Here is a 220,872-nt window from a genome sequence, read left to right as displayed (position 1 = left end):
GTGCCGGAAAGCAACGGCGCCACCCTGCGCGAGCTTGCCCTGAACGCCATCGAGCAGACCCGCTGGGTGCCTGAGCGCGCCGAGAACCGCATTCGCTCGATGGTCGAAGGACGCCCGGACTGGGTGATCTCGCGCCAGCGCGCCTGGGGTGTGCCGATCGCGCTCTACGTCAACCGTCACACCGGCGACTATCTGCGCGACGCCGCGGTCAATGCCCGCATCCTCGAAGCCTTCCGCGCTGGTGGCGCGGACGCCTGGTTCCAGGCCGATCATCAGGCGCTGCTCGGTTCCGAATATGACGCAGCCGATTACGAGGTCGTCACCGACATCCTCGACGTATGGTTCGACAGCGGCTCGACTCATGCCTTCGTGATCGAGGCGCGCTATGGCCAGGGCGTCCGCGCCAACCTCTACCTCGAAGGGTCGGACCAGCACCGCGGCTGGTTCCAGTCGTCGCTGCTCGAGTCCACCGGCACCCGCGGCCGCGCGCCTTATGACGCGGTGCTGACCCACGGCTTCGCACTGGACGGCAAGGGCAAGAAGATGTCCAAGTCGCTCGGCAACGTGGTCGACCCGCTCAAGATCATTGCCGAAAGCGGCGCCGATATCCTGCGCCTGTGGGTCGCGCAGACCGACTATTTCGAGGATGTCCGCATCGGCAAGGAAGTGCTCGCCGGCACCGGCGACACTTATCGCAAGCTGCGCAACACCTTCCGCTATCTGCTCGGTGCGCTGGAAGGCTTCACCGACGCGGAAACGCTGCCCGTCGCCGAGATGCCCGAGCTGGAGCGGTACGTCCTGGTACGGCTGGGCGAGTTGGACGGCGAACTGCGCGCCGCTGCCAACGCCTTCGAGTTCAATCGCTACAGCCGGGCGCTGACCGACTTTGCCAATGAGGACCTGTCGGCCTTCTTCTTCGATATCCGCAAGGACTCGCTCTATTGCGACGCCCCTGGCGATCCCAAGCGCCGTGCCTATCGCACCGTGCTCGACATCCTGTTCCACGCTTTGGTCCGCTACGCCGCGCCGATCCTCGCCTTCACTGCCGAGGAAGTATGGCAGGCCCGCTTCCCGAGCGATGGGGACTCGGTGCATCTGCTCGAATGGCCCGAAGTGCCGGTGGTCGAAGGCGCCCTGTCGGCCGACTGGTCACAGGTCCGCGCGCTGCGCGAGCGCGTGACGGAGGCAATCGAGCCCTATCGGCGCGAGAAGAAGGTGCGCTCCAGCCTGGAGGCCGAAGTCACGACGCCCGACATGCCGCTGTCCGGCGGCGATCTTGCCGAGCTCTTCATCGTGTCCAAGGTCACGCCGGGCGACGCGGTCACGGTTACGCCCACCGATCGCCTTAAATGCGGCCGGTGCTGGCGGCATCTGCCGGAAGTTGCGGAGGACGGCGCGTTGTGCGACCGCTGCGCGCAGGTGGTGGACGCATGAACATGAACCGCAGATTGGGGCTGCTCGTCGCCGCCTCCGTGTTCCTGATCGATCAGGTCAGCAAATATTGGGTGACCGGTCCGCTGGGCCTGAACGTCCAGGACGCGTCGCTTACGGTGCTGCCGATCTTCGATCTGCGCTTCGTCAAGAATATCGGCGTGTCGCTGGGGCTGCTGCCGGCCAGCGGTGCGATGACTCGCTGGCTGCTGGTGCTGCTGACGGGCGCGATCGCAGTCGGGGTGTGCGTGTGGATGCTGCGCGAGAAGAAGCGGCCCGACATCATCGCGCTGGGGCTGGTGCTCGGCGGGGCGCTGGGCAATATCCTCGACCGCACCCGGATTGGCTATGTCGTCGATTTCGCCGACTTGCACTTTGGTGACTGGCGCCCCTTTTTGGTCTTCAATGTCGCCGATGCGGCGATTACCATCGGCGTGCTGATCCTGTTGATCCGCGCCCTGTTCGTGCGCGATACGCCGGCCGGCAAGCCGGCTCCTGTGGAGAATGAAGTCAATGCGTAAGCTGATCACCATCGCGAGCGGCATCGCGCTTGCCGCCTCGCTGTCGGCCTGCGGCAAGAGCGGCATGAACCGCAACCGTCCCGACGAATTCGCCGTCGCGCGCCAGGCGCCTCTGGTGATCCCGCCCGACTTCGCGCTGGTGCCGCCGCAGCCTGGCGCCCCGCGCCCGCAGGACACCAAGGCTTCCGACCAGGGGCTCGACGCATTGTTCGGCGGATCGGCCGCACGCAGCGCCAGCGAGAGCGCGGCGCTTCAGGCGGCAGGCAGCAGCGGCGCCGATATCGGCGCGCGCAGCAATGCCGGCAGCCCGAACACCGCGGTAGTCGACAAGGGCGGCACCACGTCCGAGATCATCGCCGCGCCGGCGGGCAATGGCCGCGACGCAAGTGCGGGCACGGGTGCCGCGGCACCGCAGCCGGCGACGACGCCGGCACCGCAGCCGCAATAAGCTCGGGAGTTTTCGGGTAAGAGGGGCCGGTTCGCGTGTGCGGGCCGGCCCTTTTTCACGCCGTCGTTGCAAGCGCCCGCGTGCGTCAGGCAACTCCCCGCGCGAGGCGGTTCACCGCCCGCGCGTGCCGCTCGCCCGGATCTTCTGCTGCTTGCCGTAGCGCGTCTTGCGCGTGCCCGGCTTGCCTTCGTTCGAGCGGCCCATCACCGGCGCCTTGTGCTCGCTGGCGGGAAGCCCGAGCTCCTCGGCCTCCAGCGAGCGGATCTCGTCGCGCAGGCGGCCGGCTTCCTCGAACTCCAGGTTCGCGGCGGCGTTGCGCATCTTCTTCTCGAGCTCCTCGATATAGGCGCGCAGATTGTGGCCGACCATGTGCGGCCGGTCCTCGTCAATCTCGACCAGCACCCCGTCCTTCGACGCGACATGGGCGATGATGTCGCCGATGTTGCGCTTGATCGTCGTCGGCGTGATCCCGTGTTCGAGATTGTACGCCTCCTGCTTCTCGCGGCGCCGGCCGGTTTCGGCGAGCGCGCGTTCCATGCTGCCGGTGATGCGGTCGGCATAGAGGATCACCCGCCCCTCGACGTTGCGCGCCGCGCGGCCGATGGTCTGGATCAGCGAGGTCTCCGAACGCAGGAACCCTTCCTTGTCGGCGTCGAGGATCGCAACCAGCCCGCATTCGGGAATATCCAGCCCCTCGCGCAGCAGGTTGATGCCGATCAGCACGTCGTACACGCCCAGCCGCAGGTCGCGGATCAGCTCGATGCGCTCCAGCGTCTCGGTGTCCGAGTGCATGTACCGGACCTTGACCCCGGCCTCGTGCATATACTCGGTCAAATCTTCGGCCATGCGCTTGGTCAGCGTCGTGACGAGCGTGCGGTAGCCGAGCGCCGTGGTCTTCTTGCACTCGACGATCAGGTCCTGGACCTGCTCCTCGACCGGCTTGATCTCGACGGGGGGATCGATGAGCCCGGTGGGGCGGATCACCTGTTCGACGAAGACGCCGCCCGACTGCTCCATCTCCCACCCGCCCGGGGTGGCCGAGACATAGGTGGTCTGCGGACGCATCGCGTCCCATTCGTTGAAGCGCAGCGGACGGTTGTCGATCGCCGAAGGCAGGCGAAAGCCATATTCGGCGAGGGTGACCTTGCGGCGGTGATCGCCGCGCGACATGCCGTTGATCTGGCCGATCGTCTGGTGGCTCTCGTCGACGAACAGCAGCGCATTCTCGGGCAGATATTCGAACAGGGTGGGCGGCGGCTCGCCCGGCATCCGCCCGGTGAGGAAGCGCGAATAATTCTCGATGCCCGCGCAGCTCCCCGTCGCCGCGATCATCTCGAGATCGAAATTGGTGCGCTGCTCCAGCCGCTGGTGCTCGAGCAGCTTGCCCTCGGCCTCCAGCTCCTTGAGTCGCTCGGCGAGTTCATGCTTGATCGCTTCCATCGCCTGTTTGAGCGTCGGCCCGGGCGTCACGTGGTGCGAGTTGGCGTAGACGCGGACGCTGTCCAGGGTCGCCACCTTGCTGCCGGTCAGCGGATCGAACTCGGTGATCTCCTCGATATCGTCGCCGAAGAAGCTGACCCGCCAGGCGGTATCCTCATAATGCGACGGGAAGATCTCGAGGCTGTCGCCGCGCACGCGGAAACTGCCGCGCGCGAACGCCGCGTCGTTGCGCTTGTATTGCAGCGCGACCAACTTGCGGATGATCTCGCGCTGGTCGACCACCTGGCCCTTCTTCAAGTCGAAGATCATCGCCGAATAGGTCTCGACCGAGCCGATGCCGTAGAGGCACGATACCGAAGCGACGATGATGACGTCGTCGCGTTCGAGCAGCGACCGCGTCGCCGAGTGGCGCATCCGGTCGATCGCCTCGTTCACCGAGCTTTCCTTCTCGATATAGGTGTCGGACCGGGCGACATAGGCTTCGGGCTGGTAATAGTCGTAGTAGCTGACGAAATATTCGACGGCGTTCTCGGGGAAGAAGCTCTTGAACTCGCCATAAAGCTGGGCGGCGAGGATCTTGTTCGGGGCCAGGATCAGCGCCGGGCGCTGCAATTCCTCAATGACCTTGGCCATCGTATAAGTCTTGCCCGATCCGGTGACGCCGAGCAGGACCTGATCGCGCTCGCCGTTACGCGCCTGCTCTACGAGCTCGGGAATCGCGAAACGCTGGTCTCCCGAAGGCTGATAATCGCTGATCAGCTTGAAGCGCTTGCCGCCCTCGCTCTTCTCCGGACGGTTGGGACGATGCGGGACGAAGTTCTCGCCGGTTTCGGGCTCGGTGAGGGTGGTGCGGATCTGGATTGCCATCGGGAGTCCATATTGGGTGCGGGACGCAGTGCCGCAATCGGCGTGTTCGAGTCAGGTCGACGGTGCCGTTGGCGGATACAGCACCTGCTTCTTGCCGAAGCGCAGGCGCAGCGCTTTCTCGCGGTTGGTAGGGTCCATCTTCTCGACATCGACCTCTTCGGGATATTTGAACGATACCGAAAACGTGCCCTGCTTCACGTCATACTCCATGACCGACCAGCGCCTGTCCTCGGGCTCTGCAGACCAGGCCTCGAGCAGCAACAGGGGGAGCTCGCTGTCATCGGACTCGAGATAGCGGACGACGTCCCCGTCGGGCTTGAACACGCTCGGCGTCACCCATCCATTGCCGACCTCGGCATAGAGGAAGACGCCTTCGGGGTCGCCATCGGCGAGACTGGCCAGTTGCTGGGCGATCTCGTTCATGACCGAGCCCAACAGCTTGAGCCTGGCGCGTTGCATCCGCCGTTCCCGTGCGCGCGCCTTCGAAGCCTGCTTCGCAGCCGCGGCGGCGGCCGGATCGGAGGCTCGCGCTTTCGGCTCCAGCATCGGCGGAGCCTTCAGGACGACCGTCGCTGCGGGTGGGCATTTCTTCCGCCGCGCGCACTGCGCCGGTGCCGCTGGTTCAGAAGGCGTCTGGGCCACTGCGGCCTGAGCCGGCATTCGCGGCGAGAGCGCCGAAGCTGCCGGGGCCATCAGGACGCACAGCACAGCCATGGCCGCCGCCACCCTCGCCGGGCCGCCGGCTAGAGGAACCTTGAAGGATGCCAGCCACCGCGATGCCGAGATCTGCATGAGACTCTCCCCGATTGCTGTAACCCATAGCATCGATATCAGAACATAGCAAGAACATATGCGCCGTTGCAAATTCGCCGCTTTTCGCGTCTGAGAGGGCCGACCAAGATCCAGGGACGAATTCGATGCGCACCATCCTGCTTGCCCTCACGGCGCTAGCGCTGTCCGCCTGTCAGTCGGCCGAAGAGAAGCGCGCCGCCGAGACCGGTGAGATCGACGCGACCGACGCCACGACGGAGGAAGTGTCGACGCTGATCAAGGCAGCGCAGCCTAAGGCGGCGATGACGCCGGGCAAGTGGACGCTGGCGCTTCGGGTCGCGTCGACGGATCTATCGGGACTGCCCGCTTCTGCCCGCGCGGCGCAGGAACAGGCGATCAAGGGGCTCGAGCGTGCGTCGACCGCCTGCCGGACCAAGGACGAGCTGAAGCCGATCGACCTGTCGCAGCTGGAAAAGGTGGCGGGAAGCTGCACCTATCCGCGCTACCAGTCCAAGGGTGGCAAGCTGGACGCGGTCATCGCCTGCAAGAAGGAAGGCGCGCCGGATACGGTGCTCCATGCCTCGGGCACGACCGGGCCCAACGGGTTCGACGTGACGCTGGATCAAAAGACCGGTGCGCCGGGTCAGGCCGGGTATATCGCGCTGACGCTGCGGGCCACGGGGAAGCGCGTGGGAGCCTGTCCCGCCGCTGCCTGAGGTGAAGGGCACGCGTTCCCGCGCCTGACCAGCGCCTTATCGCCGGTGGTAGGCGATGGCCCACATCGCCAGCGCGATCCCTGCGGCCAGGACGCCGAGCAGCCCGGCGGTAAGCAGCGCGCTTACCCAGCGGAACAGCGCCGCGCCGCTGGCCGTCGTCGCCTGATCGAACAGCCCGAAACCATGGGTCTGCGCCCCGACGAACAGCGTGACGGTCAGGACCGCACCGGCCAGCGCGGCGGTGACCGGACCGCGCAATCCGGCGACATGGAGCACGAGCCACAGCGGGCCGGCGACCGCGACCAGCCCCAGCGCCCCCAGCAAAGTGCCCAGGATGAAGCCGAGCGCAAGCGCCTGGGCGCCATGGCGTCCGTCGGGCAGAAGCAGCAACAGCGTGACCAGCCCCAGCATCAGGCTTCCCGCGCCCAGCGCAAGCCCGGCGCGATCGATGCTGGTCTCGTAGCGGCCCGTCATCCGCATCGCTTAGCGCAGGGCATCGAACTGGCCCGCGCGAACACAGGCATCGAGCTTGGCGAAGTCTGGCGACGGACCCGGGCTGCCCATCGGGGCGATCTCCACCGGCCGTCCGATTGCCACTGGCGCAAAGCGGCGCGAGTCGGCACCCGCGCAACGTTGCATCGCCCCGAGAAGCCGCGGCGGCGTGTCATAGCCCTCGCGCGACAGGCGGAACGTGCCCCAGTGGATCGGGATCGCCTGAGGCTGGCCGAGCCCCTGCCAGATGTGCAGTGCGCCGAGTGGGCCGACATGGCTGCCCGCGGCCATCTGCTTCTCTTCGAAACGGAATGCGCCGATCGGTATGGCGGCAAGGCGGATCGGGCCCAGCGCCGCGGCTTCGGCGGGCCATTTGCCGTCACCCAGCCCGGTGTCGCCCGAAAAGAAGAAGTTGCCGCCCGCCAGCTCGACCACGAAGCTGGACCACAGAGCGCGGTTGCGGTCGGAGAACCAGCGGCTGCCCCAATGATGGTTGCGGGTGACGGCCACGCGCATGCCTGGGCGAACCTCCAGCGACTGCCCCCAGTCGAGCGCCCGCGCGGGCACCCCGGCTCCGGCCATCACTCGGTCGTTGCCCAGCGAGGTGACGATCAGCGGACGGTCGCGCAGCCACAGCCGCTTGAGCGTCGCCAGGTCCATATGGTCGTAGTGATTATGGCTGACGAGCACGAGGTCGATCCGCGGCAGATCGTCGAAACGGATGCCGGGCGCCGCCACGCGCGTCGGGCCGAAGCCCAGCGGCCCGGCGCGGTCGCTCCACACCGGATCGGTCAGGATATTGAGGCCGTTGGTCTGGACCAGCAGCGTGGCGTGGCCAACCCAAGTGACGCGCATCGCCTGCCCATCGACTCGCGGGGCCGGCTTGCTCTCCCGCACCGAAACCCGTTCGGGCCACACCGGGCGGCCATCATTGCCGAGCAGATAGCGGGCGAGGAACCCGAACCGGCCGCTGCCCTGCGGCGTACGGAGTCGGTCGTCATCGCCATCGGGATTGAAGAAGCGGGCGCCGTCATAGTGCGCACTCTCCGGCCCCTCGTAATAGATGCGGTCGAGGAAGTGCGGGAGCACCGTCGCTGCCAGGCAGAAGGCGACGACGATCCACAACAGGACGGCCAGGACGAACTTGAAAACGCGCATGCCCCGTCATCGCGGGCGGCGGGCGTGCGATCAAGCTTGATCGTCGGGGCCGCCCTCCCCTAACCCGGCGCGATGACCGCCGAGCTGCCCCGCACCCAGGAAGACGCCGCCGCCGAGCTGGAGCGGCTCGCCGCCGAGATCGCTCGCCACAACCGGCTCTATCATGGCGAGGATGCGCCCGAGATCAGCGATGCCGACTACGACGCGCTGATGCGCCGCAATGCGGCGGTCGAGGCTGGCTACCCCGAACTGGTGCGGACCGATTCCCCGTCGCGGCAAGTGGGATCGGCACCCTCCGGGCACTTGGCCAAGGTCGCGCATGCGCGTCAGATGTTCAGCCTCGACAACGCGTTCGCGGACGAGGACGTCGCCGACTTTCTCGGCCGTGTCCGCCGCTTCCTGAACCTGGGGGACGGCGAGCCGGTGGCGCTGACCGCCGAGCCCAAGATCGACGGCTTGTCCTGCTCGCTGCGCTACGAGAACGGCACGCTCGTCCAGGCGCTGACCCGTGGCGACGGACGCGTGGGCGAGGACGTGACCGCCAATGCACGGACGATCGCCGACGTGCCGCAAACGCTGGTAGGCGCGCCCGAAGTCTTCGAGGTGCGCGGTGAGGTCTATATGGCCAAGGATGCCTTCGCCGCGCTCAACGCCCGGCTGCTCGCAGAGGCCGAGGCTGCAGGCAAGGAGGCACGCCAGTTCGCCAATCCGCGCAATGCCGCCGCCGGCTCGCTGCGCCAGAAGGAATCGGCGGTCACCGCGGCGCGCCCGCTGCGCTTCCTCGCCTGGGGCTGGGGCGAAACCAGTGCGCTGCCAGGCGAAGCCCAGGCCGACATGGTAGCCGCGCTCCGGACGATGGGCTTTCCCGTCTCCGACCTGTTCGCGGGCCCGTTCGATCTCGACGGGGCGCTGGCGCAGTACCGCGCGATCGAGGCGCGCCGTGCCGACCTGCCGTTCGACATCGACGGCGTCGTCTACAAGGTCGACCGGCTCGATTGGCAGACGCGGCTCGGCTATGTCGGTCGCGCGCCGCGCTGGGGGATCGCCCACAAATTCCCGGCCGAACGCGCCCAGACGACGCTCCAGCGGATCGACATCCAGGTCGGGCGCACCGGCAAGCTGACTCCCGTGGCCCGGCTAGAGCCGGTGACGGTAGGCGGCGTCGTCGTCACCAACGCCACGCTCCACAACGCCGACGAGATCGAGCGGCTGGGGGTGCGCCCGGGCGACCGCGTCGTGCTCCAGCGCGCCGGCGACGTGATCCCGCAGATCGTCGAGAACCTCACGCGCGACGAGGTCCGCGAGCTGTGGACCTTCCCGAGCCATTGCCCCGATTGCCGCTCCGAAGCGGTACGCGAGGAAGGCGAGGTCGACATCCGCTGCACCGGTGGGCTGATCTGCCCTGCCCAGCGGCTGGAGCGGCTGCGGCACTTCGTCAGCCGCGGCGCGCTCGACATTGAGGGGCTGGGCGAGAAGACGCTCGTCGAGTTCCTGGATCTCGGGTGGATCGCCGAGCCGGCCGACATCTTCCGTCTGTCCGGACACCGCGACGACCTGCTGGGGCGTGAGGGATGGAAAGAGAAATCGGTCGACAACCTGCTCGCCGCGGTCGAGGCCAAGCGCAGCCCGGATCCCGTGCGGCTGCTGTTCGGCCTGGGCATCCGCCACATCGGCGTCGTCACTGCGCGCGACCTGCTCAAGCGCTACGCCAAATTGCCCACGCTTCAGGTGCTGGCCGACGAACTCGTCGCGCTGCGCGCCGGCATGGCCCCGGTGCTCGGAGAACCTTCCCAGAAGTTCCAGGCACGGCTGGACAAGGCAATCGCGGAGCATATCGGCGTCGAGAATGTCGGCGCCGCGGTCGGCCACGCGCTTGCCGACTTCTTCCACGAACCGCATAACCGTACGCTATGGGACGATCTGCTGGCCGAGGTCACGCCTCCGGACTTCGTAGTGGAAACCCGCGAATCCGAAGTCAGCGGGAAGACCCTCGTCTTCACCGGAAAGCTGGAGACGCTGAGCCGGGACGAGGCCAAGGCGCAGGCCGAATCGCTGGGCGCCCGAGTCGCCGGCTCGGTGTCGGCGAAGACTGATCTGGTCGTCGCGGGGCCCGATGCCGGGTCGAAGCTCAAAAAGGCCGCGGAGCTGGGTATCCGCGTCATCACCGAGGCCGAATGGTGCACGATCGCAGCCGCAGCTTCGTGACTTTTTTGCAACGCAGCACAACCGAATCGGCGCGCAACTCACAGAGTTCATAACGGTTCCATTGACTGTCATAGAGTCGACATAAATCCTTTCCATGGGCCGGGCCTGACGGTGAAGCTCACCGCGTGACAGTGCTCAGCGAGCACACCGAAAGGGACATTTAATGCGCACTAAGCTTTGTGCTGGCGTGGCTTTCGCCGCGCTGATGATTCCGGCGAGCGCCTTCGCGCAGTCGACCGGCACGATCGACGCCGAGGAAACCGAAGTTGTCGTCACCGGTGCCCGCTCGTCGGACGTCGCCGGCGTCCAGATTCCCGACACGTCGAAGACGCGTCAGGTCCTGACCAGCGAATTCATCCAGCGCCAGGTCCCGGGTCAGTCGATCAACGAAGTGATCAACCAGATGCCGGGCGTCAGCTTCCAGAACAACGATCCCTATGGTTCGTCGGGCGGCACGCTGACGATCCGCGGCTTCGATTCGAGCCGCATCTCGCAGACGTTCGACGGCATCCCGCTCAACGACACCGGCAACTATGCGATCTATTCGAGCCAGCAGCTCGATCCCGAGTTGATCGAGCAGGTCAATGTCAGCCTAGGTTCGACGGACGTCGACAGCCCGACCGCGGCCGCGACGGGGTCGACCGTCAATTATCGCAGCATCACGCCGAGCGAAGACTTCCACGCCAAGCTGATCGGCTCGGCAGGTGACTGGAGCATGTTCCGCGTGTTCGGTCTGGTCGAGACCGGCAACTTCACTCCGTTCGGCACGCGCGCCTGGCTCTCGGCGAGCACGCAGTCCTACGAGAACCCGTTCAATCGCGCGTCGAAGGTCGACAAGGCCCAGTACAACGCCAAGCTGTATCAGCCGGTCGGCGGCAATGGCGACTTCGTCGCGGTCGCAGGCCACCTGAATATCAGCCGCAACCAGAACTTCACCTCGGGCGTGCTGCGCACCGATCCGACCGTGATCACGGTCGCAGGCACTGCGCCGAACCAGACGCTGGTCACCACGCCGCGCGTCGTCGGCACCGCTACCAGCAACCGCTTCCCCACATCGCGCGACGAGCGCTTCTATGACCAGGGCCGTTGCCAGATCGACACGGCACAGGCTGGTGTCGCCGACACCCCGAGCGGCTGTGGCACGGCGTATGACTACAGCTTCAACCCGTCCAACACCGCCAACCTGCGTGCAAACTCGCGCTTCACGCTGGCAGATGGCCTGGTGCTGACCGTCGACCCTAGCTACACCTACACGCGCGCCAATGGCGGCAAGAGCGACGTCAAGGGCAATGAGGGCTTCTACACCCGCGCTGCCGGTGCTGCCGGCGCTGCGATCACCACGCCGATCTTCGGCTATATCGGTGGTCAGCCCTATTTCGGCGGCGTGGACCTGAACGGCGATCGCGACATCATTGACGGTTCGGGCCGTAACGTTGCGACCGGCGCGCTCACCAACACGGGCCAGGGCGTCACCGTCTACGCTCCGAGCCACACCGAGACGAACCGCTACATCCTGATCTCGTCGCTCCGTTACGAGCTCAACGATCAGCACACGGTCCGGATCGCCTACACGCACGATTACGGCATCCACAAGCAGACCGGTGAAGTCGGACTGCTTCAGCAGAACGGCTACGCACAGCACGTCTTCCCGAAGCTGACTCCGCTGCTCGACGCCTCAGGCGATCCGATGCAGAAGCGCAACCGTCGGTCGCGTGCGATCCTGGACCAGGTCTCGGGCGAATATCGTGGCCAGTTCTTTGGCGACGCGCTTCAGGTCAACGCCGGCATCCGCGCTCCGTTCTTCAAGCGCAAGCTGAACAACCTGTGCGTTTCGGAATCGGGCAGCGGCATCGGCTTCGTCGATTGCTTCAACGACGCCGCCTCGCAGGCCGCCTTCCTGGCCGCCAACCCGGCCTACGCCGCTCCGCAGCAGCGTGAGTTCAACTACAGCGCGGTGCTGCCGAGCGCCGGCTTCACGTTCGATCTCGCGCCGTCGCTGTCGGTGTTCGCGAACTATTCGAAGGGCCTTCAGGTGCCCGGTACGGATAACCTGTATCAGTCGTTCGCCTTCCCCGTCACCAACGACCGTGCAAAGCCGAACCCGGAGAAAACCGACAATTTCGACGCGGGCCTGCGCTATCGCTCGGGCAAGATCCAGGCACAGCTGGCGGGCTGGTACACGCTGTACAAGAACCGCCTCGCCTCGGCCTATGATCCCGAACTGGACGTGTCGATCTACCGCAACCTCGGCACGGTCGATAAGTACGGCATTGACGGCAGCATCGCCTACCAGCCGATCCGGCAGGTGAGCCTGTATGCCTATGGTTCGTACCTGAAGTCGAAGATCCGCGACGACGTCGTCAGCGGCGAGTGCACCGCCGCCAACGTGACCGCCGGCGCCAATGGCTGCACCGCCATTGGCCAGGCGATCTACGCGGCAACCGCCGGCAAGCGTGAATCGGGCGCCCCGGTCTACACCTTCGGCGGCCGCGCCGAGCTGAACCTGGATTACTTCCAGTTCGGCATCCAAGCGAAGCGCACCGGCGAGCGCTACGTCAACGACGTCAACCTGCCGGTGACGCAGAGCTACACGCTCAACAACGTGGTCACCAACTACCAGGTATATGGCGAGAAGACTCCGGCTTACACGGTTGTCGATCTCGACCTGCGCGTGCCGCTCACTTTTGCGAATGTGGGCGACCGCACCTACCTGCAGTTCAACCTGACCAACCTGTTCGACGAACTCTATGTCTCTGGCTTCAGCGGCAACCTGTCGAACACGAGCGTCCGCAACGCTTATTTCGGCGCACCGCGCACGTTCATGGGCTCGCTGGTCGTCGGCTTCTAAGCCGCACGTCCAACTGAACCAACGAAGCCGCCGCTCCAGCAATGGGGCGGCGGTTTTCGTTTGTGCCCCCTCTTTGCCCCCTGGTGCGCGCAGTGTTAGAGGGCGCCGGTGCGCAACGCAGTGGAACCCGCGCGGCGACTGATGCCGCAAACCGTCAGCCAGCCTGGACTGCTCTCCCGACCCTTCTTCGAAGACAAGTCCCGCGCCTTCTGGATGCTGCAGGCCGCCGGCTGGAGCGGCTATCTGCTGCTGCGCACCGTTTCCAGCATCTCGAACGAGCTCGAGGTCGACCGCATCATCACGGCGATCATCGAATCGATCGTCGGCTATTGCCTGACCCTGCTGCTATCGACGCTGTACGGCTATTACCGCGGATTGCCGCGCATCACCGGCATCCTGCTCACGCTGGGCACGCTGGCACTCGCAACGGTGATCTATGCAGTGCTCGACGCCTTCACCGTATCCTTCATCAAGATGGCGGAACCCGGCATCAGCGTGCGGCTGGTGCTCGCGGCGCTGTTCCTGAACTTTACGGTGCTCGCCGGCTGGTCGGCGCTGTATTTCGGGATCAACTTCTACCTGATCGTCGAGCAGCAGATCGACCAGATGCAGCTGCTGGAGAACCAGGCGAGCCATGCCCAGCTGGCGATGCTGCGCTACCAGCTGAACCCGCACTTCCTGTTCAACACGCTCAATTCGATCTCTACGCTGGTGCTGCTCAAGCAGACCGAGCGTGCGAACGTGATGCTGAGCCGGCTGTCGTCGTTCCTGCGCTACACGCTTGCAAACGAGCCGACGGCGCATGTGACGCTCAGCCAGGAGGTCGAAACACTCAAGCTCTATCTCGAGATCGAGAAGATGCGCTTCGACGAACGGATGCGCCCGCATTTCGACATCGATCCGCGCGTCGCGAAGGCACGACTGCCGTCGCTGCTGCTCCAGCCGCTGGTCGAGAACGCGATCAAATATGCAGTCACGCCGCAGGAAGAGGGCGCCGACATCACCATCACCGCTCGGCTCACCGGAGAACGGGTGCAGATCGCCGTGTCCGACACCGGGCCCGGATTGATCGAAGCCAAACCAAGGCCGACCCTTTCAACTGGCGTGGGGCTCGCCAATATACGGGAACGGTTGGCACAGGCCTACGGGTCTGACCATCGCATCGAGACGCGTACGAACCCTGGGGATGGGTTCAGCGTCGAGATCGAAATTCCGTTCCAGCTTGAGGAACCTAACCGAGAGGCCGCATGACCATCCGTACCATCCTCGTCGACGACGAACCCCTGGCGATCCAGGGGCTCGAGTTGCGGCTCCAGGAACACGAGGATGTCGAGATTATCGACAAATGCTCCAATGGCCGCGAGGCCATCCGTTCCATCAAGACGCACAAGCCCGACCTCGTATTCCTCGACATCCAGATGCCCGGTTTCGACGGGTTCTCCGTCGTGCAGGGACTGATGGAAGTCGAGCCACCGCTGTTCGTCTTCGTCACCGCCTATAGCGATCACGCCATCCGCGCCTTCGAAGCGCAGGCAATGGATTACCTGATGAAGCCGGTGGAGCCCTCTCGCCTCGCCGATACTCTGGATCGCGTACGCCAGCGCCTGACCGAGAAGCGCGGCGTCGAGGAAGTCGACCGGCTGAAGGAAGTGCTGGCCGAAGTGGCGCCCGACGCCGTCGACGACATGGCTGCTGCCGATGGCGGCGGCGAGATGGCGTCGAACCGGTTCGAGAAGCTGATCAACATCAAGGACCGGGGCCAGATCTTCCGCGTCGATGTCGACACTATCGAGCGCATCGACGCCGCCGGCGATTACATGTGCATCTACACCGGCGACAACACGCTGATCCTGCGCGAGACGATGAAGGACCTGGAGAAGCGGCTCGACCCGCGCAGGTTCCAGCGCGTCCACCGCTCGACCATCGTCAACCTGGACCTGGTCAAGCAGGTCAAGCCCCACACCAATGGCGAATGCTTCCTGGTGCTCGATTCGGGGGCGCAGGTGAAGGTCAGCCGGTCCTACCGCGACGTGGTGGCGCGGTTCGTGCACTAAGGTCCTGCCATCACCCCGGCATCTGCCGGGGTGATGGCCAGGCATTAGCCCTCGGCTTCGTCTTGGGCCGCTTCGCCCTCGGCAGGACGCTCGAACCACGCCTCGACCAGGCCGACCAGCTTGATCGTCAGGGGCTGGCCCTTGCGGTCGACCTTCTTGCCCAGGGCAACGCGGATCCAGCCTTCGGAAATGCTGTATTCCTCGACGTCGTGGCGCTGCTGATCCTTGAAGCGGATGCCGATGCCACGCTCCAGCACCTGCTGGTTGAAGTGCGGGCTCTGTGGATTGACCGACAGGCGGTCGGGAGGGGTGTCGCTCATGCGGCTGCCTTTGCCGCTATTGGCGTACGCTTTCAAGGTAACGGTGCAGCGCGGACACCACCACGGATCCCTCGCCCACGCCCGAAGCGACGCGCTTCACCGATCCGGCGCGAACATCGCCCACTGCGAAGATGCCCGGCTGCGACGAACAGAACAGCGTGTGCCCTTCGCTGGTGCTCACGAAGCCGGCCGGATCCAGGTCGATGCACCCGTCCAGCCATTCCGTATTGGGCTCCGCACCGATCATCACGAACACCGCCCCGACCTCGCGTCGCTCGGACTCGCCGGTCTGGCGATCGGTCCAGCGCAGCGCGCGGAGATGTCCCTCGCCTTCCAGTTCGCTGACTTCGGTGAACGGGTGCAGCGTGATTCGGTCGGACGCCTCGATCCGCTCGATCAGGTAGCTCGACATGGTCGCCGCGAGTCCGGCACCGCGCACCAGGACATGCACATGCCCTGCGGTGCGCGACAGGAAGATCGCCGCTTGCCCGGCGGAGTTGCCGCCGCCGACCACGACCACTTCCTGCGACGCGCAAAGCCCCGCCTCCATCGCAGTCGCGGCATAATAGATGCCGTTGCCTTCCAGCTCGGCATAGCGCGGCAGGTCAAGCTTGCGGTAGCGCGCGCCGGTCGCGACCACCACCGAGCGGGCCTGAACGCTGGCGCCGTCGTCCAGCTGCAGCCGATAGGGCTGAACCGCGCAGTCGATCCTGGAGACCGATCGCGACACGAGCAGCCGCGCCCCGAACTTCTGCGCCTGCACCTGGGCACGGCCGGCAAGCGCCTGGCCGGAAATGCCGGTGGGAAAGCCCAGATAATTCTCGATCTTCGAGCTGGTCCCCGCCTGCCCACCCGGCGCGATCGATTCGATCACGATCGTGTCGAGCCCTTCCGACGCGGCATAGACCGCCGCTGCCAGGCCCGAGGGGCCTGCGCCTACCACTACCACGTCATGGACATGCTCCGGGTCGATCGCCACCGTCAGCCCCAGCGCGTCGGCCAGCTGCGCGTTGGAGGGGCGGCGCAGCACTTGGCCGTCGGCGACCACCACCGGCAGGTCCGCTTGCGTCAGCGAGAAGCATTCAAGGAAGCCTGCCGCGTCCGCGTCCTGTTCGGTGTCGATCCGGCGGTGCGGCAGGGCGTTGCGGGAGAGGAAGGTCTCAAGCCGCGCGGTATCCGCCATATGTCCGGGGCCTACCAGCGCCACGCCACCCTCGCCGTGGAGCAGCATCCCCACGCGCCGCAGGATGAAGGCGCGCATCACGATCTCGCCGATGTCGGGCTCGGCGGTCATCAGCCGGCGGAAGTCGCTCCGGCCCACCCGGATGACGCGGGTCCCCGGCAGCGCCCGCGCCGTCACCAGGATCGTGCGGTCGTTGAACAGGTCGAGCTCGCCGGTGAATTGGCCGGGCTGGTGGCGATGCACCATGCGTGCCTCGCCCTTCACGTCGCTGTCGAGGATCTCGATCCCGCCTTCCAGGCACAGGAAGAAGTCGACGCTGCGGTCGCCACGCCGGAACAGCGTCGCGCCATCGGGCAGCGCTTCTTCCTCACCGAAGCCGGCGACGCGCCCGGTCATTTCCGCCGACAGGATCGGAAAGGTCTGGCCGAGCCGCTGATAGGGATCGGCGGCATCGACGGGCGTGGTGGCGGGCGAATCGCTGTGCATGGCCCCAATGTAGCTGCACATCTCCGCAAGCGAAGAGGCCTATACGAAAGAAGGCGGCGCGGACCCTGCCCGCGCCACCCGTTCATGCGCCGCCTGGATCAGCGGCAGTAGCGCACCCGCACCGGCCGGCCGATATACGGGTCGTACATCCGCCGAACGCCGCAGCGCTCCCATCCGCGATACCGCCGGTAATTGTCGCGATAGTAATAGCCGTCGACCGGATAATAGCCGTGGCTGCGATAATAGCGCCGGTCATAGTCGTAGCGGCGGTCATAGCCGCGGTCGCTGGCCAGCGCGGCGCCGATCGCCAGCCCGGCGATGCCAGCCACCAGCGCGGCCCCACCATTGTCGCGGTCGCGATAATAGCCGCGATAGCGCTGCGCCTCGGCGGCAGGCGCCGCTGCGGCAAGGACGGTCGCGCCGAGCACGCTGCCGAGAACCGCCTTCTTCACGAAATTGGTCATCAAAGCCTCCTCTTCATGCAAGCGCCCGATCCACGAAGCGGCTGGAGTCGGACGCCGATGCTTGGTGGATAACGCACATAGGCTGAACCCGTTCGAAATCGGTTGTTCACCCGTCGTTTAGCCGGCTAACGCGCCGCCATGGCGTATTGGCTCCTCCGCTCCGAACCCGATGCCTATGGCTGGGACGACCTGATCCGCGACGGCGCGACCGAATGGAACGGCGTGCGCAACTACACCGCGCGCAATTTCCTCAAGGAGATGCAGCCCGGCGACCAGGCGATCTTCTATCATTCCAACATCCAGAAGGCCGCGGTCGGCATCATGGAGATCACCCGCGCCTGGCAGCCCGATGGCGACGATGGCAAATGGGCGAGCGTTGCCGTGAAGCCGGTGCGCAAGCTGGCCAAGCCGGTGCCCCTGCCCGACATCAAGGCCGAGCCGCGGCTGGCCGATCTGGAGATGATCCGCCAGTCGCGTCTGTCGGTCACGCCGGTGCGCCCCGAAGAATGGGCAGTGCTGCTGGAAATGGCGGAAGGCTAAGCCGGCGCCGCTCCCGCGCTTGTGGCGGTTCGGCCAGAAGCGACTCGCGCGGGCACCGATGGACATCCAACCTTTTGGTTGGATGAGAAAACGCCCGATTCTCGCCGATTTCGGCACTTTCGCACCGTGGTGAAGTTCAGGAAGTTGCGGTCTGCCGCAGCTTTGGGTGAGAATGGCGGAGGCGGGTGTCTCGGGCATAGCCAGATCACAGCAGCGCAAATCCTACTTTACCAGCCCGATTCCCGCAGAGCCGCCCTTACGGCACTGGCGCAGCGTGCGTGACGGTTGCCGGCGCAGCGTCGACGGGCGGCAGGTCGTCCAGGGGGATAGGTACGCGGTTCGACTTGTCCGGCTTCTTCTTGAACGCCCGTCCCACCGCGGAACCGAGATCGCCCACCAGCATGACGGGATTCGTGCCTTCGCCCGGCCGCTCGCAGCAACTGTCCGGATCGATCAGCTTGCCAGCAAGCCGGATCAGCGCCGTGCCCCCGCCGAGCATGTCCACACCGACGGTGCATCCTTCCGATCGCGTGGCACAGGGCGCGGAGGCCACGGCCAGCGCGCCCGCGCCGCTGATGTCGGGGTTGCTTGGCATCGGCCGGTCGCGCGGGCCACGCTCGTCGGGAAGCGGCAGCCGGTCGCTGGTCGCGCCGTCGCGCTGCCCGCACACCACCACTTCATCGGGGCTAAGGACTCGTCCCGAGCATGGATCGGCCAGAACCGACCAGCGCTGGACGCCATCGGCTCTTGTCTCCACGCCCGGACGCGGGGCGTCCTGACCAACCGCCATGCTCAGCATCAAGGCAAGAAGCATCCTCGCCACTCCCGGCTATTCGCCTCCATCAACCACAACCACGAGGCCAAACCAAGGCGCAGCGCATCGAGGAGAGACGCTGCGGCGAAAAGCGGGTTGGCAGCCGCGCCGTGAAGGCAGTAGCGCCGGATGCTGATGATCCTGTTCAACAAGCCCTATGGCGTCCTGAGCCAGTTTACCGACAAGGGGACGGCAACGGCGCGTCCCACCCTGTCCGACTTCATCGACATGCCGGGCGTCTACCCTGCCGGGCGGCTGGACCGGGACAGCGAAGGGTTGCTGATCCTCACCGGCGACGGCAGGCTCCAGGCGAGGATCGCCGACCCCAAGTTCAAGCTGCCCAAAACCTATCTGGTGCAAGTGGAGGGCGAACCCGACGATGCGACGCTGGAGCGGCTGCGCCGCGGCGTGGAGCTGAACGACGGCTACACCCGGCCAGCCGAGGTGGCGCGCATCGACGATCCCGGGCTGTGGCCCCGCGACCCGCCGATCCGGGTGCGGGCGCGCATTCCCGATCACTGGATCACGCTGACCATCCGCGAAGGACGCAATCGGCAGGTGCGGCGCATGACCGCCGCGGTCGGGCACCCCACCCTGCGGCTGGTCCGGTGGAGCATCGGCGAATGGACGCTCGGCGACCTCGCACCGGGCAAGTGGCGCGCGGGGTGAAGGTGTTCTTCGACGGCGGCTGCCGTCCCGATCCGTTCGGCATGGAACTGGCGGTGGTGATCGGCGGGCGGCGCTACCTCCAGCGCGATCTCGGTCCCGGCCTGAGCATGGATGCCGAGTGGCTGGCGCTTATCGAAGCGATGCGGCTTGCTCACGCGCTCGACCTTGTCGACCCGGTGCTGCTCGGCGACGCCGCCGCGGTCATCGGGCAGGCGAACAGCACCGTCCGCTGCCCGCCCTCCTGCGCTGGTCACATGCAGGTTTTCCAGTCGCTGCCCCGGCCGCGGGGACGTGTCCGCATACGCTATCTGCGACGCGCCCAGAACCTTGCCGGCGTCGCACTCAAGCAGTTGCACGACCGCTGACGCCCAGGGCGACGCCCCAAGGCCGCGCGCTATAGCCCCAGCCGGTCCAGCGCCGAGGTCAGCTCTTCGTTCGTGGTCTCGGCGTCTTTGGGGAGCAAGCGGTTTAGTGCGGTTTGCACACGCTTCTGCGCGACCTGAAGAGTCTTGTGCCGCACCTCGCGCGTGGCGTTGGTCCGCCAGGACGGGCTCTCACCCAGCAACGCCGCCCACTTCGCTTCCTCCGCGGCCAGGATCGCCAGCGCCAGCCGCAAGCCGTCGCGCTGGCCGCTCGCATAGTCTTCAGACATCAGGCACCCTCAGTCATGGCTTTGCCCACGCCATAGCCGGGTGGACCGCAGTTCCCAAAGGCGGCGGCAATGACCGTGCTTGGCGCGAACCGCTTGCAACCTTTTGCCTCAGCGGCTTGCCTTACGCACCGCGATCATCACGTCGCTGCGGACCGGGCCGATCGCGACGTGCAGCGTGCCGCCTGCGCTGGTGCAGGGCGGAAGCTCGCGGACCGTCCCCGTGCATGTGTCATAGGCCAGCGCGGAATAGGTGCCCTCGACAAGGCCGGGAATGCGCAAGCTGGCCGGCACAGCCTCAGATCGCTCCATCACCATCCCCTGCTTCGACAAGCTGTCGGTACGCACCAGCCACGCGATCGCCTGCGCATCGTCGCCACAACCGACGACGGCCACGCCGGGATCGTCGCACGCCATCTCGTCCGACAGGTTGCGGCGCTTGAACCGGCTCCAGTCGACCAAGGGGAGGAACTGCGCCAGAGTGCGCTGCGCCTCGCGCATCCCGGCGGTGAGTATATGCGGATGCCGGTTCGGCCACCGCATGCCACCGCCCGCACCGCCGCTCGCAAGGTGCGCCCATTGTATGTGCCGGAAATATTCGTCGTCGAACGGCTCCGGCAAGGTCCGCTTCTTGTCCTTGAAGCTGTGGATCGGGCCGTGCTCGGAATCGAACACCGGGCGGGTGGTGCCCGCTTCGGTGACCGCCGTCCGCATCAGCCGGGCCACCGCCAGCGCCGGGGCTACGGTGTCGCGAGGCGCGTCGATGGTGCCATGCTCGTACAGATGCGTGTTCGCGAAATCGAGCGACGGGTGGCGGAAGATCGTCTCGACCAGCGCGGGGTGCTTGATCAGTTCGGGACCGAACACGGAAACGGTCTGGAGGTTGGCATAGCCGCGCCGCTCGATCTCATGCGCCCGCAGCCAGGGGCCGACATCGTCGAGGTAGCGGGCCGCCGTGGCGGGATCGTCGCCGCCATGCGCGGGGTGGATCTCGTTCCACAGGTCCCAGGCGAACAATGCCGGGCTGCCACCCCAGCGGTCGCTCGCAAAGGCCAGGCGGTCCTTGATCGCGGTGCGCGTGTCGGGACAGGTCAGCCATTTCCGCCGGCTTGCGCAGGGGCCGCCATTCGCCCTGTTGTAAGGATGGTGGCGCCACCGGATCCACATGAAGAAGGTATCGTAGGGCGTCAGCAGGACGCGAAGGCCGACCTTTTCCAGCAGCGCGAACATGTCGTCCCAGAACTGTACCATGTTCGGGACGAACCGGCCTGCGGGGCGCTCGAAATAGCGATGCTCGCCATGGCAATATTCCAGCATCAGCCGGATACAGGTGACGCCGTGATCGCGTAGCCACACCAGGTGCCGCTCCACCGCGGCGGGATCGCGGCGCCGGAACAGCGGCCCGAGTTCCGGCCAGGTGATCGCGTCATTGTGGCCGATCGGTGCCCAGGGCGCGCCGTCGCCGGTGACGAAGTACGGCCCGTCGGACTGGGTGTGGATCCGAGTGCGGGAAGGAGCGGGCTGGTCTGGCGGGGAAAGGAACACGCAGGCGCGCTTAGCCGCGCTTCGAACGCCTGGCCACTAACCACATCAAGCGGCGCATGGGCCCTGCCGAAACCTTTTCCCCGGCGCAGTGCTTCCTCAGGTCGGCCCCAAACAAAAAGCGCCGGAGTTTCCCCCGGCGCCTTTCGCATTCTCAAGTACGACGCAACCCTCAGGCCGCGCTCTTCGACCGGCTGGCGCGCTTGCGCTCATTGGGATCGAGGAAGCGCTTGCGCAGGCGGATCTTGGTCGGGGTGACTTCGACCATCTCGTCATCGTCGATATAGGCGATGGCCTGCTCGAGCGTCATCTTCTTCGGCGGGGTCAGGCGGACGGCATCGTCCTTGCCGCCCGACGCGCGGAAGTTGGTCAGCTGCTTGGCCTTCATCGGGTTGACCTCGAGGTCTTCCGTCTTGGCGTTTTCGCCGATGATCATGCCTTCATACAGCGCTTCGCCGTGGCCGACGAACAGGATGCCGCGCTCTTCGAGCGGACCCAGCGCATAGGACTGCGCTTCGCCATTGCCGTTCGAGATCAGCACGCCGTTCTTGCGGCCTTCGATGTTGCCCTTGTGCGGGCCGTACTTCTCGAACAGCCGGTTCATGATGCCGGTACCGCGCGTGTCCGACAGGAACTCGCCATGGTAGCCGATCATGCCGCGCGACGGCGCGGAGAAGGTGATGCGGGTCTTGCCGCCGCCCGAGGGACGCATGTCGGTCATCTCGGCCTTGCGCAGGTTCATCTTCTCGACGACCGTGCCCGAATATTCCTCGTCGACGTCGATGATGACGGTCTCGTACGGCTCGGTCTTGTTGCCGTTCTCGTCCTCGCTGAACAGCACGCGCGGGCGGCTGATGCCCAGCTCGAAGCCTTCGCGGCGCATCGTTTCGATCAGGACGCCCAGCTGAAGCTCGCCGCGGCCGGCGACTTCGTAGCTGTCGCGGTCCGAGGCTTCGGTCACCTTCACGGCGACGTTGGATTCGGCTTCGCGGAACAGGCGGTCGCGGATCATGCGCGACGTGACCTTGGTGCCCTCACGCCCCGCCATCGGCGAATCGTTCACCGCAAAACGCATCGACAGCGTGGGCGGATCGATCGGCTGCGCGTGCAGCGGCTCGCTGACCGAGGGATCGCAGATCGTGTTGGACACGGTGGCAACGGCCAGACCGGCGAGCGAGATGATGTCGCCTGCCTTGGCCTCTTCGACCGGCACACGCTCCAGGCCGCGGAACGACAGGATCTTCGACGCGCGGCCGGTCTCGATGATCTTGCCATCGTTATCCAGCGCGTGGATCGGCTGGTTGAGCTTCACCGTGCCCGAATTGACGCGGCCGGTGAGGATACGGCCGAGGAAATTGTCGCGGTCGAGCAAAGTCACCAGGAAGGTGAAGGGCACGTCCTCGACTTCGACCTTGGGCGCCGGCACGTGGCTGACGATCGTCTCGAACATCGGGATCAGTGTGCCTTCGCGCGCGTCCATGTCGGTCGAGGCATAGCCGTTGCGGCCCGAGGCGTAGAGCACCGGGAAATCGAGCTGCTCGTCATTGGCGTCGAGGGACACGAACAGGTCGAACACTTCGTCCAGCACTTCCTGGATGCGCGCGTCGGCACGGTCGACCTTGTTGACGACGACGATCGGCTTGAGGCCGAGCGCCAGCGCCTTGCCGGTCACGAACTTGGTCTGCGGCATCGCGCCTTCCGACGAATCGACCAGCAGGACGACACCGTCGACCATCGACAGGATGCGCTCCACCTCGCCGCCGAAATCGGCGTGACCGGGGGTGTCGACGATGTTGATGCGGATGCTCTCGCTCGCGCCCGGCGGAGTCCAGTCGACCGAGGTCGGCTTGGCGAGAATGGTGATCCCGCGCTCCTTTTCGAGGTCGTTCGAGTCCATCGCGCGCTCTTCGACGCGCTGATTGTCGCGGAACGTGCCGGACTGGCGGAAGAGCTGGTCGACGAGCGTGGTCTTGCCATGATCGACGTGGGCGATGATCGCCACGTTGCGAAGGTTCATGCGTATATCCTGGATGCCGCAGAGGTGCGGTGTGCCGGCGCCCATAGCCGAAATGCTGCGCGAGCGAAAGGGCTAGCGAGCCGGAGTCATCCTTAAAGGATACTCCCTGAGCTTGCGGGAAGGAACCATCGATGGGCCTTACCGCGCGTCAAACCCGCCAAATGCCAGCCATCCCCGGCCGGAGGCCTGCACGGCGTAATGCTGCCCGCTCTTGAGCTTCAGGTTAGCAGGCGTGCCGTCGGCCTGCGAGAAGCCTTCCGGTACCTTCGCGAACTCGACTTGCGTGACGCAGCCATCGTCGGGTTCACCCACGATCTGCCATAGTGGCGCGCGGCCGTCGGGCTCGCCTTCATACACTTCCAAGTTGCGGATGCAGGCCTGCCCACTGCTCGAGATCATCTTGGTGGTGAACAGCGTTCGTGCGCCGGTCTGATCGACGATGATCTCGGCGCCCTGCTGGCACCCGGAAAGCGTTGCGCACAACAGGGCGAGCGCGAGCATGCGATCACTGCGCATAGATGCCGGTGCCCTGCAGCTTCGCGCGCAGCCTATCGGCCAGCGCACGGTTGCGCGGCACGTTCAGCGCCCGTCGCGCAGTGCCATATTCGCCGACGATCTGCGCCTGACCCTCCAGCGTCTCGTGCTGCCAGTCGCTGTTGCGCTTGCCATAGTCATAGAGCTTGTTCGCGTCCCAGCCATGCGAGCGCAGCTCCGACGCGTAACGCCGCCCGAACGTCCCGAAGCCCAAGGTCGCATACTGCACGACATGGGTATATTCGTGGAGCAGCATCTCGATCCCGCGCAGCGCCAGCGACAAGTCGCTGTGCGTCAGGTCCTTGAGGTCCGACTTTATGTAGATCGTGTTGCCCAGCGTGATCGCCGGATTGCCGTTGCGAAAGGCGATCGCCGCCCAGGCTGACAGCCCGGCGCCGCGCACGATCCGCACGTCGCCCGGATTGATCCGCCCGCCGAACGCCTCCTGCACCAATTGCGTCTCGGTGCGGGTGAGCGAGCGGGCCGAAAAGCCGCGGTCCAGATCAAGGATCCAATTGGCGGTCCCATGCGGCAGCTTGCCTAGCAGCGTCATGAACTCCTGGATCTTGAGCAGGAACTGGCCGCGCACCGCGCCGGCGGCGGCCGCGGCGGCCGAGCTGCCGGCCTCGATTACGCGCTCGACCAGCTCGCGTTCGGCGCGGTCCAGCAATCGCCGGGCGATCGTCAGGGGATCAGGCAGCATTCGACACTCCGTGAAGGGCGACGCAGGCGTAACAACTCCGCTCCGCGCGATTAGCCGCATCAACTCGTCGCTTCGGTCCTCAGCCTCGCGCCACTTTCAGCGCGCGCCCCCACCACTCCAGCTCGTCGAAGGCGTGGCTGATCCAGCGCAGGTCCTTGTCGTCGCCGGTGAAGCGGCCATCCCTCACCTTGCCCCACACGCCCATGATGTGCACCGACGCCTCCAGCGCCGCCATCTGCAGCTCGCGCACGACCAGCGTCAGCCCCTCGATCGATCGTGCCCCGCCATTGCCGCCATAGCCCACAAAGGTCACCGGCTTGCGGTTCCACTCGGCATAGACGAAGTCGAGCGCGTTCTTCAGCACCGCCGGGGCGCCGTGATTATATTCGGGCGCGATCAGCACATAGCCATCGGCGCTGGCGACCTTCTCGGCCCAGCGCCGCTGCAGTGGATCGGTGTAGTTGCCCTTCGCCGGCGCGTCGGCGAACGGATAGAAAGGCAGGTCCCACTCCTTCAGGTCCACCAGCTCGCAGTCGATACCGTCTCGTCCAGCCGCCTGTTCGCATACCCACCGCCCCACCGGCTCGGCCATGCGCCCTTCGCGCACGCTGCCCAGGACCACCAGAAGCTTCAGCCTGTCGTTCAATCGCCGTCTCCTTCGCCCGCCGTCGTACAAGCGGCAAACCTGCTTTAGCATGGACGATGCGCGACCGCGCCACTCCTTGCCCTGCGTGCGGCTGCTTCGTGCGCGACCGGTTGTTCGGACACCCTCCCCGGGTGTGTCGATGAGACAATACACTTGGATCGCCGGAGCGATGCCCCTATTGTGGCCGGAGATTTGGGAGACATGCATATGGCAAGCGAGACTGCAGTGGCCGAAAAGGAACTGGTGCTGACCGCACCCGACCCGGTGCCGACGGTAGCCCCTGCCAAGGCCGCGGGCCTGGTGCCGGTCGAGGACACCAAGAAAAACGAGCTGGAAAAGCGCGTCGACAGCTTCGTCGACGATCTGGTCGCGCAGGACGTGAACTCGCCCGAATTCGGCAAGCGCGTCGATGCCATCGCCGCGATGGGGCAGAAGGAAATCCGCGAGGCTGCGGGCCAGTCCAATCGCTTCCTCGACCGCCCGGTCAAGGCGATGGACGGCGAAGGCGGCGTGGGTGCCGACCTGATCGCGCTGCGCCGGCAAGTCGAGGATCTCGATCCCAGCAAGAACGGCAAGCTGATCGGCGGCAAGGGCGGCTTCATCGACCGCATCTTCGGTTCGGGCGGCTTCAAGAAGTATTTCCACAAATATCAGTCGTCGCAGACGCACATCAACGCGATCCTGAAGAGCCTGGCCAATGGCAAGGACGAGCTCCTCATGGACAATGCCGCGATCGACACCGAACGTTCGAACCTGTGGAACGCGATGGGCCGGCTGGAACAGATGATCTATCTGTCCAAGGCGATGGACGCGCGCCTGGAAGACAAGGCCAACGAACTCGACCACAGCGATCCCGCAAAGGCCAAGGCGATCCGCGAGACCGCGTTGTTCTATGTGCGCCAGCGCACCCAGGACCTGCTGACTCAGATGGCGGTCACGGTGCAGGGCTATCTGGCGCTCGACCTGGTCAAGAAGAACAATGTCGAGCTGGTAAAGGGCGTCGACCGCGCGTCGACCACCACCGTTTCGGCGCTGCGTACCGCCGTCACGGTGGCCCAGGCGTTGACCAACCAGAAGCTGGTGCTCGATCAGATCACCGCGCTGAACTCGACCACCGCCGGGCTGATCGATTCGACCAGCAAGCTGCTCAAGAGCCAGTCCGCGGCGATCCACGAACAGGCGGCGAACTCGACCATCCCGGTCGAGACGCTGCAGCGCGCGTTCCAGAACATCTACGACACGATGGACGCGATCGACACCTTCAAGCTCAAGGCGCTCGACAGCATGAAGACCACGGTCACCACGCTGTCCAACGAAGTCGAGAAGTCGAAGGGCTATATCGCCCGGGCCGAAGGGGCGACGCAGAACCAGCTTGCCGGCGCGTCCGCCGACACCTTCAAGCTGGAGGCGATGTAAACGGCCATGCCGACCGACGTCGATCGCCAGCTGGCCCAGGCCGACGCGCTGCTGGAGCGTACCCGTGAGCGTTACAACTCGGTCTCCAAGCGCGGGCGCCAGCGGCGCGAGGCGGAGATCCTGCGCCGCGTCGGGCGGATCGCGGCGGCCGACGGGCTGATCATCGCCGTCGCGCTGGTGCTGGGCTTCATCCTGCCCGGCGGGATCGGCATGTTCGGCGCGCTGCTGATGATGGCGCTGCTGATCGCTGCGACCATCACGCTGGCGATCTTCCCGCAATCGGCGCCGCCGCGCGTCGAACAGCTGGCGCAGGTGCCGTTAAAGGCACTGCCTGCCACCACCGAGCGCTGGCTGGAGGCGCAGCGCCCGGCGCTGCCGTCGCCGGTGCGCGGGCTGGTCGATTCGATCGGGGTGAAGCTGGAGATCCTGGCGCCGCAGCTGGCCGCGCTGGACGACCACGCCCCGGCAGCCGGGGAGGTGCGCAAGCTGGTCGGCGAGCAGCTGCCCGAACTGATCAAGGGCTATCAGCGCGTGCCCGAGCCGCTGCGCCGTACCGAGCGCAACGGCCTGACCCCCGACCAGCAACTGGCACAGGGGCTTCAGGTGATCGACGAAGAGATCGCCGAGATGTCGGCGCAGCTGGCGCAGGGCGACCTCGACCTGCTGGCGACCCGCGGCCGCTATCTGCAGATCAAGTATCGCGACGACGGGCTGGCCGGCTAGCGCTTACTACCCACTGCAGCCTCAGCCCGGCTTGCGAGCCGTTCCACCGCCGCGGCATGGATGCCCGGGCTCGAGGCGAGCATGCCGAACGCCTGGGCCGAGGGCGTGTTGAACGCCAGCGGCTGGCCAAAGGCGTCGGTCACCGCCGCCCCCGCTTCGCGGGCGAGCAGCACCGACGCGGCGATGTCCCATTCATTGCCCCAGCGCAGCGTGGCGAGAAGGTCCGCCTGGCCGGCGGCGACCATCGCCATGCGCAGCGCGATCGAATTGGGCTTTGCGACCGGCGTGAGGTCGCGATCGGCCTTGGGAAGCTGGTCGGCCGGCACCCGCGCCCCGGCAAGCACGCTGCGGTCCGAGGCTTGCAGCCGCTCGCCATTGCGAAAGGCGCCCTGCCCGGCCGCCGCGGTCCACACTTCCTCGCGCGCCGGCGCGTCCAGCACGCCGATCACCGGCTGCCCGCGCTCGACCAGCGCCACCGACACGCACCAGCCGGAACGGCCGCGCAGGTAATCGCGCGTGCCGTCGATCGGATCGACCACCCAGATGCGTTCCGAACCCAGCCGCGCGGCATTGTCGATGGTTTCTTCCGACAGCCAGCCGGCGTCGGGCAGCAATTTGCCCAGCCGGTGGCGCAGCATGCCGTCGACTTCCAGATCGACTGCGCACACCGGGTTGCCCGGCGACTTCTCCCAGCGGCGAAAGTCCGTCTGCCACAGCTGCATCGCCAGCGCGCCGGCATCGGCGGCGATCGCCGCGACTTCGGCGGCGAGATCAGGCACCGGCAATGGTCATCCCGTCGACACGCAGCGTCGGCGCGTTGATGCCGAAGCGGAACTCAAGATCGTTGGCCGGGGTCAGCGCCAGGAACATGTCCTTCAAATTGCCGGCGATCGTGATCTCCGACACCGGCCGGGTGATCTCGCCATTCTCGATCAGGAAGCCGGCGGCGCCGCGGCTGTAATCGCCGGTGACGCCGTTGACGCCCTGGCCGATCAGCTCGGTGACCAGGATGCCGCGGCTGATCTCTCCCACCAAGGTCTCGGGCGGGATGCTGCCGGGCTGCATGTACAGGTTCGACGGCGCGACCCCCGGCGCCCCGCCGATGCCGCGCGAAGCGTGGCCGGTGGGCTCCATGTCGAGCTGGCGGGCAGAGGCGCTGTCGAGCAGCCAGGTTTCGAGCATGCCCTCGTCCACCAGCTTCATCGGCAGCACCGGTAGCCCCTCGCCGTCGAACGGCCGCGAGCGCAGCCCGCGCGGGCGGTGGGGATCGTCGCAGATGGTGACGCCCCTGGCGAATATCTGCGTACCCAGCCGGTCGAGCAGGAAGCTGGTCTTGCGGGTGATCGCCGATCCCGCGATCGCGCCCAGGAAATGGCCGACCAGCCCGGAAGACACCCGCCGATCGAACACCACCGGCATCGCTCCGCTGGCAACCTTGCCGGGATTGACGCGCGCCACCGCACGCTCGCCGGCAAGGCGGCCGACCAGCTCGGGCGCTTCGAGCATCGAGGCATAGCGCGCCGAATGCGCGGCATGGTCGCGCTCCATCGCCCCGGCAGGGCCGGCGAGCACGCTTGCCGAGATGCCGTGGCTCGACTGGCCATAGCCGCCGGTAAAGCCATGGCTCGTCGCCAGCGCCATGATCGACCGGCTGGCGCCCGCGCTGGCGCCTTCGCTGTTGGTGACTCCCGCAACGGCACGCGCCGCGGCCTCGGCTTCGAGCGCGCGCTGCTTCAGGCCCTGTGGCTCGACCTCGGCGCCATCGTCCAGGTCGAGATGCGGCGCCGCACCGTGCATCAGCCGCGATTCCGGCGCCAAGCCAGCCCATTGATCCTCAGGCGCCTCGCGCGCCATCGCGATCGCACGCTCGACCAACGTGTCGAGCGCGGCCGAACTCAGGTCGGACGTCGAGACGCTGGCCGAGCGGTGGCCGACGAACACCCGCAGCCCCAGCTCCTCGCTTTCGGAGCGCTCGACATCCTCCAACGCGCCCATCCGCACCGAGACGGAGAGCGATCGGTCGGCGGCGAAGACGGCGTCGGAGGCATCGGCGCCGGCGGCACGCGCACGCGCGACGATGTCGTGGGCGCGCTCGCAGGCTTGTTCCTTGGTCAGCATCGCCGCGACTTAGGTACGCGGACGCCGAAGGTCAAAGAGTCTGGCCGACCACGAAGCACGCGGCGAACATCAACAGTCCGGCATTGCGGTTGGCGCGGAAGCGGCGCAGCGCGTTGGCGCCGTCGGCAGGCACCAATGTCGCGACCTGCCACCCAAGGTGCAGCGCCGCGGGCACCAGCGCCGCCAGCGCCAGCGCATCGGGGCGAAGCTGCCAGAACGCCGCGCCCCACAGCGCCAGCGCCAGCGCATAGAAGCCGGCGACACCAGGACGCACCCTGGCACCCAGCCGGCGTGCGGAAGAGCGGACCCCCACCAGCGCATCATCCTCGACATCCTGCAGCGCGTAGATCGTGTCGTAGCCGATCACCCAGAAGATGCAGCCGGCGTAGAGCAGCAGCCCCGGCAGCCACTCGGCATCGGGTGCTTCGGCCCAGCCGACCAGCGCCGCCCAGGAGAATACCAGCCCGAGCCAGGCCTGGGGCCACCAGGTGATCCGCTTCATGAACGGATAGGCCGCAACCAGCGCGATGCTGGCCACCGACACGGCCATGCCGGTGACGCTGAGCTGGACGAGCACCACCAGCCCGATCGCGCAGAGCGCGAGCAGGAAGAGCCACGCCGCCTTGAGGCTAACCGCACCGCTGGCGAGCGGGCGGCTGGCAGTGCGCGCCACTTGCCGGTCGAGATCGCGGTCGACGATGTCGTTGTAGACGCACCCCGCGCCGCGCATCGCGATGCTGCCGAGCAGGAACCACAGGATCAGGTCCCAGCGCGCGAGGGCGTTGCCGGAGAGCGCGATCGCCCAGGCACCCGGCCAGAAGAGCAGCCACCAGCCGATCGGCCGATCGAAGCGGGCGAGCAGCGCGAACGGGCGCGCGGCGGCGGGCAGCAGCCGGATCAGGCCGCGATGCTCGGTGTCGGGGACGATCGGATCGGGGACAGGCACGGACATGGTTCTTCCATATCAGCGCCCGGCCCGTGCTCAAGCCGGCTGTCATTGCCGTGCGGCTCCACCGCTTCTAGAGCGATGACATGCCCGCTACACCCGCCTGGCCGCCGCAATCCACGCCCCGCCTGTTCGTCGAGGACGCGCTTGCGCCAGGCGAGATCCGCATCGCGGGACCGCAGGCGCATTATTTGGTCCAGGTCATGCGGATAAAGGACGGCGATCCGGTCAAGCTGTTCGACGACATCACCGGGGAATGGCTGGGGATCGCACGCCATGTCGGCAAGCGCGACCTGGTGCTCGAACTGACCGAACGGCTGCGCGAGCGTGAGCCGGTGCCCGACCTGTGGCTATGCGCCGCGCCGATCAAGAAGGGGCGGATCGACTGGGTCGCCGAGAAAGCCTGCGAGCTCGGCGCGGCGCGGCTGGCGCCGGTGCTGACTCGGCGCACCGTGGTCGACCGGCTGAACCTGGAGCGGCTGCGCGCGCACATGATCGAGGCCGCGGAGCAATGCGGGCGCACCGCGCTGCCCGAGCTGGTCGAGCCGGTGAAGCTTCCCGCGCTGCTGCGCGACTGGCCCGCGGATCGAACGCTGTTCTTCGCCGACGAAAATGGCGGGGAGCCGGCGGCGCATGCCATGCGTTCGCGTGCCGGGCCGGCGGCGATTCTGGTCGGCCCCGAAGGCGGTTTCGACGAGGAGGAGCGCGCGGCGATCCGCGCGCTTCCCCAGGCGGTCGGCGTCGGGCTTGGCCCCCGCATCCTGCGGGCCGAGACCGCGGCGGCGGCGGCGATGGCGTTGTGGATGGGGGTTGCCGGCGACTGGCAACCGAACGGTATAGATTGACACTGGCGCGGCCAATCGCCCGCCGCTAAGGGGCCGCGGATGAGCACGAAGACCGGTTCGAACAGCAGCGCAGCGGTCATCGAGCACCGTTCCCAACTCGTCGAATATTTCGCCCGCGGCGAAAAGCCCGCGGACCGCTGGCGCATCGGCACCGAGCACGAGAAATTCGTGTACTGGAAGACGCCCGACCACCGCGCGCCCAGCTATGAGGAGCCGGGCGGCATCCACGCGCTGCTGATCGGCCTCACCCAGTTCGGCTGGAAGCCGGTCTATGAGGGCGAGAACATCATCGCCCTGTCGGGGCCAGATGGCGCGATCAGCCTGGAGCCCGCCGGCCAGTTCGAGCTGTCGGGCGCGCCGCTGGAAGACCTGCACGCCACGTGCGCCGAGACCGGCCGTCACTTGAAGCAGGTCAAGGAAGTCGGCGACAAGCTGGGGATCGGTTTCCTCGGCCTGGGCATGTGGCACGACAAGACCCGCGCCGAACTGCCGATCATGCCCAAGGGGCGGTACAAGATCATGCTGAACCACATGCCGCGGGTGGGCAGCATGGGCCTCGACATGATGCTGCGCACCTGCACGATCCAGGTGAACCTGGACTATGCGTCCGAGGCCGACATGGCCAAGAAGTTCCGCGTGGGGCTGGCGCTGCAGCCGCTGGCGACCGCGCTCTTTGCGAATTCACCCTTCACCGAGGGCAAGCCGAACGGCTTCCTGTCCTATCGCAGCCATATCTGGTCCGACACCGATCCGGCGCGCACGGGCATGCTGCCCTTCGTGTTCGAGGATGGCTTCGGCTATGAGCGCTATGTCGACTACGCGCTCGATGTGCCGATGTACTTCGTCTACCGCGACGGCCAGTATATCGATGCTGCCGGACAGAGCTTCCGCGACTTCCTGGCAGGGAAGCTGCCTGCCTATCCCGGCCAGAAGCCGACCATGGAGGATTGGGCCGACCATCTGTCGACTGCCTTCCCCGAAGTGCGGCTGAAGACCTTCCTGGAAATGCGCGGGGCCGATGGCGGACGCTGGGGCCGCATCTGCGCGCTGCCGGCCTTGTGGGTCGGGCTTCTCTACGACCAGGGAGCGCTCGATGCGGCGTGGGACCTGGTCAAGAACTGGTCGATGGAGGGCCGCGAGGCGCTGCGCAGTGCGGTGCCGAAGCTCGGGCTGGATGCGCCGCTGCCTGGCGGCGGTACGCTGAAGGACGTTGCCGGGCAGGTGCTGGACATCGCCACCGCGGGGCTGAAGGCGCGCGCGCGGATGAACGCCTCTGGCGACAATGAGAGCGGCTTCCTCGATCCGCTTCGCGAGATCGTGCGGACCGGCAAGGTGCCGGCACAGGTGCTGCTCGACCGCTTCAACGGCGATTGGAACGGCGACATCAGCCGCGTGTACGAAGAGGCGAAGTTCTAAGCGCTTCGGCTGCCGCTCAGCTTGGCGAGGAGCCGCGGTACCGGCGCGTTGCGTTCGCTCCACCCGGAATACGCCTGGTAGGCTGGGTCGGCGCCGAGGTGACGCTCCTCGGTGCGCGCCCGCCAATAATAGACGCCGCTGACCGCCGCCATCACGGCGGTGTTGCGGATCGCATCGATCCAGCCGGTGGTGGCGAGGAACGGCATGGTCGAAAGCCACCAGAACAGGTTCTTCGACAGATAGGCCGGGTGCCGGCTCCAGGCATAAGGGCCATGCGTCAGGATGCCGCGATGGGTGAGGTTGGAGAAGCGCAGCCCGAACGCCACGGTCGCCGACGCATAGATGGCGGTGAGCGCCACCAGTGCGACTCCGACGGCTGCCATCAACCAGTCATGGCCCGCCAGCCACTGCGTCCAGTCGGCGCTGCCGGGATGATAGTCGAGCACCCCGCCCTCCCCCATCAGCACGAAGGGCGGATAGCAGATCAGCGCCGCGGCCCAACCCGCCGCAAACGGATTGGCGCTGCGAATGTGCGAGTCGAGCGGGCGGAAGGTGAGGATGTACCCCGCAGTGGCGAAAGCCACGTCGACGACGAACATGAAGGTCACGCAATAGCCGACCAGCGCCAGCGGGTTCTTGAGAAGCTCGCGCGGGTCCGCGGCGATCACCTGCCCGAAACCCGTCGGCACGACGCCGATCATGAACGCCAGGAAGAAGCCCTTCACCGCCCAGCTGCGCAGGTGGTTGTGGATCGCGGCCATGTCATGGCCGGGGACGCCCATCAGCCAGGCGCCGAGCGACCAGGCACCGTCCCTCGGCTCCACCAGCCGCCGGTCGAGCCAGAGTACATAGGGGATCGAAGATACGAACAGCACCGGTGCAGCGAGGCCAAGGCAGGTGAGCGCAAAGGGATAATTGGCGTAGCGCGTATCCCACCACACGCGGAACAGCGCGAAGATCGCCGCCATCCCGCCCCAGGTGAGCCACAGCCCGGTGAGCTTGGTCACCGAGATGTCCCACGTCTCGCGCCGGGGGCGGACATGCGCCCAGTCGATCCCGGTGCTGGCATTGCGGTGCACCTTGTCGACGAGCAGCGACCACAGCACCATCGGCGCAGCGCAGGCGGCGACACCGACCAGCGCCGCATAGGGGCCGTCCATGCCGAAATGATGCGCCACCAGCATCCAGGCCAGCAGGCCGGCCAGCCCGCTCAGGCCGACCCCGTGGCTCACCGCCGAGCGCGGGCGGAGATCGGCCCTGGCGGCACCAGCCAATGCGGGATCGTGATACATGGCCGAAACATCTAGCCGGCAATGGTTAGGGAGCGGTGAAGCGGCGTCACGCGGCGCTTTACCGCAGCCGAATCAAGGGCCTATGTCGGCCGTTCCTTTGAAGACCATAGGGGGTCGCTTCCTGATGCACCGTGCGCTGTCCTTCGCCGCCTTGTTGCTCGCCACCACGACGGCGCCCGCCGCCGCGCAGAACTCCGCGCCTCAGCCGGTCGCGATCGTCGACACCATCCCGGCGGCGCGCGACGTGGATTATCCAGGCACGATCAAGCTCGAGATCGACGCGACCAACACCCAGCAGGGCATCTTCCAGGTCAAGGAAACCATTCCGGTCGCCAAGAGCGGCCACATGGTGCTGCTGTTCCCCAAATGGCTGCCCGGCAAGCATGGCCCGCGCGGCGAGATCGAGAAGCTGGCCGGGCTCCAGATCATGGCCAATGGCAAGCGCCTGCCCTGGACGCGCGACGATGTCGATGTCTTCGCCTTCCATATCGACGTGCCGTCGGGCGCGAAGAAGCTGGACGTGCAATTCCAGTTCATCTCCGCGACCAAGCCCGAGCAGGGCCGCATCGTCATGACCCCGGACATGATGAGCCTGCAGTTCAACTCGCTCAGCCTCTATCCGGCAGGCTATTTCGTGCGCCGCATCCCGATCCAGGCGCGGGTGAAGTATCCCGACGGCTGGTCGGCGGCGTCGGGCCTACCGTCCAGGGCGGTCGATTCCACCGTCACTTATGACAAGACCACCTATGACACGCTGATGGACTCGCCGGTGCTGGCCGGGCGCTATTACCGCGCCTTCCCGCTGTCCGACCGGGTGACGCTCGACGTGTTCGCCGACACGCCCGAGGAGCTGGAGGCCAAGCCCGAGCAGATCGAAGCGCACAAGCGGCTGGTGCAGCAGGCCGTCAAGGCGATGGGCACCCAGCAGTACGACCGCTACCATTTCCTGCTCTCGATCAGCGAGGAACTGGGCGGCATCGGCCTGGAGCATCACCGCAGTTCGGAGAACGGCGTCCAGCCCGGCTATTTCACCAAGTGGGAAGAAGGCCCGGGCTCGCGCAACCTGCTGCCGCACGAATACACCCATAGCTGGGACGGCAAGTTCCGCCGCGGCGCCGAGCTGTGGGCGCCCGATTACCGCACCCCGACCCGCGGCAAGTCGCTCTGGGTGTATGAAGGCCAGACTCAGTTCTGGGGCTATGTCTTCCAGGCCCGCTCCGGCCTGGTGAGCAAGGAAGACACGCTGGAGGCCTATGCCTCGATCCTGGCGAGCCTCGATAACCGGCCGGCGCGCGAATGGCGCCCGCTGATCGACACCACCAACGATCCGGTCATCACCGCCCGCGCGCCCAAGGGCTGGGTCGGCTGGCAGCGCTCGGAGGATTATTACAACGAAGGCCTGCTGGTATGGATGGAAGTCGACTCCATCCTGCGCGAGCGTTCGGGCGGCACCAAGTCGATCGACGATTTCGCACGCCGCTTCTTCGGCCTGCGCGATGGCGATTATGGCGAAGTCACCTACACCTTCGACGACATCGTCAGCACGCTCAACGCCATCCAGCCCTATGACTGGCGCACGCTGCTCAACGAGCGGCTGCACGGCGTCTCCAAGCGCGCCCCGGCCGGCGGGTTCGAGCGCAACGGCTACAAGCTGGTCTACACCGACCAGCCCAACAAGACCGGCCGCGGGCCGACCACCGACCTCGCTTATTCCCTGGGCCTGACGCTCGGCAAGAGCGGGATTTCCAGCGTCGCCTGGGACAGCCCGGCCTTCAACGCCGGCATCGACCTGGGCGACGAGATCGTGGCGGTGAACGGCCGCGGCTACACGCCCGAGCGGCTGGTGAGCGCCGTCAAGCGCGCCAACGACGACACCGCCGCAATCAAGCTGATGCTCAAGAGCGGTGATCGTTTCCGCGAAGTGTCCATCGACTATCACGGGGGGCTACGCTATCCGCACCTCGTGAAGACCGCCTCGGGAGAGGCTGGTCTCGACAAGCTGCTCCAGCCCCGCTGACGCCGGGCTGAGCTTCAAACGACAGGGTTCTACATGCGCATCGACTTGATTCCCGTCGGCGACAATCCGCCGCACACCCTCAACGTGATCATCGAAGTGCCGGTCGGCGGCGAGCCGGTGAAGTACGAGTTCGACAAGGCGTCGGGCGCCTTGTTCGTCGACCGCATCCTGCACACGCCGATGCGCTATCCGGCGAACTATGGCTTCGTGCCGCACACGCTCTCGCCCGACGGCGATCCGCTCGACGCGCTGGTGATCGCACGCTCGCCGTTCGTTCCCGGCTGCGTCGTGCGCGCGCGGCCGATCGCGGTGCTGAACCTGGAAGACGAAGCCGGCGGCGACGAGAAGCTCGTCTGCGTCCCCGACGACAAGACCTTCCCTTATTATTCGGACATCGACGAGAAGGACGACCTGCCCAGCATCGTGATGGAGCAGATCGAGCACTTCTTCACCCACTATAAGGACCTGGAAAAGAAGAAGTGGGTGCGGGTCGGCACCTGGGGCGGCGCCGACGATGCGCGCCGGATCACCCTGGAAGCGATCGAGCGCTACGACCAGGACAAGGCCGCGGCAAAGGAATCGGTCGACCAGACCGGCGTGGACACGCCGCAGGGCTGAGGCTCAGCGGCGCTTGCGCTTGATGGGCGCGCGTTGGCCGGCTGCAACCGCCAACGCCGCCCATTTCTGCATGGCCTCGGGATCGTCATAAACGTCGGACGGCGCGCGGCGGTAGTTCATCGATTTGACCGTGCCGGCGGCTTCATAGGTGAAGCGCTCGCTTCCGGCATCGTCCCACAGCGCGTCGCTTTGCGCGTCCGCCTTGAACCAGAGTGCGTCCTGCGTAACCAGCGCGAACACCGTGCCGTCCAGGTAGAGCGTCGCCCCACCCATCATCCGTCGCAGGGTCACGCTGCCGATCGGCTCCAGCGCCTCGCGCACCCACTCCACGATGCCCTGATCGACCGCCATCAGCCGTTACCGACCAGCCGCAACCCGCCGATACAGGCAATGAGCACCAGCATCAGCGCGATCCGCGCGGCATTGACCGGCTCCCCGAACCACAGGATGCCGACCACCACCGTGCCCAGCGCACCGATCCCGCCCCAGACCACATAGGCGGTGCCCATCGGGATGGTGCGGGCGGCCAGTTCCAGCAGCAGCATCGACAAGCCGGCGGACACCAGGAAACCCAGAGTCCAGGGCAGGTTGCGGAAGCCATCGACGAAGCGGAGGCAGGTCGTGAAGCCCACTTCGAAGCAGCCGCCGAGCAGGAGGAGCGCCCAAGCCATCTTCAGCGCCCCGCCAGCTCGACCAGCGCATCGGCCGCGACGCGCTGCACCCGCCATTCGTCCATGCCCGTAGCGCCCATCGCGCGGTAGAAACGGATCGCCGGTTCGTTCCAGTCCAGCACCGACCATTCGAACCGGCCGCAGCCGCGGTCCAGCGCCAGACCGGCCAGGTGGCGGAGCAGCGCGGTGCCGACGCCTGCACCGCGTGCGTCGGGCGTGACGTAGAGGTCCTCGAGATACAGGCCCCTGCGGCCGGTCCAGGTCGAGAAGTTGTGGAAGAACAGGGCAAAGCCGGCAGGCTGCCCGTCATGCTCGGCTATCACCGCTTCCGCCGCCGGACGGTCGCCGAACAGCGCCTCCTCGAGCATCGGCTCGGTGGCGTGTACGGCGTCGGGCTCGCGCTCGAACTCGGCGAGCTCGCGCACGAAGCGCAGGATCAGCGGCACGTCGGCGGGTAGAGCGGGTCGGACAAGGGTCATGCGGTGGCGATCTCGGCTTCTGGAACAGGTTGGACGGTCTTGCGCGCGGCGAGCAGGCAGCCGGCGACGATCAGCACCGTGCCCGCCACCGTGACCAGCGTCACGGCCTCACCGAAGAACAGCCAGCCCATCACCGCCGCCCAGATAAAGGCGGTATATTCCACGCTCAGCAGGATCTGCGCCTCTGCGCGGGCATAGGCCCAGGACAGGAACAGCAGCGACACGACCGCGAGAACCGCCGCCGCGGCGATCGCCGGCCAATGCCGCGACTCGGGAACCTCAAGCAGGAACGGCGCGGCCAGGCTCAACAGGGCCAGGATGAACCAGTTCTGGAAAAAGGCGATCTCGATCGGCTTGGCATGCTGCGCCTGGTGCCGGGCGATCACCAAATTCACCGCATAGAAGATGGCCGAGGCCAGCACGGCGATCATGCCGAGCGGCGCTTCGGCAGTGTGCGGACTGCCAAGCTGGCCAGCCAGGATGATCGCCACGCCGCTCAGCCCCAGCAGCGATCCCAGCACCGAACGGATGCCGACCCGCTCCTTCAGGAAGAGCGCGGCCAAGGCCAATGCGATCAGCGGGGCGATGAAGGTCAGTGCGATGGCTTCGGCCAGCGGCACCCGGGCGATGCCCCAGAAAAAGGCGAGCGCCATGATGGCGATGATCACGCTGCGGATGAAGTGGATGCGAAGGATGCGTGCCTCGGGCAGGCGCGGCTTGGATAGCGCGAACAGCGGGGTCATGATCGCTACGCCCACCACCAGCCGCCAGAACAGCGCGACATAGGCGCCCATCGCCAGCGACAGGCCCTTCATCACCGCGTCCATCACCGAATAAAGCGCGATGCCCGCGCAAGCGGCGGCGAACGCGGCGGCTACCCGGCTGGCGGGCGTCACTCCGCGGCTTGCGCGGCGGCGATCTCCGCAGCCTCGATCTCGGCGGCTTTCGCTTCGACCAGCCGAGTTATGTGATCGAGCATGTCGGCGTCATTCACCGTGTGATCGGTTACGCCCGACAGATAGACCATGTGCTTGCCGTTGCCGCCGCCGGTGAGACCGATGTCGGTCTCGCGTGCCTCGCCCGGCCCGTTCACGACGCAGCCGAGCACGGAAAGCGAGAGCGGGGTGCGGATGTGCTGGAGCCGTTCCTCCAGCGCCTGCACCGTGCGGATCACGTCGAAACCCTGCCGCGCGCAGCTGGGGCAGGACACGACGCGCACGCCGCGGTTGCGAATGCCGAGCGACTTCAGGATCTCATAGCCGACGCGGATCTCTTCCTCAGGCTCGGCCGACAGCGACACGCGAATGGTGTCGCCGATGCCGAACCACAGCAGCGAGCCGATGCCGATTGCGCTCTTCACGGTGCCGCCGACAAAGCCGCCCGCCTCGGTGATGCCCAGGTGCAGCGGACAATCGACCGCGTCGGCGAGCTGCTGGTACGCAGCGACCGCCAGGAACACGTCGGACGCCTTCACGGCGACCTTGAACTCGTGGAAATCGCGGTCCTGAAGCAGCTTGATATGGTCAAGCGCAGATTCGACCAGCGCCTCGGGGCACGGCTCGCCATATTTCTCGAGCAGGTCCTTTTCGAGGCTGCCGGCGTTGACGCCGATGCGGATCGACGCGCCGTTGGCCTTGGCGGCGTTGACCACTTCGTTGACGCGGTCGGCGCTGCCGATATTGCCCGGATTGATGCGCAGGCACGCGGCGCCGGCATCGGCGGCTTCCAGCGCGCGCTTATAGTGAAAATGGATGTCGGCGACGATCGGCACGCGCGACGCACGGACGATCTGCTTGAGCGCGGCGGTGGATTCGACGTCCGGGCAGGAGACGCGGATGATGTCGGCCCCGGCTTCCTCGCAGCGGCGGATCTGATCGATCGTGCCGCGGATGTCGGTGGTCGCAGTGTTGGTCATCGTCTGCACGGTGACCGGCGCATCGCCACCCACGGGGACGTTGCCCACCATGATCTGGCGGCTGGGCCGCCGCACGATATCGCGCCAGGGTCTTAGGGACATGGCCGCTCATATACGCGCTGGGCGCGGCTACGCCTAGGTCGCGCAGCGCATGCGGCAAAAAAGAAGGGCAGCGGCCGGTAAGCCGCTGCCCTCCAGATACCGGTATGGCGACTTAGAGCCGGATGCGGGCACCGATCGTGAAAGACCGGCCGATCGGATCGTAGATCGTCGGGAAGGTGTTGCCACTATTGTACGACGTGCCGCCGACGCCGGAGCCCACCAGCGGCGGCTCCTTGTCGAACAGGTTGTTCACCGTCAGCGTCAGCTCGATATTCTCGGTCGGCGCAGCCCGGAACGACAGGTCGAAATAGTCATAGGCCGGGATGCTGCGGAAGTCTGCCAGGATCGTGGTCGGGTTCGGACCACCCGGCTGCGCCACGTCACCCGGCAGACGGGCCGCCAGGAACGGCTCTAGGCTGACCCTGCTGATGTGAGTCCAGAGCAGCGACAGGTCGAACCCCTCGATGCCGTAGGTCGCCCGCCCGTTCCAACGCCACTTCGCCCGCGGATTGGTGCAGCCGCCCGCGCTGTAATAGCCGGTGCAGTCGCGGTTGATCGCGTTCGGAGTTGCCTGGAAATAATAGCGGTCCAGCCAGGTCGCGTTGAAGCCGAGCGCCAGCGTTCCGGCATTGGCGAGCCCGAAGTCCTCCAGCTTGATGCGCTGGCTGACCCCGAAGTCGATGCCGGCCGATTCGATCCGGCCCAGATTGGAATAGGTCAGGATCACGCCCGGAGTCTCGCCAGCCCCGTTCAGGCTGCCCGTCAGCGGATTGCGGCCAATCAGGCTGCAGAAGGCGTTGAACGCGAAGGTCGGGTTCAGCGTCGCCGAGTAGCAGCCGTTGAGAATGTCGGCCTGTGCGGGCTGCGTGATCGCCTGATCGATCTTGATGTTGAAGTAATCGATGTTGAACGCAAAGCCCGGCAGCAGCTGCGCCGGCGCGATCACACCGCCCAGCGTAAAGGTCTTGGCGCGCTCGACGTCGAGATCGCGGTTGCCCGAGCTGGTGTTGTTGATCTGCCCCGACGTGGGCGAGGGGATCGAACCGATCGTACCGGCCGGTGCGCCGGTGGCGACACACAAGGCAGCAAGACCGCCCGAAACCGCAGCGCCCTGGCAGGGGTCGACGGTCAGGTTGCCCAGGCCTTGGACCGGCGACTGATACAGCTCCTGGATGTTGGGCGAGCGGACCGCGACCTGATAGGTGCCGCGCAGCTTGAAGCCGGCATAAGGCTCCCAGGTGCCGCCGGCCTTCCAGGTCGTGCTGTTGCCCGTGGTGGTGTAATCCGAATAGCGGATACCGCCTTCGGCCGTAAGGCGATGGAAGAAGGGCTTGTCCTCGATCAGCGGGACGATGATCTCGCCGAACACTTCCTTGACGCTGTACTGCCCGAAGTCGGGCGGCGTGCGCGCGCCGGTGCCCAGCACTTCGCCCTGGATCTGCGAAGGACCATCGGGCTGGCTGGCTGCCGACACCTTGCGATATTCGCCGCCGATCGCGAAGGCGATGTCGCTGGATGCGAGCGGCGAGGCGAACAGGTCGCCGGTGACGCTGCCGGTGATTACCGTCTGCTTCACCTTGCGGTTGATGATCGCATCCAGGTCGATGAAGCCCAGTTGCGCCTCCGTGATCGAGCCATTGGGCCCGAACAGGTTGAGCGGCACGCAGTTATTCGTCGTGTCGACGCAGCGCAGGCTCCCGTCGGTGGCGCGATAAGCGCGGAGCGCCTGCTGCACCTTGCTGAACGATCCCCAATTCTCCCGGGTCTGGTTCTGCGTGGTCTCGCCATATTGCGCCGAGACGTCGTACTTGAAGCCCGGGGCGATGTCGCCGCGAACGCCGCCTTGCACCTGGAACATCTGCGATTCGATGGTGTTGCCGCGCGGCCCATATTCGGTGAAGCGGCGCTGTGCGACGACCGGCACTTCGATATAGCCGGCAGTGCCCGGACCGCCCTGAACGGCTGCCGCCGTGGCACAGGCCGCCGCGCTGATGCTGCGCGCAGTGCACAGCTGGCTGCGCACGCCGCCCGGCAGATACGGGTTGTTGAGCGCGAGCTGATAGGTGTTGCCGAACGTCGCCGAAGAAGCGAGCTGCGTCGCCACCGTATTCCGGTTGAACATCGCCGTGGCGTAGAATTCCGCAGCGTCGCTGAGCTCGTAATGTCCTGCGGCGTAGACGTTCACCCGGTCGAGCGGCGTCTGGAAATAGGTGCCGTTATTGGTGTTGTACGTGTCGGTCGCGGTGGCGGCGCGCAGGCGCCCGGTCACCGGATCGACCACGGCGCCGAAGCTGCTCGCCGGAAGGCCAAGCGCGGCGTTGGTCGGCGACGCGAAGATCGTCACCTGTGCCGCGGTCGCGCCGGAGAACAGGCCGGTGGTCGAACTGATCGGCACCTCGGCGATCTCGCGCGCGGTGTGGAACAGCGGGTCGGCCTTGGTGTAGCCGGCGCTCAGTACGATGTTGCCGCGTCCGTCGGCAAGATCGCCGCCAACGGTGATGTCGGCCTTGAAGCGCGTCGCATCGCCACGCTCGGAAACGCGATAGGTCGCGGTCGCATCGACGCCGGTGAAATCGCGTCGGGTGATGAAGTTGACCACGCCTGCGACTGCGTCTGCGCCGTAGGTCGACGAAGCGCCGCCCGTCAGCACTTCCACGCGTTCCAGAAGCGCAATCGGGATGTTGTTGGTGTCGGTCAGACCGTCGAGGCCGAACGGCACGATCCGGCGCCCGTCGAGCAGGACCAGCGTCCGCTGCTCGCCGATGCCGCGCAGGTTGAGCGTAGAGGAACCGTCGGAACCGTTATTGACGCCCGCACCGATCGACGGGCGGATGGCGGGCAGGCTGCGCAGCAGATCGTCGGCGGTTCCGGGCTGGCGAAACTGGATTTCTTCCTGGCCGATCACGCTTACCGGGCTGGCAAGCTCCAGGTCCGGCCGTGCGATGCGCGATCCGGTGACGAGAACCTCGCCGGTCGGTTCGGTCTGGGCGGTGTCGTCGGCAAGCGCGACCTCCGCCGGTTCGGCGACTTGCGCGTAAACGGGACTGGCAGAAACGCCGACGAATACCGTCGACGCCAACAAGGAGCGTCGGAGCCACTTAGTCATGTATGTTTTCCCCCGGATCAATCCACCGCGTTCCGCGGCGCACGCGGCCCCCGCCGCGCTGCAACATTGATGCATGCGCAGACACATGCTGGCAACATCCATTGCGTGCTGCAGACACAAAACGTAACAAAAGTGACAAACAAGTAACAGTCTGCCTGGGTGTCGAATAACTCGTTGAATATAAAGGGGCGCGCGCTTAGGCGCGCAGCATGAGTCGCTTGCTCCTGCTCCTCGCTGCCCTGATTGGCCTCGCCTCCCCCGCCCAAGCCTATTGGGAATATGGCCACGAGACCGTCGCCGCGATCGCCTATCGCAACGTGACGCCGGAGGTACGCGCGGCAATCAACAAGATGCTCGCCCAGCAGGCATTGCTGGAAACGCCCACTTGCCCGGCGCGCACGATCGAGCAGGCGAGCGTATGGGCCGACTGTGTCAAGACGCTCGGGCCGCGCTTCAGCTACGCGTATAACTGGCACTATCAGAACGTGAGCGTCTGCAAGGATTTCACGCTCAAGGGCAACTGCCCGGATGGAAACTGCGTGTCGGCACAGATCGAACGCGACATGAAGCTACTCAAGGACAAGAGCGTGCCAGTCCGCGAGCGCGTGATGGCGCTGGTGTTCCTGGTGCACTTCGTCGGCGACCTGCACCAGCCGCTCCATGCCGGGGATCGCTCCGACCTTGGCGGCAACAAGGCCCTGTCGACCTATGGCGACTATTCGACCGCCAAGCTGAACCTGCACAGCATCTGGGACGGCCTGCTCGCCGAGCGCGCAATCTCCACCCAGCCGCCGCTGGTCCGCCTCTACACCGCACAGGAGCGTGCCGCAGTGCAGGGCGGCAGCGTAGAGGATTGGAGCCGCGAGAGCTGGCAGGTCGCCCGGGACGTCGTCTACGGCACTGCCTATGGCGATCCTTGCGGACCGGTGCCGCAGCAGGCCAAGCTCGACAACGCCGCGATCGCCAGACTGATCGAGCCTGCGCGCGAGCAAGTGATGAAGGGCGGGCTGCGGCTGGCGCGGCTGTTGAACGAAGCGCTCGCCTGAGCGCTACTTCCGCGGCTTGCGATCGGGCAGCACGACGCTGGCCGCTTCGGAGTTGCGGAAGGCGAGCACCAGATACCCGATCGTCCACACCGCCAGCGCGATGCTCCAGGCGATCCATTCCACTCGATCCAGCTCGCCCCGGACCGGCACCATCGCGAGCAGGACTACCCCGATCATATAGATCCCCGTCGCGATCCAACCCGCCGGTGAATAGGGCTCGAGCCGATAGCTCAGCGGCGTACGCACGCGGAGGAACCAGGGACGCTCGCTCATGCTTCGTCATCCTTCTGCTTGGGCGGACGGCCGCGCTTGGGCCGTATGGGATCGTCCAGCTTGATGCCGCGGCGCTGGAGCGCCTCGCGCAGCAGACACTCGATCTGGGCATTCGCACTCCGCAGATCAGTCGCCGCCATGCGCTCGATCGCTGCATAGAGCGCCGGATCGAGACGCAGGGGAAACGCCTTTTTCTGCGGGGGCTGCGACACTCTTCCTGCCTTATTGGTACAGCGATCCGGCGTTGACCACCGGCTGGGTGTCGCGTTCGCCGCACAGCACCACCATCAGGTTCGATACCATCGCGGCGCGGCGCTCGTCGTCGAGCTCGACGACATTCTTGGCCGACAGCTGGTCCAGCGCCATCTCGACCATGCCCACGGCGCCTTCCACCAGCGTCTGGCGCGCAGCGACCACGGCCTGCGCCTGCTGGCGGCGGAGCATCGCACCGGCAATCTCCTGGGCATAGGCCAGATGCGTGAAGCCGCATTCGTCGACGGTGATGCCGGCTACCGTCAGGCGGGCGATCAGTTCGGCGCGAAGCTCGCTGCCAACCTGCTCGTGATTGCCGCGCAGGGTGACTTCCTGATGCTCGAAGTCGTCATAGGGATAGCGCGAGCCGATGGTCCGCACCGCGGCTTCTATCTGGACGTTCACGAACGCCTTGTAGTCATCGACGTCGAACAGCGCTTGGGCGGTGTCGGTCACCCGCCACACCACCTGCGCCGCCATTTCGATCGGGTTGCCGCGCAGGTCGTTCACCTTGATCCGCTCGGAAATGATGTTGTTGGCCCGCAGCGACACTTTCTTCTTGATCATCCACGGCCAGGTCCAGCGCAGCCCCGCCTTGCGGTCGGTACCGCGATAGTCGCCGAACAAAGTGATCACCACGCCCTGGTTGGGCTGGAGCAGGTAGAAGCCGGCAAGGACGAACAGGAACACGAACGACGCGACCAGCATCCAGCTGACCACCAGTGCGTCGGCCAGTATGTCGATCCGGCTGATCCCGGCCGCACCGGCCACGAGGGCGAGCAGCGCCACCAGCAGCATGCCATAGCCGCTTACGGTACGTGCCCCGGTTTCCCGGCTTTGATCGAGCGCCGGGTTCATGCGGTCCGTCGTCATGTCATCCTCCCCATAATCATGATATCTTATTTATATCGATCAGGAGGATGGTGCAAGCCCGCGAAAAGGAAACGCGAACGCCGCCGAAGCGGGAAGGCTTCGACGGCGTTCCTTGCCTTGGAAGGAGGCTAGCTTCAGCTGATGACGATGGTCACCGCGCGGCGGTTCTGCGCCCAGGCGGCTTCGTCCGAGCCAAGTGCTACCGGACGTTCCTTGCCATAGCTGATCGTGGTAATCCGAGTGGCCGAGATGCCGCGGGCCGCCAGATAGTTCTTGGCGGCGTTCGCGCGGCGATCGCCCAGGCCGAGATTATATTCGCGCGTGCCGCGCTCGTCGGCATGGCCTTCGATCGTGATGCGCGTCGCAGGATGCGCGTTCAGCCATTGCGCCTGACTGTCGAGGATGCGGCGTGCCTCGGGATCGATGTCATACTGGTCCAGACCGAAGCGCACGGTGTCGCTCATGACCTCGCGCTTGAACTGTTCGTTGAGCGCGCTGGAGCCGTACTGATCGGACGAGTCGCCTGCGCCGGCACCGGCGCCCATGTCACCCTCGGTGACAGGCGCGGGCGGCAGTTCGGGCGGGCGCTTCTTGGCGCAGCCGGCGGTGCCGACGAGCGCCACTGCCAGCAACAGACTGGTGGTCATCTTGGCCATGGTTCTATCCTCCTCTTGAACAGGCACCGCATCGACGCGGCGCAATCGATGATTACGGCCGGATCGGGCCCCAGCTCGGGTCCGATCCGTCGAGCGGGGTCGGGATCTTGCGGGCCACGCCCGTCAGGTCGACTGCCCACAGGTCCGGGCGGCCCGACCCCTGGGCGGAGCGGAAGAACATCAGCACGCGGCCATTCGGGGACCAGCTTGGCCCCTCGTCACCCCAGCTATCGGTCAACAGCCGCTCGCCGCCGCCGCTCTGGTTCATCACCCCGATGCGGAATGCGCCCCCCCCAGTGCGGGTGAAGGCGATCAGGTCACCGCGCGGGCTCCATTCGGGTGTCGCATAGCGCCCGCTGCCGAAGCTGATGCGGTGCTGGTTCGAGCCATCGGCGTTCATCACATAGAGCTGCTGCGTGCCGCCGCGATCGCTTTCGAACACGATCTTCGATCCGTCGGGCGAATAGGAGCCGCCGGTGTCGATGCCGGGCGAGTTGGTCAGCCGCTGCGGCTCGCCGCCCGAGGCGCTGATCCGATACACGTCGGTGTTGCCCGCAGTCGCCATCGAAAACAGGATCCAGCGCCCATCGGGCGAGAAGCGCGGCGCAAAGGTCTGGCTGACATTGGAGACGAGCTTGCGGTTCGAGCGCGCCGCCATGTCATAGACATAAAGCGTCGGCTGCCGGTTCTCGAAGCTCATATAGACGACGGCATTGCCGCGCGGCGACATGCGCGGGGTCAGCACGATCGCCTGACCGTTGGTCAGGAAGCGATGGTTGGCGCCGTCCTGGTCCATGATCGCCAGCTGCTTGCGGCGGCGGCCCTTAGGTCCGGTTTCGGCGACATAGACCACCTGGCTGTCGAAATAAGGACCTTCGCCGGTCAGGCGGGCATAGATCGCGTCGGCGCATTTGTGCCCCGCACGCCGCCAGTCGCCCGGCGACACCACGAAGCCCTGGCGGACCAGCTCGGTCTGCGCGGCGAGGTCGTAGAGATAGCAGCCGATGGTCAGCGACCCGTTGCCGTTGGCGCGGACATAGCCCTGCACCAGCGCCTGCCCGCCGCTCCAGCTGGAATAATTGGGCGCAGTCACCTCGGCGATGCCGATGCCGCGGGTGGCGTTGGGGCCCGACGTCTTGAACAGGCCGGTGTTGCGCAAATCGTCGTCGACGATCTGTGCGAGCTTCTGCCCCAGCTGGTCGGTAGATCCGGCGGGCGTCTGCGCGACCTGCGAGGTCGGCATGGCCGGGATCAGGATCGGCAGCGGCGCGGACATGCCGCCCTCGACATCGACCACCAGTCCGTCGTCCGCCTGCGGCGGCTGTTGCTGCGCGGGGGCCGGCGCCGGCGCGTCCTGCGCCCAGGCAGCCTGTGCAGACACCGCCGCGGCCAGCGCCCATGCGATCTTCCCGGTCCGCATCATCTCTCCATCTTTCTCAGCTCTTGAGCCTGTATCGTAGGGTGAAGCTCTTCCAGCCGTTTGGAACGTCATACAGTTCCTCGGGCAGGTTGCGCAGCGGCGAGCAGCCGGCGAAGATCGCCTTCACTGCGTCATCTACGCGCCGCACATAGCGTTCGTTGCCGTCGTCCACGCCGTCATGGCCGGTGATCCGGGGCGGTGCGGCGAGCGTTCCGTCCGGGTTGAGCCGCAGATTGACCACCACCCGGATCTTTTCCGCGCCCGGCCCCGGGCTCACCTGACGGTCGGCGCAGGGCTGAACCTGACGCTGGATCGCCGAACCGATATTCGCGGCCGCCTGAGTCGACATGCGCTGTGCGGGCTGTGCGTTCGACTTGCTCGGGCTCGGCCGGTCGCTCGCGCCGAGATCGAGGCCTTCCAACCGTCCGCTCGGCTTCACCGGCCCGCGCGCCTTGGCCGGCGATGCCGCCGCTGGCCTGGTCGCAGTCGACTTGCCTGCCCCAGCCGTTCGTGTCGGCGGGGCGGGAGCCGCCCGGGCCGGCTTGGCCGGAGCGGCTGGCGCAGGCTTGCTGGGCTTGGCTGGTGCCGCCTTGGGCGCGGGCTGCGGCTTGGGCTGCGGCTGGGGCTTGGGCTGCGGCTTGGCTGGCAGGGGCTTGGCCGGGGCCGGCTTCGCAGGCGCAGGCTTGGGCGGCGCAGGCTTGGGCTGTGGCGCAGGCGCGGGCTGCGGTTCCGGCGGCGCGGGTTCGGGTTCGGGTGCCGGCTCGGGCGCGGTGTCGGGTTCGAGCGGGGCTTCCACCGGCGACTTCTTCGCGGCAGGCGCTTCGCTGCTGATCTCCGGCGCAGCGCTGGTCAGCGCCACATCGTCGGCGAGCGTCACTTCGATCGGCTGCGGCTCCAGCTTGTCCGGATTTGGCGTGGCGAGGAACCCCACCGACAGCAGCCCGAACAGCACGACGTGACCCGCAGCGGCCACGCCAAGCGCAGTAGCTTCGCCTCGAGTCATTCCCATCGCGTCAGCCGTCGGTCGCGTTGGTCAGCAACGACACGCGGTTCAGCCCGACGCGGTTGAGCTCGCCCATCACCCGCATGACCTTGCCATAGCCCAGGCCCTTGTCGGCGCGCAGAAAGACCTGGGGCGGCTTGCCCCCGTCATCGGTGCGTGCCGCGATCGTCTCCAGCGCTGCCGGCAGCGCCGCGTCGGTGACCGGCTGGTCGTCGACGAAGATCTGGCCTTGCGCATCGATCGAAATCTGAGTCGGCTGCTGCTCTTGGTCGAGCGCCTTGGCACGGCTGTCGGGCAGGTCCACCGGCACACCGGCGGTCAGCAGCGGCGCGGTGACCATGAAGATGATCAGCAGTACCAGCATGACGTCGACCAGCGGCGTCACGTTGATCTCGGCCATGGGCTGGCGCCGCCCGCGGCTCTTGCCCGAGGGAAGGTGCATGGCCACCCGTTAGGCCTCCATCTCCAGGCGACGGCTGAGCGTCGCGTGGAAGCCGTCGGCGAAGCGGTTCAGCCGCTGCTCGACGCGGTTCACGCTGTGCGAATAGCGGTTGTAGGCGATCACCGCGGGAATGGCGGCGAACAGGCCGATGGCGGTGGCGAACAGCGCCTCGGCGATGCCCGGCGCCACGACGGCGAGCGACGTGCTCTGCTGCTGGGCGATGCCGGTGAAGCTGCGCATGATGCCCCAGACGGTGCCGAACAGCCCGACGAACGGCGCCACCGAGCCGACCGTCGCCAGGAAGTTCAGCCGATCGGCGAGCCGGTCGATCTCCTGCGCCACCGTCGCGCCCATGGCAGTCGCCAGCCGTTCGCGCGTACCCTCGCGGTCGATGGTCTTGCCCGTGGTGGAGCGGCGCCACTCGGTCACGCCGGCCGAGAACACTCGGGCGATCGGCTGGTCGCGGGTGGCGGAACGGCGGTGAAATTCGTCGATGTCGTCGGCTTCGCGATACTCGACTTCGAACGCATTGATCGCCTTGCGTACGCTGGCCACCCGGAAGCCGAAGCTCAGGATGATCGCCCAGGTCCACAGGCTTGCCAGCAACAGGCCGATCATGACGCCACGCACCACCCAGTCCGCCTGCAGGAACAGGCCAACTGGAGACATGGTCGCGGCGGCAGTGCTGAGCATAAGCATCGTGATACTAGTTCCCCTTCCAGAGCAGCGGTTCGAACTTCGCCACCCAATCCTGCGGTTGCCGGCGTGGACGCCCGGTGGGCGAGACGAATGCCGCCTCGACCTCCGCTTGTGCCACTATGGTTTCCCCGCGCATGACTCTTTGCTGAATACGCACCGACGCGCCGCGCAGTTCAGTCAGCCGGCTGACCACCACCAGATCGTCGCTCAGCCGCGCCGGCGTGCGATACCGGAGGGCGATGTCGCGCACGGCATAGGCGCCCTCGCCCGCTTCGAAGACCGCGCGCTGATCGATGCCCGCGGCGGCAAGCATGTCCGACCGCGCACGTTCCATGTAGCGCAGGTAGTTGGCATGGTAGACGATGCCGGTAAGATCGGTGTCCTCGAAATACACGCGCAGCGCGAAATGATGCTCCAGACCTTCAAACTGACCGATGGCGGCAGGCGCGTTCATGGCCGCCGCAGTAATGGAGCGTTTACCAACGCGAAACCCCCTAGCTGCGGATGACGGGTGAAAGGCGAACCCGTCCGGCGCGCGGATCGCCGCTGCCTGGCGGCACCACCGGCACGTGAAGTTGAGGAAGTTGCGGTCCTCCGCACAAACTTCTCAACTTCACCCTGGCAGCCACCGGCGCGCGCGCCCGCGACAGCGGCCGGGCACACGCCCAGCCGCTTCCATGCAGCACCGGAAATCCTGTTGTTCAAGCCGAAAGTGCCTGCCCTGGCGGCACGGCGAAAGTGGCCGGGATCAGTCGAACAAGCCGTCCTGCCCGCCTGCCGGCGGGTTGAGCCCCAGATGCTTCCACCCCGCCGGGTTCAGGCAGCGCCCGCGCGCGGTGCGGGCGATCATGCCGATCTGGATCAGATAGGGCTCTATCACTTCCTCGATCGCGTCTCGCGCTTCGGAGAGGCCGGCGGCGAGTGTTTCCACCCCGACCGGCCCACCCTTGTAGATGTCGGCGATCATCGAGAGATAGCGCCGGTCCATGGTGTCGAGCCCGAGCGGATCGACCTCAAGCCGATTGAGCGCTGAATCGGCGGTGCGCGCATCGACGCTCTGGACGCCCAGCACATTGGCGAAATCGCGGACGCGGCGCAGCAGCCGCCCCGCAATACGCGGCGTGCCGCGCGAGCGCTTGGCGATTTCGTGCGCGCCATCGGCGGCAATGCCCAGGTCGAGCAGCCCCGCCGCCCGTGTCACCACGCGCTGCAACTCGTCGACCGTGTAGAATTGCAGGCGCACGGGAATCCCGAAGCGGTCGCGCAGCGGTGTGCTCAGCAGCCCCTGCCGCGTCGTCGCACCAACCAGCGTGAAGCGCGGCAAGTCGATCCGCACCGACCGTGCCGAGGGTCCGTCGCCGATCATCAGATCGAGCGCGCGATCCTCCATCGCCGGATAGAGCACCTCCTCGACCACGGGATTGAGGCGGTGGATCTCGTCGATGAAGAGGACGTCGCCGTCCTCCAAATTGGTGAGCAGCGCCGCCAGGTCGCCCGACTTGGCGATCACCGGGCCGGACGTGGAGCGGAAGCCCACGCCCATTTCCCGGGCGATGATCTGCGCCAGCGTCGTCTTGCCCAGCCCGGGAGGGCCAAAGAACAGGACGTGATCGAGCGCGTCGCCACGCGCCTTGGCCGCATCGATGAACACCCGCAGATTCTCGCGCGCCGCTTTCTGCCCGACGAACTCGTCGAGATGCTTGGGGCGAAGCGCTGCATCGACGTCCTCGGGGCGGCGGGATGCAGTGAGGATGCGGTCGGCGTCGGTCACCCATGTTCCCTAGCTGTTCGCAGCCGCCCCTGTCCATGGTTACGCACCTTCCCCATGCGGACTGACACGTATGCGCAGTGACCCGGAGGCGAGACGTAAACGAGCGGTTACCGTGTCTCGCCCAAGACTGGCGCATGAACCACATCGGCCTTGTCGCACAGATGCACCAGCACCACCGCGCGATCGCGGACTATACGGCGGAGGCCGACGCCCTGGTCCGCGCCGCCGAGCTCGATCCGGCAACGGTCAGCAACGCGCGCTGGCGCTTCGTTCGCGTGCTGACTGCCTATCAGGTGTTCAAGCACCAGCAGATCTTCGATCCCATCATGCAGAACGGGTCCCAGCTCGACGCCGACGCGGCCCGCCAGCTCAAGGCCGAGTGCATCATCACGACCGAGGCGTTCCGCAGCTACATCGCCAAATGGAGCACGTCGGGCATCGTCGGCCGCGAGGACGAATATCGCTGCGAGGCGCAGGCGATGATCCTGCGCGTGCGCACGCATATTGCCCGCGAGCGCCGGGGCGTTGAAGCGCTGTTCGCAAGGGGCACGCGCGCGGCTTAGGGCCGTGCCGCCTTCTTCAGCGCCAGCCGTACCAGCGCGTCGAGCGTGGCTGCGTTCCCCAGCTCGTCATTGGCGGCATTGACCGCGTTCGATGCCTCGGCCGGCTTGAAGCCCAAGTTGAGCAACGCCGATACCGCGTCGGCAGCCGCGCCCCCGGAAGGCACCGCCACCGGGCCGCCGCCGAGCACCAACCCTGCCTTGTCCTTCAATTCATTGACGATGCGCTGGGCGAGCTTCGGCCCCACGCCGTTGGCGCGGGCAATGGTGGCCGAATCGGCGCGGGCGACGGCGGTGCGCAGCTCGTCGGGCGCGAGGATCGACAGGATTGCGAGCGCCACCTTGGCGCCTACACCCTGCACGCTGGTCAAAAGCTTGAACCAGTCGCGCTCGTCGGCGGAGGCGAAGCCCATCAGCCGGATCGAGTCTTCCGACACCAGCATTTCGGTATGCACCGTCACGAACTCGCCGGCCGCGCCGAGCGCGGTCAGCGTCTTGGCGGAAGCGCCGACCAGATAGCCGACGCCGCTCACGTCGATCACCGCATAGTCGATGCCCGTGGAAGCGAGCCGTCCGTTCAAATGCGCGATCATCGGATGGACAAGCTCCCCGAAGTTTAGAAAAGTTCAGCCCATGCGCGAGCCGGCCTGCTTCGGCGCACCTGCCGGCCCGGAGCCGCAGCGCTTCCGCTGGTACGTAAGCAGAACATCGCCGTGTAGGAAAGCGAAAACGCGGCTCACCCGCGATGGCGAGCGGAGGCCAGGTGATGCGCGTGGCAGATCGCGACGGCAAGCGCGTCGGCGGCGTCGGCTCCGGCGATCTTCACGCCGGGCAGCAGGCGCGAGACCATGGCGTGAACCTGCGCCTTGTCGGCGGCGCCGGTGCCGACAACTGCCTTCTTGACGATGCTCGGCGTGTATTCGCCGACATCCAACCCGGCGCGCGCGGCGGCGCAGATCACGACGCCGCGCGCTTGGCCGAGCTTCAGCGTCGATTGGGCGTTGCTGTTGACGAACACCTCCTCGCACGCCGCCGCCTCCGGCGCATGGTCTAGGATCACCGCGGCCAGCATCGCGTCGAGATGGGCGAGCCGGCGCGCGAGCGGCGCCTTGGTGTCGGTCTTGAGCTGGCCGTTGGCGAGGTGGCTGAGGCGATTGCCCTCGGCACGGATGATCCCCCAGCCAGTGGTGCCAAGGCCGGGATCGAGGCCAAGAAGGATCATGAAGAGATCCTCCCCGAGCTTGCCCCGGGGAGGCGTGGGATCAACCCAGCTTCTCCATGACTTCGTCGGAGACTTCGTAATTGCCCCAGACGGTCTGGACGTCGTCGTCGTCGTCCAGCGCGTCGATCAGCTTGAACAGCGTCGCCGCGTCATCGGCGTCGACCGCAACCATGGTCTGCGGCTTCCAGGCGAGCTTGGCGCCTTCGGCTTCGCCGAGCACCGGCTCGAGCGCCTTCGCGACTTCGTGGAGCGCGTCCTGCGCGGTCCAGATCTCGTGGCCGTCCTCCGAGCTGGTCACGTCCTCGGCACCGGCTTCGAGTGCGGCTTCGAACACCTTTTCCGAATCGCCGACGCTCTCGGGATAGGTGATCAGGCCCATGCGGTCGAAGCCGTGGCTCACCGATCCGCTGGCGCCCAGATTGCCGCCGTTCTTCGACACCGCGACGCGCACGTTGGTGGCGGTGCGGTTTCGGTTGTCGGTCAGCGCTTCGATGATCAGGGACACGCCGCCGGGGCCGAAGCCCTCATAGCGGATTTCCTCGTAATTCTCCGCGTCGCCGCGCGACGCCTTGTCGATCGCGCGCTGGATGTTGTCCTTTGGCACCGAAGCCGCCTTGGCCGCATTAACCGCCGCACGCAGGCGCGGGTTCATGTCGGGATCGGGGGCGCCCATCTTGGCCGCAACGGTGATTTCGCGGCTGAGCTTGGAGAATGCCGCCGAGCGCTTCTTATCCTGCGCGCCCTTGCGGTGCATGATGTTCTTGAACTTGGAATGGCCTGCCATTGCGCTCTCGTGTGAATTCGGTGGTTGCGTCTCTAGGACAGGCGCGGGGCTGCGGGCAATGGCTGGGGTTCTTCTTTGGTTCACGCGAAGGCGCGAAGACGCGAAGGGTTTTGAAGGTTCGCGCAGAGGCGCAGAGAGCGAAGAGGCGTTTCCCCGCCGCGTCAGCGGCAGGAACTTCATCGCGCTAGAAAGCATGCCGGTGACGCGGCGGGGGCGTTAACCGGGAGAACGACATGTCTGCGCCCTCTGCGCCCTCTGCGCGAATGCCAGTTCTTCGTACCTTCGTGCCTTTGCGTGAAGCAATCGGCCGCCCGAAGATCAGATGCCCAGTGCCTGCTTGTAGGTTTCCAGCAGCATGTCCGCTTCGTCGCGGTGATGCTTTTCCATGCGGCGCAGGCGGATGATCGAGCGCATCGTCTTCACGTCGAAACCAGTCGACTTGGCTTCGCCATAGACGTCCTTGATGTCGTCGGCGATGCCCTTCTTCTCTTCCTCGAGCCGCTCGATACGCTCGATCAGGAGGCGGAGCTGTTCGGCGGAAATCGAATCGGACATGGGGCTTACTCCGTGGGTCTGGCGCCAGCTCGCAGGACGGGCACGCGAATCACGCGAAACCCCGGCGGACGGCGATGAAGATGGAAGCGGCGCGCTTAAAGGAGGCTCGCGCCCCGCTCAAGCCCCACCGCTCACGGATGGTGCTGGTTCAGCGCGACGCTCGCCTTCATCCGCGACAACTGCTCGGGCGTCGCCTCGCTTTGATACTTCGCCTTCCATTCCGCCGCGGGCATGCCGTGGATCAACTCGCGCGCCTCGTCGCGGTTCATCGCGCCGTCGGCTTCCATGACCCAGTCGGCCAGGCAGTTACGGCAGAAGCCTGCCAAACCCATCAGATCGATGTTCTCGGCGTCGTTGCGGTGCTGCAAATGAAGCACCAGCCGGCGAAACGCCGCCGCAGCCGTGGCATCATCCAGCGTGTCGAGCGTCGCCAAGGGAAGTCTCCATAGTTGATCCTTGAGCAATAGAGGTTAGAGGCGTGCGCGCACAAGGCGAGGAGCATTTATATGATACAGGCCGTCAGCCCCCGTTCCCGGAAGGTGCGCGTGCTCGCGACGCTGGGCCCCGCCAGCAACACGTTCGAGATGATCGAGCGCCTGTTCGACGCCGGTGCCGACGCGTTCCGCGTCAACATGAGCCATGGCGATCAGGCATCGAAGGTGCCGGTGATCGAGGCGATCCGCATGCTCGAAACCTCACGCGGGCGCCCCACCACGATCCTCGCCGACCTTCAGGGCCCCAAGCTGCGCGTCGGCAAGTTCGCCGAGGGCAAGGTGATGCTGGCGACCGGTCACGAGTTCGTGCTCGACCGTGACCCGGCGCCGGGCGATGCCACGCGCGTTCAGCTCCCGCACCGCGAAATCTTCGAAGCCGCGCACGAGGATGCCCGCCTGCTGCTCGACGACGGCAAGATGGTGCTGCGCGTGACTTCGGCCAGCCATGACCGGCTCGTCACCCGCGTCGAAGTCGGCGGAAACCTGTCCAATTCCAAGGGCCTGAACGTGCCCGACATGGTCCTGCCGCTCGCCGCCCTGACCGAGAAGGACCGCAGCGACCTCGCCTTCGCGGTCGAGCAGAATGTCGACTGGATCGCGCTGAGCTTCGTGCAGCGCCCCGAGGATCTGATGGAAGCCCGCCGGCTGATCGGCGGCAAGGCCGCACTGCTTGCCAAGATCGAGAAGCCCAGCGCGATCACTCGGCTCGAGGAGATCGTCGAGCAATGCGACGGCGTGATGGTGGCGCGCGGCGACCTGGGCGTCGAGCTGCCGCCGCAGAGCGTGCCGCCGCTGCAGAAGCGCATCGTTGAGACCGCGCGGCGGATGGGCCGCCCGGTGATCGTCGCGACCCAGATGCTCGAATCGATGATCGACTCGCCCTCGCCCACCCGCGCCGAGGTGTCCGACGTCGCGACCGCGGTGTATGACGGTGCCGACGCGATCATGCTGTCGGCCGAGAGCGCCGCGGGCCAGTGGCCGGTTGAGTCGGTCGCGATGATGAACTCGATCGCCGACGCCGTGGAGCGCGATCCCGCGCATGGCGAGCGCGTCCACTTCACAGTGACCAAGCCCGATCCGACCACCGCCGACGCACTGGCCGAGGCCGCGAAGAACATCGCCTGCACGGTATCGGCGGCGGCGATCGTGTGCTTCACCAGCTCGGGATCGACCGCGCGGCGGATTTCGCGCGAGCGGCCGACGGTGCCGATCCTGGTGCTGACGCCTCGCGTCGAGACCGCGCGGCGGGCGGGCCTGCTCTGGGGCACGCACGCCGTCAACACGCGCGACGTAGGGTCCTTCGAGGAGATGGTGGCCAAGGCCAAGCGCATGGCGCTGCGGCACAATCTGGCAGTAGCGGGCGACCGCATCATCGTCACCGCCGGCGTCCCGTTCGGGACGCCTGGCTCGACCAACGTGCTGCACGTGGTGACGATCCTCGGCGACGAACTGAAGAACTATGAGGGGCGGGAGGCGTAAGCTTCCCGGTTCCTGTTTGGGTTCTTCGTCACCCCGGCCTCGAGCCGGGGTGGCCGATGATCAGTGCAACAGCCCCAGCCGCACCAGTTCCGCGCGGAATGCGGGGGCGTCGGTGAACAGCACCGCATGGATGCCCATCGCCGCGGCGGCGTCGATGTTCGCCGCATTGTCGTCGACGAACACGGCTTCACCCGCCGCAAGACCGAAGCGGTCCAGGGCGAGGCGGTAAATGGCAGGATCCGGCTTCACCAGCTTCTCGTCGCCCGAGACGACGATGTCGCGGAAGCGGTCGAAGAGCTCGCGATGGTTCGGCACCCACTCGCGCCAGAACTCGCCGGAGAAGTTCGTGATCGCGAACAGCGGAACGCCAGCCGCGTCGAGTTCCTCGACGAGCTTGGCCATGCCCGCAATCGCCGGGCCAACGCTTTCGTTGAAGCGCGGGCCCCAGGCGGCGATCAGCTCGCGATGATGCGGATACAGCGCCGCAAGCTCCGCCGAAGTCTCGGCGAAGGGACGTCCAGCATCATGCTGGAAATGCCACTCCTTGGTGACAACATCCTGCAGAAACGCGTCGAGCGCCTGACCGTCTTCGATCAGGCGCTCGTACAAGAACCGCGGATCCCAGGAGAAAAGCACGTTGCCGACATCGAAGATGACGGCGCGCGGCTTCTCCATGCGAATCAGCCCTGGCGGGCCTTGAAACGCTTCTGGGTCTTGTTGATCACGTAGATCCGGCCACGGCGGCGGATCACGCGGTTGTCACGGTGCCGCCCCTTGAGCGACTTCAATGAATTCACGATCTTCATGACCGATTCGCTTCTCAAACTAATAGGAATGCCGAAAAAGAGGCGCCCGCCTATAATCCGAGGCCCGCGAAGTCAAGTTGCCCGGCCCCGGCGCGGGAACGAGTCAGCGCGGTCGGGGTTGGAGTCTGCCGAGACGTTCCGCTCTCGAAACAGGAGACTTCGCCCGTGACCAAGCCGATCCGCCTTGCCGTTGCCGCCGTCGCCGCGACGCTGCTCGCGGGCTGTGCAACCACCCCCCGCCAAGGGCCGGTGGACGTCACGCGCTATCATCTGGGCCAGCCGATGGAGCGCACCACCGTCGCCATCGAGCCGCTGACCGGCGGCGGCGTGATGATGGGCCCTGAGTTCCAGACCTATGCCGGAGCCGTCGGCACCGAACTGGCGCGGCTGGGTTATGTCCAGTCCACCAGCAGCATGCCGTCTGCCTATATCGCGGTCGTGTCGTTCCGCTATGGGCCGCGCGGCACGATCCGCCAGCAATCGCCCTTTTCGATCGGGCTGGGCGGCGGCGGCTTCAGCGGCGGACGCGGCGGCGGCGTCGGACTGGGCGGCGGCGTGAATCTCGGGCTCGGCGGCAAGACGCGCGACGTGATCGGCACCGAGCTTTCGGTGCAGCTGCGCCGTCGGTCGGACAACAGCACGATCTGGGAAGGTCGCGCGATCACCGAATCGGTGAGCGGCACACCGGGCAGCGACCCGCGCGACCAGGCGGCCCGCCTGTCGCGCGCGCTGTTCAGGGACTTCCCAGGCGAGTCCGGGGTGACTACCACGGTGAAATGACCGTTCACATCAACGCCGCGTTCGACAGCGGCAACATTCGTCTGGTGCGCATCGAGGGAGACCGCGTCGATCTGGAGATCGCCGCGGATCACCTGTCCGACTTCTACCAGTGGTTCCACTTCCGCGTGGCCGGCGCCAAGGGGCGGACGCTGACCTTCCGCATCCTCAATGCTGGCGGCGCAGCTTATGCGTTTGGCTGGCCAGGATACGCCACGCGCTGGAGCACCGACCGCGAGGCGTGGCGAACGACCGACACCAGCTATGCCAACGGCGTGCTGGAGTTCACCCGCACCATCGACAGCGACGTGATCTGGTTCGCGTATTTCGCGCCATATTCGATGGAGCGACACCACGATTTGGTCGCGCGGATCGCGGCGCAGCCCGGCGTGTCGCACCGCCAGCTCGGCACCAGCCTGGACGGACAGGCGATCGATTATCTGAGCGTGGGCGAGGGTCCCAAGCAGATATGGTTCTATGCTCGCCAGCATCCCGGCGAGACGATGGCCGAGTGGTTCATGGAAGGGCTGCTGGAAAAGCTCACCGACGCCGACAATGCGAACGCGCAGGCGCTGCGCCGGAAAGCCACGTTCCACCTGGTGCCCAACATGAACCCGGACGGGTCGCGGCGCGGGCATCTGCGCACCAATGCCGCCGGCGTGAACTTGAACCGCGAATGGCATACGCCCACGCCCGAGCGCAGCCCTGAAGTGCTGTGCGTGCGCGCCCGCATGGACGAGACCGGCGTCGACTTCGCGATGGACGTGCACGGCGACGAGGCGATACCCGCCAATTTCCTGGCAGGATATGAGGGCATTCCCAGCTGGACCGACGCGCATGGCGAGAAGTTCTACGAATATGGCCGCCGCCTGGCGGCGCAGACGCCCGAGTTCCAGCTCGATCTGGGTTATGAGAAGTCGAGCCCCGGCACCGCCAACCTGTCGATGTCGACCAACCAGCTTGCCGAGCGCTTTGGCGCTGTGGCGATGACGCTGGAGATGCCGTTCAAGGACCATGACGCCAACGCCGACCCCGAGTTCGCCTGGTCGCCGGCGCGGTGCAAGGTGCTGGCGCATGCCTCGATCGACACGCTCGCCGGCATGATCGACGAGATCTGATGGAAGTCCGGGAGGGGGGCCTCGACTATCCCCAGGTGGTGGCGCTGCTGCAGCTGCATCTCGACAGCATGCGCGCCCACTCCCCTCCCGACAGTGTCCACGCGCTCGACACCAGCCGCCTGCAGCAACCGGACATCCGCTTCTGGGCGGCGTGGGACGGTGCGCAGTTGCTCGGCTGCGCGGCGCTGCGGGAGGTCGACGCGGCGCACGGCGAGATCAAGTCGATGCGCACTCACCCGGAGCATCTGCGCCGCGGCACCGGCGCCGCGTTGTTGCGCCACATCCTCCAGGTCGCGCGGGAACGGGGATATACCCGGCTAAGCCTGGAGACCGGCACCGGGCCCGCCTTCGAGGCAGCGCACGGGCTGTACCGGCAATTCGGCTTCACCGACTGCGCGCCGCTGGCCGGCTATCCGGCGGCCGATCCGTTCAGCCGGTTCATGACGCGGGTGATCTAGCCTCTCCCGCGCCGAAGACGCGTCGGCCTCACCAGATGCTCGATGAAGTTGCGGAGCTCGCGGGTGCGCTGCCCGGGATCGGTGACCTGGTCGTCCAGGCCGAGCCGCCAAGCCAGGTCGGCGCGTTCGGGCTCCTCGTGAAGCGCATCGACTTGCGCCGCGAGGCCGTCGATATCGGCTTCGGTCCTTGCCAGCCCGCATTCGAGCAGGTCGCTCGCCTGGCGCCGCAGCGCCGCGGCGACTTCGCGCAGCGATATCTCGGGATGGTACTGGACGCCCCAGAACACGCCTTCGCCGCAGCGTATCTCGGCAGCCTGGACGGCGGTCACGCGATTGCCGGCGAGCAGGGTTGCGCCTTCGGGGAGTTGTTCGACTTCGTCGGTGTGGATCGCCGGGGCATCGTAGCTGGGCGGGCGGCCTGCCAGCAGCGGGTGGCTGCGGCCCGCCTCCGTCGCGGCCAGGCGACGGGCGAAGCCGGCCTCGCGGCGCTTGCCCATCGAACGGACCTTGCCGCCCGCGGCGACGCAGGCGACCTGGAGCCCCGCGCAGGAGCCGAAGGATGGCGTACCCGACGCGAAGACCCTGTGCATGAAGTCGATCTGCCGGCGCGCCTCAGGACTGTCCTGCCACAAATGCAGCGGCGATCCGGTGAGGAACACCGCGTCATAGCCGGTGAGCGTTTCGCGGCTGGGTATTTCGGCGCGGCTGTCGGTGGGCTTCAGCCGGTCGCACTCCGCGCCGGGGGCCAGCTTGTGCAGAACCGCCAGATAGGTTTCGCCCGAACTGCGGCCGACACTTTCCCTGCGCCTCTCGCGCGCTTCGGGCGGCTCGCATTCGGCGACAAGAAAGCGCATCGGCTAAGTTCCTGAAATCGTGGTTTTAGGTGGGTTGGGCGGAACGCCTCCACGGCCTGATAAGTTGCGCATCCATGACTGAAGAACGAAGCGCGACGCTGCACCGGATGGTGCTCCCCGACCATGTCTGCCCCTTTGGCGTGCGCGCCAAGGAGATGCTGGAGGAGCATGGCTTCCAGGTGGACGATCACCATCTCACCACCCGCGACGAGGTCGAGGCGTTCAAGGACGAGCACGGCCTGACGACCACGCCGCTGGTGTTCATCGGCGAGGAGCGGATCGGCGGGTGCGACGACCTGCGCGCCTATCTGGCGCAGCAGTGACGCGCGGGTAGATCAGCCGAACAATTCCTCCAGGAACGCCGTCATCGCCGCCCAGCTGCGGCGGTCGGCGCGCGGCTCATAGGCCAGGTTCGGGTTGGCCCCGCCCTTGCGGTCGACATCCGTGAAGGCGTGGCCGGCATGGCCATAAGCGTGGAGCTGCCAGTCGGCGCCGCTGTCGGTCAGTTCCTGCGCGAGCGCCACCGTCACCTCGGGTGGCGCAATCGGGTCGTTCCAGCCATGGCATAGCAGCAGCTTGGCGGTGATCGGCGAGACATTGGCATAATCGGGTCGGTCGTAAACGCCGTGGAACGAGACGCCGCCCAGGATCGGCAGCCCGGCGCGGGCCATGTCGAGGACGCACTTGCCGCCGAAGCAGAAGCCGATCGCCGCGGCCTTGCCCGGATCGGCCTGGGGCAGCGCGGTCAGCGCCGCGAGCGAGGCGGCGAGCCGGTCGCGGAGCAGTGCGCGGTCGGCGTTGAGCGCATTCATATACTCGGCGACATCGTCGGACTGGTGCGTCTTGCGCCGGCCCTGGCCGAACACGTCCGCGGCAAGCGCGACATAGCCGAGCCTGGCTAGATCCTCGGCCTTGGCGTTGTCGGCTTCCTTCTGCCCCAGGACATTGGGCACGACCAGCACGGCGGGGCGTGGGCCCTCGACCGCGTCGTCCCATGCCGCGACGCCCTCGAAGGGGCCGCCGGGGCCGTCATAGACCATGGTCTGCCGCACGATCGCCATTGTCACCACTCCGCCAGCTTGCCCGCCCCGCCCCAGCCGCTAAGGACCTGCCCAAGTCATTGCAAGGAGGTCCCATGCCCAAGCTCGTCCTGATCCGCCACGGCCAGTCGTCGTGGAATTTGGAGAACCGCTTCACCGGCTGGTGGGACGTCAACCTTACCGAGCAGGGGGAGCAGGAAGCCTGGGCCGCGGGCGAGCTGATGAAGGAGAAGGGGCTCGACTTCGACCTGACCTTCACCAGCTTCCAGACGCGTGCGATCAAGACGCTCAACCTGGCACTGGAGGCGATGGGCCGACTGTGGCTGCCCACCGAAAAGGACTGGCGGCTGAACGAGCGGCATTATGGCGGGCTGACCGGCCTCAACAAGGCCGAGACCGCGGCGCTGCACGGCGACGATCAGGTCAAGATCTGGCGCCGCAGCTTCGACGTGCCGCCGCCGCTGCCCGAAGAAGGCTCGGCCTGGGATCTGGCCAAGGACGAGCGCTACAAGGGCGTGGCGATCCCGCAGACCGAGAGCCTGAAGGACACGATCGCGCGGGTGCTGCCGTACTGGGAGGCGCGCATCGTGCCGGAGATCCGCGCGGGCAAGCGGGTGCTGGTCTCCGCGCACGGGAATTCGCTGCGCGCGCTGGTCAAGCACCTCTCGGGGATTTCGGACGACGAGATCACCGGGCTCGAAATCCCGACCGGGCAGCCGATCGTGTACGAGCTGGACGAGGCGCTAAAGGCGACCGATCGCTATTATCTGAGCGAGCGGTAAGCTTCTAGATCCTCCCCGATACGGGGAGGGGGACCGCGCCCGCAGGGCGTGGTGGAGGGGGAGCGCCACAAGCGTCCTCCGATGTGGAGAGCCCCTCCACCAGCCTGCGGCTGGTTCCCCTCCCCGTTTCGGGGAGGATTTGAAGAGGGGGAGGATTGCCCTCCCCTTCCTCCCCCACTAACAACCCACGCTTCCGCAAGCACGGGGACAGCATGTCGGACGCACCTCTAGTCGGCATCATCATGGGCAGCACCTCCGACTGGGAGACGATGCGCCATGCCAGCGAGACGCTCGACGCGCTGGGCGTCGCGCACGAGACCAAGGTGGTGTCGGCGCACCGCACCCCGCAGCGGCTGTATGATTATGCGACGGGCGCCGTGGACCGCGGACTCAAGGTCGTGATCGCCGGCGCGGGCGGCGCGGCGCATCTACCGGGCATGGCCGCCGCGATGACGCATTTGCCGGTGCTCGGCGTACCGGTGGAGTCAAAGGCGCTGAAGGGTGTCGATAGCCTGTACTCGATCGTGCAGATGCCGGGCGGCGTTCCGGTGGGCACGCTGGCGATCGGCAAGGCCGGCGCGATCAATGCCGGACTCCTCGCCGCCGCGATCCTGGCGACCAGCGACGACGCGCTCGCCGAGCGGCTCAAGGCCTGGCGCGCGGCGCAGACCGACAGCGTCGCAGTGGATCCCCGATGAGCGCGCCTTCAGCACTCCTGCCGCCCGGCTCGACGATCGGCATTCTTGGCGGCGGCCAGCTCGGGCGGATGCTCGCGGTAGCGGCGGCGCAGCTCGGCTACCGCACCCACATTTTAGCGCCCGATGACGAAAGCGTCGCGGCGCAAACCGCTTCCAGCTTCACCCGCGCGGATTATCATAGCCGCATCGTTCTCGACGAGATGGCCGCGCAGGCCGACGTCGTCACCTATGAGTTCGAGAATGTCGCTTTGGGGCCGGTGACCTATCTCGCCGGCAAGGTGCCGGTGCGGCCGGGCGCCAAGAGCCTGGAGATCGCCCAGGACCGCGCGCGTGAAAAGGCCTTCGTCGGCGATCTGGGCGGGCGCACCGCTCCCTGGGCGCTGGTGACGACGCGCGAGGAGCTGCTGGACGCAGTCGCGACGATCGGCGCGCCGGCGATCCTCAAGACGCTGCGACTGGGCTATGACGGCAAGGGCCAGGTCCGCATCCACGATGCCGCCGATGCCGAAGCCGCTTGGGCCGAGATCGGCGAACGTCCGGCGATCCTGGAGGGGTTCGTCGAGTTCAGCCACGAATTCTCGATCATCACCGTGCGCGGGCTCGACGGATCGCTGACCAGCTATCCGCCGCCGTGGAACGAGCATCGCGACGGCATCCTGGCGCGATCGACGCTGCCCGCGCCTGCCGAAATCGCGCGGCACTGGACAGAGGCGGCGGCACTTGCCGGGCGCGTCGCCGATGCGCTCGATCATGTCGGCGTGCTGACGCTGGAGTTCTTCGCCACTCCAGACGGCCCGGTGTTCAACGAGATGGCGCCGCGCGTGCACAATTCGGGGCACTGGACGATCGAAGGCGCCGAGACGTCGCAGTTCGAGAACCATATCCGCGCGATCTGCGGGCTGCCGCTGGGATCGACGGCACTCACCGGCACGCGCGTGGAAATGGGCAACCTGATCGGCGACGAAGCCGATGACTGGGCGGCGCTGCTGGCCGAGCCGGGCGTGCATCTGCACCTGTACGGCAAGGGCGATGTCCGGCCCGGGCGGAAAATGGGGCATTGGACGCGGGTGGTGCGCAGCTAAAGGCTATATTCGGGCGGGGCAGCGTTGGCGTGGGACAAGGAAGAAGCAGAGACCCCGGGGTGACGGCATAGGAAGGTGAAGGTACCAGAGCTCAGCTTCCTTATAGGCTACTCTCCCACTGTCACCCCGGCCTTGAGCCGGGGTCCCGCTTCTTCTGCTTCAGGCGAGTGTGTAGAATAGATCGCGCCACTCCGAGTTGCCGAGTTCGATCAGGGCGAACTTCCACTCGCGTTGCCAGCGTTTATCCGCTTCTTATGGGCTATGGTGATGGACGCGGGCCGCGATGTCGGCCGTAACGCCGACATACATCGTGCCCCGGTAGCGGTCCGCCATGACGTACACCCAGCCGCCATGCCCCATCGGCACAGGAAGAAAGAAGCGGGACCCCGGGTCAAGCCCGGGGTGACAAGAAACCGTGCGCCCGGAACTTCGCACACACCAAAAAGGCCCGCCTCCTTTCGGAAGCGGGCCTGATCGTTTCAGGGCTGAGCGAAGCTCAGGCGCGGGTGCCGGTGATCGGGAAGCTGCCGAACGCGCCCGCGGTCACGGTGCCGTTCAGATTGTCGCCTTCCGCCGTGGCTTCCACCGTCAGGCTCATCGGCATCGGCACGGTGATGTCGAGCGTGAAGGTCAGCGTGTCGCCGTTGACCTTGCCGTCCTTGATGTCGGTCGTGCCGAGGCCGCCCGAGAAGGTGCCGGTGAAGCTGTCGCCGTTGCTCTGGACGCTCAGCGTCGCCTGCTGATCACCCATTGGCGACTTGGTCACCGTGTTCCAGTTGCCGTCCACGTTCGCCATGCTTCTCTCCATTATTTCGATGCGGCGGTGGCGGAGGTCGCCAGCGCCGCTGCGGGAACCACCTCGACAGGCAGGCCGAGGCTGTCAAGCTGCGGCTTCACCTTCGCGGCGTCGCCCACCACAACGTAGACGAACTTGTTCGGGTCCAGAGCCCCGCGTGCCGCAGCGTCGAGCTGCTGCACGGTCATGGTCCGATATTTTTGCGCGACGGTGTCGTAGAAATTGTCCGGGCGGTGGCGCAGGTCGTTTTCCTGCATCGCGCTCAGCACCGCGCCCGAGGTTTCGAAGCGCCCGGCAAGCTCGCGAGTCGTGCCGTTGATCTCGCGCGTCAGCTCCGCTTGAGTCACTCCCTTGGTCGTCAGGAAGCCGCGCACCTGCTCCTGGATCGCCTTGATCGAATCGCCGGTGCGGTCGGCCTGGACCGGCGCGCTGATGGTGTAGGGCACTGCCTTCTCCATCCAGCCATAGCCGCCGCGTGCGCCGTACGACCAATGCTTGTTCTCGCGCAGCTCCATGTTGATCCGCGACAGGAAGCCCGAGCCGAGCACCTGGTTCGCGGTGAGCTGCGGCAGCAGCTCGCTCGCGGGATCGAGCGCAGTCATCTGGCCCGCCATGATCAGCGACTGGGGCGAGTCCGGGCGGTCGATCAGCAGGATCTTGGGCGCGGCCTGACGGGCGGCGACGGTGAACGCCTTCGTGCCCGCAGGTCCCTGCCCCTGCCAATTGCCGAAGCGGGCGTCGAGCGCCGCCTTCACCTCGGCCAGCGGGCGATCGCTGACGACGTAGATCGTCGCCTTATCGGGGCGGATCCAGGCGCGGTAGAAGGCGACCAAGTCGGCGCGAGTCAGCGCCTTGACCGCGGCAGGGTCGCCCGAGCCGGCGGCGAGCTTGGCGTAGGGATTGCCCTTGCCATAGATCAGCGGCGGCAGCGCGCGGCTGGCCAGGCCCTGGGGGCTCGTCAGCTCCTGGGCGATCCCGGCCAGCATCTGCGCTCGCACCCGCTCCACCTCGGCGGGGGCGAAAGCCGGGTTGCGGACCACATCGGCGAACAGGTCGACCGATCCGGCGAGGTTGGCGCTGGGCGTGCCGAGCGTCAGATAGGTCCGGTCGCTGGAGCTGCCCGCACTGATGCTGGCGCCCAGCCGCTCGCGCGCTTCGGCGATCGCGATCGAGTCCTTGGTGGTGGTGCCTTCGTCGAGCAGCGACAGAGTCAGCCCTTGGGTGCCGAGCTTGTTGTCGGGATCGGCGACGATCCCGGCGTCGAAGCTCATCGCCACCTGCGTGATCGGCACGGCCTTGCGCTGGGCATAGACCAGCTCGATGCCGCTCGAGAGCTTGGTGCGGCTGACATCGGGGAAGTCGAGGTCGGTGACCGCGGCGACATCGGGCAACGCGCCGCGCGTGCCATTGACCGGCTCTGCCTGGGCGGCGGGAGCTGCGGGCTTAACCGCGACCGCCTGGGCCTCCTGATACCCCTCGCGCTGGCCGTTCTCGACGATGATCGTGAGTGCCGGGCGCGTCAGCCACTTGGCGCCGGCCGCCTTGACCTGGGCCGGAGTGACGCGGGCCATCGCCTCGAGCTGCTTCTTGAAGAACAAAGGATCGTTCGAATAGAGCTCGCCCGACGCCAGCGCCACGGCCTTGCCGCCGAAGCCGCCGACCGATTCCAGGCCGGCGATGCGCTGCGACACGTTGGTGGTGGCGACCCGCTGGACTTCGTCGGCGGTGGGACCGTTCTGGATCAGGTCGGCGAGGATCTCGTCGAGACGCTTGCTGACGACTGCGGCATCGACCCCGGGCTTCACGATCGCCTGCACGGTGAACATGCCGAGCTGCGACATCGACTGCACCCCGGCCGAGACCTGGACGGCGGTCTTGTCCTTGCGGACCAGCGCGTTGTCGAGCCGCGAGCTGGCAAGGCCGCCCAGCACTTCGCCGAACACGTCGAGCGGCACGGCCTCGGCATCGTTGAGCCCAGGCACCGCCCAGCTCTTCATGATCATGGTCGCAGCGACGCGGTCCTTCATCGTCACGGTCTTCGCCTGCGCCAGCGTCGGCACGGTGGTCGCCGGGAGACGGCTCTCAGGCCCGGCCTTGATGCCACCGAAATACTTCTCGACCAGCGGGCGCGCTCTCTTGGCGTCGATGTCGCCGGCGAGCACCAGCACGGCGTTGTTCGGGCCATAGTGCGAGCGGAACCAGTTCTTCACGTCCTCCAGGCTAGCAGCGTCGAGATCCTCCATCGATCCGATGACGTTGTGGCCATAAGGCGTGCCGCCGAGCAGCTCCTCGAGCACCTTGTAATAGACCAGGCCATAAGGTTGGTTGTCGCCCTGACGCTTCTCGTTCTGGACGACGCCGCGCTGCTCGTCGAGCACGCTTTGGGTGATCGCGCCGAGCAGATAGCCCATGCGGTCGCTCTCGAGGAACAAGGCGCGGTCGAGCGCCTGCTTGGGGACGGTTTCGAAATAGTTGGTGCGGTCGAAGCTGGTGGTGCCGTTGAAATCGGTGGCACCGACCTGCTTGAGCGGCTCGAAGAAGTCGCCGGGAGCGTTCTCGGAACCGTTGAACATCAGATGCTCGAACAGGTGCGCGAAGCCGGTCTTGCCCTGGGGCTCGTGCTTGGAGCCGACATCGTACCAGGTCGAGACCGCGACGATCGGCGCCTTGCGGTCGGTGTGGACGATGACCTTCAAGCCGTTGGCCAGGGTGAAGCTTTCATACGGCACGTCGACCTGCTTCACCAGCGTGGCGACCGGCACCGGCTTGGCCGTCCCCGCCTGCGTCTGGGCGGTGGCGGCGGGTGCGAGCGTGGCGGTGGCGAGCGCGCAAGTCGCGGCGCTGCAGAACATCAGAAACGGCTTCATCGGAAATCCCCCGGGGACGTGTGATGCCCGAGCATAACAGGGGGCGTTGCGTCCGCAAGCTTGCGGCCCGGGATTTTGCGGCTAGCCTGAACGTCCCGCGTCGTGCCGGAGACATTTTGTTGCGTGTGCCTGTCCTGCTCGTGCTTCTGCTCGGCCTTGCCGCGCTCCCCGCGGCGGGCCAGCAGGCGCCGGCGTTCAGCGCCGACGCCGTCCGCAAGCACGTCGAGTTCCTCGCCAGCGACCAACTCGAAGGGCGGGAGGCGGGAAGCGACGGATACGAAATGGCCGCGCGCTATGTCGCCGAGCGATTCGCGGCGCTGGGGCTGAAGCCGGGCGGCAGCGACGGCGGCTGGTACCAGCAAGTGCCGATCGCGCAATTCGAACTGGACGAGGCCAAGCCCGCATCGGTGACGGTGGGAGCCAGGCGCTTCCTCAACCGCGAAGACGTGCTGATCGCGCCGACCCCGCGCTTCGGGAGCAAGACCCAGGCCGTCGAGGGGGCCGCGGTGTTCGTCGGGCGTGGGATGGAGGCGGACTATGCCGGGCTGGACGTGCGCGGCAAGTTCGCGGTCGCGCTGCTCGGCGGGAGCGGCAACAAGGTACGGATCGCCGCCCGCCAGGGCGCGCTGGGACTGATCCAGCTGGTGACGCCACAGGACGAGACCGACCGCTTCCGCTGGGAGGCATCGGGTAGTTATCTGCTGCGGGCCAGGACCGAGTGGCTCGGGCCGGATGGCAATCCGGGGGATGCCGGCCCGGGGCTGCATGCCAGCGCCTATGTGAAGGGCGCGGCGGCGCGGGCGTTGTTCGCCGGCGCGCCCGGCTCCGCCGACCAGGCCTTTTCCGGCGCGCGAGGCTTTGCCTTGGCGCAGCGGGTACGCATCGAGCGGACCAGCCGAGTGAAGCTGCTTCGCAGCGCCAACGTGCTCGGCCTGCTTCCTGGGTCGGACCCCAGGCTGGCCGGCGACTATGTCGTGCTGAGCGCGCATCTGGATCATGTGGGACGCGACCACGGCCGCAAGGGCGACCAGATCTTCAACGGCGCCATGGATAACGCCGCCGGCGTCGCGACAATGCTGGAGGCCGCGCGGGCCTTTGCCAAAAGCGGCGTGCGCCCGAAGCGGTCGATCCTGTTCGCCGCCCTCACCGCCGAGGAGAAGGGGTTGCTGGGGTCCGATTATCTGGCGCGGCACCCGGTAGGCGGCGGCACGGTGGTGGCGGACGTCAACCTGGACATGCCGATCCTGCTCTACGACTTCCAGGACGTCGTGGCGTTCGGGGCCGAGCACTCGACGCTGGGGCCGATCGTCGCCCGGGCCGGCGCGAGCATGGGCGTGGCGCTGTCGCCCGATCCCATGCCGCAGGAGGGGTTCTTCGTCCGCTCCGACCATTACAGCTTCGTCAAACAAGGCGTGCCGTCGGTGTTCCTGATGACCGGGTTCAAGAACGGCGGCGAGGCGGCGTTCCGGAGCTTTCTGAAGACGCGCTACCACCGCGTGTCCGACGAGGCCGGTCAAGGGCTGAACTGGCAGGCCGGAGCCAAGTTCGCGCAGCTCAACTACCGTATCGCACGCGAAATCGCCGATGCCGCGGAGGCGCCACGCTGGTATTCGGGCAACAGCTTCGGCGAGCGCTACGCCAAGGGCTCACCCAAGGCTCCGCGGCCAACGAACTGATCCGATCCGACCCTTGTGTGGCCAAATGGCAACACTACCTTCACCCGGTAACCAATAGGGGGACACATGAACCTCGAGAAATTCTCCGACCGCGCCAAGGGCTTTCTTCAGTCGGCGCAAACCGTGGCCATCCGCATGAGCCATCAGCGGATCTCGCCCGAACATCTTTTGAAGGCACTGCTCGAAGACGAACAGGGCATGGCATCGGGGCTGATCCAGGCTGCGGGCGGCGACGCACGCCGCGCCACTGGAGAGACCGACGCGGCACTGGCTAAGATCCCCGCCGTCAGCGGCAGCGGGGCGCAGCAATCGCCTGGGCTCGACAACGATCTGGTGCGGACGCTGGACACGGCCGAGCAGGTCGCCGCGAAGGCAGGCGACAGCTTCGTCACGGTCGAGCGGATGCTGCTGGCGCTGACGTTGGGCTCGACAACTGCGGCGGGCAAGGCGTTGGCGGCTGCCGGCGTGACGCCGCAGAACCTGAACGCCGCGATCGACAAGCTGCGCGGCGGGCGTACCGCCGACACCGCAGGTGCCGAGGACCGCTACGACGCGCTCAAGAAGTTCGCCCGCGACCTGACCCAGGCCGCACGCGACGGCAAGCTCGATCCGGTGATCGGCCGCGATGAAGAGATCCGCCGCACCATCCAGATCCTGGCGCGCCGCACCAAGAACAATCCGGTGCTGATCGGCGAACCGGGCGTGGGCAAGACCGCCATCGCCGAGGGCCTGGCGCTGCGCATCGCCAATGGCGACGTGCCGGACAACCTCAAGAACCGCACGCTGATGTCGCTCGACATGGGCTCGCTGATCGCCGGCGCCAAATATCGCGGCGAGTTCGAGGAGCGGCTGAAGGGCGTGCTCGACGAAGTGAAGGCCGGCGAAGGCGACATCATCCTGTTCATCGACGAGATGCACCAGCTGATCGGCGCGGGTAAATCGGAAGGCGCGATGGACGCCGGCAATCTGCTCAAGCCGGCGCTGGCCCGCGGCGAGCTGCATTGCATCGGCGCGACCACGCTCGATGAATATCGGAAGTATGTCGAAAAGGACCCGGCGCTGCAGCGGCGCTTCCAGCCGGTGTTCGTCGGCGAGCCGACGGTCGAGGATACGATCTCGATCCTGCGCGGCCTGAAGGAGAAATACGAGCTGCACCACGGCGTGCGCATCACCGACGCGTCGATCGTCAGCGCGGCGACCTTGTCCAACCGCTACATCACCGACCGTTTCCTGCCCGACAAGGCGATCGACCTGATGGACGAGGCGGCGAGCCGCATCCGCATGGAAGTCGAGTCGAAGCCCGAGGAGATCGAGAATCTCGACCGCCGCATCATCCAACTCAAGATCGAGCGCGAGGCGCTGAAGAAGGAAACCGACGCCGCGTCCAAGGATCGGCTCGCGAACCTTGAGGCCGAGCTTGTCAGCCTGGAGGCGCAGTCGGGCGAACTGACCGGACGCTGGCAGGCGGAGAAGGACAAGATCAACGCCGAAGCACGCGTCAAGGAGCAGCTGGACGCGGCCCGGATCGAACTGGAGCAGGCGCAGCGTGCCGGCGATCTCGGCAAGATGGCCGAGCTGAACTACGGCACCATCCCGGCGCTGACTCGCCAGCTAGAGGAGGCCCAGACCACCACCAAGGACGCGATGCTGCGCGAGGAAGTCACGGCCGAGGACATCGCCGGAGTCGTGGCACGGTGGACCGGCATCCCGGTCGACAAGATGCTGGAGGGCGAGCGCGAGAAGCTCCTGCACATGGAAGAACAGCTGGCCAAGCGCGTGATCGGCCAGGCCGACGCGGTGAAGGCCGTGGCCACGGCGGTGCGGCGCTCGCGCGCGGGCCTGCAGGATCCGAACCGGCCACTGGGATCGTTTCTGTTCCTGGGGCCAACGGGCGTCGGCAAGACCGAACTGACCAAGGCGCTGGCCGAATTCCTGTTCGACGATCCGAACGCGATGGTGCGGATCGACATGAGCGAGTTCATGGAGAAGCACTCGGTCGCTCGACTGCTCGGCGCCCCTCCGGGCTATGTCGGTTATGAGGAAGGTGGTGTTCTAACCGAAGCGGTTCGCCGCCGGCCGTATCAGGTGGTGCTGTTCGACGAAGTCGAGAAGGCACATGGCGACGTGTTCAACGTGCTGCTCCAGGTGCTCGACGACGGACGTCTGACCGACGGGCAGGGCCGCACGGTCGACTTCTCGAACACGATCATCATCCTGACGTCGAACCTCGGGTCGCAATATCTGACCAACCTGGCCGACGGGCAGAAGGTCGAGGATGTCGAACCCCAGGTGATGGACATCGTCCGGGGCCATTTCCGCCCCGAGTTCCTCAACCGGCTGGACGAGATCATCCTGTTCCACCGGCTGGCTGCCGACCATATGGCGCCGATCGTCGACATTCAGGTCGGGCGCGTGGCGAAGCTGCTCAAGGACCGCAAGATCGGCATCATCCTGAGCGACGCCGCGCGGGCTTGGCTGGGGCGCGTGGGATACGATCCCGTCTATGGCGCGCGGCCGCTCAAGCGGGCGGTACAGCGTTATCTGCAGGATCCGCTCGCCGACCTGATCCTGCGCGGCGATGTGAAGGATGGATCGACGGTAACGGTCGACGAAGGCGATGGGGCGCTGAAGCTCAGCGTCAGCTGAGCGGCGCCTCGGGATCGTCGAGAGGGAGGCGAGGCTGCAAGCGCAGCGTCTTGCCTCCCCTCCTCTACTGTGGGACGCTGACGCCAGTTCCACGGAGGATCCGATGATTGGCTTTCTTCTTCTCGCCGCCGTTCAGACGACGGCATCCGCAGCACCCGCGACACCGCCCGACGCTCCGAAAATGCGATGCCGCAGCTCCTTCGAGACCGGCTCCAACGTCAAGAAGAAGCGGGTCTGCCATACCGACGCGGAGTGGCGCGCGCTGGACCGCCGCGACGATATCGAACTGAACCGCATGCGCGATCGCACGCCGGTCAATTCGCAACGCCCTGTGGGCTGAACGGGATCCGGCCGCGCCGCGGCGCAGTTCGGAAGCCGAACGAAAAAGGGGCGGACCTTGCGGTCCGCCCCTCTTCGTTTGGGCTTTAAAGCCCGATCAGAACTTCAGCTTCGCACCGAACGCGAAGCGGCGGCCCAGCGCGTCGTAGGTCGACGGATAGGTGTTGCCGCTGTTGAACGAGGTCGAGCCGATGGTGTTGCCGACGAGCGGCGGATCACGGTCGAACAGGTTCGTGACAGTCACGGTCAGATCGAAATTGTCGGTCGCCGCGAAGCGAGTCGCCAGATCGAAATAGTGCGCCGCCTTGATGTGGCGGAACTGCTCCGCGGGCGGATCGGTGTCGGCGTTGTTGTCGCCAAGCAGCTCCTGAACGGCAAGCGGCTCATAGTCCATCTTGTCGACATAGCGCCACAGCAGCGAGAGATCGATGCCGCCGAAGCCCAGCGTGGTGCGCTGGTTGAAGCTCCACTTCGGCTGGATCGAACCCCGGAAGTTGATGCCGGCACCCGGGCTACCGCAGCTGTTGCTGTAATAGCCGACGCATTCACGCTCGACCGACGCCGGGGTCGCCTGGAAGCGCGACGAGTTGGTCCAGTTGCCCGAGAAGTTGAGGTCGAGCTTCGCGAAGCCGATATCGCGGCGATAGTTGACCGTCAGGTCGACACCGTCGGTGCGGATGCGGCCCGAGTTCGAGTAGGGCAGCGGCACAAAGGCTGCGGCCGTACCGAACAGGCCACCCGTGGCCGGATTGCGCCGGATCGCGGTGCAGGCCGGGTTGGTGGCGCTGAGACCTGGGTTGTTCGCTTCGAGGAAGCAGGCGTTCAGCGCATCGCCGAACGACGGCTGGCTGATCGCGTCGTCGACCTTGATGTTGTAGTAATCGGCGCTGATCGTCAGGCCCGGCACGAAGTCGGGATTGATGACGAGGCCCGCGGTCCAGGTCGTCGCCTTTTCCACGCCCAGGTTCAGGTTGCCGCCGCTGCGGTTGTTCGGCTGGGCCGAAGGTTCCGCCTCGATGTTGCCGATCGACGATGCCGGTGCGCCCTGGGCGATACAGATCGCGCGGAGCTGGGCGTTGGTCGTCGGCGCGGAGCCCTGGCAGGGGTCGCTGGCGAAGTTGTCGAGGCCGGTGATCTGCGGGCTGAACAGCTCGCTGATGTTGGGCGCACGTGCCGCCTTCTGGTAGTTGCCGCGGACCTTGAGCCAGTCCGTGGGCTCCCAGTTACCGCCAGCCTTCCAGGTCCAGTTGGTGCCCGCCGTCGAATAGTCCGAATAGCGTGCGCCCAGTTCCAGGGTCAGGTTGTGGAAGAACGGCCGGTTCTGGATCAGCGGGGCGATCAATTCGGCGAAAGCTTCCTTGACGTTATACTCGCCGCGCGAGTCCGGGTTCGCCGCGCCGGCGCCCAGCACTTCGTCCGGGGTCTGGCTCGACAGGTCGGACGTGCTCTCCGCGGTGTAGCGGCGATATTCGGCACCGACGGCAAAGCCGACGGCGTCGGTCGCACCCGGGCTGACCAGGCCGAAGTCGCCCGACAGAACCGCCCGCGCTGCACCCAGCGAGGTCTTGGTCGCCGAGGTGGTCGGGATGTTCAGGTACGCGAACTGCGCGGGCGTGATCGAGCCGGCAGCGCCGAACAGGTTGAGCGGAACGCAGGCCGGATCGCCGTTGAAGCAGCTCGTGGTGTTGCTGGCGAGCAGTGCCGCCTGAACCCGCGATGCCAGGCCCTGGCCGGTGCTGCGCGAGGTGTTCTCGCTCTCACCATAGCTGCCCGACACGTCGAAGCTGAGATGCTCGCTCAGGTCGCCACGCACACCGACGCGACCCTGGAACAGCTGGGTCGTGTATTCGGAGATACGCGAGCCGCCTTCCACGAAACGACGCGACAGCGCGGCCGAGAAGGTATCGGTCGCAGTGACCGGGGCGCAGTTCACGCCCGTGCCGGCGCACTGCGCCGCACGCTGCGCAAGCGCTTCGTTGCGGATCGCGGTCGGCAGATACGGGTTGCTGAAGGGGATGGCGAAGGTCAGACCGAACGTGCCCGACGGCGCGATCACGGTCGAGACCTTGGTCTTCGAGAACAGGCCTTCGCTATACGCTTCGATGCCGTCGGCGAGCTCGTAGCGGCCGTTCACGAACAGGCTGTAGCGCTCGAACGGGGTCTGGAAGACGTTGTACGGGTTGAAGTTGAAGAACGCGTAGGTCGGAACCAGCGCCCCGGTCGCCGGATCGAGCTGGCGGGTGCCCAGGCCGTTGCCCAGGTTCATGCGGATCGGCACGGTGGTGCCCGAACCGGCCTGATCGCCGCTGACCGAGTCGACCTGGAAGATCGAGATGTCGCGGTCGCCCTGGTAGACCGGCTTCGCCTTCTGATAGCCCAGGCTCACGGTCACATTGCCGCGGCCGTCTTCCAGGTTGGCGCCCATGGTCAAATCAGCGCGGAAGACGTTGCCGTCACCACGCTCGGTGATCTGCTCGGAGGCGTTGAGCTCGACGCCGGAGAAGTCCTTGCGGGTGATGAAGTTGACCACGCCCGACACCGCGTCGGCACCATAAGTGGTGGTGGCGCCGCCGGTCAGCACGTCGACGCGCTCGAGCAGTGCGAGCGGGATGACGTTCAGGTTGACCTGGCCGTTGAAGTCGGCCGGCACCAGGCGCGAGCCGTTGAGCAGCACCAGGTTGCGCTGAGGGCCAAGGCCGCGAAGATCGACGAACGACGAGCCGCCATTGCCGTTGTTCACCGACGAACCGATGCTCGGAACCACGCCCGGCAGCGAACGCAGCACCTCTTCGGCCACGTTGCTTTGACGCAGCGTCAGTTCTTCCTGGCCGATCACGTTGACCGGGCTGGATGAGGTGAGGTTCGGGTTGCGGATCAGCGTGCCCGTGACGACGACTTCGTTGCCGGTCTCGGCCGCTTGGTCCTGCACCGCCTCAAGGGGGGCCACCGTGGTCTGCGGTTCTGCGGTGGTGGTGGTGTCCTGCGCGAAGGCAGGGCTGACGGACAATGCGGTCGCGAGCACCAGCGCGGAAAGCGCCGTACCGCAGCGCAAGCCGTGCGTGATTTGAGTTTGGTTCATCTTATCCCTCTTTAGTTTCCAACCGGCGCCTGAGGCTGCCGGAAAGTCTCCCCGCTTCGCACGCCGCACCTTTAGGCAGCGTCCGCAAAGCATTGGGAACCGGATGAAGCGATGTATCGGCGCTGTAAAGCACCCTTGTGTCTATACGACCTATAACACTCGCACTCTGTATCCCAAACGCCACAGTTTGAGCAGCTTTGCTGCGCCGAACCGAGTGCAGCGCTTACCAATCATACAACGCGGCGAGAGGGTGCCCGGTTATTGGGCAGGCATCGACCCCGCCACCAGCAGCGGATCGATGCGGGCATCGTGCCATCGCAAGCCCCAATGAAGATGAGGCCCGGTCGCGCGGCCGGATCGCCCCACGGCGCCGATCGGCTGGCCGCGGCGCACCTGGTCGCCCGGCTTCACGTCGATCCGCGACAAATGGAGGAGGGCGCTGTTGAGACCCATGCCGTGGTCGATCATCAGCAAATGGCCTTCCAGCGTGAAGGGCTGGTCGGCGGCCAGGATCACCACGCCGTCGGCGGGGGCGAGAACCGGCGTGCCGGTCGCGCGGGCGATGTCGATGCCCGAGTGAAAGGCACCCGGCTCACCCGCATAGATGCGCTGCGACCCGAACAGGGTGGAGATGCGGCCGGTGGTGGGCCACGAAAAGGGCTGACGCCAGCCCTGCGCATTGGTCTGGAGCGCGCGAGCTGCCTGGATACGCGCGAGCTCGGAAGGGCGAACGCGCTCGAATTCGGGCTGGGGAACGGGGTATTTCGGCAGCCGGTCCAACCGCGACAGGTTCCAGGCGCGTGGCGCGACCTGCAGTTGCTCCCTGATCTCTCGGCCGTCACCGAGCCGGGCGGAAAGGACCGCGACAGGACCGGCATCCCGGTCGAACGCGACCAGGAACCGGCGATCCTCGGCGAACGCGACAGGCGTGCCGTCGAGTGTCAGTTGCACGGTACCGGGGGGCGCGGTGCCGATCGCCAGCGCGCCCTGGGTAAGCGGCAGCGACAGACCGAAAGCGCTGGGCGCGCGGGCGCTGGCGACCACGGAAGGCAGCGCAGGCGCGAGAACGAGGGCGGAAAGCGCCGCGAGGCGAAGGATCATCCCTGGGCCAGCGCCTTGGCCGCGTGCTGCGCGTCGGCATAGGCCTGCTGGTGCTCGACGCTCCAGTAGCGGAGCTCGTCGAGCGGGATCCGCTCGCCGCTCACTGCGCACGGGACATGGTCCCCGGGGGACAGCACGCGGAAGCTGTTGGCGAGATAATGGAGGCGCGCGGCGCGCGAAGCATTGGACATCAGCATGCGGGGCTCCGTTCGATCTACAGCAGACTTGGCTGCTCGGGCTTGGGCGCGGTGTAGGATTTGCCGCCGCTGCGCTCAACCCGCGCCTCGACCGGACCATCCTGGAAGTGGAGCGTCACGGCCTGTGCCGCGCGGGCACCTTCGGCGGTGCCGATCACCTTGCCGCTGCCGCGCGCTTCCACCCAGGCATAGCCTTTTTCCAGCGGCCGGTTGGGATGGACGAGCGCGAGGTGGCGGGCAATGCCGGTCAGGCGCTCGCTCGCTGCGCGCAGGCGCTGGTCGAGCATCGCCGGGCGAAGCGCTCCCGCCGAACGATCGAGCTGCGAGCGTGCCACGGTGACGCGGCGCTCGAGCGCGCGGTCCAGGCGCGCGCCGAGATCGTCCATGCGCTGGCGCTGGGGCCCCAGCAACGCGTCCCGCCGCGGCAGCACCCGCACCAATGCCGCAAGGCGTTCGGCAGCGCGCTCGTGATAGCGGCGGACGCATCGGTCCGTACGATGCGCGAGGGTGGCGACAGTGTGCCGGACGTCGGCGAGCACCGGCACCGCCATTTCGGCCGCCGCGGTCGGCGTGGGCGCGCGCAGATCGGCGGCGAAATCGCAAAGGCTCGTGTCGGTTTCATGCCCGACCGCCGAAATGACGGGGATCGTGCAGTCCGCGACCGCGCGCACCACCACTTCCTCGTTAAACGCCCACAGGTCCTCGATCGAGCCGCCGCCACGCGCGACGATCAGCAGGTCGGGGCGACGCACCGGTCCATCGGCGGGCATCGCGTCGAAGCCGCGGACGGCGCGTGCGACTTCCGCGGCGGCGCCCTCGCCCTGTACCTTCACCGGCCAGACCAGCACATGACTGGGGAAGCGATCGGCGAGGCGGTGGAGGATGTCGCGGATCACCGCGCCAGTGGGGGATGTCACCACGCCAATGGTACGTGGCATGTAGGGTAGCGGCTTCTTGGTCTTGGCGTCGAACAGCCCCTCGCCGGCCAGCTTGGCCTTGAGCTTTTCGAACAGCGCCATCAGCGCGCCCTCGCCGGCGAGCTCCATGCGCTCGATCACGACCTGATATTTGGAGCGGCCCGGATAGGTGGTGAGCTTGCCGGTCGCGACCACCTCCAGCCCGTCCTGTGCGGCGAACGGGATGGTGGCGACGGCGCCGCGCCACATCACCCCGTCGATCACCGCGTCGGCGTCCTTCAGGCAAAGATAGGCGTGGCCCGAGGCGGCACGCTTCCACCCCGAAATCTCGCCGCGCAGGCGGACATGGCCGAACTCTCCCTCGACCACGCGCTTGAGCCGCTGCGAGAGTTCGGACACGCTCATGGCGGGCGCGTTGTCCCCGGCGACCGGCTCGGCTACGAGCCGCCCGAACGAAGTATCAACAAAGGGGTCGGGCATGAACGTCCTGCTATTGGGATCGGGGGGCCGCGAACATGCGCTCGCTTGGAAGCTGGCACAGTCGCCGCTCCTGGAGAAGCTATACGCCGCGCCGGGCAATCCGGGAATAGCGCAGCACGCATCGCTGGCCGATGTCGCGGTCGGCGATCAGCGCGCGGTGATCGATTTCTGCCTGCGCAACTCGATCGGCTTCGTGGTGATCGGGCCGGAAGCGCCGCTGGTCGACGGGCTGGCCGACAATCTGCGCACCATGGGCATCGGCGTGTTCGGGCCGAGCCGGGCGGCCGCGCAGCTGGAAGGGTCGAAGGGCTTCACCAAGGATCTGTGCAAGCGCGAGAAGATCCCGACCGCGGGCTATGTGCGGGTGCAGTCGCGCGATGGGGCGCTCGCCAGCCTGGAGGATTTCCCGCTGCCGGTGGTGATCAAGGCCGATGGCCTGGCAGCCGGCAAGGGCGTGACCGTGGCGTTCAGTCGCGACGAAGCAGAGGACGCGGTGCGCGGCATCTTTGCGGTGCCCGGCGGCAGCGCGGTGATCGAAGAGTTCCTGGAGGGCGAAGAGGCGAGCCTGTTCGTGCTGACCGACGGCACGCACCTGATGCCGTTCGGATCGGCGCAGGACCACAAGCGCGTCGGCGACGGCGACACCGGGCCCAATACCGGCGGCATGGGCGCATATAGCCCTGCCCCGGTGCTGACGCCGGCGCTGGAGCAACAGGCGATCGACGAGATCGTGCGGCCCACGGTGGAGGCGCTGGCGCGGATGGGATCGCCTTATTGCGGCGTGCTCTATGCCGGCCTGATGCTGACGAAGCAGGGCCCCAAGTTGATCGAGTACAATGTCCGCTTCGGCGACCCCGAGTGCCAGGTGCTGATGATGAGGCTGGAGGATGATCTGCTCGGCCTGATGATCGCCGCAGCCAAGGGTGAGCTGGGCAGCCGCCCTGCCCCGCGCTTCGCCGACGCCACGGCGCTCACCGTGGTGATGGCGGCGAACGGCTATCCAGGCACGGCGGAGGCCGGTGGTGCCATCAACGGCATCGCCGAGGCCGAGGCGACGGGCGCGCGGGTCTTCCAGGCGGGTACGCGGATGGAAGGCGGCCAGCTGGTGGCGAGCGGCGGACGCGTGCTCAACGTGACTGCGACCGGCGCCAGCGTCGGCGAAGCCCAGGCCGCGGCGTATCGCGCAGTGGACGCACTGGATTTCCCGACCGGCTTCTGCCGCCGCGACATCGGCTGGCGCGAAGTGGCGCGCAAAAAGGCCTAGGGTGTGAGCAGTTCCTCCCTCGCGGCGGCGAGGGAGGAACTCGATCAGCGGCTGGCGAGCTGTACGCCGTCGCGGTTGTAGACGTCCTCGCGCAGGACCAGGCGGCCACCCTCGACCCCGGTGGTCAGGTAGGTGATGTAGACCGGCACCGGTTCGGGCAAGTCGACGCGGCGCTCGGGCTTGCCGGTCCCCATGGGAACCGGCTTGCCGAACAGCCAGCGCGCCAGGCGGGGCGCGTCTTCCAGGCGGACGCAGCCGGCGCTGAACATCCGGGTCTCTTCCTTCAGCAGCGTCTTTTGCGGCGTGTCGTGCAGGTAGATGCCAAGCTTGTTCGGAAACATGAACTTCACTCGGCCCATCGCATTGCTCGGCCCCGGCAGCTGGCGCACGCGCAGCTGGACGGCGCTGCTGGCCGCGGCGTTCCAGTCGACCTGGTCTGCAGGCACGACCTTGGCATCGTCCGACCAGTCGGACAGCACCTGATAGCCCTTGGTCTTCAGGTAGGGCGCACCCTCCTGCAGGACGTTGGGAGCGATCCGCTCGGCCACCAGGTCTGGCGGCACGTTCCAATACGGGTTGACGCTTGCATAGCGGATCAGTGCCGCCATCATCGGCGTCTGCTGGTCCGGGCGGCCGACCACCACCTTCATGGAGCCGGCGACGCGGCCATCCTCATACATCCACAAGCGTGCTGCCGCGGCGTCAACGAGAACGTAACGCCGTCCCATATCCGTAGGGAGCGCGCGGGCGCGGTCGAGGTTGAGCCGGACCAGACGCAGATCGGCCTCGGGCGAGTCGCCGCTATACTCGGCCGCGGCGGCGTTGCGCAGACGCGCATAGACCGGGTTCATCCACCCGATCGTTTCGAGGTGCTGGCGCAGCGAAGGCGCGAGCACGGCCTGGTTCAGCAGCGCGTCGGCTTCCATCCGGCGGGCCGCAAGCTCGGCGTCGTTGTAGAGCATGCCGACCTCGCGCGGCCGCTGCATGTCGCGGGCCAGCGCCACGAAAGCGCGCGACAACAGCATCTCGGCCTTGGCCAGGTCACGCGGCGATCCATCGAGCGCGCGGTCGAGCGCCTTGGCGAGCGTATTGGGGCGATAGTTGTCGGGGTTCAGTCCGTCGAGTTCGGCGGTCTCGATCAGCGTCAGCAGCGTCGCGGCCTCGGGGCCGATCATGCCGTCGCGGATCCACAACGGCTCGAAGGCGCGGCTGCGGTAAAAGGCGCGGATCTCGCGCGAGGACGCGTCGGCACCTTCGATCGCGTCGATCAGCGCGGGCGAGGTCTGTGCCGCCGCCGGGCTTGGCGACAGCGGCAGCGCGGCGGCGAGCATCAGCGCCAGCAAAGGTGCGCGCACCCGGCCGACGGGCCGAGCGCGCGCAAAGGTCAAGTTGGTCATGCGTGACTCTTAACGGCCCCGCTCACCGGTGCCAGCCGGTGCCGGCATCGGCGCGGGAGCCGGCGCGTATTCGGGCAGGGTATAGGCCTGGTCGAGATGGCTCTGGATGATCGGCACGGTGCGCGACGCGGCCATGCGGAACGGCTCCATGTCACCTTGAGCCGCGTAATTCTGGTGGAGCATCAGCGCCTGCTGGTGCGCAGCAATCTGCTCACGCTTGTAGGCGGCGTCGAAGTCCATCGGGCCGGCTGCCTGGAGACGCGCCATGGCGTCCATCTGCGGCGGCAGCATCTGCGGCGGGGGCGGGTTCATGCCGGTCTGACGCGCGACCGCCATCAGGTCGGCGGTGGTGCGGGTGTGATGGTCGATCATCATCTGCGCGAACTGGCGCACCTGCGGGTTGCGCGAGCGCTGCAGCGCGAGACGGCTCGATTCGATTTCGAACATGTCGCTACTCGCGGCCATGGCCATATAGCCCGGTGCGCTCAGCGGGGACATCGGATCGGCCGAAGCCATCGGCGCGTCTGCTTCGGTGGTGGACGAACACCCGGCGAGCAACATTGCGGCTCCCGCCGCAGCCAAAAGGGCCTTCATACAAATCTCCCTAGCAACCCGCCCCGCGGACTGAGTACGCGCTCGGGTGACGGTAGTTCCGCCCCGGCAGGACTAGTGCCGCGCATGCTCGAGAATGGAGCGGTAGACGGGCTCTTTTCGGACGTTATGAAGTTGTGACGCTACGGAATTTCTTGAACCCTGGAGAGTGCGCGTGAACGATCAAATGGGCTCGCCGACCCCGGCTTCGATCCTGAACGCCGGCGAAGACTGGCTTACGCTGCCGTTCGTGCTGATCGCGCTGGGCGTCGTGGCGGCACTGCTGATCCTGTGGTGGGGCGCGCGGCTGGCGACGCGACGCCGGCAGGGCCGCCAGGAACTGGAGGAGCGCGGCGAGGTGCATTACGCCGGCACTGCCGCGCCTGCCGCAGATCCTGTGGTAAGCGCGCAGCCGGCAGTTGCCCCTTCCCCTCCACCGATCGCGGACGCCGAGTTGCCGGCCAGCCCTCCGGCCGCTGATGCGGTGCATGATCCTGCGCCTTTTGCCGATGAGGCGATCGCCGCGGCGGGACCGATGGATGCCTCGCCCGCCAGCGTGGCCGCATCCGCGCCTGCGCCGACGGCGGATGAACAGGCGGACGATTTCACACGGATGAAGGGTGTCGGCCCCAAATTGGCCGACCGGTTGAACAGCCTCGGCATCACGCGATTCGCCCAGCTGGCGGCATTGAGCCCGCAGGATGCGGCAACGCTGGACGGGCAACTGGGCAGTTTCCAGGGGCGGCTGCAACGCGACCGGTGGATCGAGCAGGCCAGGCTTTTGGCTGACGGCGACACTGCCGGTTACGAGGCGCAGTTCGGACGCCTCTGAGATTAACCAGCCGGGAGCATTCGGGCCTCAGCCCTGCTGGCGCACCAGCAGCTTGTCGATCTTGCGCCCATCCATGTCGACGATTTCGAAGATCCAGCCCTGCTCGACGAAGCTCTCGCCTTCGTTCGGGAGGTGCTTGAGGACGGCCAGGGCCAGGCCGGCGACCGTCGCATAGTCGCGGTCCTCGGGGAGTTCGAGGCCGATCCGGTCGGCGAGCGCATCCGCGGGCATCTGACCCGACACCAGGTACGAACCGTCCTCGCGCACGATCAGGTTCGGATTTTCACCCGGCTCGGCGTCGGACGCGAACTCGCCGGCGATGGCGGCGAGCAGGTTGGCGGGAGTGACGATTCCCTCGAAATGCCCATATTCGTCATGCACCAGACCCATCGGAACTTCGGCACGGCGCAGCGCGCCGAGAGCGTCCATCGCATCGACCTGGTCGGGCAGCACCGGCGCCGGTCGCATCAGTCGACGCAAGTCCAGCTCCTCGCCGCGAAACAGTGCGGCGGCGATGTCGCGGGCCTGGACTACGCCGATCACCGAATCGATCGAGCCTTCCGCTACGGGCAGGCGGGTGTGGGGCGTCTGGAGCAGCGCCTCGCGGATGCCCGCAGCGTCAAGAGCAACGTCAAGCCAGTCGACATCGGTGCGCGGAGTCATCACCTCGCGGACCGGGCGGTCGGCCAGGCGCACGACGCCCGAGATGATGGAACGCTCATGCTCCTCGATCACGCCCGACTTGGAGGCTTCGGCGACGAGCAGGTGAAGCTCCTCGGCGGTGACCCGGTTTTCCGATTCGCGATTGAGGCCGATGATGCGGAAGACGAGCGCGCTCGATCGATCCAGCAGCCAGACCACCGGCGCGGTGATGCGGCTCAGCCAGAGCATCGGCAGCGCCATGAACGCGGCAATGGGCTCAGGCGATCGGAGCGCGAACTGCTTGGGAACCAGCTCTCCGACGATCAGCGACGCATAAGTGGTGACGGCGATCACCAAAGCGATGCCGGCAGTCTGCGCCGTCTCCGCCTCCAGGCCGAACAGCCCCTGGAGCCGCTGCGCTACCGGCGTGCCCAGGCTGGAACCGGAATATGCGCCCGCGACGATCCCGATCAGGGTGATCCCGATCTGAACGGTGGAGAGGAACTTGCCCGGGTCCGAAGCGAGCCGGATTGCCGTCGCCGCCCCTCGGCTGGTGCGCGCCATGCCCTCCAGGCGAGCCGGGCGAGCGGAAACGATCGCCAGCTCCGACATCGAAAAGAGGCCGTTCACGGCGATCAGCACGAGGATGATCGCGACGTCGATCCAGGGAAAGGGAGCGTTCATGGTGAGGTTCGTCCCATACAGGCAGAGACGCACGGTTCACAACCGCTAGTGCGCACACGCTGGTTGCGCAGCTGGAACAAGCCCGTGGCCAGGCTGGTTCAGCGAGCAGCAAGGCACTCGGAGCGAGCGGAACGCCCGAGAAAAGGAGGAAACACATGGTACGCAAGGCTTGGCTGATCGCAGGACTCGCAGCGTCGACGCTGACGGCGGGATGCGTCACCGATCCGGTGACGGGTGAGCGGCGGGTTGCGCGCTCCGCCATCGGCGGCGGCGTGGGCGCGATAGGCGGGTATCTCCTCGGAGATCTCGTCGGCGGGCGGCGCGATCGAACGGAGAAGATCCTGGGCGCCGGCATCGGTGCGCTCGCCGGAGCGGGGATCGGCGCCTATATGGATCGTCAGGAGCAGGAGTTGCGGCGCCGCACCGCCGGGACGGACGTCCAGGTGATTCGCCAGGGCAACGACCTGGTTCTGAACATGCCGTCGGGAATCACCTTCGCCACGAACCAGGCGGCAATACAGCCGCAGTTCCGTTCGACGCTGGATCAGGTTGCCGACGTGCTGCGGGAATACCGTCAGACCTATGTCGACGTGTACGGGCACACCGATTCCACTGGCAGCGACGCCTACAATCTCGACCTTTCCGAACGGCGCGCAACTGCCGTGGCAGACTATCTGTCGGGGCACGGCGTCGAAACGGCTCGCCTCGCGACGCGGGGATTCGGCGAGTCTCAGCCGATCGCGGACAATGCGACCGAGGATGGCAAGGCCGCCAATCGTCGCGTCGAGATCAAGCTGGTGCCGGTTACGCAGGGAGATCTGGGGTAACGGGCAAACCTTAGCGGCGGGCCTGAAAGAAGGTTTTCAGCAGCCCGCCTGCTTCGGCTTCGCCAATACCGGCGTAGAGTTCGGGACGGTGGTGGCAGGTCGGCTGGGAGAAGAACCGTGGCCCGTGCTCGACCGCCCCACCCTTCGGGTCGCTCGCGCCCCAGTACAAGCGCGCAATACGAGCGTGGGCAATGGCCCCAGCGCACATCGCGCAAGGCTCGAGCGTCACCCACAAGTCGCAATCTTCCAGGCGGTCGCGGCCGAGGAGGCGCGATGCTTCGCGAATCGCGAGTATTTCGGCATGGGCCGTAGGGTCGCGGAGCGTGCGGGGAGCGTTCGCAGCTACGGCGAGGATCTCGCCCGCCCGCACGATTGCCGCGCCGACCGGCACTTCCTGCGCTGCGGCCGCATCCGCGGCAGCCTGGAGGGCGGCACGCATCGGTTCGGGCAAGGGGAACATGGCGAGGGCCTATCGCGGATAGGCCCTCGCGTCACGTTTCAGGCGCTGGCGGGCTGAACCCTGTCGTTCCGCGCCACTGTCCAGAGCGCGAACGCGACCCCTGGAAGATAGCCGAGCAGCGTCAGGCCGCACGCCACCGCGAAGTCGCGCCCCCCGCCGCGGACAAGATACACGCCCAGCGGCGGCAACAGCGCCGCAGCCGCAATCTGGCCCGGAGACGTGCGCCTCATCGCGCCGGGGCGGGAGTCGGCGTTGCGGAAGACCCCGGCGCCTTCTGCACTTCGATGGTCGGCAGGGTGACGGTGGTGTCGCGCATCTCCACGGTCGGCATCTCGACTGTCTTGTTGGTGTTGCCAACGCTGACCTTGCCAGTCTCGGCCGACACGGTGGGCAGGCGACCGCCATAGGCATCCAGGCTGATCATACCGGTAGCCAGAAGGCCGACGACGACAAGGGCGGCGAGCCCAAGCAGGACAAGGATCAGGCGCATGGTTCAGGCTCCCTATCGAAACGATTGCGAAACCAACGCGTCATCGCGCCTGCGGTTGCCTGCAAGGCTTCGCACCCTTAATTTGACGCTGAGCGAGCACGCTAACGGCTCGCAAGGCCGCCGCAGGACGGCGAATCGGTTGACGCGGATTCGCTTTGCCGGTACTGGCGCCACCTTTCCGGCTTAGGCCGCAACTCAGGATCTGAAGCGATGTCGCGCATTTGCGAGCTGACCGGCAAGGGCCGGCAGGTGGGACACAACGTCTCCCACGCCAACAACAAGACCAAGCGTACCTTCCTGCCCAACCTGCAGAACGTGACGCTGCTCTCGGACGCACTGGGCCGCAGCATCCGCCTGCGCGTGTCGACGCACGGCCTGCGTTCGGTTGAGCATAATGGTGGCCTGGACAATTGGCTGCTCAAGACCAGCGACGACGATCTGTCGCTGCGCGCGCGTCGCCTGAAGCGCGAAGTGCGCAAGGCAGCAACTGGCGCCGTGGAAGCCGCCGCCTGATCGGCAGGGACGCCCCTGCGGCGTCCTGCTTTCCATCCTGGATCTTGCGCCCCTGCATTGCGGGGGCGTAGGTGTTTACGCCACCCTGGGCTCTCACAAGGAGCGCGGGGTGTTTTGTGTTGATGGCTAGTCAGCCAGTCTCAGCCTGAACTTGAGCAGGAGCGACTGCTCCCACACCTCGTTATTGTCGTCCGACGCGATCCAGACGATCGTGTCCCTGCCCTCACGAACGACGGCGAGCGCTTCGTAATTGTCGTGAAGCAAAGGCGGGGCGAGCGTCGCAAGTTGGCGCCCGCGCAGAACTTGGTTCGGCTGCAGGCCGCGTGGGTCGATCAGCGTCAGCTTGGCAGTGAACAGGTCGGGGATAGAGAAGCGCCGGTTCAGCACTAGGACGCGGCCATCGGGCAGCTGGGCCATGTCCACCGGATCATAGTCTGCAGGCGGCACGTAGAGAAACGGCGCAGGCTTCTGCCTGGGATCGGTCGGATCGCCGGGGAAGTGCAGCCCCAGCCGAGCAGGGGACTTGGCGTCGCCCCTGGGGCGCCCGTCTTCGCTGAGGACCAGGAAGCTGCTGTCCCGCAGCCGCAACATCGCCTCAGGCCCGCCGCCGCTCGGCCATCGGCGCATCGCTGCGGGCGCCGCATGCGCTTCCGGCCGGCTCAGTGCCCGGTCAAAGCGCCAGATAGCATTCGCCCATTCGAAGCCGACCCATGTCTGGCCGCTTACCGGATCGATCGTGATCGATTCGGCATCGCGCTCATATTTTGCCCAGCCGGTCTCAGGCCCCCCTGGCAGGTCGCCGAACGCCACGTCGCGCGGCTGCCAGTCGGCGCCCATGCGGAAGCGGACGACGTTGCCGTAGTCGCTGAGCAAGGTGAAGCGATCTCCCTCGACCAGCATGGCGGAGAACCCGCCAAAAGCACGATCCTCGCTGGTCAGCCGGACACCGCCGAGCCAAGTGAGCGCTCCGACCTGAGTCAAGCCGGCGTTTTCGGGGTCAAGCACAACGCGATGCGCGGCCATGTTCGGGCGATTGCCTAGCACCCGGCGGATCGTCGCAGTGGAACTCGTCTGAGTAAGCAGAAGGCTAACAGCCACAAGCGGGAGAACGCGACGCATCGATCGCTTTCATAGCCGGTTACGTCCGATCGGCCATCCCTGGAACATGAACCGCGCACAACGAGACGTTCAGGCTTGGGTCAATGCAACTTATGTAAGTTTCGTGCATTGTAGTGTCGTACAGTTTCCCTCGCGTAGCGTATCGAGGGGTCGGGAGCCGGTTCCACGGAACCGGCTCCTTTTTCATTTTTTGAGCCGGCAGCGCTCGGCCACCGATGTCCTTAGTACATGTGCTGGCCACCGTTGATCGACAGGGTCGAGCCTGTGACGAAGCCTGCTTCGTCGGAGCATAGGAACGCAACGCCCCGGGCGATCTCGCTCGCCTGACCGAGCCGGCCGACGGGGATCTTGGCGACGATTTTCTCCAGCACATCCGCGGGCACGGCCGCCACCATGTCGGTGTCGATATACCCAGGAGCGATGGCGTTCACGGTGACGCCCACACGCGCGCCCTCTTGTGCGAGCGCCTTGGTGAAGCCGTGAATGCCCGACTTCGCGGCGGCGTAATTGACCTGCCCGTATTGTCCGGCCTGGCCGTTGATCGAGCCAATATTGACGATCCGCCCCCATTTGCGGGTTCGCATGCCCGGGAACACCGCATGGGCCATGTTGAAGCAACCGCCCAAATTGATACGGATCACGTCTTCCCACATGTCGCGCGACATCTTGAGGATGGTTCCGTCACGCGTCACGCCGGCATTGTTGACGACGATGTCCACCGGACCCAGCTCGGTCTCGACCTGAGCGACCCCCGCGGCGCAGGCGTCGAAGTCACCCACGTCCCACTGAAAGGCCTGAATGCCGGTCCGTTCGGTAAAGGCATGCGCTCTCTCGACGTTGCCGGCGTAATTCGCCGCGACGGTGATGCCCAGATCCTTCAGCGCCAGGCTGATCGCTTCGCCGATACCACGCGTGCCGCCGGTTACGATCGCTACCCGTGCCATAAACCCTCTCCTCCCGATTTTCTTTGACGCTAGGGCAGCCTAGACCCAGCCTGCAAGTTCCCGACGCAAGATTATCTTCAGCATATCGATGCCGCGGTCGCTGGCGTTGAGGCAGGGGAGATAGGCAAAGTCGGTGCCGCCTGCCTGTTCGAAGGTTTCGCGGCCGCGGATCGAGAGTTCCTCGAGGGTTTCGACGCAGTCTGCCGAGAAGCCCGGAGCGACGATCGCGATTCGCTTCACGCCCTTTGCAGGTAGTCCCGCGAGGACGGTGTCGGTGGCCGGCTCGAGCCATTTGGCGCGACCGAAGCGAGACTGAAAGGTGACGAGCAGTTCGCGGCCCAGCGCTTCCGAAAGGAGGCGCCCGGTCTTGCGGCAGTGGCAGTGATAGGGATCGCCCAGGTGGAGGGTCCGCTCGGGCATGCCGTGGAAGCTGGCCAGGATGGCGTCCGGCGTGAAATCGAGGCGGGCGAGAGCTTCCTCCACCGACCCACGAAGCGCTTCGATATAGGCGGGATCGTCATAATAGGGCGGCAGCGTGCGCAATGCGGGCTGCCAGCGCATCCTCGCGAGCCCGGCAAAGGCCATGTCGTTGGCCGTGGCGGTCGTCGCCGCACAATATTGAGGATATAGCGGCGCGAGGAGGATGCGTTCACATCCTTGTGCCTTGAGGGCATCCAGGCGCTCGATGAGCGCGGGATTGCCGTAGCGCATGGCATAATCGACCACGACATGATCGCCGAACGCGCCCTTCAGCGCCTGCGCCTTTTCCCGAGTGATAGCGGCAAGCGGAGAGCCCTGCTCGCTCCATACTTGCGAATAAGCGTGCGCGGATTTCTTAGGACGCGTCGTGAGGATGATGCCGCGCAGGATCGGCTGCCAGAGGATCTGCGGTATCTCGACGACACGGGGGTCCGAAAGGAACTCGCCGAGATAGCGGCGGACCGAACGTGCGTCGGGCGCGTCGGGGGTACCCAGATTGACCAGCAGCACGCCGATGCGCGCAGCGGGGATCGGAGGATGATCGGCGGGCGGGTTCATTCAAGGTCCGATAGCAGAGGTAGGCGACGGAACCGCACGCCGGCGGCGGCTTGCAAGGCATTGGCGATCGCCGGCGCGACCGGAGGCACGGCGAGTTCGCTGACACCGCCGGGTTCCTCGGCGCTGGGTACGATCTCGACGGTGATCTCAGGCGCGTCAGCGAGCGTGGGCAGGCCGAGTTCCGAGATTTCCCGAACATTGGCGACATTCTCGCTGAACCCCGTCGAGCCGCCGGTCGCGGCGGCGAGACCGAAGAGCAGGCCGCCCTCGATCTGCTGCGTGACGAGGTCCGGGTTGATCACGCGCCCGCAATCGACCACCGCCACGAGGCGATCAACCTTCACGCCGCGTCCGCTGGTGAGATGCGCCTCGGCGAGCACGGCGATGTGCGAGCCCCGGAAACTATGGCAGGCGATGCCCTGTGCGCTGCCGGGCTGCCCGCCCTGCCACCCGCCGAGCTGCGCCGCCATCTGCAGGCACCGGGCGAGCCGAGGTTGCTGACCAAGCATAGCCATCCGGAAGGACACCGCCTCCTGCTGCGCGACATGGGCGAGTTCGTCGAGGAAGCTTTCCGTGAAAAAGCAGGTGTAGCTGTGCGCGCCCGAGCGCCAATAGCCGGTGGGCACGCCGATGTCGGCGGGGTGGTGATCCACCGCGAGATTGGGGATCGCGTAGGGCGGTACCGCGCCTGCGACCGCGGCGGGATCGCCGCCGTGCAGCCGCAGCGACGCGGCGGCCAAGGGCTGGTGACCGAGCAGGCGCTCGGACAGTTCGCGGCTGGTCTCCGGCGCGGCGATCTTGGCAAGCCAGCCGGTGATGCGGTTGGCAGCATCGAGCCTGGCGGTCATGCGGCCCGCAGCCGCCGGGCGATAGCGGTCGTGCCGGAAGTCCTCGCCGCGCGGCCAGGTGAGTTGCACCGGCCGGCCGAGATGCTGGGCGATGCGGGCGGCCTGAGCGGCGACCTGCGTCTCCAGCTTGCCGCCAAACGAGCCGCCGGCGAGCGTCGGATGCACGGTGATGACGTTCTCGTTGATCCCCAGAGCATGGGCCGCAGCCGCGCGGGCGAGAGTCGGCGCCTGGCTCGCCAGCCACAGAGTGAGGCGGCCGTCCTTCCACGCCGCCGTGCAGCTCATCGGCTCCAGCGTCGCGTGCAGCGCGAGGCCCGCGCGATATTCGGCGGTGACCAGACGGGCGCCGCGGAAGTCGGCGGACAAGTCGCCGGTCTGGGTGATGCGGGTGCCGGCGCCGTTCAACGCCGACGACAGCGCGTCTTCGATCGAGTCGCTGTTAACCACTTGAGAAGGCGAGCGAAACCGCGGCCGCATCGCGTCAAGCGCGCGGTCGGCGGCCCACCAATGATCGGCGACCGCGGCCACCCAGCTTTCGGTGGTGACCACCGCGCGCATGCCGGGGATGCGGTCGGCGGCGGCGCGGTCGAGCCGGACCAGCGCCGTGTCCCCGGTCGGACCCTGCCGGATCGAGGCGTGGAGCATGTCGGGCAGGCGGATATCGGCGGCGAACAGCGCGGAGCCGTCAACTTTTGGCGGGGCATCGAGCCGCGGCACGGCTTGGCCGGTCAGGCGATCCTCGCCGGTGCGCAGCGGCAATGGGTCCGGCAGGCTCTCCCCCGCCGCTTCGGCCGCCAGCGCACCGAAACCGAGCTTCTGGTTGGCATTGACGACGAACCCGCGCGCGGTGGTCAGATCCTCCCAGCGGAGGCCCCAGCGCCGTGCGGCTGCCTTTTGCAGGAGCACGCGGGCGGCGGCGCCGGCCTGGCGGAGTTGATCCTCGAAGCTGCGGATCGACGTGGAGGCGCCGGTGAGCATCAGCGTGTTGCGGGTGACGTAGGCGTGCCGCAGATTTTCCGGCACGCGCTGCAACGCGGCCTCGAACAGCGTCTCGGCGGCAAGCGGATTGGCATAAAGCGGGTTCAGCGGTGCCGGCTCCACCCCCACCATCTTCCAGTCGGCGCCCAATTCGTCGGCGACGATCTGAGGCAGCGCGGTATAGACCCCCTGCCCTTCCTCCATCTGCGGGACGGCGACGGTGACATGGCCGTCGGTGCCGATCTTGATCCAGGCGCCGAACAGCGTCTCGCCGGGCGCCGCGGTGAGATTGGGGAGATAGGTGCGCGGCCAAGCGGCCCAGGCGACCAGCAGCCCCGCGCCGACGCCGCCGCCGATCAGCAAGGTGCGCCGATCGATCCTCCCCGCGGTGCCGTGGTCTGGAGCCATGGCGGTCGCTGTATCGCGGCAGCTGTGCGCTGGCCAGCGCTTCGGCCTTGGGTTTGTCGCACACCTGCTCTATCGCTGCGCGACACCCATAGCCGGGGAACCGACGATCGTGCTTTCAACCATTCTTGCCGCCGCAGCCGGCAGCCACATCCGCTTCCAGGACCTGGGGCTCGATCCCGTGGCGCTGTCGCTCGGCTTCTTCACGATCAAATGGTATTCGCTGGCGTATATCGCCGGCATCCTGATCGGCTGGTGGTATCTGCTCAAGCTGCTCGACCAGCCAGGTGCGCCGATGGCGCGGCGCCATGCCGACGATCTGGTGTTCTACGCGACCCTGGGCATCATCCTGGGCGGGCGCCTGGGCTATGTCGTCTTCTACGCACCGGACATGCTGACCAAGCCGTTGCAGGTGCTCAAGCTGTGGGACGGCGGCATGTCGTTCCATGGCGGGGTGATCGGCACCACGGTGGCGATCATCATCCTGGCGCGGCGGCACGGGCTCAACTGGCTGCGCGTCCATGATTACGTCGCGTGCTGCGTGCCCTTCGGGCTGTTCTTCGGCCGGCTGGCGAATTTCGTGAACGGCGAGCTGTGGGGCAAGCCCGCCGACCTGCCCTGGTCGATCGTGTTCCGCAACACGGTGGAGCCGGGCCTGATCGAGCCGGCGCGGCATCCGAGCCAGCTTTATGAAGCCGGGCTCGAGGGCATCCTGTTGTTCCTGGTGCTGTGGTTCTTCTTCTGGCGGACCGATTCGCGGTATCAACCGGGCAAGCTCGTCGGCATCTTCGTGCTCGGCTATGGCCTGTGCCGCTTCTTCGTCGAGTTCTTCCGCGAGCCCGACCGGCAGCTGGTGTGGCTGGTCGAGCAGACCGGCCTGCACATGGGCCAATGGCTGTGCATCCCTATGATCGCCGGCGGCGTGTACCTGATCGGCACGTCCAAGCGCCGGCGCCAGCGGGTTGAGCCGATCGCGGGATCGGAGAGCGTGGCGTAACTGCCTCAACGCGTAGGTTGAGGCGTTACCCCGCTTTGTGCCGGGCCCACAGTGTCGCAGCGGCTGCGCTACCGGCCTTTCATGTAGCCGCTGCCGTGCGGTGGACCCCGGCACAAGGCCGGGGTGACAGTGGAAGAGTAGAGAATGTCTGACTCCAGCTCGTCCCCCGAACCGCTGCTGCCCGAGCGGCTGGCGCGTGCCATCACGCTGGGCGGACCGATCCCGCTGTCGCAGTTCATGGCGGCGGCGAACGCGCATTATTATGGCACGCGCGATCCGCTGGGTGTGCGGGGCGACTTCACCACCGCGCCCGAAATCAGCCAGATGTTCGGGGAATTGGTAGGCGCATGGCTGGCCGATCTGGCGGGGCGCGCCGGTGTCGAGAACCCGCGCTATGTCGAGTTCGGTCCTGGACGCGGGACTCTCGCCGCCGATGCGTTGCGGGTGATGAACAAGGCCGGCATGCGGCCGCCGGTGCACTTCGTCGAGACCAGCCCGACGCTGCGCGCCGCCCAGGCCGAGCGAGTGCCCGAGGCCGAATGGCATCTGGACCTGGTGGGGGTGCCCGAAGACCGACCCTTGCTGATCGTCGCCAACGAGTTCTTCGACGCATTGCCGATCCGCCAGCTGATGGCGACGGGCGAAGGCTGGCGCGAGCGGCTGGTGGCGTGCCAGGACACGCTGTTCCTGCCGGTCGCGGGAGATCGCGGCTTCGACATGATCATACCCAAGCAGCTGCGCGAGGCAGCGCCTGGATCGATCCTGGAAACCTCGCCGGCCAGCGTCGCGGTGCTGCGCGGACTGGCCGCCCGGCTCGAGAAGCAGGGCGGCGCCGCGCTGATCATCGACTATGGCTATCAAGGGCCGGCGATCGGCGACACGCTGCAGGCGGTGCGGGGTCACCAATATGCCAACCCGTTCGACGCGCCCGGAGAAGCCGACCTGACCGCGCATGTCGACTTCGGCACGCTGAAGGAAGCGGCCGAGGCCGAAGGGCTGGTGGTGCACGGGCCCGTGACGCAGGGCGCGTTCCTGACGGCGCTGGGCATCGGAACGCGCACCGAGGCGCTGGCGCGCGCCGCGCCCGAACGCGCCGAGCAGCTGGCGGCGGACCGCGACCGGCTGATCGGGCAGGCCGCAATGGGTGATCTGTTCAAAGTCATGGCGGTGACTGCCGCCGGATGGCCGACGCCGGCGGGGTTCGCATGATCGCCTATCGTGACGCCGATGCTGGTGACGTTCCGGCGATCGACGCGGTGTTCCGCGAGAGTTTCGTCGCGACCTTCGGCAACCTCTACAAGCCCCAGGATCTTGCCACGTTCCTGGGCGGGTTCACGCTTCAGGCATGGACGCAGGAGCTGGCCAGCCCGGGCGTGGCCGCGCGGCTAGCCGAAGACCAGGCGGGGCTGGTGGGCTATTGCAAGATCGGGCCGGTATCGCTGCCGGTGGAGGCCGGGCCGCCGAGCGTCGAACTGCGCCAGCTGTACTTGCGCGAGCGCGGCAAGGGCACGGGCGCGGCCCAGGCATTGCTCGACTGGGCGGTCACATCGGCGCGTTCCCGCGGCGCGGCACGGATGGTGCTGAGCGTCTATGTCGACAATCATCGCGCCCGGCGCTTCTACGAGCGCCAGGGTTTCCGCGAGATCGGCAGCTATGAATTTCGCGTCGGGGATCATGTCGACGACGACCGGATCATGAGCCTGGACCTGTGAGTGTCGAGGTCATCCGCGCGCGGGCGCTGGACGGTGTGGCGCATGGCTTTCTGGGGCGGCGCGGCGGCGTATCGGAGGGAATGCATGCCGGGCTGAACGTCGGCGTCGGGTCCAACGACGATCCGGCGGTGGTCGAGGAGAACAGGCGGCGTGCATGCGACGCGGTGCTGCCGGGCGCGCGGCTGGTGACCCTGTACCAGGTGCATTCGGGCGATTGCGTGACGGTGCTGGCGCCTTTCGAGGACCGGCTGCGCCCGCGCGCCGACGCGCTGGTGACCGATCGGCCCGGGCTGGCACTAGGCATCCTGACCGCCGATTGCGCGCCGGTGCTGTTCGCCGATGCGCAAGCGGGCGTGGTCGGGGCCGCGCATGCCGGGTGGAAGGGCGCGATCGGCGGAGTCACCGATTCGACGCTGGCGGCGATGGAGGCGCTCGGCGCTCGGCGCGAGCGCGTGGTGGCAGCGGTCGGCCCGTGCATCGCCCGGGGCAGCTATGAAGTGGATGGCGCGTTCTTCCGCCGCTTTGCCGAAGCGGATCCGGAGAACGAGCGCTTCTTCGCGGATGGCAAGGCGGGACACTTTCAGTTCGATTTGGAAGCCTATGTCGCGCACCGGCTTGCCGCGGCGGGGGTAAAGACCGTCGAGATGCTGGGGCTCGACACCTATGCCGATGCCGACCGGTTCTTCAGCTATCGCCGGGCGACTCACCGCGGCGAGCCCGATTACGGGCGGCAGGTTTCGATCATCGGGCTGAATTGAGTGCCCGCAACCGCGCCGTAGGCGGCGGCCCGGTTCCTCGGCGGAGGCGACTCAGCTGCCATGCAGTTGCGAGATCAGACCGCCATCAAAACGCATCCCGAACCTGGGCCCGGCCTTCGCCGGGGAGCAATGCGGCCGCTCGCGCGCCGCGCCGCCCTGCCGCTGCGAGAGGCGGTGGGTAGAAACAGCGCCGCCAGTCGTTACAAACGTCACTATCCAGAATTGCGGAGACCATCATGACCGACGAAACCGAAGCCGATCTGACCGGCGGCACCCCCCGGCGCCGGCCCAAGGCCAATGTCGAGCAAGTCGGCGGGCGCAAGCTCAAGCCGTCGACGCTGATGATGGGGCATGGCTATGACCCGGTGCTGTCGGAAGGATCGCTCAAGCCGCCCATCTTCCTCACCTCCACCTTCGTGTTCCCCAACGCCGCGGCGGGCAAGCGCCACTTCGAAGGCGTGACCGGCAAGCGTCCGGGCGGCGCCGAGGGGCTGGTCTATTCGCGCTTCAACGGGCCGAACCAGGAGATCTTGGAGGACCGCCTGGCGCTGTGGGAAGAGGCCGAGGACGCGCTGGCTTTTTCGAGCGGCATGTCGGCGATCGCGACGCTGTTCCTGTCGATGGTGAAGCCGGGCGACACGATCGTCCATTCCGGGCCGCTTTATGCCGCGACCGAGACGCTGATCGCGCGCATCCTGGGGCGGTTCGGCATCCACTGGCTCGACTTCCCGGCGGGCGCTACCCGCGCGGAGATCGACGCGGTGCTGAGCAAGGCGGCGAGCGGCAATGTCGCGCTGATCTACCTGGAAAGCCCGGCCAACCCGACCAACGCGCTGGTCGACGTCGAAGCCGTGGCGGCGAGCCGCGACGCGATCTTCACCGGCGCCAACAAGCCGCCGATCGCGATCGACAACACCTTCCTCGGCCCGCTCTGGGCCAAGCCGCTCGACCAGGGCGCGGACATCGTCGTCTATTCGCTGACCAAATATGCCGGCGGGCATTCGGATCTGGTCGCGGGCGGCGTGCTGGGTTCCAAGGAGCACATCAACACCATCCGTTCGATGCGCAACACGATCGGCACGATCTGCGACCCCAACACCGCCTGGATGCTGCTGCGCAGCCTGGAGACGCTGGAGCTGCGGATGAGCCGGGCGGGCGAGAATGCCGCCAAGGTGTGCGAGTTCCTGGCCAGCCATCCCAAGGTGGAGAAGGTCGGCTATCTCGGCTTCCTGGAGCGCGGCGACGATGCGCGCCAGGCCGACATCTATCGCCGGCACTGCACCGGCGCCGGATCGACCTTCTCGCTCTACCTGAAGGGCGGCGAGACCGAGGCGTTCGCGTTCCTGGATTCGCTCAAGATCGCCAAGCTGGCGGTGTCGCTGGGCGGCACCGAGACGCTGGCGAGCCACCCGGCGGGGATGACTCACTTGTCGGTGCCCGAGGCGCGCAAGCAGGCGCTGGGGATCACCGACAATCTGGTGCGGATCTCGATCGGCGTCGAGGATGCCGACGACCTGATCGCCGACTTCGAGGAAGCGCTGAAGGCGGTGTAGGAAGTGTGCGGGGAGGAGGGACGGACTATCCCCTCCCCGTCACCCCGGCCCCCGAGCCGGGGTCCCGCTGCCTCGGGACCGGTAGAAGAAGCGGGATCCCGGCTCGAGGCCGGGATGACGACTTAGTCTATCGGGGACGCCGTAGCCGGGCTCCAGTCTCTGCCGGAGAACCTGCATGGGCCCGATCGCTACCCGCCGATCACCTGTTCCAGCAGGTCGGCCATCGCTTGGTCGTCCTTCAGCGAAGGGTGCCCATGGCAACCGGTCAACTCCAGCGGGCCGAACTTCACCGGCGTGGCCCCCGTTGCCTTCGCGACCGCGGCGACATCGGCGTAGAAGCGCTCCGGCGCCATCAGGATCACGCGTGCCTGAGGCTGCTTGGCGCGCAGTTCCTTGACGAAGGCGACGTAGCGCTCGCGATAGGCTTGGTGGAGCGCGGCGTCGTCCTGCCACGCCTCGCCGGGGTGCAGCGGTGTCGAGAAGTCGTTGGTGCCCAGGTTGATGACGATGGTCTGGGGGCGCCATGCTGCGTCGGGCGCCGTAGCCGCAGGCTCGCCGGGGATGGCGCGAGGATAGAGCACCGGCAGGCTTTCGCCCGGGACGATGCCGTTATAGTTGCGAACCACGCCGCGCCCGGAAAAGGCGATGACGCGGTAGTCGGCGTTCAGGCGCCGGGCGACGACCGGGCCGAATGCCGCTTGCGTATCGGTGCGGTCGTGGACCTGCTCCTCGGTACAGGTCTGTTCGGCGGAGAGATTGCCATACCCTACCGTGTAGCTGTCGCCGATGAATTCGACCTGGCGGGCACGTGCCTCCGCCGCCAGCGCGCGGCCGTGGGTGAAGAAGCCGAGGAAGCGCGAGCTGCCCTGCTGGCTTTCGGTGAGCTTCTCCAGGCGGATGCGGTGCGGGCCAGGCTTCAGGCCGGAGATCGTGAAGCGAACCGTGCCGGGTTTGGTGAGCGTCGCGCGCTCCTTGCCGTCGACCAGCACGCGAAAATGATCGTGGCCGCTTTCCACCGCGACGGTGACGTCGTCTCCCTCGAACCGCCCCTCGAAATAAACGCCGGGCCAGCCGAACCGGCCATCGGCGGTGACGCGGCCTTCGTGGTGCGCGGCAATGGGAACTTCGTCGGCGAGCGGCAGGGCGGCGAGCAGGGCGAGGCTGAGCATCGCGCGATGCTAACCGCTATGGTGCAGGAGGGATAGCCGCCCCCTCCCCCGCAGGCGAGGGAGGGTGAGCGCGGATCAGCCCCAGAGGTGGTTGCGGTACGCCTCGAAGCAGCGCTCGCCGCATTTGAGGCGGATCAGCGCGCCCTCGGCCATGGCGGTGGCGCGGCGGGGATCCTCCTCGACAGCGGGGCGGATCGCTTCGCGGTTCCAGTCCTCGCTATGCTTGATGTCGAGCACCGCGTGGAGCGTGAAGTAGCGGGCTTCCTTGGGCGTCAGGCCGACGCGCTTGAGGCCTTCGGCTGTCAGCGCGGCGCGAGTCGGGGCGGTAAGCTCGATGACGCCGAGCGCGCCGACCGAATGCCAGGCATAGCGGCGGTTCGCGGCCATCGCCGTCATCGCGTTGGCGAGCGACAGGCTTTCCCACACGGTGTTCTCGATCACCGGATCGACCTGGAGGGTGTCGACCAGCGCGTCGAGCATCGGGCCGTGCATGCCCTTTTCGGTGCCATGCCCCATCTCGTCCCAATAGTTGCGGGCGAGTTCGAGCTTGGGGCGCGTGGGCAGCTTGACCTGGGTCATCGCGACGAGATCGTCGAAACCCGCTTCGCCGGCAGCTTCCTGCTCGAAGAACCAGCGCAGTTCCTCCTTGCTCGCGGTCTCGGCGAGCCAGGGGAACAGCGGGTCGCCCTGGCCGGGGCCGACTTGCTTCAAATTCTCGAACCAGGCGATGAAACCCTCGACATCCGTCGGCGCCTGCGCTGCCTCATCGGCGACTTCGGCGCGCAGCTCCTCGAGGAACGCGCCCTCCAGGCGCTGCATGCGCAGGTCGCGGTCGAAGGTGCGCTGCCAGTCGTCGCTCGGGAAACCTGGCTCGAGGCGCTCGCGATTCCAGTGCGCGAGGCCGCGTTGAAAGCTGTCGGTGAGGAATTGCGAACCCGACACGGGTCGGAGTTCGCGGATACGTGTAGCCATGTGAGTTTCTCTCTCCTGCGGCATGTTAAACCGGCAGTGCGGCGAGATGGTTCCCCCATGCGACAGGCGCCGTCGCGGTAAACGCCTGTAACGCAAGTGCAATGTAGCACCCTTGGAACGGGTGCGGGGTCATGCTCTAACCACTGGCATGACCAAGCAGTTCCGCCGTGCCGCGTGCGCGCTCTCCGCCCTGGCCTTCACCACAGCGCCCTTGAGCGCTCAGGAGACCGCGAACACACCCTATGCCTCGGCGGATCCGCTCGTCGGCACCGGCGGCGAAGGCCATACCTTTCCCGGCGCGGTGGCGCCGTTCGGGATGGTGCAGTTGAGCCCGGATACGGACACGGGGTGCCTGATCCGCGAATGCTACGGCCATGCCGCGGGCTATCGCTACGACGATCCGACCATCCAGGGCTTCTCGATGACCCATTTCTCTGGTGCGGGGCACTCGGATCTGGGCGACTTCCTGATGATGCCGGTTGCCGGCGACACCGTCGTGCTGGAGCCTGGCGACGCAAAGCAGCCGGGCTCCGGATACCGCTCGCGCTTCGACCATGCCAGCGAGACGGCGCAGCCGGGCTATTACGCAGTGACGCTGGCCGATGCCGGGGTTCGTGCGGAAATGACCGCGGGCACCCGCGTCGGCGTCCAGCGCTACGCGTTTCCCGCCGGCAAGGCCGCGCACCTGCTGCTCGACCTGCGCAGTTCACTATACAATTATCCCGGCAAGATCCTGTGGTCGACGGTGCGGCTGCGGCCCGACGGCACGATCACCGGTATGCGTGAGACGCGCGGCTGGGCCGCGGGCCGCAAACTGTTCTTCGCGATCCGCCCGTCGGCACCGTTGACCGGCCACGCATTCCTCAACCGCGAGGAGCAAGTGCCGTATAAGGGCTTCCAGGGGCCGAGCCGCGGCGCTGACGATGCCGCGCAATTGCACGGCACCGCTCTGGTCGCGCGACTCGATTTCGGCGTGCTCGATCGGCCGCTCGAAGTGAAGGTGGCGATCTCCAGCGTCGACGAGGACGGCGCGGTCGCCAACCTTGACAGCGAAGTCGGCGGGTTCGACGCCGTGCGCAACGGCACTCGCAAGGCCTGGGAAGCGGCGCTGGGTGCCGTGGATGTCGACGCGCCGGCGGTGATGCGCAAGACTTTCTACTCGGCGCTCTACCACACGCTTGTCGCACCGAGCGTGCTTTCGGATGCGGACGGGCGCTATCGCGGCCCCGACGATCAGGTGCACCAGGCGAAAGGCTTCACCTTCCATTCGACCTTTTCGCTGTGGGATACCTTCCGCGCCGAACACCCGCTGCTGCTGCTGGTCCAGCCCGAGCAGCGCAACGCAGACTTCGTCAACTCGCTGATCGCCAGCCAGCAAGCGAGCCCGTTCGGCATCCTGCCGGTGTGGCAGTTCCAAGGGCGCGAGACCTGGACGATGATCGGCTACCACGGCGTGCCGGTGATCGCCGACGCCTATCTGAAAGGCATTCGCGGCTTCGATCCGGCCAAGGCGCTCGACGCGATGACCGCGAGCGCCCGCTATGCGCCTTATGGTGGCCTGGGCGACTATATGAAGCTGGGCTACGCGCCGATCGACCGCGAGCCCGAGGCGGCGTCGAAGACAGTCGAATATGCGTATGACGATTGGACCATCGCGCGGATGGCGCGGGCGCTGGGCAAGGGCGACGTCGCCGCAGAGTTCGAGAAGCGCGCGGGCAACTGGCGCAACAGCTTCGACGCGAAAACCGGCTTCCTGCGCGCGCGCAAGGCCGACGGCAGCTTCCGCGTGCCCTTCGACCCCACCGCGATCAACTATGGCAGCGACTATACCGAGGGCAATGCCTGGCAATATTCGTGGTTCGTACCGCAGGATCAGGCGGCGATGTTCAAGCTGCTGGGCGGCGACGCGGCGGCGGTCAAGAAGCTCGACGCGATGTTCGAATTCGACAATTCCAAGGTCGATTACAGCCATGCCGAGGATATCGCCGGGCTGATCGGCCAGTACATCCACGGCAACGAGCCGAGCCATCATGTGGCGTATCTCTACAGCTATGCCGGCCGGCCGTGGCGCACGCAGGAGCGGCTGAAGCAGATCGTCGAGAGCCAGTACAAGCCGACGCCCGACGGATTGTCGGGAAATGATGATCTGGGGCAGATGTCGGCTTGGTTCGTGTTCACATCATTGGGATTCTATCCGGTGGCGCCGGGGTCGAACGAATATGTGATCGGGCGGCCGTTCCTCGACCGCGCGGCACTGAACCTGCCGAACGGCAAGCGCTTCACCGTGGTGGCGGACGGACTGTCGGACGCGAACCGCTATGTCGGGCGGGTGACGCTGAATGGAAAACCGCTGGAGCGCAGCTTCCTACGCCACGAGGAGGTCGTCGCGGGTGGCGAGTTGCGGTTCACGATGCAGGCTGCGCCGAACAAGAACTGGGGCACCAGCCAAGCGGCCCGGCCCTTTTCGATGAGCACGCGCTAAACAACTCCTCTTCGTCACCCCGGCCTTGAGCCGGGGTCCCGCTGCCTCGAACCGTCAGAAGAAGCGGGATCCCGGCTCAAGGCCGGGATGACGAGGTACTTCGTAACCTTCTCGGGGCGTCAAGCCTGCCCTGTTAGCCGTCGCCGACGCGCTCGATGTCGGCGCCGACGCCCTGGAGCTTCTCTTCCAGCCGCTCATATCCGCGATCGAGATGATACACTCGGCTGACCTGGGTTTCCCCCTCTGCGGCTAGACCGGCGAGGATCAGACTCATCGACGCGCGCAGATCGGTCGCCATCACTTGGGCGCCGGTCATCTTGCGGACGCCGTGCACTTCGGCGGTGCGGCCGTTGACCGCGATGTCGGCCCCCATGCGTGCGAGTTCCGGGACGTGCATGTAGCGGTTCTCGAAAATCGTCTCGGTCAGCGTGCTCGTACCCTGCGCCATGCACAGCATCGCCATGAACTGCGCCTGCATGTCCGTCGCGAAGCCGGGGAACGGGGCGGTGGACAGCGTCAGCGGCTTGATGCCGTTCGGCGCGGCGACGCGGATGGCGTCGGCCTTTTCCTCGACGGTGATGCCGGCTTCGGTCAGCGCATCGAGCGTCGCGCGCATGTCCGCCGCCGACGCGCCCACCAGATCCAGGTCGCCGCCGGTGATCGCCGCGGCGCAGGCATAGCTGCCTGCTTCGATACGGTCGGGCATAACGCTGTAGGTCGCGCCGTGCAGCCGCTCGCGGCCTTCGATCACCAGCCTGTCGGTGCCGATGCCGTCAATCGAGGCGCCCATCGCCACCAGCAGGTTGCAGAGGTCGACGATCTCGGGCTCGCGCGCCGCGTTGTCGAGCACGGTGGTGCCGCGGGCGGTGACTGCCGCCATCAGCACGTTTTCGGTCGCGCCCACCGAGACGACGGGGAAGCGGAATTCGCCGCCCTTCAGCCGCCCGCCCGGCGCGGTCGCCTTCACATAGCCTGCAGCCAGTTCGATTTCGGCACCGATCGCCTCCAAGGCCTTCAAGTGCAGGTCGATCGGACGGTTGCCGATCGCGCAGCCGCCCGGAAGCGACACCGTCGCTTCACCCGCGCGGCCGACGAGCGGGCCGAGCACCAGGATGGACGCGCGCATCTTGCGCACGATGTCGTAGGGGGCGACCGTCGAACTGAGATTCCCCGCGTGCGCGGTCATGACTCGCCCGAATTCGCTCGGCCGCGTGCCTTCGATCGACGTCGAGGCGCCAAGGACATTCAGTAGATGTCCGAAGCTGTCGACGTCTGCAAGCCGTGGCAGGTTCCGCAGCGTTAGCGGTTCGTCGGTCAGCAAGGCACAGGGCATCAACGTCAGGGCGGCATTCTTCGCGCCCGAGATGGTGATCTTGCCGGAAAGGCGGTTGCCGCCGCGAATGAGAATTCGATCCATGGCCGAGCTTCTACTCGCTCCCGGGCGCGGTGCAAGCGGCAGGCCGTTGACGGGGATTGATCGACTTTAATGCACTGATTCCAAGGTACTGCTTTGCACTGGGCGGTGGGGGAAGCGAGAAGCGTGGCGATTAGTTGTTTCGCTGAAATCTTGAGCGAGCTTGTGGAACTGACGTCGGCCGAGCGCGCGACGCTGGAGAAGCTGGAGTCACGCCAGCGGCAAGTGCGCCGCGGGGCGGTGCTTCAGCGCGAGAACGAGCCGTGCGGAGAGATGTTCATCCTCCGCAAGGGGCTGATGATGAGCTATGTCCTGCTGGACGACGGCAGCCGGCAGATCCTGCGCTTCCTGTTCCCCGGCGACATGCTGGGCATGTCGAGCGCGATTTACCGCGAAGCCCCCGAGACCCTAGCGGCGCTGTCGGACTGCACCGTCTCCCCGTTCGACCGGACGGCATTGGCCGACATCATGATCGCGCATCCGCGGCTATCGGCGATGATCATGGTGCATGCCCAGATCGAGCGCGTGGCGCTGACCGACCGTCTGGCGGCGCTGGGACGGACCAGTGCCAAGGCGCGCGTGGCGGCGTTGCTGCTCGAGCTGCGCAACCGGCTGCGCGGGGCGGACAAGAGCATCGCCAATGTGTTCGCGCTGGGGTTGACGCAGGAAGAGATCGGCGACGCGACCGGGCTGACGGCGGTGCATGTGAACCGCATGCTGCGCCAGCTGGAGGAAGACCGGCTGATCGCGCGCGAGGCCGGCAAGGTCACGCTGGTCGACGAACGCGCGCTGGCGCGGGCCGCGAACTACGTGAACCGGTACGAAGGGCTGGACCTGAGCTGGTTGCCGGCGGCCTGAGCCGACCTGGTCGTCCCCGCATCGCGAGGGACCTCGCCTCGCCGCGTCAGGCCTTTTCCAGCGTGCACTGCAGCGGGTGCTGGTTCTGCCGGGCGAAGTCCATCACCTGGCTCACCTTGGTCTCGGCCACCTCGTAGCTGAACACGCCGCATACGCCCACGCCGCGCTGGTGGACGTGAAGCATCACCTGCGTCGCTTCTTCCATCGTCATCCTGAAGAAGCGCTGCAGCACCAGCACCACGAATTCCATCGGCGTGTAATCATCGTTGAGCATCAGCACGCGATACGGTGTCGGCTTCTTGGTGCGGGTGCGGGTGCGGGTGGCGAGCCCGACCGAAGGATCGCGGCCATTGCCGCCATCATCATGGTCGCCGTCTTCAGCCATCCGGATCATTGTGTTCTCAAGTTCGACCATCAGGAGCGGAAAATATGGATTCGCCGAGAGCGAGGCAAGGCGGCGGATACGCTTATGTGCCGATTCCATGAAACGACAAAGGGCGGCCGCCGGGTGGCGACCGCCCTCGGTCTGTTCGGACGCGACCGGTTCAGGCCGCGGTCTTCACCTTTTCGACTGCGACCGCGACTCGGTTCGACAGCGGCTGCGCCGCGTCGCCTGCCAGCTTGATCATCGCCTCGGTGTTCTTCGAAGTCTCGGCGACATAGGCGTCGAACACGCCGCGCACGAAATCGCTCTGGAACTTGAAGAAATCGGTCGGCGACTTGATCGTCGACAGCGTCTTCATCGCCGAAGTGGCGTGCTCGTACGACTTGCGGCCATATTCGGCGGCTTCCTGGCCGAAGCTCTCAAGCCCCTTGGCGGCGATGCGGCTCGATTCGGCGAGCGCTTCCAAATTGCCCTTGGCGAACTCGCCGGCGTCCTCGGCCAGCTTGGTCGACTTCTCCACGGCCGCGCGGGTGCGGTCGGTGAAGTCGGAGAAAAATGCCTGCGCCTTGGCGCCGTTGGTTTCGATCGTGGTTTCCATGGTGCTTTCCTTGACGATGCTCTCCCGAGCCGCCTCGCCGGCGGTGTCGGCTTCGTTGACGGGGTGCGCGGCGGCGGGTTCAACCTGCTCTGCCACGGCTTCGACGACTTCCTGCGACGCTGCTGCCACCGCCGGCACGGCTCCGGACGCATTGATCGGGGCGTCTGCCTCGATCACGGATTCGGGCGCGAGCTTCTGAACGGGGGCTGCCACAGCCTCAACCACAGGCACTGCCGGCTTGCTGACGCGCGTACCCGGCTTGGGTCCCTTGGTAGCCATACGAGTCGGTCCCTGGATGATTGCTGCGCTGCAATATATATGACGTCATTGCAAAAGCTGCAAGAGCGATGTTGCGCTGCAGCATACTCATTTACGTTAGGGAACTCTATGGTTATCGCGCTTTGACGTAGCTCCCAGGCGCGTCCTCCAGCGCGGGAAGCGGGCCGTTCCCGGGAATGCGTGCAGTTGTTGCATCCACTTGCTCCGGATCGCCGCTGGCGAGCCACACCGCCCAATCCGGCCACCAGCTCCCCTTGATCTCGCTGGCCCCCGCGAGGAACGCGTCCAGCGAGTCCACCTTCGCGTCGTTGATCCAGTGCTGGTACTTGCCGGCCGCCGGGGGGTTCACCACGCCGGCGATATGGCCCGAGCCGGCCAGCACGAAGCGCAGCGGTCCCTTGAAGTGGTGCGTGAGCTTCCACACGGAAGCGGCCGGCGCGATATGGTCTTCGCGGCCTGCCTGGACATAGGCAGGCGTGGTGATCCGGGCCAGGTCAACGGGCGTTCCCCCGATCGACAGCGCGCCCGGGGTCACGAGCTTGTTGTCGCGGTAGAAGTCGGTGAGATAGCTCAGGTGCCACGCCGAGGGCAGGTTGGTGACGTCGGAGTTCCAGTGGAGCAGGTCGAACGGGACATAGTCCTGCCCCATCAGATAATTGTTGGTGACGTAGTTCCAGATAAGGTCGCGGCCCCGCAGCAGGTTGAAGGTCGCGGCCATGTAGCGGCCGTCCAGATACCCCTCGCTGCCCAAGCTGCGGATCAAGGCCAACTGGTCGTCGTCGACGAACATCCGCAGATCGCCCGCCTCTGAAAAATCGACCTGCGCGGTGAAGAAGGTGGCGCTCCTGACCTTGTCCGCCTGCTCCCGCGCGGCGAGCACGGCCAGCGTACCGGCCAGGGTGGTGCCGGCGACGCAATAGCCCACGGCATGCACGCCCTCGACGCCTAGCAGCGCGCGCACGGTGTCGATCGCGTCGATCTGGCCGCGCTCGACATAATCCTCCCAGACCACGTCCTTCATCGTCGCGTCCGCCGATTTCCACGACACGACGAAGACGGTGAACCCCTGCTCCACCGCCCAGCGGATCAGGCTCTTCTCGGGTGAAAGATCGAGGATGTAGAAGCGGTTGATCCAGGGCGGAAAGATGATCAGCGGCGTGCGGTACACCTGCTCGGTGACGGGCGTGTACTGGATGAGTTCGTAGAGCGGCGTGCGCTTGACCACCTTGCCGGGGGTGGTGGCGATGTTGCGGCCGACCTCGAAGGCGTGCGCGTCGGTCTGGGTGATCTGGCCCTTGGCGAGGTCGCCCAGCATGTTCTGAAGCCCCTTGAGCAGGCTCTCGCCCTTGGTCTCGACGATGCGTTCGAGCACCTGGGGATTTGTCGCCGGGAAGTTGGCCGGGCTGATCGCGTCGATGAAGCCCTTGGTGGCGAAGCGGATCTGCTCCTTCTGGCGCGGCTCCACGCCCTCCAGCGCATCGACTCCTTTCAACAGATGATCGGCGACGACGAAGTAGCTCTGGCGCAGGAAGTCGAACATCGGCTGCTCGCGCCACTGCGGCGCCTTGAACCGCCTGTCCTTCGCCTGTTCGGGCGTTTCCTCGAAGGTCTGGGCATGCGCGGGATCGAGGAAGCGCTGCCACAGCTGCATGGTGTCCGCCCAGAAGCCCGCACTCGCTTGCATCGCGGCCTGGGGATCGAACATCGCAGCGTAGGGATTTGCCGTGGGCTTGGCGCCCATCAGGTCGAAGCCGTTTTCCAGCATCATCTGCTGCGCGCGGCCGAGCACCCAGGTCCAGTGCTGGAGCTCCTCAAGGCTGGGGGTCGGCGTGGTGGTGTCGGCCATGCGTTTCTCTCCCGCGTCGCTTTCCAGGGGCGACTTGCAACTCGGCGTTCCCGAAGCTGCCCATATGCCCTATCAACGCAGGGGCGGCGCGATCGGGTGCCGCCCTCTAGCGAGAGTGGACATGTCCGAAGAGTTCTACCGCATCAAGCGTTTGCCGCCCTATGTCATCGCCGAAGTGAACGGGATGCGGGCCGCGGCGCGCGCGGCGGGCGAGGACATCATCGACCTGGGCATGGGCAATCCCGATCTGCCGCCGCCTCAGCACGTCATCGACAAATTGTGCGAAGTCGCGGCCAAGCCCGATGCGCATGGCTATTCGCAATCCAAGGGGATCCCCGGCCTGCGGCGCGCGCAGGCGAATTATTACGGACGCCGCTTCGGCGTGGACGTCGATCCCGAGACCGAAGTGGTCGTCACCATGGGATCCAAGGAAGGTCTGGCGAGCCTCGCCACCGCGATCACCGCGCCCGGCGACGTGATCCTGGCGCCCAATCCGTCCTACCCGATCCACACCTTCGGCTTCATCATCGCCGGCGCGACGATCCGTGCGGTGCCGACAACGCCCGACGACGCTTATTTCGAGAGCCTCGAGCGGGCGATGAACTTCACCGTGCCGCGCCCGAGCATCCTGGTGATCAACTATCCCTCCAACCCGACCGCCGAGACGGTGGATCTCGCTTTTTACGAGCGGCTGGTAGCCTGGGCGCGCGAAAACCAGGTGTGGATCATCTCGGACCTGGCCTATTCCGAGCTCTATTATGACGGCAAGCCGACGCCCTCGATCCTGGAGGTGAAAGGCGCCAAGGACATCGCCATCGAATTCACCTCGCTTTCGAAGACCTATTCGATGGCCGGGTGGCGGATCGGCTTCGCGGTCGGCAACAAGCAGCTGATCGCCGCCATGACTCGGGTTAAATCCTATCTTGATTACGGCGCGTTCACGCCCGTCCAGGCGGCTGCGGTGGCGGCGCTCAACGGACCGCAGGACATCGTCGAGAAGAATCGCGAGCTGTATCACAAGCGCCGGGACGTGCTGGTGGAAAGCTTCGGGCGGTCGGGCTGGGACATCCCGTCGCCTCGCGCGTCGATGTTTGCCTGGGCGCCCCTGCCCCCCGCGCTGGCGCATCTGGGCAGCCTCGAATTCTCGAAGCAGCTGTTGAGCCATGCCAAGGTCGCAGTCGCACCCGGCGTCGGATATGGCGAGAATGGTGAGGGCTATGTCCGCATCGCGATGGTCGAGAACGAGCAGCGGCTGCGCCAGGCTGCGCGCAACGTGAAGAAGTACCTCCAGTCGATGGGGGTGAACGTACCATCGACGAAAGCGGGGTGAGCATGCGCGAGGGGTTCGCCTTCTCGACCAGGTTCCGCGTCCGCTATTCGGAGATCGACGGGCAGAAGATCGTCTTCAATGCCCGCTATCTCGATTATGCCGATGTCGCGATCACCGAGTTCTGGCGCTGGGCGGACCTCCACGACCTGGGCTCCGAGTGGGCGGACGCGGAGTTCAACGTCGCCCGCTCCACGGTGCAGTATAAGCAACCGTTCCGCTTCGACGACATGGTGGAAGCGTTCGTGCGCCTGGACCGGGTCGGCAGCTCGAGCATGACCTTGAGGGTCGAGCTTTGTCACGCGGACACCGGCGCGCTGCATGCGGAGGTCGAGATCGTGAGCGTGCACATCGATTCCGCCGCGCGGCGATCGAAACCGCTTCCGGACACCGTGCGCGCACGATTGGCGGCGCTGCGAGCCTGACGCCGATGCAATTTCGTTGCAAATCAGGCGCTCGCGGCCCCATTTAGAACCCGTGCTGCGCCAATATGAACTTGTAGACCGGGTCCTCTCTTATGACCCTGACGCCGACGAGGCATTGCTCAACCGGGCCTATGTCTTCTCGGTCAACGCCCATGGCACCCAGAAGCGGGCCAATGGCGACCCCTATTTCAGTCATCCGATCGAAGTCGCGGGCATATTGACCGACCTGCACCTGGACGACGAGACGATCGCCACCGCGATCCTGCACGACACGATAGAGGATACGGTCGCGACGCCCGAAGAGGTCGAGCGGCTGTTCGGCGCCAATGTCGCGCGGATGGTCGACGGCGTCACCAAGCTCAGCAAGATCGAGGCGCAGACCGAGAGCGAGCGCGCGGCGGAAAACCTCCGGAAATTCCTGCTGGCGATGTCCGACGACATACGCGTGCTGCTGGTGAAGCTGGCCGACCGGCTGCACAACATGCGCACGCTCCACTTCATCAAGAACGAGGACAAGCGCCGGCGGATCGCCCGCGAGACGATGGAGATCTATGCCCCGCTCGCCGAGCGGATCGGCATGTACGAGTTCATGAAGGAGATGCAGACGCTCGCCTTCAAGGTGCTCGAGCCCGAGGCGTACGAATCGATCACCAAGCGGCTGGACGCGCTCCAGGTGGAGGGCGAGGACCGCATCGCCAAGATATCGTCGGGGCTGAAGCTGCTATTGGGGCGCGGCGGCATCGAAGTCGACGTGACCGGCCGGGAGAAACATCCCTATTCCATCTGGAAGAAGATGTCGGAGCGGCATGTCAGCCTGGAGCAACTCTCCGACCTGATGGCGTTCCGTGCGATCGTCGACACCGAGGAAGAATGCTACCGCGCGCTGGGCGTGATCCATCGCCGCTGGCCGATGGTCCCGGGGCGGTTCAAGGACTATATCTCGACGCCCAAGCGCAACGGGTATCGATCGCTGCACACCACGATCATGCATGCCGGCGATACGCGAGTGGAAATCCAGATCCGCACCCGCGACATGCACGCGCAGGCCGAGTTCGGCGTGGCGTCGCACTGGGCGTACAAGCAGGGCGCCGTGCGGCCGGATACGCAGGTGAGCTGGATCCGCGACCTGATCGAGATCCTGGAACATGCCGAGAGCCCTGAAGAGCTGCTCGAGCATACCCGCATGGCGATGTACCAGGACCGGATCTTCGCCTTCACGCCCAAGGGCGAGCTGATCCAGTTGCCCAAGGGCGCGACGCCGATCGACTTCGCTTATGCCGTCCACACCGATCTTGGCGACCAGGCCGTGGGCGCCAAGATCAACGGCCAGGTGGTGCCGCTGCGGACCGAAATCGCGCAGGGGGATCAAGTCGCTATCCTGCGCTCCAAGGCACAGGAGCCGCAGCCCAACTGGCTGAACTTCGCCATCACCGGCAAGGCGCGCGCAGCCATCCGACGGCACCTTCGCCACAAGGACCGCGACGAGACGGTCGCGCTTGGCCGCAAGCTATATGACGAGATCGTCCAGCGATTGCCGACGCCGCCAGGCGATGGCGCGCTCGGAGACGCACTGAAGCGGCTGAAATGCGCCGACGAGGCCGTGCTGATGGAGGCGATCGCCCGGCGCCAGGTCACCGACGCCCAAGTGATGGACGCCATCATGCCCGGCTCCGCCGACGGAGCCGAGCACGAGCTGCCGCCGCAGAGCCATGCGATCGACATCAAGGGATTGACCCCCGGCGTGGCGTTCCGGTTCTCCGAAGGCTGCCGACCGGTACCGGGCGACCGCATCATCGGCGTTCGCCCGGCGGGCAAGCCGATCGAGGTCCACCGCATCGACTGCCCGGCGCTTGCCGACACCGAGGAAGAGGATTGGGTCGACCTCACCTGGGGCGACAAGGCCGAAGGCGGCACCGCGACGGTGGCGATCACCATCAAGAACGAGCCCGGTGCGCTGGGTGCGGTCGCGACGTTGATCGGGCAGCACAAGGCCAACATCCTGGGCCTGCGCATGGACAGCCGCGACACGACCTTCCACACCAACACGGTCGATCTGGAGGTGCGCAACGCCGCGCACCTGATGCGGCTGCTCGCGGCCCTTCGCGCGGCGGATGCAGTGAGCGAGGCTGAACGGCTTTAACCCTTGCCTCAGCGCTTCTTCGCGTGAAGACTACAAATGTAGTCGTTAGCGGAGGGCCTCATGATCCGACTGTTGCTGTGCCTCGGCCTGCTCGTATCGGCACCAGTGGCGCACGCGATGCCGACACCGACGCAAGGGCAGTGGATCGTCGCCACGGATCGCTGGGGCAACACCGAATATTCGACGCTGAACTTGCAGCGTTCGGGGGAGACGCTCTCGGGCGATTGGGACGGCGACCCCGTCAAAGGTAACGTCAAGCGCGGCCGGCTGCGGATCGCCGTCACCAATGCGCGGGGCGTCCACTATGCCTTCGACGGCACGATGCGCGATGGCAGGATCGTCGGCGAGGCAGACTTCCCGGACAGCAACGATCCCGGCCGGCGTGTCCGGCACCCCTTCGTCGCCCGGGCAGTTCCGCAGCGACCGGCGGGGAATCCGCGCGTCTACGACTTCATACCCTCCAGCTTCTCGAACAGCTTTTCGCCCGACCGTGCGCCGGTGCTGACGATCTGGCCCGGCGATACGGTGCGGACCCATACGATCGATTCGGGTGGCCGCGACGCACAGGGAGTGACACGCGCGCTTTTCGGGAATCCGCAGACCGGCCCCTTCTTCGTGGCAGGCGCGGTTCCCGGTGACGTGCTGGTAGTGCATCTGCGCCAGCTTCGTCTGAACCGCGACTGGGCGGAAAGCCTGGACAGCATCGTCCCCCGCGCGGTGGGGCCCTCGCTGATGCCCGAAGCACAAAAACTTGGCAGGACGGTGCGCTGGCGCTTGGACCGCGCCGCCGGAACCGCCACGCCCGAGGGCGCCGATGGCACCTTGCGAAACCTGCGCCTGCCGGTGCGGCCGATGCTGGGCGGGCTGAGCGTCGCCAGCGGGTTCGGCGCGCCGCCGCTGTCCACCGGCGACACCGGCCGGGGCGGCGGCAACATGGACTTTCCCGAAGTCGCCGAAGGCAACACCATCTATCTGCCCGTGTCTCAGCCCGGCGCGCTTCTGTATCTGGGCGACGCGCACGCCGCGCAGGGCGATGGCGAGACCAGCCAATATGCCCTGGAAACCTCGATGGACGTCGTGTTCAGCGTCGAGCTGATCAAGCGCAAGCCGCTGTCGGGACCTCGCGTGGAATCGCCTTCCGAGTTGATGGTGCTCGGCCAGGCGGGATCGCTCGACGAGGCGCTGAAGCAGGCGAGCACCGGACTGATCCAGTGGCTGCGCCAGGACTATGGCATGAGCCTGTCCGAGGCGGCACAGCTGATGGGCGCCGCTGTGCGGTTCACCGTCCCCAATCTCGCCGGACGCAGCGTGGGCGTGGCGGCCCGGATCGACAAGGCGCTGCTTCCCCCCCGGACCGACCCTGGACGAAGCTTGACCATCGACGGGTCTGCACCGACGCGCTAGACACCGCGCCCATGAAGCGGCCCAAGCTCTCCGTCGTCGTCCCCTGCTACAATGAAGAAGGGTGTCTCGACATGTTGCACGCCCGGATATCCGCGGCGGCGCGCGATGTCGTGGGCGAGGATTACGAGATCGTCCTCATCAACGACGGCTCGCGCGACGGCAGCTGGCCAGTGATGCAGCGGCTGTCCGCGGCCGACCCGCATCTGGTGGCGATCAACCTGTCGCGCAATCACGGCCACCAGCTGGCGCTGACCGCGGGGCTCGACCTATGCGCGGGCGAGGAAATCCTGATCATCGACGCGGACCTGCAGGATCCGCCCGAGCTGCTGGGGCCGATGCGCGAGCTGATGCGTGCCGAGGGTGCGGACGTGGTCTATGCCGTGCGCCGCAAGCGCGAGGGCGAAAGCCTGTTCAAGAAGCTGACCGCCGCGATCTTCTATCGCATGCTCGACCGGATCACCGACACCCCGATCCCGCTCGACACCGGCGACTTCCGGCTGATGACTCGCCGGGCGCTCGACGCGTTCCTCTCGCTGCCCGAGCAGGCGCGCTTCATCCGCGGGATGGTGGCCTGGGTCGGGTTTCGCCAGGTGCCGTTCGTCTATGACCGCCATGAGCGCCATGCCGGCGAGACCAAGTACCCGCTGGGCAAGATGGTCCGGTTCGCGCTCGACGCGATCACCGGGTTTTCAACTGCGCCGCTGCGCTTCGCCAGCCATGTCGGGCTGTTCCTCACCGCCGCCTCGCTGCTGCTGATGCTCTACATTCTGGTCGGCTGGGTGATGGGCAATGCGGTGCAGGGCTGGACATCGACGATGCTGGTCGTGGTGTTCCTGGGCGCCGTGCAGATGTTCGTGCTGGGGTTGATCGGCGAGTATCTCGGCCGGCTGTATGTCGAATCGAAGCGGCGGCCGCTCTATCTGGTCGCCGACGTGGCGGGTCCGGTGAAGGGACACGCGTCGCTTGGGTACCGCTTCGAGGATTCGGGCGAGGTCCGGGTGTCGCCGCAGGCGGTGCGGAGCGAGGTCGTGGAGTAAGGCCTTCTCCGCGACGCTGGGGATAGCTTACTTCGGCGTCGCCAGGACGATCAGCGAAAGGCCCGGCGTCAGCGGCACGCGGCCGACCAGATGACGTTCCAGGCCGAAGATCTTCTCGAACACGGCGTTGAGCGGCTTGGGTGGGGGCGAATCGTCGCTGTCGTCCTTGCCCATCAGCCTGCCGGCGAAGCGCGCCGCGACCGCCACCGGAAACAGCAGCGAGTTGAAATAGCCAAGCTTGTGCGGGCGCAGGCCTGCGGCGTCGAGCGCCCTGGCGAGCGACGCCTTGGAATAACGGCGCTTGTGGTGATTCACTACGTCGTGCGCACTCCACATCCATTGATGCGCGGGGACGGTGATCAGGACCTTGCCGCCAGGCTTTAGCGCGCGGGCAATCGCCTGGAGCGCGGCGACATCGTCCTCGACATGCTCCACCACGTCGAGAACGGCGACCATGTCGTAGCTGCCGGGTTCGACCCCGTCGAGCTCGGGCAGAGGTGCCGATCCGACCTGCTTGCCGAGCCGTTCGCTGGCCTTCGCCGCCGCCGCCTCGTCGATCTCGATCGCGTCGACATCGCCATAGCTGGCGAGCATCGGCAGATTGTGGCCGGTGCCACAGCCGATCTCGAGAATGCGGGCGTGCGCCGGCAGCTTGGCCTCGCGCGCGAGGAAGTCGGAGAGGATTTCGCGGCGCGCGCGATACCACCAATGGGTGGTGTCATGCGCGGCCATGCGATCGTAGACGACGCGGTCCATATCAGCTGAATACCCAGAAACGGTTGAGCGCGAAGGTGACGAGCGGCGTGACGAACAGGATCGGTACCAGCGGCCACCACCAGGGTCCCGCGAGCATCGCATCATCGGTGAGGATCCACACGAACACGGTGTTCAGCCCGAAGCTGACAAGCGACACGACGAAGAAGCGCCAGCTGGTCTTCGACGCCTGGGCCCCGTGCCCCCGGAAGCTCCACTTGCTGTGGAGCAGATAGCCCGAGGTCACTGCCACCAGATAGCCGCAGATGTTTGCGACCTGCTCCGAGGTGATGCCGAACCCTGCGAGCGGCGAATAGACGAGCGTATACAGGCCGGTGGTGATGCCCCCGGCGATGACGAACCGGATCAGCTGGCCGAGCAGGCCGCTTTCCAGCAGGGTTTCCATTCGTCGTTGAACGACTGTCACTTCAGCTTGCCCTCGCGCAAGCCGCCGCCCTAATGCGTGACACCGAGCGAGGGAAGCCACTTTGAAGTTGAAGCCAATCGGCGGGTTCCGCCTGGATCACGAGCTGGACCGCCATTGGCTGGGCTGGATGCTGGCGTTCTGGGGCTGTGTCGTCGCCTGGTACCTGGTTCAGCGCCAGGGCAACATCCATTGGCTCGTGCTCACCGATACCGACGACAATATGCGGCTGGCGCAAGTGCGCGCGCTGCTTGCCGGTCAGGGCTGGTACGATCTGCGCCAATACCGGCTGGATCCGGCACTGGGCGGGTTCGACATCCACTGGTCGCGGCTCGTCGACCTTCCGATCGCCGGACTGATCCTGTTGCTGCGCCCCCTGCTGGGTGTGGAAGCCGCCGAAAAATGGGCCTGCGGGATCGCGCCGCTGCTACCGCTGATCGCCACGATGACGGGACTGTCCCTGACCGTGCGCCGCCTGGTCGCGCCCCATGCGTGGCCAATGGCGATGCTGGTGCTGATGAGCTGTACCTCGACCATGGCGATGTACGCGCCGATGCGCATCGATCATCATGGCTGGCAACTTGCCTGCCTGGCAATGACGGTCGCCGGTCTTGCCGATCCGCGGCGCGCCCGCGGCGGAACGACAGTCGGCATATCGAGCGCGGTGTCGCTGACCATTGGGCTGGAGATGCTGCCTTACTGCGCGATGGCCGGAGGCATCATCGCGCTGCGCTGGATCTGGGAGCGCGGCGATGCGCGGCGGATGGCAGCCTATGGCCTTACTCTGGCGGGCGGGTCGGCGCTGGGCTTCGCGCTGTTCGCCTCGAACGCGAACCAGGTGCTTCGCTGCGACGCGCTGACGCCGGTTTGGCTGAGCGTCACGGTGGCTGCCGGAACGTTGTTGTTCGCGCTGTCGCTGGTGCCCGCCGAGAAGCGGTGGCTGCGGCTCGTACTCGCGGCGCTTGCTGGCGGAGTCATCGTTGCCGGGTTCGCGCTGCTGTTCCCGCAATGCCTGGGACGCCCCGAGCAGGTGTCCGACGAACTCGCCCGGACTTGGCTCAACAATGTCCGGGAGGCACGCCCGATCTACAAGCATCCGCTGAAGAGCGCCTTCCCGATGGCGGCATTGGCGGTGGTCGGCATCATCGGCGCTTTGGTCGCGACCTGGCGGGCGCGGCGCAGCGAGGCGGCCATCGCCTGGGCGGCGATCGCGCTGTTCACCGCTTTTGCAGGGGCCATGCTGCTGTGGCAGGTCCGCGCGGGGCCGGCGGCACAGCTTCTGAGCGTGCCGGGCGCGACGGCGCTCGCCTGGATCGTGATCCCGTGGTGCCTGAAGCGCACGAACCTAGCGGTCCGAGTCTTCGGGTCGGTAGCGGCGTTCCTGGTGGCTACCGGCTTGTTCACCGGGCTGGCCTTGCCACTGCTGCCGGCGGACAAGCCTGGCAAGGGCGTACCCAGCAAGGTGGGCAAGGCGAATGCGGCATGTGGGCGCATGTCATCGCTGCTACCGCTCAATGCCTATCCCAGTGCGATCCTCTTCACGCATGTCGACATGGGGCCGCGGCTGATCACCGTCACGCACCATTACGGCATCGCCGGCCCCTATCATCGCAACGGCACGGCCATCCTCGACGTGCATCACGCCTTTACCGGGCCCACGAGAGACTTCCGTGCCATCGCCGCGCGCCACAAGGCGCAGTATCTGCTGATCTGCCCGGACATGTCGGAAACGACGATCTATCGTTCGCGCGGGCCGAGCGGCTTCTTCTCGCAGCTATATCGAGGGCAGGTTCCCAACTGGCTGGAGCCCATGGCGCTGCCCGCCAACTCGCCGTTCAAGCTCTGGCGGATCCGCTACGACCTTCCGGACGCGCCGGTCAGTGCCCCAGCGCCGCTCGTCCCGCGACCAGCGAGCCGCTGATACCGTCGATCACGAACTGAGCGGCGAGCGCGGCGAGCAGCACGCCGAGCAGGCGCGACACGACTGCTTCGATCTTCGCGCCGACGAGCCGCATAATGGGTCCGGCGGCAAGCAGTGCGACGAGGCTGAGCGCGAGGATAGCCACCATCGCCGCCAGCACGACCACCGTGTTCGTGAGCCCTTGGGTTTGCGACATCAACAGCATGACCGACGCGATCGAGCCAGGGCCGGCGATCATCGGCATGGCCATTGGGAAGATCGAGATGTCGGTGACTTCCTCGTCGGCCTTGATCTTCTCGGCGCGATCCTCCCTACGCTCGGTGCGCCGCTCGAACACCATCTCGAGCGCGATCAGGAAGAGCATGATGCCGCCGGCAATGCGGAAGGCATGAAGGCTGATGCCGAGTGCGTGGAGCAATGCCTCGCCGAACAAGGCGAAGCCGAACAGGATCAAGGCGGCGACCAGCACCGCCCGCACTGCCATCGCGCGGCGATGCACCGCGCTCGCCCCTGCCGTCAGTCCCGCGAAGATCGGCGCACAGCCGGGCGGGTCGATCACCACGAAGAAGGTGACGAAGGCGGAGACGAAGAGCTCGATCATGGCCGGTCGGGACGATCGATGCTTGCGAGGATGTTTTCGGCAAGCGGCACGCCCGCATTGCGGTGTGCGGCGACGAGCGTGTTGCGCAACAGGCAGGCGATGGTCATCGGCCCGACACCGCCTGGAACCGGAGTGACCCCGCTTGCGACTTCCATCGCCCCGGCAAAGTCCACATCGCCGGTAAGTTTGCCATCGACGCGATTGATGCCGACGTCGATCACCGTGGCGCCGGGCTTGATCCAATCGCCCGACACGAAAGTGGCTCGCCCGACTGCCGCGACGACGATGTCCGCCCGCCGGACATGGCCGGCGAGATCGCGGGTGCGCGAATGGGCGACCGTCACGGTACAGCTGGCCTGGGTGAGCAGCGCGGCCATCGGCTTGCCGACGATGTTCGAGCGGCCGATCACCACAGCGTCCAAGCCCGACAAGTCGCCCAGACGATCCTGAAGCAGCATCAGGCAACCAAGCGGCGTGCAAGGCACGAAGCCGTCAATGCCTGTCGCCAAACGCCCGGCATTGACCGGGTGGAACCCATCGACATCCTTGTCGGGGCTGATCCGCAGCAGGACCGCCTGTTCGTCGATATGACGGGGCAACGGGAGCTGGACGAGGATGCCGTCGATCGCAGGATCGTCATTGAGCTGCTCGACCAATGCCAGAAGATCCTCCTGGCGGGCATCGGCGGGCAAGCGGTGCTCGAAGCTTTGCATGCCGGCCTCACGCGTGGCCTTGCCCTTGGAGCGGACATATACGGCAGAGGCCGGGTCCTCGCCGACCAGCACCACGGCCAAGCCGGGAGCGCGGCCGGACGCCGCCTGGAAAGTGGGAACCTGCGCCGCAACGCGGGCGCGAAGGCCCGCTGCGAATGCCTTGCCGTCGATCAGTTCAGCCGTCATGCGTGCCCCCATAGAGGCTGCGAGCGATCTGTTCCAGCTTCTGAGCGTCGCCGCTGACAGCCAGGCGTTTAAGCCGGGCCGTATCGCCGGCGACAAGCCTCACCGCACGGCGAGGAACCCCGAATCGCTCAGCGACAAGCGCCACCAACGCAGCGTTAGCCGCACCGTCCACCGGTGGTGCGGACAGGCGAGCGGCAAAATGCTCGTCGGTTCCGGCTCCGAGGACGTCGCGCGACCCACGCGCAGTCACGCGGACGGCGATCTCGATCCCGTCAGCGCGACGGCGCCATGCGCTCACTCAGCCCGGATAGCCGGGGTTCGCCAGCTGCATCATCAGCCACGGGACAAGATAGTTGTTCAGGATGTAGAGGATCAGCAGCACGACCATGGGCGAGATGTCGAGCGCGCCGAAGTCCGGCAGAACCCGACGGATCGGGCGGTACACCGGCTCGGTCACGACCTTCAGTCCGTTCCAAAGCGAGCGGACGAACTCGTTATACGTGTTGATCACGTTGAACGCGATCAGCCAGGACAGGATCGCCTGGGCCACGATGATGAAGGTGAACACCGTCAGAAGCAGCTGCACGATCTGCAGGAGCATGATCAGGAAGGAATTCAAGATTGTCTCCGCGGAACTCGATTAAGCCGACGATATAGGAAAGCTTGGGCGGGAAACACCCTCACGCGTGGACGAGGGTGCCGGCGCCGCGCCGCGTGAATATCTCCAGCAGCAGCGCATGCGGCACGCGACCGTCGAGGATCACCGCGGCGTCGACCCCTGCCGTCACCGCAGAGACACAGGTCTCCACCTTCGGGATCATGCCGCCGGAGATCGTACCGTCGGCCTTGAGCGCGGCGATACGTGCCGGGTCGAGGTCGGTCACGAGGTCGCCGGACTTGTCGAGTACCCCTGCGACATCGGTGAGCAGGAAGAAGCGAGCGGCGCCGCAGGCGCTCGCAATCGCACCCGCCATCGTGTCCGCATTGATGTTGTAGGTGTGGCCATCCACGCCGAGCGCGACCGGCGCCACCACGGGGATGAAGCCCTGTGCCGCCAGCGAGTGGAGAATGGCCGGGTCGACCGCCACTGGCTCGCCAACGAAGCCGAGGTCGACGTGCCGCTCGATCCCCTGAAGCGGATCGGCGCCGCGGCCTTCAACCTTGCGGGCGGTAACGAGGCCAGCATCCTTGCCGGAGATGCCGACCGCCTTGCCGCCGGCCTGGCCGATCCAGCCGACGATTTCCTTGTTGATCGATCCTGCCAGGACCATCTCGGCAATACGCGCGGTTTCGGCGTCGGTGACGCGCAAGCCTCCGACGAACTGCGACTCGACGCCCAGGCGCTTGAGCATCGCGCCGATCTGCGGACCGCCGCCATGGACGACGATGGGGTTGATGCCGACCGCCTTGAGCAGCACCACGTCGCTGGCGAAGCGGCGCTGCAGGTCCGAATCACCCATGGCGTGGCCGCCATATTTCACGACAAAGGTCGCACCGGCATAGCGCTGGAGGTAGGGCAGCGCTTCGGTCAGCGTCTCTGCCTTGGCCAGCAGTGCGGGATCGGGTCCGTGATCGGTCATCGGCGCCCCTTAGGCGCCGTGCACGCCGCCCGCAATCTTCGTCAGAGCGCGCGCCGCCGATCGAGCGCGCGGCCGATGCCGACGAACAGGTAGATCAGCAACGGAACGAGAATGGCGCTGAGCACCACCTTCGCCAGCATCTGCCCCACGAGCAGCGGGCTGATCGGGAATTCGTTGTAGAAGGCGAGCGTCACGAAGATCAGCGTGTCGACGATCTGGCTGAGTACCCCGGCGATCCCCGCGCGCAGCCACAACAGCTTGCCCTTGCCTGCCTTCAGCGCACTGAAGATCGTCACGTTAAGCGTCTGCGACACCCCATAAGCGACGATCCCTGCCCCCCAGATTCGCCACGTCGCGCCGAGGACGACCTGGATCGCGTCGCGGTTCTCCGGGATCATCTCGGGAGAAGCCGGCAGGGCATAGACCAGCCAGGACAGAGCCATCGAGGTCAGCAGGGGCACGAATCCGAACTGAACCAGTCGGTTGGCGGTGGCGCGGCCGTGCAGTTCGGCAACCGCGCTCGACACCGCGACGAGCAGCAGGAAGGCGAAGATCCCCGCTTCGACCGCGAGCGGGCCGACGCCGGCCCATTCGCCAACCTGTGACAAGGGGCCGAGCGACACCTGCTTGTTGCCGAGCACGCCGGCGATGCACACCATTCCGCCGTAGAAGATTGAAAGCGCGAAAAGCGAGCGGATGCCTGCGGGCCGGGAAGTGTCCATGGAAGGACGCTAGCGGCAAAGCGTGCGGTGCGGCAAGATGCGTGCGACGCCCCTACTAGCGAGAATTCGTGCGGCGTGTATGGTCCCGCTTTCGCTGGCCAATTTCGAGGGGCCGGCCTTGGGACCCGCTTTCACCGCATGAATCACTTCCCGATCGGCATCTTCGGCGTGCTGGCCATCCTGGCGATCGCCTATGCTCTGTCCACCAACCGCCGGGCGATCCGGCTGCGGGTCGTGGGCGCGGCGTTCGGGCTGCAGGTCGTCATCGCGATACTGGTGCTGCGAACCAGCTGGGGCCAGGCGGTGCTGCATGGGATGTCGACCGGCGTCTCGGCGCTGCTCGGCTATGCGGGCGAAGGCACCGCCTTCCTGTTCGGGCCGCTCGCCCGGCCCGAGCTGGGCGGCACCAGCTTCGCGATCGCGGCGCTACCGGTCATCATCTTCTTCGCGGCGCTCGTGTCCATCCTCTACCATCTGGGGGTGATGCAGTTCGTGGTGCGCTGGATCGGCGGCGGCATCGAAAAGGTGATCGGCACCAGCAAGGTCGAATCGCTGTGCGCGGCGGCCAACATCTTTGTCGGCCAGAGCGAATCGCCGCTGGTGATCCGCCCCTATCTAGCGCGACTGACACCGTCGCAGCTGTTCGCGGTGATGAGCGTCGGCATGTCGGGCGTCGCGGGAACGATCCTGGCGGCTTATGCCAGCCTGCTCGGACCGGCATCGCTCCCTTATCTGCTCGCCGCGTCGTTCATGGCCGCGCCGGGCGGACTGCTGATGGCCAAGATCATCATGCCCGACGTACCGGCCCCGCCCGAAGGCGAACTGCCGCTGGGCGACGATCCCGAGGAAGAAACCATCAAGGTCGCCGAGCACGACCTGGAAGAGGAACGCGCGGCCAATCTGATCATGGCCGCGGCGAGCGGAGCTTCGACCGGCGTCAAGATCGCGGTGGCGGTCGGTGCGATGGTGTTGGCGTTCGTGGCGCTGGTGGCGTTGGCAAACGGGCTGCTGGGCGGCGCGGGCAACTGGATCTTCTACGCCAGTGGCAATGCCGACTGGGCGCTGTGGTTCAAGGGCCTGAGCTTCCAGAAGGTCATCGGCACGGTGTTCGCCCCGGTCATGTACCTGCTCGGCATCTCGTGGCACGAAGCGGTGCAGGCCGGCGGACTGTTCGGGACCAAGATGGTGCTGAACGAATTCGTGGCGTTCATCCAGCTGGGCGCCAATCCCGATCTCGCGCCGCGCACCAAAGCGATCATCACCTTTGCGCTGTGCGGCTTCGCCAATTTCAGCTCGATCGCGATTCAGATGGCGGCGACGGGCAGCCTGGCACCCAATCAGCGGGCTATGATCGCCAAGCTGGGTATACGGGCACTGGTGGCGGGCAGCCTGGCGAACCTGATGTCGGCAGCGCTGGCGGGGCTGTTGCTGCCCTGACGCAGCGCCCCGCCGCGCCCCTTTATCCTCACCGCGTCGGCACGGGCTCCGCGCCGGAATAATCGTAGAAGCCGCGCTTGGTCTTGCGGCCGAACCAGCCGGCTTCGACATATTTCACCAGCAGCGGCGCCGGGCGAAACTTGGGATCGCCGGTGCCTTCGAACAGCACGCGGGTGATCTCCAGGCAGGTGTCTAGGCCGATAAAGTCGGCGAGCGTGAACGGACCCATCGGATGGTTGAGGCCGAGCTGGCAGGCGGCGTCGATGTCCGGGATCGTCGCCACGCCTTCGCCGAGCGCGAAACAGGCTTCGTTGAGCATTGGCATGAGCACGCGGTTGACGATGAAGCCGGGCGCGTCGTTGGCGTGGACGATGCGCTTGCCCAGGCGCTGGCCGAACGCCTCCACGGCATCGACGGTGGCATCGGCGGTGGCGAGGCCGCGGATCAGTTCGATTAGACCCATCACCGGCACCGGATTGAAGAAGTGCACGCCCATGAAGCGGGCGGGATCGGGTGCGGCCTGCGCCAGGCGCGTGATCGGGATCGACGAGGTGTTGGAGGCCAGGATTGCGTCCGGGCCAAGCACCTTGCCGACGCTTTCGAAGATCGTGCGCTTGATCGCCTCCCGCTCGGTGGCGGCTTCGATCACCAGGTCGCAAGGCGCCATGCCGGACACATCCTGAAGCGGTTGGATCAGGTCGAGCGCGGCCTGGGCGTCGGCGGCGGTGATCTTTTCCTTGTCGACGGCGCGGGCGAGTTGCTTGGCGATGCCCGCCTTGCCGGCTTCGGCACGGGCGAGATCGACGTCGGAGAGCAGCACGGTATAGCCCGCCTGCGCCGAGACCTGGGCGATGCCTGCGCCCATCTGCCCTGCCCCGATCACACCCACCGTCCGCATCGTCCGTCTCCCTGCATTGCTTTGCGGTGCCCCTACTCCGGCTGCGGCATCCCGGCTAGAGTGACGCCATGCTGACGATCGCCTTACTGCTCGCCTCCCTTCAGATTGGCCCCACTCCTGGCCTTGAGAAGGGGTTCGGCGACTGGGAGGTCGCCTGCGACAACGTCAAGGCGTGCGAGATGACCTCGCTGATCCGCGAAGACGCCGACTGGCCCGAAGATGGCCCGCTCAACGTGTCGATCGCTCGGGAAGCCGGCGCGGCGGCGGGGTTCACGGTGACGATCGACACGGGCCAAGCGAAGGGGCCGGTTACCGTGAAGATCGATGGGGTCGAACTGGTCCGCGCCACGCCGGCCAAAGGCGGCCTTCGCTTTGCGGGGGTGGAGGCGGGACGGATCGTTGAAGCCATGGCGAACGGCGCCGACCTGCGGGTGGAGCATGGCGGCAAGGTCTTGCTGAGCGTGCCGCTCAGCGGATCGTCGGCGGCGCTGCGGTTCATCGATGCGGAGCAGGGACGTGCGGGCACCGTCACCGCGGCAGTGGCCAAGGGTATCAAGCCTGTCTCCGCGGTACCCGGCGTGGTCGCTGCGCCGAGGGTGGTCGCGCTGCGTGCCTCGGGCAAGCCGGCGGTCATCACCGCCGCCCTGCAGGCCCGGATGGAGAAGCTCGCCGAGTGCGAGGAGGAGGAACGGGGAACCAGCGAGGTGACGACGGCGGCACTCGGCGGCGGCGCGACGCTGGCGCTGCTGCCCTGCATGTCGGGGGCGTACAACACGCTGCTGGTACCGTTCGTGGTGCGCGGCGGCACGGTGGCGGTGGCCGATCTCGACTATAGCAACGAAGGGTCGGAAACGGCGCCGATGCTGACCAATGGATGGTGGGAGGCAGACCGCAATGTGCTGAGCAGCCGGGCGAAGGGGCGCGGGATCGGCGATTGCGGCGAGGCGGCGGAGTATGTCTGGGACGGACGCGGGTTCCGGCTGACCGAGCTGCGGTCGATGGAGCCGTGCCGCGGATCGACCAACTGGTTGCGGCGCTGGACGGCGCGGGCGGTGTTCCGCTGATCAAGGGCCCCGCGCGAGCGGCTGCGCCTCGGCGAGGATCAGGCTGAACCAGCCCTGCGAATCGCTCCATTCGCGGACCGGCGTCCAGCCGCCGGCGCGGAGCATCAGCCGGGCGCCGCGTTCGCCATATTTATGGCTGTTCTCGGTATGGATGGTCTCGCCGGCACGCATCGCGAAGGGGCGGCCCTCGACTTCGAAGGCGATGTCGCGGGTAGCCTCCAGGTGCATTTCGATGCGCGAGGCCGAGTCGTTCCAGATCGCGCGATGGTGAAAGGCGTCCACGGGAATAGTCCCGCCGAGCTCACGGTTGATGCGCTCCAGCAGGTTGAGGTTGAAGGCGGCGGTGACGCCCTGGGCGTCGTCATAAGCGGGCACCAGGATGTCGGGCGACTTCACTCGGTCCATGCCGATCAACAGCTTGGCACCGTCGCCCAGCCAGGTCCGCATCGCACGAAGCAGGTCGACCGCCTGATAGGCGTCCATGTTGCCGATGGTGGAGCCGGGGAAGAAGCCCAGCTTGGGCAAGTCCGCGACTTGGTTGGGGAGCGGCACGGGGCGGAGGAAATCCGCCTCGAGCGGGAGCACCTGCACATCGGGGAACGCGTCCGCGAGATCGCGGGCGGACTGGCGCAGGAAGTCGCCCGATATGTCGATCGGCACATAAGCGGCGGGATCGATGCAGCGCAGCAGGATCGGCGTCTTGGCCGAGGAGCCCGAACCGAATTCGACCACCGCCGCTCCCGGCGCGACGTCGAGTTCGGGACAGATCGTCCCGAGAAGCTCGGCCTCGGTCCGGGTGGGGTAATATTCGGGAAGCGCAGTGATCGCCTCGAACAGCTCGGAGCCGCGGCGGTCGTAGAACCAGCGGGCCGGGATCGCACGCGGGCGCGCGGCGATGCCGTTCAGCACATCGGCGCGAAAATGCGGGTCGGCGAGCGTCGCCTCGCCGTCGCCGGGCTCCTGCTTGAGCATGTCAGAGATCCTTGGCCAGGCGAACGCCGGTGAACTGCCAGCGCTGATGGGGGTAGAAGAAGTTGCGGTAGCTCGCCCGGGCATGGCCGCGCGGCGTGGCGCAGCTGCCGCCGCGCAGCACGAACTGGCCGCTCATGAACTTGCCGTTATATTCGCCGACTGCGCCTTCGGCCGCGCGGAAGCCTGGATAAGGCCGGAAGGCGCTGCCGGTCCATTCCCAGACGTCGCCGAAGAACGCCGGGCCGCCGGTGGAAGGGCGCGGCTCGACCGGGCCGGCAGTATCAAGCTGGTTGCCGCCGTTCGAATCGTGTGTGGCAGCCGCGGCTTCCCACTCGAACTCGGTCGGCAAACGCGCGCCGGCCCAGCTGGCATAGGCATCCGCTTCGAAGAAGCTGACATGCGTGACCGGCGCGGCCGGGTCGATCGGGCGGCGGCCGTCGAGACCGAACCGCGTCCACACACCGTCGCGTTGTTCCCAGTAGAGCGGCGCGGCGATGCCCTCCCCCTGCACCCAGGACCAGCCGTCGGAGAGCCAGTGACGCGAGTCGCGATAACCGCCATCGGCGATGAACGCGGCCCATTCGCCATTGGTGACGGTGCGGTCGGCCAGCGCATGCGGATGGAGCAGCGCACGGTGGCGCGGCCCTTCGCAATCGAAGGCGAAATCAGGTGAAGTTGAGGAAGTTGCAGTCTGCGCACGCCCGGCTTCACCCGATTGCCATGGTGAAGTTGAGGAAGTTGTCGTCCTCGCGCGGTTTTTGCCTTCCTTGATGCGTGAAGTTGACGAAGTTGCGGTCCTCGCGCCGATCTCGACTTCGCCGGTGACGCCTTCGATCCAGGCGATCTGGCCCGGCATTGCCACAGGTACCTTGGGCGCGGGTTGCCAGAGCGCCGGCTCGAGCGGATTGACCGAGAAATGGTGAAGAATGTCGGTGACCAGCAGTTCCTGATGCTGTTCCTCATGATGGCAGCCTAGCGCCACCAGCGCCTCGGCCTCAGGCGGCAGGCCGGGCAGTGCGGCAAGCACCGCATCGGTGACGGCGGCGCGATAGCCGAGCACTTCGTCCAGCGACGGGCGCGACAGCATGCCGCGGCGGGGCCGGGCATGGCGCGCGCCCTCCGCCTCATAATAACTGTTGAACAGGAACGGAAAGCGTTCGTCGTGCAGCTGGTAGCTGGGCACGTGATCGCGCAGCACGAAGGTTTCGAAGAACCAGCTGGTATGGGCGAGGTGCCATTTGGCGGGTGACGCGTCGTCCATCGACTGGATCGTCGCGTCGGCATCGGAGAGCCGCGCCACGAGCGCTTCCGAGAGACCCCTTACCCGCGCGAAACGCACCGCAAGAGGTGAAGACTCCAGAGCCTGGCCGCGCTCCGTTCGCATAATGTTCTCCTAACCTGCAACACGCTGCAAGTCAAGCACCAGGCTAGCGGGACGCTCCGGGCACCCACAGAACGTCGCCCCCGCCGATTCGGTTCACTGCGCGCGCGGCGACGAACAACAGGTCGGACAGGCGGTTGAGATAGGCGCGCGGCTGGTCGCCGGCTTGCGCGGAGACGGCGGCGCGTTCGGCGCGGCGCGTGATCGCGCGGGCGAGATGCACCGCAGCGGCGCCGGGTTCGCCGGCGGGAAGGACGAAGCTGGTGAGCGGGTCGAGCGCGGCGTTGAGCCGATCGATCTGGTCCTCGAGCCAGCGTATCTGGGCGGGCACGATGCGGAGTGCGCCTTCGATCCCGACCGGCGTGGCGAGATCGGCGCCGAGATCGAACAAGTCGTTCTGGATGCGGGCGAGCATGTCGTCCATCGGCCCGGCGCCTAGCGCCCCGCGGGCAACGCCGATCGCGCTGTTCGCCTCATCCACGTCGCCGATCGCGGCCATGAGCGGATCGGCCTTGGAGATGCGCGCTCCGTCGGCGAGGCCGGTGGTGCCGTCGTCGCCGGTGCGGGTGTAGATCTTGTTGAGCTTGACCATGGGGCGACGGGTAGCCGGTGTCGCGGCGCGGCGGAAGGCGTTCCGCACTTCTTGCAGGTCCCCGGCGGAGCCCTGGGCCCTGCCATGTTACGGCGGGTGCGGGTTGCCCTCTCTGGCTGTGGCGACGCTGCGCCCCGGCGTTGCGCTGGGTTATTGGCTTTTCCGCCGTTGGGCGCCTGGGCGGCTAGCGTTGGAGGCTCGCTACGCTCGCCACCCACCCCCAACCCCTCCCTTGAAAGGGAGGGGAGGAAGGACGGCTCAGCTGCTTCCGGACGCGAAGAGCAGGATGATCGCGATCAGGCCGATCGCGAGCGCCTGAAGCAGGATGCGCTGCTGCATCAGCTTGTTGGATTTGAGGGCGCGGTCGCTGGGGCCCTCGCCTTCCAGATCGGCCTGGGTGGTACCGGCCATGTTCACCAGCCCCCGAATGAGGACGAACAGGACCGAGAGGATCACGGCCACCAGGAGCAGGACGAGGAACAGGTTCATGAGCGCAAGTCTACGCCTTTGCCGCCGCGAATCCAACCGGAAGCAGCCCGGCGCGGAGACGGTCGGCCAGCGCCCGGCCGTCCTCGCCGGCGAGCCGCAACGACTCCAGGCTGGGCGCGCCGTGGCGCTTGGCGAGGCGCTGTCCGTCGGGGCCGACCAGGAGATGGTGGTGGCGGTACTCCGGAGTCGGCAGGCCGAGCAGGGCCTGGAGCAGGCGGTGGACGTGGGTAGCCTCGAACAGGTCCTGACCGCGGACGACATGGGTGATGCCCTGGGCGGCGTCGTCGAGAGTGACGGCGAGGTGGTAGCTGGCGGGCGCGTCCTTGCGGGCGAGGATGACGTCGCCGTGGGAGTGCGGGTCGGCTCGGACCCAGCCGGCGAAGGCATCGTGCCACCATAGATCCTCCCTGAGCTTGCTCGGGGAGGGGGACCGCTCGCGTAGCGAGGGGTGGAGGGGCGGCGCGGTAGCGCCGGCTTCGCCGGCCCCTCCACCACCGCTTTCAGCGGCGGTCCCCCCCGAGCACAGCTCGGGGAGGATCTTTAGGGCACGGTCCACATCGAGGCGCCAGCTGTGGGGCTGAGTCAGGTCGGCGTCGCTCCGCTCTCGGCAGAGGCCGGGATACACCGCGCCCTCGTGGCCGTGCGGGGCCGACAGGCTGGCGGCGATGTCGGCGCGGGTGCAGGTGCATGGGTAGAGCAGGCCCATCGCGCGCAGGCGATCGAGGGCGGCTTCGTACCGGTGCAGGCGCTGCGACTGAAGGGTCACTTCACCGTCCCATGTCAGCCCCAGCCATTCCAGGTCGCGCAAGATCGCCTCGACATGCTCGGGGCGGCTGCGGGTGCCGTCGATGTCCTCGATGCGCAGGCTGAAGCGGCCGCTCTGGCTCCGCGCGAAGTCGTGCGCCTGGATCGCCGAAAACGCGTGGCCGAGATGCAGCCGGCCGGTAGGACTTGGGGCGAAGCGGGTGTGGATCGGCATGGAAAGCGGGCCTTGACCGCGACTTGCGGGCTGTGCTGTCATGACCGCGTCACGCTTCCTGGCAAGATAGTGGGACGCAACACGTCAGGGCGAGGGAGTGCATGTACCATCCCGATCTGATCCGGCATCCCGACAATTGCCCGGCATTGGTGCTCAATGCCGATTTCACGCCGCTGAGCTATTATCCCTTGAGCGTGTGGCCGTGGCAGACCGCGATCAAGGCACTGTTCCTCGACCGCGTCGACGTGGTCTCCTATTACGAGCGAGAGGTGCGAAGTCCCTCCGCGAAGCTGAAGCTGCCTTCGGTAATCGCGCTCAAACAATATGTCCGACCTTCTCAATTCCCTGCCTTTACCCGGTTCAATCTGTTCCTGCGCGACAAGTTCAGCTGCCAATATTGCGGCTCCCCGCGCGACCTGACCTTCGACCATGTGATTCCCAGGGCGCAGGGCGGGCGCACCACCTGGGAGAATGTCGCCACCGCCTGCGCGCCATGCAACCTGCGCAAGGGCGGACGGACGCCCAAACAAGCCGCCATGCCGCTCCACATCCAGCCGATCCGCCCGACCAGCTGGCAGCTGCAGGAACATGGCCGGCGTTTCCCGCCGCACCACCTGCACGAGACGTGGCGCGACTGGCTGTATTGGGACGTCGAACTGGAGGCTTGAGCGGCACGCCGTATCACTATACCAGCACACCTCGCCGGTTAACCCTTTGAATCCGGGTCGGCGATCTCCTAGGATTGGTGGATGGCGCGTGACTCCGGCTCTGACGACACGAGATTCCCCCTGCGGCGCAGGGTGGCCGAGGAGGAAGCCGGGGAGGTGCGCCCGTGGCGGCCCGTCAGCGCGCCGCGCCCTGAGCCGCTGGACCTGACCGGGGGCCTGCCGTCGTACCGGCAGGCGTTTGCGAACGGCGGCGGGGCGCCGCCTCCGCCGCCTCCGACCGCGCCTCCTTTTCCAGACGCTGGCGAGGCCGAGCCCGAAGGCTATACCACCAACCTGCCCGCGCCGCCCCGGCGGCGGCGGAACGTGCTGCGGTGGATCAGCCGGGGCATCGCCGCGCTGATCCTGTTGTTCTTCGTGGCGGTAGGCTGGCTGGCGGTGACCGCCCCGCTCAACAAGTCGCTCCAGCCGCCGGTGCCGCCGTCGATCACCCTGCTCGCCAGCGACGGCACGCCGATCGCCCGGCGTGGCGGGGTGATCGGCGCGCCGGTCGATGTGAGCAAGCTGCCCGAGCATGTCCGCGATGCCTTCGTCGCGATCGAGGACCGGCGCTTCTATGGCCATTGGGGTGTCGATCCGCGCGGGATCCTGCGCGCGGCGTGGCACAACACCACTTCCGACGGGAGATCGCAGGGGGCGAGCACGATCACCCAGCAGCTGGCGAAGAACGCCTTCCTGACGATGGACCGCACCGCGACCCGGAAGTTCCAGGAAGTGCTGATCGCCTTCTGGCTGGAGGCGTGGCTGACCAAGGACGAGATCCTGTCGCGGTACCTGTCCAACGTCTATTTCGGCGACAATGCCTATGGCCTGCGCGCCGCGGCACAGCATTATTTCAGCGTCGAGCCCGAGCGGCTGACGGTAAGCCAGGCGACGATGCTCGCGGGACTGGTAAAGGCGCCGTCGCGGCTGGCGCCGACCGACAATCTGGCCGGCGCGCGCGAGCGCCAGAAGCTGGTGATCGGGGCGATGCTCGATGCCGGGCTGCTCACCCAAAGCGAGGCGCGGCGCGTGCGGCCGGCAGTGCTCCGCGTCAGCAGGACCAAGGAACTGCCCAACGGCACTTATTTCGCCGATTGGGTGCTGCCCCAGGCGCGCGACCGCGCCGGGGGCGTCGCCACCGAGCAGCAAGTGCGCACCACGCTAGACGCCAAGCTGCAGGCGACTGCCGAGCGGGTGGTGAAGAGCGCGGGATTGCGCGGAACCCAGGTGGCGATGGTGGCGATGCACCCGGACGGGCGCGTGGTGGCGATGGTCGGCGGGCGCAATTACGGCCAGAGCCCGTTCAACCGCGCGACCCAGGCGCGGCGGCAGCCGGGATCGACCTTCAAGCTGTTCGTGTACCTGGCCGCGCTGCGCTCCGGGATGACGCCGGACACGATGGTCGACGACACGCCGGTGACGATCGGCGACTGGAAGCCGGCCAATAGCGACGGGCGCTATGCCGGGCGGATCACGCTGCGCCGGGCGTTCGCCAAGTCGAGCAACGTCGTGGCGGCGCGGCTGACCAACGAGCTGGGCGTGCGCGCAGTGACGCGGGCGGCGCGAGACCTGGGCATCTCGACCCCGATCGGCAGCGATGCCTCGATCGGGCTGGGCACGTCGGGCGTGTCGCTGCTCGAGCTGACCGCGGCCTATGCGGCGGTGGCGAACGGCAGCTATCCGGTGCGGCCGAGCGGGCTCGACCAGGCCGAGGAAGCCGATGACTGGCTGGCCAAGCGGCTGGGCGGGGCGAGCAAGATCCCGGGTGGCGAGCTGGAGGATCTCCGCTCGCTGCTGGCGACGGTGGTGGAAGGCGGCACGGGGCGCAGCGCAGCGCTGCCGATCCCGGCGTTCGGCAAGACCGGCACCACCCAGGACGCGCGCGACGCGCTGTTCGTCGGCTGGGCGGGCGACCTGGTGGTCGGCGTGTGGATCGGCAATGACGACAACTCGCCGATACCCGGCGCGTCGGGCGGCGGGCTGCCGGCGCGGATCTGGCGCGACTTCATGGTGCGGGCGCTGGACCTGAAGCTCCCCCCGCCCCCGCCGGTCGAGGAGGAAAGCGACAACGCTGTGACGCTGGACGACGTGTTGAACGGCGTTGGCGACGTGATCGAAGGCACCGGCATCGATACCCAGGTGATCGACCCGCGCGGCGCGTTCGAGGACGAGGAAGAGGCCGAGGCGCCGCCACCACGCCGCGGCGCGCGCCGGGGTCGCGAGGAAGAGCCGCCGCCCGAGGAGGATCAGGGCTTCTGAGGCAGCGCGCGTGACCGGTTGACGCAGGGTCCGGCGCTGGCCCAAGGGGCTGGACATGCGCTTCTTTTCCGACAACGCCGCTCCCGTTTCCCCCCAGGTGCTCCAGGCGCTGCTGGAGGTGAACCAGCTCGACACCGCCTATGACGGCGATCGCTGGTCGGAACAGCTGGACGGGCGGTTTTCCGATCTGTTCGGCACCCGGGTGCGGGCGCTGTGGGTGCCATCGGGCACCTCGGCGAATGCGCTGGCATTGGCGGCCTTGTGCCCGCCGCATGGCGGCGTGCTGTGCAGCCGCGACGCGCATATCCAGAACGACGAGTGCGGCGCGCCTGAGTTCTACACCCATGGCGCCAAGCTGATGCTGGTCGAGGGCCAGGGTGCGAAGATCACGCCGGATGCGCTGCGCGGCGTGACTGGCAACATCCGCAACGACGTGCACCAGGTGCAGCCGCACGCAATCTCGATCACCAACGCGACCGAATATGGGCTGGTCTACACCCCCGACGAAGTGGCGGCGATCGGTGCGGTGGCCAAGGAGCGGCGGCTGGGGCTGCACATGGACGGCGCCCGCTTCGCCAATGCCGTGGCGCATCTGGGATGCCACCCCGGCGACGTGACCTGGCGCGCCGGCGTCGACGTGCTGAGCTTCGGCTTCGTCAAGAATGGGGGCATGAGCGCCGAGGCGCTGATCTTCTTCAAGCCCGAACTCGCCGACGCGACGCTGTACCGCCGCAAGCGCGCCGGGCTGTTGCTGTCCAAGGGGCGGTATCTGGCCGCGCAGATCCTGGCGATGCTCGACGGCGACCTGTGGCTGGACAATGCCCGCGCGGCCAATGCCGGCGCGCGGCTGCTTGCCGACGCTGCGGGCGCAGACCGGCTGGTCCACCCAGTCGAGGCGAACGAAGTGTTCCTGAAGGTGACGCCCGAGGAAGCCGCCGGGCTGCGCGGCCTCGGCTTCGACTTTTACGACTGGGCGCCGGGCGAAGTGCGGCTGGTGACCAGCTGGGATCAGGCGGAGGCGGCGATCCGGCCGCTGGCGGACGCGATCGCAGCGCTGCCGTGAGGCGGATCCTCTTCCACGCCAAGCCGATCGTAGAGCCGCCGGTCGAGCCGGTGCCGCCACGTTCGGCGCGGCTGGAAGTGCTGGTTCCGTTCATCCTGGTGACGCTGATCTGGGGGTCGACCTGGCTGGTGATCCGCGACCAGCTGGCGGTGGTGCCGCCAAGCTGGTCGGTCTGTTATCGCTTCCTGGTTGCTGGCGTTGTGATGCTCGGATGGGCGCTGCTGCGCGGCGACGGGCTGCGGCTGGAAGCACGCGGCGTGCTGTTCGCGGCGTGCCTGGGGGTGGCCCAGTTCGTGCTCAACTTCAACTCCGTCTACCGCGCCGAGCTGACCATCACCTCTGGCGTGGTGGCGGTGGTGTATGCGCTGCTGCTGGTGCCCAATGCCCTTCTCGCGCGGCTATTCCTGGGCCAGAAGATGGGGCGGCAGCTGATCGCGGGATCGGTCGTCGCGATGGGCGGCGTGGCGCTGCTGTTCGTCCACGAAGCGCGGCTGAGCGCGGCCGGTACCGGCGCGGCGGTGATCGGCATCGGCACGGCGGCACTGGGGGTGCTGGCGGCGTCGACCGCCAACGTCATGCAGGCGACCCGCTGGGCCAAGTCCTATCCGATGTCCACGGCGCTCGGCTGGGCGATGCTGATCGGCGCGGGTGTCGACGCGGCGTTCGCCTGGAGCACCGTAGGCGCGCCGGTGATCGAGATGCGGTGGAGCTACCTGGCCGGCATCCTCTATTTGGGCGTGCTGGGGTCCGCGCTGGCCTTCAGCATCTATTACCAACTGATTCGCGTGATCGGCCCGGCCAAGGCGGCATACACCAGCGTGCTGGTCCCGGTGATCGCCATGCTGCTCTCGACGATCTTCGAGGGTTATCGCTGGTCGCTGCTGGCGGGCGTGGGCGCGGTGCTGGTGATGGCCGGGCTGGTCATCGCGCTGAGAGCGCGCAGGCCCAACCGGTAATCCGGATAGCACGGCTGCCAGCCGAGCACGCGCTTTGCCTTGCCGTTCGCGACGCGGCGGTTCTCGGCATAAAAGGCATGCGCCTGCGGGCTTAGATCGGCCTGGTCGAGCGGCACCAGCGGCGGGACCGGCAGGCCGAGCAGGCGGCAGGCATAAGCGACGACGTCGCTTTGCGGCGCGGGCTGGTCGTCGGCCAGATTGTAGATGCCGGGCGGACCGGCGAAGCCGGCGATCACGCCTTCGACGATGTCGTCGACATGGACGCGGCTGAACACCTGGCCGGGAACATCGATGCGGCGCGCCTCACCGCGCAGCACGCGGTCCAGCGGCGAACGGCCGGGGCCGTAAATGCCCGGCAGGCGGAAGAGGCGCGCGTTCGGCAGCGCGGCCCAGGCAGCGTCGGCGGCGGCGCGGGCGCTGCGGCGGCCGGTGCCGGTCGGCGCGGTCTCGTCGACCCAGGCGCCGGCGGTATCGCCATAGACGCCGGTGGCGGAAAGATAGCCGAGCCATGCCGACGCGCGGGCGAGTTCGGGCCCGTAGCTGGCGAGAACCGGATCGGCATCATCGGGCGGGACGCTGGAGAGGATGTGCGTGGCCTGCGCGATCTCGAACGCCACGCGTTGGTGATCGGCCATCGGAAGTTCGCCGGCTCGAGTGACCGTGGCGATGCGCCAGCCGCGCGGAGCGAGGCGGGCGATAAGGTGCGAGGCGGTGTACCCTGGGCCGAAGATCAGCAGGCGCATGACGCTATGCCAATCGTGCCGTTGGGAGCCGTTCGCCGGAACTGGGCCCCGGCCTTCGCCGGGGAGCAGGTTGGTGCTGTTTGCGCTGGTCCTGGCCGACCGACACGGCGCTAGTTCGCGCCATAGCCGTCGAACAGCGTGCCGAAAAAGTCGCCCTTGTTCCAGCGCGGGCGTTCATCCGCGTCGGCGATCGCGCGGGCGGCAGCGTAGTTCACGCGCAGGAACTTCGCCGCCGACGCCCAGTCGAACGGCAGCCCGATCTGGTCGGAGGGCTGGTGATAATGTTCGGCGAGGAACAGCTTCTGCGCCGCGGCGCCCTGGCCGCCGGGGCCGGTATCGACCGAAACCGCAGGGATCCCCGCCTGGACGAAGCTGTAATGATCCGAGCGGACGAAGAACATTTCCTCCGGGGACGGATCCGCGACGACCTTCAGCCCCTCCGCTTCCGCCGCAGCGGCGACCAGCGGGCCGAGGCTCGACCGCTCGCCGCCGAGCACGACCAAGTCCTGGAGCGGGAAGGTCAGGATCGGCATGTCGAGGTTGAGATCGGCGACGAGCGCCGTCTTGGGCACGGTGGGGAAGTTGGCGAAATAGCCGGAACCGATAAGCCCCTTCTCCTCGGCAGTGAGCGCGACGAACAGGATCGAGCGGCGCGGACGCACCCCTTCGGCCTGGAACCGCCGGGCGACTTCGAGGATGGTGGCAATGCCCGCGGCATTGTCCATCGCCCCGTTGTAGATGCGGTCGCCATCGACCGCCTGCCCCACCCCGACATGATCGAGATGCGCGGACAGGACGACGACCTGGCTCTTGAGCGCCGGATCGCCGCCTTCCAGCATGCCCGCTACGTTTCGGCTTTCGAGCATCCGGGTGCGCGTTTTGGCAGCCGCGCGGAGCCTGCCCGACAGGGGTCCGGTCGGCAGCCTGGCGCCGCGTTCCTCGGCGGCGACCAGATCGCGCCAGTTGATCCGCGAGCCCGCGAACAGCTTTTCCGCGCCGACCCGGCTGACATAACCGACCACCGGGGCTCCAGGCGCGATCATGTGAGTCTTGCCGTCGGGACCGACCCAGCCGGTGCGCTCATAATCCCAGTAAGGCACCAGCGCCTCGAAGGCGTAGTCGGCGCGGCGGGACGCGGATTCGAGGACCAGCACCGCCTTCGCGCCGCGGGCTTGGGCGAGACGTGCCTTCTGGTCGTCATTGCCGAAATGCGCGGCGATCTCGTTCGACAATCCTGCCGGAACGCCCGCAAAAATCACCACGATCCGGCCGCGCACGTCGAGGCCCTTGTAATCGTCACGGCCGCTTGCGGCATCGACGATGCCGTAGCCGGCGAAGATCATGGATCCTTCGGTGGTAAAGTCAGGGACGGCCGGAACGGGCTCGTTGAGAAAGTCGCTGCCGAACTGAAGCGGCACCGTGGCCCCGCCGCGGATCAGCGTCCATTTCGCCTTTTCGGCCGGTCGGTAGGTCGCGAGCCGCACCGGCTGGAACCAGCCCCCGTCCGCTCCCGCGGGCTTGAGCCCGGCGGCGAGCATCTGGGCCGCGACATAGTCCGCGGCGATGTCGAAATCGCGGGTCCCCGCCTCCCGCCCGCGCAGGCTGTCGGCGGCGAGGAACTGGACGTGCGCCTTGAGCGCAGCCTGGTCGGCGGGGAGCTGCTGAGCCGCGACGGGCAACGCCCAGGCCAGCAGCGCCGCCGCCACGCATCCCGCCATCGGCAAGACGCGCACGCCCAGCCGCGTCACTTCGCCCCGGGACCCTTGTAGAGCAGGCCGAAAAAGTCGCCCTTGTTCCACAGCGGGCGCTGATCGCCGTCGGCGATGGCGCGCGCGATACGGTAGTTCACGTCGACGAAACGCACGCCGGACTCCCAGTCGATCGGCACGGTACCGATCTGGTCCGAGGGCTGGTGGTACTGGTTCTTCATGAAAGCGTCGATCGCGGCGCGCCCGGGGCCGCCGGCACCGGGCCACAGGAAGACCGAGGGAACGCCCTTCTTGACGAAGTTATAATGGTCGGAGCGGACGAAGATCGCCTCGCCGGGCAGCGGATCGTCGGACACCGTGACGCCGATCTCCTTGCCCGCCTTTTCGACGATCGGCCCCAGCGTCGAGTGCTGGGCGCCGTACACGACGATGTCCTGGAACTTGTAGGTGATGATCGGCATGTCGAGATTGACGTCGGCGACGATCGTGCCGGGCACGGTGGGGTGGTTGGCGAAATAGCTGGAGCCGACCAGCCCCTTTTCCTCCGCGGTCACCGCCAGGAACAGGATCGAGCGGCGCGGCTTGGTGCCGGCCGCCTTGAAGCGCTTGGCCTCTTCGATCAGCGAGGCGATGCCGACCGCGTCGTCGAGCGCGCCGTTGTTGATCGTGTCGCCCTTCGCATCGGGCTTGCCGACGCCGATATGGTCGAGATGGCCCGATAGGACGACGACTTCGTTCGCGAGCCTGACATCGCTGCCGGGGAGGAAGCCGGCGACGTTGTAGCTGGTGATCGGAGTCAACGCGGTCTTGGAGGTCACCGCCAGCCGAACGGGCAAGTCGATCGCCTTGAACACCGCGGCATCGTTCTCCGACAGCTTGGCGACATTGGCCCACGGAGTTCTGGCGCCCGCGAACAGCTTGGCGGCGCCCGTGACGCTCAGATTGCCGAGCGAGGGCACCCCCGGAACCGCGATCGAACCGGTGCCGTCCGGGTTGCCCCAGGTGACGCGGCTGCGGTCCCACGACCCGCGCATCATCGCCACCGGATAGTTGCCGCGTCCCGAACGCGCCGAATCGAGCTGGATATAGCCGACCGCGCCGTGCCGCGCCGCGATCTCAGCCTTGCTCGCGCCGCTGGAGAAGTGCGCGCGCTCTTCTTCGGGGAAGCTGCCGGGCGCGCCGCCGAAAAAGGCGACGATCTTACCCTTGGCATCGATGCCCTTATAGTCGTCGCGCCCCAGCCCGACGATGCCATAGCCGACGAACACCACCGGTGCGGTCAGGTTGAACGTCGGCGACGCCGGATTGCCGGCGGGAAGATAGTCTTCGCCGAACGTCAGGCTGACCGGCTGGCCGCGCTTGCCCGCCAGCATCATGCTGCCCTGATCGGCGGGCTTGTAGCTGACCAGCGGAACCTTCTGCAGATAGGAGCCCTGATCGCCCATCGGCTTGAGCCCGGCGGCATAGAATTGCGACGCGACATATTGCGCGGCGATGTCGAACTCGGGGCTTCCCGCCTCGCGCCCCTTCATCGCATCGGACGCGAGGAACATCACGTGGCTCTTCAACGCAGCCTGGTCGGCGGGAAGCTCGGCATTGAGGATCGCGTTCTTCTGTGCAGGGCTGGCGTCCTGGGCGAAGGCGGCAGATGCGGGCAGGACGGCGAGAAGGAGCGGCGCAGTCAGTCGGAGCATTCGGCAAGGTCCTCGAAAGGGCTGGACTGGATCACCGGTAGCATCGTGCCGTTCATAGGCAAGCGACCAGTTTTCCTGTGGCAGCGCACGGACTTCGTCCTATATCGCGGGCTATGGCAGACGCTCAGATCGCAACCCAGGCTCCCCGCATCATCCGCCGCGAGGACTATCGCGCGCCAGACTGGCAGGTGCCCGAGATTGCGCTCGATTTCGACCTGGATCCGGCGGCCACGCGAGTCCGCGCCCGGCTGACGGTAACCCGCCGCGGCGCGCATGACCGGCCGCTGGTGCTGGACGGCGACGGGCTTACCGCGCTGCGCGTGCTGGTCGACGGCGCCGAGGCGCAAGGCTGGTCGATGGACGGATCGAACCTGGTGGTGCCGCTGAGCGGCGACGCCCATGTCGTCGAGACCGAGGTCGAGATCGCGCCCGAGCGGAACACCCAGCTCGAGGGGCTCTACGCCTCGGGCGGGATCCTGTGCACCCAGTGCGAGGCGGAGGGCTTTCGCCGGATCACCTTCTTCCCGGACCGCCCCGACGTGCTGACCCGCTACCGCGTCAAGATGACGGCGGACAAGGCGCGCTTTCCGGTGCTGCTCGCCAATGGCGACCCGGTCGCGCAGGGCGAGATCCAGGGCGGGCGCCATTGGGCCGAGTGGCACGATCCCTTCCCCAAGCCCTGTTATCTGTTCGCGCTGGTGGCGGGCGACCTGGTCGCCAATAGCGGCAGCTTCCGGACGATGTCGGGACGCGACGTGCAGCTGGGCATCTGGGTGCGTCAGCCCGACCTTGCCAAGACCGACCACGCGCTGGCCGCGCTGAAGCTGTCGATGGCCTGGGACGAGAAGGTATATGGCCGCGAATACGATCTGGACGTGTTCAACATCGTCGCGGTGGACGACTTCAACTTCGGCGCGATGGAAAATAAGGGACTGAACGTCTTCAACAGCCGCTACATCCTGGCCGATCCGGATACCGCCACCGATTACGATTATGACGCGATCGCCGCAGTGGTGGCGCACGAGTATTTCCACAACTGGTCGGGCAATCGCATCACGTGCCGCGACTGGTTCCAGCTGAGCCTCAAGGAAGGCTTCACCGTCTTCCGCGACCAGGGCTTCTCGGCGGACCAGGGGTCGGCGGCGGTGAAGCGGATCGAGGATGTGCGCGGGTTGCGCGCCAGCCAGTTCCCCGAGGATGCGGGTCCGCTCGCCCATCCGGTGCGTCCCGATGAGTATATCGAGATATCGAATTTCTACACGGCGACCATCTACAACAAGGGCGCCGAAGTGATCCGGATGATGCACACCATCCTGGGTCCCACCAAGTTCCGCGAAGCGACGGACCTGTATTTTGAGCGGTTCGACGGCACCGCCGCTACCTGCGAGGATTTCGTCCAGTGCATGGAGGAGGCGGGCGGCGTCGACTTCGATCAGTTCCGGCGCTGGTACACCCAAGCGGGCACGCCGCGGGTCACTGCCAACCTGGCGATGGACGGGGACAAGGCGCGGCTGACGCTCAGCCAGACGGTGCCGCCGACGCCGGGCCAGCCGGTCAAGGAGCCGATGGTGCTGCCGCTCAAGCTGAAGCTGTTCGGCGCGCAAACCGGGCGGGCGATGTCCGACGAGCAGCTGGTCCTGCTCAAGGACCCGCATACCGAGATCTTCTTCGAGAACCTGACCGAGAAGCCGGTGCTGTCGATCAATCGCGGCTTTTCCGCGCCGGTAGTGGTCGAGACCGACCGTACAGCCGCCGATCTCGCCTTCCTCTCGGCGCATGACGACGATCCCTTCGCCCGCTACGAGGCGATGCAGCAGCTGATGCTGGATACGCTGGTGAGTTCGGTGACGACCGGATCGACGGATCATGATGCGGTGGTCGAAGCGGTGCGCAACACGCTGACCGATGCCGCGCTCGACCCGGCCTTTGTCGCGGAAGCGGTGCTGCTGCCGTCCGACAGCTTCATCGGCGATCAGCTGGCAGTGGTCGATCCGGAGGCGATCTTCCGCGCCCGCGAAGCGCTGCGCCGCGCACTCGGCACCGTGCTGCACGACCAGTGGCGCACGGCCTATGAGAGCAGCATCGCCAATCGCTTCGAATATTCGCCGGCGGCCAAGGGCGCCCGGCGGATCCGCTCGGTGGCACTCGGCTATATCGCCGCCAGCGGCGCCGCGGACGCGCAGGAACTGGCGTTCGATCAGTTCAGCAAGGCCGATAACATGACCGATCGCCAGGGCGGTCTGACCACGCTCGCCAGCGGCGACTCGCCACTGCGCGAACAGGCGCTGGAGGCGTTCTACGCGCGCTATCGGGGCAACGGCCTCGTCCTCGACAAGTGGTTCCAGACGCAAGCGCTGTCCTCGCGCGACGACACGCCGGAGATGGTGGAGCGGCTGGCTGGCCACCGCGACTTCACGCTTGCCAATCCCAATCGCGCCCGCGCGCTGATCGGCGCCTTCAGCGTCAACCAGCGCGCGTTCCATCAGCCCTCGGGACGTGGCTACCGCTTCATGGCGGACCAGCTGATCGCCCTCGACAAGCTGAACCCGCAGACCGCGGCCAAGCTGCTGCCGCCGCTTGGCCGTTGGAAGCGCTTCGACGCGACACGTGCCGCCCAGATGCGCGCCGAGCTGGAACGCATCGTGGCGACACCAGGTCTCAGCAAGGACATGTTCGAGCAGGCGTCCAAGTCGCTGGATTGAGCGGATCGGTCCTAGGCAGAAAGGTCCTGCGGAGTTTGCCTCGGGTCGAGCAGAGCGCCGCGTTCGTGACAGGCGCGCACCGAGCGGCTACGTGAGAAGCCTAGTCGTTTCTCCAGAGCCGATTCATGCTTCGACCATCCCGCCCTCCTTCGTTCAGATGCCGGTGAGCGTCGATTTCCCGGTCCTCGGACTCCGGCGTTTGCCGGCGACGCCGCTTGTCGAAGCCGTGGCCGCGGCACCGCGCTGGCTGGTGCTGCTGTTCGCCGCGATGGTCGCCCGCTGCCTGACCTTCGGCAATCCGCTGGTCCATATCGACGAGAATTTCTATTTCGCAGCGGCGCAGCAGATGCTGCACGGCGCGTTGCCCTATGTCGATGTCTGGGATCGCAAGCCGGTAGGGCTGTTCCTGGTCTACCTGCCCGCGGCCGCGCTGGGCGTGCCTCTGGGGATCTGGGCCTATCAATTGATGGCGCTGGGGAGCGTGGTGCTGACCGCGCTGCTGATCGCGCGCATCGCCGACCGTGCCGGCTGGCGGCGCGGCGCCTTGCCGGCAGCGCTGCTCTACATCTTCATGCTCAATCTTGCCGGGGGACAGGGCGGGCAGTCGCCGATCTTCTACAACCTGCCGATGGCGGCAGCCGCGGCGCTGATCCTGCCGCGCGCGGGCGAGCTACTGGCCGACCGGCGGCGCATCGGTCGCGCGGTGCTTGCAATGGCGCTGGTCGGCTTCGCCATGCAGATCAAATATGCGGCGGTGTTCGAAGGCATGTTCTTCGGCCTGTGGCTGATGTGGCGCGAGCACCGCCTGGGGGCGGGCCCGAGCCAGGTACTGGCCGCCGCTGCGATGCTGGCGGGCGTTGCGATCGTGCCGACCGGATTGGTCTGGAGCTTCTACATGGCGATCGGTCAGGGTGACGCCTGGATCTATGCGAACGTCACCTCGATCCTCACCCGCCAGGAAGATCCGCAGCGGATTTGGTGGCACAATGTCCGCGAAATCACGATGATCCTGGCGCCGCTGCTGACGATGGCCGCGCTTGCCGGTCGCCTTCCGGCGACGTCCGACATCGAGCGCACGCGCCGGCATTTCGTGCTGGGATGGCTGGTCGCGGCAGTGGTGGGGCTGATCGCCTTTGGCGGGTTCTTCACGCACTACGCCTTGCCCGTGCTGGTGCCGGCATCGCTGTGCTGTGCCGGCTTCTTCGGCAATCATCGCGTGGGGCGCATGTTGATGCTGCCGCTGCTGGCGGTTGCGCTGGTGGCGGGTTTCATCGCGACCTACACCTCCAGACTGTCGCGCGGAGACAGTGCGGAGCTTCAGGCGCTAAGCCAGGCCATCGGACACGGGCCCGGGTGCATCTTCCTCTATTCCGGCCCGCCGATGCTTTACAGCTATACCGGCAGATGCGTGACCACCGCGTGGCTGTTCCCGCGACACCTGTCCAGGATCCGAGAGGCGAACGCGATTGGCGTGAACCAGCTTGCCGAGATCCGCCGCATCTTCCGCAGCCGGCCGGCGATCGTCACCGTTGCCGAACCCTATGACGGCGAACGCCAGGACGTGCGGCGCCGGACCTTGCAGCGGCTCGAAACCGACGGCTACAAGCTGAAGGGCGTCTGGCCGATCGGCAATGACAGCGTCGCCGTGTTCGAGGCTCAGGCGATGGCAGCGCCTGCCGCGGCACCGGTGCGGCGGCTTTCCAGCAAGCCTTTGTAATAGGCCATCAACTCGATCGTGTGATCCCGATCGCTGCGGACGCGTGCCGCGGCGGCACGCGCAGCGGCCCGTACGATGCCGGGCTCACGAGCGAACATGCGGCGGATCGCCTCGGCGGCCGATAGCGCGTCGCGCGCGGCATAGGTTTCGGCGAAGAGCGGGTCCGCGAGTTCGGCAAAGCCGCCCTCATCGGGGCCGATAAGCGGCAGGCCGGAGGCGAGCGCTTCCGAAGCCACCAATCCGAAGGGTTCGGCATCCGAGCCGTGGATCAGCGCGTCGCAACTCGCCATGATCCGCGACAGCCGCACGCGGTCGTATACCGGGCGAAAGATGCGGATGTGCGGGCTGCCGGCAATGCGCTCTTCGAGCTTGCCGCGCGACGGGCCATCGCCGATCAGGATCAGCCCCACCGGAAGGTCCGTCGCAGCGGACTCGACGGCGTCGATCACCAGCGGCCAACGCTTTTCCTTGTGGTGCCGGCCCAGGCCGAGCAGCAGATGCCCTTCGGGCGGCAGACCGCATTGTTCGAGCAGCGAGACGCGGAGTTTTTCATCGCGCAGATCCGGCGAGAACCAGCTGCGCTCGATACCGAGCGGCATCGAGGCGTCGACCTTCATGCCCCGGCGGCGGAAGCGCTTGGCAAGCGCGGGGCCGTTGGTGACCAGGACATCATAATGCGCAAGGAAGCGGTTGCAGTAGCGCGTGTACCAGGCGAAGGCCTGTTCGACCTGGATCGGGGTCGCCACGCTGTCCAGCCAGCGCTGCGGATAGGCGCCGATCTGATCGCCATGCGCGAAAAACACCTTGAGGGCGTCGCCCTTCCACTCGGCGACCGTCCAGCCCGGGCGCCAGGGCGAACTGGTCTCGACGATATCGGGCCGGAGCTGATCCAGCAGCTCCCAGATCGGCTCGTCCTTGACGAAGATGCAGTAGTTGCGGTCGAGGATCAGCGGCGGCGCCTTGACCCAGATGATCCGTCCCCCGCCTGGCCGGTCTTCCACTGCGCTTTCCAGCGCCGGCGCGATGACCGTGAGTTCATGGCCCAGATCGGCCATGATGCCCATCTTGCGGTCCAGATAGGTGCGCACGCCCCCGCCGGTCGGCGAGTAGAATTCGTTGACATCGACGATGCGCATGACCGCCTCCGGGGATCAGAGCGGAGCGAAGCCGCCCAGCCCCTTCAGATACTGCGCGCGGATCGTGATCTGCCCTCCCGAGGCGGGAACGTTGACCAGTGCCTGGCGCACCTTGGGACGGCTGCGGCCCAGGCGCTGGTTGCTGGGGAAGCCCGCGCCGTCCTGCCAGAAGTTGAACTTGTTCTTGCCGTCGCGATCATGGGTGAAGAGCACGGCCCATTGCCCGGGACCCGGCGCCCTGATGCACAAGGTAACAGTGCCCGACGCCGGCGGCGTGCTCCAGACGCGGCGGAACGGCTTGCCCTCCGCCTTCAGGTCGCGGTCGTCCTTCAGGAAGTCCGCCTCCGTACCAGGATAGAGCTCCAGCTTCAGGCGGCCCGTATAGTCCTTGAGCCCGACCACGTTCACGCGGAGGCGCGGACCGGGACCCGCAGCACAGGAGCCGTCCTTCCAGTCCTGGGCGGAGGCGGACGCCGGCAGCGCGAGCGCCGCCAGTGCCGTTGCGGCGAACAGGGGAACGTTAAACATCAGCGAGTCCTCTTGAACAGTGCATACACGCTGAAGCCTGCGATCAGCGCGACATGGGCGATCAGGGTGAGCGCCGCGATCAGTGCCATCAGTTCCGACAGCGCCTCGCCCTGGCCGATCACCATGATCGCGAAGGTGGCGAAAACGAGTTCCTTGTTGGGAACGAGCGGAAGCCGCCAGGCAAGCAGGCGCGCGGCGGCGAGGAACAGCCACGTCCCCAACGGCACCTCGGGCATGGCGAAGTGCCAGGCGAGCGCGACGAAGAACGAGCCGGCAAGGATACGCGCGCAGTGGACTCCGAAGATCCACCACAAGGTACCGGCGGGCAGCGAGAACACGCGCTTGGAGAAGATCATGAACGGCACCGATGTGCCGATGATCACCGCGATCGAGCCGAGCACCGCCTTTTGCTGGATCGCCGTGAGCAGGCTGATGCCCAGCGGCAGCGCCACCGCGACCACCGCGAGCGTGACGGCGTTGCCGGCGATCGCCGAGAGGATGGTGACATCCTTGACTGCGCCAAAGGGTGCCGCGACCATCTGGGTCCGTTGGCGCGCCCAGGCGTAGAAATAGGCTTCGCCGGTATAGCCGAACAGCACTTCGTTCGAGATGCGCTTCTTGTGGAGCGCGGCCATTCCGGCCAGCGGGATGCGCCACAGCCGCCGGAAGATGACGTAGTCGAAGGTCGGCGGGCCAAGATAGTAGATGGCAAAGACCACATAGAAGAGCGGGTTCGCCGGCGAGGCCTTGGTGAGCCCGGCAAGGCCGGCATCGAACAGCTCGCGGCAAAGCGCGACGATCATCAGCAGCGTCAGCGCGCCGCCTAGGAACATCGGCCAGCGCCGCTTGATCTTCTCCACGGGCTCAAGGCCTGCGAGATCGGGCGCTGCCGCCACCGAAGGAGCTCCGACAACGCTGGTGTTCACCGAAGCCTCCACAACCGGGCTGTTCACTGATCTTGGTTCCGCCGCCGCAATTCGCCGTTCCCCGCGACTTGCCCGTGCCGATCAGCCCAGACTTCCTTGCGGAAGCGACCAATTGGCAACAGAATGCGGTTTATTGCGGGGACGATTTGGGCCTAAGCGTGGCAAACCGCAAGTGACCATGCCCCACCCCACCCTGCCCCCCGCCCATCACATCCTGACATTCGCGCAGACGCTTCGCGGCGGCGGAGTGGAGCGGGCGATGCTGCGCATGGCGGCAGGCTGGCTGGAGGCCGGGCGGCGCGTGACGCTGATGCTGGGCAGCCGCGACGGTCCACTGGCCGCGGAGTTGCCGGACGGGCTGCGTATCATCGAACTGGGCGACACGCGCTATCGCGGGCTCTTGCGGCTGGCCGAGCATGCGCGGAGAGAGGCGCCCGACCTGATATTCTGCCCTGGCAACCATTATAGTGGCGTGGCCGCCGCGACGCGGCTCCAGCTGGGGCGCGCCGGCCCGGCGATCGTCGGGAAGGTATCCAACGCGCTGGTGCGGCCGGAGCTTGGCACCGTTGCGGCATGGGGATATCGGCGCTGGCTTCGGCTGCACCCGCGCTTCCTGGGTCACGTGGTGGCGATGACGCCGGCCATGGCCGCGGAGGCGGTCGCCGAAATGGGTCTGTCAGCAGGCCGGGTCAGCGTCATCGCCAATCCCCCCGCGCGTCGCGTCCCCGGCGCCGCGCCCGTCGCTTCGCCGCCGGGCCGCTACATCGCTGGGGTAGGAAGACTGGAGCCGCAGAAGCGCTGGGACCGCGTGATCGCGGCGTTGCCGCTGCTCGCCGACCAGGACATCTCGCTGCTGATCCTGGGCGAGGGTAGCCTGCGGGGCGCGCTGGAGGCGCAGGTGACGGCGCTTGGGCTGCAAGGACGCGTGTTCCTGCCAGGGCATGCCGGCGATCCGCTACCGTCCCTGGAAAGCGCGACCGTCGCGGTGCTCGCCTCGGACTATGAAGGCGTGCCCGGGGTGCTTCGCGAGGCGCTGTCGGTCGGCACGCCGGTGGTGTCGACCGAATCGAGCGTCGCAGTCCGCGAGATCGTCCATGCCCCGGACCTTGGCACCGTGATCCCGCGGGACGATCCAGCCGCGCTGGTGGCGGCATTCGATCATTGGCTCATGCCAGGCCGCGGGCGGCCGGCGCCTCAGATCGCCGGCGGCGACCCGATCCGCGAATATCTGGCGCTGTTCGACCAAGTGGCGGCTCAGTGCATCCGGTAGCGCACTCCGATCCACAAGGTGCGCGGGGTCGCCCGTTCGATGATCCCAGGACCGCTGATCGTCGCCTCGACCCGCGCGTCGGTAAGGTTTTCCGCGCGGGCTTCGACGGCTAGCTCGCTCGACACGGGCACCGCTACAAGCGCATCGAAGGTGATGGCATCGGCCAGCGCGCGGCTATTCTGGTCATCCTCGAATTGCGGGCCGATATACCGCGCCGTCAGCGAGGCACCGAGCGCATCGCGGAACCAGGCCAATGTGGTCGACGCCTGATGCTCGGCGGTCTGCGCCGGGCGAAGGCCGTCGAGCGGAGCGGCGACGTTCGAGGCGTGCACGCGCGAGTCGGTGTAGGCGTAGGATGCCGACAGGCTGAATGGCCCGTGCGTCACGCGCCCGTCGAGCTCCACGCCGCGCGCTTCGACCGCATCCAAATTCTGGCGCTGGCGATACACACCGGCCGCCGAAACGAAGCCCACAGAGGGAAAGGTGCCGGGACCATTGGCGATGGTGACGTTGGCGATGCCGTCGTCAAGCCGGCTCCAATGTGCCGTAGCCCGCAATGTCACCGCGTCCACCGGGCGCCAGTCCAGACCGGCTTCGGCGCCGATCAACCGTTCGGGAGCGAGCGCGGCGTTGGCAGCGGTGGCGTCGGCGCCGGCACGGAATGGGCGATACAGCTCGTTGAGGGTGGGTAGACGCCAGCCGCGATATCCGGCTGCACGTACGGTGACGGTCCCTGCGTCCCAGGCGGCTCCGGCACGCCAGCTACCCTCCCAACCGCGACGGTTCGGAAAGGCGATGTCGGTCAGCAGCGGACCGCCGGCAAGCGGTCGCTCGACCAGCGAGCCGCCACTGATCGTCCACCGGTCGATCCGGCCGCCCAGGTTCAGGGTGAGCGGCCCGGCCTGGTAGCTCGCATCGGCAAAGCCGCCGACCGTGGTGCTCTCGCCGCCGGCCACGCGGTTGCGCGTGGGAGCCCCGCCGACGAAGGTATAGAGTTCCTGCGTGCGTCCCGACACGTTGCGCACGTCCCCGCCAAGTCGGAGCGTGATGCCTCCGCCGAGCGGCGGCGCGATTTCGAAGCGCCCGCCGATGCCGGTCGCGGGCACGTTATACTGGTCCAGCGTCGGGCTGGCCGCAGTGCGCGTGTCGTTGACGCTGGCAAAGCCGCTCGCGAAGCTGCGGGTCTGAAGATAAGCGAGCGCCGACCAGCCCCACTTGCCCCGGTTCACCAGCCGGAGGCTGGCATCGGCGCCGTCACTGCGCACGCCGGTATAGTCCACGCCGCGGTCGCGCCGATCCCTGAACCCGGAGAGATTGGCCTGAAGCTCGGTCCCGGCGCCGACATCGAAGACGCTGCGCAGCGCGAGACTGGCCTGCTCGTACGGCGCCGGACGATCGGCGGGCCCACGGTCCTCCGCCACGATCGGCGTGAAGCCGTTGCCGCGGTTATACTGTGCAGCGGCGGTGACGAAGCCGCCCGACAAGTGTGCCGAGGCAACCGCCGACGTGTCGACGCTGTCCCGGCTGCCATAGGCGGCGCGAAGCTGGAGCGGGCCGAGATCGTCTGGGCTGCCGCTGATCAGCTCCACCGTGCCGGCGAGCGCGCCAGGACCGGCATACCCGCTGCCGCCGCCCCGGGTGACGCGGATCGCCGCCAGGCGGTCGGGCAGATAGGCAGGAAACGCCACCCAGCCGCCGAACGGGTCGGTCTGCGGCACGCCGTCCAGGATGACGAGCGCGCGGCTCGACGCGTTGCCACCCAAGCCACGCAGCGTGATGCCTTGACTGGTGGGATGCGCCGAACGCGAGTCCGAGCGGCGGAACTGGGCGATGCCGGCGACATCGCGCAACACGTCCTCAAGCCGGCCACTGGCCGTGTTGGCCAGCCGCCCGCGATCGATCGCGACGACGTCATAGGCCGCTTCGCCCGGTGGCACGTCGAGCCCGCGTCCGGTGACGATGATCTCTTGCGGCTCGGCACGCTCGGCTTCCTGCGCCATGGCGGGCATCGCCAGGAGCATGCCGGCGGAACAGACGATACACTTCATGCAGGAGCAACCTTGTCGGGGTGCGCCGCGGCAAAGGCCGGCAATGCGGACGCGGCAGCATCGGCGGCAACGAGTTTGGGATAGGCGTCGAGCGTGACGCCAAAGCGGCGGGCGTTGAACATTTGGGGCACCAGGAAGACATCGGCAAGATCCGGCGCCGCGCCGCCGAGAAACGGCCCCTTGCCTGTCACCGCTTCCAACGCGTCAAAGCCCTCTGCGATCCAATGGCGTGTCCACTCGGAGCGGCGATCCTCGCCCAGGCCCGCCTCATCCTTCAGCCAGCGCATCACGCGCAGATTGTTCAGCGGATGGATGTCCGCCCCGATCAGCAGCGCACGCGCCAGGGTGTCGGCACGCGCGTCCATATCGCTCGGGATCAGCCGCGGCTCGGGATGGCGTGCGTCGAGCCAGTCGATGATGGCGAGACTCTGAGTGAGGATGCGCCCCTCGACTTCGAGCGCGGGAACGAAGCCCTGCGGATTGCGGGCGATATGCTCCGGGCTGCGCTGCTGGTCCTCGAGTAACAGGATGTCGCGCCGTTCATAGCTGAGGCCCTTCAAGTTCAGCGCGATGCGCACGCGATAGGCCGCGGACGAGCGGAAATAATCATAAAGCAGCATGGCCAGGCCCCTGCGAGTGACTCTAGCTCAGGCGTCGCCTTGCGGCTCGGCCCCGACCGGCAGCGGCGGCTCGCCGGGTTCGCGATGGCCCAGACGCCAGCGGAAACGGCGTTGGCCATCCTGCCGCTGCGCCGCGCGCTCAGCCTCGCTTTCTAACGCAACCTTGATCATCGCCACCATCGGATCGGCGAGCGCCAGGCCCATGACCCCGAACAGCGCGCTCGCAAGGATCTGCGAGGACAGCGTGAGCGCAGGCGGCAGATCCACCGTGCGCTTGGCGACGATCGGGATCAGCACGTAACCGTCAAAGGTCTGCACCGAGAAATAGATGATGATCGCCCAGAGCCCCGTGTCGGCGCCGGCACTGAAGCCCACCGACACCATCAGCACGCCGCTGATGAACGCGCCGATATTGGGGATGAACGCAAGGATGCCGGTAATGATACCGAGCAGCAGCGCCATCGGTACGCCCGCGACCCAAAGCAATATCCAGGTCAGCGCCCCTTCGAACAGCATGCCGAGCAAGCGTCCGGCAAGCAGCACCCGCAGGATCCGCGCCATGCGCCCGATCACCAGCGAGACATGGTCGCGGGCCTCTATCGGCACCAGCCATTGCAGCCCGCGCTCGTAGATTCGCGGCTCCATCGCCACGAACAGGCCGATCGCCATGATCATCACCAGGCTGGCGCCGGCGCCGAGCACGGTGCCGACCGCCGAGGTCAGCCGGCCCACCGAGCCCAGCGCCTGCTGCGCCATGCCCGCCAGATCCGAGCGGCCCGGCATCAGGCCCAGGCTCGAAATCCAGCTGGCTACGCGATTGCCCTGGATCTCCAGCGTATCGCGCAGCTGGTTCGCCTGCTCCGCGATCTGCACCCCTGTCAGATAGAAGGTGCCCAGGATGAAGCCCAGCACCAGCAGCACCACGATCAGGAGCCTCAGGCCGCGCGGAATCGGCAGAACCCGACCAAGCAGGCGGACGCCGCCATCGAGCATCGAGGCGAAGACCAGGCCACCGAAAATGATCAGCAGCGGCTGGATCAGCAGCACGACCAGCGCAATGGCGATCCCCAACCCGAACCACACCGATGCCCGCTTGAGCTCGGCGCGGGTCATCGGATCGCGCAGTTCGTTGGGCCCGGGTTCGCGGGTGACCTGAATGCCTTCAGCCTCGGGAGTGCCGCTCGCCATTATTGGCTCCTGCTGGGGTGAAGGGACATGCCCGCGCGGCCCGGACGGAAGGAGTATGGCCAGGTGAGCGGGTTCAGATCGGCACTGCCGTCGAGCGAGAAGGTGATGAACTCGGCCCGGCCGCCGATATTCTCCCAAGGGACTGGTCCGCCCAGGCCATTCTCCGCCGTGGAGAAACGGCTATCGGCGCTGTTGTCGCGGTTGTCGCCCATCAGGAACACCCGGCCCTGGGGCACGCGTAGCTCGGCGAACTCATCGCCAGGGCTCCAGCCCTTGTCGATCGTGTCGTAGGAGCGGCCGTTCGGCAGAGTCTCGCGGTAGATCGGCAGGCGGCAGCTCGCTCGTCCGCCGGCATTCTCGACGCGCCGTCCAGGATAATGCTCGTCGTCGCAGCGGGTATTCGCATCCGCGGGGATGTCACGCTCGCCCAGGAAGCGGCGGGGAACGGCGTTGCCGTTCAAGTAGACGATGCCGGCGCGCACCGCGATGCGGTCCCCCGGCAGGCCGATCACGCGCTTGATGTAGTCAGTCTCCGAGCCCGGCGGCGTCACGATGACGACGTCGCCCCGTTCCGGCAGGTGGCCGAACAGCCGACCGGGCATGAATGGCAGCAAATGAAAGGTCGGGGTGACGAACGAATAGCCATAGGGATATTTGGTCACCACCAGCCGATCGCCCACCAACAGGTTGGGCATCATCGACTCCGACGGAATGTAGAAGGGCTTGGCGACCAGGCTGTGGAAGCCGAGTACGGCCAGCACCAGCCAGACCACGCCGCGCAATTCGGCTAGCCAGTCGGTGCGCCGCGCTGGCGTGGTGCCGTCCTCGGCTTGAAAATCCTGGTGCGTCAACGCGAACTCGTCCGAGGCCATCAATCGTCCTTCCCGACCGCCAGCGCCTCGATGATCACCATGGCGAAGGCCCAGGGATGATCGTCCGTCAACGTCAGATGTACCTTCGCGACGTGGCCTTCGGGTGTGATGGCGTCAAGCCTTGCCTGGGCCCCGCCGGTGAGCACCAAGGTCGGCGCGCCGGAAGGTGCATTGACGACACCGATGTCCTTGAGGAACACCCCTGCCTTGAACCCGGTTCCCACTGCCTTGGAAAAGGCTTCCTTGGCGGCGAAGCGCTTGGCCAGCGTCGCGGCGCGGGTGTGCGGGCGACGATCGGCCTTGGCGATCTCCGATGGCGTGAAGGCGCGGTTCTCGAAGCGCGCGCCGAACCGGTCGAGCGAGGCCTGGATGCGTTCGATATTGCAGAGGTCCGAGCCGGTGCCGAGGATCACTGCGCCATTCCTCCCCGGCACAGGGAGGGGGACCGCTCGCGCAGCGCGTGGTGGAAGGGCCGTGCCACGCGGGCGATCCTTTGTGGAGATCCCCCTCCACCAGCCTGCGGCTGGTCCCCCTCCCCGTGCCGGGAAGTATTGAAGAGAGCGATCACCGCGCCGAATCCATCAGCGTGCGCATGCGCTGCACCACCGGACCCAGACCGTCGAAGATCGCTTCGCCGATCAAGAAGTGGCCGATGTTCAATTCCATCAGCTGCGGGATTGCGGCGATCGGCACGACATTGTCGAAGGTGAGGCCATGTCCGGCATGCGGCTCGATGCCGTTCTTCACGGCCAGCGCCGCCGCGTCGGCCAGGCGCTTGAGCTCGTCGGCCTGGTCGCTGCCATCCAGTTCGGCGAAACGGCCGGTGTGCAGTTCGACCACGGGAGCGCCGAGGCGAATGGCGGCGTCGATCTGGCGCGCGTCGGGTTCGATGAACAGCGACACGCGGCTGCCATTGTCGCGCAGTGCCGCGACGATCGGCGCGAGATGGCCATACTGCCCGGCCGCATCGAGCCCGCCCTCGGTGGTGCGCTCCTCGCGCTTTTCGGGCACGATGCACACCGCGTGCGGGCGGTGGCGAATCGCGATGTGGAGCATCTCCTGCGTCGCCGCCATTTCCAGGTTCAGCGGCACCGGGAGTTCGGCCGAGAGCCGGGCGATGTCGTCGTCGGTGATATGGCGGCGATCCTCGCGCAGATGCGCGGTGATGCCGTCGGCGCCGGCCTGCGCCGCCAGCAAGGCGGCGCGCACCGGATCGGGATAGCCCGATCCGCGCGCGTTCCGCACGGTCGCGACATGGTCGATATTGACCCCGAGGCGCAGCGTTCCGGTCACGCCGTCACCCGGCTCCCCGGCTTGATCGCCGGGATGGCGGCGAGTTCGGGAGGAAGTTGGTCGGCGGGATAAGCGGGCACGTCGAGCCTGGTCAGCGAAACCAGCGGCACGCCGACATCGGCCTTGCCGTTCGAGCGATCGACGATGCACGCGGCGCCCAGCAGATTGCCGGGGTGCTTGCGGATCGCGGCGATGCATTCGCGCGACGACAGCCCGGTGGTGACGATGTCCTCCACCATTACGACGCGGGCGCCGGCTGGAATCTCGAAGCCGCGGCGCAGCTGGAACTCGCCGTCTTCGCGTTCGACGAACACTGCCTTGCAGCCAAGCGCGCGGGCGGTTTCGTAGCCGGGGATGATGCCGCCGATCGCGGGCGAGACGACGATGTCGATGTTGCCGAAAGTGTCGCGGATGAGGGTTGCCAGCGCCGTGCAGACCCGCTCGCTGCGCACGGGCTCTTCAAATATGCGCATCTTTTGAAGGAAGACCGGCGAGCGGAGTCCGGAGGACAGGATGAAATGTCCCTCCAGCAGGGCTCCCGCGTCCCGGAACTCTTGGAGGATTTCGTCGCCGGCCAAGTCTGCACTCCCATTTTCGCGCTTTGCCGGAGTCTTAGGGACCCCCCAGCGCCGCCGCAACCATGTCCGAAAAAGGTTGAGAATGCCCCCCGGGCCGTATACGCCGCCGAGATCAGGAGAGTTCTTACCTCGCCTATGGCGCCTTCGCGAACAGGGTGAAAACACACGATGCGCATGCTTGGGTTGACTTCATTTTTCCTGGCAGCGGGGCTGGCGTTCGCCGTGCCCGGCCAGGCCCAGAATGTGGCGGCGCCTGCTGCCGCGCCGCAATCTGCTGCCACGCCGCAGTCGGCGGGCACGTCCGCCGCTCCGGCAGGCACCCCCGCCACGGCTGCCGCTCCGGCGCCGGTGACCGCCGACCCGACGCTGGACGCGGCCGGCAAGCCGATCCTTCACGCCACGCCGGGCATGGGACAGCCCACCGCGAAGCTGTGGGGATTGCAGGACCAGGTCACGCCCAATGGCCGCGAGGCGCACTGGTTCCACAACGTGATCCTGCTGCCGCTGATCACGTTCGTCTGCCTGCTCGTGCTTGCGCTGATGATCTACGTCATCGTGCGGTTCCGCCGCGCGGCGAACCCGACGCCGTCGCGCACGTCGCACAACACCATGGTGGAGATCCTCTGGACGCTGCTGCCGGTGCTGATCCTGATCGCGATCGCAGTGCCGTCGATCCGGCTGCTCGCCGCGCAGTTCAAGCCGGCGCCCAAGGGTGCCGTCACGCTGAAGGCGATCGGCAACCAGTGGTTCTGGTCGTATGAATATCCCGACCATGGCGGCATCCAGCTGACGTCGAACATGCTCAAGGAGCAGACCGATGTTGCCGCCGGGCAGCGTTTCCGCACCGATGCCGATGGTCCGCGCCTGCTCGCCACCGACCAGCGCGTGGTGCTGCCGGTCGGCGTGCCGATCCGGCTGGTCACCACCGCGCAGGACGTGATCCACAGCTGGGCGATGCCCGCCTTCTGGATCAAGCTCGACGCGGTGCCCGGCAAGCTGAACGAGACCAGCTTCACCATCGAGAAGCCGGGCCTGTATTTCGGCCAGTGCTCCGAGCTTTGCGGCGCCCGCCACGCTTATATGCCGATCGCCGTGGAAGCAGTGACCCCCGAGGTGTTCGCACGCTGGGTCGCGGCCAAGGGCGGCAAGATGCCCGGCCAGGCAGGCGCCCAGTCGGGCAGCAAGGTTCCCGCGGAACCGGGCAACGACAGCGCCGACGATACCGCGAACGGCACGTCCGACGAAGGCGCGCCGACCATCAACGCAACCGCCGCGCCCGCGGTGACCAACAAGCCAGCCACGCAGAACCCCGCGGGCCTCGGACAAGCGGACCATAGCAATGACTGATACCGCAGTTCCCCACGTCGCGCATGACGCCCATGCGCGCGATTATGATCATGCGCATGATCATCATGACGACCACAAGCTGGGCTTCTTCGCGCGCTGGTTCATGTCCACCAACCACAAGGACATCGGCACGCTCTATTTGATCTTCGCGATCGTCGCGGGGATCATCGGCGGCGCGATCTCGGGGCTGATGCGCGCCGAGCTGGCCGATCCGGGCATCCAGTATCTGCCGACCTGGGCCGGCCTGTTCCATGGCGGCACCCAGAGCCTCGACCAGGCGCTCCACTTCTGGAACGTGCTGATCACCGCGCACGGGCTGATCATGGTGTTCTTCATGGTCATGCCGGCGATGATCGGCGGCTTCGGCAACTGGTTCGTGCCGATCATGATCGGCGCGCCCGACATGGCGTTCCCGCGCATGAACAACGTGTCGTTCTGGCTGCTGGTGCCGGCGTTCGCGCTGCTGCTGGCGTCGCCATTCATCGGCGGAGGCGCCGGTACGGGCTGGACGGTGTATCCGCCGCTATCGACCTATGGCGAGCCTGGGCCTTCGGTGGACATGGCGATCCTGTCGCTGCACATCGCCGGCGCCAGCTCGATCCTGGGCGCGATCAACTTCATCACCACCATCTTCAACATGCGCGCACCGGGCATGACGCTGCACAAGATGCCGCTGTTCGTGTGGTCGGTGCTGATCACCGCCTTCCTGCTGCTGCTGGCGCTGCCGGTGCTCGCCGCGGCGATCACCATGCTGCTGACCGACCGCAATTTCGGCACGGCGTTCTATGACCCGGCCTATGGCGGCGACCCGGTGCTGTACCAGCACCTGTTCTGGTTCTTCGGCCATCCCGAAGTGTACATCATGATCCTGCCGGCGTTCGGCATGATCAGCCAGATCGTCGCCACCTTCAGCCGCAAGCCGGTGTTCGGCTATCTCGGCATGGCCTATGCCATGGTCGCGATCGGCTTCGTCGGCTTTGTGGTGTGGGCGCACCACATGTTCGTGACCGGCCTGAGCGTGACGGTGAAGATGTACTTCACCGCCGCGACGATGGTGATCGCGGTGCCGACCGGCGTGAAGATCTTCTCGTGGATCGCCACCATGTGGGGCGGCTCGATCAGCTTCAAGACCCCGATGGTATGGGCGCTGGGCTTCATCTTCATGTTCACCGTCGGCGGCGTGACCGGCGTCGTGCTCGCCAATGGCGGCGTCGACGACTATATGCACGACACCTATTATGTGATCGCCCACTTCCACTATGTGCTCTCGCTGGGCGCGGTGTTCGGGCTGTTCGCGGGCTTCTATTACTGGTTCCCGAAGATCTCCGGCCGGATGTACAACGAGTTCCTCGGCCAGCTGCACTTCTGGGTGTTCTTCATCGGCGTGAACGTGCTGTTCTTCCCGATGCACTTCCTGGGCCTGCAGGGCATGCCGCGGCGCTACCCGGACTATCCGGACGCCTATGCCTATTGGAACCAGATCGCGAGCCATGGCTATGAGATCATGGCGCTGGGCATGGTGTTCTTCTTCGTGAACATCATCTGGTCGCTGATCTCGGGCAAGAAGGCCGAAGACAATCCGTGGGGCGAAGGCGCGACGACGCTGGAATGGACGCTGTCCAGCCCGCCGCCGTTCCACCAGTTCGAGACGCTGCCGCGGATCGACTGAGCACCGGCTCCTTTGTGAAATCGAGCGCCTCGGCCACCAAGCCGGGGCGCTCTTTTTTTGCCCCTGCTCCGCGACCCTGGAGGCCGGGCTGCAACCCGCCTGGACGGGGCGCGTTTGCAAAGCCGCAACAGGGAGATGGGTGCCATGGGTCAGGGAACCGCAAATACCGGCTTGGGCGTGGTGCTGGCGCTGGTCGCAGCGACGGTGCTGTTGTTCGTGATCGGCATGGTGCTGCGCAAGCGCGGCATGTTGCGCAGTCGCGGCGCAGGGCTGGGCTGGGCCATCCTGACGCTGTTGCCGCTGTTCGGTTCGGGCTTCGTGTTCTGGACCAAGCACCAGGTGGAGAAGGCCAGCGGCGAGACGCGCGAGGGCGTCAACGAAGTGCCGCCTGCCCAGCAACAGGGCAACGCGCTGTAAGCTGGCGTTGCTGTTCCCCGACGGCGGGGACGCTGTGTGGCATCACGCTTCAGGGTCGGGTTTCTGAGCTTTGAAACGGCGTGTCGCGCTTTCGGCGACGCGGCAACTGGGCGCCGGCGTTCGCCGGGGAACTGCAGTGGGATTAGAAATCAACGACTGCCAGCATATCCAGTCCGGGAAAGCGGAGCGCTAAAGATCCCCGCGATGCACGACATGGACCTTGTTGCCGTCCGGGTCGCGCAGATAGGCGCCGAAATAATCGGGGCCGTAATGGTGCCGAGGGCCCGGCGGGCCTTCATCTGCGCCGCCTGCCCGTAGCCCTGCGGCATAGGCGTCTTCAACGGCTTCGGGCGAAGGGGCCAGGAACGCGACCATGCCACCGTTGGCAGCCGAACAGGGACGCCCATCGAAGGGGAGACAGGCATAAAAGCGAGGGAGGTTGACCCCGGGCAAATGCCAGCACCGCGACGGTGGTCCGCCGTCAGGCTCCACCCTGCGCTGGACAAGCCCGAGCGGTGCCAACAGTGCATCGTAGAAGGATGCGGCGCGATCCAGGTCGCTTACGCCCACCGTTACATGGCTGAACACCGGCACCCCTTTCAGATCGCGCCCACGATCGAGGCGATCGCGGCGAATTTGTCGTTGTCGCGGCGGTAGAAGGTCCACTGCCGGATGCGCTTGGCGGTGACGAGCCCGCTGGCCTGCAGCACGCGCATATGCTCGCTGAGCGTGGACGCGTTGACGCCGAGCTTGTCGGCGATGAACTGGCCGCAGACGCCATCCTCCACCAAGTCGCCGTCCCGCTGCGGAGGAAAGTGCGCGACCGGATCGCGCAGCCAGCGGAGGATCTGCAGACGGCGCTCGTTGCCCAGGGCACGGAAAAGGTCGGCCTCACCCATTATGTCGTCGGTTTGCCAATCGACGAAATGCATGTCAATCCTGCGCGAATAGCAGCGGGGATTGCCATGCCTATCTTGCCCTTCTTCACCACGGACGTGTTCACGACGACGCGCTTCGGCGGCAACCCGCTCGCAGTGGTCATGGGTGGCGACACGCTCGACACGGCGACGATGCAGGCGGTCGCCGCCGAGTTCAACCTGAGCGAGACCACCTTTGTTCTGCCGCCCGCCGATCCGGCGCACACCGCCCGTGTCCGCATCTTCAACCGGACCGCCGAAATGGCCTTTGCGGGGCACCCGATGGTCGGCACGGCCTTCATCCTCGCGAGCGAAGACCCCGATCTTCGGGAGGCGGTTTTCGAAATCGGAGCGGGCCTTGTTCGCGTGCGGATCGCGCGGGACGGTGCCGGCGCTGCGGTTGGTGCGGCCATCACGACGCCGCAACCTTTGACGGTAGGAGAGACCCTGCCGCCAGAACTGATCGCCGGGGTTCTACGCCTCGATCCCGGCGACGTCGTGACGAAGACCCACCCGCCGACCGTCGCGTCGAACGGCAATGCCTATGTCATCGCCGAACTCACCCCCGACGCCCTCGCCGGCTGCGCACCGGATATCGACGCCTTTCGCGCGGCGCTGGCGGCGCATCCGCAACACGGCAATCGCTTCTCCGTCCATGTCTATTGCAGGGACGCCATGACGCTGCGCGCGCGCATGTTCGCGCCGCTGGCGGGCACGTGGGAAGACCCGGCGACCGGGAGCGCGAACGCCCCCCTCGCCTGCCTGCTGCTGTCGCTGGATGCGGCGCGCGAGGCGGCGGCATTCACGGTCCACCAAGGCGTGGAGATGGGCCGACCCAGTCTTCTCCAGGTGGAGGCGCGGCGGGAAGCAGGCGGGATCGTGGCCACGCTCCACGGCGCCTGCGTGCCAGTCATGGCGGGGACGATCAGAGTGTGAGGGGATGGCTGACAGCGGCGCGTGCCCCTTTCTTCGGCGGCGCTGCGGCCCTATAGCCCGTAGCGAGTCATGCCCAGCACCCTCGCCTCACCCGCAGCCCTTCCCGCCGACTGGCGCGATTTCCTTGCGCTGACCAAGCCGCGGGTGATGACGCTGGTCGTCTTCACCGGGCTGTGCGGCATGCTGGCGGCGCCGGTGCCGATCCATCCGGTGCTCGGCTTCACCGCGATCCTGTGCATCGCATTGGGCGCGGGTGCCGCGGGTGCGCTGAACCAATGGTATGAGTCCGATCTCGACGCGAAGATGCGCCGGACCGCCGGGCGGCCGCTGCCCGCCGGGCGCATGGACCGCCAGTCGGCGCTGCATTTCGGCGTGGGGCTCGCCGGGTTCAGCCTGGGGCTGATGTATTTCGCGATCAACGTGGCGGCGACGATCATCCTGGCCGTCTCGATCCTGTTCTATGTCTTCATCTACACGATCTGGCTGAAGCGCCGGACGCCGCAGAACATCGTCATCGGCGGCGCGGCGGGTGCCTTTCCGCCGGTGATCGGCTGGGCGGCCGCGACCGGCGATGTCGCATTGCTGCCGGTGCTGCTGTTCGCCTTGATCTTTTTGTGGACGCCGCCGCATTTCTGGGCGCTCGCGCTGTTCGTGAAGACCGATTACGCCAATGCCGGCGTGCCGATGCTGCCGGTGGTGGCCGGCGAGCGGGTGACGCGTACCCAGATCGGCATCTACACCGTGCCGATGATCGCCGCGGCGGTCGCGCCCTGGCTGCTGGAGCTGACCGGGCCGCTATACGGGTGGACGGCGGTGGCGCTGAACGCCGTGTTCCTGGCGCTGGCGCTGAAGGTGGCGACGCGGCAATCGGCTCCGGGCGACGCGATGCTGCCGGAAAAACGATTGTTCAAATATTCGATCCTGTATCTCTTCCTCATGTTCGGCGCTTTGGTCGCCGACCGGTGGTTCGCATGACTGAACGCGACGACGATCTCACTCCGCCCGCGCAGGCACTGACCGACAGCCAGGTGATCCGCGCCCGGCAGCAGAGCCGCGCGCGCGTGATGGCGGTGCTGCTGTTCGCGTTCGTCGGGCTGGTGTTCGCCATTTCGATGGTGAAGATCAGCCAGGGCCACGCGCCGTGAACCGCAACCTTCGCACCGCATTGCTCGCCGCGGTGGGAGTGTGCTCGATGACCGGGCTGGGGTTCGCCAGCGTGCCACTGTACCGCATGTTCTGCGAAGCAACCGGGCTGGACGGCACCACCCAGCGCGGCGACCGGGCACCCGGGCGGGTGGGGCAGAAGATCACCGTCGCGTTCGACAGCAACGTCGCCCAGGGCATGCCGTGGAAGTTCCAGCCCGAGCGGCGCGCCGACACGATCGACATCGGCGGGCGCGACATGGCGTTCTTCACCGCGAGCAACACCGGCAACAAGGCCGTGACCGGCACCGCGACGTTCAACGTGACGCCCACGGTGGCGGGCAAATACTTCACCAAGATCCAGTGCTTCTGCTTCACCCAGCAGACGCTGCAGGCCGGTGAAACCGTGCGGATGCCGGTGATCTTCTATGTCGACCCGGCGATCCTGAACGATCCGGACACGCGCGATGTCGAGGAGATCACGCTCTCCTACACGTTTTACCCGGTGGATTCCGGCAAGACGGCAAGCTAAGCAACGGCAAACCAAGGAACAGGGACGGGCCCATGGCTGGAGCGAAGAACCACCAATATCATATCCTTCCGCCGAGCATCTGGCCGTTTTTCGGCGCGATGGCGGCGCTGGTGCTCGCGTCCGGCGGCATCATGTGGATGCATTCGGTGGCCTCGGGCGGGCTGGTCTTCTTCGCCGGCGTGGCGATGATCGCGATCACCTTCTTCGGATGGTGGTCCGACGTGATCAAGGAAGCGCATCGCGGCGACCACACGCCCGTGGTGCAGCTGCACCTGCGTTATGGCATGATCCTGTTCATCGCTTCGGAAGTGATGTTCTTCGTCGGCTGGTTCTGGTCGTGGTTCGACTTCTCGCTATTCCCCTCGACCGTAGAAGCGGTCGGCGGGCAGTGGCCGCCCAAGGGCATGGAAGTCATCAACGCCTGGGAATTCCCGCTCCTCAACACGCTGATCCTTTTGTGCTCGGGCTGCACCGTCACCTGGGCGCATCACGGCCTGCTCCACAATGAGCGCGGCGGCGCGCTGCGCGGGCTGTGGGGCCTGATCGGCGTCGGCGAGAATGACAGCGTCAAGAAGGGCCTGTGGCTGACGATCATCCTCGGCCTGATCTTCAGCTGCGTCCAGGCGTACGAGTATATGCACTCGCCGTTCCCCTTCAAGGCGGCGAGCGAGGGCGGGTCGAGCTATGGCGGCGCCTTCTTCATGGCGACTGGCTTCCACGGCTTCCACGTGCTGGTCGGCACGATCTTCCTGATCGTGAACCTGGTGCGGGTGTACAAGGGCGACTTCACCCCGCGCCAGCATTTTGGCTTCGAGGCCGCGGCCTGGTACTGGCATTTCGTCGACGTGGTGTGGCTGTTCCTGTTCGCCTCGATCTATGTCTGGGGTGGCTGGGGCGCGCCGGTCCACGCCGGCTGACGTGAACCAAATACCTGACAACAATTCCGGGGGAGGCAGCGCCGCGCTGCCTCCCCCGATCGCTTCCGGGCTTCACGGCATGTGCCCGCGCTGCGGCGCGAAGACGCTGTTCCGCAGCTATCTGGCCTATGCCGACACCTGTTCGAACTGCGGGCTCGACTTCCGCGACTTCAATGTCGGCGACGGGCCGGTCGTCTTTCTGACGCTGGGGATCGGCACGATCGTGACGATCCTGGCGCTGGTCGTCGAACTCGCATTCGAGCCGAGCTTTCTGATCCATATCCTGCTGTGGCTGCCGCTGACGCTGATCATGACCGTGCTCACGCTGCGCATCGCCAAGGGCTGGCTCCTGGCGCTGGAGTTCCGCAACAAGGCACGCGAAGGCCGCATCCGGAAGGACGAGTGATGCGGCGCGTGCCGATCGTGCCGTCGATCCTGGTTGCGCTGGCGGTAGCGGCGATGATCGGCCTGGGCTTCTGGCAGTTGCTCGACCGCTGGCCGCGCAAGGAAGCGATGCTCGCGCAATTGGCGGCCAATCCGGCCAAGCCGGCGATCGCGTTTCCGCGCACCGACGATGACGCGCTGCTGTTCCGCCGCACCTCGGCGATGTGCCTGGAGCCGGTGTCGAGCACCATGGCCGGTGCCGGCGCCGCGGGGTTCCGGCTGATCGTCGAATGCCGCACCGGGGCCGAGGGCCCGGGGGTGATCGTGCAGCTGGGCACCACGCGCGATCCGCTGGCCAAGCCGATGTGGAAGGGCGGGCCGGTGCGGGGCTATATCAGCCATGCGCCCGGCGCGCGCCCGATGATCGCCAGCCTGTTCGACCGCCGCAAGCAGCGGCTGATGCTGGTGGCCGACACGCCGCCAGCCGGGCTGGAGCGCAACGCCGCGCCCGATATGTCGTCGGTACCCAACAACCATCTGGGCTATGCGGTGCAGTGGTTCCTGTTCGCAGCGGCGGCGGTGGTGATCTATGTCCTCGCGCTGCGGCTGCGGGCGCGGAAGCCGCGCTAAACAATGCCTATCTTGTGACGGCCAGCTACGAGCGCTAACCGGTGCCGATGCGCTATCAGAGCACCCGCGGCACCGCGCCTTCTCTCGGCTTTCGAGACGTGACCCTGGCGGGGCTCGCCAGCGATGGCGGCCTGTATGTGCCCGAGCATTGGCCCGAGTTCAGCCGCGACGAGATCGCGGGGCTTGCCGGCCTGTCCTATGTCGAGACGGCGGTGCGGGTGATGCTGCCCTTCGTCCAGCCCGACCTGGACGAGGACGCGCTGCGGGCGCTGTGCACCACTGCCTATGGCCGCTTCGCGTACGCCGCGGTGACGCCGCTGGTCCAGCTCGACGAGCGGCACTGGCTGCTGGAGCTGTTCCACGGGCCGACGCTGGCGTTCAAGGATGTCGCGCTTCAGTTGCTGGGCCAGTTGTTCGAGCGGTTCCTGGCGGGCGGCAGCACGCAGCTGACGATCGTCGGCGCGACCTCCGGCGACACGGGATCGGCGGCGATCGACGCAGTGGCCGGGCGGATCGGCGTCGACATCTTCATGCTGCACCCCAAGGGCCGCGTGTCCGAAGTGCAGCGGCGGCAGATGACCACGGTGCTGGCGCCCAACGTCCACAACATCGCCATCGACGGCAGCTTCGACGACGCGCAGGCGCTGGTGAAGGCGATGTTCAACGATCCCGGTTTCGCCGGACGCTTCCAGCTGTCGGCGGTGAATTCGATCAACTGGGCGCGGCTGATGGCGCAGGTGGTCTATTATTTCTACGCCGCGGTCCGGCTGGGCGCCCCCGACAAGCCGGTCGCGTTCTCGGTACCAACCGGCAATTTCGGCGACGTGTTCGCCGGTTATGTCGCAGCGCGGATGGGGCTGCCGATCGCCAAGCTGATCGTCGCGACCAACGTCAACGACATCCTCCACCGCGCGCTCTCCACCGGCGATTACTCGACCGGCACCGTCACGCCGACCGCGGCGCCGTCGATGGACATCCAGGTGAGCTCCAATTTCGAGCGGCTGCTGTTCGACCTCGCCGGTGCGCCGGTCGGCGACCAGATGCGCGGGTTCGAGGCGGCCCGGGCGATGCAGTTGACCAATGCCCAGCGCGACGGTGCGGCGGGGCTGTTCGCCAGCGCGTCGATCGGGGCCGACACGATGAACGAGGCGATGCGCTGGGCATGTTCGGAGACAGGTCAGGTCCTTGATCCGCATACCGGCATCGGACTTGCCGCCGCGCGGGCGAGCGGGCTGGATCCCGCAATCCCGGTGGTGACGCTGGCGACGGCGCATCCGGCCAAGTTCGCCGACGCGGTCGAGCGCGCCACCGGCCAGCGTCCCGCGGTGCCGGCACGGGTAGGCGACCTGCACCAGCGCGAGGAGCGTTATGACGTGCTGCCCGGCACTTATGAGGCCGTGACCGGCTATATTGCCGAGCGGGCAGTGCCGCGCCCATGAACCTGGTGACGATGACCGGCGAGCCCTGGGCGGACTATGGGCTGATCGACAGCGGCCATGGCCGCAAGCTCGAGCGCTATGGCCGCTTCCGCTTCATCCGTCCCGAGCCGCAGGCGATGTGGGCGCCGGCCTCGGAAGACTGGGATGCCGACGCCGAGTTCATCCCCGGATCGGACGAGGAAGGCGGCGGCCGCTGGCAGTTCGCCCGCGCCGTGCCGCAGGACGGCTGGCCGCTGCGCTGGCGCGAAGTGCGCTTCACTGCACAGAACACGCCGTTCCGGCATCTTGGCTTCTTCCCCGACATGGCGCCGGTGTGGGACTGGATGCGCGGGCGCATCGAAGGCATGGACGCGCCCGAGTGCATGAACCTGTTCGGCTATACCGGCGTGGGCACGCTGGCTCTGGCCGCGGCAGGCGCGCGCGTGACGCATGTCGACGCGTCGAAGAAGTCGGTGGCCGAGGGCAAGGCCAACGCCGCGCTGTCGAACATGACCGACAAGCCGACGCGCTGGATGATCGACGATGCCGGCAAGTTCGTCGCGCGCGAGATCCGGCGCGGGCGGCGCTATGACGGGATCATCCTCGATCCGCCGAAATGGGGCCGTGGGCCCAATGGCGAAGTATGGAAGCTGGAAGAAGGGCTGCCGGGGCTGATCGCCGATTGCCGCCAATTGCTCGACGCCGACTCGCGCTTCCTGTTCCTGACGGTGTACGCGGTGCGCATGTCGGCGCTGGCGATCGGCGAACTGGTGCGCCAGCACTTCGCCGATCTGGGCGGCACGGTGGAAGCGGGCGAATTGACGGTCCGCGAAGAAGCGCGCGGGCTGATGCTGCCGACAGCGATCTTCGCGCGGTGGAGCCGTTAGAGCTCAGGTTGGGGACTCGTAAACGACCGCCTTCGGGGAAAGGGCTAAACGGCCGAAAGTGGTGGTTAGCGGACAGTCTGCTTACAGCGGGTGAGGCACGGGATGCGGACATTGATCACTGGCGCAAACCGCGCGTGGGGCCTAAAACCTGAGCATGTATGATAGCGCCTTGGCAGAGCTACGCGTACGGTGGCGTAGTGGGGACCGTCTAGTTTCGGACGACGACATCGGAAGGTGGTCAAACATCAGCGGTCTTCCTGCCGAAAAGGTGTTCGATCTTCTTTCAGTGGAGTTGGCGGAGGATTTCTTCACCGGCTTTCTTGGTTGGGAATTTGCAGACAGCGTGGCGAACGCTCTTTATGGCGTGTTGTTGGACATCAGCGACGATGTTGAGTGGCCAAACACATTCTTCGAGTTCTACATCGCCTTCGACCACAGCGAGAGGCATGAACCTCGCACCCGTGAGCTAATTCGTCCCTTTCTCGGGAAGCACAGAACTCTCGATCTGCCTGCCTGAACGAGCGTCCGATCGAAGGTCGATTCAGACCTACTGAATGACCGCAACTGGGCGGAAGCCGCCAGTCCGCTTGCAGTGTCCGCTTTGCCGATCACGAACAGCAAAGACTGGGTAAAAAGCGGACATTCCGCTTCCAGGTGGCGCTTAGCGTTAACTGCCACCGCGAGGTGGTGAAACGAACGTTAGCGATTAGCCTGTTGCCCGCCACACGCGGCTTCAACTTTGACCTCGATCGTGGAGGTGATCTCCGTGAACACGAAGGTTGCGCGACCAGTTTCTCCTAACCTATCTTTATCTACATAACCCCGTGCTGAGATGCAAAAGAGTGGAGTCAGGAGCATTGATTCAGGCGTCAATGGATCAAAAAACCTTTTCTTCCACCACGTGACGCGACTGAGATCGAGCTCATAGACTCTCTCGCCGTTTGCATCTTTTCGGACGAAGTGCGGGTACTCCCAATGCATCACGAGCACGCCACGAACGACTTCCGTAGGCTGACCTTGCGCCGGATCTTCACCTTGAGCTGCAGCCTTCTCAGGAAGCGCGAAAAGCAACATGGCTGCGGCAAAAGTTCTAAATTGCATCCTGAAGTCTGACACTAGCAGGAGGTGTCTGCAACTAACTCCGGTGGCTACAATCTACAGATGAATGAAGGGCCGCTACGGGCGCCACGACGATGGACCTGAACGTCCGCAATTGGGCGGAAACGGACTAGCTCAACCTCCGCCGGATCATTGGGAAAGCCACATGATTAAGCAGCGCGAGCGCTGCCAATGCCAGCGCGACGGCTACTACTAATTGGGCGAATGCGACGGTGGACAGTGCGGTAAAGGCGTAAAAAGCCGATCCGATGGCGATAATCATCGCGCCGACCACGACGCAGCAGAGAGCAACCACAAGCACAACTGCTAGGAGAGTTCGGACCAGCTGCATTGCCGACGCATCGCTGAGGAAAGGAATGTCTGCAAGTGGCACTCGCTGCCCTTCCTCCTGAAGCTGAACCAACGTCTGCTCTTGGGAGATGCGAAGGCGATGCTGAATGACTGTCATTGGGCGGAAGCGGACTACCTCAACCTCCGTCGAATAATCGGGAAAGCCACACGATTGAGCGGCGCGAGCGCTGCCAGAGCCACCGCGACGGCGGCCACAAACTGGGTGAGCGCGTAGCAGCTGGCCCCGGCTGTCGCCGGGGAGAAGGTCGGTGCACAGCAGGGTGGATCGAACCCTGGGCGGCGGGACTCCGGCTCGAGGCCGGGGACGGAGGAAGAGCTTGGTTCCCGCTCTAGGACCGGCCCATTCGGATCGCGGCGCCGGCGGCGAGCGGGCAGCCGGCCACCAGCAACAGGCTGACCGCACCGAGCAGCTTCAGCGCGCCGGGTTGGCCCGAGGCGGCGCCGACGCCGAAGATCAGCAGCGGCACCGCGAAGGGCAGCAGGATCAGTCCGGCGAGCGCCCCGGCACCGCGCAGCCCCGCGACCAGGGCGGCGGTCGCCACCCCCAGCGCCGCGAGGCCCGGGGTGCCGATGGCGAGGCTGAGCAGCAGCGCGGGCAGGGCCGCTTCGGGCAAACGCAGCAGCGCGCCCGCGATCACCGTCGCGGCGAGCAGCGGCGGCGCGAAGCCCAGCCAGTGGCCGGTCATCTTGGCGGCGGCGACGGCGCTGTCGGCGATCCCGCGCACCGCGAACTGATCGAGCACACCGCTTTCCAGGTCGGGCGCGACCAGCCGCTCGACCGGCAGCAAGGCGGCCAGCAGCGCCGCGGTCCAGACGGTTCCGCCGGCGACTGTTGCGAGCAGCCGGCCGTCCGGGCCGACGCCGAAGGGGAACAGGATCGCCACCAGCAGGAAGAAGGCGACTGGCAGCAACAGCCCGCCGCTGCTCCACGCCCGCCGGACCTCCCGCCCGACGATCGGCAGCCATGCCGTCATAGCGTGCGCTCCTGCGCGGCGGCGATGCGCAGCGGAACATGGGTGGCGATCAGGGCGATGCCGCCAGCGGTGCGGTGGCGCTCGATCGCGCGCTCCAGCATCGCCACGGCGGCGGCGTCCAGACCGTTGGAAGGTTCGTCGAGCAGCCAGATCGGCGCGCCGCCGGCGATCACGCGGGCCAGCGCGGCGCGGCGGCGCTGGCCGGTGGACAACAGGCGCACCGGCACACGCTCCAATCCGCCGAGCCCGACGGTGTCCAGCGCGTCGTCGACCGCGTCGGCGCGGCCATCGAGCCTGGCCCAGAAGCGCAGGGCGTCGCCTAGCGCGCATTCGGAGTCGAGCGCGGCGGTTTCGGCGAGAAGCGCGCGCTCGCCCGTGCCGCGGATTGCTCCGGCGGCGGGCGCGAGCAGCCCTGCGGCAAGGCGGATCAGGCTGGACTTGCCGACGCCGTTGGGGCCGCGCACCACCAGCGCGTCCCCGGAGCCGAGCGCGAAGCCGAGATGTTCGAACAACAGGCGTCCGCCGCGCAGGCAGGCGACATCGTCGAACGCCAGCGTTGCGGTCACTCGGGCGCGTCCTCGAGCGCGTGCATGTCGTCGTCGGACAGGCCGAAATGATGGCCGACTTCGTGGACGACGACATGGCCGACCAATGCTTCTAGCGAAACGCCGGTCTCTACCCACTCCTCCAGCAGCGCGCGGCGATAGAGATGGATGCGGTCGGGCAACGCGCCGGAGTCGAACGCCGACTTCTCGCCGATCGGGCGCCCGTGATAGAGGCCGGTCAGCTCGAACGGATCCTCGATGCCGAGCGCGTCGAGCGTCTCGTCGTCGGCGAACTCCTCCACCACCAGCACGACATCGTGCAGGTGGGTGGCGAACGGCGCGGGGATGCGGGCGAGTGCGGCGCGCGCGAGGGTTTCGATGGCGGCGGCATCGGGTGCATGGGTTGGCGCTTGCCCGGTCATGGCCAAGTCCATAGGCGGAGGCACGAAGGCGCGGCAAGGAGAGTGTCATGGTGGAGCGGTTGAGCGAGGAAGCACGGGGCGCGGCCCTGGCGCAATTGACCGGCTGGACCCACGACCCGGAGCGCGATGCGATCAAGCGGCGCTTCACCTTCGCCGACTTCAACGAAGCGTTCGGCTTCATGACGCGAGTGGCGCTGCTGGCGGAGAAGGCGGACCATCACCCTGAGTGGTCCAATGTGTGGAACCGGGTGGAGATATTGCTCACTACGCATGACGCTGGCGGGCTGTCGCAGCGGGATGTGGAGATGGCGCAGGCGATCGAGCGAGTGATCGGATAGAGACCGGCGCGCGCTGGTGTTCCCTGGCTGGGCTTTGCCCTTTTCAGCGCGGTAGCCGGTTGCGCATCGTCTTGCGCAGCAGGCCAGGCGCCCAGCGGGCGAGGAACCACAGGCGGTGCGCGGTCTTGCCGACCTGGGTGTGGAGCCGGTTGCCGTGCACGGCGCGCCATGCCGCCTCGGCGACCTGTTCGACCGGCGTGATCTCCAGCCCTGCCGCCCGGACCGCCTGGCGAACCGAGTGATTTCCCGTGTTCACCGTGTGGTCGAGCAGCGGCGTTTCGATGAAGCTGGGCATCAGCGTGCGCACCCGGATGCCGTCGGGGGCCCATTCTCCGTCCAGCGCCTCGGCTAGCCCGCGCACCGCGAACTTGGTCGCCGAATAGGTCGCGGCGCCCGGGGTGCCGTGGATGCCCGCCGCCGACCCGGTGATCAGCATGCATGCGCCGGGCGTCGCCTTGAGGAAGCGGTGCGCGGCATGCGCGCCCTTCAGTACGCCCACCAGGTTGATCGCGACGGCGCGTTCGATCCCAGCCACCTCGCACTCGGTGAGCGGTCCGCTGTGGGGCACCCCGGCATTGTTGAACAGGACGTCGAGCTGGCCGGTCGCGGCAGTGAAGTCGGCAAGCGCGGCGACCCATTGCGCGTGGTCGCGCACGTCCATCGCGTAGGTGGCCGCACCGGGCAGCAGCGCCCGGGCGGACTCGAGGCCCGCCGCGTCGATGTCGGCCAGGCCGACGCGCCAGCCGCGGGCGGCGAAAAGCCTGGCCACGGCCAAGCCGATCCCGGACGCGCCGCCGCTGATGAAGATCGCCTTCTCGCCCGCCATCCTGCCCCTCGTTTTCCAGCAGCACGACAAACTACAGCCCTTGGCCGTTCTGCCAAGCGCGGCGTGGACTTGGCCCGGCGACATCGTCTATCGATACGTCAAATCAATCAGGGAGAGTATGATGCGGCCTGGCATGAAGCTGTTGCTTTCGACCACCATCTTCTGGGCGATGCCCGCTTTGGCGCAGCAGGCGCCGACAGCGCTGTCGGCGGGCCAGACGGTGGCGACCCCGTCCAAATGGCCGGCGGCGCGAAGCCAGGGGCTGATCGATCCGCAGACCGAGAAGCAAGTGTCCGACCTGCTCGCGCGCATGACGCTGGAGGAAAAGGTCGGCCAGATGATCCAGGCCGATATCGGCAGCATCAAGCCCGAGGACCTGCGCACCTATCCGCTGGGTTCGATCCTGGCGGGCGGCAGCTCGCCGCCTTTGTCGGGCGATGACCGCGCGGGCCAGGCCGACTGGGTCGCCACCGCGCGCGCGTTTCGCGCGATCGCGCTCGAGCAGCGCCCCGGCCATGTCCCGATCCCGCTGATGTTCGGCGTCGACGCGGTGCACGGCAACAACAACGTCATCGGCGCGACGATCTTCCCGCACAACGTCGCGCTGGGCGCCGCCAACGATCCCGCGCTGATCCGCCGCATCGGCGAGGCGACCGCAGCCGAAACCGCCGCGGCAGGCATCGACTGGGCGTTCGGCCCTACGCTGGCGGTGCCGCAGGACGACCGCTGGGGCCGCACCTATGAAGGCTATTCGGAGGATCCGTCGATCGTGCGGCGCTATGCCGGCGAAATGATCCGCGGGCTTCAGGGCGACCCGACCACCACCGACCGCATCCAGAAGGGCAAGGTCGCGGCGTCGGCCAAGCACTTCCTGGCCGATGGCGGCACGTGGAACGGCATCGACCAGGGCGACGCCCGCGTGTCCGAGGCCGAGCTGATCAAGACCCACAGCGCCGGCTACCCGCCCGCGGTGAACGCCGGCACGCTGACGGTGATGTCGTCCTTCTCGAGCTGGAACGGCGCCAAGATGCACGGCAACAAGTCGCTGCTGACCGGCGTGCTCAAGGAGCGGATGGGCTTCCAGGGCTTCATCGTCGGCGACTGGAACGGCCACGGCCAGGTTCCCGGCTGCACCAACACCGATTGCGCGGCGACGTTCAACGCCGGACTCGACATGGCGATGGCGCCCGACAGCTGGAAGGGCCTGTTCGATTCGACGCTGCGCCATGTCCGCGACGGCAGCATCCCAATGGCGCGCGTCGACGATGCCGTCCGCCGCATCCTGCGCGTAAAGGCCAAGCTGGGACTGTTCGATGCGTCGCGGCCGTTCGAGGGCAAGCAGGGCGTGCTCGGCGCGCCCGAGCATCGTGCGATCGCGCGCGAAGCCGTCGCCAAGTCGCTGGTGCTGCTCAAGAACAACGGCGTGCTGCCGGTAAAGGCCAGCGCCCGCGTGCTGGTCGCAGGACCGGGTGCCGATTCGATGATGCTGCAGACCGGCGGCTGGACGATCAGCTGGCAGGGCGACGGCAACGGCAATGACGTGTTCCCGAACGGCGAGACGATCTTCTCGGGCATTCGAAAGGCGGTGGAAGCCGGCGGCGGCACCGCGACCTATTCGCCCGATGGCAATTTCACTGCGCAGCCCGATGTCGCGATCGTCGTGTTCGGCGAGCAGCCCTATGCCGAAATGCGCGGAGACGTGCGTACGCTGGAGTTCCAGCCCGGCGACAAGCAGGCGCTGGCACTGCTCAAGCGCTACAAGAATGCAGGCGTGCCCGTGGTGTCGGTATTCCTGTCGGGCCGGCCATTGTGGGTGAACCCCGAGCTGAACGCGTCGGACGCGTTCGTCGCCGCCTGGCTGCCGGGCAGCGAAGGCGCGGGCGTGGCCGACGTGCTCATCGGCAACGCCGCGGGCAAGGCGCGCCGCGATTTCACCGGGCGCCTGTCGTACAGCTGGCCCCGGACCGCGGCGCAGTTCACGCTGAACAAGGGCAAGCCGGGATACAACCCGCTGTTCCCGCTCGGCTATGGCCTGAGCTACGCCAAGGGCGGCAAGGTGGCGACACTGAGCGAAGTGTCGGGGATCGATCCGTCGCTGGCCAACACCAGCACCTTCTTCGCCAAGGGCGCGGCGCCGGCACCCTTCTCGTTCGCGACCGACAGCCGGATCACCCGCCGGCCGGTCGACGGCCCGCAGACCCAGGAAGGCGCGCAGCAGCTGACCTGGCCCGCCGGCCCGGCGACGCTGCGCATCGGCGGCGGCGCGCTGGACCTGACCCGCGAGGCCAATGCCGACCTGTCGCTCCAGATCAGCTATCGCGTGGACCGCGCCGCGACCGGCCCGGTCAAGCTGCTGATGGAAGGCGGCGCCAATACCGGCGCGATCGACGCCACCAGCCTGTTCACCGGCCAGACCGGCAGCTGGCGCACCGCCAACATCGCGCTGAAATGCTACGCGGCGAACGGCGTCGACTTGACCAAGGTCGCCGCGCCGTTCGTGATCCAGGCGTCGGGGCCGTTGACGGTGTCGCTGGCCGATGTCCGCATCGTCTCCGATCCCGCCACCGCCACCTGCCCGGGAGCCAAGTGAGCGACGCCCCGCTCGTCCAGGGCGGCTCCATCGAGACGGTGGAGCTGACCCGCGGGGCGTTCCGCGCCCAGTTCGTCAATCTGGGCGCGGCGCTGCGCATCCTGGAGGTGCCCGACCGCAGCGGCGATGCCGCGAACGTCATGCTGGGGTTCCAGGATCTGGAGGCGTATCGTGGGGCCCCGCGCTTCTACGGCGCGGTCGCCGGGCGCTATGCCAACCGCATCGGCGGGGCGCGCTTCACGCTGGACGGCACCGAGTACCGGCTCGGCGCCAATGATGGGGCGAACAGCCTCCATTCGGGGCCGCTGGGGTTCGACCAGCAATTCTGGAGCGTGGAAGCGCGCGACGAACACTCGGTCACCTACGCGCTGGAAAGCCCGGACGGGTTCAACGGCTTTCCCGGCACGTTGCGCGCGCAGGTCCGCTACACGCTGGAGGCGGACGGACTCTCGATCGAGCTGAGCGCCACCACCGACAAGCCGACGGTGGTGAACCTCACTTCGCACGGCTATTTCAATCTGGCCGGCGAGGCGAGCGGCGCGACGATCCTCGAGCATCTGCTGCAGATCCCGGCGGGGCGATTCACGCCGGCGGACGAAACGCAGATCCCGACGGGTGAAATGCGGGCGGTGGAGGGCACCCCGTTCGACTTCCGCACGCCCCGTGCCATCGGCCGCGACATCGAAGCGGAGGACGAGCAGCTGCGGATCGGCAGCGGCTATGACCATAATTTCGTGCTCGACGGCACATCCGGCGCGCTGCGGCGGATCGCCACGCTGTTCGATCCGGCTTCGGGGCGGGTGATGGACGTGCATTCGACCGAGCCTGGAGTGCAGCTATATACCGGCAACTTCCTGGCCGGCGGGGCGCCGGGCAATAGCGGGCGGGTCTATGCCGCGCATGACGGGCTGTGCCTGGAGCCGCAGCGCTTTCCCGACAGCCCGAACCAGCCGGAATTCCCCTCCGCCCGGCTCGATCCCGGCGAGACGTGCCGGCATGAGATCGCGTTGCGGTTTAGAGTTGCTGAGGATGTTGCGGCGGCGTTCGGGTCGGTTTGAGGGTCGCTGGCTGATCCCGGCGTAAGCGGCTCGGGCGCCATGGTCCGCCCGCACGTCGGAGAGTGCAGGCGTTGAAAACACGCCGTCATCCCGGCCTTGCGCCGGGATTTTGCTTCTTCTTCTACCAGTTTAAGGCAGCGGGACCCCGGCTCAAGGCCGGGGTGACAAAGGAATAGTGTCTCCCGAGGGGCCCCAGCTGGCCGCCCCTTCCTCCCCTCCCTTGCTGGGAGGGGAGGAAGCAGGATTTTAGACCGTAGGCGTGCCGTCGATGCGGCGCGGGATGCCGGCCGCGCCTTCGCGCAGTTCGGCCGGAAGCAATGCCTCGGGCAGATCCTGGTAGGAGACCGGGCGCAGGAAGCGGTCGATCGCCAGCGTGCCCACCGAAGTGCTGCGGCCGTCCGAAGTCGATGGGAACGGCCCGCCGTGCACCATCGCGTCAGTCACTTCGACGCCGGTCGGCCAGCCGTTGCACAGGATGCGGCCGACGAGATGCTCGAGCACCGGCACCAGCCGCTGCGCGATTTCGGTGTCGGCGTCGTCGAGGTGCAACGTGGTGGTCAGCTGGCCTTCGAGCAGGCCGACGACCTTGAGCATCTCCTCGATATCGGCACAGCGCACCAGCAGCGAGCTCGCGCCGAACACTTCCTCGGCATGGCTCGGATCGGCGATGAAGTCGGCGCCGGTCATGGCGAACAGCGCGCCGCGGCCACAGGTCGGACCGCTCGGCTCCTGGCCCTGCGCGACGAGCGTCAGCGCCGGCGCCGATGCCAGCTTGGCGACGCCGCTCTCATAGGCCTTGTGAATGCCTGGAGTCAGCATCGTCGCGCCGGCGGTGCCGGTCATCGCTTCCGATGCGGCTGCCACGAAGCGCTCGAGGTCGGGGCCTTCGAGCGCCAGCACCAGGCCAGGGTTGGTGCAGAACTGGCCCGCACCCATCGTCACCGAGGCGACATAGGCCTTGCCCAGCGCTTCGGCGCGCGACGCCAGTGCGCCGGGCAGCAGGAACACCGGGTTCACGCTGCTCATCTCGGCATAGACCGGGATCGGCACCGGACGCGCCTGCGCCAGCCGAACCAGTGCGAGACCGCCGCCACGCGAGCCGGTGAAGCCCACTGCCTTGATGCGCGGATCGCTGACCAGCGCGCCGCCGATCTCGTTGCCCACGCCGTTTACCAGCGAGAACACACCCTCGGGCATGCCGGTCTTCTCGGCCGCGCGCAGGATCGCACCGGCGACCATCTCGGACGTGCCGGGATGCGCGCTGTGGCCCTTCACCACCACCGGGCAACCGGCGGCGAGCGCAGCGGCGGTGTCGCCACCAGCCACCGAGAAGGCGAGCGGGAAGTTGCTCGCGCCGAACACCGCGACGGGGCCGAGCGGCACCATGCGCAGGCGCAGATCGGGCTTGGGCAGCGGTGCGCGGTCTGGGATCGCATGGTCGATGCGCACGCGCAGGAAATCACCCAGACGCAGTTCCTTGGCGAACAGGCGCAGCTGGCCGGCGGTGCGGCCGCGCTCACCGGTCAGGCGCGGCTGGGGCAGGCCGCTTTCCTGCATCGCGCGCTCGACCAGTTCGTCGCCCAGCGCCTCGATCTCGGAAGCGATGGCTTCGAGGAAGCTCGCACGCTGCTCGCGCGGCAGGTTGGAATAAGGCAGGAACGCGGCCTCGGCTGCGGCACAGGCCGCTTCGAGATCCTCGGGCGTGGCGTTGCTGAAGCTTGGCTCGATCTCCGCGCCGGTTGCCGCGGCGATCGCCTTGAAGCCTGCGCCGTCGCGCTTCACGCGCTTCGACGCGATGAACAATTCCCCAGTCAGCGCCATACCGTGCACTCCAATCTTGACCGTTACCGTTAACAGGATCGCGACTTAGGCCGAGCGGTGCGCGCGTTCAATGCCGCAGCGCGTAAAGTGGCGAGGCGCAGTGCCGCAAGCGCATCGTTGGGGGTGATCTGGGGAGCCTGGCGCTAGCTGGAGGAGACGGAGGGATTCGAACCCTCGATACGGTTTCCCGTATGACGCTTTAGCAAAGCGTTGGTTTCAGCCACTCACCCACGTCTCCGGAAGGGGCTAGAGGTCGAGCGCTATAGCGACGGTTTTTCCACGGATCAACGGGGAGAACGATCAAACGCGAAATCAGTCCTGCCCGGCGCCCGTTCATTGTAGCGTCAGCGGCCCGCCTCTATGATACAGGCGTATTTCGGGGGCTTTGGGGCAAGCAGCTATGCGTATCGGCACGTGGATTTCGGGAGCGGCAGCCGCACTGATCGGGCTGGCGGCGATGCCGGCATCGGCACAGATGACCACCATCGACCCCAACACGGCGATCGATTCGGATCTCGACACGCCGCCTGCACGCCAGGACGGTCCCGCCCCTTCCGATTATGGCCCGTATCGCGAGCAGACCCCGCAGCAGCAACCGCAGCCACAACCTGCGCCGCCGGTGCAGGGCGGTGCCACGTCCGCGGCCAATGCGCGCGAGCGGGCGACCGACACGTTCGAGCGCGACGAACTGCTGAGCGCGGCAGAGGGGGTGTTCGGCAAGGGCGCGTCAGGACTGGCCGGCCTCCTCGAGGACATCCTCAAGGACCAGGGACGTCCCAACGCCTATATCGCCGGGAGCGAGGCCGCCGGCGCGATCGGCGTCGGGCTTCGCTATGGCTCAGGGCGCATGTTCCACCGGATCGAGGGCGAGCGCCCGGTCTATTGGACCGGCCCTTCGATCGGCTTCGACGTCGGCGGGGACGCGAACAAGGTCTTCGTCCTCGTCTATAATCTGTACGACAGCCAGGAACTCTACAAGCGCTTCCCCGCCGGGGAGGGCCGCGCCTATTTCGTCGGCGGCTTTTCGGCCAGCTACATGCGCCGCGGCGATGTGGTGCTGATCCCGGTGCGGCTCGGCGTTGGCTGGCGGCTGGGCGTGAACGCCGGCTATATGAAGTTCAGCGAGAAGCAGCGCTGGCTTCCCTTCTGATCGTTCGGCCTTCCGATCGTCCTGGAACCTAATTACCGCTGATCGGTTCCGCGTTCGCGGAGCTGCATGATGCGGCGATGGGAACCAGATTGACTGCCATTTCAAAGCCCGGCGAATCCGGGACCAATCGGTTCGAATTGCTCGTCCAGAGCGTGACCGACTATGCGATCTACATGCTCGACCCGACGGGGGAGGTAGTCAGCTGGAACGCCGGTGCCGAGCGCTTCAAGGGCTATGCGGCCGACGAGATCATCGGCCAGAACTTCTCGCGCTTCTACACGCAAGAGGATCGCGCGACCGGGCTGCCCGCGCGCGCACTCGCCACCGCAGAGCGCGAAGGGCGGTTCGAGGCCGAGGGCTGGCGTGTCCGAAAGGACGGCACGCATTTCTGGGCCAATGTCGTCATCGACCCGATCCGCGATCCCGACGGGGTGCTGCTCGGCTTTGCCAAGGTCACCCGCGACCTTACCGAGCGCCGGGCGACCGAGGAGGAGCTTCGCCGCAGCGAGGAGCGCTTCCGGCTGCTCGTCCAGAGCGTCAGTGACTATGCGATCTACATGCTGGATCCCGAAGGTCATGTCGCGAGCTGGAACGCCGGCGCCGAGCGCTTCAAGGGTTATACCGCCGACGATATTCTCGGCGCGCATTTCTCGCGCTTCTACACCGATGAGGACCGCGCGACCGATCTGCCGGGCCGGGCGCTGGCGACGGCACGCAGCCAGGGCCGCTTCGAGGCGGAGGGCTGGCGCGTCCGCAAGGATGGAACTCGGTTCTGGGCCAGCGTCGTCATCGATACCGTGCGCGACAGCTCAGGCTCGTTTATCGGTTTCGCCAAGATAACCCGCGATCTCACCGAGCGGCGCCAGTCGCAGCTCGCGCTGGACCAAGCCCGCGAGGCGCTGTTCCAGGCCCAGAAGATGGAGGCGATCGGCAAGCTTACCGGCGGCGTCGCGCACGACTTCAACAACCTGCTGGCGGCGATCATCGGCAGCCTGGATCTCGCCCGCCGCCGCGCGTCCGAGGGCGCCGACATCTCCCGCTTCCTCGACAACGCGATGAAGGCGGCCGAACGCGGCGCGACGCTGACGCAGCGCATGCTCGCCTTTGCGCGCAAGCAGGAACTCAAGCTGGAACCAGTCGACCCGTCTGCGCTGGTTCGCGGCATGGCCGATCTGCTTCAGCGCACGATCGGCGCTGCCATCCGCATCGACACGCAATTTCCCCTGCTGCTGCGCTCGGTGCGGGCCGACCCCGCACAGCTCGAGCTCGCGCTCCTCAACCTGGTGGTGAACGCCCGCGACGCGCTGCCCGATGGCGGCAAGATCTTGATCGCCGCGCATGAGAAGCAGGTCGAGCTCGGCGGCGCGCTGAAGCCCGGCGCCTATGTGGCGCTATCGGTGGTCGACACCGGCTCCGGCATGGACGAGGAAACGCTCGCCCGCGCGACCGAGCCTTTCTACACCACCAAGGGGGTCGGCAAGGGCACCGGCCTGGGCCTGTCGATGGTGCACGGCTTCGCCGAGCAATGCGGCGGACGGCTTCTCCTGCAAAGCCGCCAGGGAGAAGGCACCACTGCCGAACTGTGGCTGCCGGTATCCGGAGACGCGAAGGTCGAGCCGCAAGCGCCAACGCCCGCGCCAGCGCCCGTCGAAACGGCCGAGCGCGACCGGCTCGTGGTGCTCGCGGTCGACGACGACGCGCTGGTGCTGACCAACACCGCCGCCATGCTTGAGGATGCCGGCCACCGGGTGATCCAGGCGAGTTCGGGCAAGCAGGCGTTGCAGCTGCTGTCCGAAAGCCAGGTCGACCTGCTGGTCACTGATTTCGCGATGCCGGACATGAACGGCGTGCAACTCGCCGATGCCGCGCGCGCCGGCTGGCCCGACCTGCCGGCGCTTCTCGTGTCGGGCTTTGCCGAGCTCTCGGACGAGGTCGGCGCCAACCTGCCCCGGCTTGCCAAGCCGTTCCGCCGCGATCAGCTCGTCCGAGCGGTCCGCGAAGCCGTCGCCGCCAGCAAGGGCGCCGGCCAGATCGTCCCCTTCCGCGCCCGGCAATGACACCGCAGAGCCATAGCGGCCTCAGGCGATGGTACTGATTGCAGCGTTGGCGCTGGTTCTGGTGAACCTCTGGACCTTGCGCAGCTTTCGCGAGGACAAGGGCCGGGCGATCGCCGGCAAGCGCCGCATTCCGGAACGGCGCTTGCTGGAACTCGCGCTGATCGGCGGCACGCCCGCCGCCTTCCTTGCGCGGCACCTGTTCCGGCACAAGACTCGCAAGCAGCCTTTCTCGACCTACCTGCAGCTCATCGCGATGATCCAGGTCGGGGTGATCGCCGGCCTTGCCTGGGCGGCGTTCGCCTAAAGGCCGAACAGGCCGCGCCGGCGTCGGGGCGGCGGCGTCGGGTCGGGTGGCAGGCGCTCGACCATCCAGCTATGGCTCTCGACGATCTGTGCGGCTACCGCACGCCCTTGCCGATCGCGCGACGGCTTGAAGCGAAAGCGTTCGCGGATCAGCCGGCATGTCGTGTCGTCCAGCAGGCGGCTGCCGCTCGACGCGGTGATTTCGCAGTCGACCACGCGGCCGTCGCTCCACACCGTGTAGCGAACTCCCACCGTCCCGCCGACCCCGGCCTCCGCCAGCGCGTCGGGGAAATCGGAGTCACGGATGCGGCCGCGCACCCATTGCGGCGGCGTTTCCTCGCGCCCGCCGCCATCACCATCGCCGTCGCCGGCACCGCCGCTGCCCCGGCCATTGCCGGTGCCGCCACTGCCAAACCCCGGCCCGGCGATGTCGGCACTGCCCGCCGAAGACATGGCCCCAGTGCCGGCGATCGGCGCAGCCACGAGCGGCGGTGGCACGGGAAGCGGAATAGTCGGTGTCGGCGCGACCACTTCGGTAGGCTCGGCGCGAAGATTGGGCGGCGAGGCTTCGCCTTCAGGCCTGCCACTGCGCACCCGCTGGGGAACGGGCTTCTGCTTTTCAGGCGGTGGCGCTGGAGGTACTTCGAACAGCGTCAATGCAGGCGGTTCGGCTGCGCCCTGGTGCACCGCGAGGCCCCACAGCAACCCCGCGCCGAGCGCAGCCGTGAGCGCCGCCGCGCCCAGAGCGGCTTTGCTGCGATCGGCAGGACTGGAAGCGATGAACGGCATGCTTGGACCTCAGGCCACCCGACGCGGCCGCGCCGCTCAGATAGGCAGTACCGCCCGCTGCAAAAAGGGCGGGCTCAGCCGAACTCGACCGCTTCGAAACGGATCGGCTCGCCGGTCGCCGCCTGCGCCAGTTCGCCTTCCCACATCACTTCCGCGCCGCGGACGATGGTGCCCATCGGCCGCCCGGTCAGCGTCATGCCGGTAAAGGGCGACCAGCCGCATTTGGATGCCAGCCAGCTATCCTCGATCGTCCAGCGCGCCTTCAGATCCACCGCGGTGAAATCGGCGTCATAGCCGATCGCGATCCGCCCCTTGCCGACAATGCCGAACACCCGCTGCGGCCCGGCGCTGGTCAGGTCGATCAGCCGCTGGAGCGTCAGCCGCCCTTCGGCGACATGGTTGAGCATCAGCGGCAGCAGCGTCTGCACGCCGGGCATCCCGCTCGGGCTCTGCGGATAGGGCTTGGCCTTTTCCTCGCGCGTGTGCGGCGCATGGTCCGAACCCATCACGTCGACCACGCCCTGGCGCAGCCATTCGAACAGCCCGTCGCGATGCGCGCCCGATCGGATCGGCGGGTTCATCTGCGCCCAGGTGCCCAGCCGCGGATAGGCCTCTTCGCCCGCCAGCGTCAGATGCTGCGGGGTCACTTCGCACGTGGCGATGTCCTTGTGCTGCCCCAGCAGCGCCAGCTCGGCCGGCGTCGTCACGTGGAGCACATGGATGCGCCGCCGGGCCTCGCGCGCCAGCCGCAGGATGCGCTGCGTCGCCAGCAAGGCGCTCTCATCGTCGCGCCACACCGGGTGCGAGCGCGGATCGCCTTCGATCCGCTCGTCGGCCCGCGCGTTCATCCGCGCCTCGTCCTCGGCATGGATCGCCACGCGCCGCTTGCCCGAAGCGAGCACGCGCGCGAGATTGGCGTCGTCCGATACCAGCAGGTCGCCGGTCGAGGCGCCCATGAAGATCTTGATCCCCGCCGTCCCGGGCAGCCGCTCCAGCTCGGCCAGCGCGGCGGCATTGTGGTTGGTCGCGCCGACGTAAAAGGCATGGTCGCACCACATCCGCCCCTTGGCGCGCGTGAGCTTGTCCTGGATCGCCTCGGCGCTGTCGGTATTGGGCTTGGTGTTCGGCATTTCGAACACCGCGGTCACCCCGCCCAGCACGGCGGCGCGGCTGCCGCTCTCCAGATCTTCCTTCGCCACCAGCCCGGGCTCGCGGAAATGGACCTGGCTGTCGATCACGCCGGGCAGCACGTCCAGCCCGGTGCAGTCCACCGTCCTGCCGGCGTCGCCGACCCGCCCGATCGCGACGATGCGCCCGCCGGATATGCCGACATCCACTTCGGCGGGTCCGCCGGGCAGATGCACCCGTCCGCCCGTCAGCTTCAAGTCGATCTGTGCCATCTTCGCCTCTTCTCTCCGCGCCCGCCGCCTCCTACCTCTTCACCATGACCGAAACCAGCCCCGGCACCCTGCTTGCCGACCGCGCGCTTCTCCGCATCTCGGGGGAGGATGTCCGCGGATTCCTCCAGGGGCTGCTCACTCAGGATCTCGCTCTGGTCGCGCCGGGCCAGCCGCAATGGGCCGCCCTGCTCACCCCGCAGGGCAAGGCATGGTTCGATTTCATCCTGTGGGCCGATGGCGATGCGATCCTTATCGATTGCGAGGCCGAGCAGCGCGAGGCGCTGGCCCGCCGTCTCACCATCTACCGCCTGCGCCGCCCGATCGCGATCGAGCCGGTCGGGGGCGGCGTGCACTGGTCCCCGAGCGGCGACCACGGCGTCCCGGATCCGCGCCTGCCGGCGCTCGGCCGGCGCTGGCTCGGCGAAGCGGCGGGCGCCCCGGCCACCGGCTGGCGCGCGCACCGCCTCTCGCTGGGCGTCACCGAAGGCGCAGCCGAACTCGGCCAGGACAAGACGCTCTGGCTCGAATGCAATGCCGAGCCGCTGAACGGAGTGAGCTACACCAAGGGCTGCTATGTCGGGCAGGAGAACACCGCGCGCATGCATTATCGCGCCAAGGTCAACCGCCGCCTCGTCGTTGCCCCCCTCGCCGACCCCGGCGACCGCACCCGCGCTTGCTATCCCGATCTCGGCCTGATGGTCGAACTCCGCCGCGTCGAAGCCTTGGGCGACGCCCTGGTGCCCGATTGGCTCGCCCGCGCACTGGCCGCCGACGAGGGTTCAGACGCCTAGCCATTCAAGGCCGCCGGGCAGGTCCTCGGCGGAATGATCCAGTTGGAGCACTCGGCGGCGCTTCGGCTGCATGGCGGGTTCGGACGCGTGCAGGATCGGCGTTGCATAGGCCCAGACATCGCCGCGCTCCGCCAGACAGCTGGAGACGCCACACGCCCTTACCGTCGCATCGATCGCGGCCTCGGCAACCTTGCTGCGGTGCGAGCCAGGCGCGATCAGCAGCGGTGCGTTCGCCGCGTCGACAGGGTCCAGGTGGATGCGCACGGTGATCATTCGAGCGAGGAGAGGAAATGGCGGCGCGACATGGATCAATCCCGCCTGATGGCCCAGGGTCCGAAATCCGGCACCTCGTTGCGTCGGCGTACCGCGACGGTGCGATCCTGATGCCATGCCAGGCCCCAGTTCACGTCCGCGTTCTTGTCGAACAGGATCGCCCGCACGGGGCGGGCGGGCGGGCCGAGATGCCGGCGCGCAACCGCGCCGATCCCGCCGTCCAGCGCCAGCGTGGCCAGCGCAGCGCTGTCGCATATCCGAACTCCGGCTCTGTCCTGGGGCAGGTAGCCCAGCAACGCCTCGATCGCCGGAATTTGCGCTCGCGCCGCGCCGCGGTGCAGTTCCGCGCCATTTGCCGCCATGCGCAACAAATCCGATCCGGTCACTTCGCGACCTGGATCGAGGCCAGCCCCGCGGCAAGCGCGTCGAACACCACGCGGCAGCGGGCGATCGCGCGCAGATCCTCGTGCATCACGATCCAGATCGGCAGCACGAACGCGAAGGCGTCGGGCAGGACGCGGACGAGCGCGGGATCCCTTTGCGCCAGCTCGACCTGGCAGATGCCGATGCCCACCCCGCCGCGTATCGCCGCGAAATGGACGAGATCGCTGTCCGAACGCATCGCGAACGGGATCTGCGTCAGCACCGGCAGCGCCTGCATCACGAAGCGCACCGCCGGAACCATCGTCTCGGGACCGATCACGTCGTGCCCGGCAAGGTCGTCTGCCGACGCGGGAACGCCGCGCCGCTCGAGATAGTCGCGATGCGCGTGCAGCCCCAGCGTCACGCCGCCGACGCGCTTGGCGATCAGCGCCTGTTGCGTCGGCTCCACCATGCGGATCGCGATATCGGCATGGCGCTGGAGCAAGTCGTCGACGGTGTTGGAGACCACCAACTCGCTCGATAGCTCGGGATGCGCGCGGCGCAATGCGGCCAGCAGCGGCGGCAGATGCATCACGCCCACCATCTCGCTTGCCGTGATCCGGACGCTTCCCGCGACCGCGCCGGCATCGGCTGAGGCCGAACGCAGCAGCGCCGCCGATGCCGCGACCAATTGCTCGGCATAGGGCTTCATCGCCAACGCGCGGTCGGTGGGGGAAAGGCCGCGCTGCGAGCGCACGAACAAGGCGCCTCCCACCGATTGCTCGAGCGCTTCGATATGCCGCGATACGCTCGGCTGGGTAAGGTCCAGCGCCCGCGCCGCCGCCGAGAGCGAGCCGGTCCGCAGCACCGCGGCGAAGCTTCGATACAGATCCCAGCTATGTGCCCCGTTCATGCATTTCCGTATAGACGAGCCACGGATTAGGTCAATTTTGAGCGAACCAGGATCCGTCCAGAAGGGCCTCGGTTAGACAGGAGGTTCAGATGGAACGGCAGGCTTTGGTATTGGGTGCGACGGGTGGGATCGGCGGCGCGGTTGCGCGGCGGTTGCTGGCGTCGGGATGGCAGGTGCGCGGCCTGGTTCGGCCCGCGAGCGCGGCGCGGCTCCCCGAGGGGGTGCAGCCGATAGTGGGCGATGCGCTCAACGCTGCGGATGTCGCCGCGGCAGCAGTCGGCGTCACGCTGATCGTCCACGCGGTCAATCCGCCGGGATATCGCAATTGGGGCACGCTGGTGCTGCCGATGCTCGACAACAGCATTGCCGCTGCCCAGGCGCAGGGCGCGCGCATCCTCTTGCCCGGCACGGTCTACAATTACGGCCCCGATGCGTTTCCGCGGATCGACGAGGCCGCGCCCCAGCATCCGCGCACGCGCAAGGGCGCGATCCGCGTCGAGATGGAGCGGCGGCTGCGCAATGCTGCGGAGGGTGGCGCGATCTCGGCGCTGATCGTCCGCGCCGGCGACTTCTTCGGCCCGGGTGCCGGGAGCAGCTGGTTCAGCCAGGCGCTGGTCGCGCCGGGCGCGCGGCCGAAGCGTATCACCACTCCGGGCAAGCGCGGCGTCGGCCATCAATGGGCCTATCTGCCCGATGTCGCCGAGACGATGGTGCGGCTGGCGGAACGCGACGATCTGCCGGCCTTCGCCAATTTCCACATGGAAGGGCAATGGGACCCCGACGGCCGGCAGATGGCCGAGGCCATCGCGCGGGTGCTGGGCGATCCGGCGACGCCGATCAAGCCGCTGCCCTGGTGGGCGCTGCGGGTCGCGGCATTGTTCTCGGTCACGCTGCGCGAGCTGATGGAGATGCGCTATCTCTGGCAGCAGCCGATCCGCATGACCAACCAGGATCTCGTCGCGCAGCTCGGCGCGGAACCGCGGACTCCGCTCGATCAGGCGGTGCGCACCACCTTGCAGTCGATGGGGTGCATGCCGGCATGATCCTGCACCGGAACCTCGAGGCAAAGAAAAAGGGAGGCCGGTTGCCCGGCCTCCCATATTCTTTTCCAGTCCGGATGGACCGGGCAGGATTACATGCCCGAGCCAGGACCGTACGTGATTTCCACGCGGCGGTTCTGGAGCTCGCGGACACCGTCGGCGGTGTCGACGCGCGGACGGCTTTCACCGAACGCTTCGGTCGAGATGACACCGTCGGAGATGCCACGGCCGGTGAGGTAGCCCTTGACCGAGTCAGCGCGACGCTGGGAAAGACCAACGTTGTAGCTGGCCGAACCCGAACGGTCAGCGTGGCCTGCCAAGACGACGCGGGTGTTCGCGCAGTTCTGATAGTTGCTGATCGCGTTGTCGAGGATGCTCGAAGCTTCCGGCGTGATGTCCGACTTATCCCAGTCGAAGAACACGATGTACGGCCCAGGCGTGCAGACCACAGCCGGAGCGGGTGCTTCTGCAACCGGCGGCGGGGTGTACGGCTCGGGTGCCGGTACGGGTGCTTCGGGAGCCGGCTCAGGCGCACCGAAGTTGAACGTCAGGCCGCCCAGGATGCTGTGCGAACGGAAGCGGCCGCTGACTTCTGCGCCATTGGCTGCGACCAGGTCGACGCCAGGAGCATTGAAGAAGCGATACTTCAGCGACACGTCGACATTGTCGGACAGCGGAGCGCGGATACCCGCGATCGCCTGCCAGGCAACAACCGTGTCCGAATCGTCGACCACGTCGCCGCGGCTGCTCAGAGCAAGGCGCGACTTGATGCGGGCAACACCCAGACCGGGGCCGACAAAGCCCTGGACGCCGTCGTCATCGCCGAAGTCCCAGAGACCATTGACCATGAAGCTGAGCGCGGTGGTGCGGCCGCCGGCATAGTCATAGCTGCCAGCCGGAACCGTGCCCGGGAAGCCGGGAAGGGGGACCGACGAGGTCAGGCCGTCAACCGTAGCCGACTTGTAGCCGACTTCGGCTTCCAGACGGAACACGCCCAGGTCGTAACCGACCGTGGCATCCACGTCATAGCCATAGTTGTGATCGACCGACAACGCGTCTTCGGCAGCGCCGACGTTCCAGTCAATGTCTTCGACGATCATCGCGCCGCCTTCAATGCCCACATACCACGCGTCTTCGCGGGCGAGGGCAGGCGTGCTCAGCGCGGTGGTCGCAAGCGCCAGTGTAACGGCAAGCTTCCGCATATTGAAACCCCTTTCTCGAATGTCACTACGGACAGCGACAAACTCAGTATCGAAACGATTGTATCCACGCAAGCGCACAAATCCGGGGACTGTTGCATCATCGTCACAGTTGGTCCGAGGCTATCAGACCGTGCACACGCAATGCTTCCAGTACCGCAACGATTGCGGCCCGCGCTGGCCCATCAACCACCATCCCCCCTGCTGGTTCCGCGACTGCGGGCAATCTTTTGCCAACCACTTGGGTACCCTCGACAAAAACTTTTCCATGGGCCTCTCCCAAGTGCCAAATGCCGTCGCGGAACAACGCAAATCCGCGGTCGGCACTTACCCACAACCGCATGCCGTCGCGCGGCGCGACGAATCTCCAGCCGCCCAGCGTCCATGCTGCGACTGCGTAGGGATGATCCTGCCACGCACCCGCCGGCTGGCTGCCCAGGATCCAGCACTGCCCCGACTCGGCCTCCTGCGGCGGGTCGACGGCGTCCACGCCCGCCACGGCGCCGCCGACCAGGATATCGAGAAGCAGCAGCGCCTCGTTATGCGTCATCTCCTTCTGCGCCTGCCCTGCCGCCAGCATCGGCAGTCCCAGCCGCGGCGTCGCACTATCGTTCATGGTCGTTCCTCCAGGCTTGGCAGCCGCAATTCGGCGGGAGGCGACAGCCCCAGCGCCCCTATTTGCTGCACGATGATCGAACACGCTGCGGCACGCTCATCCGGCCGCAGCTCAAGCTGGGGGGCGCCGACTTCCAGGACGCGTGGGGAACCACCGTCGACCTGCACCGTAACGCGATAGCGCTCGCGTTCTTCGCCGAGCGGGGCATCGACACCATCGGCCCAATCCCACCCGGCCCGACTGCGGCGGATCCACGTTATTTCGGTGGTCTGGTCGCCGCGGCGCCACGCCCGGAGCTGCACGGGTGCCGGCGGCACCAACGCAACCCCACGGACGCGCGTCGCCGCCGCGACGTCGCTCGGGTCTCCTGCGCCCCTGGCGAGTACCTGCACCGCGCCGCCGACCAAACCGGACGGCAAGTCGATCAGCGCGATCGTGTCGCGCGCCAGAAGCACGAAGCGGTCGCCGGCGCGTTGCAGCCCGATCGCCCCCTCCGTCCCCCGCCGCCCCCGCCACAGCCGCGACAGCATCCAGAGACCACCGCCCAGCGCCCGCGCCCGGCCAAACTGGAGCAGCTCCTCGCCCACCATCGCCAGGTTTTCGCCGGCATGCAGCGCCTCGTCGTCGGCGTCTGCCAGCATCATGCCGGCATGCGCCAATTGCACCGTGAGCACCGAGTGCCGATCCTCGCACCACGCCGGCCCCGGGCCCGGCGGCGCCTCCAACTGTCCCAGTGTCGCTGGTGCCGCGCTCGTTCCGGCGCTTGTCCAACTCGCGCCGCCATCCGGACTCCACAACAGCGCCGCCCCGCGCCAGCCCGGCTCGGTGCCAGCCGCCGCGATCGCCAGCTGGGGCACCAGCGGCGTGCCCGCTCCTACCAGCGGCAGCTCGAAGGCATGCACCACAGTGCGGCCGAGCTTCAGGTCCGGCGCGGCAAGCACCCGGCCTGCAGTTGCGACCTGGATCGGCGGCGGCGGCGCGATGCCCACGCAGTCGAGCGTCAGCACCATCGCTTCCAGCGTCCAGCGCTCCACGCGCCACGTCCCACCCTCGCCAGCGATCCGCACCCGCGCGCCCGGCCGCACCTCCAGCGCCGTCCAGGGCAGCGCCAGCGTCCGCCGCGTTCGCTCCAGCCCCAGCCGCGCAAGCCCCGCGCTCGCCAGCGTCTTGGCCGCCGCCGCGTCGATCGCGGCCGGCAGCTCCATGCGCGCCTCGCGTCCGCCGCCGCCGGGCCGCGCCGCGCGCTGCACTCCCGCCTGATAGTCGCGCGCCGGATCGTAATAGCTCAGCGTCAGCACGCCCGGCACAGCCTCGCCCGATCCGATCGCGCGTACCCCGCGGGCGCCGCCCCCGCTCCCTGCGGCCGTTCCGGCGTCCGCCAGCGTCACCGCTGCGCCGTCGCCGCTCCGCAGCACCAGCCCGCCCTCGGCCGTCTCGAACCATCCGCCCGCCGCACCCGCCAGCGTCTCGCACGCCGCCCGCACGCTAGCCCCCTGAGCGGCGAAGCCCGTCACCGGGGCCGTCCCCTCCGCGGTTACTTCGCCCGCGCTCAGTGCCGCGACGATCGCCCCCATCTCGATGGGTCCTTCATCCGCCACCACTTCGAAGCTCAGCGACGGGATGCGATTGCCATAGTCGGCCAGCGCCATGTCCTCGAACACGGCATAGGCCATCCCGCGATGCGAGGGCGCCAGCCCGGCGCCCTCGACCGCGGCGATCAGTGGGTCGGGCGCCTGGTCCTCGCCGCCCAGATGCAGGCGAAATCCCGTCGCGCTCTTCAGGTCGCCCGCCGCGCCGCGGAGCAGCTTCCCCTCCGCCCAGATCCGCCGCACCGCCCGGATCGGCCGCCCCGACAGCGCCACCGCGAACGACGCGCTATACGCATAGCTGGTGGTGTCCGGTCGACCCTTGCCCCCCTGGGTGCTGCGATGTTCCTGCAGATCGGTCGCCCAGATCACCGATCCCGCGACTCGCATCGTCCCGAAGATCCGCGGTATCTGCGTGCCGTAGGAGGACGTCTGGACCCGCAGCTCCTGGAGCCGCGGCCCCTCGCGTCCGCGCGGCTTGAACAGCACCTCGCGGTCGAGCGCCGCGCCGGCCATTCCGCCGATCGCCGCCCCGATCGGCCCGCCGAAAAATCCCCCGGCGACCGTCAGCACCACCGTCGCCATGTCAGTCCTCCTCCTGTGGGCGCCAGCGCGCCACCACTGGCCAGGGCACCGGCCCCGGCCGCTCCACCACGCGGCGCAAGCCGGCATCGGCGTGGATCACCCCGTCCTCGCTCGCGATCGCCAGGTGGAGCTGTCCCGGCCCGCTGCGCACCAGCAGCAGGTCGCCCGCCCGCATGTTCTCGACCCGTACTAGCCCGGCGGCTTCGACCGCCTGTGCCACGCCATCCGCGGTGCCGCTGCGCATCCGGTACCCGCTGGGCACCGCGCATCCATAAGCCAGCCCCGCCAGCCCGACACAGTCGAGCCCTTCGGCCACGCGCCGCCCATGCAGCCGGAACGGCGCCCCCACTGCACCGCGCGCCGCCGCCAGCGCGCGCTCGCCCGCGGTCATGCGCCCGGGTAGCGCGTCAGCAGGTCGATCCCCGGCAAATACGGCTCGCCGCGGAAGTTCACCGCATTGCCGAACCGCGCCGCACAGGTCGCCAGCGTCTTGTCGCATCCTTCGATCAGCTCGATCAGCGCGCCCGCCCCGTTGAAGCGCGGCGGCACCGACAGCGTCACCCGCGCGCCCTCCGAAACCGCTACCGCGTCCTCCAGCCCCGAATTCGTCCCCCCGAACCAGCGGAGCAGCCCGCCACCATAAGCGTTGCCCACCGGCTCCACCGCGTTCAGCGTCAGCACCGCTCCAGCCACCTCGATCACCCGCGCGAACCGCCGCCGCGGCGCCATCGCCACGCGACAGCGCCGGTCGCCCAGCATCGCCCGGCAGTCGGGCGAGGTCTCCTCGACCACTGCCCGCTCCAGCCGCGCCGCGGCCCCGCGCAACTCGGCGGTCAGCATCCCCCCGCGCGTCTCCACCGCCCCGATGACCCCTTCGCCCAGCCCCACGCCGGCGTCGGGCGCCGTCCAGTCGGTCGCGAACAGCACCACCCGCGCCCCGTCCCAGCGTCCGGCAAGCAGGTCCGCCTCGCCGATCGCGCTGCTGGTCAGCGCCCCGCTCACGTCCATGCTGTCCGCTTCCAGCCCGGCGCTGCGGCTGATCGCGCTCGGCGTCATCCCCGGCGCAGCACGGTACACCAGGCCGCCGATCTCCAGATCGCGGTCATGCGCAGTCAGCCCGATCGTCACTCCGTCGCGCCGCTCGATCCGCCAGCACAGCGTGATCGTGGTCAGCGGTCCCTCCAGGGCGCTCATTCGCGTATCTCCACCAGCGGCACCGACGCCGCGGCGCCCGCAAGGAACGTCGCGCGGCTCACTTGCAGCCGATCCTCTGCGAAGCGCACCGGCACATCGAACGCGAAGCTCGCGCTGACCACCACGCCCGCCCCGGGCGCCGCGTCCAGCGTCACCATGCCCGCGTCGCCCAGCATGAAGCCCCGCGTTTCCACGCCATCCAGATAGACTCGCACGCTCTGCGCGTCCGGCCGCGTGATCCGCCGCACCACCTCGTCATAGCGCTTCACCAGTTGGAACTGTCGGGCCGTGCCGTCGCCCGTGGCGATCCGCTCGCCCAGCCCGCGCCAGTCGAATGGATCGCGCAGCCGGAATCCCCGCGCCGGCCCCATCCGCGCCCGAAAGAACCCCAGCAACGCGGCGATGTCGGCTTCCGAGCGCACTCCCGGCCCGACATCGTAGGACGTCCGCGCCTCGGCCCAGTCGGCATTGCGCGCTTCCTGCCCGCCCGCGCTCGTCACGATCGCCGTGGACGTTTCGGGCGCCACTTCCGCCTCGCGCCCCAGCGCCAGCGGAAAGCGCACGTCATCGAATGGCTGCACCGCGTCCTCCCCTTCCCAATGTACGAAGCCGTCGCGCAGTATCTGCGGCAGCGCCCAGACATAGGTCGCCGCCACGCCGCGCCGCCGCCCCCGCGCAGCCGCCTCGGCGATCGGGCGCCATTGCCCCTTGTCCTCGGGCCGCAACACGAAGCCCGCCAGATAATGCTGTTCCCCGACCGGATAGCCGAGCCGCGCCTGCGCGAGCGCGACGCCTTCGCGGCTCGCCGCGGTCAGCCCCGCCGCCGCCCAGTCATAGTCCTCGAGCTGCAAGACATCGAATGCCGGCCGCGCCCAGCCCAGCGGCAGGTTCGCCGCCACCGCCGCCGCGCTCGCGGTTACCGTGGGCGGATACGCGAGCAGCATCACCACCGCCCCGGACGCCGCCGCCTTCACTGCGTCGCGCAGCGCCAGCGTCGAATTCGCCAGCAGCTTACCCGCCGCCGCGGGCACGTCCGCCGCTCCCGCCAACGCGGCCTGGGCGGCGGGATCATGGATGCACAGGCTTCCGTCGGGCATCGCCCACCACCAGGGCTCACCGACCTGGAACTTGACCGGCAATCCCGCGCCCTGCGCGATCCCCACGAAATCCAGCGCCACCGCGCGCAAATACGCCATAGCCGCGCCATTGGCGGGCGACAGCAAGGCCGAGGGTGGATCCCACCCGGTCAGTCCCGGCGCGCCATTCGCCGCGCGCTGCTTCCAGTCGTTCCAGCAATGCTGATCCAGCAGCTCGTACGACAGCGACCAGATCACGCCGTAGCCCAACGCCCCGGCGCGCGCCGCGAAGTCGCGGTGCCACGCCGCGCACGCCACGTTCAGCGCGCTCGCGCCCAGCGCGACATAATAGCCGCCATATAGCGCCTCGAGCCGGAAATAATGGCTCATCCCGACATAGTGCAGGATGTCGCCGCGATAGCCGAGCTGCACCATGTTGCGCAGCACCCGCTCGGGCGTCAGGTGATAGCTGTCGTCATAGCCATTGGCGATGCCCAGCGCATGCTCGGGCGCCACCACATCGCCGATCGCCAGCACCGCGCCGGGTCCTTCGCAGGCGATACCGCTCAGCTCGACCCACGCTTCCACCGGCGCCGCCAGCGGCACCGCCTCGCCAGTGAACCCCGGCGCCACCAGCGACACGAACATCCGGTCGACATCACCCGCCCACACCGGATCGGCCTCGCCCGGCAGCGTGAAGCCGCCCCTCACCGTCGCGAAATCGATCGCTACCTCGGCATCCTCGGGCGTGCCCGTCGCATAGTTCCACAGCCGCACATACCAGGCGCGTGGCGTGCCGCCCGCGTCGCGCCCCTCGATCGTCAGCACCGGGCCGTTGACTGCATCCAGCGGCAACACCCCCGAAGACCGCCAGCGAAAGCGCAACCGGCAATCGCGATAGTCGCGGCTGGTGTCATAGCGCAGCAGCGGGTGATCGTGCCGGTCCTCCGAAGCCCAGATCAGCCCCGCCAGGTCGTTCCTGCGCAGGAACACCGCGTCCACCCGCAGCGCGTCCGGCGCGGTGGTTACTACGCTGGCCATCATCGGCCGCGGAAAATCGACCGTCCAGTAAGCCGGATCGAACCGGGACACGAACCCGGAGGCCTGCCCCCGCCGCTCCCCACAAAGCCACCACCCCATATCTCCCTCTCCCCGCTTGCGGGGAGAGGGTCGGGGAGAGGGGCAAGTGCCACGCACTCGCCACCGCGTCCCTCTCTCCCCAGCCCTCCTCGAAGGGTCGTCAGCCCATCACTCCGCCGCCAAAGCAGTCCGAACCGCCCTGGCCACCTGCCGGCTCGACTGCGCCAGTGCCCGCGGCGCCTCGCCCCTCGACGCATTCACCGTGATCGAAACCCGGACCTCGCGCGCGCCGGCCGGCACGTTTGCCGTGACCTGGCCCGCGGCCGTCGGCACGAAGAGTTCGGGCCCGCGCTCGCCGACCCAATAAGGCCGCCCGGGGCTCACCGGCCCACCGGTCGCGCGCCCCGGCGATCCGCCGAACAGCGACCCGATCAGCCCCGCCAGCCCACCGCCGCCCGCGCCGCCGCCGCCGCCCAGCAGCGCACCAATCCCGCCGCGCAGCGCACTCGACGCGATCTCGCCGATCACGCCCAGCGCCACTCCGCGCAGATCCTCGAACCCCAGCTTGCCGGTCCGCACCGCGCGGCCCAGCGCCGTCTCGATCGCCTGCCCCGCCCGGGCGACGCCGGTTTCCAGCGGCCCTTCCAGGCTGCCCCGCATCTCGGCCACGTCGCGCGCAAAGGCGCGCGTATCGGCCCGCACGCTGACCACCAGCTGCTCGATCTCTTCATCCATCGGGAAAAAGCTCCTTCAACCGCGCAATCTCCGCCGCCCCAGGCGGCTCGGCACTCTCGCCGCGCGCCGCCGAAACCAGCGCCGCAAGCTCAGCCGGCGTAGCGTTCCAGAAGGTGTCGGGCGTCCACCCGAACACCAGCCCGGCCAGCCCGGCGAGCCGAAGCGCGCGCCCACAAAAATCCTCCCCGAGCTCGCTCGGGGAGGGGGACCGCTCGCGAAGCGAGGGGTGGAGGGGCGGCGGACGCAGTCCGCCGGCTGCCGCCGGCGGCCCCTCCACCATGCTGCGCATGGTCCCCCTCCCCGAGCCTAGCTCGGGGAGGATCTGCTCGACCTCCATCACCGCCCCGCCAGGATCTGGCCGATCAACACCTTGAGCGCCGGCGTCGCCGCCACCAGCCCACCCGCCGCCACCGCTTCGGAAAACACCCCCGGCCCCCCGGCGAACGGCTCGCGCAGGCAATGCCAGAACAGCCCCACCATTTCGCCCAGGCCAAGCCGCCCTTCCGCCGCCCGCTCCACCAGCGCGAACAACGGCCCCAGCTCCGCCTCCGCTGCCACCAGCGCCGCAAAGCTCGGCCGCAGCACGACCGTCTCACCCGCAACGATAAACCCCGCCTCGCCGCGCGCCCCATTCGGGCTCCCCTCCCTGCAAGGGAAGGGCTGGGGGTGGGTGCGAGCGGAGCGAGCTCCTTCCTCAACCCCGCTCATGCCGCCACCACCGCGCCGGAACTCTCCAGGCTCAGCGTGTAGCTGCGCTCCCCATTGAAATCCCCGGCATAGTCCAGCCGCGTTACCAGGAACCGCCCGGTCATCGTCTCGCCGCTCTCGAAGCTCAGGCGATACTCGTCGAGCACGCCGCTCAGCGCGTTCGCCTTCAGCCGCGCCTCCGCCGCCGATCCGGTGAACACCCCGGCCCCAGACACGCTGACGCTCCGCACGCCCGCGCCCGACAGCAATTCGCGCCAGCCGCCCGAATCCTTGTTGGTCACCACCACTGCTTCGCCATTGACGCTCAGCTGCGTCGTGCGCAGCCCGGCAACCGTCGCCCAGGCCACCGGCACCGCGCCGTTCCCGATCTTGAGCAGGAACGCGCTCCCCTTTTCCGCCGCCATAACCCTCTCCTTCACTGTATCTGCAGCATCCGCACCCGGAACTCGCACAAGGCCGTCCAGCGGCCCTCGCCCTCGCGCAGCACTCGGCTGCGCACCATGCTCAGGCTCGCCACGCGCCAGCCTTCGCCCAGCATCCGGGGAAGACCCAGCACCGCGGCCTCGACGTCGTCGACCAGTCCGCGCAGCCGCTGCGGCGACACGCCCTGGTCGCGCAGCATCACGCCGATACGCCCCTCGCGCCCCATGAAGTCCTTGGCGCTCCAGTCGCTCAGCACTGCATCCTCGATCTCGGCATAGGGCCGCACCGCCCGCACCGGCGGCGCATCGAACACCTTGCTGATCGCCAGCATCAGGCTGTGATGGTCCTCCAGCGCGGCGACCAGCGCCGCTACCAGCACCCCATGCGCGCTCATCGCAGCAGCCCCCCCAGCCAGCGCAGCGCGGGGTCGGCCAGCATACGCCGCCCCAGTCCCCGCCCGCGCACCACGACCTGCTCGGGCGCCACCTCGACGCCAAGCTCGGGATAGGCCTCGCGCAGCCGCGCTCCCAGCCGCGCCGCCGCGTCCGCCGCGGCGCGCTCGCTCCGGTCGCGCCCGCGCGCCTCCAGCCGCTCCATCACAGCCGCACCCGGCGCCACGGCCGCCACAACGCCGCCACCGCCGCCGGCGGTGCGCCGCCCAGCGCCCGAGCCTCGAACAGATGGACCGCCAGCAGCACCACGCCGTGCGCGATCGGCGCCGGCAGCGCCTCCCAACTCTCGGCCAGCCCCGCCCGGAAGCCGACCCGCACCAGCCGCGCCGCCCCCGGCGCCGTCACCCGCACCCAGCCCTGCCCGACGGCGTCCAGGTCGATCGCATAGCCCTCGGCCGGCAGCGCCAGATCGGCGCCGTCGGGCTCGATCAGCGTCACCGCACCGATCGCCGTCACCCCCGCGACCTTAAGCCGGCGCCACTGCCGGTCGGCGGGCAGCACCTCCTGCCAGTCGCGCACGATCAGGCTGGTGCCGGTAAACGCCTCGCACAGCGACAGCGCCGCCGCGGCATGCGCGCGCAGCGCGTCGTCTTCGGCGTCGCCCGCGATGCGCAGATGCGCCTTGGCGGCGTCACGCGCGGCGGCCAGCGCCGCCGCCGGAAATGGCGGTGCGTCCATAAACCCCTCCTGTTGCCGAAATCGAAAAGGGCCGCGCCGTAGCCCCCGCGCCGGCGCGGCCCGCCGCGGCTCAATCGGCCGCGAACGTCATCACGTAACCACCGCTCCGATCAGGAAGCAGAGAATTTGAGCAGCTTGATCGCCTCGGAATTGCTCACCATCCCGCCGACGCGCTTGGTCGCGTAGAAGTGGACGAACGGCTTGTTGCTGTACGGATCGCGCAGGATCTGCGTCTCCTGCCGCTCGGCGATCAGATACCCGGCCTTGAAGTTGCCGAACGCCACCGCCAGCGCGTCCGGGCCGATGTCGGGCATGTCCTCGGCTTCGACCACCGGATAGCCGAGCAGCGTGCCCGGCTGTCCCAGCGCCAGCCCCGGCGCCCAGAGCAGCCCGCCGTCGCTCGTCCGGAATTTCCGCACCCGCGCCAGCGTCGCCGAGTTCATCACCCAGCTCGCCCCCTGGCGGTATGGCGAACGCAGGGCATGCACCAGGTCGATCAGCCGCTCCTCGGGATTGATCCCGAACGCGCCCGCCGCTCCGCTCGCCAGATACTGGATCGTCCCGAACGCCCGCACCGCGTCATTCTGCGCCGAAACCGGCCCTGCCAGGAAGCCCTTGGGCTTGTTGACGCCATTGCCGCGCACGAACGCCGCGCCCTCGGCAACCGCGAATTCGCGCGCCACTTCGCCCGCCAGCCACGCCTCGACGTCGAACGCCGCGTCGTCGAGCATCGCCTGGCTCGCCGCGGGATTGGCATAAAGATCGCCCGAGGGCGGCGCGACTTCGTTGAACACCGGGGTGTCGGTCTCGCCGCGCGCCGCGGTCTCCGCCGCCCAGCCGCTCTCGAAGCCGCCGCTCGCCACCAGCTTTCGGTATCCGCTCGTCCCCACCTTGACGACATTGGCGATCGCCCGGATCGGCGAGATCCCCTTCAGCGTCGCGTCGATCTGCCCGTCGATCTCCTCGGGCACGGCATAGCCGCCCGAAGCGCCGTCGACCCCCGACATCGCCTTCACTTCCACTGCGCCATGCCCAGCGCGCAGGAACCCCTCGAACGCCGCGCCACTCGTCGGCCGTCCGCCCGCCAGCATCGGCCGCGCCACCACGCCCGCCGCTTCCACGGCGTCAAAGCTCGTCACAATCCCGTCCATCACCATCTCCCCACCAGAAATCCTCCCCGAAACGGGGAGGGCAACCACTCGCGCCAGCGAGTGGTGGAGGGGGCCCGCCGCGCGCGAACCCCATCGTCTCTCAGAAAGTCTCCACCGCATGCACCCGTGCCAGCGGCTGCATCGGCTGCGCGACCAGGCTGACCTCGACCAACTCGAGCCGCCGGATCTCGCGCCGCACGCCGTGCCGCGCCTCGGCCACGCGGTATCCGAACGACAGCCCGGTCACCTTGCCCGAGCCCACAAGCCCCGCGAGTTCCGGCTCCTCGACCGAACCCACCACCCGCAGCCCGCGCTTGTCCTCGCCCAGCAGCTCGATCCGCCCCACCGGGCGCCCGTGATGCTGCCACAGCAGCGGTACGCGCCCCGGCGCCCCGAACGCGCCGGGCCGCAGCACGTCGCCGCCGCGGTCCGCCACGCCGAACACCGCGGCATAGCCGGCGAAGCGCACCCTCATTTCAGCCAGCCCGGGAACCCCAGCTTCACCGCCAGCCCGACCAGCACCAGCGCCGCCAGCATCCGCCCGAACGATCCGAACGCCGCCTTAACCGCCGACTTTTTGGCGTCGCGCCACGCGCCCAGCAGCTCGCGCAGCTCGGCCATGTCCTTGGCGGCACTCACATCCTCCAGCCCCAGCCGGGCCAGCGCCCGCCGCGCCCCCAATTCCCCCGATTCCTCGGCGATCGCGCGCAGCGTACCCACGCTCGCGCCGTCGCCCCGCGCCTGCTCCATCAGCTGCGCCAGCACCGTTCCGTCTTCCATTGTCCTGCTCCCGGTTGCGGCGCCCCGCGGCCGCGCCTAGGCCGCGTCCATGCGCCGCTGGTTGTTCCCCTTGGCCGTGCTCGCCACGGTCCTGCTCGCCGCCTTGCTCGTCTGGCTGTGGCGCACCGACACCGTGCTCGTGCACAAATGCGCCGCCGCCGGCGGCCAGTGGAACGCCGAGACTCGCATCTGCGACGTCGGCACGCTCACAGCCCCAGCATCGCCCGCTTCTCCGGATCGCTGAGGAACGGCGCCGCCGCCACTTGCCGCCACAGCCGCTCGCGGTCTTCCGCCAGCGCCGGCACCCGGTTCAGGTCCACGCCCACCCGCGCGCCGTCGAACCAGGCACTCAGCGCCCCGCTCAGCGACGCGAAGATATTCTCCGCCAGCGGCAATATCGCCAGCCGCCACAGCGCCCGATTGGCCTCGCGGTAATTGGCATAGGCATTGTCGCCCGGCAGCCCGATCAGCATCGGCGGCACCCCGAACGCCAGCGCGATCTCGCGCGCCGCGGTCGCCTTCAACGCCACGAAGTCCATGTCGGCCGGCGTCATGCTCATCGACTGCCATTTCAGCCCGCCTTCCAGCAGCATCGGCCGCCCGGCCTGCGCCGCCCCCGAATAGCCGTTCTCCAGCTCGGCCTTGAGCTGGTCGCGCTGCCCGGGCGACAGCACCCCGCCTTCGCCGGGATCATAGACTAGTGCGCCCGAAGGCCGCGCGGCATTGTCGAGCAGCGCCTTGTTCCACCGCGTCGCCGCATTGTGGATCGCCACCGCGCCCGCCGCCGCACCCAGGCACCCCAGCCCGTGATGATCGTCGAGCGGGTGGAACGCCTTGATATGCACCACCGCCGGCCGCCCCGCGGCGTCCTCGGCGGGAAGCCGCGTGACATGCGCGCCGACCTTGTAGCGATACGCCACCGGCCATCCCTGCGCGTCCGCCTCGACGCTCACCCGCTCGGGCCGCAGCGCGTACAGCTCGCGCACCCGCCCCTCGCCGTCGCTCAGCAGCTGGACATAGGCGTTGCCGTGCAGCAGCAGCTGCGCCGCCACCACTTCGCTCAGCACCTGCCCGCCCGACCGCGCCCGCACCAGCGCCAGGATCGCCGGGTCCGACGCCTCGACCGGCGCCCCGCCAATCCCCTCGCACACCAGCTTCACCGCCCGCTGCGCCACCGGATTGCGCAAATACCCGTCGCGCACCTGCGCCTCATATCCCAGCGGCCAATCCCCACCGCCGCCAACACCCCATCCACCCGCCAGCGGCGCCCGCACGCCCCCCCGCGCGGACTTGCGTCCCCACCACTTCATTTGAGTCTCCTCTAAAATCCTCCCCGGAACGGGGAGGGGGACCAGCCACAGGCTGGTGGAGGGGGCGCACCACAAAGGACCAGCGTGGTGGAGAGCCCCCTCCACCACCGCTTGCAGCGGCGGTCCCCCTCCCCGTTCCGGGGAGGAGCGGAAGCCGCTACCCCCGCGTCCCGAACCAGATCACATGCCGCGGTCCCTTGCCGTTCTGCCGCGCCTTCACCGCGACTTCGTCGACGTCGAACCCGGCGTCGCGCATCCGCTTGGCGAACCGCGCGTCGGGCGCCGCCGACCATACCGCCAGCACCCCGCCGGGCTTTAGCGCCGCCTTGGCGATCTTGAGCCCGGTCATCGAATACAGCCCGTCATTGCCCGGCCGCGTCAGCCCGTCCGGGCCATTGTCCACGTCGAGCAGGATCGCGTCATACACCCCCTGCGCGCGCCCGATCGCCCGCGCCACGTCGATCAGCTCGACATGCGTGCGCGGATCGTCCAGCCCGCCGGCGGTCAGTTCGGCCATCGGCCCGCGCGCCCAGTCGATGATCTTGGGCACCAGCTCGGCCACGCTCACCACGGCGTTCGGCCCCAGCAGCGTCAGCGCCTTGCGCAGCGTGAAGCCCATCCCGTACCCGCCGATCAGCAGGTGCGGGTCCTTCCGCCCCAGCCGCGCGATCGTCATCTCGGCCAGCGCTTCTTCCGAGCCGCTCATCCGGCTGTTCATCAGCTCGTTGCGTTCCAGCACGATCATGAAGTCGCTGCCCCGCCGGAACAGCCGCAGCGGCTCGCCACCCGGCACCTCGGCGGTGTCTAACAGTTCACGCGGGACCAATTGTCGAACTCCTGAGCAAGTCGCCCCCACTTACAGAAAGGTGACCCGCGCGCCACGCGCTTTCCCGGTGGTCAGCTCGCTCAGCGCCCAGACCAGCGCGTCGCCGCGGTCGGGGGAGCGCCCCGGCCCCTGATAGCCGCCGCCCATCTGCATCCCGCACAATTCGTCCTCCAGCTCGGGGAACGCGCCGACATGGAATATCTGGCCGCGTTCATATTTCAGCGAGATCGGTTCGGCCCGTGCCGACTTGTTCTTGGCGGCATAGGCCTTGCGCACCGGCAGCCCGGCATCGGCGCTCAGCAGCACGCTCACCACCATGTCGCCGCCCTGGTTGGCCTCCGCCACCACGCAGTCCGCGCCGTGCCTTGCCGCGCACGCCGCCACCGCCCGCGCCCAGCCTTCGGGGGTCAGCCCCGAAACGCTCGCATCCTCCAGCACATAGCCGTTGCCGTCGCGCCCCAACCCGGCCGCGACGATCCCGCACGCGTCGCCAGTCGCGCTAGCCGGCGGGTCGACGCCCACCACCACCCGCGCCAGTTCGGGCGCCCGCCGCGCCCGCTGCCGCTCGATCAGGTCGCGAGTCCACAGCGCCCCCTCCACATCCTCGATCAGCTCGCCGTCCAGCTCCTGCCGCCCCAGCCGGGTGCCGGCATAGCCGTCGCGCATCGCCTCCAGGAAGTTCTCCGCCAGATGCGCGCAATTGCCCGTCGTCCGGCCATAGGTCTTGCGGACGCGGTCGTCGGCGACCAGCCGGCGCACCAGCCGGATCGGCCGCGGCGTGGTGGTCGCCACCACGCGCGCCGCCCCGGCGCGCAGCGTCATCATCAGATTGTCCCAGCTCTCCAGCGGATAGGGCCATTTGGCGATCTCGTCGGCCCAGGCGATGTGATGCTGCGGCCCGCGCAGCCGCTCGGGCTCGTTCGCCGAATAGACAAAGGCCTCGGCGCCCCCCGGCCAGGTCAGCTTGCCGACCGAGGGTTCCCATTTCGGCCGCATCACGTCGCTGGCGATCGCCAGCAACCCGCTCGGCCCTTCCACCATCACCCGGCGCACTTCGTTGTCGGTCGCGCCGACCAAAGCGATCTGCAGGCCCGGCTTGCTTTCGGCCGCCGCGCGCACCCATTCCGCGCCCATCCGCGTCTTGCCGAAGCCGCGCCCGGCCATCACCAGCCAGGTTCGCCAATCGCCCTCCGGCTCGCGCTGGTCGGGTCGCCGCCATAGCGTCCACAGCCGCTCCAGCCGTTTCAGGTCCGGCTCCTTCATCTTCAACAGCTTCTCGCGCCCGGCGGGACTGGCGAACTTGCGCTCGATCTCGGACCAGCGGCTGTCCGGCTTCTCAGCCACGTGGCTGGTCCCCTGTTCGCGCATCGGCGCCGGGTTCGGGATTAGCCTTGAGCCGCCGCTCCATCTCCAGCAGCTTCTTTTCCAGCCGCTCGCGCGCGGTCTGCTCGCTGCGCAGGATCTCGATCCCGCTCAGCGTCTCCGCCCGCGCCTTGCAGTCGCGCACGGTCTGGCGGTGCTGGTTCAGCAGCGCCAGCATGCCGCGCTCGCTCAGCTTCTCCAAATGGCTGGCGTCCCCCGGCGCCGCCGCCTCGCCGCCGAGCCCGACGATGCTGCGCTCCAGCAGCAACATCTCCACCGTTTCATACGCCACGCAGACCGAGCGTATCCAGGCGTCGGCGAAAACCGGATCGCGCTGCCGCAGCGCATAGGCGCTCTGGAAGGTCAGCCCGACCGACGCCGCCGACGCCCGCACATTGGCGGTCCGCGCCAGCTCGGCCAGGAACGCCTCGCGCCTGGCCTTGGTCCAGCCGCCCTTCTCGGCACGCACCTGCGCGCCCCCACCCTTGCGCCGAGTGGCGACCTGCTCCCCCATCGCTCCATCCCCCAAGCAAAAGGGCCGCAACACCCCCCGGTGCTCCGACCCCGTTCAAGCCACCCGGCCCGACTCGCAATTCTTCAGCGTTCCTGTTATGTACCTGAAGAGCGTGACGATGTCAAGCCTATTTAGCCTATTTGGTTAGCTCAGAAGAAGAGAGTGGTTCACGCGAAGGCGCGAAGGCGCGGAGGAGTGCAGCCGCCGCGTCAGCGGCAGCGATATACCGCAGGCAAGCGGAGTGGTTGGCGATAGTCTCCCGACGAAGCAGCGAGCCAAGCACCTCCGCGCCTCCGCGCCTCCGCGTGATCCCGACCTTCTACCTTCGCGGACTTCGCGCCTTCGCGTGAAACAAAGATCTTCGAAAACGACCCGAGCACATCCGACAGGCACGCCCAACCCTCACCCGACCGCGGAAGGCTCCAGCAGCGGCCCCAGCAGCGACATCACCTTGGCGCCCTTCAGCGGCTTCTCCACCCGCGGCGCGCCGGTGAAGCGCTCGGGCAGCGCCCATTGATCGTAGCCGGTGGCGAAGGCGAACGGCACGCCCCGCGCGCGCAGCGTGTCGGCGACCGGAAACACCATCTCGCCGCGCAGGTTGATGTCGAGCACCGCCGCGTCGATCAGCGCCTCGCCGGCGATCAACGCCTGCGCCTCGCCGACGCTCGGCACCGGCCCCAGCACCACGGCTCCCGCCTCGGTCAGCGCGTCGCGCAGATCGTCGGCCAACAGATATTCGTCTTCCACCACCAGGATCCGCATCCCTTCGAGCGCCGGTTCAGCCATCGGTTTTTCTCCACTCGCTCTCTTCGGGAACCGTCACTTCGATCGTGCAATGCACGCCGTCCGGTTCGAATGCATAGCTGGTCCGCGCGCCCAGTTGATAGGGCAGCGCCCGCTCGATCAGTTCGCGGCCATAGCCGCCGCCGCGCGGCTTCGATCCCGGCGCCGGCATGTCGGCCACGCCGGATTCGCGCCAATCGACCCATAGCTTCCGCGCATCGGCCTCTTCGCGCACATTCCATTCGACGTTCAGATGCCCGTCGGGCGCCGACAGCGCGCCATATTTGACCGCGTTGGTCGCCAGTTCGTGCAGCGCCAGCGCCAGCGTCTGGACGATCGTGGAACGCAGCGGCACGCCCGCCGGCCCGCGGATCGTCACATGCTCGGCCTTGCCGTCGCCGTCCAGGTCGACATGCGCCGACAATTCCTGCCGCAGCAGCGTGTCGAACGTCACCTTCAGCCCGCCGTCGCGCTGCGACAACAGGCTCTGCACCCGCGCCAGCGCTTGGAGCCGGTCGTCGATGCACGCGCGGAAGTCCGCCAGCGTCGCACTGCCCTTCAGCGTGCGCAGCGTAACTGCCTGCACCACTGCCATCAGGTTGCGGGTGCGATGCTGCAATTCGGTCACCAGCACGTCCTGCTGATGCTGGAGCTGCAGGATGTCGTCGACGTCGGTGGAAGTGCCGATCCATTCGGTCGGCTGCCCTTCAACCTTCTGCACCGGCAGCGCGCGGGTCCGGAAGTGGCGGTAGCGCGCATCCAGCGCGTGATGGATCCGCCCTTCCAGCTCCAGCGAGCCCCTGCTGGCAGCACAGCCCCAGGCGGCGAGCGCCTTGCCGCGGTCGTCGGGGTGGAACATCGCCAGCCAGCCCATGCCATGGCTGTCGGCTTCGCTCTGCCCGGTATAGGCGGTCCATTGGAGGCTGGACCATGTCCAATGCCCGCCATCCACCGCGCGCCACACCAATTGCGGCATCCCTTCCACCAGCGTGCGGAAGCGCAATTCGCTCTGCTGCAGCGCTTCCAGCGCGGTGCGCTGGTCGTCGATGTCGGTGCCCGCGACGAACCAGTTCACGATGCGGCCACCGTCGCGCATCGCCTCGGCGCGGATCAGGAACCAGCGATAGCGCGCGTCGGCACCCTTGATCCGGAATTCGCGCTGGAAACTGCCGCCGCCGGCGACCGCGCGCTCCCACTCCGCCTTGGCGCCCACCCGGTCGTCGGGGTGCACCGCCTGCAACCAGCCCAGGTCGAGCGGCTCGTCGCCGCGCTGGCCGGTATGATGCGCCCAGCGCTCGTTGAACCACGTTGCCCGCCCGCGCGCGTCGGTGCGCCACAACAGGTCGGGGACCAGGTCGGCGATCGTGCGGAACGATGCTTCGGTGGTGCGCAGCACCGCGTTCACTTCGGTAATCCGCCGAGTCCGCTCCTCCACCCGCGCATCCAGCCCGCGGTTGATCCGATGCAGTCCGCTGTTCGCGACCTCCAGTTCCTCGGTCAGCACCTGCAGTTCTTCCAGCGCGACGCGCAGCTCTTCCTCGGTCTCGCTCTGCCGCTCGCCGGCCATCATCGCGCCCGCCGCCTGGCGCTCGGCGCTCGCCTGCACCGCGCGCCCGGTGCGGAGCTCGCTCGACAGCACGGTCATGGTGCGCATCAGCCGCTCGATTTCCTCGGCTTGCCGGGAATTTTCGTCCAATGCGGACTCGAGCGACGTGCGCAGCTGCTCGTTCTCGTCAAGCAGCCATTGCGGTCCCTGATCGCGACTGGAGGCGCCTGCGTGGCTCATGCTGTCCCCTGTTTCTTCAAAGGTAACGCATGTTCGCAAGAAAAGGGGGCCGATTTATTTGCCGGATCGTGCACCTTAGTACAGATGGCTCGTTACACCTGTGAATAGAGGTGCCGAATGCAGCATAAGAACGTCATCGTGATCGGATCGTCCGCCGGCGGCGTGGACGCGCTTCAGCGCCTCTGCGCGGCGCTTCCCGCCAATCTTCCCGCGGCGGTGTTCATCGCGCAGCATGTCGCACCGGCGGCGCGCAGCATGCTCGCCCATCTGCTCGACAGGGTGTGCCCGCTCCATGTCACCTCGCCGGTCGACGGGCAGGAGATCGAGCACGGCCACGTCTATGTCGGCGTGCCCGACCGGCACATCCTGCTGCGTCCCGGGCACATCCTGATGCGCCGCGGCCCGTATGAGAACCGCACCCGCCCGGCGGTCAACGCGCTGTTCCGCTCGGCGGCGGTGCATTATGGCGCGCGGGTGATCGGCGTGGTCCTCACCGGCCTGCTCGACGACGGGACCGAGGGGCTGATCGCGATCAAGGCCGCCGGCGGCACGTCGATCGTCCAGCATCCCGACGACGCCGAATGGCCGTCGATGCCGCGCAACGCGTTGCAGCGCGACCATGTCGACCACGCGCTGCCGCTCGCCGAGCTGGGCGCGCTGCTCGGCCGGCTCGTGCGCGAGGAGGCGGGGCCCTCCACGCCCCTGCCCGAGGAATTCCACATCGAGGACCGCATCGCAGCGCAGGAGTTCGCCGTGGCCGAGACAGAGATCATCACCCCCGGCAGCCCCAGCCGCATCTCCTGTCCGGACTGCGGCGGCGTGCTCAATCAGATCGTGGTGCAGGACGAACTGCGCTTCCGCTGCCAGGTCGGCCACGCCTTCACGCCCCTGGGGCTGTCGGTGGCGCAGAACGAGGAACTCGAACGCGCACTCGGCGTCGCGGTGCGCACCCATCGCGACCGCATCCGCCTGTTCGGTCAGATGGGCGACAGCGCCAAGACGCGCGGTCTCGCGCATGCCGAGAAACGCTGGGAAACCGCTTCGCAGGAAGCCGAACAGTTCGTCAAAGTGCTCGAGGAAGCGATGACCAATCTGCGCAAGAGCGGGGCCGAAGCCGAAAGCGACGCCTGAGCCTCAGGCGCCGCGCCTCGCTCGCTTCTTCCGGCGCATGGTCCTGCGCCGCATTCTCCTGCGCGCGTTCGACCAGCTTGTGGGTGTCGGCGACGCGCGCCTTCAGGGCCGGCATCTGCTCGGCCACCCATTGCAGTAATTCCCTGGCATCGCTGGACATGACACTATTCGACTTTCACCATGAAATTCTGCTGATACCCCCATCAGGGTTAACCGCGCATTAGGGCGCCGTTCGCGCCGCGTTCACTTCCCCCCGTCCGCGTCTTCGCCCGGCTGCTCGTGGACCAGCGCCGCCAGCAGCGGCTGCAAGCCCTCGCCAAAGCTCTGGATGCGCACCGTCGCGGGAAAGGCCCGCCCGTCGCTCGCGCGCATCGTGCAGCGAAGCTCGACTTCGCCCGAGCCGCCTCCCGCCAGTGGCGCGACCAGCTTGTGGACATCGCCCGCGGGCACGTCGGCGATCACGTCGGGCAGCGCGATCTGCGCCAGTTGCTCGCCGGTATAGCCCAGCTTGTTGCGCCCGCCCTCATTGGTCAGGACGAAGCGCAGCGTCACGCGGTCGACCAGATAGGTTTCGACTCCCGCGCCGCTCAGCTGCCGCCCCAAATGGCGCGCGAATTCCTCCGAAACCCGTTCCTCGGTGACGTCCTGGAACACCAGCACCAGCCCCTGCCCATTGCCCTCCTCGGCCGGCAGTCCGCCAACCCGGACCCGGCACACGATCCGCCGCCCGCGCCGGTCGACGCCTTCCAGCAGCACCTCGGATACTTCCTCCTCGCCCGATTCCACCCGCGCCAGCGCCTCGCGCAACCCTCGCACCGGCAGCCCGATGTCGAGCGCCTCGAACGTCGTGCCGATCACTTCCTCGGCGGGCAGCCCCCAGGTATTCTCGCTCCACCGGTTCCAGCTGTTGATGCGGTGCTGGCGGTCCATCACCACGACGCCGCCGTTCATCGCGCGCAGCACCGAGTCCATGTACAGGCGATAGCTGCTCGCCTGGTCGGCACGGATGCGCAGCTCCTCGTTTACCGACTCCATCTCCTCATAAGAGGTGCGCGCTTCCTCGTTCAGCGTCTCCAGCTCCTCGTTGGTGGACTGGAGTTCCTCGTTGGTGGTTTCCAGCTCCTCGTTGGTCGACTGGAGCTCCTCATTGGTGGTCTCCAGTTCCTCGTTGGACGATTGCAGCTCCTCGATCGTGTGCTCCAGCGTCTCCTGCGCCGCCTCCAGCTCGCGCTGCAGCGTCGCGATCCGCGTCTGGTCCTGAAAGGTCAGCAGCACCGCGTACACGCTGGCGTCGGAGCGCTGGAGCGGCCGCAATTCGACGTTCAGCCGCATCAGCTCGGTCTGGCTGCGGCGATATTCCTGGTCCTCCAGCCGGACCGCGCGGCCCTGGCGGAACACCTCGTCGATCGGCCCGCGCAGCTCGATCGGGCGATAGGAAACCGGCAGGTCCTGGAACGGCCGCCCCAGATCGGCTTCGCCCACGCCCAGCAGGTGGCGCGCATGGGTGTTGGCGATCGCCACCGCGCCATTGGCGTCGATCACCAGCAACGCGGTGCCGACTTCGTTGATCACCGATTCCAGCATCTTGAGATCCGCCGAGGGTTCGCTGCGCGGCCGGCTTGTGCTGAAGCTCGCGGTCGGCGGCCGCCGCCATTCCTGCGGCACCTTGGCGAAGATGCGGTGCTTGGTCTCGACCGGGCGGAACAGCGGCGACCGCGCCAGCTGGGTCTCGGCCTTGCCCAGGAACAGATACCCCTTGGTGTCGATCGCGTAATGCAGCCGCGGCAGCACCACGTTCTGCGTCTCGGCCTCCAGATAGATCAGCAGGTTGCGGCAGGTGAGCAGGTTGATCCGCGAGATCGGCGCGTCATGGACAATGTTGTGCTTGCCGAAGATCACCGACTTCCGCAGCTCGCGCTCGAACACATAATGGTTCTTCGTCCGCTCGAAATATTTCTCGAGCAGCGCCGGCGGCACATTCTCCACTTCGCGCGGGCTATAGGTCGCCGCGCGCGCGATCTTCAGCGCCTCCTCGTCCAGGTCGGTGGCATAGATCTTCACGCGGTTGCAGAACTCGCTGACGCCCATCGCCTCGGCCATCAGCATCGCGATCGAGAACGGCTCTTCTCCCGATGCGCAGCCCACGCTCCAGATGCGGATGCCGCGCTCGTCGGCCTCGGCGATGATCGCCGGGATCACCTGCTCGCGCAGCACTTCCCATGCTTCGGCGTCGCGAAAGAACGACGTCACGTTGATCAGCACCGTGTTGAGCAGCGCCTCGAATTCGCTCGGCTGCGCCTCCAGCTGCGCGCGATAGGCGTCGAAATCCTCGACCTCGACTGCTTCCATCCGCAGGCTGATCCGCCGCTTCAGGCTGGTGCGCTTATAGCCGCGGAAGTCGACGCCGCGGCTTTCCTGGATATAGGACAGCAGCGCTTCGAAAGCGGGGTCGGGAGCGGTCTTCTCGGCCATGGCGGGACATCTCGTGGGGCGGTATTCTGCAGTGCTACGGCGTGCTCGCCGCCGCGTCCACCGCTCGAATGGAACCGCCGCCAATTCGCTTCGGCGCCGCCCGGATCGGCGGTGGGCAAGCGATTGTTGCGGCTCCGCGAATCTTTCTCGGGTCTTTCCCACCACCAACGCGTTGTTTCTTCGGCGCTTCTCCAAGGACGGGCTGCATGAATCTGTATCGCAGTGATTCGATGAGCCCGGAACGGACCGCAGGCGATCTGGCCACGCGGCCCGACGGCGATCTGCGGGCCGCGCTCGCCGCCGCGCAGGAGCGCGAGATGCTGTTGCGCGGCGAACTCCAGCACCGGGTGCGCAACATGCTCGCGGTGGTGCGCTCGATCTTCGCGCGCACCGTAGCTGCGGGCGGCAACCTCGACGATGTCGCCAATCATTTCCAGGGCCGGCTCGACGTGCTCGCCCGCTACCAGGCCGCCGCCGTGACCGGCACGCACCGGACGGTCGATTTCGAAACCATGATCCACGACGAGCTCCAGAGCGTGCAGGCCGCCGGCGATCCCCGCGTCACCTTCGCCGGGCCAGAGGTGGGGGTGCCGCCGGATACCGCCCTGCTTATCGGCCTCGCCCTGCACGAACTCGTCACCAATTCGATCAAGTTCGGGACATTGTCGCTGCCGCCCGAGCGCGGCACGCTCGCCATCGGCTGGACGATCGAAGGCGATCACCTCGACATCGATTGGGACGAGCGCGGGATGCCGGTGCTGGGCGCGGCCCCGCAGCGGCACGGTTTCGGGCGCACGTTCATCGAACAGGCGCTGCCCTATCAACTCGGTGCCCAGACCCGATACCAGATCGGGCCAGGCACGATTTCATGCTCCATTCGCGTGCCGCTTGCGCGTGGAACGGCATCGGACGGAGAAGCACAATGAGCATCAACACGTTGAAAACCCCATGAGCGCCCTCCTCAAACCAGAGTCCGCCAGCTTCGCCGCGGTGACCCGGTTCTCCGCGCTCGCCCGCCTGACCGAGGGGGAGCGCGACGCGCTCGCCGATCGCGAGCGAAAGCGCCGCGCGCCCGCTCACCGCGAGATCCAGAGCGTCGGCAAGCCGGCCGGCGAACCGCTGATCCTGCTGTCCGGCTGGGCCTGCCGCACCCGCACCTTCTTCGATGGCCGCCGGCAGATCCTGAGCATGCTGTTGCCCGGCGACCTGATCGGCCACGCGTTCCGGGAAAACGCCGTGGCGGTCACCACCGTGGTCGCGCTGACCGAGGGTGTTGTCATGCCGGCCCCCGCTCCCGCCGAAGGCAGCGGCCTTGCCCAGGCCTATGCCGCCGCCGCCGCGCTGGAGGAAGTCTATCTCTACCGCCAGATCGCCCGGCTCGGCCGCCTGAGCGCCTATGAACGCCTCGCCGACTGGCTGCTGGAAACCCGCGACCGCCTCGCAATGGCCGGGCTGGCGTCGGGCGACAGCTTCCCGATGCCGCTGACCCAGGAGGCCCTGGCCGACCTGCTCGGCCTCACCAGCGTCCACATCAACCGAACGCTCCAGTCGATGCGCCGCGACGGCGCGCTCGATCTGCGCGGCGGCACCGCCTGCCTGTCGGAGCCCCGCCAGCTCGCCGACCTCGTCGACTACCGCCCGGCCACGATCAACCGCTAGCGACGCGCGCCGCCCCTTGAGCCGGGCGGCGCAGCGCTTCGGCCACTTGCCGCACCAGCGCCCGGCGCATCCCGGGCGGCGCCGATTCCAGCGCATCCTCCAGCTCGGCTGCGCGGTCGCCCAGCGCCCGCTCGCGGAACATCGCCGCCGATCCGGCCAGCTTGTGCAGCTCGGCGCGCAGTTCGGCGATCTCGTCGTCGGCGAACGCCCCGCCCGCGCCGATCCGCTCCGCCAGCGCCAGCAGCTCGGCCTTGCGGCTGTCGTAGCGCGCCTGCAGGCTCGCATCGATCAGCGGCTTGGGCTTGGCCAGCACCGCCGCCGCCGGAACGGCGGGTGTCCACTGCCCGATCGCCGCGGCCAGTTGAGTCAGCTGCACCGGCTTGGCCAGGTGCGCCTGCATTCCCACGGCCAGGCACGCCGCGACATCGTCGGCATAGGCGTTCGCGGTCAGCGCCAGGATCGGCAGCGCCTCGCCCTCGGCGCGCAGCACCCGTGTCGCCTCCAGCCCGTCCATCACCGGCATCTGCATGTCCATCAGCACCAGGTCGAACGGCGCACCCGCGTCGCGGGCCTCGCGCACCGCCGCCACCGCCCGCGCGCCGTCCTCGACCACGCGCACGCGGTGGCCCAATTGGGCCAGCATCGCCTGCATCAGCATCTGGTTGACGTCATGATCCTCTGCCAGCAGCACCTGCAGCGGCCGTGCCGCGACGCCCGGGGTCGGAGTCGGGGTCGGCGCCGCTTGCGCGTCGGGGGCTGCCACTTCGCGCAGCGGCAGCCGCAGCAGGAAGGTCGTACCCGTGCCGGTGGTGCTTTCCACGCTCAGGCCGCCGCCCATCAGCGCCGCCAGCTGGTTGCTGATCGCCAGCCCCAGCCCGGTGCCGCCGAAGCGCTGCGCGGTGGAATTCTCCGCCTGGACGAACTGTTCGAAGATCGCCGACAGCCGCTCGGGCGCGATGCCGACGCCGGTGTCCGACACCGCGATCTCCAGCGTGCCCGGGTCGATCCCCGCCTCGCCCTCGGCGTGGCGCGCGCGGAACGTCACCTCGCCGCGCTCGGTGAACTTCACGGCATTGGCCAGCAGGTTCAGCACGATCTGGCGCAGCCGCAATCCGTCGATATGGACATGGCCCGGTAGCTCCGGCGCCACGTCGAAGCACAGGCGCAATCCCTTCTGCTCGGCAGCGGGCAGCATCAGCTTGAAGCAATTGCGCAGCGCATGGCGCAGATCGACGCGCTCGGGAGCGATCTGCATCTGCCCGGCTTCGATCTTGGACAGGTCGAGGATGTCGTTGAGCAGCCGCATCATCGCCTTGCCCGAATCGACGATCAGCTGGACGTGGCGCTGCTGCTCGGGGCCAAGGTCGCCGTGCAGCAGCAGGTCGGCAAAGCCCAGCACGCCGTTCATCGGCGTGCGGATCTCGTGGCTCATATTGGCCAGGAAGCTCGATTTGGCACTGACCGCCGCCTCGGCGCGTACTCGTGCGGCCTCCAGTTCCAGCTCCAGCCGCTTGCGCTCGGTCACGTCGCGCAGCGAGGCCAGGATCTCCACCGGCTCGCCCGTCTCGGGATTGCGCACCAGCCCGCTATGCGCCTCGATCCACACCGCATCGCCCGACCGGTCGAGTTTCTGGGCGCGATAAGTGACGACGCCGCGCTCGATCGCGCCGGTCGCCAGCAGGTGGTGGAATTCGACCAGTTCGTAGCGGTGCTCGGCATCGGCATCCATGCCGATCGGCAGCCCCACCAGCATGTCGGGCGTCGCTCCCAGCACATGCTCGCTCGAGGGCGAGGCATAGGTGCACACACCGCTCAGGTCGATGCGCAGCACCGCGTCGGTCGCGTTCTCGGCCAGCATCGCCAGCTGCGCTTCCACCACTTCGCGCCGGGCGATGTCCGCCTCCAGCTGTTCCTTGGCGATGCGCAGCGCTTCCACCCGCTCCTGGCGTTCGCGCGCGATCAGCCAGGCGAGCAGCAGCACCAGCAGCGCGCTCAGCCCGAACGCGATCTGCACCGGCTGCTGGTATCCCACCGACCGCTTCTGCCGCTGCGTCAGCAACTGCCGCTCGCTCGCCTCGGCGGCGTCCATCAGCGCCACCCATTGCTCCAGCCGCTTGCGGCTGCCTTCGCCGGCGATCAGCGCGGTCGCGTCGCCGTGGCGGCCGGCGGCCTGCAGCGCGATCGTCTGGCGGATCTCGTCCAGCCGCTCGCGCAGCAGCACTTCGATCCTGGCCAGCCGGGCACCCTGCGCCGGATTGTCGGCCACCATCGCCTCCAGTCCCTGCAGTTCGCGCAGCATCCGCCGCCCGATCGTTTCGGCTCCGTTCCGGCTTCGCGGATCGCCGGTCAACAGATAACCGCGCCGCGCCACTTCGCCGCGCAGCATCAGGATGCGCACCCGCGACAGCTCGTGCGACACCTCGGACGTGTGCCGCACCCAATTCTCCGCCTGGTATTTCTGCACTGCCAGCCACATGCCGGATCCTGCGCAGAGCAGCAGCATCAGCAGGCCGTTGACCAGCAGGATCAGGGTCCGCCGCTTGGAAACTTCCTTCAACACGCCCCTCACATGCGCCGCATTCCTTCCCGTTATAGCAGGTTCACTGGGCGGGCAGCCTTTTCGGCGCGCGGGCATGCGAAAATCGTGCGGCGGCCACGTCTGCGCACTTGCGCACGCGTTCAGAATGGAAAATGGCGCTTGCCGATAAACAGAAAATGGGTCGAACTGCATGGCACGCATCATCATCGCCGACGACGACGAGATATTGGGCTCGATCGCCCGCGACGCGCTGATCGCCGCCGGCCACGGCGCCGGCCTGGTCACCGACGGCGCGGAGGCGCTTCGGGTGATCAAGGCGCGCCGCCCCGATCTCGTCATCCTCGATTGCAACATGCCGGGGCTGTCGGGCGTGCTGCTGGTCCAGGAACTGCGCAAGCTCAATGACTTCGCCTTGCTCCCCGTGATGATGCTGACCGGCCGCCGCAGCAGCCGCGACGAGGAACTGGCCCGTTTCGCCGGCGCCAACGAGTATATGAAGAAGCCCTTTGATCCCGACGAACTCGTCTTCCGCGTCAACGAGATGCTCGCAAAGGGCTGAGCAACGCCACTGGCACCGCGCCGGCCTCTGTTATACGCTCGGCCAGGACGATCAGGAGTCAGGCGATGCTCAACACGGCGCTTCCCCTTTCGATCTTCGGTGCCGCACTGTTCCTGGCGCCGAGCGCCCTGGCCCAGGACCAGCCGCTCCCTTCCGGCACCCCCCAGGTTATCATCGAGGGCAGGAAGAACCTCGACAAGGACATCCGCGACTTTGTCGGCGCATTGACCGCAAGGCCTGGGGTCCGGGTACTCAGCCGGTTCGAAGACGGCGTCTGCCCGGCGTCCATCGGCCTGAGGCAGGTTCCACGCGATCAGATCGTAAGGCGGCTGCGCCGCGTGGCGGAGGCCGCAGACATACCGCTGGCAAGTGCCAGGTGCCGCGCCAACGTCGTGGTGGTGCTGACGCCCGACAAGAACGCCTTCCTCCAGGCGCTTCGCAAGAAATACCCCAATTACTTCGCCGGCGTCCCCAAGTCCGAAGTCCGCCGCCTTCTGGATACGCCCGGCCCGGCGGTTGCCTGGCAGTTGCCGGGCGTTCCGCTGAGCGATGCGGGCGTCGCCTCCGATCCAGTAAACGGCGCCGTGGTCACCAACCCGTTCCAGGCCACGCGCCTCGCTCCATCGGTACGACTGCCCTTTTCCGCCGCGGTGGTCGTGATCGAGAGCGGCGCGGTGAACGGGCTGACGACGGTGCAACTTGCCGACTATGCCGCGATGCGCGCCTATGCGGATGCCGATCCCGCGCGTCTCGAAGGAACGGCAGCACCGACGATCCTCACCATGTTCGATCCCGCGCGGCCCGGCCGTATCCCCGCCACGTTGACCCGCTGGGATATCGGGTTCCTGCGTGGCCTCTACCGCGGCGACCGGGCGGTCTATGCCGGCTATCAGCGCAACACGATCCGCAAGGAAGTCGAACACCTGCTAACCGCAGCCGGCGAGAAATAGCCGCGAACGCCGCGGCGCGGGGATCGCCGCCCGCGGTCCGGCGTTGCTCCGCCTTTCGCGGCAGGAAGAACAGCAAGTGTCGGGCGCACTCACAGCAGGGTTATGGGGATTGGTGGGCGGCTCTGCGCTCGTCGTCGGGGCCGGTATCGCCTGGTTGGTGGCGCTGCCGCAGCGGCTGATTGCCGCGGTCATGGCGATCGGCGCGGGCGTGCTGATATCGGCCGTCGCGTTCGATCTGATGGATGAAGCCTATGCCCGTGGCGGCTTCGACTCCACGGCGCTTGGCTTCCTCGCCGGCGCGGCGGTCTACACGTTCGCCAATGTCCTGCTCTCCCGCCAGGGTGCGCGCCACCGCAAGCGCTCGGGCACCAACCCCGGCGCCACCCAGCAGAACGCCGATCAGGGCTCCGGCCTCGCCCTGGCGGTCGGCGCGCTGCTCGACGGCATACCCGAATCGGTGGTGATCGGCACCAGCCTGCTCGGCGGCAAGGGCGTCAGCCTGGTCACCGTCGCCGCGGTCTTCCTGTCGAACGTTCCCGAAGGCCTGTCGAGCGCCGCCGGCATGAAGCGCGCCGGGCGGTCGGCGGGCTATGTGTTCGGGGTTTGGGGCGGCATCGCGCTCGCCTCGGGTCTCGCGTCGCTGTTCGGCTATTCGATGCTCGCCGGCGTCTCGCCGGACGTGCTCGCGGCGGTCACCGCGGTTGCCGCCGGCGCGATCCTCGCGATGCTCGTCGACACGATGATCCCCGAAGCGACCGAAGCGAGCCACGACTATTCCGGGCTGATCGCGGTCTTGGGCTTCCTCGCCGCCTTCGTCCTCACCAAGCTGGGCGGCTGAGGCCACCCACCGGCACCCAAGGCCTCAGACCAGCGCCGCCAGCGCGGCGCTCCACGCCGCCGCTTCGTCGTCGCGCCGCGCCTGTATCACCGGCACCACCGCCCGCGCCGCCGCGACATCCACCTCGACACGCGCGTCATACAGGAAGCTGGCGTTGCCGGAGATGGTGACGACGCGATCCGCATGCGCCTGCCCCCGGACCATGCCGCCCTTGTTGAACACGCGCACCTGCGTGTCGAACGGCACCCGGCAGGTGAGCCCCGCCGCCAGCACCGACGCCGCCATCGCGCTGCCGCAACTGTCGGTCAGCCCCACCCCGCGCTCGAAGGTCCGCACGAACAGGTCGGCCGGCCCGCGCACCTCCACGAACGACACGTTCGCCCGCGCCGGGATCAGCGCCGGTCCCGCCTCGCACCAGCTGCCCAGCGCCACCAGCTCGGCCTCGTCGACGTGATCGACAAAGGTCACCAGATGCGGATTGGGCATCGCCACCGCGGTGAAGGCGCGCGCGCTAGGCAACCCGGGCACCGCCGCCTCGATCACCTGCGCCGCGCCGATCTTCAGCCCGACATCGCCCGCCGCGACCGAATTCGGCCCCACCACCGTTCGCACCGTGACCACCCCCGGCGCCAGCTCGGCGTCACGCGCGACCTCGGCGCGGCTGGTCTTGAGTCGCACGGTCGCGCGGTCGACGCCCAGCGCCTCGAACCCGGCCCGCGCCACGCAGCGCAGCCCGTTGAGGCAGGTCTCGGCCTCCGAGCCGTCCGCGTTGAACATCCGCATCCCGAACGCGCACTCGCCGTCGCCCGCGGTCAGCAGCAGCAACCCGTCGCCTCCGACCGGGCCCGCCCGGTCCGCCAGCGCCCGGGCGGTCCCGGCCCATTCGGCATCGCTCAGCGCCAGCGCTCGCGCGTCGATCAGCGGAAAATCGTTGCCGGAGCCATGACATTTGAGGAACGAGAGCTGCATGCCCGCGATGTAGGCGACCGGGCTCCGCTTGGCTACTCGCTAGGGGTCGAGCGCGCTCCCCCCACCGGCCCGCCCAGCGCCGCTACCAGCGCCTCGTCCTGCGCGAGGATCGTCGCGAAGCTCGGTCGCGCCAGGATCGCCTTCAGCCACGCGGCGGTCCGGGGATATGGGTCCTCGCCAGCCCGTACCCCGACGCAGCCAAGCGTCGCGAGCGGGCTGGCCACCGCGATGTCCGCCAGCGTCAGCCGGTCGGCGACGAGATAGCCGCTGTTCGGGATCGTCCGCTCCAGATACGCGAATAGCGGCGGCAGCAGCTCGCGTTCGGCACGATCGGCGATGTCATGGTCGCACCCCTGCTTCAGGACCCGCGGCCGCACGAAACGCTGACCGAAGATGGCGCTGCCCGCGGCCATCATCAGCGTGTCGGCGAACTCGTCGAACCAGATCGTCCGAGCACGATCCTCGGGCGAAGCCGGGATCAACGGCGGCTCGGGATATTTCGCCTCGAGATAGGTCACGATCGCGGTGGAGTCGGCGATACGGAAGTCGCCATCCTGGAAGCCGGGTATCTTGCCGAACGGGCTGGCGGCCGCGAAGTCCTCGCCGCCGCGCCCCAGCCCCGCGGACTTCAGCTGCAGCGTCAGGCCTTTTTCGGCCCCGAACACCATTACCTTGCGCACATAGGGCGACAGCGTCGAACCAAATACGATCATCACGCATTCCTCTCGCAAGCATGACCGACGCGACGCCCTTACCGAGCCGGCCTCGAAACCATCCCCCGCGACAGGGGCATCCGGCTGTGCCAAGACGGTTTCGGTGAACGCTCTCACGCTCCTGATCGCCCTGGGCGCCGTCGCGGCCGTTATCTCGGTCCTGCGAAGGCTTCGGATTGTGGAACAGGCGCTGACCCGCGTCGAGTCCCGTCTCGCCGACCTCGAACAGCAGGACCGCGCGCCGGTGGCCGCAGTGGAACGCCGCGCCACGCCCCTCAGCGCGGCGCCCCCCGCCGCCGTCAGGCCGGTGCTGGCGCCTGCGCCTGAGCCCGTATCCGCGCCGGCTCCCGAACACGCGTATCCGTCCGAACCCCGTCTTACTCTGGAATCGCTGATCGGGGGCCGGCTGCCGATCTGGATCGGCGGCGCCGCGCTGGTGCTCTCCGGCTTCTTCCTCGTTCGCTATTCGATTGAGAGCGGCCTGCTCGGCCCTGGCACCCGCACGGTGCTCGCCGCGCTGTTCGGCCTCGTGCTGATCGCCGGGAGCGAAGCCGCGCGCAACCTGTCTGCGACCCGCGACGATCCCCGCGTAGCCCAGGCGCTGGCCGGTGCCGGCATCGCCAGCCTCTACGGCACGCTCTACATGGCGGCCGCACTATACCATCTGCTGAGCCCGCTTTCCGCCTTCGCCCTCGTCGTCCTGGTCACCGGCGCCGCCATGGCCCTGGCGCTGCGCCATGGCCCGCCGACCGCGGCGATGGCGCTGGTCGGCGGCTTCGTCGCGCCACTGCTCGCCGGCTTCGACGCCGCCGGGATCGGGCCGCTGCTCGTCTATCTCGCGCTGTTCATCGCCGCCCTGTTCGGCCTCGCCATCCGGCGCGGCTGGGGCTGGCTGGCGCTCGCCGCGGCGGTGGCGGGGTTCGGCTGGATCAACTTCCTCATCGCCGCACTGCAGGATCGCCCGGAGGCGCTGTCCGCGGTCGGCGCCTTCACCATGCTGCTCGCCGCCTGCGCCAGCATCGCGCTGCCCGCCACCGGCACCCGCAATCCGTGGCTGCGCCTGGCGCCGCTCGTCGCCGGGTTCGTCCAGCTGGTGGCGCTCGCACCCTCGCTCGAGTTCGGCGCGCTCGCCTGGAGCTTCTACCTGGTCCTCGCCGCCGCTGCGCTGTTCCTTTCCTGGCGCGAGTCACTCTATCTTCCCGGCGCGCTGGCCGCGCTCGGCTTCCTGCTCGTGCTCGAGGCGATCGCGCTGCTCCAGCCCGAACACAGCGCCACGCCGCTCGCCGCGGCCGTCGCCACCCTGCTCTTCGCGGTGCCCGGGCATCTGCTCGCCAACCGCAGCCCGCGCTGGGCCGAGCTCGCACTCGGCGGCACCGCGGGGCCCCTGCTGGTCGCCCACGCCCTTGCGCCGTCGCTGCTCTCGGCCCCGGTCTGGGGCGTTTTCGAACTGCTCGCCGCCGCAGCTTGCGCGCACCTCGTCTGGCGCCGCCGCACCGCCGCCGACGAGCCCGCACTCGTCCTCGCCAGCCTCGCCACTGCGCTCCTCGCCGTCCTCGGCACCGCCCAGTTCCTGCCCGACGCCTGGCTCTCGGTTCCGCTGGCGCTCGCCATTCTCGGCCTCGCCCAATGGGCCCGCATCACCGGAGCCCGCGCGCTGTTCCCGCTGCCCGCGCTCCCCTATGTCGCCGCGCTGCTCGCCGCCGCGCTGCCGCTGCTCGCCCTAACCGAGCTGGTCACGGCATCGGCGATGGGCGACCGCCTGCCCTATCTGCGCCTGCCGCTGCCCGGCCTGCTCTTGCGCGAGCTGGCTCTCCCTACCGCCGCGCTGGTTGCCAGCTTGCTCGACCCGCGCATGCTCGGCCGTGCCCGACGCCTGATCGGCAGCGTCGCCATCGCCGTCGCCGTGATGCTGCTCTACGCGGTCGCCAAGCAGCCCCTCGCCATCGCCACGATCGATCGCTTCACCGACGTCGGCTTCATCGAACGCGCCCTGCTCACCCAGGCTTGCCTAGCCGCGGGCTGGGTCCTTCTGCGCCGCGCGCTCTTCCCCAGCCTGGGCGGCGTGCTGCTCACCCTCGGTCTTGCCCGTTTCGTCTGGTTCGATCTGCTGCTGCTGTCGCCGGTCCTCGTGCCGCAACAGGTCGGCGGCATTCCGCTGCTCAATGCCGCCGTGCTGCACGCCGCGGCGGTCGCGGCCTGGGCATGGACGCTGGCGCCGACGCGCCCGATCCGCACCGGCGCCGCGCTGGCCACGCTCGTCGCGCTGCTGGCCGCGGTCCGGCAGGCCGCGCATGGCAGCCTCATGACCGGCTCGGTCTCCACCGCGGAAAATGGCGGTTATTCGGCGATACTGCTCGGCGCCGCGTTGTTCTGGCTGTGGCGCGGGATCTCGAGCGGCGCGCGCGACCTGCGGATCGCCGGCCTGGTCCTGCTGACCGTGGTCACGTTCAAGGTCTTCCTGATCGACGCGGCCGCGCTGGATGGCCTGTTGCGCATCCTGTCTTTCCTGGCACTCGGCATCGCGCTGATCGGCATCGGCTGGGCATACAGCCGGTTCCTCGGCGGGCACGGCAAGACGGCGGCGCCAAACCCAGGCGCCGCCGTCTCGTCACCGTTATGAGCGAGGCTTAGAAGCTCGCCCAGTCATCCTCGCCCCGCGGCGTGATCGACACCGGCAGCGGCTTCACCGGCGAGACATAGCCGCCCGCCATCGCCCTGGCTTTGGGTGCGACCGGCTTGAACGACTTCGGCGCGGCGGCGCCGCCGGTCTCGAACTTGCCCGCCTGTTCGGCCAGCGCCGACACTTCGCTCGACAGGTTGCGCGCGGCGGCCGAGGTCTGCTCGACCATCGCCGCGTTCTGCTGGGTCGACTGGTCCATCGTCCCGATCGCCACGCTGATCTGGCTGATCGCCGTCGACTGCGCCTGGTTGTCGGTCGCCATTTGCGCCAGCAGGCTGTGGACCTCGGCGACATCGCCGGAGATGTTGGCCAGTGCGCCATCGACCTTCTGGACCATCTCCACCGCCGAGACGATGTCGGTCTGGGTCGCGGTCAGCTGGTCGCGGGCACGCGCGGCTTCCTCTTCCGAGCGCATCGCGAGTGCCGACACCAGGTCGGCGACCACCGCGAAGCCGCGCCCGGCCTCGCCGGCACGCCCGGCTTCCACCGCCGCGTTCATCGCGAGCACCCGCGTCTGGAAGGCGATCTTGTCGAGACCCTCGATCACGCTGTCGATCCCCTTGGCACCGTCGGCGACGCGCGCCATGGCCTGCACCGCTTCGTCGGCGATGCCGCGCCCGCCCTGCACCGTCGAGATCGCGCCATCGGCACGCTCCACCGTGCGGGTCGCGGCCTGCGCCGTCGCCTTCAGGCGCCCGTCCATCTGCGTCACCGCTGCCGAAGTCTCCTCCAGGCTCGCGGCATTGGCTTCGGTGCGGCGCGCCAAATCTTCCGACGCCTGAGCGATCTCGCCCGAGCCGGTGCGGATCGCCGCCGCGCTCTCGCTTACCGATCCGATCAGGCTGCGCAGGCTGGTCATCGCTTCGTTGAAGTTGGTCTTCACCGACTCATAGCTCGCCGAAAAGCTCTCGGTGATGTTCGCGCGCAGGTCGCCCGCCGCCAGCTTGCTCAGATTGGCTTCCAGCGTCGCGACCACCCGCCGCTGCTCGGCATCGGCCTCGGCCTTGGCGGCGTCGGACTTCTGCTTCTCGATCGCGGCATCGCGGAACACCAGCACCGCGCTCGCCATTCCGCCAAGCTCGTCGCCGCGCGTGCCGCCGTTCACCTGCACGGCGTTGTCGCCGCTCGCCAACGCCTTCATCACGCCGGTCAGTTCGCTGATCGGCTTGGCGACGTTGCGCGACAGGAACCAGGCCAGGAACAGCGCCAGCCCGACCGACAGCACGCCGCCGATGCCGATCGCCCGCTGCGATGCGCTCGCCGCGGCTTCTTCGACCGCTATGTTTTCCTCGACGCGCTTCTCCTGGACCTCGGCCAGCGCCTTCAGCGTCGCGCGGATATCGCCCAGCATCTTCACGCCGGTCCGCTGCTGCGCCGCGGCCCGCGTCCCCGGATCGCGCGCCAGATCGATGATCTCGTCCAGCTTGCCGCGCAGCGTGCGGACATGCCCGGCCAGCTGATCGGCGCGTGCCTGCTGCTCGTCGGACTTGGACACTTCCTTGAACGCCCGGATCGATTCGAAGAACTTGTCGCCATTCTCCTGATAGGTCTTCAGGAACTCCGGCTTGCCCAGGATGGCAAAAGCGCGCGCCGCGTTCTGCTGCTCCAGCACCTGCGACATCATCGTCTCGCTCAACTGCAAGGCGCGCAGCGAGCGCTCCTTGCTCTTGGCGGCGTCGGTCAGGCTCGCCAGGTTGGCGAACACCAATCCGCCGACCACGGCGAAGATCACGATGATCGCGGCGAACGATCCCGCCAGCTTGCGGGAAATCGGTAGTCTGTTCAGCAACACGGCGCTCCTTACCCGAGCGGGGATTTCCCCGTCTTCCATTCTCTTTTCGCAAGACCCGGCAAAGCGAGATCTCTCGCTCGAACGGGTACATCTTCTCTTGTAGGAAGAAGTGCGTGCCGACTCCGCGCGCCGACTGGATTCAACTCGTAGGATTCCCCTCCGGAATTCTACCTAGCTGCCGCCCCAAGCCGCCCAAGTAGCTGGCCCGAAAGCGAAACCGCCGGAGAACGGCGGGCTGGACGGGACCGGTCCCGCACAGTATCTGGCCCCGCTTCGCCGGTCTCCGCCGGCACCTCGCGCCTCGACCTCTTCCGGGTTTCCGGTCAGCGCGCGCTTTCACGAGCCCGCATCCAGGAGAAATCCCATGGCGTGGCTCATCCTCGGCGTTGCCGTCGTTACCGAGATCATCTGGGCGCTGAGCCTGAAATGGGCGGCGGGTCAGGGCACCCTGGCGGCTTCCGCGATCCCGATCACGCTCAGCTTCGTGAACATGGGGCTCCTCGCCCTCGCGATGAAAGGTCTGCCCGCCGGCACCGCTTATGCGGTGTGGACCGGCCTCGGCGCGGTCGGCGTGACGATCTTCGGGACCTTGCTCTTCGGCGAGAAGCTCAACCTCATCCAGGCCGGCTTCATCGCCCTGATCATCGTCGGCGTGGTCGGCACCAAGATCTTCGGCGACGCCTGAGCGCGACCGCCGGCTTCCGCGTCAGTCCAGCACGGTGCGGCCGCGAGCATTCCCGGCCGGCACCGCAGGTGCCACCGTCGGGTTGCTCGGGTAAGAACGGCCATCGAACCGCAGCCGCACGTCATAAGCCGGCCCGATCCCGCCTCCGCCCACGCGCACGCCCAGATCGCGCCAGCCGCGCGTCGCGGTTTCGAGCACCCGGATCGGCGGACGCGTCACCGTCAGCCTGGTGACGGTTCGGTAAGTCTGCGCGTCCGGCGTGAGGATGAACAGCGTGCATCCCCCGCTGCCGCAGCGTCGCGGCCCGTCAGCGTAGACGATGATTTCCGGGGAACCGTTGCCGTTCAGATCCGCGGCCGCCGCGCGATACTGCTCGAGGTTGAGCTGCTCCCGAATGAACCGGTCGGCCCGCGCCGGCACCCCGCCGGGTTGCGCCGCGACCATGCCAACCGCCAGGAGCATCATGCTCACGGCGTCGGCGCTTCTTCGGGGATCAGCCCCTCGGCGCGCAATTCGTCCCACACCGCCGCCGGCACGGTCGCGGTCATCAGCCCGGCATTCTCGCGCACCTTTTCGGCCCGCTTGGCGCCGGGGATGATCGCCGCCACCACCGGATGCGCCGCGCAGAATTGCAGCGCCGCCGCGCGGATGTCGGCGCCGTGGCGCGCGCACACCGCGGCGATCGCGTCGCGCTTGGCGATCATCTCGGGCGGCGCGTCGGCATATTCGAAGGTCCGCCCGCCCGCGAGCAGCCCCGAATTATACGGGCCGCCCACCACCACATGCACGCCACGCTTGGCGCACATCGGGAACAGCGCCTCCAGTGCCGGCTGGTTGAGCAGGCTGTAGCGCCCGGCGAGCAGGAACACGTCCGGATCGGCCTGCTCCAGCGCACGCACGCACGGCTCGGTCCGGTTCACCCCCAGTCCCCAGCCCCCGATCACGCCCTGGTCGCGAAGCTCGGTCAGCGCCCGGAACCCGCCCTCGCGGGCGACCTCGAACGCGTCGAGCCACGCCGCGCCCAGATGGTCCTCGGCCAGGTCATGCACGAAGGCGATGTCGATCCGGTCGAGCCCCAGCCGCTGCAGGCTGTCCTCGACCGATCGCATCACGCCGTCATACGAATAGTCCACCGCCACGCGGAACGGCAGCCCGTCCTTGAACGGCGGGTTCTCCGGCCGGCTGGCATCGGGAACGAGCAGCCGCCCCACCTTGGTCGACAGCACGAACGCGTCGCGCGGATAGCGCCGCAGCACATTGCCGAAGCGGTGCTCCGAAAGCCCGCTGCCATAATGCGGCGCAGTGTCGAAATAGCGCACGCCGCTGTCCCATGCCGCCGCCAGCGCCGCCTCGGCACTGGCATCGTCCACCGCCTCGAACATGTTGCCCAGCGGCGCTCCGCCGAAGCCGAGCGGTCCCGGCGGTACGAAATGCGTCATATCCCGTCCTCGGTTCTGCGGGCCGCTACCATGCGACGCCGATCTTGCCGAAATGCGCCGCGCTCGCCTCGTATCGGAAGGCGTCGGCCAGTTCCTCCAGTGCGAAGGTCCGGTCGATCACCGGCCGGATCGCGCCGCCGTCCAGCGCGCGGACGAAGTCGCGCTGCTGGCGCCGGCTGCCGACGATCAGCCCCTGGAGCCGCGCCTGCTTGGCCATCAGCGCCGCGGTCGGCACTTCGCCCGCCCCGCCGGTCAGCACGCCAATCAGCGAGATATGCCCGCCCAGCCGCACCGCCTCGATCGACTGCGCCACCGTGCCCGGCCCGCCGACCTCGACGACATGATCGACGCCCAGTCCGCCGGTCCAGTCGCGCACCGCCCGGCCCCATTCGGCGGTCTCGCGGTAATTCACCGTGAAGTCGGCGCCCATGCCGCGCGCGCGCTCCAGCTTCTCGCCCGACGAAGACGTGATCGCCACGCTGGCGCCCATCATTTTGGCGATCTGCAGGGCCCAGATCGACACGCCGCCGGTGCCCAGCAACAGCACCGTGTCGCCGGGCTTCAGCTGCCCGTCGCCGATCAGCGCCCGCCAGGCGGTCAGCCCCGCGGTGGTGATCGCCGCCGCCTCCACCGCGCTGAACCCCTTGGGCGCGCGCGTGAAGAACCGCGCCGGCACCACCACCGCTTCGCGCGCATAGCCGTCCAGCCCGTCGCCCGGCGTCCGGCTGAAGTCGCCCAGCGGCGCGACGCCGTCCTCCCAATCGGGAAAGAAGCACGACACCACTGCATCGCCCACCGCGAATTCGGTCACGCCGGTGCCCACCGCTTCGACCACGCCGCCGCCATCGGCCAGCGGTATCCGGCCCGGCACCGCGCCCATCCGTCCGGTCACCACGCCCAGATCGTGGAAGTTCAAGGTGCTTCCCTGCAACCGCACCCGGATCTCGCCGCGCCCGGGCTGACCCGGATCGGGCCGATCCTCCAACCCGAGTTGATCCAGCCCAACCGGGTCGCGTAACGCCATCGCCTTCATCATCAAGCCTTGCTGTTCTCGGGGAATGCATTGTCTTCGACGCCGCCTTCGGCCTCCGGGTCGGGCGGCGACTGGTCCGCCGCGCCATGCGCTTCGGCAAAGGCATTGCCGGAGCTTTCCTCCACCGTTACCGTCCGCTCGCCAAGATCGACGTCGCGCCGCATCTCGGGCCGTTCGACGCCGCGGTCCTCGGTCCGCTCGCCGGCCAGGCCCTGTACGCCCACGCCTTGCTTGTCGCTGTCGCCGACCCGATCGGTGGGCATTCCGGTGCGTCTGTCAGTCATGTCCGTCTCCTGTCGGTGCCGAGCAGCGCGGCGTGCGCCGCCGCCCGCGTCTCCCCCTTCAACGGGCAAGCCGCCCAGTCGGTCCCGCTGTCGCGGCCAAACCCTTCTTCCCACAGCCGCCGCGCCACATCCTCCAGTTCCTGCGCGGAGGGAGCCCGCGCTTGGGCGATGCAGTCGATGATCGATCGCTCGAACAGATGCTTCATGAGATCCAGGCCACTATGCCTGCCGTCGCGGCGACAGCTTCATCGCGTTAACCCTCCGCCCCTGCGCCGGTTGCGCCGCGATCGGCCCAGCCGAGCCGCCGCGCGACGAACCGTTGCCCCAGGCAACCCCCGGCCGCTTTCCGAGTTACTTGCTTGCCCAGCCGCGCTCCGCGGCGAATCGCGGAGGACGCATGACTCACGACCCCAAGCGCGCAGCGACCATCGC

General features: G+C 67.4%; 223 protein-coding genes, 1 tRNA gene and 2 pseudogenes (2 of these 226 cut by a window edge). 87 read left to right on the top strand and 139 right to left on the bottom strand.

Annotation, left to right across the window (positions count from 1 at the left end; genetic code table 11):
• The 3 genes in view from ileS to LZ586_RS13625 are tightly spaced (at most 2 nt apart) and all read left to right on the top strand, a layout consistent with a single transcriptional unit that may run on beyond the window.
• Positions 1 to 1,434: the 3' portion of an isoleucine--tRNA ligase gene (ileS, locus tag LZ586_RS13635; RefSeq protein ID WP_235076825.1), read on the top strand. 1,380 nt of this gene lie to the left of the window's left edge; only the last 1,434 of its 2,814 coding nucleotides appear in the window; its start codon lies off the left edge, out of view; its stop codon occupies positions 1,432 to 1,434.
• Between the two features lie 2 nt (positions 1,435 to 1,436).
• Positions 1,437 to 1,952, top strand: coding sequence for a signal peptidase II (lspA, locus tag LZ586_RS13630; protein ID WP_413777290.1), 516 nt, complete (start codon positions 1,437 to 1,439; stop codon positions 1,950 to 1,952).
• On the top strand, positions 1,945 to 2,400 hold the full coding sequence (locus LZ586_RS13625; protein ID WP_235076823.1) for a DUF3035 domain-containing protein: 456 nt from the start codon (positions 1,945 to 1,947) through the stop codon (positions 2,398 to 2,400). Before lspA ends, LZ586_RS13625 begins: the two co-directional genes overlap by 8 nt.
• A gap of 111 nt (positions 2,401 to 2,511) precedes the next feature.
• Here LZ586_RS13625 and uvrB read toward each other — a convergent pair whose 3' ends face one another.
• A complete protein-coding gene (uvrB, locus tag LZ586_RS13620) occupies positions 2,512 to 4,707 on the bottom strand; it encodes an excinuclease ABC subunit UvrB (protein WP_235076822.1) in 2,196 nt (731 codons plus the stop codon).
• Between the two features lie 51 nt (positions 4,708 to 4,758).
• On the bottom strand, positions 4,759 to 5,166 hold the full coding sequence (locus tag LZ586_RS13615; protein ID WP_235076821.1) for a hypothetical protein: 408 nt from the start codon (positions 5,164 to 5,166) through the stop codon (positions 4,759 to 4,761).
• 458 nt (positions 5,167 to 5,624) lie between these two features.
• Here LZ586_RS13615 and LZ586_RS13610 point away from each other — a divergent pair, with 458 nt between their 5' ends.
• Complete coding sequence (locus LZ586_RS13610; RefSeq protein ID WP_235076820.1) at positions 5,625 to 6,194, top strand: DUF3617 domain-containing protein; 570 nt, start codon at positions 5,625 to 5,627, stop codon at positions 6,192 to 6,194.
• A gap of 36 nt (positions 6,195 to 6,230) precedes the next feature.
• On the opposite strand, the gene LZ586_RS13605 is transcribed toward LZ586_RS13610, so the two are convergent.
• Both LZ586_RS13605 and LZ586_RS13600 read right to left on the bottom strand, forming a co-directional pair.
• On the bottom strand, positions 6,231 to 6,668 hold the full coding sequence (locus LZ586_RS13605) for a hypothetical protein (RefSeq protein WP_235076819.1): 438 nt from the start codon (positions 6,666 to 6,668) through the stop codon (positions 6,231 to 6,233).
• 9 nt (positions 6,669 to 6,677) lie between these two features.
• Complete coding sequence (locus tag LZ586_RS13600; protein WP_235076818.1) at positions 6,678 to 7,844, bottom strand: MBL fold metallo-hydrolase; 1,167 nt, start codon at positions 7,842 to 7,844, stop codon at positions 6,678 to 6,680.
• Between the two features lie 72 nt (positions 7,845 to 7,916).
• Between LZ586_RS13600 and ligA the strand changes: the two genes are divergently transcribed.
• The 4 genes from ligA (at position 7,917) to LZ586_RS13580 (ending at position 14,951) form a co-directional block, all read left to right on the top strand.
• The gene (gene ligA, locus LZ586_RS13595) at positions 7,917 to 10,049 is read left to right on the top strand and encodes an NAD-dependent DNA ligase LigA (RefSeq protein WP_235076817.1); all 2,133 of its coding nucleotides are present in this window, start codon (positions 7,917 to 7,919) and stop codon (positions 10,047 to 10,049) included.
• Between the two features lie 163 nt (positions 10,050 to 10,212).
• Positions 10,213 to 12,897: a TonB-dependent receptor gene (locus LZ586_RS13590; RefSeq protein ID WP_235076816.1), complete on the top strand. Its 2,685-nt coding sequence runs from the start codon at positions 10,213 to 10,215 to the stop codon at positions 12,895 to 12,897.
• Between the two features lie 141 nt (positions 12,898 to 13,038).
• A complete protein-coding gene (locus LZ586_RS13585) occupies positions 13,039 to 14,148 on the top strand; it encodes a sensor histidine kinase (RefSeq protein WP_235079815.1) in 1,110 nt (369 codons plus the stop codon).
• The gene (locus tag LZ586_RS13580; RefSeq protein WP_235076815.1) at positions 14,145 to 14,951 is read left to right on the top strand and encodes a LytR/AlgR family response regulator transcription factor; all 807 of its coding nucleotides are present in this window, start codon (positions 14,145 to 14,147) and stop codon (positions 14,949 to 14,951) included. The genes LZ586_RS13585 and LZ586_RS13580 overlap by 4 nt, the downstream gene beginning before the upstream one ends.
• Before the next feature lie 44 nt (positions 14,952 to 14,995).
• Here the strand turns inward: LZ586_RS13580 and LZ586_RS13575 are convergent, their stop codons facing one another.
• From LZ586_RS13575 to LZ586_RS13565, 3 genes are all read right to left on the bottom strand, one after another.
• The gene (locus LZ586_RS13575; protein ID WP_235076814.1) at positions 14,996 to 15,271 is read right to left on the bottom strand and encodes a DUF3297 family protein; all 276 of its coding nucleotides are present in this window, start codon (positions 15,269 to 15,271) and stop codon (positions 14,996 to 14,998) included.
• A 16-nt stretch (positions 15,272 to 15,287) separates the two neighbouring features.
• A complete protein-coding gene (locus LZ586_RS13570; protein ID WP_235076813.1) occupies positions 15,288 to 16,940 on the bottom strand; it encodes an FAD-dependent oxidoreductase in 1,653 nt (550 codons plus the stop codon).
• Between the two features lie 98 nt (positions 16,941 to 17,038).
• Positions 17,039 to 17,404: a hypothetical protein gene (locus LZ586_RS13565; protein ID WP_235076812.1), complete on the bottom strand. Its 366-nt coding sequence runs from the start codon at positions 17,402 to 17,404 to the stop codon at positions 17,039 to 17,041.
• A gap of 138 nt (positions 17,405 to 17,542) precedes the next feature.
• Here LZ586_RS13565 and LZ586_RS13560 point away from each other — a divergent pair, with 138 nt between their 5' ends.
• Positions 17,543 to 17,944 (top strand): EVE domain-containing protein, encoded by a 402-nt coding sequence (locus LZ586_RS13560; RefSeq protein WP_235076811.1) that lies wholly within the window; start codon positions 17,543 to 17,545, stop codon positions 17,942 to 17,944.
• A 256-nt stretch (positions 17,945 to 18,200) separates the two neighbouring features.
• Here LZ586_RS13560 and LZ586_RS13555 read toward each other — a convergent pair whose 3' ends face one another.
• Entirely contained in the window at positions 18,201 to 18,758 is a 558-nt protein-coding gene (locus LZ586_RS13555) for a hypothetical protein (protein WP_235076810.1), read from the bottom strand.
• A 129-nt stretch (positions 18,759 to 18,887) separates the two neighbouring features.
• Between LZ586_RS13555 and LZ586_RS13550 the strand changes: the two genes are divergently transcribed.
• The gene (locus LZ586_RS13550; RefSeq protein WP_235076809.1) at positions 18,888 to 19,427 is read left to right on the top strand and encodes a pseudouridine synthase; all 540 of its coding nucleotides are present in this window, start codon (positions 18,888 to 18,890) and stop codon (positions 19,425 to 19,427) included.
• Positions 19,412 to 19,792, top strand: a complete 381-nt coding sequence (locus LZ586_RS13545) for a hypothetical protein (protein WP_235076808.1) — start codon at positions 19,412 to 19,414, stop codon at positions 19,790 to 19,792. Before LZ586_RS13550 ends, LZ586_RS13545 begins: the two co-directional genes overlap by 16 nt.
• 29 nt (positions 19,793 to 19,821) lie before the next feature.
• Here the strand turns inward: LZ586_RS13545 and LZ586_RS13540 are convergent, their stop codons facing one another.
• The 6 genes from LZ586_RS13540 to LZ586_RS13515 all read right to left on the bottom strand — a co-directional run bounded on the left by LZ586_RS13540 (position 19,822) and on the right by LZ586_RS13515 (position 25,518).
• Entirely contained in the window at positions 19,822 to 20,079 is a 258-nt protein-coding gene (locus LZ586_RS13540) for a hypothetical protein (protein ID WP_235076807.1), read from the bottom strand.
• Between the two features lie 108 nt (positions 20,080 to 20,187).
• The gene (locus LZ586_RS13535; protein WP_235076806.1) at positions 20,188 to 21,621 is read right to left on the bottom strand and encodes a hypothetical protein; all 1,434 of its coding nucleotides are present in this window, start codon (positions 21,619 to 21,621) and stop codon (positions 20,188 to 20,190) included.
• Positions 21,622 to 21,790: 169 nt separating this feature from the next.
• Positions 21,791 to 23,635, bottom strand: coding sequence for a translational GTPase TypA (typA, locus tag LZ586_RS13530; RefSeq protein WP_235076805.1), 1,845 nt, complete (start codon positions 23,633 to 23,635; stop codon positions 21,791 to 21,793).
• A gap of 138 nt (positions 23,636 to 23,773) precedes the next feature.
• On the bottom strand, positions 23,774 to 24,136 hold the full coding sequence (locus tag LZ586_RS13525) for a hypothetical protein (RefSeq protein WP_235076804.1): 363 nt from the start codon (positions 24,134 to 24,136) through the stop codon (positions 23,774 to 23,776).
• 4 nt (positions 24,137 to 24,140) lie between these two features.
• Positions 24,141 to 24,872 carry a hypothetical protein gene (locus tag LZ586_RS13520; protein ID WP_235076803.1) on the bottom strand — a complete coding sequence of 244 codons (732 nt, stop codon included), beginning with the start codon at positions 24,870 to 24,872 and terminating at the stop codon, positions 24,141 to 24,143.
• Positions 24,873 to 24,951: 79 nt separating this feature from the next.
• Complete coding sequence (locus LZ586_RS13515) at positions 24,952 to 25,518, bottom strand: NADPH-dependent FMN reductase (protein ID WP_235076802.1); 567 nt, start codon at positions 25,516 to 25,518, stop codon at positions 24,952 to 24,954.
• Between the two features lie 207 nt (positions 25,519 to 25,725).
• Here LZ586_RS13515 and LZ586_RS13510 point away from each other — a divergent pair, with 207 nt between their 5' ends.
• Both LZ586_RS13510 and LZ586_RS13505 read left to right on the top strand, forming a co-directional pair.
• A complete protein-coding gene (locus LZ586_RS13510) occupies positions 25,726 to 26,934 on the top strand; it encodes a toxic anion resistance protein (protein WP_235076801.1) in 1,209 nt (402 codons plus the stop codon).
• 6 nt (positions 26,935 to 26,940) lie between these two features.
• Positions 26,941 to 27,657 (top strand): hypothetical protein, encoded by a 717-nt coding sequence (locus LZ586_RS13505; protein ID WP_235076800.1) that lies wholly within the window; start codon positions 26,941 to 26,943, stop codon positions 27,655 to 27,657.
• On the opposite strand, the gene LZ586_RS13500 is transcribed toward LZ586_RS13505, so the two are convergent.
• Genes LZ586_RS13500 through ubiA form a run of 3 tightly spaced genes read right to left on the bottom strand, consistent with a single transcriptional unit; the run spans position 27,654 to position 30,727 of the window.
• Positions 27,654 to 28,436, bottom strand: a complete 783-nt coding sequence (locus tag LZ586_RS13500; protein WP_235076799.1) for a 3'(2'),5'-bisphosphate nucleotidase CysQ — start codon at positions 28,434 to 28,436, stop codon at positions 27,654 to 27,656. The two genes, LZ586_RS13505 and LZ586_RS13500, sit on opposite strands and share 4 nt — an antisense overlap.
• The gene (locus LZ586_RS13495; RefSeq protein ID WP_235076798.1) at positions 28,429 to 29,775 is read right to left on the bottom strand and encodes a TldD/PmbA family protein; all 1,347 of its coding nucleotides are present in this window, start codon (positions 29,773 to 29,775) and stop codon (positions 28,429 to 28,431) included. The genes LZ586_RS13500 and LZ586_RS13495 overlap by 8 nt, the downstream gene beginning before the upstream one ends.
• Positions 29,776 to 29,806: 31 nt before the next feature.
• On the bottom strand, positions 29,807 to 30,727 hold the full coding sequence (gene ubiA / locus LZ586_RS13490; protein WP_235076797.1) for a 4-hydroxybenzoate octaprenyltransferase: 921 nt from the start codon (positions 30,725 to 30,727) through the stop codon (positions 29,807 to 29,809).
• Between the two features lie 80 nt (positions 30,728 to 30,807).
• Between ubiA and LZ586_RS13485 the strand changes: the two genes are divergently transcribed.
• Together LZ586_RS13485 and LZ586_RS13480 are read left to right on the top strand one after the other, a co-directional pair.
• Positions 30,808 to 31,566, top strand: coding sequence for a 16S rRNA (uracil(1498)-N(3))-methyltransferase (locus LZ586_RS13485; RefSeq protein ID WP_235076796.1), 759 nt, complete (start codon positions 30,808 to 30,810; stop codon positions 31,564 to 31,566).
• Positions 31,567 to 31,605: 39 nt separating this feature from the next.
• Positions 31,606 to 32,982: a glutamate--cysteine ligase gene (locus tag LZ586_RS13480; protein ID WP_235076795.1), complete on the top strand. Its 1,377-nt coding sequence runs from the start codon at positions 31,606 to 31,608 to the stop codon at positions 32,980 to 32,982.
• Here the strand turns inward: LZ586_RS13480 and LZ586_RS13475 are convergent.
• Positions 32,979 to 34,274 carry a methyltransferase family protein gene (locus LZ586_RS13475; RefSeq protein WP_235076794.1) on the bottom strand — a complete coding sequence of 432 codons (1,296 nt, stop codon included), beginning with the start codon at positions 34,272 to 34,274 and terminating at the stop codon, positions 32,979 to 32,981. The genes LZ586_RS13480 and LZ586_RS13475 overlap by 4 nt on opposite strands.
• A 124-nt stretch (positions 34,275 to 34,398) precedes the next feature.
• Between LZ586_RS13475 and LZ586_RS13470 the strand changes: the two genes are divergently transcribed.
• Positions 34,399 to 36,291 carry a M61 family metallopeptidase gene (locus LZ586_RS13470; RefSeq protein ID WP_235076793.1) on the top strand — a complete coding sequence of 631 codons (1,893 nt, stop codon included), beginning with the start codon at positions 34,399 to 34,401 and terminating at the stop codon, positions 36,289 to 36,291.
• Between the two features lie 33 nt (positions 36,292 to 36,324).
• Positions 36,325 to 36,909, top strand: coding sequence for an inorganic diphosphatase (gene ppa, locus LZ586_RS13465; protein ID WP_235076792.1), 585 nt, complete (start codon positions 36,325 to 36,327; stop codon positions 36,907 to 36,909).
• A 3-nt stretch (positions 36,910 to 36,912) separates the two neighbouring features.
• Here the strand turns inward: ppa and LZ586_RS13460 are convergent, their stop codons facing one another.
• The 6 genes from LZ586_RS13460 to LZ586_RS13435 form a co-directional block, all read right to left on the bottom strand.
• On the bottom strand, positions 36,913 to 37,260 hold the full coding sequence (locus tag LZ586_RS13460; protein WP_235076791.1) for a TfoX/Sxy family protein: 348 nt from the start codon (positions 37,258 to 37,260) through the stop codon (positions 36,913 to 36,915).
• Positions 37,260 to 37,580, bottom strand: coding sequence for a DMT family transporter (locus LZ586_RS13455; RefSeq protein ID WP_235076790.1), 321 nt, complete (start codon positions 37,578 to 37,580; stop codon positions 37,260 to 37,262). Before LZ586_RS13455 ends, LZ586_RS13460 begins: the two co-directional genes overlap by 1 nt.
• Positions 37,581 to 37,582: 2 nt before the next feature.
• Entirely contained in the window at positions 37,583 to 38,059 is a 477-nt protein-coding gene (locus tag LZ586_RS13450) for a GNAT family N-acetyltransferase (protein ID WP_235076789.1), read from the bottom strand.
• Complete coding sequence (locus tag LZ586_RS13445; RefSeq protein ID WP_235076788.1) at positions 38,056 to 38,955, bottom strand: DMT family transporter; 900 nt, start codon at positions 38,953 to 38,955, stop codon at positions 38,056 to 38,058. Before LZ586_RS13445 ends, LZ586_RS13450 begins: the two co-directional genes overlap by 4 nt.
• On the bottom strand, positions 38,952 to 40,076 hold the full coding sequence (gene ispG, locus LZ586_RS13440) for a flavodoxin-dependent (E)-4-hydroxy-3-methylbut-2-enyl-diphosphate synthase (protein WP_235076787.1): 1,125 nt from the start codon (positions 40,074 to 40,076) through the stop codon (positions 38,952 to 38,954). Before ispG ends, LZ586_RS13445 begins: the two co-directional genes overlap by 4 nt.
• A gap of 112 nt (positions 40,077 to 40,188) precedes the next feature.
• Positions 40,189 to 43,182, bottom strand: coding sequence for a TonB-dependent receptor domain-containing protein (locus LZ586_RS13435; RefSeq protein ID WP_235076786.1), 2,994 nt, complete (start codon positions 43,180 to 43,182; stop codon positions 40,189 to 40,191).
• Positions 43,183 to 43,391: 209 nt separating this feature from the next.
• Between LZ586_RS13435 and LZ586_RS13430 the strand changes: the two genes are divergently transcribed.
• The gene (locus tag LZ586_RS13430) at positions 43,392 to 44,228 is read left to right on the top strand and encodes a S1/P1 nuclease (protein WP_235076785.1); all 837 of its coding nucleotides are present in this window, start codon (positions 43,392 to 43,394) and stop codon (positions 44,226 to 44,228) included.
• A 3-nt stretch (positions 44,229 to 44,231) separates the two neighbouring features.
• Here the strand turns inward: LZ586_RS13430 and LZ586_RS13425 are convergent, their stop codons facing one another.
• The 10 genes from LZ586_RS13425 to ruvB all read right to left on the bottom strand — a co-directional run bounded on the left by LZ586_RS13425 (position 44,232) and on the right by ruvB (position 51,617).
• A complete protein-coding gene (locus LZ586_RS13425; protein ID WP_235076784.1) occupies positions 44,232 to 44,501 on the bottom strand; it encodes a hypothetical protein in 270 nt (89 codons plus the stop codon).
• Complete coding sequence (locus LZ586_RS13420) at positions 44,498 to 44,713, bottom strand: toxin-antitoxin system HicB family antitoxin (RefSeq protein ID WP_235076783.1); 216 nt, start codon at positions 44,711 to 44,713, stop codon at positions 44,498 to 44,500. The genes LZ586_RS13425 and LZ586_RS13420 overlap by 4 nt, the downstream gene beginning before the upstream one ends.
• A gap of 10 nt (positions 44,714 to 44,723) precedes the next feature.
• Positions 44,724 to 45,626: an SPFH domain-containing protein gene (locus tag LZ586_RS13415; protein ID WP_235076782.1), complete on the bottom strand. Its 903-nt coding sequence runs from the start codon at positions 45,624 to 45,626 to the stop codon at positions 44,724 to 44,726.
• A 134-nt stretch (positions 45,627 to 45,760) separates the two neighbouring features.
• Positions 45,761 to 46,282 carry a peptidoglycan-associated lipoprotein Pal gene (gene pal, locus LZ586_RS13410; protein ID WP_235076781.1) on the bottom strand — a complete coding sequence of 174 codons (522 nt, stop codon included), beginning with the start codon at positions 46,280 to 46,282 and terminating at the stop codon, positions 45,761 to 45,763.
• 52 nt (positions 46,283 to 46,334) lie between these two features.
• Positions 46,335 to 47,705, bottom strand: a complete 1,371-nt coding sequence (gene tolB, locus LZ586_RS13405; RefSeq protein WP_413777289.1) for a Tol-Pal system beta propeller repeat protein TolB — start codon at positions 47,703 to 47,705, stop codon at positions 46,335 to 46,337.
• Positions 47,706 to 47,718: 13 nt separating this feature from the next.
• Entirely contained in the window at positions 47,719 to 48,705 is a 987-nt protein-coding gene (locus tag LZ586_RS13400) for a cell envelope biogenesis protein TolA (protein WP_235076780.1), read from the bottom strand.
• 10 nt (positions 48,706 to 48,715) lie between these two features.
• A complete protein-coding gene (tolR, locus tag LZ586_RS13395) occupies positions 48,716 to 49,153 on the bottom strand; it encodes a protein TolR (protein ID WP_235076779.1) in 438 nt (145 codons plus the stop codon).
• A gap of 3 nt (positions 49,154 to 49,156) precedes the next feature.
• Positions 49,157 to 49,840 carry a protein TolQ gene (tolQ, locus tag LZ586_RS13390; protein ID WP_413777343.1) on the bottom strand — a complete coding sequence of 228 codons (684 nt, stop codon included), beginning with the start codon at positions 49,838 to 49,840 and terminating at the stop codon, positions 49,157 to 49,159.
• A 13-nt stretch (positions 49,841 to 49,853) separates the two neighbouring features.
• A complete protein-coding gene (gene ybgC, locus LZ586_RS13385) occupies positions 49,854 to 50,300 on the bottom strand; it encodes a tol-pal system-associated acyl-CoA thioesterase (RefSeq protein ID WP_235076777.1) in 447 nt (148 codons plus the stop codon).
• Positions 50,301 to 50,594: 294 nt separating this feature from the next.
• A complete protein-coding gene (ruvB, locus tag LZ586_RS13380) occupies positions 50,595 to 51,617 on the bottom strand; it encodes a Holliday junction branch migration DNA helicase RuvB (RefSeq protein ID WP_235076776.1) in 1,023 nt (340 codons plus the stop codon).
• Positions 51,618 to 51,751: 134 nt separating this feature from the next.
• Here ruvB and LZ586_RS13375 point away from each other — a divergent pair, with 134 nt between their 5' ends.
• The gene (locus LZ586_RS13375; protein WP_235076775.1) at positions 51,752 to 52,180 is read left to right on the top strand and encodes a hypothetical protein; all 429 of its coding nucleotides are present in this window, start codon (positions 51,752 to 51,754) and stop codon (positions 52,178 to 52,180) included.
• Here the strand turns inward: LZ586_RS13375 and ruvA are convergent.
• The 5 genes from ruvA to LZ586_RS13350 all read right to left on the bottom strand — a co-directional run bounded on the left by ruvA (position 52,177) and on the right by LZ586_RS13350 (position 55,172).
• Positions 52,177 to 52,770, bottom strand: coding sequence for a Holliday junction branch migration protein RuvA (gene ruvA, locus LZ586_RS13370; protein ID WP_235076774.1), 594 nt, complete (start codon positions 52,768 to 52,770; stop codon positions 52,177 to 52,179). The two genes, LZ586_RS13375 and ruvA, sit on opposite strands and share 4 nt — an antisense overlap.
• Before the next feature lie 143 nt (positions 52,771 to 52,913).
• A complete protein-coding gene (gene ruvC / locus LZ586_RS13365; protein ID WP_235076773.1) occupies positions 52,914 to 53,399 on the bottom strand; it encodes a crossover junction endodeoxyribonuclease RuvC in 486 nt (161 codons plus the stop codon).
• Between the two features lie 40 nt (positions 53,400 to 53,439).
• Positions 53,440 to 54,183 carry a YebC/PmpR family DNA-binding transcriptional regulator gene (locus tag LZ586_RS13360; RefSeq protein ID WP_235076772.1) on the bottom strand — a complete coding sequence of 248 codons (744 nt, stop codon included), beginning with the start codon at positions 54,181 to 54,183 and terminating at the stop codon, positions 53,440 to 53,442.
• 318 nt (positions 54,184 to 54,501) lie between these two features.
• Positions 54,502 to 54,738 carry a DUF2312 domain-containing protein gene (locus LZ586_RS13355; RefSeq protein WP_184088066.1) on the bottom strand — a complete coding sequence of 79 codons (237 nt, stop codon included), beginning with the start codon at positions 54,736 to 54,738 and terminating at the stop codon, positions 54,502 to 54,504.
• A gap of 131 nt (positions 54,739 to 54,869) precedes the next feature.
• Positions 54,870 to 55,172: a DUF1244 domain-containing protein gene (locus LZ586_RS13350; protein ID WP_235076771.1), complete on the bottom strand. Its 303-nt coding sequence runs from the start codon at positions 55,170 to 55,172 to the stop codon at positions 54,870 to 54,872.
• 72 nt (positions 55,173 to 55,244) lie between these two features.
• On the opposite strand from LZ586_RS13350, the gene pyk reads away from it, so the two are divergent.
• Positions 55,245 to 56,711 carry a pyruvate kinase gene (gene pyk / locus LZ586_RS13345; protein ID WP_235076770.1) on the top strand — a complete coding sequence of 489 codons (1,467 nt, stop codon included), beginning with the start codon at positions 55,245 to 55,247 and terminating at the stop codon, positions 56,709 to 56,711.
• A gap of 60 nt (positions 56,712 to 56,771) precedes the next feature.
• Here pyk and LZ586_RS13340 read toward each other — a convergent pair whose 3' ends face one another.
• Both LZ586_RS13340 and ykgO read right to left on the bottom strand, forming a co-directional pair.
• Positions 56,772 to 57,386 (bottom strand): HAD-IA family hydrolase, encoded by a 615-nt coding sequence (locus tag LZ586_RS13340; protein ID WP_235076769.1) that lies wholly within the window; start codon positions 57,384 to 57,386, stop codon positions 56,772 to 56,774.
• 5 nt (positions 57,387 to 57,391) lie between these two features.
• Positions 57,392 to 57,517 (bottom strand): type B 50S ribosomal protein L36, encoded by a 126-nt coding sequence (gene ykgO / locus LZ586_RS13335; protein ID WP_010543750.1) that lies wholly within the window; start codon positions 57,515 to 57,517, stop codon positions 57,392 to 57,394.
• Between the two features lie 165 nt (positions 57,518 to 57,682).
• Between ykgO and LZ586_RS13330 the strand changes: the two genes are divergently transcribed.
• Genes LZ586_RS13330 through LZ586_RS13320 form a run of 3 tightly spaced genes read left to right on the top strand, consistent with a single transcriptional unit; the run spans position 57,683 to position 59,870 of the window.
• Entirely contained in the window at positions 57,683 to 58,297 is a 615-nt protein-coding gene (locus LZ586_RS13330) for a DUF4136 domain-containing protein (RefSeq protein ID WP_235076768.1), read from the top strand.
• A complete protein-coding gene (locus LZ586_RS13325) occupies positions 58,294 to 59,412 on the top strand; it encodes a M14-type cytosolic carboxypeptidase (protein ID WP_235076767.1) in 1,119 nt (372 codons plus the stop codon). Before LZ586_RS13330 ends, LZ586_RS13325 begins: the two co-directional genes overlap by 4 nt.
• Positions 59,412 to 59,870 carry a GNAT family N-acetyltransferase gene (locus LZ586_RS13320; RefSeq protein ID WP_235076766.1) on the top strand — a complete coding sequence of 153 codons (459 nt, stop codon included), beginning with the start codon at positions 59,412 to 59,414 and terminating at the stop codon, positions 59,868 to 59,870. Before LZ586_RS13325 ends, LZ586_RS13320 begins: the two co-directional genes overlap by 1 nt.
• On the opposite strand, the gene LZ586_RS13315 is transcribed toward LZ586_RS13320, so the two are convergent.
• The gene (locus tag LZ586_RS13315; RefSeq protein ID WP_235076765.1) at positions 59,867 to 60,724 is read right to left on the bottom strand and encodes a type 1 glutamine amidotransferase; all 858 of its coding nucleotides are present in this window, start codon (positions 60,722 to 60,724) and stop codon (positions 59,867 to 59,869) included. The genes LZ586_RS13320 and LZ586_RS13315 overlap by 4 nt on opposite strands.
• Positions 60,725 to 60,798: 74 nt before the next feature.
• Here LZ586_RS13315 and LZ586_RS13310 point away from each other — a divergent pair, with 74 nt between their 5' ends.
• Entirely contained in the window at positions 60,799 to 61,047 is a 249-nt protein-coding gene (locus tag LZ586_RS13310; protein WP_235076764.1) for a glutaredoxin, read from the top strand.
• 12 nt (positions 61,048 to 61,059) lie between these two features.
• Here LZ586_RS13310 and LZ586_RS13305 read toward each other — a convergent pair whose 3' ends face one another.
• On the bottom strand, positions 61,060 to 61,785 hold the full coding sequence (locus LZ586_RS13305) for a dienelactone hydrolase family protein (protein ID WP_235076763.1): 726 nt from the start codon (positions 61,783 to 61,785) through the stop codon (positions 61,060 to 61,062).
• 74 nt (positions 61,786 to 61,859) lie between these two features.
• Between LZ586_RS13305 and gpmA the strand changes: the two genes are divergently transcribed.
• From gpmA to LZ586_RS13290, 3 genes are all read left to right on the top strand, one after another.
• Positions 61,860 to 62,546: a 2,3-diphosphoglycerate-dependent phosphoglycerate mutase gene (gene gpmA, locus LZ586_RS13300; protein WP_235076762.1), complete on the top strand. Its 687-nt coding sequence runs from the start codon at positions 61,860 to 61,862 to the stop codon at positions 62,544 to 62,546.
• A 212-nt stretch (positions 62,547 to 62,758) separates the two neighbouring features.
• A complete protein-coding gene (gene purE, locus LZ586_RS13295; protein WP_235076761.1) occupies positions 62,759 to 63,244 on the top strand; it encodes a 5-(carboxyamino)imidazole ribonucleotide mutase in 486 nt (161 codons plus the stop codon).
• Positions 63,241 to 64,326 carry a 5-(carboxyamino)imidazole ribonucleotide synthase gene (locus LZ586_RS13290; protein ID WP_235076760.1) on the top strand — a complete coding sequence of 362 codons (1,086 nt, stop codon included), beginning with the start codon at positions 63,241 to 63,243 and terminating at the stop codon, positions 64,324 to 64,326. Before purE ends, LZ586_RS13290 begins: the two co-directional genes overlap by 4 nt.
• A gap of 496 nt (positions 64,327 to 64,822) precedes the next feature.
• Here the strand turns inward: LZ586_RS13290 and LZ586_RS13280 are convergent, their stop codons facing one another.
• Complete coding sequence (locus tag LZ586_RS13280; protein ID WP_235076759.1) at positions 64,823 to 65,122, bottom strand: hypothetical protein; 300 nt, start codon at positions 65,120 to 65,122, stop codon at positions 64,823 to 64,825.
• An 11-nt stretch (positions 65,123 to 65,133) separates the two neighbouring features.
• Positions 65,134 to 67,989, bottom strand: a complete 2,856-nt coding sequence (locus LZ586_RS13275) for a M16 family metallopeptidase (RefSeq protein WP_235076758.1) — start codon at positions 67,987 to 67,989, stop codon at positions 65,134 to 65,136.
• A gap of 125 nt (positions 67,990 to 68,114) precedes the next feature.
• On the opposite strand from LZ586_RS13275, the gene LZ586_RS13270 reads away from it, so the two are divergent.
• The 3 genes from LZ586_RS13270 (at position 68,115) to LZ586_RS13260 (ending at position 72,651) form a co-directional block, all read left to right on the top strand.
• Positions 68,115 to 69,665 carry a M20/M25/M40 family metallo-hydrolase gene (locus LZ586_RS13270; protein ID WP_235079813.1) on the top strand — a complete coding sequence of 517 codons (1,551 nt, stop codon included), beginning with the start codon at positions 68,115 to 68,117 and terminating at the stop codon, positions 69,663 to 69,665.
• A gap of 66 nt (positions 69,666 to 69,731) precedes the next feature.
• Positions 69,732 to 72,311, top strand: a complete 2,580-nt coding sequence (gene clpB, locus LZ586_RS13265; protein ID WP_235076757.1) for an ATP-dependent chaperone ClpB — start codon at positions 69,732 to 69,734, stop codon at positions 72,309 to 72,311.
• Between the two features lie 103 nt (positions 72,312 to 72,414).
• Entirely contained in the window at positions 72,415 to 72,651 is a 237-nt protein-coding gene (locus LZ586_RS13260; protein ID WP_235076756.1) for a hypothetical protein, read from the top strand.
• Positions 72,652 to 72,747: 96 nt separating this feature from the next.
• Here LZ586_RS13260 and LZ586_RS13255 read toward each other — a convergent pair whose 3' ends face one another.
• The 4 genes from LZ586_RS13255 to xseA all read right to left on the bottom strand — a co-directional run bounded on the left by LZ586_RS13255 (position 72,748) and on the right by xseA (position 78,424).
• The gene (locus LZ586_RS13255; protein ID WP_235076755.1) at positions 72,748 to 75,729 is read right to left on the bottom strand and encodes a TonB-dependent receptor domain-containing protein; all 2,982 of its coding nucleotides are present in this window, start codon (positions 75,727 to 75,729) and stop codon (positions 72,748 to 72,750) included.
• Between the two features lie 258 nt (positions 75,730 to 75,987).
• Complete coding sequence (locus tag LZ586_RS13250; protein ID WP_235076754.1) at positions 75,988 to 76,830, bottom strand: M23 family metallopeptidase; 843 nt, start codon at positions 76,828 to 76,830, stop codon at positions 75,988 to 75,990.
• On the bottom strand, positions 76,827 to 77,027 hold the full coding sequence (locus tag LZ586_RS13245) for a DUF2093 domain-containing protein (RefSeq protein WP_235076753.1): 201 nt from the start codon (positions 77,025 to 77,027) through the stop codon (positions 76,827 to 76,829). Before LZ586_RS13245 ends, LZ586_RS13250 begins: the two co-directional genes overlap by 4 nt.
• 17 nt (positions 77,028 to 77,044) lie before the next feature.
• A complete protein-coding gene (gene xseA / locus LZ586_RS13240) occupies positions 77,045 to 78,424 on the bottom strand; it encodes an exodeoxyribonuclease VII large subunit (RefSeq protein WP_235076752.1) in 1,380 nt (459 codons plus the stop codon).
• Here xseA and purD point away from each other — a divergent pair.
• Positions 78,423 to 79,688 carry a phosphoribosylamine--glycine ligase gene (gene purD / locus LZ586_RS13235; RefSeq protein ID WP_235076751.1) on the top strand — a complete coding sequence of 422 codons (1,266 nt, stop codon included), beginning with the start codon at positions 78,423 to 78,425 and terminating at the stop codon, positions 79,686 to 79,688. The genes xseA and purD overlap by 2 nt on opposite strands.
• Positions 79,689 to 79,732: 44 nt before the next feature.
• Here purD and LZ586_RS13230 read toward each other — a convergent pair whose 3' ends face one another.
• Entirely contained in the window at positions 79,733 to 81,085 is a 1,353-nt protein-coding gene (locus LZ586_RS13230) for a L,D-transpeptidase family protein (protein ID WP_235076750.1), read from the bottom strand.
• A 9-nt stretch (positions 81,086 to 81,094) separates the two neighbouring features.
• Positions 81,095 to 81,679, bottom strand: a complete 585-nt coding sequence (locus LZ586_RS13225; protein WP_235076749.1) for a DUF4142 domain-containing protein — start codon at positions 81,677 to 81,679, stop codon at positions 81,095 to 81,097.
• A gap of 172 nt (positions 81,680 to 81,851) precedes the next feature.
• On the opposite strand from LZ586_RS13225, the gene LZ586_RS13220 reads away from it, so the two are divergent.
• The gene (locus LZ586_RS13220; protein WP_235076748.1) at positions 81,852 to 82,508 is read left to right on the top strand and encodes a hypothetical protein; all 657 of its coding nucleotides are present in this window, start codon (positions 81,852 to 81,854) and stop codon (positions 82,506 to 82,508) included.
• Between the two features lie 27 nt (positions 82,509 to 82,535).
• Here the strand turns inward: LZ586_RS13220 and LZ586_RS13215 are convergent, their stop codons facing one another.
• Positions 82,536 to 83,834 (bottom strand): hemolysin family protein, encoded by a 1,299-nt coding sequence (locus LZ586_RS13215; RefSeq protein ID WP_235076747.1) that lies wholly within the window; start codon positions 83,832 to 83,834, stop codon positions 82,536 to 82,538.
• Between the two features lie 155 nt (positions 83,835 to 83,989).
• On the opposite strand from LZ586_RS13215, the gene LZ586_RS13210 reads away from it, so the two are divergent.
• Positions 83,990 to 84,661, top strand: a complete 672-nt coding sequence (locus tag LZ586_RS13210) for an OmpA family protein (RefSeq protein ID WP_235076746.1) — start codon at positions 83,990 to 83,992, stop codon at positions 84,659 to 84,661.
• Between the two features lie 10 nt (positions 84,662 to 84,671).
• Here LZ586_RS13210 and LZ586_RS13205 read toward each other — a convergent pair whose 3' ends face one another.
• Genes LZ586_RS13205 through LZ586_RS13195 form a run of 3 tightly spaced genes read right to left on the bottom strand, consistent with a single transcriptional unit; the run spans position 84,672 to position 85,611 of the window.
• On the bottom strand, positions 84,672 to 85,100 hold the full coding sequence (locus LZ586_RS13205; RefSeq protein WP_235079812.1) for a nucleoside deaminase: 429 nt from the start codon (positions 85,098 to 85,100) through the stop codon (positions 84,672 to 84,674).
• A 59-nt stretch (positions 85,101 to 85,159) separates the two neighbouring features.
• Entirely contained in the window at positions 85,160 to 85,351 is a 192-nt protein-coding gene (locus LZ586_RS13200) for a YqaE/Pmp3 family membrane protein (protein ID WP_235076745.1), read from the bottom strand.
• Positions 85,348 to 85,611: a hypothetical protein gene (locus LZ586_RS13195; RefSeq protein WP_235076744.1), complete on the bottom strand. Its 264-nt coding sequence runs from the start codon at positions 85,609 to 85,611 to the stop codon at positions 85,348 to 85,350. The genes LZ586_RS13200 and LZ586_RS13195 overlap by 4 nt, the downstream gene beginning before the upstream one ends.
• Before the next feature lie 210 nt (positions 85,612 to 85,821).
• Here LZ586_RS13195 and rpmB point away from each other — a divergent pair, with 210 nt between their 5' ends.
• A complete protein-coding gene (gene rpmB, locus LZ586_RS13190; RefSeq protein WP_235076743.1) occupies positions 85,822 to 86,124 on the top strand; it encodes a 50S ribosomal protein L28 in 303 nt (100 codons plus the stop codon).
• Between the two features lie 126 nt (positions 86,125 to 86,250).
• Here the strand turns inward: rpmB and LZ586_RS13185 are convergent, their stop codons facing one another.
• The 4 genes from LZ586_RS13185 to LZ586_RS13170 form a co-directional block, all read right to left on the bottom strand.
• Positions 86,251 to 87,222: an esterase-like activity of phytase family protein gene (locus LZ586_RS13185; protein WP_235076742.1), complete on the bottom strand. Its 972-nt coding sequence runs from the start codon at positions 87,220 to 87,222 to the stop codon at positions 86,251 to 86,253.
• A gap of 242 nt (positions 87,223 to 87,464) precedes the next feature.
• The gene (phbB, locus tag LZ586_RS13180) at positions 87,465 to 88,187 is read right to left on the bottom strand and encodes an acetoacetyl-CoA reductase (protein WP_235076741.1); all 723 of its coding nucleotides are present in this window, start codon (positions 88,185 to 88,187) and stop codon (positions 87,465 to 87,467) included.
• A 39-nt stretch (positions 88,188 to 88,226) separates the two neighbouring features.
• A complete protein-coding gene (gene hemH / locus LZ586_RS13175; protein WP_235076740.1) occupies positions 88,227 to 89,225 on the bottom strand; it encodes a ferrochelatase in 999 nt (332 codons plus the stop codon).
• Positions 89,222 to 91,459: a xanthine dehydrogenase family protein molybdopterin-binding subunit gene (locus LZ586_RS13170; protein ID WP_235076739.1), complete on the bottom strand. Its 2,238-nt coding sequence runs from the start codon at positions 91,457 to 91,459 to the stop codon at positions 89,222 to 89,224. Before LZ586_RS13170 ends, hemH begins: the two co-directional genes overlap by 4 nt.
• Before the next feature lie 109 nt (positions 91,460 to 91,568).
• Here LZ586_RS13170 and lgt point away from each other — a divergent pair, with 109 nt between their 5' ends.
• From lgt to LZ586_RS13145, 5 genes are all read left to right on the top strand, one after another.
• Positions 91,569 to 92,453, top strand: a complete 885-nt coding sequence (gene lgt / locus LZ586_RS13165; protein WP_235079811.1) for a prolipoprotein diacylglyceryl transferase — start codon at positions 91,569 to 91,571, stop codon at positions 92,451 to 92,453.
• A 144-nt stretch (positions 92,454 to 92,597) separates the two neighbouring features.
• A complete protein-coding gene (locus LZ586_RS13160; protein ID WP_235076738.1) occupies positions 92,598 to 93,662 on the top strand; it encodes a class I SAM-dependent methyltransferase in 1,065 nt (354 codons plus the stop codon).
• A complete protein-coding gene (locus LZ586_RS13155) occupies positions 93,659 to 94,165 on the top strand; it encodes a GNAT family N-acetyltransferase (protein WP_235076737.1) in 507 nt (168 codons plus the stop codon). Before LZ586_RS13160 ends, LZ586_RS13155 begins: the two co-directional genes overlap by 4 nt.
• Positions 94,162 to 94,923, top strand: coding sequence for a peptidoglycan editing factor PgeF (pgeF, locus tag LZ586_RS13150; protein WP_235076736.1), 762 nt, complete (start codon positions 94,162 to 94,164; stop codon positions 94,921 to 94,923). The genes LZ586_RS13155 and pgeF overlap by 4 nt, the downstream gene beginning before the upstream one ends.
• Before the next feature lie 236 nt (positions 94,924 to 95,159).
• Positions 95,160 to 96,476, top strand: coding sequence for a cystathionine gamma-synthase family protein (locus LZ586_RS13145; RefSeq protein ID WP_235076735.1), 1,317 nt, complete (start codon positions 95,160 to 95,162; stop codon positions 96,474 to 96,476).
• Positions 96,477 to 96,664: 188 nt separating this feature from the next.
• Here LZ586_RS13145 and LZ586_RS13140 read toward each other — a convergent pair whose 3' ends face one another.
• Together LZ586_RS13140 and LZ586_RS13135 are read right to left on the bottom strand one after the other, a co-directional pair.
• Positions 96,665 to 97,645: an SGNH/GDSL hydrolase family protein gene (locus tag LZ586_RS13140; protein ID WP_235076734.1), complete on the bottom strand. Its 981-nt coding sequence runs from the start codon at positions 97,643 to 97,645 to the stop codon at positions 96,665 to 96,667.
• Positions 97,646 to 97,720: 75 nt separating this feature from the next.
• Complete coding sequence (locus LZ586_RS13135; RefSeq protein ID WP_235076733.1) at positions 97,721 to 98,617, bottom strand: iron-containing redox enzyme family protein; 897 nt, start codon at positions 98,615 to 98,617, stop codon at positions 97,721 to 97,723.
• 148 nt (positions 98,618 to 98,765) lie between these two features.
• Here LZ586_RS13135 and LZ586_RS13130 point away from each other — a divergent pair, with 148 nt between their 5' ends.
• Positions 98,766 to 101,099 (top strand): GH92 family glycosyl hydrolase, encoded by a 2,334-nt coding sequence (locus tag LZ586_RS13130; protein ID WP_235076732.1) that lies wholly within the window; start codon positions 98,766 to 98,768, stop codon positions 101,097 to 101,099.
• A gap of 133 nt (positions 101,100 to 101,232) precedes the next feature.
• Here LZ586_RS13130 and murA read toward each other — a convergent pair whose 3' ends face one another.
• A complete protein-coding gene (gene murA, locus LZ586_RS13125; RefSeq protein ID WP_235076731.1) occupies positions 101,233 to 102,516 on the bottom strand; it encodes a UDP-N-acetylglucosamine 1-carboxyvinyltransferase in 1,284 nt (427 codons plus the stop codon).
• A 150-nt stretch (positions 102,517 to 102,666) separates the two neighbouring features.
• Here murA and LZ586_RS13120 point away from each other — a divergent pair, with 150 nt between their 5' ends.
• Positions 102,667 to 103,371: a Crp/Fnr family transcriptional regulator gene (locus LZ586_RS13120; RefSeq protein ID WP_235076730.1), complete on the top strand. Its 705-nt coding sequence runs from the start codon at positions 102,667 to 102,669 to the stop codon at positions 103,369 to 103,371.
• Positions 103,372 to 103,417: 46 nt separating this feature from the next.
• Here the strand turns inward: LZ586_RS13120 and clpS are convergent, their stop codons facing one another.
• From clpS to phaC, 3 genes are all read right to left on the bottom strand, one after another.
• The gene (gene clpS, locus LZ586_RS13115; RefSeq protein WP_235079810.1) at positions 103,418 to 103,756 is read right to left on the bottom strand and encodes an ATP-dependent Clp protease adapter ClpS; all 339 of its coding nucleotides are present in this window, start codon (positions 103,754 to 103,756) and stop codon (positions 103,418 to 103,420) included.
• 160 nt (positions 103,757 to 103,916) lie between these two features.
• Entirely contained in the window at positions 103,917 to 104,633 is a 717-nt protein-coding gene (locus LZ586_RS13110) for a phasin family protein (protein ID WP_235076729.1), read from the bottom strand.
• A gap of 112 nt (positions 104,634 to 104,745) precedes the next feature.
• The gene (gene phaC, locus LZ586_RS13105; RefSeq protein WP_235076728.1) at positions 104,746 to 106,479 is read right to left on the bottom strand and encodes a class I poly(R)-hydroxyalkanoic acid synthase; all 1,734 of its coding nucleotides are present in this window, start codon (positions 106,477 to 106,479) and stop codon (positions 104,746 to 104,748) included.
• Between the two features lie 121 nt (positions 106,480 to 106,600).
• Here phaC and LZ586_RS13100 point away from each other — a divergent pair, with 121 nt between their 5' ends.
• The 5 genes from LZ586_RS13100 to LZ586_RS13080 are packed head-to-tail and all read left to right on the top strand — an operon-like array spanning position 106,601 to position 112,812.
• Positions 106,601 to 107,809, top strand: coding sequence for an LL-diaminopimelate aminotransferase (locus tag LZ586_RS13100; RefSeq protein ID WP_235076727.1), 1,209 nt, complete (start codon positions 106,601 to 106,603; stop codon positions 107,807 to 107,809).
• A 2-nt stretch (positions 107,810 to 107,811) separates the two neighbouring features.
• A complete protein-coding gene (locus LZ586_RS13095; RefSeq protein ID WP_235076726.1) occupies positions 107,812 to 108,231 on the top strand; it encodes an acyl-CoA thioesterase in 420 nt (139 codons plus the stop codon).
• 52 nt (positions 108,232 to 108,283) lie between these two features.
• Entirely contained in the window at positions 108,284 to 110,371 is a 2,088-nt protein-coding gene (locus LZ586_RS13090) for a RelA/SpoT family protein (protein WP_235076725.1), read from the top strand.
• Positions 110,372 to 110,431: 60 nt separating this feature from the next.
• Positions 110,432 to 111,775 (top strand): acetamidase/formamidase family protein, encoded by a 1,344-nt coding sequence (locus tag LZ586_RS13085; RefSeq protein WP_235076724.1) that lies wholly within the window; start codon positions 110,432 to 110,434, stop codon positions 111,773 to 111,775.
• A gap of 11 nt (positions 111,776 to 111,786) precedes the next feature.
• Positions 111,787 to 112,812, top strand: a complete 1,026-nt coding sequence (locus LZ586_RS13080) for a glycosyltransferase family 2 protein (RefSeq protein WP_235076723.1) — start codon at positions 111,787 to 111,789, stop codon at positions 112,810 to 112,812.
• A gap of 27 nt (positions 112,813 to 112,839) precedes the next feature.
• Here the strand turns inward: LZ586_RS13080 and LZ586_RS13075 are convergent, their stop codons facing one another.
• Positions 112,840 to 113,568: a class I SAM-dependent methyltransferase gene (locus tag LZ586_RS13075; RefSeq protein ID WP_235076722.1), complete on the bottom strand. Its 729-nt coding sequence runs from the start codon at positions 113,566 to 113,568 to the stop codon at positions 112,840 to 112,842.
• A 1-nt stretch (position 113,569) separates the two neighbouring features.
• The gene (locus tag LZ586_RS13070) at positions 113,570 to 113,971 is read right to left on the bottom strand and encodes a GtrA family protein (protein WP_235076721.1); all 402 of its coding nucleotides are present in this window, start codon (positions 113,969 to 113,971) and stop codon (positions 113,570 to 113,572) included.
• A gap of 148 nt (positions 113,972 to 114,119) precedes the next feature.
• Between LZ586_RS13070 and LZ586_RS13065 the strand changes: the two genes are divergently transcribed.
• Entirely contained in the window at positions 114,120 to 115,910 is a 1,791-nt protein-coding gene (locus tag LZ586_RS13065) for an AcrB/AcrD/AcrF family protein (protein WP_235079809.1), read from the top strand.
• On the opposite strand, the gene LZ586_RS13060 is transcribed toward LZ586_RS13065, so the two are convergent.
• The 6 genes from LZ586_RS13060 to LZ586_RS13035 all read right to left on the bottom strand — a co-directional run bounded on the left by LZ586_RS13060 (position 115,867) and on the right by LZ586_RS13035 (position 119,712).
• Positions 115,867 to 116,511: a MarC family protein gene (locus LZ586_RS13060; RefSeq protein ID WP_235076720.1), complete on the bottom strand. Its 645-nt coding sequence runs from the start codon at positions 116,509 to 116,511 to the stop codon at positions 115,867 to 115,869. The genes LZ586_RS13065 and LZ586_RS13060 overlap by 44 nt on opposite strands.
• Positions 116,508 to 117,410: a bifunctional methylenetetrahydrofolate dehydrogenase/methenyltetrahydrofolate cyclohydrolase FolD gene (gene folD / locus LZ586_RS13055; RefSeq protein ID WP_235076719.1), complete on the bottom strand. Its 903-nt coding sequence runs from the start codon at positions 117,408 to 117,410 to the stop codon at positions 116,508 to 116,510. Before folD ends, LZ586_RS13060 begins: the two co-directional genes overlap by 4 nt.
• A complete protein-coding gene (locus LZ586_RS13050) occupies positions 117,400 to 117,708 on the bottom strand; it encodes a DUF167 family protein (protein WP_235076718.1) in 309 nt (102 codons plus the stop codon). Before LZ586_RS13050 ends, folD begins: the two co-directional genes overlap by 11 nt.
• Positions 117,709 to 118,011 carry a YggT family protein gene (locus LZ586_RS13045; protein ID WP_235076717.1) on the bottom strand — a complete coding sequence of 101 codons (303 nt, stop codon included), beginning with the start codon at positions 118,009 to 118,011 and terminating at the stop codon, positions 117,709 to 117,711.
• A 79-nt stretch (positions 118,012 to 118,090) separates the two neighbouring features.
• Positions 118,091 to 118,990: an acetylglutamate kinase gene (gene argB / locus LZ586_RS13040; RefSeq protein ID WP_235076716.1), complete on the bottom strand. Its 900-nt coding sequence runs from the start codon at positions 118,988 to 118,990 to the stop codon at positions 118,091 to 118,093.
• A 41-nt stretch (positions 118,991 to 119,031) separates the two neighbouring features.
• Positions 119,032 to 119,712, bottom strand: coding sequence for a queuosine precursor transporter (locus tag LZ586_RS13035; RefSeq protein WP_235076715.1), 681 nt, complete (start codon positions 119,710 to 119,712; stop codon positions 119,032 to 119,034).
• A gap of 138 nt (positions 119,713 to 119,850) precedes the next feature.
• Here LZ586_RS13035 and LZ586_RS13030 point away from each other — a divergent pair, with 138 nt between their 5' ends.
• Positions 119,851 to 121,149 (top strand): NupC/NupG family nucleoside CNT transporter, encoded by a 1,299-nt coding sequence (locus LZ586_RS13030; RefSeq protein WP_235076714.1) that lies wholly within the window; start codon positions 119,851 to 119,853, stop codon positions 121,147 to 121,149.
• 28 nt (positions 121,150 to 121,177) lie between these two features.
• Here the strand turns inward: LZ586_RS13030 and LZ586_RS13025 are convergent, their stop codons facing one another.
• Positions 121,178 to 122,047, bottom strand: a complete 870-nt coding sequence (locus tag LZ586_RS13025) for a 3-hydroxyacyl-CoA dehydrogenase NAD-binding domain-containing protein (RefSeq protein WP_235076713.1) — start codon at positions 122,045 to 122,047, stop codon at positions 121,178 to 121,180.
• A 68-nt stretch (positions 122,048 to 122,115) separates the two neighbouring features.
• On the opposite strand from LZ586_RS13025, the gene LZ586_RS13020 reads away from it, so the two are divergent.
• Positions 122,116 to 123,111, top strand: coding sequence for a DUF1176 domain-containing protein (locus LZ586_RS13020; RefSeq protein WP_235076712.1), 996 nt, complete (start codon positions 122,116 to 122,118; stop codon positions 123,109 to 123,111).
• Here LZ586_RS13020 and egtD read toward each other — a convergent pair whose 3' ends face one another.
• The 5 genes from egtD to LZ586_RS12995 all read right to left on the bottom strand — a co-directional run bounded on the left by egtD (position 123,112) and on the right by LZ586_RS12995 (position 127,524).
• Positions 123,112 to 124,083, bottom strand: a complete 972-nt coding sequence (gene egtD / locus LZ586_RS13015) for an L-histidine N(alpha)-methyltransferase (protein WP_235076711.1) — start codon at positions 124,081 to 124,083, stop codon at positions 123,112 to 123,114. It lies immediately after the preceding gene.
• Between the two features lies 1 nt (position 124,084).
• Positions 124,085 to 125,467 carry an ergothioneine biosynthesis protein EgtB gene (locus LZ586_RS13010; RefSeq protein WP_235076710.1) on the bottom strand — a complete coding sequence of 461 codons (1,383 nt, stop codon included), beginning with the start codon at positions 125,465 to 125,467 and terminating at the stop codon, positions 124,085 to 124,087.
• Positions 125,468 to 125,510: 43 nt separating this feature from the next.
• Positions 125,511 to 126,056 (bottom strand): cob(I)yrinic acid a,c-diamide adenosyltransferase, encoded by a 546-nt coding sequence (locus LZ586_RS13005; protein WP_235076709.1) that lies wholly within the window; start codon positions 126,054 to 126,056, stop codon positions 125,511 to 125,513.
• A gap of 258 nt (positions 126,057 to 126,314) precedes the next feature.
• The gene (locus LZ586_RS13000; RefSeq protein ID WP_235076708.1) at positions 126,315 to 126,545 is read right to left on the bottom strand and encodes a twin transmembrane helix small protein; all 231 of its coding nucleotides are present in this window, start codon (positions 126,543 to 126,545) and stop codon (positions 126,315 to 126,317) included.
• 10 nt (positions 126,546 to 126,555) lie between these two features.
• Positions 126,556 to 127,524 carry a glutamyl-Q tRNA(Asp) synthetase gene (locus LZ586_RS12995; protein WP_235076707.1) on the bottom strand — a complete coding sequence of 323 codons (969 nt, stop codon included), beginning with the start codon at positions 127,522 to 127,524 and terminating at the stop codon, positions 126,556 to 126,558.
• A 101-nt stretch (positions 127,525 to 127,625) separates the two neighbouring features.
• Between LZ586_RS12995 and LZ586_RS12990 the strand changes: the two genes are divergently transcribed.
• The 4 genes from LZ586_RS12990 to LZ586_RS12975 all read left to right on the top strand — a co-directional run bounded on the left by LZ586_RS12990 (position 127,626) and on the right by LZ586_RS12975 (position 132,509).
• Positions 127,626 to 128,192, top strand: a complete 567-nt coding sequence (locus tag LZ586_RS12990) for an HNH endonuclease (protein ID WP_235076706.1) — start codon at positions 127,626 to 127,628, stop codon at positions 128,190 to 128,192.
• A gap of 81 nt (positions 128,193 to 128,273) precedes the next feature.
• Positions 128,274 to 130,490, top strand: coding sequence for a transglycosylase domain-containing protein (locus LZ586_RS12985; RefSeq protein ID WP_235076705.1), 2,217 nt, complete (start codon positions 128,274 to 128,276; stop codon positions 130,488 to 130,490).
• 55 nt (positions 130,491 to 130,545) lie between these two features.
• Positions 130,546 to 131,553, top strand: a complete 1,008-nt coding sequence (locus LZ586_RS12980) for a threonine aldolase family protein (RefSeq protein WP_235076704.1) — start codon at positions 130,546 to 130,548, stop codon at positions 131,551 to 131,553.
• The gene (locus LZ586_RS12975) at positions 131,550 to 132,509 is read left to right on the top strand and encodes a DMT family transporter (protein ID WP_235076703.1); all 960 of its coding nucleotides are present in this window, start codon (positions 131,550 to 131,552) and stop codon (positions 132,507 to 132,509) included. The genes LZ586_RS12980 and LZ586_RS12975 overlap by 4 nt, the downstream gene beginning before the upstream one ends.
• Here LZ586_RS12975 and LZ586_RS12970 read toward each other — a convergent pair.
• The 3 genes from LZ586_RS12970 to LZ586_RS12960 all read right to left on the bottom strand — a co-directional run bounded on the left by LZ586_RS12970 (position 132,419) and on the right by LZ586_RS12960 (position 136,655).
• Positions 132,419 to 133,252, bottom strand: coding sequence for an SDR family NAD(P)-dependent oxidoreductase (locus LZ586_RS12970; protein ID WP_235076702.1), 834 nt, complete (start codon positions 133,250 to 133,252; stop codon positions 132,419 to 132,421). The two genes, LZ586_RS12975 and LZ586_RS12970, sit on opposite strands and share 91 nt — an antisense overlap.
• Positions 133,253 to 133,362: 110 nt before the next feature.
• Positions 133,363 to 135,000, bottom strand: coding sequence for a M20/M25/M40 family metallo-hydrolase (locus LZ586_RS12965; RefSeq protein WP_235076701.1), 1,638 nt, complete (start codon positions 134,998 to 135,000; stop codon positions 133,363 to 133,365).
• Positions 134,997 to 136,655 (bottom strand): M28 family metallopeptidase, encoded by a 1,659-nt coding sequence (locus LZ586_RS12960; protein WP_235076700.1) that lies wholly within the window; start codon positions 136,653 to 136,655, stop codon positions 134,997 to 134,999. Before LZ586_RS12960 ends, LZ586_RS12965 begins: the two co-directional genes overlap by 4 nt.
• Positions 136,656 to 136,768: 113 nt before the next feature.
• Between LZ586_RS12960 and pepN the strand changes: the two genes are divergently transcribed.
• Together pepN and LZ586_RS12950 are read left to right on the top strand one after the other, a co-directional pair.
• Positions 136,769 to 139,357, top strand: a complete 2,589-nt coding sequence (gene pepN / locus LZ586_RS12955) for an aminopeptidase N (RefSeq protein ID WP_235076699.1) — start codon at positions 136,769 to 136,771, stop codon at positions 139,355 to 139,357.
• Positions 139,358 to 139,520: 163 nt separating this feature from the next.
• On the top strand, positions 139,521 to 141,074 hold the full coding sequence (locus LZ586_RS12950; protein ID WP_235076698.1) for an ArnT family glycosyltransferase: 1,554 nt from the start codon (positions 139,521 to 139,523) through the stop codon (positions 141,072 to 141,074).
• Here the strand turns inward: LZ586_RS12950 and LZ586_RS12945 are convergent.
• The 3 genes from LZ586_RS12945 to LZ586_RS12935 are packed head-to-tail and all read right to left on the bottom strand — an operon-like array spanning position 141,014 to position 143,664.
• The gene (locus tag LZ586_RS12945) at positions 141,014 to 142,210 is read right to left on the bottom strand and encodes a glycosyltransferase (RefSeq protein WP_235076697.1); all 1,197 of its coding nucleotides are present in this window, start codon (positions 142,208 to 142,210) and stop codon (positions 141,014 to 141,016) included. The two genes, LZ586_RS12950 and LZ586_RS12945, sit on opposite strands and share 61 nt — an antisense overlap.
• Before the next feature lie 15 nt (positions 142,211 to 142,225).
• Positions 142,226 to 142,738: a DUF2141 domain-containing protein gene (locus tag LZ586_RS12940; RefSeq protein ID WP_235076696.1), complete on the bottom strand. Its 513-nt coding sequence runs from the start codon at positions 142,736 to 142,738 to the stop codon at positions 142,226 to 142,228.
• A complete protein-coding gene (locus LZ586_RS12935) occupies positions 142,738 to 143,664 on the bottom strand; it encodes a hypothetical protein (protein ID WP_235076695.1) in 927 nt (308 codons plus the stop codon). Before LZ586_RS12935 ends, LZ586_RS12940 begins: the two co-directional genes overlap by 1 nt.
• A gap of 178 nt (positions 143,665 to 143,842) precedes the next feature.
• On the opposite strand from LZ586_RS12935, the gene LZ586_RS12930 reads away from it, so the two are divergent.
• Entirely contained in the window at positions 143,843 to 144,934 is a 1,092-nt protein-coding gene (locus LZ586_RS12930) for a glycosyltransferase (protein ID WP_235079808.1), read from the top strand.
• Here LZ586_RS12930 and LZ586_RS12925 read toward each other — a convergent pair.
• The 7 genes from LZ586_RS12925 to pyrE form a co-directional block, all read right to left on the bottom strand.
• Positions 144,919 to 146,982 carry a TonB-dependent receptor gene (locus tag LZ586_RS12925; RefSeq protein WP_235076694.1) on the bottom strand — a complete coding sequence of 688 codons (2,064 nt, stop codon included), beginning with the start codon at positions 146,980 to 146,982 and terminating at the stop codon, positions 144,919 to 144,921. The two genes, LZ586_RS12930 and LZ586_RS12925, sit on opposite strands and share 16 nt — an antisense overlap.
• Complete coding sequence (gene maiA, locus LZ586_RS12920) at positions 146,979 to 147,602, bottom strand: maleylacetoacetate isomerase (RefSeq protein ID WP_235076693.1); 624 nt, start codon at positions 147,600 to 147,602, stop codon at positions 146,979 to 146,981. The genes LZ586_RS12925 and maiA overlap by 4 nt, the downstream gene beginning before the upstream one ends.
• Before the next feature lie 27 nt (positions 147,603 to 147,629).
• Positions 147,630 to 148,790 (bottom strand): AI-2E family transporter, encoded by a 1,161-nt coding sequence (locus tag LZ586_RS12915; protein WP_235076692.1) that lies wholly within the window; start codon positions 148,788 to 148,790, stop codon positions 147,630 to 147,632.
• Positions 148,790 to 149,662, bottom strand: coding sequence for a signal peptidase I (lepB, locus tag LZ586_RS12910; RefSeq protein WP_235076691.1), 873 nt, complete (start codon positions 149,660 to 149,662; stop codon positions 148,790 to 148,792). The genes LZ586_RS12915 and lepB overlap by 1 nt, the downstream gene beginning before the upstream one ends.
• Positions 149,662 to 150,075 (bottom strand): holo-ACP synthase, encoded by a 414-nt coding sequence (gene acpS, locus LZ586_RS12905; protein ID WP_235076690.1) that lies wholly within the window; start codon positions 150,073 to 150,075, stop codon positions 149,662 to 149,664. The genes lepB and acpS overlap by 1 nt, the downstream gene beginning before the upstream one ends.
• A gap of 151 nt (positions 150,076 to 150,226) precedes the next feature.
• Positions 150,227 to 150,955, bottom strand: coding sequence for a pyridoxine 5'-phosphate synthase (locus tag LZ586_RS12900; protein ID WP_235076689.1), 729 nt, complete (start codon positions 150,953 to 150,955; stop codon positions 150,227 to 150,229).
• Entirely contained in the window at positions 150,952 to 151,533 is a 582-nt protein-coding gene (gene pyrE, locus LZ586_RS12895) for an orotate phosphoribosyltransferase (protein WP_235076688.1), read from the bottom strand. The genes LZ586_RS12900 and pyrE overlap by 4 nt, the downstream gene beginning before the upstream one ends.
• Before the next feature lie 168 nt (positions 151,534 to 151,701).
• Here pyrE and coxB point away from each other — a divergent pair, with 168 nt between their 5' ends.
• The 3 genes from coxB to LZ586_RS12880 all read left to right on the top strand — a co-directional run bounded on the left by coxB (position 151,702) and on the right by LZ586_RS12880 (position 154,966).
• Positions 151,702 to 152,880 carry a cytochrome c oxidase subunit II gene (gene coxB, locus LZ586_RS12890; RefSeq protein WP_235076687.1) on the top strand — a complete coding sequence of 393 codons (1,179 nt, stop codon included), beginning with the start codon at positions 151,702 to 151,704 and terminating at the stop codon, positions 152,878 to 152,880.
• Positions 152,873 to 154,549, top strand: a complete 1,677-nt coding sequence (gene ctaD, locus LZ586_RS12885) for a cytochrome c oxidase subunit I (protein ID WP_235076686.1) — start codon at positions 152,873 to 152,875, stop codon at positions 154,547 to 154,549. Before coxB ends, ctaD begins: the two co-directional genes overlap by 8 nt.
• A 144-nt stretch (positions 154,550 to 154,693) precedes the next feature.
• Positions 154,694 to 154,966: a hypothetical protein gene (locus LZ586_RS12880; RefSeq protein ID WP_235076685.1), complete on the top strand. Its 273-nt coding sequence runs from the start codon at positions 154,694 to 154,696 to the stop codon at positions 154,964 to 154,966.
• 189 nt (positions 154,967 to 155,155) lie between these two features.
• Here the strand turns inward: LZ586_RS12880 and LZ586_RS12875 are convergent, their stop codons facing one another.
• The gene (locus LZ586_RS12875; protein WP_413777288.1) at positions 155,156 to 155,554 is read right to left on the bottom strand and encodes a VOC family protein; all 399 of its coding nucleotides are present in this window, start codon (positions 155,552 to 155,554) and stop codon (positions 155,156 to 155,158) included.
• A gap of 11 nt (positions 155,555 to 155,565) precedes the next feature.
• Complete coding sequence (locus tag LZ586_RS12870) at positions 155,566 to 155,898, bottom strand: ArsR/SmtB family transcription factor (RefSeq protein WP_235076684.1); 333 nt, start codon at positions 155,896 to 155,898, stop codon at positions 155,566 to 155,568.
• A gap of 33 nt (positions 155,899 to 155,931) precedes the next feature.
• On the opposite strand from LZ586_RS12870, the gene LZ586_RS12865 reads away from it, so the two are divergent.
• The 10 genes from LZ586_RS12865 (at position 155,932) to LZ586_RS12820 (ending at position 163,247) form a co-directional block, all read left to right on the top strand.
• Complete coding sequence (locus LZ586_RS12865; protein ID WP_235076683.1) at positions 155,932 to 156,819, top strand: PhzF family phenazine biosynthesis protein; 888 nt, start codon at positions 155,932 to 155,934, stop codon at positions 156,817 to 156,819.
• A 69-nt stretch (positions 156,820 to 156,888) separates the two neighbouring features.
• Complete coding sequence (locus tag LZ586_RS12860) at positions 156,889 to 157,794, top strand: heme o synthase (protein ID WP_235076682.1); 906 nt, start codon at positions 156,889 to 156,891, stop codon at positions 157,792 to 157,794.
• Positions 157,791 to 157,964, top strand: coding sequence for a hypothetical protein (locus LZ586_RS12855; protein ID WP_235076681.1), 174 nt, complete (start codon positions 157,791 to 157,793; stop codon positions 157,962 to 157,964). The genes LZ586_RS12860 and LZ586_RS12855 overlap by 4 nt, the downstream gene beginning before the upstream one ends.
• Positions 157,961 to 158,494, top strand: coding sequence for a cytochrome c oxidase assembly protein (locus LZ586_RS12850; protein ID WP_261346005.1), 534 nt, complete (start codon positions 157,961 to 157,963; stop codon positions 158,492 to 158,494). Before LZ586_RS12855 ends, LZ586_RS12850 begins: the two co-directional genes overlap by 4 nt.
• A 32-nt stretch (positions 158,495 to 158,526) precedes the next feature.
• On the top strand, positions 158,527 to 159,411 hold the full coding sequence (locus LZ586_RS12845; RefSeq protein WP_235076680.1) for a cytochrome c oxidase subunit 3: 885 nt from the start codon (positions 158,527 to 158,529) through the stop codon (positions 159,409 to 159,411).
• A 79-nt stretch (positions 159,412 to 159,490) separates the two neighbouring features.
• Positions 159,491 to 159,817 (top strand): DUF983 domain-containing protein, encoded by a 327-nt coding sequence (locus LZ586_RS12840; RefSeq protein WP_235076679.1) that lies wholly within the window; start codon positions 159,491 to 159,493, stop codon positions 159,815 to 159,817.
• Complete coding sequence (locus LZ586_RS12835) at positions 159,817 to 160,425, top strand: SURF1 family protein (RefSeq protein ID WP_235076678.1); 609 nt, start codon at positions 159,817 to 159,819, stop codon at positions 160,423 to 160,425. Before LZ586_RS12840 ends, LZ586_RS12835 begins: the two co-directional genes overlap by 1 nt.
• Positions 160,426 to 160,472: 47 nt before the next feature.
• Positions 160,473 to 161,864: a threonine synthase gene (thrC, locus tag LZ586_RS12830; protein WP_235076677.1), complete on the top strand. Its 1,392-nt coding sequence runs from the start codon at positions 160,473 to 160,475 to the stop codon at positions 161,862 to 161,864.
• Positions 161,861 to 162,730 carry a class I SAM-dependent methyltransferase gene (locus LZ586_RS12825; RefSeq protein WP_235076676.1) on the top strand — a complete coding sequence of 290 codons (870 nt, stop codon included), beginning with the start codon at positions 161,861 to 161,863 and terminating at the stop codon, positions 162,728 to 162,730. Before thrC ends, LZ586_RS12825 begins: the two co-directional genes overlap by 4 nt.
• 154 nt (positions 162,731 to 162,884) lie before the next feature.
• Positions 162,885 to 163,247 (top strand): hypothetical protein, encoded by a 363-nt coding sequence (locus LZ586_RS12820; protein WP_235076675.1) that lies wholly within the window; start codon positions 162,885 to 162,887, stop codon positions 163,245 to 163,247.
• Positions 163,248 to 163,429: 182 nt separating this feature from the next.
• On the opposite strand, the gene LZ586_RS12815 is transcribed toward LZ586_RS12820, so the two are convergent.
• From LZ586_RS12815 to LZ586_RS12795, 5 genes are all read right to left on the bottom strand, one after another.
• Positions 163,430 to 163,804 carry a hypothetical protein gene (locus LZ586_RS12815; protein WP_235076674.1) on the bottom strand — a complete coding sequence of 125 codons (375 nt, stop codon included), beginning with the start codon at positions 163,802 to 163,804 and terminating at the stop codon, positions 163,430 to 163,432.
• 154 nt (positions 163,805 to 163,958) lie between these two features.
• Positions 163,959 to 164,297 (bottom strand): hypothetical protein, encoded by a 339-nt coding sequence (locus LZ586_RS12810; protein ID WP_235076673.1) that lies wholly within the window; start codon positions 164,295 to 164,297, stop codon positions 163,959 to 163,961.
• 232 nt (positions 164,298 to 164,529) lie between these two features.
• The gene (locus LZ586_RS12805; RefSeq protein WP_235076672.1) at positions 164,530 to 165,174 is read right to left on the bottom strand and encodes a heme exporter protein CcmB; all 645 of its coding nucleotides are present in this window, start codon (positions 165,172 to 165,174) and stop codon (positions 164,530 to 164,532) included.
• Positions 165,171 to 165,740 carry a heme ABC exporter ATP-binding protein CcmA gene (ccmA, locus tag LZ586_RS12800; protein ID WP_235076671.1) on the bottom strand — a complete coding sequence of 190 codons (570 nt, stop codon included), beginning with the start codon at positions 165,738 to 165,740 and terminating at the stop codon, positions 165,171 to 165,173. The genes LZ586_RS12805 and ccmA overlap by 4 nt, the downstream gene beginning before the upstream one ends.
• Positions 165,737 to 166,141 (bottom strand): metallopeptidase family protein, encoded by a 405-nt coding sequence (locus LZ586_RS12795; RefSeq protein ID WP_235076670.1) that lies wholly within the window; start codon positions 166,139 to 166,141, stop codon positions 165,737 to 165,739. Before LZ586_RS12795 ends, ccmA begins: the two co-directional genes overlap by 4 nt.
• A 38-nt stretch (positions 166,142 to 166,179) precedes the next feature.
• Here LZ586_RS12795 and LZ586_RS12790 point away from each other — a divergent pair.
• A pseudogene (locus tag LZ586_RS12790) lies at positions 166,180 to 166,479 on the top strand (4a-hydroxytetrahydrobiopterin dehydratase); the annotation flags it as partial.
• A gap of 43 nt (positions 166,480 to 166,522) precedes the next feature.
• On the opposite strand, the gene LZ586_RS12785 reads toward LZ586_RS12790, so the two are convergent.
• A complete protein-coding gene (locus LZ586_RS12785) occupies positions 166,523 to 167,305 on the bottom strand; it encodes an SDR family oxidoreductase (RefSeq protein ID WP_235076668.1) in 783 nt (260 codons plus the stop codon).
• A gap of 121 nt (positions 167,306 to 167,426) precedes the next feature.
• On the opposite strand from LZ586_RS12785, the gene LZ586_RS12780 reads away from it, so the two are divergent.
• Positions 167,427 to 169,895, top strand: coding sequence for a glycoside hydrolase family 3 N-terminal domain-containing protein (locus LZ586_RS12780; protein ID WP_413777342.1), 2,469 nt, complete (start codon positions 167,427 to 167,429; stop codon positions 169,893 to 169,895).
• Positions 169,892 to 170,953, top strand: coding sequence for an aldose epimerase family protein (locus LZ586_RS12775; protein ID WP_235076666.1), 1,062 nt, complete (start codon positions 169,892 to 169,894; stop codon positions 170,951 to 170,953). Before LZ586_RS12780 ends, LZ586_RS12775 begins: the two co-directional genes overlap by 4 nt.
• 246 nt (positions 170,954 to 171,199) lie before the next feature.
• On the opposite strand, the gene LZ586_RS12770 is transcribed toward LZ586_RS12775, so the two are convergent.
• Both LZ586_RS12770 and LZ586_RS12765 read right to left on the bottom strand, forming a co-directional pair.
• On the bottom strand, positions 171,200 to 172,774 hold the full coding sequence (locus tag LZ586_RS12770) for an aldehyde dehydrogenase (NADP(+)) (protein WP_235076665.1): 1,575 nt from the start codon (positions 172,772 to 172,774) through the stop codon (positions 171,200 to 171,202).
• A gap of 148 nt (positions 172,775 to 172,922) precedes the next feature.
• Positions 172,923 to 173,012, bottom strand: a tRNA-Ser gene (locus LZ586_RS12765).
• 162 nt (positions 173,013 to 173,174) lie between these two features.
• Between LZ586_RS12765 and LZ586_RS12760 the strand changes: the two genes are divergently transcribed.
• The 3 genes from LZ586_RS12760 (at position 173,175) to LZ586_RS12750 (ending at position 176,285) form a co-directional block, all read left to right on the top strand.
• Entirely contained in the window at positions 173,175 to 173,924 is a 750-nt protein-coding gene (locus LZ586_RS12760; RefSeq protein ID WP_235076664.1) for a DUF1134 domain-containing protein, read from the top strand.
• Positions 173,925 to 174,013: 89 nt separating this feature from the next.
• Positions 174,014 to 175,981: a PAS domain S-box protein gene (locus tag LZ586_RS12755; protein ID WP_413777287.1), complete on the top strand. Its 1,968-nt coding sequence runs from the start codon at positions 174,014 to 174,016 to the stop codon at positions 175,979 to 175,981.
• Positions 175,982 to 176,009: 28 nt separating this feature from the next.
• The gene (locus LZ586_RS12750; protein ID WP_235076663.1) at positions 176,010 to 176,285 is read left to right on the top strand and encodes a DUF1294 domain-containing protein; all 276 of its coding nucleotides are present in this window, start codon (positions 176,010 to 176,012) and stop codon (positions 176,283 to 176,285) included.
• Here the strand turns inward: LZ586_RS12750 and LZ586_RS12745 are convergent.
• Both LZ586_RS12745 and LZ586_RS12740 read right to left on the bottom strand, forming a co-directional pair.
• Positions 176,282 to 177,073, bottom strand: coding sequence for an energy transducer TonB (locus LZ586_RS12745; RefSeq protein WP_235076662.1), 792 nt, complete (start codon positions 177,071 to 177,073; stop codon positions 176,282 to 176,284). The two genes, LZ586_RS12750 and LZ586_RS12745, sit on opposite strands and share 4 nt — an antisense overlap.
• Before the next feature lie 74 nt (positions 177,074 to 177,147).
• Positions 177,148 to 178,473 (bottom strand): dihydroorotase, encoded by a 1,326-nt coding sequence (locus tag LZ586_RS12740; RefSeq protein WP_235076661.1) that lies wholly within the window; start codon positions 178,471 to 178,473, stop codon positions 177,148 to 177,150.
• A gap of 44 nt (positions 178,474 to 178,517) precedes the next feature.
• On the opposite strand from LZ586_RS12740, the gene LZ586_RS12735 reads away from it, so the two are divergent.
• Positions 178,518 to 179,264 carry a YgfZ/GcvT domain-containing protein gene (locus LZ586_RS12735; protein WP_235076660.1) on the top strand — a complete coding sequence of 249 codons (747 nt, stop codon included), beginning with the start codon at positions 178,518 to 178,520 and terminating at the stop codon, positions 179,262 to 179,264.
• Here the strand turns inward: LZ586_RS12735 and LZ586_RS12730 are convergent.
• Genes LZ586_RS12730 through LZ586_RS12720 form a run of 3 tightly spaced genes read right to left on the bottom strand, consistent with a single transcriptional unit; the run spans position 179,253 to position 180,813 of the window.
• Positions 179,253 to 179,537 carry a phytanoyl-CoA dioxygenase family protein gene (locus tag LZ586_RS12730; protein ID WP_235076659.1) on the bottom strand — a complete coding sequence of 95 codons (285 nt, stop codon included), beginning with the start codon at positions 179,535 to 179,537 and terminating at the stop codon, positions 179,253 to 179,255. The genes LZ586_RS12735 and LZ586_RS12730 overlap by 12 nt on opposite strands.
• Positions 179,538 to 179,572: 35 nt before the next feature.
• Complete coding sequence (locus tag LZ586_RS12725) at positions 179,573 to 179,923, bottom strand: hypothetical protein (RefSeq protein ID WP_235076658.1); 351 nt, start codon at positions 179,921 to 179,923, stop codon at positions 179,573 to 179,575.
• A complete protein-coding gene (locus LZ586_RS12720; RefSeq protein ID WP_235076657.1) occupies positions 179,920 to 180,813 on the bottom strand; it encodes a LysR family transcriptional regulator in 894 nt (297 codons plus the stop codon). The genes LZ586_RS12725 and LZ586_RS12720 overlap by 4 nt, the downstream gene beginning before the upstream one ends.
• 89 nt (positions 180,814 to 180,902) lie before the next feature.
• On the opposite strand from LZ586_RS12720, the gene LZ586_RS12715 reads away from it, so the two are divergent.
• Positions 180,903 to 181,856, top strand: a complete 954-nt coding sequence (locus LZ586_RS12715; RefSeq protein WP_235076656.1) for an NAD-dependent epimerase/dehydratase family protein — start codon at positions 180,903 to 180,905, stop codon at positions 181,854 to 181,856.
• An 89-nt stretch (positions 181,857 to 181,945) separates the two neighbouring features.
• Here LZ586_RS12715 and LZ586_RS12710 read toward each other — a convergent pair whose 3' ends face one another.
• From LZ586_RS12710 to LZ586_RS12635, 16 genes and pseudogenes are all read right to left on the bottom strand, one after another.
• Positions 181,946 to 183,055, bottom strand: coding sequence for an OmpA family protein (locus tag LZ586_RS12710; RefSeq protein ID WP_235076655.1), 1,110 nt, complete (start codon positions 183,053 to 183,055; stop codon positions 181,946 to 181,948).
• A gap of 103 nt (positions 183,056 to 183,158) precedes the next feature.
• Positions 183,159 to 183,668, bottom strand: a complete 510-nt coding sequence (locus LZ586_RS12705; RefSeq protein WP_235076654.1) for a DUF2793 domain-containing protein — start codon at positions 183,666 to 183,668, stop codon at positions 183,159 to 183,161.
• Positions 183,665 to 185,839 (bottom strand): phage tail protein, encoded by a 2,175-nt coding sequence (locus LZ586_RS12700; RefSeq protein ID WP_235076653.1) that lies wholly within the window; start codon positions 185,837 to 185,839, stop codon positions 183,665 to 183,667. The genes LZ586_RS12705 and LZ586_RS12700 overlap by 4 nt, the downstream gene beginning before the upstream one ends.
• Before the next feature lies 1 nt (position 185,840).
• Positions 185,841 to 186,230 carry a peptidoglycan endopeptidase gene (locus tag LZ586_RS12695; protein ID WP_235076652.1) on the bottom strand — a complete coding sequence of 130 codons (390 nt, stop codon included), beginning with the start codon at positions 186,228 to 186,230 and terminating at the stop codon, positions 185,841 to 185,843.
• Positions 186,227 to 187,033, bottom strand: a complete 807-nt coding sequence (locus tag LZ586_RS12690; RefSeq protein ID WP_235076651.1) for a DUF2163 domain-containing protein — start codon at positions 187,031 to 187,033, stop codon at positions 186,227 to 186,229. Before LZ586_RS12690 ends, LZ586_RS12695 begins: the two co-directional genes overlap by 4 nt.
• Complete coding sequence (locus tag LZ586_RS12685; RefSeq protein ID WP_235076650.1) at positions 187,030 to 189,249, bottom strand: DUF2460 domain-containing protein; 2,220 nt, start codon at positions 189,247 to 189,249, stop codon at positions 187,030 to 187,032. Before LZ586_RS12685 ends, LZ586_RS12690 begins: the two co-directional genes overlap by 4 nt.
• A gap of 108 nt (positions 189,250 to 189,357) precedes the next feature.
• On the bottom strand, positions 189,358 to 189,924 hold the full coding sequence (locus LZ586_RS12680; RefSeq protein ID WP_235076649.1) for a tail tape measure protein: 567 nt from the start codon (positions 189,922 to 189,924) through the stop codon (positions 189,358 to 189,360).
• A complete protein-coding gene (locus LZ586_RS18310; protein WP_413777286.1) occupies positions 189,917 to 190,213 on the bottom strand; it encodes a phage tail assembly chaperone in 297 nt (98 codons plus the stop codon). Before LZ586_RS18310 ends, LZ586_RS12680 begins: the two co-directional genes overlap by 8 nt.
• 47 nt (positions 190,214 to 190,260) lie before the next feature.
• Positions 190,261 to 190,557, bottom strand: a pseudogene (locus LZ586_RS12670) (GTA-gp10 family protein); the annotation flags it as partial.
• Between the two features lie 71 nt (positions 190,558 to 190,628).
• Positions 190,629 to 191,036: a phage major tail protein, TP901-1 family gene (locus tag LZ586_RS12665; RefSeq protein WP_235076647.1), complete on the bottom strand. Its 408-nt coding sequence runs from the start codon at positions 191,034 to 191,036 to the stop codon at positions 190,629 to 190,631.
• 11 nt (positions 191,037 to 191,047) lie between these two features.
• Positions 191,048 to 191,449: a tail completion protein gp17 gene (locus LZ586_RS12660; RefSeq protein ID WP_235076646.1), complete on the bottom strand. Its 402-nt coding sequence runs from the start codon at positions 191,447 to 191,449 to the stop codon at positions 191,048 to 191,050.
• Positions 191,446 to 191,673, bottom strand: a complete 228-nt coding sequence (locus LZ586_RS12655) for a hypothetical protein (protein ID WP_235076645.1) — start codon at positions 191,671 to 191,673, stop codon at positions 191,446 to 191,448. Before LZ586_RS12655 ends, LZ586_RS12660 begins: the two co-directional genes overlap by 4 nt.
• Positions 191,652 to 192,185, bottom strand: a complete 534-nt coding sequence (locus LZ586_RS12650; protein WP_235076644.1) for a head-tail connector protein — start codon at positions 192,183 to 192,185, stop codon at positions 191,652 to 191,654. Before LZ586_RS12650 ends, LZ586_RS12655 begins: the two co-directional genes overlap by 22 nt.
• A gap of 110 nt (positions 192,186 to 192,295) precedes the next feature.
• Positions 192,296 to 193,336 carry a phage major capsid protein gene (locus tag LZ586_RS12645; RefSeq protein WP_235076643.1) on the bottom strand — a complete coding sequence of 347 codons (1,041 nt, stop codon included), beginning with the start codon at positions 193,334 to 193,336 and terminating at the stop codon, positions 192,296 to 192,298.
• Between the two features lie 100 nt (positions 193,337 to 193,436).
• Entirely contained in the window at positions 193,437 to 193,811 is a 375-nt protein-coding gene (locus tag LZ586_RS12640; protein ID WP_235076642.1) for an HK97 family phage prohead protease, read from the bottom strand.
• Positions 193,808 to 194,116 (bottom strand): DUF6127 family protein, encoded by a 309-nt coding sequence (locus LZ586_RS12635; RefSeq protein ID WP_235076641.1) that lies wholly within the window; start codon positions 194,114 to 194,116, stop codon positions 193,808 to 193,810. Before LZ586_RS12635 ends, LZ586_RS12640 begins: the two co-directional genes overlap by 4 nt.
• Positions 194,117 to 194,165: 49 nt before the next feature.
• Between LZ586_RS12635 and LZ586_RS12630 the strand changes: the two genes are divergently transcribed.
• Positions 194,166 to 194,360 (top strand): hypothetical protein, encoded by a 195-nt coding sequence (locus LZ586_RS12630; RefSeq protein WP_235076640.1) that lies wholly within the window; start codon positions 194,166 to 194,168, stop codon positions 194,358 to 194,360.
• Here LZ586_RS12630 and LZ586_RS12625 read toward each other — a convergent pair.
• The 6 genes from LZ586_RS12625 to LZ586_RS12600 all read right to left on the bottom strand — a co-directional run bounded on the left by LZ586_RS12625 (position 194,323) and on the right by LZ586_RS12600 (position 200,697).
• Positions 194,323 to 195,426, bottom strand: coding sequence for a phage portal protein (locus LZ586_RS12625; protein WP_235076639.1), 1,104 nt, complete (start codon positions 195,424 to 195,426; stop codon positions 194,323 to 194,325). The two genes, LZ586_RS12630 and LZ586_RS12625, sit on opposite strands and share 38 nt — an antisense overlap.
• Positions 195,427 to 195,583: 157 nt before the next feature.
• Positions 195,584 to 196,252, bottom strand: coding sequence for a spermidine synthase (locus LZ586_RS12620; protein WP_235076638.1), 669 nt, complete (start codon positions 196,250 to 196,252; stop codon positions 195,584 to 195,586).
• Positions 196,253 to 196,282: 30 nt separating this feature from the next.
• Positions 196,283 to 197,596: a DNA-packaging protein gene (locus tag LZ586_RS12615; RefSeq protein ID WP_413777285.1), complete on the bottom strand. Its 1,314-nt coding sequence runs from the start codon at positions 197,594 to 197,596 to the stop codon at positions 196,283 to 196,285.
• On the bottom strand, positions 197,589 to 198,128 hold the full coding sequence (locus tag LZ586_RS12610; RefSeq protein WP_235076637.1) for a hypothetical protein: 540 nt from the start codon (positions 198,126 to 198,128) through the stop codon (positions 197,589 to 197,591). Before LZ586_RS12610 ends, LZ586_RS12615 begins: the two co-directional genes overlap by 8 nt.
• Before the next feature lie 402 nt (positions 198,129 to 198,530).
• Positions 198,531 to 198,914: a response regulator gene (locus LZ586_RS12605; protein WP_235076636.1), complete on the bottom strand. Its 384-nt coding sequence runs from the start codon at positions 198,912 to 198,914 to the stop codon at positions 198,531 to 198,533.
• A complete protein-coding gene (locus LZ586_RS12600) occupies positions 198,907 to 200,697 on the bottom strand; it encodes a PAS domain-containing protein (RefSeq protein WP_235076635.1) in 1,791 nt (596 codons plus the stop codon). The genes LZ586_RS12605 and LZ586_RS12600 overlap by 8 nt, the downstream gene beginning before the upstream one ends.
• 117 nt (positions 200,698 to 200,814) lie before the next feature.
• Here LZ586_RS12600 and LZ586_RS12595 point away from each other — a divergent pair, with 117 nt between their 5' ends.
• Complete coding sequence (locus LZ586_RS12595; RefSeq protein ID WP_235076634.1) at positions 200,815 to 201,828, top strand: chemotaxis protein CheB; 1,014 nt, start codon at positions 200,815 to 200,817, stop codon at positions 201,826 to 201,828.
• Between the two features lie 243 nt (positions 201,829 to 202,071).
• Here the strand turns inward: LZ586_RS12595 and LZ586_RS12590 are convergent, their stop codons facing one another.
• The gene (locus tag LZ586_RS12590) at positions 202,072 to 204,300 is read right to left on the bottom strand and encodes a CheR family methyltransferase (protein ID WP_235076633.1); all 2,229 of its coding nucleotides are present in this window, start codon (positions 204,298 to 204,300) and stop codon (positions 202,072 to 202,074) included.
• Between the two features lie 206 nt (positions 204,301 to 204,506).
• Here LZ586_RS12590 and LZ586_RS12585 point away from each other — a divergent pair, with 206 nt between their 5' ends.
• Both LZ586_RS12585 and LZ586_RS12580 read left to right on the top strand, forming a co-directional pair.
• Entirely contained in the window at positions 204,507 to 205,226 is a 720-nt protein-coding gene (locus LZ586_RS12585; protein ID WP_235076632.1) for a sensor histidine kinase, read from the top strand.
• Positions 205,227 to 205,248: 22 nt separating this feature from the next.
• Positions 205,249 to 205,959 (top strand): Crp/Fnr family transcriptional regulator, encoded by a 711-nt coding sequence (locus tag LZ586_RS12580; protein ID WP_235076631.1) that lies wholly within the window; start codon positions 205,249 to 205,251, stop codon positions 205,957 to 205,959.
• Here LZ586_RS12580 and LZ586_RS12575 read toward each other — a convergent pair.
• A complete protein-coding gene (locus LZ586_RS12575) occupies positions 205,949 to 208,519 on the bottom strand; it encodes an ATP-binding protein (RefSeq protein WP_235076630.1) in 2,571 nt (856 codons plus the stop codon). The genes LZ586_RS12580 and LZ586_RS12575 overlap by 11 nt on opposite strands.
• A gap of 169 nt (positions 208,520 to 208,688) precedes the next feature.
• On the opposite strand from LZ586_RS12575, the gene LZ586_RS12570 reads away from it, so the two are divergent.
• The 3 genes from LZ586_RS12570 to LZ586_RS12560 all read left to right on the top strand — a co-directional run bounded on the left by LZ586_RS12570 (position 208,689) and on the right by LZ586_RS12560 (position 210,845).
• Entirely contained in the window at positions 208,689 to 209,057 is a 369-nt protein-coding gene (locus LZ586_RS12570) for a response regulator transcription factor (RefSeq protein ID WP_235076629.1), read from the top strand.
• A gap of 65 nt (positions 209,058 to 209,122) precedes the next feature.
• Positions 209,123 to 210,007 (top strand): hypothetical protein, encoded by an 885-nt coding sequence (locus LZ586_RS12565; RefSeq protein ID WP_235076628.1) that lies wholly within the window; start codon positions 209,123 to 209,125, stop codon positions 210,005 to 210,007.
• A gap of 112 nt (positions 210,008 to 210,119) precedes the next feature.
• Complete coding sequence (locus LZ586_RS12560) at positions 210,120 to 210,845, top strand: ZIP family metal transporter (protein ID WP_235076627.1); 726 nt, start codon at positions 210,120 to 210,122, stop codon at positions 210,843 to 210,845.
• 24 nt (positions 210,846 to 210,869) lie between these two features.
• Here LZ586_RS12560 and dapF read toward each other — a convergent pair whose 3' ends face one another.
• Positions 210,870 to 211,814 (bottom strand): diaminopimelate epimerase, encoded by a 945-nt coding sequence (dapF, locus tag LZ586_RS12555; protein ID WP_235076626.1) that lies wholly within the window; start codon positions 211,812 to 211,814, stop codon positions 210,870 to 210,872.
• Between the two features lie 32 nt (positions 211,815 to 211,846).
• Complete coding sequence (locus tag LZ586_RS12550; RefSeq protein ID WP_235076625.1) at positions 211,847 to 212,527, bottom strand: glutathione S-transferase family protein; 681 nt, start codon at positions 212,525 to 212,527, stop codon at positions 211,847 to 211,849.
• A 103-nt stretch (positions 212,528 to 212,630) separates the two neighbouring features.
• Here LZ586_RS12550 and LZ586_RS12545 point away from each other — a divergent pair, with 103 nt between their 5' ends.
• On the top strand, positions 212,631 to 215,147 hold the full coding sequence (locus LZ586_RS12545) for a DUF2339 domain-containing protein (protein ID WP_235076624.1): 2,517 nt from the start codon (positions 212,631 to 212,633) through the stop codon (positions 215,145 to 215,147).
• Positions 215,148 to 215,154: 7 nt separating this feature from the next.
• Here the strand turns inward: LZ586_RS12545 and LZ586_RS12540 are convergent, their stop codons facing one another.
• Positions 215,155 to 216,996: a methyl-accepting chemotaxis protein gene (locus LZ586_RS12540; protein ID WP_235076623.1), complete on the bottom strand. Its 1,842-nt coding sequence runs from the start codon at positions 216,994 to 216,996 to the stop codon at positions 215,155 to 215,157.
• 367 nt (positions 216,997 to 217,363) lie between these two features.
• Here LZ586_RS12540 and LZ586_RS12535 point away from each other — a divergent pair, with 367 nt between their 5' ends.
• Positions 217,364 to 217,684 (top strand): DMT family transporter, encoded by a 321-nt coding sequence (locus LZ586_RS12535; RefSeq protein WP_235076622.1) that lies wholly within the window; start codon positions 217,364 to 217,366, stop codon positions 217,682 to 217,684.
• Between the two features lie 21 nt (positions 217,685 to 217,705).
• Here LZ586_RS12535 and LZ586_RS12530 read toward each other — a convergent pair whose 3' ends face one another.
• The 5 genes from LZ586_RS12530 to LZ586_RS12510 are packed head-to-tail and all read right to left on the bottom strand — an operon-like array spanning position 217,706 to position 220,646.
• Positions 217,706 to 218,155 carry a hypothetical protein gene (locus LZ586_RS12530; RefSeq protein WP_235076621.1) on the bottom strand — a complete coding sequence of 150 codons (450 nt, stop codon included), beginning with the start codon at positions 218,153 to 218,155 and terminating at the stop codon, positions 217,706 to 217,708.
• On the bottom strand, positions 218,152 to 219,123 hold the full coding sequence (locus LZ586_RS12525; RefSeq protein WP_235076620.1) for an aldo/keto reductase: 972 nt from the start codon (positions 219,121 to 219,123) through the stop codon (positions 218,152 to 218,154). Before LZ586_RS12525 ends, LZ586_RS12530 begins: the two co-directional genes overlap by 4 nt.
• Before the next feature lie 25 nt (positions 219,124 to 219,148).
• Positions 219,149 to 220,156: a zinc-dependent alcohol dehydrogenase family protein gene (locus LZ586_RS12520; RefSeq protein WP_235079802.1), complete on the bottom strand. Its 1,008-nt coding sequence runs from the start codon at positions 220,154 to 220,156 to the stop codon at positions 219,149 to 219,151.
• 2 nt (positions 220,157 to 220,158) lie between these two features.
• Positions 220,159 to 220,440, bottom strand: coding sequence for a hypothetical protein (locus LZ586_RS12515; RefSeq protein WP_235076619.1), 282 nt, complete (start codon positions 220,438 to 220,440; stop codon positions 220,159 to 220,161).
• Positions 220,437 to 220,646, bottom strand: coding sequence for a hypothetical protein (locus LZ586_RS12510; protein WP_235076618.1), 210 nt, complete (start codon positions 220,644 to 220,646; stop codon positions 220,437 to 220,439). Before LZ586_RS12510 ends, LZ586_RS12515 begins: the two co-directional genes overlap by 4 nt.
• A 191-nt stretch (positions 220,647 to 220,837) precedes the next feature.
• Between LZ586_RS12510 and LZ586_RS12505 the strand changes: the two genes are divergently transcribed.
• On the top strand, positions 220,838 to 220,872 hold the beginning of the coding sequence (locus LZ586_RS12505; protein ID WP_235076617.1) for a DUF1206 domain-containing protein. 772 nt of this gene lie beyond the right edge of the window; the window shows 35 of its 807 coding nt (coding positions 1-35); the start codon lies at positions 220,838 to 220,840; its stop codon lies beyond the right edge, outside the window.

Origin of the sequence: Sphingomonas sp. S2-65 (genome assembly GCF_021513175.1) — a bacterium.
GTDB lineage: Bacteria > Pseudomonadota > Alphaproteobacteria > Sphingomonadales > Sphingomonadaceae > Sphingomonas.
Note: the sequence above shows the minus strand (reverse complement) of the source record. Positions and strands in the feature narration are given on the sequence as shown.

Excerpts from the sequence above, each read along its gene's own strand:
- lspA (WP_413777290.1), top strand. The coding sequence starts at position 1,437 with ATGAACCGCAGATTGGGGCTGCTCGTCGCCGCCTCCGTGTTCCTGATC.
- LZ586_RS13625 (WP_235076823.1), top strand. The coding sequence starts at position 1,945 with ATGCGTAAGCTGATCACCATCGCGAGCGGCATCGCGCTTGCCGCCTCG.
- uvrB (WP_235076822.1), bottom strand. The coding sequence starts at position 4,707 with ATGGCAATCCAGATCCGCACCACCCTCACCGAGCCCGAAACCGGCGAG.
- LZ586_RS13615 (WP_235076821.1), bottom strand. The coding sequence starts at position 5,166 with ATGCAACGCGCCAGGCTCAAGCTGTTGGGCTCGGTCATGAACGAGATC.
- LZ586_RS13610 (WP_235076820.1), top strand. The coding sequence starts at position 5,625 with ATGCGCACCATCCTGCTTGCCCTCACGGCGCTAGCGCTGTCCGCCTGT.
- LZ586_RS13605 (WP_235076819.1), bottom strand. The coding sequence starts at position 6,668 with ATGACGGGCCGCTACGAGACCAGCATCGATCGCGCCGGGCTTGCGCTG.
- LZ586_RS13600 (WP_235076818.1), bottom strand. The coding sequence starts at position 7,844 with ATGCGCGTTTTCAAGTTCGTCCTGGCCGTCCTGTTGTGGATCGTCGTC.
- ligA (WP_235076817.1), top strand. The coding sequence starts at position 7,917 with ATGACCGCCGAGCTGCCCCGCACCCAGGAAGACGCCGCCGCCGAGCTG.
- LZ586_RS13590 (WP_235076816.1), top strand. The coding sequence starts at position 10,213 with ATGCGCACTAAGCTTTGTGCTGGCGTGGCTTTCGCCGCGCTGATGATT.
- LZ586_RS13585 (WP_235079815.1), top strand. The coding sequence starts at position 13,039 with ATGCCGCAAACCGTCAGCCAGCCTGGACTGCTCTCCCGACCCTTCTTC.
- LZ586_RS13580 (WP_235076815.1), top strand. The coding sequence starts at position 14,145 with ATGACCATCCGTACCATCCTCGTCGACGACGAACCCCTGGCGATCCAG.
- LZ586_RS13575 (WP_235076814.1), bottom strand. The coding sequence starts at position 15,271 with ATGAGCGACACCCCTCCCGACCGCCTGTCGGTCAATCCACAGAGCCCG.
- LZ586_RS13570 (WP_235076813.1), bottom strand. The coding sequence starts at position 16,940 with ATGCACAGCGATTCGCCCGCCACCACGCCCGTCGATGCCGCCGATCCC.
- LZ586_RS13565 (WP_235076812.1), bottom strand. The coding sequence starts at position 17,404 with ATGACCAATTTCGTGAAGAAGGCGGTTCTCGGCAGCGTGCTCGGCGCG.
- LZ586_RS13560 (WP_235076811.1), top strand. The coding sequence starts at position 17,543 with ATGGCGTATTGGCTCCTCCGCTCCGAACCCGATGCCTATGGCTGGGAC.
- LZ586_RS13555 (WP_235076810.1), bottom strand. The coding sequence starts at position 18,758 with ATGCTTCTTGCCTTGATGCTGAGCATGGCGGTTGGTCAGGACGCCCCG.
- LZ586_RS13550 (WP_235076809.1), top strand. The coding sequence starts at position 18,888 with ATGCTGATGATCCTGTTCAACAAGCCCTATGGCGTCCTGAGCCAGTTT.
- LZ586_RS13540 (WP_235076807.1), bottom strand. The coding sequence starts at position 20,079 with ATGTCTGAAGACTATGCGAGCGGCCAGCGCGACGGCTTGCGGCTGGCG.
- typA (WP_235076805.1), bottom strand. The coding sequence starts at position 23,635 with ATGAACCTTCGCAACGTGGCGATCATCGCCCACGTCGATCATGGCAAG.
- LZ586_RS13525 (WP_235076804.1), bottom strand. The coding sequence starts at position 24,136 with ATGCTCGCGCTCGCCCTGTTGTGCGCAACGCTTTCCGGGTGCCAGCAG.
- LZ586_RS13520 (WP_235076803.1), bottom strand. The coding sequence starts at position 24,872 with ATGCTGCCTGATCCCCTGACGATCGCCCGGCGATTGCTGGACCGCGCC.
- LZ586_RS13510 (WP_235076801.1), top strand. The coding sequence starts at position 25,726 with ATGGCAAGCGAGACTGCAGTGGCCGAAAAGGAACTGGTGCTGACCGCA.
- LZ586_RS13505 (WP_235076800.1), top strand. The coding sequence starts at position 26,941 with ATGCCGACCGACGTCGATCGCCAGCTGGCCCAGGCCGACGCGCTGCTG.
- LZ586_RS13495 (WP_235076798.1), bottom strand. The coding sequence starts at position 29,775 with ATGCTGACCAAGGAACAAGCCTGCGAGCGCGCCCACGACATCGTCGCG.
- ubiA (WP_235076797.1), bottom strand. The coding sequence starts at position 30,727 with ATGTCCGTGCCTGTCCCCGATCCGATCGTCCCCGACACCGAGCATCGC.
- LZ586_RS13485 (WP_235076796.1), top strand. The coding sequence starts at position 30,808 with ATGCCCGCTACACCCGCCTGGCCGCCGCAATCCACGCCCCGCCTGTTC.
- LZ586_RS13480 (WP_235076795.1), top strand. The coding sequence starts at position 31,606 with ATGAGCACGAAGACCGGTTCGAACAGCAGCGCAGCGGTCATCGAGCAC.
- LZ586_RS13475 (WP_235076794.1), bottom strand. The coding sequence starts at position 34,274 with ATGTATCACGATCCCGCATTGGCTGGTGCCGCCAGGGCCGATCTCCGC.
- LZ586_RS13470 (WP_235076793.1), top strand. The coding sequence starts at position 34,399 with ATGCACCGTGCGCTGTCCTTCGCCGCCTTGTTGCTCGCCACCACGACG.
- ppa (WP_235076792.1), top strand. The coding sequence starts at position 36,325 with ATGCGCATCGACTTGATTCCCGTCGGCGACAATCCGCCGCACACCCTC.
- LZ586_RS13460 (WP_235076791.1), bottom strand. The coding sequence starts at position 37,260 with ATGGCGGTCGATCAGGGCATCGTGGAGTGGGTGCGCGAGGCGCTGGAG.
- LZ586_RS13455 (WP_235076790.1), bottom strand. The coding sequence starts at position 37,580 with ATGGCTTGGGCGCTCCTCCTGCTCGGCGGCTGCTTCGAAGTGGGCTTC.
- LZ586_RS13450 (WP_235076789.1), bottom strand. The coding sequence starts at position 38,059 with ATGACCCTTGTCCGACCCGCTCTACCCGCCGACGTGCCGCTGATCCTG.
- ispG (WP_235076787.1), bottom strand. The coding sequence starts at position 40,076 with ATGTCCCTAAGACCCTGGCGCGATATCGTGCGGCGGCCCAGCCGCCAG.
- LZ586_RS13435 (WP_235076786.1), bottom strand. The coding sequence starts at position 43,182 with ATGACTAAGTGGCTCCGACGCTCCTTGTTGGCGTCGACGGTATTCGTC.
- LZ586_RS13430 (WP_235076785.1), top strand. The coding sequence starts at position 43,392 with ATGAGTCGCTTGCTCCTGCTCCTCGCTGCCCTGATTGGCCTCGCCTCC.
- LZ586_RS13425 (WP_235076784.1), bottom strand. The coding sequence starts at position 44,501 with ATGAGCGAGCGTCCCTGGTTCCTCCGCGTGCGTACGCCGCTGAGCTAT.
- LZ586_RS13415 (WP_235076782.1), bottom strand. The coding sequence starts at position 45,626 with ATGACGACGGACCGCATGAACCCGGCGCTCGATCAAAGCCGGGAAACC.
- pal (WP_235076781.1), bottom strand. The coding sequence starts at position 46,282 with ATGGCCAAGATGACCACCAGTCTGTTGCTGGCAGTGGCGCTCGTCGGC.
- tolB (WP_413777289.1), bottom strand. The coding sequence starts at position 47,705 with ATGATGCGGACCGGGAAGATCGCATGGGCGCTGGCCGCGGCGGTGTCT.
- LZ586_RS13400 (WP_235076780.1), bottom strand. The coding sequence starts at position 48,705 with ATGACTCGAGGCGAAGCTACTGCGCTTGGCGTGGCCGCTGCGGGTCAC.
- tolQ (WP_413777343.1), bottom strand. The coding sequence starts at position 49,840 with ATGCTCAGCACTGCCGCCGCGACCATGTCTCCAGTTGGCCTGTTCCTG.
- ybgC (WP_235076777.1), bottom strand. The coding sequence starts at position 50,300 with ATGAACGCGCCTGCCGCCATCGGTCAGTTTGAAGGTCTGGAGCATCAT.
- LZ586_RS13375 (WP_235076775.1), top strand. The coding sequence starts at position 51,752 with ATGAACCACATCGGCCTTGTCGCACAGATGCACCAGCACCACCGCGCG.
- ruvA (WP_235076774.1), bottom strand. The coding sequence starts at position 52,770 with ATGATCGCGCATTTGAACGGACGGCTCGCTTCCACGGGCATCGACTAT.
- ruvC (WP_235076773.1), bottom strand. The coding sequence starts at position 53,399 with ATGATCCTTCTTGGCCTCGATCCCGGCCTTGGCACCACTGGCTGGGGG.
- LZ586_RS13360 (WP_235076772.1), bottom strand. The coding sequence starts at position 54,183 with ATGGCAGGCCATTCCAAGTTCAAGAACATCATGCACCGCAAGGGCGCG.
- LZ586_RS13355 (WP_184088066.1), bottom strand. The coding sequence starts at position 54,738 with ATGTCCGATTCGATTTCCGCCGAACAGCTCCGCCTCCTGATCGAGCGT.
- pyk (WP_235076770.1), top strand. The coding sequence starts at position 55,245 with ATGATACAGGCCGTCAGCCCCCGTTCCCGGAAGGTGCGCGTGCTCGCG.
- LZ586_RS13340 (WP_235076769.1), bottom strand. The coding sequence starts at position 57,386 with ATGGAGAAGCCGCGCGCCGTCATCTTCGATGTCGGCAACGTGCTTTTC.
- ykgO (WP_010543750.1), bottom strand. The coding sequence starts at position 57,517 with ATGAAGATCGTGAATTCATTGAAGTCGCTCAAGGGGCGGCACCGTGAC.
- LZ586_RS13325 (WP_235076767.1), top strand. The coding sequence starts at position 58,294 with ATGACCGTTCACATCAACGCCGCGTTCGACAGCGGCAACATTCGTCTG.
- LZ586_RS13320 (WP_235076766.1), top strand. The coding sequence starts at position 59,412 with ATGGAAGTCCGGGAGGGGGGCCTCGACTATCCCCAGGTGGTGGCGCTG.
- LZ586_RS13315 (WP_235076765.1), bottom strand. The coding sequence starts at position 60,724 with ATGCGCTTTCTTGTCGCCGAATGCGAGCCGCCCGAAGCGCGCGAGAGG.
- LZ586_RS13310 (WP_235076764.1), top strand. The coding sequence starts at position 60,799 with ATGACTGAAGAACGAAGCGCGACGCTGCACCGGATGGTGCTCCCCGAC.
- LZ586_RS13305 (WP_235076763.1), bottom strand. The coding sequence starts at position 61,785 with ATGGCGATCGTGCGGCAGACCATGGTCTATGACGGCCCCGGCGGCCCC.
- gpmA (WP_235076762.1), top strand. The coding sequence starts at position 61,860 with ATGCCCAAGCTCGTCCTGATCCGCCACGGCCAGTCGTCGTGGAATTTG.
- purE (WP_235076761.1), top strand. The coding sequence starts at position 62,759 with ATGTCGGACGCACCTCTAGTCGGCATCATCATGGGCAGCACCTCCGAC.
- LZ586_RS13290 (WP_235076760.1), top strand. The coding sequence starts at position 63,241 with ATGAGCGCGCCTTCAGCACTCCTGCCGCCCGGCTCGACGATCGGCATT.
- LZ586_RS13280 (WP_235076759.1), bottom strand. The coding sequence starts at position 65,122 with ATGGCGAACGTGGACGGCAACTGGAACACGGTGACCAAGTCGCCAATG.
- LZ586_RS13275 (WP_235076758.1), bottom strand. The coding sequence starts at position 67,989 with ATGAAGCCGTTTCTGATGTTCTGCAGCGCCGCGACTTGCGCGCTCGCC.
- clpB (WP_235076757.1), top strand. The coding sequence starts at position 69,732 with ATGAACCTCGAGAAATTCTCCGACCGCGCCAAGGGCTTTCTTCAGTCG.
- LZ586_RS13260 (WP_235076756.1), top strand. The coding sequence starts at position 72,415 with ATGATTGGCTTTCTTCTTCTCGCCGCCGTTCAGACGACGGCATCCGCA.
- LZ586_RS13255 (WP_235076755.1), bottom strand. The coding sequence starts at position 75,729 with ATGAACCAAACTCAAATCACGCACGGCTTGCGCTGCGGTACGGCGCTT.
- LZ586_RS13250 (WP_235076754.1), bottom strand. The coding sequence starts at position 76,830 with ATGATCCTTCGCCTCGCGGCGCTTTCCGCCCTCGTTCTCGCGCCTGCG.
- LZ586_RS13245 (WP_235076753.1), bottom strand. The coding sequence starts at position 77,027 with ATGCTGATGTCCAATGCTTCGCGCGCCGCGCGCCTCCATTATCTCGCC.
- purD (WP_235076751.1), top strand. The coding sequence starts at position 78,423 with ATGAACGTCCTGCTATTGGGATCGGGGGGCCGCGAACATGCGCTCGCT.
- xseA (WP_235076752.1), bottom strand. The coding sequence starts at position 78,424 with ATGCCCGACCCCTTTGTTGATACTTCGTTCGGGCGGCTCGTAGCCGAG.
- LZ586_RS13230 (WP_235076750.1), bottom strand. The coding sequence starts at position 81,085 with ATGACCAACTTGACCTTTGCGCGCGCTCGGCCCGTCGGCCGGGTGCGC.
- LZ586_RS13225 (WP_235076749.1), bottom strand. The coding sequence starts at position 81,679 with ATGAAGGCCCTTTTGGCTGCGGCGGGAGCCGCAATGTTGCTCGCCGGG.
- LZ586_RS13215 (WP_235076747.1), bottom strand. The coding sequence starts at position 83,834 with ATGAACGCTCCCTTTCCCTGGATCGACGTCGCGATCATCCTCGTGCTG.
- LZ586_RS13210 (WP_235076746.1), top strand. The coding sequence starts at position 83,990 with ATGGTACGCAAGGCTTGGCTGATCGCAGGACTCGCAGCGTCGACGCTG.
- LZ586_RS13205 (WP_235079812.1), bottom strand. The coding sequence starts at position 85,100 with ATGCGTGCCGCCCTCCAGGCTGCCGCGGATGCGGCCGCAGCGCAGGAA.
- LZ586_RS13200 (WP_235076745.1), bottom strand. The coding sequence starts at position 85,351 with ATGAGGCGCACGTCTCCGGGCCAGATTGCGGCTGCGGCGCTGTTGCCG.
- LZ586_RS13195 (WP_235076744.1), bottom strand. The coding sequence starts at position 85,611 with ATGCGCCTGATCCTTGTCCTGCTTGGGCTCGCCGCCCTTGTCGTCGTC.
- rpmB (WP_235076743.1), top strand. The coding sequence starts at position 85,822 with ATGTCGCGCATTTGCGAGCTGACCGGCAAGGGCCGGCAGGTGGGACAC.
- phbB (WP_235076741.1), bottom strand. The coding sequence starts at position 88,187 with ATGGCACGGGTAGCGATCGTAACCGGCGGCACGCGTGGTATCGGCGAA.
- hemH (WP_235076740.1), bottom strand. The coding sequence starts at position 89,225 with ATGAACCCGCCCGCCGATCATCCTCCGATCCCCGCTGCGCGCATCGGC.
- LZ586_RS13170 (WP_235076739.1), bottom strand. The coding sequence starts at position 91,459 with ATGGCTCCAGACCACGGCACCGCGGGGAGGATCGATCGGCGCACCTTG.
- LZ586_RS13160 (WP_235076738.1), top strand. The coding sequence starts at position 92,598 with ATGTCTGACTCCAGCTCGTCCCCCGAACCGCTGCTGCCCGAGCGGCTG.
- LZ586_RS13155 (WP_235076737.1), top strand. The coding sequence starts at position 93,659 with ATGATCGCCTATCGTGACGCCGATGCTGGTGACGTTCCGGCGATCGAC.
- LZ586_RS13145 (WP_235076735.1), top strand. The coding sequence starts at position 95,160 with ATGACCGACGAAACCGAAGCCGATCTGACCGGCGGCACCCCCCGGCGC.
- LZ586_RS13140 (WP_235076734.1), bottom strand. The coding sequence starts at position 97,645 with ATGCTCAGCCTCGCCCTGCTCGCCGCCCTGCCGCTCGCCGACGAAGTT.
- LZ586_RS13135 (WP_235076733.1), bottom strand. The coding sequence starts at position 98,617 with ATGGCTACACGTATCCGCGAACTCCGACCCGTGTCGGGTTCGCAATTC.
- LZ586_RS13130 (WP_235076732.1), top strand. The coding sequence starts at position 98,766 with ATGACCAAGCAGTTCCGCCGTGCCGCGTGCGCGCTCTCCGCCCTGGCC.
- murA (WP_235076731.1), bottom strand. The coding sequence starts at position 102,516 with ATGGATCGAATTCTCATTCGCGGCGGCAACCGCCTTTCCGGCAAGATC.
- clpS (WP_235079810.1), bottom strand. The coding sequence starts at position 103,756 with ATGGCTGAAGACGGCGACCATGATGATGGCGGCAATGGCCGCGATCCT.
- LZ586_RS13110 (WP_235076729.1), bottom strand. The coding sequence starts at position 104,633 with ATGGCTACCAAGGGACCCAAGCCGGGTACGCGCGTCAGCAAGCCGGCA.
- phaC (WP_235076728.1), bottom strand. The coding sequence starts at position 106,479 with ATGGCCGACACCACCACGCCGACCCCCAGCCTTGAGGAGCTCCAGCAC.
- LZ586_RS13100 (WP_235076727.1), top strand. The coding sequence starts at position 106,601 with ATGTCCGAAGAGTTCTACCGCATCAAGCGTTTGCCGCCCTATGTCATC.
- LZ586_RS13095 (WP_235076726.1), top strand. The coding sequence starts at position 107,812 with ATGCGCGAGGGGTTCGCCTTCTCGACCAGGTTCCGCGTCCGCTATTCG.
- LZ586_RS13085 (WP_235076724.1), top strand. The coding sequence starts at position 110,432 with ATGATCCGACTGTTGCTGTGCCTCGGCCTGCTCGTATCGGCACCAGTG.
- LZ586_RS13080 (WP_235076723.1), top strand. The coding sequence starts at position 111,787 with ATGAAGCGGCCCAAGCTCTCCGTCGTCGTCCCCTGCTACAATGAAGAA.
- LZ586_RS13075 (WP_235076722.1), bottom strand. The coding sequence starts at position 113,568 with ATGGACCGCGTCGTCTACGATCGCATGGCCGCGCATGACACCACCCAT.
- LZ586_RS13070 (WP_235076721.1), bottom strand. The coding sequence starts at position 113,971 with ATGGAAACCCTGCTGGAAAGCGGCCTGCTCGGCCAGCTGATCCGGTTC.
- LZ586_RS13065 (WP_235079809.1), top strand. The coding sequence starts at position 114,120 with ATGCTGGCGTTCTGGGGCTGTGTCGTCGCCTGGTACCTGGTTCAGCGC.
- LZ586_RS13060 (WP_235076720.1), bottom strand. The coding sequence starts at position 116,511 with ATGATCGAGCTCTTCGTCTCCGCCTTCGTCACCTTCTTCGTGGTGATC.
- folD (WP_235076719.1), bottom strand. The coding sequence starts at position 117,410 with ATGACGGCTGAACTGATCGACGGCAAGGCATTCGCAGCGGGCCTTCGC.
- LZ586_RS13045 (WP_235076717.1), bottom strand. The coding sequence starts at position 118,011 with ATGCTCCTGCAGATCGTGCAGCTGCTTCTGACGGTGTTCACCTTCATC.
- argB (WP_235076716.1), bottom strand. The coding sequence starts at position 118,990 with ATGACCGATCACGGACCCGATCCCGCACTGCTGGCCAAGGCAGAGACG.
- LZ586_RS13035 (WP_235076715.1), bottom strand. The coding sequence starts at position 119,712 with ATGGACACTTCCCGGCCCGCAGGCATCCGCTCGCTTTTCGCGCTTTCA.
- LZ586_RS13030 (WP_235076714.1), top strand. The coding sequence starts at position 119,851 with ATGAATCACTTCCCGATCGGCATCTTCGGCGTGCTGGCCATCCTGGCG.
- LZ586_RS13025 (WP_235076713.1), bottom strand. The coding sequence starts at position 122,047 with ATGCGGACGGTGGGTGTGATCGGGGCAGGGCAGATGGGCGCAGGCATC.
- LZ586_RS13020 (WP_235076712.1), top strand. The coding sequence starts at position 122,116 with ATGCTGACGATCGCCTTACTGCTCGCCTCCCTTCAGATTGGCCCCACT.
- egtD (WP_235076711.1), bottom strand. The coding sequence starts at position 124,083 with ATGCTCAAGCAGGAGCCCGGCGACGGCGAGGCGACGCTCGCCGACCCG.
- LZ586_RS13010 (WP_235076710.1), bottom strand. The coding sequence starts at position 125,467 with ATGCGAACGGAGCGCGGCCAGGCTCTGGAGTCTTCACCTCTTGCGGTG.
- LZ586_RS13005 (WP_235076709.1), bottom strand. The coding sequence starts at position 126,056 with ATGGTCAAGCTCAACAAGATCTACACCCGCACCGGCGACGACGGCACC.
- LZ586_RS13000 (WP_235076708.1), bottom strand. The coding sequence starts at position 126,545 with ATGAACCTGTTCCTCGTCCTGCTCCTGGTGGCCGTGATCCTCTCGGTC.
- LZ586_RS12995 (WP_235076707.1), bottom strand. The coding sequence starts at position 127,524 with ATGCCGATCCACACCCGCTTCGCCCCAAGTCCTACCGGCCGGCTGCAT.
- LZ586_RS12990 (WP_235076706.1), top strand. The coding sequence starts at position 127,626 with ATGTACCATCCCGATCTGATCCGGCATCCCGACAATTGCCCGGCATTG.
- LZ586_RS12985 (WP_235076705.1), top strand. The coding sequence starts at position 128,274 with ATGGCGCGTGACTCCGGCTCTGACGACACGAGATTCCCCCTGCGGCGC.
- LZ586_RS12980 (WP_235076704.1), top strand. The coding sequence starts at position 130,546 with ATGCGCTTCTTTTCCGACAACGCCGCTCCCGTTTCCCCCCAGGTGCTC.
- LZ586_RS12970 (WP_235076702.1), bottom strand. The coding sequence starts at position 133,252 with ATGCGCCTGCTGATCTTCGGCCCAGGGTACACCGCCTCGCACCTTATC.
- LZ586_RS12960 (WP_235076700.1), bottom strand. The coding sequence starts at position 136,655 with ATGCTCCGACTGACTGCGCCGCTCCTTCTCGCCGTCCTGCCCGCATCT.
- pepN (WP_235076699.1), top strand. The coding sequence starts at position 136,769 with ATGGCAGACGCTCAGATCGCAACCCAGGCTCCCCGCATCATCCGCCGC.
- LZ586_RS12945 (WP_235076697.1), bottom strand. The coding sequence starts at position 142,210 with ATGCGCATCGTCGATGTCAACGAATTCTACTCGCCGACCGGCGGGGGC.
- LZ586_RS12940 (WP_235076696.1), bottom strand. The coding sequence starts at position 142,738 with ATGTTTAACGTTCCCCTGTTCGCCGCAACGGCACTGGCGGCGCTCGCG.
- LZ586_RS12930 (WP_235079808.1), top strand. The coding sequence starts at position 143,843 with ATGCCCCACCCCACCCTGCCCCCCGCCCATCACATCCTGACATTCGCG.
- LZ586_RS12925 (WP_235076694.1), bottom strand. The coding sequence starts at position 146,982 with ATGAAGTGTATCGTCTGTTCCGCCGGCATGCTCCTGGCGATGCCCGCC.
- maiA (WP_235076693.1), bottom strand. The coding sequence starts at position 147,602 with ATGCTGCTTTATGATTATTTCCGCTCGTCCGCGGCCTATCGCGTGCGC.
- LZ586_RS12915 (WP_235076692.1), bottom strand. The coding sequence starts at position 148,790 with ATGGCGAGCGGCACTCCCGAGGCTGAAGGCATTCAGGTCACCCGCGAA.
- lepB (WP_235076691.1), bottom strand. The coding sequence starts at position 149,662 with ATGGCCTCGGACGAGTTCGCGTTGACGCACCAGGATTTTCAAGCCGAG.
- coxB (WP_235076687.1), top strand. The coding sequence starts at position 151,702 with ATGCGCATGCTTGGGTTGACTTCATTTTTCCTGGCAGCGGGGCTGGCG.
- ctaD (WP_235076686.1), top strand. The coding sequence starts at position 152,873 with ATGACTGATACCGCAGTTCCCCACGTCGCGCATGACGCCCATGCGCGC.
- LZ586_RS12880 (WP_235076685.1), top strand. The coding sequence starts at position 154,694 with ATGGGTCAGGGAACCGCAAATACCGGCTTGGGCGTGGTGCTGGCGCTG.
- LZ586_RS12870 (WP_235076684.1), bottom strand. The coding sequence starts at position 155,898 with ATGCATTTCGTCGATTGGCAAACCGACGACATAATGGGTGAGGCCGAC.
- LZ586_RS12865 (WP_235076683.1), top strand. The coding sequence starts at position 155,932 with ATGCCTATCTTGCCCTTCTTCACCACGGACGTGTTCACGACGACGCGC.
- LZ586_RS12860 (WP_235076682.1), top strand. The coding sequence starts at position 156,889 with ATGCCCAGCACCCTCGCCTCACCCGCAGCCCTTCCCGCCGACTGGCGC.
- LZ586_RS12855 (WP_235076681.1), top strand. The coding sequence starts at position 157,791 with ATGACTGAACGCGACGACGATCTCACTCCGCCCGCGCAGGCACTGACC.
- LZ586_RS12845 (WP_235076680.1), top strand. The coding sequence starts at position 158,527 with ATGGCTGGAGCGAAGAACCACCAATATCATATCCTTCCGCCGAGCATC.
- LZ586_RS12840 (WP_235076679.1), top strand. The coding sequence starts at position 159,491 with ATGTGCCCGCGCTGCGGCGCGAAGACGCTGTTCCGCAGCTATCTGGCC.
- LZ586_RS12835 (WP_235076678.1), top strand. The coding sequence starts at position 159,817 with ATGCGGCGCGTGCCGATCGTGCCGTCGATCCTGGTTGCGCTGGCGGTA.
- thrC (WP_235076677.1), top strand. The coding sequence starts at position 160,473 with ATGCGCTATCAGAGCACCCGCGGCACCGCGCCTTCTCTCGGCTTTCGA.
- LZ586_RS12825 (WP_235076676.1), top strand. The coding sequence starts at position 161,861 with ATGAACCTGGTGACGATGACCGGCGAGCCCTGGGCGGACTATGGGCTG.
- LZ586_RS12820 (WP_235076675.1), top strand. The coding sequence starts at position 162,885 with ATGTATGATAGCGCCTTGGCAGAGCTACGCGTACGGTGGCGTAGTGGG.
- LZ586_RS12815 (WP_235076674.1), bottom strand. The coding sequence starts at position 163,804 with ATGTTGCTTTTCGCGCTTCCTGAGAAGGCTGCAGCTCAAGGTGAAGAT.
- LZ586_RS12810 (WP_235076673.1), bottom strand. The coding sequence starts at position 164,297 with ATGACAGTCATTCAGCATCGCCTTCGCATCTCCCAAGAGCAGACGTTG.
- LZ586_RS12805 (WP_235076672.1), bottom strand. The coding sequence starts at position 165,174 with ATGACGGCATGGCTGCCGATCGTCGGGCGGGAGGTCCGGCGGGCGTGG.
- LZ586_RS12795 (WP_235076670.1), bottom strand. The coding sequence starts at position 166,141 with ATGACCGGGCAAGCGCCAACCCATGCACCCGATGCCGCCGCCATCGAA.
- LZ586_RS12785 (WP_235076668.1), bottom strand. The coding sequence starts at position 167,305 with ATGGCGGGCGAGAAGGCGATCTTCATCAGCGGCGGCGCGTCCGGGATC.
- LZ586_RS12780 (WP_413777342.1), top strand. The coding sequence starts at position 167,427 with ATGCGGCCTGGCATGAAGCTGTTGCTTTCGACCACCATCTTCTGGGCG.
- LZ586_RS12770 (WP_235076665.1), bottom strand. The coding sequence starts at position 172,774 with ATGGCGCTGACTGGGGAATTGTTCATCGCGTCGAAGCGCGTGAAGCGC.
- LZ586_RS12760 (WP_235076664.1), top strand. The coding sequence starts at position 173,175 with ATGCGTATCGGCACGTGGATTTCGGGAGCGGCAGCCGCACTGATCGGG.
- LZ586_RS12750 (WP_235076663.1), top strand. The coding sequence starts at position 176,010 with ATGGTACTGATTGCAGCGTTGGCGCTGGTTCTGGTGAACCTCTGGACC.
- LZ586_RS12745 (WP_235076662.1), bottom strand. The coding sequence starts at position 177,073 with ATGCCGTTCATCGCTTCCAGTCCTGCCGATCGCAGCAAAGCCGCTCTG.
- LZ586_RS12740 (WP_235076661.1), bottom strand. The coding sequence starts at position 178,473 with ATGGCACAGATCGACTTGAAGCTGACGGGCGGACGGGTGCATCTGCCC.
- LZ586_RS12735 (WP_235076660.1), top strand. The coding sequence starts at position 178,518 with ATGACCGAAACCAGCCCCGGCACCCTGCTTGCCGACCGCGCGCTTCTC.
- LZ586_RS12730 (WP_235076659.1), bottom strand. The coding sequence starts at position 179,537 with ATGATCACCGTGCGCATCCACCTGGACCCTGTCGACGCGGCGAACGCA.
- LZ586_RS12720 (WP_235076657.1), bottom strand. The coding sequence starts at position 180,813 with ATGAACGGGGCACATAGCTGGGATCTGTATCGAAGCTTCGCCGCGGTG.
- LZ586_RS12715 (WP_235076656.1), top strand. The coding sequence starts at position 180,903 with ATGGAACGGCAGGCTTTGGTATTGGGTGCGACGGGTGGGATCGGCGGC.
- LZ586_RS12710 (WP_235076655.1), bottom strand. The coding sequence starts at position 183,055 with ATGCGGAAGCTTGCCGTTACACTGGCGCTTGCGACCACCGCGCTGAGC.
- LZ586_RS12705 (WP_235076654.1), bottom strand. The coding sequence starts at position 183,668 with ATGAACGATAGTGCGACGCCGCGGCTGGGACTGCCGATGCTGGCGGCA.
- LZ586_RS12700 (WP_235076653.1), bottom strand. The coding sequence starts at position 185,839 with ATGGCGACGGTGGTGCTGACGGTCGCCGGGGGATTTTTCGGCGGGCCG.
- LZ586_RS12695 (WP_235076652.1), bottom strand. The coding sequence starts at position 186,230 with ATGACCGCGGGCGAGCGCGCGCTGGCGGCGGCGCGCGGTGCAGTGGGG.
- LZ586_RS12690 (WP_235076651.1), bottom strand. The coding sequence starts at position 187,033 with ATGAGCGCCCTGGAGGGACCGCTGACCACGATCACGCTGTGCTGGCGG.
- LZ586_RS12685 (WP_235076650.1), bottom strand. The coding sequence starts at position 189,249 with ATGGGGTGGTGGCTTTGTGGGGAGCGGCGGGGGCAGGCCTCCGGGTTC.
- LZ586_RS12680 (WP_235076649.1), bottom strand. The coding sequence starts at position 189,924 with ATGGATGAAGAGATCGAGCAGCTGGTGGTCAGCGTGCGGGCCGATACG.
- LZ586_RS18310 (WP_413777286.1), bottom strand. The coding sequence starts at position 190,213 with ATGCGCAGCATGGTGGAGGGGCCGCCGGCGGCAGCCGGCGGACTGCGT.
- LZ586_RS12665 (WP_235076647.1), bottom strand. The coding sequence starts at position 191,036 with ATGGCGGCGGAAAAGGGGAGCGCGTTCCTGCTCAAGATCGGGAACGGC.
- LZ586_RS12660 (WP_235076646.1), bottom strand. The coding sequence starts at position 191,449 with ATGAGCGCGCATGGGGTGCTGGTAGCGGCGCTGGTCGCCGCGCTGGAG.
- LZ586_RS12650 (WP_235076644.1), bottom strand. The coding sequence starts at position 192,185 with ATGGACGCACCGCCATTTCCGGCGGCGGCGCTGGCCGCCGCGCGTGAC.
- LZ586_RS12645 (WP_235076643.1), bottom strand. The coding sequence starts at position 193,336 with ATGGACGGGATTGTGACGAGCTTTGACGCCGTGGAAGCGGCGGGCGTG.
- LZ586_RS12640 (WP_235076642.1), bottom strand. The coding sequence starts at position 193,811 with ATGAGGGTGCGCTTCGCCGGCTATGCCGCGGTGTTCGGCGTGGCGGAC.
- LZ586_RS12635 (WP_235076641.1), bottom strand. The coding sequence starts at position 194,116 with ATGGAAGACGGAACGGTGCTGGCGCAGCTGATGGAGCAGGCGCGGGGC.
- LZ586_RS12630 (WP_235076640.1), top strand. The coding sequence starts at position 194,166 with ATGCGCCGCTGGTTGTTCCCCTTGGCCGTGCTCGCCACGGTCCTGCTC.
- LZ586_RS12625 (WP_235076639.1), bottom strand. The coding sequence starts at position 195,426 with ATGAAGTGGTGGGGACGCAAGTCCGCGCGGGGGGGCGTGCGGGCGCCG.
- LZ586_RS12610 (WP_235076637.1), bottom strand. The coding sequence starts at position 198,128 with ATGGGGGAGCAGGTCGCCACTCGGCGCAAGGGTGGGGGCGCGCAGGTG.
- LZ586_RS12605 (WP_235076636.1), bottom strand. The coding sequence starts at position 198,914 with ATGGCTGAACCGGCGCTCGAAGGGATGCGGATCCTGGTGGTGGAAGAC.
- LZ586_RS12600 (WP_235076635.1), bottom strand. The coding sequence starts at position 200,697 with ATGAGCCACGCAGGCGCCTCCAGTCGCGATCAGGGACCGCAATGGCTG.
- LZ586_RS12595 (WP_235076634.1), top strand. The coding sequence starts at position 200,815 with ATGCAGCATAAGAACGTCATCGTGATCGGATCGTCCGCCGGCGGCGTG.
- LZ586_RS12590 (WP_235076633.1), bottom strand. The coding sequence starts at position 204,300 with ATGGCCGAGAAGACCGCTCCCGACCCCGCTTTCGAAGCGCTGCTGTCC.
- LZ586_RS12585 (WP_235076632.1), top strand. The coding sequence starts at position 204,507 with ATGAATCTGTATCGCAGTGATTCGATGAGCCCGGAACGGACCGCAGGC.
- LZ586_RS12580 (WP_235076631.1), top strand. The coding sequence starts at position 205,249 with ATGAGCGCCCTCCTCAAACCAGAGTCCGCCAGCTTCGCCGCGGTGACC.
- LZ586_RS12570 (WP_235076629.1), top strand. The coding sequence starts at position 208,689 with ATGGCACGCATCATCATCGCCGACGACGACGAGATATTGGGCTCGATC.
- LZ586_RS12565 (WP_235076628.1), top strand. The coding sequence starts at position 209,123 with ATGCTCAACACGGCGCTTCCCCTTTCGATCTTCGGTGCCGCACTGTTC.
- dapF (WP_235076626.1), bottom strand. The coding sequence starts at position 211,814 with ATGCAGCTCTCGTTCCTCAAATGTCATGGCTCCGGCAACGATTTTCCG.
- LZ586_RS12550 (WP_235076625.1), bottom strand. The coding sequence starts at position 212,527 with ATGATCGTATTTGGTTCGACGCTGTCGCCCTATGTGCGCAAGGTAATG.
- LZ586_RS12535 (WP_235076622.1), top strand. The coding sequence starts at position 217,364 with ATGGCGTGGCTCATCCTCGGCGTTGCCGTCGTTACCGAGATCATCTGG.
- LZ586_RS12525 (WP_235076620.1), bottom strand. The coding sequence starts at position 219,123 with ATGACGCATTTCGTACCGCCGGGACCGCTCGGCTTCGGCGGAGCGCCG.
- LZ586_RS12520 (WP_235079802.1), bottom strand. The coding sequence starts at position 220,156 with ATGAAGGCGATGGCGTTACGCGACCCGGTTGGGCTGGATCAACTCGGG.
- LZ586_RS12515 (WP_235076619.1), bottom strand. The coding sequence starts at position 220,440 with ATGACTGACAGACGCACCGGAATGCCCACCGATCGGGTCGGCGACAGC.
- LZ586_RS12510 (WP_235076618.1), bottom strand. The coding sequence starts at position 220,646 with ATGAAGCATCTGTTCGAGCGATCGATCATCGACTGCATCGCCCAAGCG.